This is a genomic window from Hyphomicrobium sp. (genome assembly GCF_047600905.1).
Taxonomy (GTDB): domain Bacteria; phylum Pseudomonadota; class Alphaproteobacteria; order Rhizobiales; family Hyphomicrobiaceae; genus Hyphomicrobium_B.
Genome location: NZ_JASGKD010000001.1, coordinates 3,672,356 through 3,902,074 on the forward strand (window position 1 = coordinate 3,672,356; position 229,719 = coordinate 3,902,074).

The following is a 229,719-nucleotide window of genomic DNA, read 5'->3' on the forward strand; positions in this document are numbered from 1 at the left end:
GCCAAGCTTCGGGCTCGGCGTCGACGCGATGCAAGGTTCTCCGTTGAGGACGATGGGTCCGCGAACCGTCGGAACGGGCGCCTGAGCATTTCTCGGCAGATCCTGGCGCATTTGGCGGGCGCGCACCTGCGGATCGGCAAAAACCTGATCGAGGCGATTGACCGGACCTGCCGGCACGCCTGCGGCTTCGAGGGCTGCCAGCAAATGTTGCGAGGAATGCTTCAGCGTTTCCGCTTCGAGGATCGGAATGAGCTGTGCGCGATTGGAAACGCGTTGTGCATTGGTCTTGAAGCGTTCGTCGGTGGCTAGGCGTTGAAGACCTAGAAGATCGCAGACGCGCGCGAACTGGCCGTCGTTTCCGGCCGCGATGATGATCGGGCCGTCGGACGCTTCGAACACTTGATAGGGTACGATATTCGGGTGGGCGTTTCCGAGCCGGCGCGGCGGCTTGCCTGAAGCAAGATAGTTCATCGCCTGATTGGCGAGTACGGAAACCTGAGTATCGAGCAGCGCCATATCGATATGTGCGCCTTCGCCGGTCGCGTTTCGGCGATTGAGGGCTGCGAGGATGGCGACGGTGGCGTAGACGCCGGTGAAAATATCGGCGAATGCCACACCGATCTTCTGAGGCTCGCCCTCCGGCGCACCGGTCAGGTCCATGATGCCGCCCATGCCCTGGACGATGAAGTCGTAGCCGGCACGCGGTGCGTAAGGCCCTGACTGGCCGAAGCCCGTGATCGAGCAATAGATAACGGCGGGGTTCACGGGTTTGATCGCGGGATAGTCGAGGCCGTATTTGACGAGGCCGCCGACTTTGAAATTTTCGATGATGATGTCGGCTTGTGATGCGAGCGTCCGCGCGGCTTCCCGGCCTTCTGCGCTGTCATAGTCGATGGCGACGGATTTCTTGCCGCGATTGGTCGAGTGGAAATATGCGGCTGAGCCTGGGCCATCATCGTCGGCAATAAATGGCGGACCCCACGCGCGCGTATCGTCGCCACCATCGGGACGTTCGACTTTGATGACGGAGGCGCCGAGATCGGCGAGCGTCTGTCCGGCCCATGGTCCGGCGAGCACTCGGGCGAGTTCCAGCACGCGCAGACCCGCGAGCGGTTTCGTTGCGTCGGATGCTGTCATGCGAAGGCCTGCAGTCCGGTGATGGCGCGGCCGAGGATCAGCGCATGAATGTCGTGCGTGCCTTCGTAGGTGTTGACCGTTTCGAGGTTCACCATATGGCGCATCACCTGGAATTCTTCCGAAATGCCGTTGCCGCCGTGCATGTCGCGGGCGGTGCGGGCGATATCGAGGGCCTTACCGCAGTTGTTGCGCTTGATGAGCGAGATCATCTCGGGCGCGACCTTGCCGTCATCGAGCAGGCGGCCGACGCGAAGCGCGGCCTGAAGTCCAAGCGTGATTTCGGTTTCCATATCGGCGAGCTTTTTCTGGACGAGCTGTGTCGCCGCCAGCGGCCGATTGAATTGCTTGCGGTCGAGTGTGTATTGGCGCGCTGCGTGAAAACAGAACTCGGCGGCACCGAGGACTCCCCAGGCGATCCCGTAGCGCGCGCGATTGAGGCATCCGAACGGACCGCCGAGGCCCTCCGCATTCGGCAATAGTGCATCCTCGGATACTTCGACGCCATCCATCACGATCTCGCCGGTGACGGAGGCTCGAAGAGAGAGTTTGCCGGCGATCTTTGGGGCCGACAGGCCTTTCATTGCTTTTTCCAGGATGAAGCCGCGGATCTTGCCGCCATGGGCCGATGATTTCGCCCAGACGACGAAGACATCCGCGATCGGGGCATTCGTGATCCACATCTTGGAGCCGCTGATGCGGTAGCCGCCGTCGATCTTTTCGGCTTTGGTGCGCATGCCGCCTGGATCGGAGCCGGCGTCGGGCTCGGTCAGGCCGAAGCAACCGATCAGCTCGCCGCTTGCCAGCTTGGGCAGATATTTTAGCCGCTGGGCGTCGCTGCCATAGGCATATATCGGATACATCACCAGGGAAGACTGCACGCTCATCATCGAGCGATAGCCGGAATCGACGCGCTCGATCTCGCGGGCAATTAGGCCGTAGGAAACATAGTTAGAAGCCGAGCCGCCGTAGTCGACGGGAAGAGTTGGTCCGAGCAGGCCTAGCGCGCCCATCTCACGGAAGATGCCCGGGTCGGTTTTTTCCTGCGCGTAGGCTTCGATGACGTGCGGCTGGAGTTTCTCTTGCGCGAAGTCGCGGGCCGTATCGCGGATCAGCTTTTCGTCTTCCGACAGCTGGTCTTCAAGAAGAAGGGCATCATCCCAAACGAAAGTTGAACCGCCTGCCACGTCGCGCTCCTGATTGATCGTCGAATTTCGGCGTCACCATATGGGTGAGCTGGGTGATATGGAACGGGGGCGCGCGAATTGGTTGAATGCGTGTAGTGCATTGCCTCGCGGATTTTGCAATGCCATATGGGCGGGATCTTTCTATTATCCGTCCAGGATCAGTCATCATGTCGAAACGGCCACTTGTCGGTGTCATTTGCTGTCAGCGCAACCCGGACGATCCGGTCCAAGGGGTCGCCGAACGCTACTTGCGGGCAGCGCCGTTCGTTGATGCGGATTTCGTGTTGGTGCCATCGATGCCCGATATCATGGATGCGGGTTCCATCCTTAGCCGGCTGGACGGCATTCTGCTGACGGGCAGTCCCTCAAACGTGGCTCCTAATCTTTATGGCAATGCGGATGCCGGCAACGGTCCGTTCGATCCGGGGCGTGACGGCATGGCGTTTCAGCTCATCGCGGAGGCGGCGGAGCATGACCGCCCGATTCTCTGGAATCTGCCGGGGCTTCCAGGAGATTGCGGTCGCCTACGGATCAACGCTCAGACCCGACCTGGGCGAGGCCGGCCGCGAACAAGTTCATCATACGCCTCCGGGGCTGTCGCTTGAGGGCATGTTCGCGCTCGAGCATCGCGTCAATCTTTCCGCAAACGGCGTTCTGGAGCGGATGATGGGGGCGCCGTCGATCACGGTGAACTCGGCCCACTTCCAGGGCGTCCGGGATCTCAGCAACAAGCTGGTGGTCGAGGCGACGAGTTCCGATGGCATCGTCGAGGGCATACGTCCGGCGTCGGGCGAGCGTGTGCTTGCCGTTCAATGGCATCCGGAATGGCGGGTGGCGGACAATCCGACCTCGCGCGAACTGTTCGCCTGGTTCGGGCTGTTGCTTAGGGGCGCGTCAATGCAGGAAGCCGCGGAGCGTGTCGCCGAGGATGCCCGGCAGGCCAGTTAGGGTGTCAGTGAGCGTTGGTGAGGGTGGCGAGAAGCGCACCCTGGATGCCTGTCATCAGAATCTGCACGCCAATACACAAGAGCAGGAACGCCGAGAGTCGGGTCAAGATGCGCGCGCGTCCAGGACCGAGCAACGAGACGAGGCGGTCCGCATAAGCGTAGCAAGCGCCGACAGTCAACGCGATGGCGATCGCCGCACCGCCGGCGCCGGCGAAGAACGGCAGAAGCGCTTCGTTCGTCGCGGGGCGGTTGGCGCTGAGTGCAATCGCGACTGAAATCGTTCCCGGACCTGTCGTGAAAGGCATCGTCAGCGGGAAGAAGGCGATGTCGCTGCTCCAGGAGGCCGAACGCCCTTCGTTGGATGCGTGATCCTGTTTGCGGTCTTCGGTTTCCTGTGGATTGTAGAGCATCCGCCAGCCGGAGACGGCGACGACCGCGCCGCCAGCGACGCGCAAGGCGTCGATGCTGACGCCGAAGAAACTCATCAATGTCGCGCCGATCAACAGGGAGACGAGCATGACGATGGCGGAATAGGTGGCGACGCGCCACGCCAGCGAGACGCGTTCGGCGTGCGGCCGTCCGAGCGTGATCTGACTATAAATCAGCGCGCCGCCAAACGGATTTACGATCGAGAACAGGGCGGGAAACGCAATTAGAAAACTGGTGATGATGCCGCTGAGATAGGCCATGGGTTTCTTTGGTGTGCCCCGAGCGAATGGTGGATGGTCTTCTAGCGTCGAAACGGTCGGCGCGAAAGTGCGGCGAATCCGGACTTACCACGCACTCGAGCGTTGCACGTCGGCGAAGACTTCCCGCAGTCGCCGCGCTGTTCCGGGGGAGAGCTGTCGCGGCAGGTCGTCGAGGTCGAAGAAACGATGTTCGGCGATTTCGGCATTCGGCTCCGGCACGACATCGCGCCGCCAGTGGTCGATAAGAAACAAGATGATATGGTCGCCCGGGTAATCGTCGAAGTGCGCGTAAATGCCGACGAGCCGCGGCGGTGCGGTGATGATGACGCCGGTTTCTTCCTGCACCTCTCGCGCAAGCGCATCCTCGACTTCTTCGCCGTGTTCGACGCCGCCGCCGGGAAAATGCCACCCGGGACGATAGCCGTGGCGGATCAGCAGCACGTGCGATCGATCGTCGGTAATGATGCCCTGGACGCCGAGCGTCACGATATCGGCACGTTGCTTAAACGAAGATATGAGGCGGCTCAGGATGATTGGAGCCTCCAACCGTAAAGCCAATCGAAGCCTGCCATGATGCTTTCCGGCGATCGCCATTTCATCACGGCGTTGCGTGCGGCGGCGGCGGGGCCGCGAAGATGGTAGACGCGACCGTTACGCAGTGACGCGTCGGCGACTTTGGCAACGCGAGCGCGGCGGATTTGCTCGTAGCGTTGCAAGGCAAGTTCCATATTGTCCGTGGAAGCTGCAACTTGATCCCCGAGTGTGACGGCATCTTCGAGCGCCATCACCGCCCCTTGCGCAAGGAACGGCAGCATCGGATGCGCGGCATCTCCGAGCAAGGCGGCGCGCCCGGAACTCCAGCGCGGCAAAGACGGCAGCGTAAAAAGCGACCATTGCCGCCATTCAGTTGCGCCTTCGATCAGCGCTTGCAGATGAGGCGCGAAAGTTTTGACCTTTTCCTTGACCGTTTCAGCCACAGCAGGTGCATCCCAGCCTTCCGCCGAAGCGGAATTATCGGTGATGACGACGAGGGCGATGTCTTTTCCATCGTTGACGGGATAGTGGACGGCGTGGGCGCCGGGCGACAACCAGATATGGACGGCGTTGCGTTCGAGCTCGGGCGGCAACGTTCGGGCATCCGTCACGGAGCGGAATGCGGTTTTGCCGACCGGCTCCGGGCGCGCGGCGCTGCCGCTGATCTCGCGACGCAAGGTCGACCATAGGCCGTCAGCAGCGATGAGCACTGATGCGTTCAGCTTATCTCCATTCGACGCAATTGCAGTGATACCTTCGTGCTCGTTCTTGAACGATGTGATCTCGACGCCCGTGGTCAAAGTAATGCGCGGCTCGCTTTGGGCGCGGGTGCGCAATGCCCAATGCAGATCGCGGCGATGCGCGGTCCAATAAGGTGCCGCGTGACGAGCGGCGATCCAAGAGCCGAGCGGCAGCCGCTTTAACTCGCGTCCCGATGTGCCGTCGTGGACGACGAGCGCATCGGGCGTTGCGACCTTGTCTTTCAGAAATTTCGCTACGCCGAGGTCTTGAAGGATGCGTGCGCCATTAGGGCCGATCTGGATTCCCGCGCCTTCTTCGGGAAATTCGGCGCGGCGCTCACAGACGTGGACGTCGATACCCCGCTGCGCAAGAGCGATGGCTGTCGCAAGCCCGCCAATTCCACCGCCTGCGATCACGGCGCTCGTGCGCGTTGAAGCCATCAGGCGATATCGGCGTCAGGGATCAAGCGGCGTCCGCAACGAGGCTGTCTTTCGGATCGCTCTCGTCCGCCTTGAGGCGAGGATCGTAAATGTAAAGGGTCGAGCAATATGGGCAGAGGATCTGATTGTCCTGTCCCATGTCGAGATAAACGTGCGGGTGATCGAAAGGCGCACGGGCGCCCATGCAGTTGAACTCTTTGACGCCGACGAAAATGCGCTCGGCGCCGACATCGTTGGCAAAGTGCGGGATTGCTGCTCCGGCCATGCTCCACCCTTGAGAAATGGGAGATATTCGGCCGCACCATATCCTCGCGGCGACGAGGATGGTAGGGGACATAAAAACTTTCAGGCAATCGAGTGCGGCGGCATGGATCATTTCAGTAGCGACGGCGTCGATATCGCCTTTGTCGACACCGGCGGAGGCGACGGCAAGCCGCCCGTTTTGCTGATTCACGGCTTTGCGTCGAATGTCGAGTCCAACTGGGTCAACACCGGCTGGGTGACGTTTCTGACGCGCGCCGGATTTCGCGTCATCGCCTTCGACAACCGGGGACATGGGCAAAGCCAGAAGCTCTACGAGCTTATCGATTACGGCGCACCGCTGATGGCTGAGGATGCGCGGCGCCTGCTCGATCATCTCGGGATCGCGAAGGCAAACGTCATCGGATATTCGATGGGTGCGCGGATATCGGCGTTTCTGGCGCTCACGCATCCGGACCGGGTCGCGAAAGTGGTGTTCGGCGGTTTGGGGATCAACATGGTGCGCGGCATGGCGGGGACGGGGCCGATCGCGCGGGCGCTCGAGGCGCCGAGTATCGACGAAGTCACCAACCCGACGGCGCGAACGTTCCGCGCGTTCGCTGAGCAGACGAAAAGCGATCTCCGCGCGCTTGCGGCGTGCATTCGCTCATCCCGGGCGCCGATAACGGCAGAGATGATTGGTGAGATCGCGGTTCCGGTGATGGTGGCTGTGGGCGATCAGGATGTGATCGGCGGATCGGCGGAGGAGTTGGCGAAGCTCATTCCGGGGGCGCGGGCATTTACAATTCCGGGGAAGGATCACAACCGCGCGGTCGGGGATCGCACGTTCAAGGCGGAAACGCTGGCCTTTTTCGAAGCCGGGCAAGGCTAAATTTGAGTGGGTATCCCTGGGGACCGAGGGGCCGGACCGACACGGGGGATTGGATCGCGGGTCCGGACGCAGGGTCCTCAGGGCAGATGTCCCAACCGAGGTCTCACGACCTCGAGCGGAGGCATTGCATCCCGGATGGGTGCGTCTTCGGACCGGTACGCAATACGAGTCCGATCGAAGACGCGGGGGACGGCGCAAATCCGGGTTCGTACGAGATACAAGTTCCGGTCCGGCTAGCACCTCCGGGAGCGCTTGCCAGATAGCCGCCCTCAATGACGCCGCGATTTCAGTCAGGTGTCGGCTTTTATTTGCCTGTGGATAACTTTGACGAATGGGGCTGGAGCGCCTTGACGGCAACATATGCCGATCGCCGCCGGGCCGCCGCAGTTTGCCTTGGCTTCGCCTGGGCCGCGGCTCAAATCGGACCGAAAAGGCCGGTAGAATCGGGGGCTCGGGCCGGTATTCGCATTTGCTTAACCGGCCGTTAACGTTACCGCCGCTTACTCCCATCCATGGTTTTGCGTCGTATCCGAGTTCTCGTGCCCACGGCCGTCCTGATGATTTCGGGACTGGGCCTGCTTTGGGGCTGCGGTACGATGGGGCCTAATTTCCAGGTGAAAGACGATCCATGGCGTTCGCCGGAAGAGCGGGCGTGTTTGGCGTCGGGCGTGGTCAGGCAGACAGCATTCGTGCGCGAGCGCTCGGCGCTGGGCGGCCCCAGCGTCTGCGGGGCGGAAAACCCGTTCGAAATGTCGGCCGCGGATAACGGCCGCGTGGTCCTGGAGCCCGCCGCGTCCCTGCGCTGTCCGATGATTCCGCAGATCGACCGGTGGGTGAAACAGGTCGTGGAACCGGCGGCGCGCTATCATTTTCGACAGGAACTGGCTGGCCTGAAGGTTTTGGCGTCCTATTCCTGCCGGCCAATGAACAGCGTCGAAGGGGCGATGATTTCGGAACACGCCTATGCCAACGCCGTCGACATCGGCGGCTTCATGCTGGCGGACGGTCGGACGATCAGTGTGCAACGGGGCTGGAACGGTTCACCAGCCGAGCAGGCCTTCCTGCGGGGCGTGCACGATGGATCATGCGAGTACTTCACGACCGTGCTCGGTCCGAACTACAACAGTCTCCACAGCAACCATTTCCATCTCGACCTCGCGCACCACGGCCGCGACGGCTTGATGCATATCTGCAAGTAGGCGGCGTGCAGAGCGCGCGCAAATCCGCTAGAAGCGGCCCATGACTTGGGATCACGATCCGCCGGGCGGTCATCGGCGCGGCTATCATCATGGGAATTTGCGCGAAGCCCTGATGAAGGCGGCGCTCGACCTGATCGCGGCGAAGGGCCCGGCCGGGTTCACGTTCGCGGAAGCCGCGCGGGCGGCCGGTGTCAGTCCGGCGGCACCTTATCGGCACTATCGTGACCGCGATGCGTTGATGGCGGATGTGGCGCTGCGCGCGTTCGGGGCGTTCGAGGCGAAGCTGAAACAGGCTTGGGCTGGCGGGACGCCCGATCCGTTCAAGGCGTTTGAACGTGTCGGCAAGGCCTATCTCGATTTTGCTCGCCAAGAGCCCGCGCAATATTCGGCGATGTTCGAATCGGGGCTCTCGTTTTCGGCATTTCCGGATCTGCATGTCGCGGGCGATCGTGCGTTCGACGTGTTGAAAGATGCCTGCGCGGCAATGGTCGCGACGATGCCCGAGGGCAAACGGCCGCCGGTGATGATGATGGCGCTTCATATCTGGGCGGAGGCGCACGGAATTGCCTCGCTGTTCGCGCGCGGCGACGAGGCGCGGCGCCCAATTCCGATGACACCGGAAGATCTGCTCGATGCGGCGGTGTTGATCTATCTCGACGGGCTCGGCATCCGAAAGACAAATGCCGGTTGAAAGCCGGGTAAAACCCTCGCTCCGAATGCTTTGATGCGATTGCCGCTTTAGAGAATGTTCCGCATACATATTCGGCGGCGGAACCGATGCGGTTTGCAGGCGTACGTCCGGTGACGGCCGCAATTTTTCGAATGCGATTTTTGAAGGCTATTCAGGAGTCGGCGATGGCAGGCAAATGCCCGAAATGTCAAAACATGATCGCGAGCGTGCGCGCGGAGCCGGTCAACATCACGAACATGGCCGGCGGAACGTTCAGTGGCGCGACCTATACGTGTCCGCACTGCCAAACCATTCTCGGCGTCTCCGTCGATCCCTATGCTTTCAAGAACGAAATCGCTCTGGAACTCGTCAAGCGCATGCGGGGCGGGAGGTAACTCGGAGCTGCCGACCGTGCGCGGTCGTCTTGCCGATAGTCAAAAATTACCCTGCGGGCCTTGAACTCGCCTCTTGCCGGCCCACTTATGTGAATGTAAAATACATTTACATCCTGAACGAGGAGAGGGTGACAATGGCGCAGGTGGTGCAGACGCTCGATGAATTCGGCCGGCCGGCATGGCTTGCCGCTATGGTTCTTGGCTTCATCGTGTTCTGGCCGGTCGGAGCCATCATCCTGGCCTATATGCTTTGGAGTGGACGCATGAACTGTGGACGGCATGGCGGATGGGGACGCGAACGGTGGGAAGCCCGCATGGCGGAACGCTTCGATCGGGCACGGTCTCGCATGGAGGAGAAATTCGGAAGCTTCAACCGCGGCGGCTATTCGAGCGGCAACAAAGCTTTCGATGATTATCGCGAGGCGACGCTGAAGCGGCTGGAAGAAGAAGAGCGTGAATTCCGCGCATTTCTCGATCGCTTGCGGCAGGCGAAGGACAAGTCCGAGTTCGACCAGTTCATGTCGGAACGGCGCGATCGGCCGGAACCCGATCAGGCTGCCACGACTTGATGTTTTGAAAGGTTGGCTGGACGGCATCGACTGTTCCAGCCACTTTTTTTGTTCGTTCTCGCGAGCGGAGATACGGCGATGTTTCATCTTCACCACCTGATCTTCTGGCCGTTCTTTTTTGTGCTTCACGTCATTGGTTTCATCTTCGCATTTGCCGCTGCGGCTATTGTCGTGAAAGCGGTGCGCCGCAGACGGCGCGGCCGTCTGGAGAGAGTTTCCGGTGTTCCGGTGTCGGGAAATAGGGCTTTCGACGATTACCGGCGTGCGACGTTGACCAAACTTGAACGGGAAGCCGACGAATTTCGTAACTATCTCGATGGCTTGCGGCGAGCGGCAGATGCAGCCGCATTCGAGGCGTTCCTGAAATCGCGGCGCAGCGAGGGCAGTTCGACGGCGTGAACCGCTCACCACGCCTTGCCTCGGTTGCATAGCTGGAATTCTCGTTTTTCTCCTGATGTTGCGGGAAATTTAGGGGTTTTCCGGCGTGGGCTCGTTTATGGTGTGAGATAGCCCGACGGCGGATGGGCGTGATCGAGGCGCTAAATCACGGACGGCCATGGCTTGGCAATTCTTGAAGAACGCTGTTTCGGCGTACGGTGATGGTCTGCGCTCTGCGGTAGACCACCTCAAGGAAGCATTCGGCTTCGAAGGGGCGCAAACTCCGGCGCAGTCCCGGGTTGCGTTCACGATCGCCGTCGTCGCGCTCGCGGCCAAGATGAGCAAGGCGGACGGTGTTTCGCTACCGATCGAGGCTGAGGCCTTCAAACGGCAATTCCAAGTACCGGAAAGCGAATGCGCGCATGTGCGGAAGCTTTACGAACTCGCCAGCCGTGACGTTGCGGGCTACGAAATTTACGCCGCGCAGATCGCACAGATCCTCAAAGACCAGCCCGAGATCAAGATTTCGGTGCTCGAATGCCTGTTCCATGTGGCGAGCGCCGATGGCGTGCTGCATCCCGACGAGGATCGCTATCTTGCGCATGTCGCCGAGATTTTCGGTTTGAGCAAGGGTGAGTTCCGGTGCGTGCGCCGCGGATTCGTCGTCGACGCCGACAGTCCCTATGAAGTTTTGCACGTTTCGCCGTTGGCTTCCGACAAAGAAATCAAGGCGAGGTATCGCGAGCTCGTGAAAGGGCATCACCCTGACGCGCTTGTTTCGAAGGGCGTGCCGCCGGAATTTTTGGCTGGCGCCGAGCGCCGGCTCGCGGCCATCACTTCGGCTTACGAACAGATCCTGGAAGAGCGCGGTCAGCGGGTGGAGCGCGAGCTGGAATCTGCTCCGTGACGTTCAAGCCGGATACGCCGCTCGTAAATGCCGTTCATCCGGCTCGCAACCACGAGCCACGGCGGGGAGGGGCAAAGGCGTCGATTCTCGTCCTGCATTACACAGGCATGCTCTCGGCGGAGAAAGCCATCGATTGGCTTGCCCGACCGGAGAGTGGTGTTTCGTGCCACTACGTCATCGACGAGCGCGGACGCATCACGCAGCTTGTGCGCGAGGACTTAAGGGCCTGGCATGCGGGTGCCTCGTACTGGCGCGGCGAAACGGATATCAACTCGCACTCGATCGGCATCGAAATCCATAATCCGGGGCATCAGCTCGGATATCCCGAGTTTCCGGCAAAGCAAATGAAGGCCGTGATCGCGCTGTCGACGGATATCGTTCGGCGGCATCATATCGCGCCGGACAATATCCTGGCGCATTCGGATGTCGCGCCCGGGCGCAAGATCGATCCCGGCGAAAAATTCAATTGGCTTCAGTTGGCGAAGGAGGGGCTCGGGCTCTGGGTGCGGCCGCTGCCTGTCCGGGCCGACGATCCCGGCCTCGGGCTTGGTGCCGAAGGTCCGGCAGTTCTTGCCGCGCAACAAAATTTGGCCGCCTACGGCTATGACGTCGATGCGAACGGCCGGCTCGACGCCGATACGGAAAAAGTTCTCAAGGCTTTTCAATTGCATTTCCGGCCGCGCCGAGTTGACGGCCGGCTCGACCGTTCGACCGAGGTCACACTCGAGCGGCTGCTCGAGGCATCGCGCAGACGAGCCGCAGCTTGACGGCAAGGGCCGGGTGATGTTGATGCCGGACGCAGACTGATAATCTGCATCGACGGCGCCGGGGCCACGGCCACTTCGAGCGAAATGACTGGAAACAGGAACCACAGTGCTCAAGCCGCGGCGCCCTGAGATCCTGGCGCTTATTGTTGCCGTCTATATCGTGCTGGTTCTGAACCAGCCGTTCTGGGGCAAATTCCTGAATCTTGTGGCACCCGAAAAATTGGGTGCATGGGCGTTCGTCGGTGCCAGCGCGATCGTGCTCACGGCGGTCGCCTATCTCGTCCTGCTCGCATTTTCGCTCAAGCCCGTTCTCCGCGCGCTCGTTCTGATCCTGCTGCCGATCACTGCCGCTTCGGCATACTTTATGCGGGAGTATGGCATCGTCATCGACGCGCAGATGATGCAGAACATCTTTGAGACCGATACGCGGGAGACGGGCGATCTCATAACACTCGGGCTTGTCGGGTACGTCGCGCTGTTCGGGCTTCTGCCGGCGATCTGGTTCTGTCTTGTGCCGTGGACGAAGCGGCCTTGGCTCAACGATGCGTTGATAAAATTCAAATACGCATTGGCTGCGCTGGTCGTCGGCGCGGCGTCATTATTTCCGTTCTCTGGGGATATCCTTTCGCTCGGGCGCGAGCATCGCGAACTGAAGATGACTCTCACGCCGCTCAACTACATTTCCGCGCTGACGGCTTATGGACGGCGCCTGGACCGGCAGCGCACCAAAGTCGTTCAGTCTTACGGTGCGGACGCGCATCGGGCCGCGTCGAGCGGAATCCGCAAGTCGCTGTTCGTCATTGTCGTCGGCGAGACGGCTCGAGCCGATCATTTCGCGTTGAACGGATATGGACGGCAGACCAATCCAGAACTTTCAAAGATTGCCGACCTGATCAACTACCCGAAGGCTTATTCGTGCGGGACCGACACGGCGCAGTCGGTGCCGTGCATGTTCTCGGGATTCAATCGCGATGCGTTCACTAACGCCAAGGCGGAGACGCGCCTCAACCTTCTCGACATTTTCAAGCGCGCCGGTGTCGATGTGGTCTGGCGTGAAAATCAGGCCGGGTGCAAGGGCGTCTGTGCGCGTGTCACGACCGAGACGCTGACCGGAAACGAAGTTCCGACGTTCTTTCCGAGCACGCAGAACTTCGACGATGTTCTCATCGACGGCATCGACCGGCGGATCGAAACGATGCAGCGCGATACCGTCATCGTACTGCATATGATGGGCAGCCATGGTCCGGCTTACTGGAAGCGCTATCCGCAAAAATTCGAAACGTTCACGCCGGTGTGCAAGGATTCGCAGTTCAGCCATTGCGATCTGGCGTCGATCATCAACGCCTACGACAACACGATCGTCTATACCGACCACGTGCTCGCGCGTCTGATCGGCGTGCTTTCACGAGCGTCCGACCGCGGCATCGACGCCGGCATGTTCTATGTGTCGGATCATGGGGAAAGCCTTGGCGAGAACGGCATGTATCTCCATGGCATGCCGTACGCGCTTGCACCGGAAGCGCAAATCCACGTGCCGATGGTGGTGTGGCTGTCGCCGACGCTGCGCGAAGATCGCGGCATCGAGCAATCGTGCATGACAAACCGGGCGGGCGCGCCGGTCAGCCACGATAACCTCTTTCACTCGGCGCTAGGGATCATGAAGGTTACGACAAGCGTTTATGACCCATCGCTCGATATTTTCGCGGGCTGTGTAAACCGAACGCGCAAAGCTTACGGTCAGTTGGAACGAATAATGAAATAACGTATCGCAATTGTTGCGACGCGACAATTTTACGACCCAGGCGCGACGAAAAAGATATCCCCGTGTCTCCGGACTCATGCATGATCAGTTTCCGAAGACGCTTTGGAAGCATGAGCATGGTTCGCATTCTCGCTGCATTGTCGTTCTTGGCCGTGATCTGCGGCCCGATCGCGGCGTGGGCGGATCAACCGCTCGGCCCGGTCTCCGAAAAAGCCGACATGAGCGCAAGAGCGGTGACGACGCTGCTGTTCCAGGCGAAGTCGGGCGTGCGTCCGGATCTCTCCGGCAAGTTCCTCGTCTATCTCGATTTGTCGGAGCTGAACTTCAAAAGCGCCAATCTCGCGCATTCGGATTTCTATGGCACGGACTTTACCGGGGCCAACCTGAAGGGCGTCGATCTTTCTCACACGCGTCTCGACAGGTCGGTGCTGATGCGTGCCGATCTTTCGGGCGCGAACCTTACCGGCGCGACGATCCTGAGACCGACGATTTATGCCGATCTGTCGATGAACACGCAGGATGCGCCGCGCTTTACCGGCGCCAATCTGACGGAAGTGCATGTCCAGGCCGAGCTGTCGGGATCAGATTTCAGAGGCGCCAACCTGACGCGAGCGAATTTTTATCCGCTCGAAGGCCGGCCCGGTGAGGGAACGCTCGCGACGGCGTATCGAAACGTACTGAAATACTGCGATTTCTCCGGGGCGCGATTGGCTGATGCCAACATGAAGCGCGCTGTCCTGTGGTTCGCGAAGTTCAACGGCGCGGATCTTCGCGACACGGATTTCACCGATGCGGATCTCTCGCGCGCCGACTTTTCCGGTGCGGACGTTTCGGGTGCGGACTTCACCCGTGCCGATCTCGACGGCGTGAATTTCGTCGGTGCGATCGGCGTTGCGCAGGCCAGAGGCCTCGACCAGGCGGTCAATCTCGATCGCGCCATCAAATAGCGGATGTCGGCGTTGCGCGCCTGGATGCTTTCTGTCCGGCCGCGTCATTTTTCGACAAATGACAAACAGCCATTAACCGTTGCTAAAGGCTTTGTTGTCAGTCTCTTAAGACCTCATCCAAAGCCAGGGTGCCGAAATGCTCAAGCTAAGCGGAGTTCTCCGTTTGCGTTCGTATGCATCGATTGCGGTCGGATTTGTTATCGCGGCCGGAGCATGGACTGCCGACGCGAATGCGGTCAGCCTTCACGTCAAGCTCGCCTGCGCGAACGACTACTATGCCTATTGCAGCCAGTTCGCCTCCGGGAGCCCGGAGACACGTGCGTGCATGCGGGCGGTGGGCGAAAAACTCTCTTCGCGCTGCATCAACGCGCTCGTCGATGCCGGTGAAGTGAGCCCGAGCGAGATCGCCCGGCGCTCGGCGCAGCTTCGCCAATAGGCATCCGGGCGGCTTTTTCGGCAGTTCGACGTTTTGACTACTGGGAACTTGACTTGAGTGCCACGAACTTCGTTTATGATGCGCTCAGTCGGCCGAGAATTCTTTGACGACGCGTGATGCGTTCGTCGCGTGCGCTTTCGGCCGGTTGAGCAACGAGGGCGGTGCAGATGGTCGAACTGAAGCCGTGGCGGCAGATCGAGGTTCCGGAACCTCGCGCGGATGAGCTCTATGAGCTGTCGCTTTTCGATGAGATTTACAGATTTCGCGGGTTGAAGGCGCTGCTTGGGGCAGCGGACTTCGACAAGGCGGGCGATCGCAATTGCGGACTTGCCGCGAAGGACGACGTCGAGCGCGAGGCGGCGCGGACGATCCTGTCGGGACTGACGCTTCAGCACCTCTATGACCGGCCGCTGACGGATGACGAAGGTCAGGTCGATTCCGTCATGCGGATCAACTACGACATCGACCGCGAGGCGTTCGCGGAGATCGCGTCGAAAACGCTGGGTGAGATCAAGAACACGCTGCTCCGCGCCAAGGCTGCGGAAGCCAAGCGCATCGGCGGGGCGCTGACAGGCGTCATGGCGGCGGCGATCGCCAAGCTGATGGACGTGCACGAACTCGTCTACGCGGCGAAGAAGCTGAAGCGTTCCGGCAAAGCGCGCACGCTCGTCGGTGCGCCGGGAACGCTGTCGTCGCGGCTGCAACCCAATCATCCGACTGACGATCTCGATGCAATGACGGCGCTGATCTATACCGGGCTGTCGATGGGCTCGGGCGATGCGCTGCTCGGGCTCAATCCGGCAATCGATACGGTCGAGAATATTTCGAAGGCTTTGCGCCATCTCGACAAGCTGAGGCGGGAGACGGGAGCGCCGACGCAGATCTGCGTGCTGTCGCACGTCAAGACGCAGCTTGCGTGCCTCGAAGCCGGGGCGCCGGTCGAGATCATGTTTCAATCGCTCGCCGGCACCGACCGCACGCTGATCGAAGAGTTCGACTGCACGGCCGACGTTCTCGACCAAGCGTACACGACGATGGCGAAGCACGGTCCGCTTGCGGGCGAGGCCCAGCAGTTCATGTATTTCGAGACGGGTCAGGGCAGCGAGCTGACCTACGGCAAGCATAACGATATCGACATGACGACGACGGAGGCGCTCTGCTATGGGCTCGCGCGCCGCTGGGATCCGTTCATGGTCAATAACGTGACGGGCTTTATCGGGCCGGAGACGCACCGCTCGAACTTCGAGATGATCGTGTCGAATTTGCAGGACCATTTCATGGGTAAGCTGCTTGGGCTGCCGATGGGAATGGCGCCGTGCTACACGCTGCATTCCGAAATCACGATGGAAGGCCAGCAGATCGCGGCGGAGCTGCTGACGGCGGCGGGCGCCAACTATTTCATGGATGTCTATCTGTCGATCGACCGGATGCTCGCCTATTTCGATACGTGCGGGCACGATGATCAGACGATGCGTGAGGTGCACGGGCTGACGCCAGCGCCGGAATTTCTCGAGTGGGCGATTGAGCGCGGCATCTTCGTGCGTGACGAAGACGGCGAGGTCGAGCGCGGGCCGAACTGGGGAAATCCGAAAATCTTCTGCACGGAGGAGGAGTTCGAGCGGCTGCGCCAGAGCCTGCCCGCCGCTTACGGCTTCGAGAACGCCGGACCGCGGCCGACAGAGGAAGTTTCGCGCGCGATCAAAGCCAATCTGGCGGCGGCGCGCGAAGCGATCTATGCCGAGGTTACAACGGAAAAGCTTGGCGGCATCGATTTCCGCCGGGTGAAGACGTCGGCAGAGAGCAAAGAGGTGCATCTCTCGCATCCCGATCGTGGCGCGAAGCCGGCAGACGAGGCGATCGCCGAGCTTCGGCCTGAGAAGGTCGATGTGCAGATCATCGTTTCGGATGGATTGAGCGCAGAAGCGGTGCATCACAACATCCCGGACCTGCTGCCAGCATTGCTCGACGGTTTAAAGCAGCAGCGGATCTCGGCAGGCAAGCCGATCCTTGCGCCTTACGGCCGCGTGAAGCTCGCGGAAGCGCTCGGCGATGCGTTGCAGCCGAAGCTGGTGATCAATCTCATCGGCGAGCGGCCGGGTGGCGACGCACTCGCCTCGCGCAGCATGTCGGCCTACATCGCGTATCGGCTCGACGACGATGCTAAGAAGGCGGCGGCGGATTTCAGCGGCAATCCGGACGTGCGCTATGAATACACGGTGATCTCGAACATTTATTCCGGTGGCCTAAAGCCCAGCGAGGCTGCGGTGCAGATCGCCGAGCGCGTCAATCAGATTTTGACGGCGAAGGCCGCGGGCAATCGCTTGGAGCGCGCCATTCACGATCGCTCGCACAACATGCGGATGGCGATGGGGGCTTAATGTCCTCCGCGCCTCGCCACCGTCATCCCGGCGAAGGCCGCGATCCGGCCAAGTTCCGATAGAGTTCGCCCCCAAATCGCGGACTCGCTAGGGCTCGCGTGGATGGCCGCCTTCGCGGCCATGACGTTAATAAGAAAACCCGCATCGTCGCCTCTCCGCTGCCAATCGGCGTCGATTCTGCGAGCACGAATTTTGCCCCTTGACAGGCAACCAAATGGTTGCATATTAGGATCATGAGCATCGACGACGTCTTCAAAGCCCTGGCAGATCCCGTACGGCGTCAGTTGCTCGACAGCTTGCATCAGCGGAACGGCCAGACGCTGGGTGAGCTTTGCGAAGGACATGACATGTCGCGGCAAGCGGTCACCAAGCATCTCGGGATTCTCGAGGATGCAAACCTTGTCGCGACACGTAAGGACGGCAGGGAGAAGCTGCACTTTCTGAACCCCTTGCCGATTTTCGAAATCGCCGATCGCTGGATCGAGAAATTCGAGCATGGGCGTCTGCGGGCGCTCGACGATCTGAAAAAGAACCTCGAAGGAAAACCCGATGGAAAGTAATCGCTTCGTTTACGTCACCTACATTCGCACCACGCCTGAGAAGCTTTGGGAAGCGTTGCTGAAGCCCGAATTCACGCGTCAATACTGGTTCGGCGTCACGCTCGTCAGCGATTGGAAGAAGGGCGCGCCGTGGAAGATGGTCTTCGCCGACGGCACGTCCAGCGAAGGCGGCGAGATCGTCGAGATCGAGCCGGAAAAGCGGCTCGTGATGCGTTGGCGCAGCGAGCGGACGCCGGAATTGAAGGCAGAGGGTTACTCTCAATGCACGATGGAGATCGAGCAGGTTCCGGGCTCGGTGAAGCTTACAGTCCTGCATGAGATCGACACGCCGAAGTCGAAGCTTCTGGAGTCGGTATCGGGCGGTTGGCCAAAGGTTCTGTCGAACCTCAAGACGTTTTTGGAAAGCGGCGAGCCACTCGAGGGCGTCAAGGGCTGCCAGTCGGCCGCTTGAGCTTCTCGTCATCCTCGAACGCGTGAGCGGCGCGATCGCGTTCGGGATCCAGCACAAAGCTGCCGTAGGCTCGATATTGTGTTTTCGACGACTCTCGCGCTGGATCTCCGGCCGTCATTCGCTGCGCTCATTCGGCCGAAGATGACGGGAGGCTCTTTCCTCTCCCGGAACGGAAGAGGATGCCCGTCGAGCCGGAAGCTCGCTTTCGGCGAAAACGGGCAGGTGAGGACTTCCGGCACCAAGGCAAACCCCTCATCCGGCCTTCGGCCACCTTCCCCCGATGGGAGAAGGAAGTCCGGCCTTGACGTTTACTCGCCGGTATCGCTTATCTCTTCCCACCAGCCGGCCGGGCGGCCGCTGCCGGATAAGTGTGGCGAAACGGGCTCTAAAGGCTCGCGAGCAAGGTGTCCGGTGGAGGAAAGTCCGGGCTCCCAGAGAACACGGTGGCGGCTAACGGCCGCCGGGGGCGACCCCAGGGAAAGTGCCACAGAGAACATACCGCCTCCGCGCCCTCGGGCACGGCGGTAAGGGTGAAAAGGTGCGGTAAGAGCGCACCGCGCCTCTGGTAACAGAGGTGGCAGGGCAAACCCCACCGGGAGCAAGATCAAATAGGGGTGGGCGCGCGGAGCGGGAAACCGCAGACGCAAGGCGCGTTCTCACGCTACCTGCCCGGGTTGATTGCACGAGGCACCTGGCGACAGGCGTCCCAGATGAATGGCCGTCGCGGAGGAAACTCCAGACAGAACCCGGCTTACAGGCCGGCTGGTAATTTCTTTTCTGCCGCCTCTATTGCCCACAAGGCTGTTGATGCTTGTCTGGGTGCCGACCTTCGTCGGCATGACGTCAGATACAGGCGCGGCCGATTTCCATTTTTTATCGTCATCCCGGCGGAGGCAGGGATCGAGCCAATTCTCTTAGAGGACGGAGCCAATGTGCCGGCCTGGGATTCTACTCGTCTATGCGACCGTGAAGTGAGTCATCATTCCAGAGTCTTCGTGCTCCAGGATGTGGCAGTGCGCCATGTAGGGTGCCGCTGCATCGGCTTTGTGCGGGAAGCTCACCAAGATGTCGGCAGTGCCGGCGTTCTCTATCGGAGCGATGTCCTTCCATCCGGCGCGATAGGCTTCCGGCGGTTTGCCGTTTTCTGAAACGATGCGGAACTGGCATCCGTGGACGTGCACCGGATGCAGCATCTTGTCGGTGTCCTCGGAAATCTTCCAATGCAGTGTCTCGCCGCGGGAAGCGACAAAGCCTGATCCTCCACCCATCGCGAATGGTTTGCCGTTGACGCCGTTGGCGGCGAGTTGCTCGCTCATGGACAGTTCCGGGCTGTCCTCGATCAGCTTCGTGACACGGGCGACCACTTCGGCAGAAGGCATGGCATCGCTCATGCCCTGCATTCCCGGCATCGTGTCGTGGGACATTCCAGGCATATCGGCCATGCTGCCATGATCCATGGCCATCGCGCCGCCACCCATTCCCATCATCAATCCCGCTTTCATCAGAGGCATCATGCCTGCCTCGTCGCGGAACATGTTCATAACCAATTCCTGGCTGACCGGAGGTAGTTCCGCAGGCATCGGCGGCAACTTTGCCAGAGCGTCTGGTAGGGTGCCGCTGCCGTCGGCGCCGTCGGGACGGATCGTCACCAGCGGCACGGGCATGTCGAACGGCGGCAATTTCATAATGGCCTCGCCGACGGGGAGAGCGACGATGTCGAAGGGCGCGCCGGAGCGACAGTCAACCAGAACCTCGAAGCGTTCGCCGGCAAACATCTTCAATTGCTTCACTTCGACCGGGTTCTCAAGCAAGCCGCCGTCCGAGCCGATGACATACAGGGAGCGGTCGTCGGAGGCTTTCAGCAGATAGCTGCGGGCATTGGAGCCATCGAGCAGGCGTAGCCGGATCCATCCGCGTGCGGTCTTCGCTTCCGGATAGCGCACGCCGTTGACCAGCGGCACGGTGCCGACATAGCCGTTCACGACCGAGATGATGTTCATACGGTCGAAGAATTCGCCGTCCGATTGGAAGCGGCGATCCTGGATGATGAGAGGGATGTCATCAACGCCCCAACGCGACGGCAACGGCAGTCGGTCAGTATCGTCGTCTTCGACGATGATGAGGCCAGCGAGGCCCTTGATCACCTGTGCTGCGGTCGTCGGATAAAAGTGCGGGTGAAACCATAGCGTGGCCGCGGGCTGATCGATCGGCAGCGTCGGCTGCCAATGCGTCCCGGGCGCGACGGGTTGGTGCGGGCCACCGTCGACATCGCCGGGAATGACAAGTCCGTGCCAATGAACAGTCGTCGGCTCGTCAAGATTGTTGGCGAAATCGATCGCAACGGATTTGCCGCGTCTGAGCCGCAGGGCGGGTCCGAGGAAAGCGCCGTTATACCCATAGGTCGGCGTCATCTGCCCGGGGGCGAAGCTTATCGATCCGGTGGTGGCGCTGAAGGCGATGTCACCATTTGCGTCGGCTTTGAGTTCGGCCGGAAGGGGAAGCGATGGCCGGGCGGCATCGCCCGCGAAAGTCTGAAGAGGTCGCAAGCCTGCAATCGTGGCGAACGCGGATCCACCGATCAGAAGCTCACGGCGACTGAGAATATTCATCATCTGTCCTTGCGATACGACGTCCTGAGAATGCGCTTGTGGCCGCCAAGTGGCTCAGCTCGGCGTCGCGAGATAACCTAGTTCTCGCTATGCGTAGAGGTCAATTGTTGCAATCACATTGCCCGTTCGCCCTGAATTCGACCGCCGATTTATGACGGGTAATCGGGCTCGTTTCTTTGCGATGCGATTTCGGTCAGAGTTGGGGCCGATGTCACCTTGTGGGTGCGTCGACAGCAAGCGTCGGAGGATCGCGCGCAAAACTTCGCGACGTAGAGCAATTCGTTTTTACCGCTTGATCCTCAGCTTCTGCCTGTATTCGCAGACTTCGACCGCGAGCACTGATGGTTTTTCAGATGCTCTGGTCAACGAGCTTGCGATAGAGGTGCCACGTCGCGTGGCCGAGGATCGGCAGAACAATCGCCAAGCCGATCAGCAGCGGGAGCGCGCCGAGCAACAGTCCGAGAGCGACGATCAAACCCCACAGTGCAATCGGAATGGGATTTTCGAGCGCTGCTCGGATGGAGGTCCGGATTGCCATGCCGACGCTGACGTCGCGATCGACGAGCATCGGGAATGAGACGACAGTCGTCACCAGGACAAAGAGGGCGAACAGGAAGCCGACAAGGTTGCCCGCAAACATCAACTGCTTGCCACCGCTGGTGTTCAGCACCTGGTTCAAGAAGTCGGACAAACTGGCAGGCTCGCCGCCAATCAACTGCACGTACATCATGTTTGCAATATAGAGCCATCCGACGAACACAAGCGCTAGGACCGCGCCAAGCGTGAAGATGGCGTCGATGCCGGGTCGATGCAGAACGTCGAGTGCGCGGATGGGAGAGGTGTCGAGGTGCTGTTCGCGGCGGCGGCTCAATTCGTAAAGGCCGACGGCGAAGAACGGTCCAAGCAGCGCAAATCCAGCCGCCATCGGATAGATGAGCGGAAGTATCTCGTAGCCAAAAAGCAAACGCGCGAGAATGATGCCGACCACCGGATAGATGATGCATATGAAAACGATGTGCGTCGGCATCGCTCGAAAGTCGTCGATGCCCTTGGCGAGTGCATTCCAGACGTCCGCCGTCGTGATCGCACGCACTTGCGGATCGCCGTCGCGCCAAAGCACGGACGCTGGCCATCGGAGGCCGATTGCGGGGCTCGTTTGGGACTGCGTGGGGCGAGTGAGATTCGCCATGGTGCACCTCCTGGAAGGTGCCGAAGGTGGTTTTTGCCACGGCACCTCGTGACCGCGTGCCCGTCTTTGCCTTGCGCGGGATGATGCGCCCTCACCGCCATGGCGGCCAATCAGGTCTCTGTTACCTCAATAGCGACGGCAGAAAGTCCAAAGGTTTCAAGCTCTTTATACGGAACTGCGCCTTCCGAAGGGTATGCGGGTGAGACGGGAGTTGTGGACTAGGCGTGACAATTCCACTTCTCACCACGAAATATCCTTAATAATCCGTTGACGACCATCTAATCCCATGCGATCCCATAAAGGCCCGTCCGCACCGGGCAGGAATCCGTGGCTGGGCGCCGGTTTGGTTAGAGGGCCCAAATCTGAGCGACCGCCACGGCCCCCTTTCTTGTTGGTCCCGGCGACTCCCTGAGGGGAGCCGGCGGCCGGGACGGCCTTGGTGAAGCGTCGTTGCTAGTAGCGAGTGAGTAGGGAGACGGAAAAACGTAGCTGGGGGATGGACCGCTTTGTCTCGACATTCACAAACAAGATCGACGCCAAAGGCCGGGTCTCAATTCCAGCCCCGTTTCGCGCCGTCCTCGAACGCGACGGCTACGCGGGCGGGCTCTACTGCTACCCCTCGCTCGATGCTGCTGCCCTCGATGCTGGCGGCGAAAGACTTGCAAAGAAAATCGACGGGCTTCTCGCAGGCCTGCCGGACTATTCGGATGAGCGCGACGAACTCTCTGTCGCACTCTACGGCGACGTCCAGGTTCTCACGATCGATGGCGACGGCCGCATCGTCCTTCCTGAGAGCCTTCGCATCCACGCCAATCTGGGCGCCGCCGTCACGTTTGTTGGCCTTGGTGACAAATTCCAGATGTGGGAGCCCAAAGCCTTTGAAGAACGCCGCAAGGAAGCGCGCTCCAAAGTCCAGGTGACGCGCAAGCTTTTCGCAGCGGGTGGCCGTTCGTCGGATGACGACGGCAACGAGGGAGCACGGGAATGACGCGCGGTGGCGGGGCAGAGGGAGCCTCGCTGGGGCCAGCTGACAAGCACCCGCGCCACATTCCCGTGCTCATCTCGGAAGTGCTCGAGACGCTTCAGCCGAAAGACGGCGCAACATATATCGACGGGACGTTCGGCGCGGGCGGATATACGCGCGCCATTCTCGAAGCCGCCGATTGCAGGGTCGTCGCGCTCGATCGGGATCCCAATGCGATTCGAGATTCTGCGCAGCTCACCGCGCACTTCGGTGACCGATTGAAGGTCATCCAATCGCCATTCAGTCAGATGGAAGACGCCGTGCCGGAGGAACTTTCGGCGGGAACGGTCGACGGCGTCGTGCTCGATATCGGCGTTTCGTCGATGCAGCTCGACGATGCGGCGCGGGGATTTTCGTTTCAGTCGGACGGGCCGCTCGACATGCGGATGTCGTCTTCGGGCATGAGCGCTGCCGATTTTCTCAATACAGCGGACGAGGAAGAGATCGCGAATGTGATCTACGAGTTCGGCGAGGAGCATCGCTCGCGCGCGATCGCACGGGCCATCGTCAAACGGCGGACGGAGACGGCCTTTACGCGCACGCTGGAACTCGCGGATGTGGTGTCGCGCGTTTTTCACGGCCGCAAAGTCGATGGGCGGCATCCGGCGACGCGGACGTTCCAGGCGCTGCGCATCTATGTGAACGACGAACTGGGCGAGTTGGAGCAGGGTCTCACCGCCGCGGAGCGTCTACTGAAGCCCGGTGGTCGGCTCGTGGTGGTGACGTTCCACAGTCTCGAAGACCGGATCGTGAAAAAATTTCTCGCCGAGCGCAGCGGCAAAACGCCGGGGAGTTCGCGGCATCTGCCGCCGGAATTGATAAAATCCGCTAAACCAAGTTTCCGACTTGTTAACTCCCGCCCGTTAACACCTTCTAAAGGTGAATTGGAAGTGAACCCGCGTTCCCGGTCTGCACGTTTGCGAGCCGCCATCCGCACCGATGCAGCGGCTTGGCCTGCAAAATCGGGCGCGAAGGGTCTGCTCTGAGCCGACGATAATGCGCGGTTTGGAAACAAGCTCGACGGGAACTGTTTCAAAATGCGACTTTTGAATATCACGGCATTCTTTTTCGCGGTCGCAAGTGCGCTGCTTCTCTACGCCTTGAATTACGATACCCGGCGGCTGGAAGCAGAGGTGCAGGCGAAGGAACGGCGCGCCGACGATGCTCGCAGCGATATTGCCGTCCTCAAGGCAGAACGTGGGACGCTGGCGCGGCCTGAAAGAATTGATGGCCTCGCGCGTCAGCTCGGCCTCGGGCCGCCCGAACCGGGGCAATTCATCAATCGCGAAGTATCCGAACTCAGTGGGAGCAAGGGCGGCACGGATAGCCGCTGAGGGGGCGATTTAGCGCGATGTGGGCGTCTGCACAGATCATGACTCGCGGCTCGCGGCGTTTCTCGGAGCGAGCTGTGCATGCGGTTCTGTTCGCGGCTTTTGCAGGGGTCGCGGTGCAGCTTCTGGTGCTGGCGGCGCCGCGCCGCGACGACGTCACGCTCGCGGTATCTGAGCCCGTGGCTGCCACGAGCTACAGCCGGCCCGACATCGTGGACCGCAACGGGCGGCTGCTGGCAACCGATCTCGAAGCGCCTTCGATCTTCGCCGATCCCGGCCTGGTCATCGACCGCGACGAAGTCGTCGAGAAGCTGTTGACCGTGCTTCCCGATCTCAACGGCGATCAACTGCTGCGCGATTTGGCGGATAAATCTCGCCGGTTCATGTGGGTGCGCAGAGGCGTGTCGCCGGGCATCGCACAGAGGGTGCACGATCTCGGGCTGCCCGGCATCTCGTTCCGCTATGAACTGAAGCGGGCTTATCCAGGCGGCGAGATGGCCGGTCATGTGCTCGGGTACGTCGATGTCGACAATCGGGGCGTTGCGGGCATCGAGCGCTATATCGATGAAAAAGTCGGCGTTGATCCGGTGCATTCTGCTGTTTTGTCGAGCCGGCCGCCGGTGCGGCTTTCGCTCGACATCGGCGTGCAGCATGCCCTTGAGGATGAGCTGGACGATGCCGTGCGCCTCTACAAGACCGATGGGGCCGCGGGCGTTGTCCTCAACATCAAGACGGGCGAGATCCTGGCGAGCGCGTCGCTGCCGCAAGTCGATCCGACGTGGCCGAGCGGTGCGCTCGATAAAACTCACATCGACCGGATGGCAGGCGGGACTTACGAACTCGGCTCCGTGTTCAAGACACTGACGCTCGCGATGGCCTTCGACGAGGGACTGGCGCGGCCCGACACTCTGCTCGACGTGCGCCAGCCGCTGGAAGCGGGCCGGTTCACGGTCAAGGATTTCCATCCAGCGAGCCGGCCGCTGACAGTGACAGAAGTCTTCACGCATTCGTCCAATGTCGGCGCCGGCATGCTCGGGCTCGAAGCTGGACCGGACAAGCTCAAGGCCTTTTTGGACCGGCTTGGGCTTCTGGACCCGATGAAGACGGAAGAAGGGATGCTCGCGGCGCCGCAGGTGCCGCAGACATGGAACCGGATTTCGACGATTACGGTGTCCTTCGGCCACGGCATTGCTGTCGCGCCGCTACAGTTCGCGGCTGCGGCAGCGACCATTCTGAACGACGGCAAGACGGTTCATCCGACATTCCTGCGAAAGTTCGATGCGGGAACGGCCGATGGCAAGGCGGTCGTCAGTCCGGAAACCTCGCGTCTGATGGCGCAACTGATGCGACGCAACGTCGTCGATCGCGATGGCACCGGCAGCAAGGCCGACGTGCCGGGATACCGGGTCGGTGGCAAGACCGGCACCGCCGATGTCGCGGCAAAAGGCGGCTATACGTCGAATTCGGTCATATCGTCGTTTCTCGCCGCGTTTCCAACGGACGATCCGCAGTACCTGACGCTCGTCGTTCTGTTCGAGCCGAAGGCAACGGAAGCGACGCGGGGTTATCGGACGGCAGGCGTCAATGCTGCGCCGGTCACTGGCAAGCTCATCGCGCGCATTGCCGCACAGCTTGGAGTTCAGCCCCAGGCCGTCGCTGTCAGCCAATGAGCCGAAAGTCGGGAGATTTGACGGTTCGCGTGCCGCCTCCTATCAAGATTTCAGTCTGAAGATCGGATCGGTGCCACTGGGGGACGAAAAGGCGGTCATGCGGCTTAGCGACGTGCTTCCGGCCGATATCGAGCCGCCGCCAGGCGCCCAAGACATTTCTGTTTCCGGCATCACGGCGGCGAGTGCCGCCGTTGGTCCGGGCGCGATCTTTGCGGGCCTGCCCGGCGCGAAGGCCGACGGCGCCGACTTCGTGCCGGAGGCTGTCGAGCGTGGGGCGGTGGCTGTCATCGTCGGCAGAAACAGACAGGTCCATGTGCCGCCCGGCGTGGCGCTGATCGAGGTCGACAATCCGCGTACCGTATTGGCCAAGGTTGCGGCCAAGCTGGCGGGGAGGCAGCCGGAATGCGCCGTTGCGGTGACTGGCACGAGCGGCAAGACCTCGGTTGCAGATTTCACGCGACAGATTTTCTCGGCTCTCGGGCACAAGGCGGCGTCTGTCGGGACGATCGGCATCGTCAAGCCTTCGGGCGCGGTTTACGGTTCGCTGACGACGCCCGATCCGGTGACGCTGCATGCAGCGCTGGCGGCACTCGCGGATGAAGGCGTGACGCATCTGGCGTTCGAAGCATCGTCGCACGGGCTCGATCAACACCGGCTCGATGGAGTCGAGCTTTCGGCGGCGGCGTTCACGAACCTCGGTCGCGACCACATGGATTATCATGCGACCGTCGAAGACTATCTCAGGGCCAAGCTTCGGCTTTTCACCGAGCTTTTGCAGCCGGGTCAGCCGGCGGTGATCAATTCGGACGGCGCCTACGCGAGCGAAGTTGCGAAAGCGGCGAAGGCGCGGGGCCTCAACGTGATGATGGTCGGCACAAGCGGGGATGCGCTCAAGCGCACGTCTCTCACGCGAGATGGTTTCAAGCAGATCATCGGTGTGGCGGCGGGGGGCAATTCCTACGACGTGCATCTGCCGCTGGTGGGCGCATATCAAGTCGAGAACGCACTTGTCGCGGCGGGCCTTGCGATCGCGGTTGGTGAAGACACGGGTGCCGTGCTGCAGACGCTTCGTGGATTGAAAGGCGTGCCGGGACGGCTCGAAATCATCGGCGAACGCAACGGCGGACTGGCGATCGTCGATTATGCACACAAGCCCGAGGCGCTTGCGGCGGCGCTCGATGCCTGCCGGCCATTCGCGACCGGCCGGCTGATCTCGGTGTTCGGATGTGGAGGCGACCGGGACAAGGGCAAGCGGCCGATCATGGGGCGCATCTCGGTCGAACGCGCCGATATCACGATCGTCACCGACGACAATCCGCGTAGCGAGCGTCCGGCCGAAATTCGCAAGGAGATTCTGGCGGGAGCGGCGGGCGCGCGCGAAATCGGTGACCGGGCCGAGGCCATTCGGACGGCCGTTGGAATGATGGCGCCCGGCGATGTCGTGCTTGTGGCCGGAAAGGGCCACGAAACCGGCCAGATCATAGGCGATCGGATCATCCCGTTTTCCGATCATGACGAAGTCCGGAAAGCGCTCGCGGGCTGATGGCTGAAATGGAACCTCTCTGGACTTCCTCCGATCTGAGAACGGTTTTGGGCGTTGCGCCCGACGGGGGCGATGAACCACGCATCACCGGCATATCGATCGATACGCGAACACTGCAGAAGGGCGATCTTTTCGTCGCTCTGAGGGACCAGCGCGACGGACACGACTTCGTTTCGGCAGCGTTCAAGGCGGGAGCTGGGGCGGCACTCGTCAGCCGGAGTTATTCGCGGCAGATCGGGGACGGCATTCTGTTCCGTATCGCCGATCCGCTCGATGGGCTTGTCGCTCTCGGGCGGGCGGCGCGCGAACGGCTTTCGCCCGAGGCGCGTGTCGTCGCGGTGACTGGCAGCGTCGGCAAGACGGGTACCAAGGAAATTCTTCGCGCCTGCCTGTCGCGGCTTGGGAAGACGCACGCCTCGGAGAAGTCCTACAACAATCATTGGGGCGTGCCGCTCACTTTGGCGCGGATGCCTGCGGACACGCAGTTCGCGGTTTTTGAAATCGGTATGAACCATGCCGGCGAAATCCGTCCGCTGACGCACATGGTCCGTCCGCACGCGGCGATCGTGACGACGGTCGAAGCCGTGCATCTTGAGTATTTTCCATCCGTCGCCGCGATCGCCGACGCCAAGGGCGAGATCTTCGAGGGACTGCCGGCAGACGGTGCGGCCATCATCAAGTATGACAATCCGTACGCCGAGCGGCTGATAGCCATCGCACGAGCGGCGGGGGCGCGGCCGGTGACGTTCGGTTTTGATGCCAATGCGGATGTTCGGGGTTCTTCATTCCAGGAGTTCGACGAGGGCACCGACATGACCGTCGAGGCCGGAGGCAAAACCTATTCAATCCATCTCGCGTTGCCGGGACGGCACATCGCAGAGAATGCACTGGCGGTCGCGGCGGCGCTCGACGCCATCGGGGCGAACGTCGGAGCGGCGCTTGCGGCGCTTGCCGACCTCATACCGCTGAATGGGCGAGGCGCGAGGAACGTGCTCTTCGTCGAAGGCGGCGAGGCTCTGCTGATCGATGAGAGCTACAATGCCAATCCCGCTTCGATGAAAGCCGCGCTTGCGACGCTCGGTGCGGTTCCCCGGCAGAAGTATCGGCGCCGCATTGCCGTGCTTGGCGACATGCTCGAGCTTGGTCGTGAGGCCGCTGCCCTGCACTTGGGCTTGAAAAGCGCGGTTGATTCCGCGGAAGTCGATCTGATCTTTGCTTGCGGCCCGCATATGAAGGGCCTTTATGATGCCCTACCGGACAATAAGAAAGGCGGCTACTCTCTGACTTCGCAGCCGCTCGAAGACGACGTCGCCAGGCATTTGAGGGCAGGAGACGCCGTAATGGTAAAGGCATCGAACGGGACACGCCTCGGCAGGGTGGTCGAGGCGTTGAAGACGCGGTTCAAGAAGGATGGGGCTGCCGCCTAGACGGCAGCTCAACCAGGGGGAAGTTCGCGCGGCATGCTCTACGAGCTCGTCAATTTCAGCGATCAGATCAGTGCGCTGAACGTGTTTCGCTACATCACCTTCCGGACCGGCGGTGCGATCTTTACAGCGCTGCTGTTCGTGATGATGTTCGGGCCCGCCATTATCGATCTGCTTCGCGTCAAGCAGGGCAAGGGCCAGCCGATACGCGACGACGGACCGGCGACGCACTTGTTAAAGCGCGGTACGCCGACGATGGGCGGATTGATGATCCTCGCGGGTGTCACCGTGTCGACGCTGCTATGGGCGCAGCTCGATAACGGCTATATCTGGGTCGTGCTCGGTGTTGCGCTCGCTTACGGGGCGATCGGATTCTACGACGACTTTCTGAAAGTTACGAAGCGAACGACGGCCGGATTTTCGGGCCGACTTCGCTTTCTGCTCGAACTGCTCGTTGCGGCGGTTGCGGGTTTCGCGTTGATGAAGCTCAGTCCGGCGGCGCTGTCGACGGAGTTGACGCTGCCGTTCTTCAAGGAACTCGTCATCGATCTCGGGCCGTTCTTCATTCTGATGGCCGTTCTGGTGATTGCAGGGGCGGGCAATGCCGTCAACCTGACGGACGGACTCGATGGCCTGGCGATTGTGCCCGTAATGATCGCCGCGGCGACGTTCGGCGTCATCGCGTATCTCTCGGGCAACGCCAAGTTTGCGGGCTATCTGCAGATCCATCACGTGCCGGGTACAGGCGAGCTTTCGGTCATCTGCGGAGCGTTGATCGGGGCGGGGTTGGGATTTTTGTGGTTCAACGCGCCGCCCGCGATGATCTTCATGGGCGATACGGGATCGCTGGCGCTGGGGGGAACGCTCGGCACCATCGCGGTCGCGATCAAGCATGAAATCGTGCTGGCGGTGGTCGGCGGTCTTTTCGTGCTCGAGACGCTGTCGGTTATCATCCAGGTGCTGTCGTTCAAATGGACGGGGAAGCGTGTGTTCAAGATGGCGCCGCTGCACCACCATTACGAACAAAAGGGCTGGAAGGAATCGACCGTCGTCATCCGTTTCTGGATCATTTCAGTGATCCTGGCGCTGATCGGCCTCTCGACGCTCAAGTTGCGCTAGGACGCCAAATAACGCGACTTGCTGTAGATTGACCCCAATGATTCGAGCGACCTCTTTCGAAGGGAAATCGGTAGCGGTGTTCGGACTCGGTGCCTCCGGCATCGCAGCCGCCCTATCGCTGCGCGATGCGGGTGCCATCGTTGCGGCTTGGGACGACGGAATCCCGGGTCGTGAGGCGGCCATTGCGAACGATATACCGCTCGTCGATTTGAGCGTTGCGGACTGGAGCGGGTTTGCTGCGCTGGTGCTGGCGCCGGGCGTGCCGCTGACGCATCCCGAGCCGCATTGGACCGTGAAGCGTGCCGAGGAAAACGGCGTTGCGATCATCGGCGACATCGAAATCTTTGCACGTGAACGGGCGTTGCACGCGCCGAGGGCACCCTTCATCGCAATCACGGGGACCAACGGCAAATCGACGACGACGGCGCTTGTCGCGCACATCCTGCGCCATGCAGGACAGGACGTGCAGATGGGCGGCAATATCGGGCGACCGATCCTGACGCTGGAGCCGCCGCAGCCGGGGCGGTTTCACGTCGTCGAGATGTCATCCTTCCAGATCGATCTGACGCCAACGCTTGCGCCGACGATCGGCGTGATGCTGAACGTGACGCCCGATCATCTCGACCGGCATGGAACGATCGAGCACTACGCGGAGATCAAGGAGCGCGTCGTGCTTGGCGCCGATATCGCGGCGGTCGGGATCGACGATGACTTCGGGCTGGCGATGATGCGCAGGCGGATCAATGTCGGGCCGGTCGTCGCGTTCAGCGCGGAAAAATCGATCGCGCCGGGCTATAGCCTGCTGGACGATACGATCGTGTGCAACAATCGCGAAGGTCTGGCGATCAAGCTCGGATCGCTGACGGGCGTCGCCACGCTTCGTGGACGGCACAACGGTCAGAATGCGCTGGCGGCGGTGGCGGCGGTGCGCGAGTGCCTCAATGTTCTCGGCCGCTCGACCGATCTCGATTGGCAGGGTGCGCTGTCGTCGTTTCCGGGCCTGCCGCACCGGATGGAAGAGATCGGGCGCATCGGCAAAGTGCTTTATGTCAACGACAGTAAGGCGACGAACGCGGACTCGACGGAGAAGGCGCTGAAGTCGTTTCCGAAGGATGTGTATTGGATCGTCGGGGGAAAGCCCAAGGCCGGCGGCATCGCAAGTCTGGAACCCTATTTCGGCGGTATTGCCAAGGCATTTTTGATCGGGGAGGCGAGCGACCAATTCGCGGCAACGCTCGATGGCAAGGTTCCTTTCGAGCGCAGCGGCACGCTCGACGAAGCGGTTTGGTCGGCGTCGGACGCGGCGCGGATGAGTGACGGGATCGAGCCGGTCGTGCTGCTTTCACCGGCGTGCGCCAGCTACGACCAGTTTCGCAATTTCGAAGTGCGCGGCGACTGTTTCCGCGGTCTCGTTGCGGGGCTGCCCGGGATCGAGATGCGGACGGTGCCATGAAGCTTTCGCGCGCCGACAGGAGCCTGCTTGCGGAATGGTCGTTCACGATCGACCGGGCTCTTCTGGTGGCGCTGCTGTCGCTGATTGCCATCGGCGTCGTGCTTTCGGTCGCGGCATCGCCCGCGGTCGCCCTGAAGAAGGGACTGCCGACGTATTACTTCGTCGAACGGCACGTGTTTTTCGCCGTGCTTGGCACGATCGTGATGATCGTCATTTCGTTTTTTCCCCCGCCGGTGTGCGGCGGCTGGCGGCTGCGCTGTTCCTTGTTTCAATTGCCGGTATGGTTGCCGTGCTGTTTTCGGGCACCGAGATCAACGGCGCACAGCGGTGGCTGACGTTCGGCAGTTATTCGATTCAGCCGTCTGAATTTGCGAAGCCGGCGTTCATTGTGATTTTGGCGTGGCTGTTCGGTGAGACCGGATCGCAAAGCGAGATGCCGGCATTGCCGCTGGGCCTCGCGCTGTGGGCGTTATTCGGCGCGATACTCATTGCGCAACCCGACGTCGGCCAGACTGTCCTCATCAGCACGACGGCCGGTTTTCTTTATCTGCTGGCAGGGTTGCCGATTATCGGCGCCGCCATTCTGGTTCTGCTCGGAAGCGGCGGCATGTGGATGGCTTACATCTATTTTCCGCACGTGCAGTCACGCTTCGACAAGTTCTTTGGCTCGGCGCCGCTTGAGAGTTCGCAGGCGGGCAGGGCGATTCAATCGTTCACGGAAGGCGGATTGTTCGGGCGCGGACCGGGTGAGGGCGTCATTAAGTCGATCCTGCCCGACGCCCACACCGATTACATCTTCGCCGTGATCGGGGAGGAATATGGAGCCGTCGCATGCGTGGCGCTGCTGGCCGTGTTCGCCTTCATCGTCGCGCGGGCGCTGCGGCGGGCATCGAGCGAACGCAATGCCGCCGACCGGCTCGCCATTCAGGGGTTGGCGCTTGTTTTCGGCTTGCAGTCTTTGATCAACATGGGCGTCAATATCGGGCTGCTGCCGCCGAAGGGCATGACGCTGCCGTTCATTTCAGCTGGCGGATCGTCGATGCTGGCGCTTTCGGTCACGGCCGGAATGTTGCTGGCGCTGACGCGTTGGCGGCCTGATCCGCAGCGCCTCAAAAAGCCGCGATGGATTCCCGCAATCGACGAGGTACAACTCGGCGGGGCAAACTCCATCAACATGAGCGAGAGGTAATGGCGAGCGCGCAATCGATCATGCTTGCCGCAGGTGGAACCGGCGGACATCTATTTCCGGCATTCGCGCTCGCCGAGGAATTGAATCGGCGCGGCGTGACGGTCGATCTGATGACAGACATGCGCGGTGACCGGTATGGCGGCGGATTTCCCGCGCGCAATATTTATCAGGTTCCCTCGGCGACGCTGGCGTCGCGATCCCCTGGCGACGTCGCCAAGACGATGCTGACGCTCGCACGCGGAACGAAGGCGGCGTTTGCCGTTCTCGGGCGCGTGAAGCCGGCGGCCGTTATTGGGTTTGGAGGCTATCCAACTTATCCGCCGCTGGTTGCGGCGCGCCTGCGCGGCATTCCGACGGCCATCCACGAGCAGAATGCCGTGCTGGGCCGCGCCAACAAACTTCTCGCCAAGCGCGTGACGGCCATTGCGACGACTTTCGAGCGAACAAAATTCCTCGAAGGAGCCAATTTGGAAAAAGCGGTGCTGACGGGCAATCCTGTCCGCCAGGTCGTCATCGATGCCGCAAGCCGTCCATATGAGGCGCCGACCGCCGATGGTGTCATCCGCCTTCTGATTTTCGGCGGCAGCCAGGGCGCACGATTTTTTTCCGACGTCGTGCCGCTGGCTCTCTTTGCGTTGCCCGACCCGATCCGTAAGCGCCTGCGGGTGGTTCAGCAGGCGCGCGAGGAGGATATCGACCGCGTTCACGACGCTTATTCGGAAGCCAACGTCAGCGCCGAAATCGCGGCGTTTTTCGCCGATCTTCCGGCCCGGATGGCGGCGGCGCATCTCGTCATCGGCAGGGCAGGCGCGTCAACGGTCGCGGAACTGACCGTCATGGGGCGGCCGTCGATACTGGTGCCATTGCCGCATGCGCTCGACAACGATCAGCTCAACAACGCGCGCCGGCTGGACGAATCGGGGGGTGCGTGGTGCATCGAGCAGCGGAACCTGTCGCCGGAACGCCTCGCGGACGAGCTGGAAAAGCTCATTCTTTCGCCCGATGCGCTTGCAGTGGCGGCAAAGGCGGCTAAAACCGCGGGACGACCGGATGCCGTCCGGAATTTGGCCGATTTTACGCTGGCTTTAGCAGACGGGCGTAAATTTGGTACGGGGCGTGACCTTTGAGGGACCTGCATTTCGTCGAGTCAGCGCGCGAGTTAGAGACATCGAGGATCATTCCGCTCATGCAAATGCCGCGCGACATCGGACCTTTCCACATCATCGGCATCGGCGGGATCGGCATGAGTGCGATTGCCGAAATTCTCGTTGCCAAAGGCTATTCCGTTCAGGGATCGGACCAGAAAGAAAGCGCCAACGTCAAACGGCTGCGTTCGAAGGGGATCCGGGTTTTCGTCGGGCACGATCCGGTCAACCTGATCGGTGCGCGTTACGTCGTGATTTCGACGGCGGTCAAAGCGCTGAACCCAGAACTGGTCGCGGCGCGCCAGAAGGGGCTGACGATCATTCGGCGTGCCGAGATGCTCGCGGAGCTGATGCGGCTCTATTCGACCATTTCTGTCACCGGAACGCACGGCAAGACGACGACGACATCGCTGCTGTCGCATATCTTTACCGAAGCCGGCGAAGAGCCGACGGTGATTACCGGCGGCATCATCAACGCCTGGGGTTCGAACGCGCGTCTCGGCCAGGGCAAGTGGATGATCGTCGAGGCCGATGAAAGCGACGGTACGTTCACCCGCTTGCCGACGGAAATCGGCATCGTCACGAATATCGATCCGGAGCATCTCGACTATTTCGGCTCGGTCGAGGCCATGCACCGAGAATACGAGGCATTTCTGCGCAACCTGCCGTTCTTTGGATTGGCCGTCGCGTGCATCGATCATCCGGTCGTGCGCGACATGATACAGCGATTGAACCTTCGAGCCGACGGGCGCCGGCTGCTGACTTATGGAGAGAGCGAAGACGCGGATCTTCGCCTTCGTTCGGTTCGCATCATGGGCAACACGACGCATTTCGATGCGAGCCTTGCGCCGAGAGTGAAAGGTGGCGCACGAGACCTCATCGACTGGTCCGTGCCCGTTCCTGGCGCTCACAACGCGCTTAACGCGCTGGCGGCGATAGCGGTGGCGACGCATGCCGGTCTGCCGGATGCCAAGATCAAAGCAGCGATGGCGGGTTTTTCCGGCGTCAAGCGGCGGTTTCAGTTCACCGGCGAATGGAACGGCGTCACGATCTATGACGACTATGGTCATCACCCCGCAGAGATTGCTGCCGTGCTTGCAGCAGCGCGGGGCGGCACGAAGGGCCGCGTAATCGCGGTCGTCGAACCGCATCGGTATACGCGCGTGCGTGATCTGCTGGATGAGTTCGCGAGCTGCTTCAAAGACGCCGACAGTGTGGTCGTGGCGCCGCTTTATACGGCCGGCGAAAGCCCGATCGCGGGAATTGACAGCCGGTCATTCGCGGAACGCGTCAGGACGGTCGGTAATCGTCCTGCCGAGGCGGTCGACGATCCGGCACTTATCGCGCCCGCGATCAAACGGTTGGCGCGGCCGGGCGATATCGTGATTTGCCTTGGGGCCGGCAACTCGACCGAGTGGGCAAATGCGCTGCCGGCGTGGCTCGCCGAAGAGCCTAAGCGAACCGGGAGTGCCGGCTGATGTTCGCGGACATCACCGGAGACCTGAAATCGGCAATGCCGGAATTGCGCGGCAAGGTGAGCGCCAATGCGTCGCTGGCGGACGTGACGTGGTTTCGCGTGGGTGGCCCGGCGCAAATCCTGTTCATGCCGGCGGACGAAGCAGATCTCGCGTACTTCCTGAAGCATTTGCCGCGCGATGTGCCGGTGCAGGTCATTGGGCTCGGCTCGAACCTGCTCGTACGCGATGGCGGCGTGCCAGGCGTCGTCATTCGGCTCGGGCGCGGCTTTTCTGAAATCAACGTCGAGGACGGGCATCGGTTGCGCGTGGGAACGGCGGTTCCTGATGTGAAGGTCGCGCGTGCTGCGGCGGACGCCGGTATTAGGGGACTAGCGTTTTATAGGGGAATTCCGGGTTCCATCGGCGGCGCGCTGCGCATGAACGCGGGTGCGCACGGGCGTGAGACGAAGGATTGTCTCGTCGGTGCGCGTGCGGTCGATCCAAGCGGCGCGATCCACGTTCTTTCGCTCGCCGACATGGGTTTCACATATCGGCATTGTGGAATTTCGAAAGACTGGATTTTTACCGAGGCAACCTATGCCGGGGAACCGGGCGATCCGGCCGAAATCCTGAAAGAGATGGATGAGGTCGCGGAGTATCGCGAGAAAAACCAGCCGATCAAGGAACGGACAGGCGGATCTACCTTCAAGAACCCGCCTGGGCACAGCGCCTGGAAGCTCGTCGATCAGGCGGGATGCAGGGGCTTGCGCGTCGGCGGAGCGAAAGTCTCGGAGATGCACTGCAACTTTCTCATCAACGACAGCCAGGCGAGCGGCGAGGACGTCGAGACACTCGGTGAGACGGTACGGGCTCGGGTGCGCGAGACGTCGGGCATTGCGCTCGACTGGGAAATCATTCGCCTCGGCCTGCCCAAGCCCGGACGTCCGATAGGCGAAGCGCTGGCGGCCGAGCGCGCCGAAAATGCCGCCGAGCCGCGCTGATCAGATGAGCACCATCGTCCGTTCTTTTGAGCTTGGCATCTCCACTTTTTCCCCGCCCCCTACCCCTCCCCGTGAAGGGAAGGGGAGAAGACAATCCATCCAGAATATCGAATGAGCCAGCCATGAACCAACTCGGCCCGGTCCCGAAGCGCACGCGCACTCATGTCGCCATTCTGAAAGGCGGATTGTCGGCGGAGCGGGAAGTCAGTCTCAACTCGGGCGCGGCCGTCGGCGAAGCGCTGCTGAAGGAAGGCTATACGGTCACCGAGATCGACGTCGATCGCGACCTTGCGACAAAGCTTCGAGAGTTGGAGCCCGAGGTTTGCTTCAACGCTCTCCATGGCAAGTTCGGCGAGGATGGCTGCGTACAAGGCGTGTTGGAGCTGCTTGGCATTCCTTACACCCACTCGGGCGTGCTGGCATCTGCGCTCGCCATGCACAAGGAGCGGGCCAAGGACATCATGAAGCTTGCCGGAGTTCCCGTCGCGGAAGCCAAGCTCGTGACTCGCGGCGAGGCGCTTGAGCGGCATGTGTTGCCGCCGCCTTATGTGGTGAAGCCGGTCACTGAAGGTTCGAGCGTCGGCGTCGTCATCGTTGCGCCGGAGGCAGAGCGGCCGCCCAATTCGATCGCGTCCGGAGGCTCTCTCGACCAGGTTGTCATGGTCGAGCGCTATATCGCGGGGCGCGAACTCACCTGCGCCGTTATTGGCGATTTCGTGACGGATATCATCGAAATCGTGCCGCTTCGCGGTCTCGCCTTTTATGACTATGAGGCCAAATACGCACCCGGCGGCTCGAAGCACGAGCTGCCGGCACAACTTTTACCGGATGTTTACCACTCAGTCCGTTCCTTAACGTTAAAGGCGCATCAAGCTTTGGGCTGTCGAGGCGTGTCGCGGGCTGACTTTCGCTACGACGACACGGCCGGTGGGACGGGCGAACTGATCTGCCTCGAAGTCAATACGCAGCCGGGCATGACGGGAACTTCCCTGGTGCCCGAGCTGGCGGGGTATGCCGGCTGGTCGTTCGGCGACCTCGTCCGATGGATCGTCGAGGACGCGAGTTGCAACAGGTAGAGAGCAAGCAACGGTTCTGGTGGCGGGCCGCACACGATGCGCCAACGCCGGAGCCGGAAGCTGCTCAATGGGCACCGACCTCGCGCGGGCCTCTACCGACGACAAACGGCCGGCGCGCGACGTCGCCCAATTCCAAGCGCACGACCTTGAAATTGCAGATCCCGCGCGGAGAACGCCGGTTCCGTCGATCGAGGCGAAAGCGGCGCTGGGTGATGCCCTCGCTTATCGTAGCGCTGGCCTTGGTATCGGTCGGAGTCGCGGTGGCCACCCTGCCGGTCGAAAAACTCAGAGCCATCGATCTTACCGCCAAGCTCAACGGGCTGATGATCGCGGCGGGATTTGGCATCGATCAGGTCAATCTTTCCGGCCAACATTACACAGCCGATTCCGATGTGTTCGACGCTTTGGATCTGCAGAACGTGAAGACGTTCGCGGCGTTCGATTCCGATGAAGCGCTGAAGCGCATCGAAAGAATTCCGTGGGTCGATACGGCGCAACTCACGCGCAATTATCCCGGGACGCTCGACATCGTCATCCACGAGCGGGTGCCGGCGTTCGTCTGGACGCGCGGGAACACGAATTATCTCGTCGATGCTACGGGCCGCACTCTTGGCCCGGTGCCTGCGGCGAGTTCCTGGAATTTGCCGCGCGTTGTCGGCTCGGGTGCGGACAGCGAGGCGGTTCTCATGCTTTCGGCGCTTCGCCAATATCCGCTGATCGAGCGGCAATACGCGTATGGAGAACGAATTGCCGAGCGCCGGTGGCGCATCGTTCTCAAGAACGGCAGCGAACTCGAGCTTGCCGCAGATCGTGAGATCGAAGGTTTGCAAGAAATTGCCAGTGCGCGTCAGGCTCGGGTAGCGATTACCGGCAAGCCGATGATCGTCGACGTTCGCACATCCGGCCGCATCGCGATGCGTGCTCTACCGGCGGCATCCGTCCGGACGTCTTCACTCGGCGGTGCCGGGACGACTTCGGTCGCCTCGGCGCAGCAGTAGGAGGCGGTCATGGCGGATCGGCGCACCTACAGGACACTGGGGTTGCTGGATATCGGCACGAGCAAAACCGTGGCGGCCGTCATCGTGGCCGAGATGGTAGCGGGAACACCTAAACCTGCGCTAAGGCTCGCCGGTCTCGGCATGCAGCGTTCCAAAGGCGTCAAAGCCGGTGTGCTGACGGATCTGGATGAGGCCGAGAGCGTCGTTCGCGGCGTGATCAGTCAGGCCGAGCGCTCGGCGGGGACGTCGGTCGGCGGCTTCACTTTGTCCGTTTCGGCAGGACGCATTTCGTCGGTCCATTGCACCGCCCGGACTGAGGTGGAGCACGGAAGCGTTGGTGACGACGATCTGGCACGGCTCGTGTCGGCGGGCGAAAGCTATGCCGAGCGCAACGGCCGGACGCTGCTCCATCTCAATCATCTGGGCTACGAGGTCGACGGCGCGACCGGAGTTCGCGACCCGCTCGGGCTGTCGGCACGCCGTATCTCGGCCGGGCTGCATGCCGTTACCGCCGATGAAGCTCCACTGCGCAACCTGCTCGTGCTGATCGACCGCTGCTACGCCGTCTGCGATGGTCTCGTCGCAGCACCCTACGCCAGCGCTTTGGCGGCGACGACGCCGGAAGAACGTCAGTTCGGTGTGACATGCATCGATTTCGGGGCCGGAACGACGTCGATTGCGCTCTTCGCCGACGGTCGTTTCGCCGGAACCGACGTCATTCCCGTCGGCAGCCAACACATCACCTACGATATCGCGAAGGCGTTGCAGACGCCACTTGCGGAAGCCGAGCGAATCAAAACGCTTTATGGCACACTCCTCAACGCCCAGTCAGACGAGCACGAATCGTTCTCCTATCCGATCACCGGGGAGGAGGATGACGAGAGCTATGAAACCAGCAAGGCGCGGCTGACGGATATCATCCGTCCGCGCGTGCAGCAGATCATGGGGCTTGTGCGGGAGCGCCTGGCGCTCAATGCGGCGAGCCGCTTCGTGGGAGACAAGGTCGTACTGACGGGCGGGGCCAGCCAACTTATCGGATTGCCGGAATTCGTCGCGAGCGAGTTCGGGTGCTCGGTGCGGATCGGCCGGCCGACGGATCTACCCGGACTGAGTGCAAGCCTCTCTGGGCCTCAGCTCGCGACGCTGTCGGGCTTGGCGATGGTGGCGGCACGCGGCGAGGGCGAACTCAACATGGCGCGCGGCCGCAAGACCGTGACACAAGGTTATCTCGGTCGCGTCGGAACGTGGCTCAAGCGCGGATTTTAAGACGTGTCGGAAACTGAAGTGAGATCGTCGAAACAGAAGGCGTTCAAGGCTGAAACGCTCGTGCCGAACGCTAAATACGCAAAGTCGGGGACGCTATGAGCATCAAGCTGCAATTGCCGAAGCTGGTTGACGCCAAGCCGCGGATCACCGTCATCGGCGTTGGCGGCGCCGGCTGCAATGCCGTCAACAATATGATCGCTGCAGGGCTGCAAGGGGTGCAGTTCGTGGTCGCGAATACGGATGCGCAGTCGCTTGAAGCGTCGAGCGCGGAGCACCGAATTCAGCTCGGCGTCAATCTGACGGAAGGACTGGGTGCGGGCGCCAGGCCCGAAATCGGCGAAGCGGCGGCAGAAGAAGCGCTCGAAGAACTTCGGACGCATATCGCCGGCGCACACATGGTTTTCATCGCGGCGGGCATGGGTGGGGGCACCGGCACCGGCGCTGCGGCGGTGATCGCCAGAATAGCACGCGAACTTGGCGCGCTTACCGTCGGGGTGGTGTGCAAGCCGTTCCAGTTCGAAGGTGCGCGGCGTATGCGCATCGCGGAAGCAGGCGTGGAAAATCTCAGGCATCTCGTCGATACGCTGATCGTCATTCCGAATCAGAACCTGTTCCGCATCGCCAACGAGCGGACGACATTCGCGGAAGCCTTCGTGCTTGCCGACCAGGTGCTTTATTCCGGCGTCGCATGCATCGTCGAGCTCGTTCTCAAGGAAGGGCTGATCAATCTCGATTTCGCCGACGTCCGCACGATCATGAGCGGCATGGGCACGGCGATGATGGGCACGGGCGAAGCGACCGGCGAGCGCCGCGCCGTGTTCGCGGCGGAAGAAGCCATTGCCAATCCGCTGCTCGACGACGTGACTTTGCGCGGCGCCAGGGGGCTTTTGCTTTCGATCTCGGGCGGCCGCGACATGACGCTTTATGAGGTCGATGAAGCCGCGAGCCGGATCCGCCAGGAAGTCGATCCCGATGCGAACATCATCGTCGGCGCCACGTTCGATGAGCAGCTTGGCGACCGCTTGCGGGTGTCCATCGTCGCGTCGGGCATGAATCAGCGGAGTGCTCAGCAGCATGCTCCGCAACATGCCACCGTTTCGGATGCGGGGCGGCAAAGTCACCCTCAGCAAGCGGCCCCGGCCGTAGATCTGGGCTATCAGCAGAGCCCAGCATATTCGCAGCAGAGCGCGAGCCAGCCGATCGTTCCTGGGCCTCCCGGCGACCTGCAAAGGCGTCTGGCGGAGGCGCTTCAACCCGTACCGGCGCAGTCGCCGCAGGTTTTCTCTGATCCGATACAAAGGGGTCAAGCGCCCCGCGCACCTCGTGACACCTGGGTCTCCCCTGGAAATGTTACGGTGGAAGACGGGCTCGAAAATTTTCCTCCCCTTTCGGGTAGCGCATTATTGCGGACGCCGCCGCTTCCAGCGGACGGTGCGCCTGCCGCTTACGACCATCGATTCGAACCGCAGGCGCCGGCTGAAATTCAGCGTGCGTCACGTCGCGTGCCGGGCATCGAAGAATTTCCTCCGCAGGCGCAGAAAGAATGGAATGCGCGTCACGGCGGAGGCTCGCGGACAAGCACGCGAGATGCAGGAGAGCAAAGAAAACCGGGCCTTTTTGGACGTTTTGCGAGTCTTGGCCGGAAGTAGATTTCGTCACTCGAGTTGCGTTTTGGCAGGTCGCGGAAGCGAGCCCCGATCATGATGAAAGGGTGGCAAGACGAGGCGATTTTTTCGGCGGGAAGCAGGGTCAAAATGCGGCTGCACCAAGACCCCGAGAACGTCAAGCATGGTTGCCAAATCGTAACACAGTGTAAGAAAGCGTGATTTGTCGGTGTTTAGCGAAGCAGTTAGCTTTTGTGCATCGACCACTTGTGATGAGCCTTTGATCAGATCGGACACGGCCAAAATAAGGCTGGAACGAGCTGAGAGAATCAGGAGGACTTCCGGGTAGGTCAGGGGGTGGTTGGCCGCATAATGCTGGGGAGCAGCGGCCCGCCAAGAGAATGAGGGACGGCGCTGTATGTCGAATTGATTCATCGGTGCGCGGCAAACCACGCTTGCCCGCGAGATCCAGTTGACAGGCACGGGGGTGCACAGCGGAGCTCCGGTATCACTCACACTGCATCCTGCAGAGGCTGATACTGGGCTCCGCTTTCTCGTTACCAAACGAGGACGGGTCATCTCGGAAATCGCGGCGCATGTCGCAAACGTCAAAAATCTTACACTTTGTACGGTCATCGGCGACGGCGCCGGCACAACGATCAGCACAGTCGAACACCTGCTTGCCGCCCTTCGTGGCCTGTCGATCGACAATCTCTATATCGAGATAGACAGCAAAGAAGTTCCGATCATGGACGGCAGCTCGGCGGATTTCGTCGACGCCATTGACCGGGTCGGCATTCGCGAGCTTTCAGAGCCGCGCAAATACATCAGAGTTTTGAAATCGGTTCGTGTCGAAGAAGGCGGCTGCTGGGGCGAGCTTGAGCCGCATGCCGGTTTCCGCATGGACGTTGAAATCGATTTCGCGACGCCCGTCATCGGTCGTCAGCGGCTGCAGTACGAGATGAGCCCGGGCGTTTTCCGGCATGAAATCTCGCGCGCTCGTACATTCGGTTTCATGAGCGACGTCGAGAAGTTGTGGAAGGCCGGACTCGCGCTCGGCGCCGACCTCACCAACACGGTCGCCATCGGCGACGACAAAGTGATGAACCGCGAAGGCCTGCGTTTCCCGCAGGAGTTCGTCCGCCACAAAATGCTCGATGCGGTCGGTGATCTGGCGCTCGCCGGCTTGCCTCTGCTTGGAGCCTATCGCTCGTACAAGGGCGGCCATAAGCTCAATTCGATGGTGCTTCAGGCACTGTTTTCCGACGCTTCGAATTGGGAATACGCACAGGCACCGCGGGCACGCGCCAGCCGTGCGCCGGTCCAGATCGTTCCAGAGACCATCGTCGCCGCGGAATAAGCTTCGGCTTATTTCCCTCGACGGCCAGACCCAAACGGCTTGAGCGGCCCGGAATGCACCACATTCTGTCGCTAGCGTCGGCAAAGGGGCTGTTAGCAGACGGGGCGCTGCCGGCGATTTATCTTTCGAAGCACGCTGCCGGGTGCTATCCGCTTGCGAACGTTGAGAATTGCTAGTTGGCGGCTTTGCCCTGCCAGCTCTGGGGTGAAAGCGACGCGGCGCATCATGAAATCGGCACATCACATCCGAAAAACATTGAGCACGGTGTCGGTGCTTTTCGCTCTTATGCTTGCGGGCTGCGGCGGGCCGAAGCTCGAGACAAGCGCCGTGCTCAATCCCGATCCGCCTTCGAAGATGTATGCGGATGCCGACGCCATGATGAGCAAGGGCAACTTCGAGGATGCGGCGCAGAAGTTCGAGGCGGTCGATCGCGAGCATCCCTATTCGCCGGAAGCGCGTAAATCGATCGTAATGGCGGCGTATGCCTATTATCGCGGCGGTAAGTCGGCCGAGGCAATCGCGACCGCCGAACGGTACGTGGCGATGCATCCGGGCACGAAGGAAGCGCCGCTTGCGCACCATATCATCGCGCAATCTTACTTCGACCAGATGAACAAGTCCGATCGCGATCAGACGGCGTCGCGCAAGGCGCTTGAGCAGCTGAAAATTCTGAAGGCTCGGTATCCCGACAGCGAATACGCGCGCGATGCCGACAATCAGATCCGCATTTGCAATGACAGCCTTGCGGCGCAAGAGATGAATGTCGGGCGATACTATCTTGACCGGCATAATTACGTCGGCGCCATCAATCGCTTCAAGACCGTGGTCAGCGATTACCAGACGACCGCGCACGTCGAGGAAGCGTTGGCGCGGCTGGTGGAATGCTACATGGCGCTCGGCATCACTAAGGAAGCCCAGAACGCCGCCGCTATCCTCGGTCATAACTATCCCGACAGCCGGTGGTACAAGGATTCCTACACGTTATTAGCCTCCGGTGGCCTAGCGCCTGCCGAAGACAGCGATTCATGGTTGAGCAAAGCTTGGAACTCGGTGCCGAAGGTTTCGATGCCGACGATGCCTTCGATGCCGAAGATCACGATGCCGAGTATCGGTCTCGGCAGCGGCTGAGCTTCCCAGGCTCGCACCCACCCCGCATTGTGCTAGACGTTGACGCGCGGCCCCGAAGACCGGCCGCGCTTATTGTTTCGTCCGTTGCCAAACGCACCATCGATGTCCGAGACCAAATCGAAAAAGAAGCGCAAGAGCAGCTCGGCCAAACCGCAGGCCGGCGAAACGCCTGCGGCCGAGATTGCGCAGCTGTCGGCTGAAATCTCGCATCACGACGAGCTTTATTATCGTCAGGATGCACCCGAGATTTCGGACGCCGAATATGATGCTCTGCGCCGGCGGCTCGACGCTCTGGAGAAGAAGCACCCAGAGCTTCGGCGTGCGGAAAGTCCGACCGAAAGGGTTGGTGCGGCGCCTGTGGCCGCTTTCGGCAAAATCCGGCACGACGTTCCGATGCTGTCGCTCGGCAATGCCTTCGACGATCAGGACGTCGTCGATTTCGTCGAGCGCGTGCGGCGCTTTCTCAATCTCGGGGAAGACGACATTCTAGAAGTGACGGCCGAACCGAAGATCGATGGTCTTTCGATTTCGATCCGGTACGAAAACGGCGAGCTCGTTCAGGCGGCCACGCGCGGCGACGGCACCGAGGGAGAAAACGTTACGGCAAACATCAAGACGGTGCGGGAAATCCCGCATTTGCTCAAGGGCCGGAATGTCCCCGACATCATCGATATTCGCGGTGAGATCTATCTGGGAGAAAAGGATTTCGAGGCGCTCAATGCTGCCCAGTCGGCCAGCGGCGACAAGATCTTCGCCAATCCGCGGAATGCGGCCGCGGGATCGCTACGCCAACTCGATGCGTCAATTACGGCGAAACGGCCGCTCAGGTTTTTTGCCTATGCCTGGGGTGCCGCATCAAAGCTTCCGGCCGATACGCAAGCGGGCGTGGTCGCTGCTTTCAAGCATTGGGGCCTGCCGGTCAATCCGCTCATGCGCGTTGCGAGAAAGACCGAAGAGCTGTTGGCATTCTATCGCGAAATCGAAGCGAAGCGCGCATCTCTGGGCTACGATATCGACGGCGTCGTCTACAAGGTGAACCGCCTCGATTATCAGGAGCGGCTGGGCTTCGTGTCGCGCTCGCCGCGCTGGGCGATTGCACACAAGTTCGCAGCCGAACGCGCCACGACGGTGCTAGAAAAGATCGATATCCAAGTCGGACGGACCGGAGCGTTGACGCCAGTCGCAAAGCTCAAGCCGGTTACGGTTGGCGGCGTCGTCGTTTCCAATGCAACGCTGCACAACGAAGACGAGATCGCGCGGAAGGATATTCGTGAGGGTGATACGGTCGTCGTCCAGCGCGCGGGCGATGTCATTCCGCAGGTCGTGGAGGTGGTGCTTGCCAAACGGCCAGCGCATTCACACCCGTTTAAGTTTCCGACAGTCTGCCCGGTGTGCGGCAGTCATGCCGTGCGGGAATTGGTTGAGGAAACCGGCAAAGCGGATGTGGTTCGCCGGTGCACCGGTGGGCTTATCTGTCCCGCGCAGGTCAAAGAGCGCTTAAAGCACTTCGTGTCGCGTAACGCTTTCGACATCGAGGGGCTCGGCACTGAGAAGATCGAGTTTTTTTTCGAGACGGGGCGGATCAAGTCGCCGGCCGATATCTTCACACTCGAAGCGCGTGACCGGACATCCGATGAGCCGCTGACGAACGTTCGCGGTTTCAAGGAAACGTCGGTTCGGAAGCTGTTTGCCGCCATCGATGCGCGCCGACAGGTGCCGCTTGATCGGTTTCTTTATGCGCTCGGCATCCGGCATATCGGCGAGACGACGGCGAAAGATCTTGCGAAGGCCTACGGCACGTTGGAGGCGCTGCGCGATGCCGTAGACGCCGCAATCAAAGAAAACGACAAGAGCGGTCCGGCGTACCAGGACATCGACAATATCGAGGGCATTGGCGAAACGGTCGTCGATGCGCTCGTCGATTTCTTCGGCGAACAGCACAACCAAGAGCAGATCGCGGCGCTTTTGAAGGAAGTGACCGTTGCGCCCTACGTGCGCGCCCAGGCGAAAGAGTCGCCGGTCACAGGCAAGACCGTGGTGTTCACCGGGACGCTGACGAAATTGACGCGAAACGAAGCGAAGGCGCAGGCGGAACGGCTTGGCGCAAAAGTTTCGGGATCGGTTTCTAAAAAGACGGATTATGTCGTCGCCGGCGCCGAAGCGGGCTCGAAGCTCGATAATGCCCGCGCGCTGGGCGTAACTGTGCTCGACGAAGACGAATGGCTTGCTCTCATCGGGCAAGCCTGAGATTGCGGCGATCAGCTCGCCGTCAACGCAATGAAGATCTCGCTTTCACGCATGCGCACTTTGATGTTGATATCGTCTTCGAAGGCGTGCGCGAGCCGCACAAACGGCGTTTCGGGGCGGCCCGGGATTTTGGCTTTCAACGGTTCCGGTAAATGCGGGGCGGCGCTTACCTCATAGAGATCGAACATGGGGCTCTCCTCTTCCAGATTGGGAAGAAGACATACGCAAGCGACGCTCGCGCCGCTGTCCCACATGTGACAGTGCTCGTTTCGAAGTCAAACCGCCTGCGTCGCCTGCTTTAGCCAGTTGCGCGTCGATTGGTCGAGGCCGGGCGCTAGGGTGTCGAAGACATGCTTGTGGTAGGCATTGAGCCAATCGCGCTCGCTCTTTTCGAGCATCTCCGGAAGAATGAGACGCTGATCGATGGGGGCGAGCGTCAGCGTTTCGAAAGCCATCGTTTCGCGGTCGCCGCCTTCGACCATTTCGGGCAGCGTCACGAGTACCACGTTTTCGATGCGGATGCCGTACTCGCCGACTTTGTAATAGCCGGGTTCATTCGAAATCAGCATGCCGGGGTGAAGCTGCGCCATACCCATGCGCGAGATCGACTGCGGGCCTTCGTGCACCGAGAGATAACTGCCGATGCCGTGGCCTGTGCCGTGATCGAAGTCGGCGCCGATCTGCCAAAGCGCACGGCGGGCAAATGGGTCGAGGTCGATGCCACGCGTGCCTTTCGGAAAGCGGGCGGTGGCGATCGCAATATGGCCTTTCAAAACGGCGGTGAAGTGCCGCTGCATGTCTTTCGTCGGCTGGCCGACGGCAATGGTACGGGTGATGTCGGTGGTGCCGTCGGGATATTGGCCACCGCTATCGATCAGGAAAAGTTCGCCTGGAGCGACACGCCGGTTGGTTGCTTCGCTGACGCGATAATGGACGATCGCGCCATTCGGGCCAGAGCCCGAGATCGTCGGGAAGCTGACGTCACGAAGCATGTTGGTGTCGCTGCGGAATTCCTCGAGCTTGCGGACCGCCGTGATTTCGTCGAGCGTGCCGTCGGAAGCCCAGTCGTCGAGCCAGGCGAGGAAGCGAACGACGGCGTGGCCGTCGCGGACGTGGGCGGCGCGGGCGCCGATGACCTCGGCGTCGGACTTGATCGCCTTGGGGACGATGCAGGGATCCTGACCACGCGATATTAGCTTGGCGCCGAGATTCTGCTCGAACCAGTAAGCCGCGGTTTCGGGATCGAGGCGAACCGGCTTGCCTTTCTCCTTCAGCGCCTTGATGCGGTCCGCGAGCGTTCCCGGCGCGAGCAGCTTGGCGACAGGGGCAACCTCAGTACGGGCTTCGCTGTCGAGTCGATCCGGCGCGATGAACAGTTCGGCTTTGCCGGTGGCGGGCACGATGGCGAACGCCAGGACGACTGGATTGTGCGCGACGTCGCTGCCACGGATGTTGAAGAGCCAGCAGATCGAATCCGGCAGCGTCAGGACGACCGCGCTTTGGCCATCGGCTTTGAGGCGCGCCTGGAGTTCCGAGATCTTATCGGCTGCAGACCGTCCTGCGAAAGCGATCGGTTGCGCGATGACCGGATTTTGCGGTGGACTCGGCCGCTCCTTGCCCCACAAGACGTCGATCGGATTTTTCGCGAGCGCCTTGAGCTTGATGCCTTTGGGCGCGAGTGCGGCGGCAAGGCGATTGATCTCTCCGGCGGTGTGGTTCCACGGATCGAAACCAACGATGCCGCCTTTGCTGACGTTCGTGGTCAGCCATTCAAAGAGTTTGGCGCGGGGCAGCAGGGAAACTTCGAGAACATTGGTGTCGGTCTCGGCTGCCGCCTGGACTGTATAGCGGCCGTCGACCATCAGCACGGCTGTTTTTTTCGCGACGACCGCAATACCTGCGGACCCCGAAAATCCCGTCAGCCATTTGAGCCGTTCGGCGCAGGCCGGAACGTATTCGCCCTGATGCTTGTCTGAGCGCGGAACAAGGACCGCGTCGATCTTGGCTTTTGACATGAAGGCGCGGAGGGCTTTGACGCGTTCGGCGACGCGTTCCGGCTCTGCCAGGGAATCGAAGGTTTGCAGCATGGGTGAGGTTCTAAGCGCGGGATCAAGGGATTTCAACGCCGCCTGAACGTCAGCGTCGACCAGCCGGTGATGCGGTCATGGCGCTGAAGCACAAAGCCGTGCGCGAGATAGGTGGCAATGACTTCAGGGGCTTGAGGTATGAGAATGCCAGAAAGGACCAGCGTTCCGCCGTGGAGGACGGCGCGCGAGATCGACGATGCGAGGTGGATCAGTGGTCCGGCCAGAATGTTGGCGACAAGAAAGTCGAATGGCGCGCGTTCGCGAACCTTCGGATGCCCGAGGCCATTACCGACGAACAGCGCTATGCGGCCGCCTGCGCCATTCAAGCGGACGTTGCCAGTTGCGACCTTGACCGATTGCGGGTCCATGTCGGCAGCGATAATGCGGGCATTGGGTAGGGCTTTCGCGACCGCAATCGCCAATACGCCGGACCCGCATCCCAGATCGAGTACGTTTGCAAACGTGCGTGCACGCGTCAGGCGGTCGATCGCCAGAAGGCATCCGAGCGTTGTCGCGTGGTGGGCTGTGCCAAAAGCCTCGCCGGCGTCGATCAGAATGGCGTTCGGGCCGTGCGCGACGCGACCGCTGTCGTGACTACCGTGTATCGTGAAGCGGCCCGCCGGCACGGGCGGAAGTGCTGCCTGCGAAATCGCGACCCAATTGAGGTCCGGCACCGTTTCGACCGCGAACGGCGGCAAGGACCATTCCACAAGCGGTGAGAGTTCAGCGGCGAGATCACGTTCTCCGGCATCGACGTCGAAATAGGCCTCGATGCGCCAGCGGTCCGGTCCATCCTCGAAGACCGTCAAGGCATCCGGGGGCGGCTCGAGCAGGTCTTGGATGGCGTTTCCGGTTGCGTACGCGAGGGCGCGATCGCTGAAAACAACTGCGAATTTTCTGAATGCCATGTGGGCGCTAAGGGTTAGGTACGGAGCGGCCCTCGAATTCATAGCCTTCCGACGTGATCGGGTCTGGCAGATGGTCGAGGAACAGGTCCCATTTGGCGTCGATGTGCTTCGCCGCCTCGGCCGGCGGCAAGGTGACAAATGTGCCATCGGGCTTTTCGGTAACGATTCCGTCGCGGATCAGCCGGTCGAGGGCGTCATCGATCTCGAAATCGATCTTCACACCAAACGTTTGCGTCAGATAATTTTCGATCGCCAAGTCGATAGAGGGCAAGTCGGCTCGGGTTGCTTGTTCCTTGGCTAGCACGCTGTAAAGGAGCATTTCCTCCTTCACATCTTCCTCCGCGCCGCGGGCAGCGATTTTCAGGATCACTCCGCGGTTGTCCGCCATGGTGTGGAAATAGAGGTTCTGCGCCATCACGACCATGTAACGCTGCTTCTGATTGAGGAAGCCCATGGCCTGCCGAACCGCGATGCCGCCGAGACCGGCCAGCGCACCAATCGCTGCGATCGGATTGCTGAGCAGCAGCGCGAGCTTGCCGGCTGCACCAACCGCGCCCATGCCAAGTCCACCGCCAGCGGTGACTCCAAGACGAAGTTTGTCCATAGCGCGGAAGCGAACTTCGGTGTTCGGAAACACCATCTCGAGGTCGGTACGCGGAATGTTTTTGAAGAGCTTCAGATATATATGCTTGTCGTTGATGCCGGGGGGCAGGTGCTGACGCCGCCGCTCGACCCAGCTTTCTGCTGCTTCGCGCGAAAGCTTTTTCTCGCGCATGACTTCTTCGACGCGGGCTTCGGCCGTCTTCAGCTTGAACATGAGGAACAAGCGCTGGAAGATCGGAACGTTGAATTCCTCTTTGCTCAGGAATTTGCGGAGACGACGCTTTTCGTAACGCTGGTTCGATGCGCCGCGATAATAAATTGCGATGCGCTCGAAGGCTTGCATGTCGACGAAGAGGTCAAGACCGTAATGGCTTTCGCGCGTCAGGATGATTTCGATATCGTTGGGATCGATGCGTTCGTAGTTCGCCCTGACGAGCAGGCTTTCGACGCCCTCGAAAATGCGATGTTGCAACGCGTCCCGCTCATCGTCTGAGAAGCTTCGCGTCATCAGCAGGTCGCTGTCGGGTGAGAATGCTTCGTAGCACTGATCGAGTTCCAGAAGCATCGCGAAGTATTGCTGCTGGCGCCAATAATCGAGGTAGCGGAAGAAGCGGCGGGCTTCGATGGCATGTCCCGGCGCCCAAAGGTGCTGTTTGGTCAGGCGGTCGAGCAAGGCGAAGCGCGTGACGGGAATGAATCGCTCGCGTTTGCGTTTTTCATCCGGTTCCAGGATATCGACCGGCTGCCTAACGCCTTCTTCCTGTTTCTCGGCCGGCTTGGCTTCAAAATCGGCGAGATCGCTGAGGCGCTGATAGAGGTTCTGCTTCCGACGCAATCGGCCCGCTCCCAAGTCCGCCGACGCCATAGTTCCACTCCCCGAACTTATGCTTCGAATTCAGTTTATTGCCTCGGGAACCTCATATCGACTCGCCGAAGATATTGTCGAGGGTGGCAGCACTTCATCGCCGAAAAATGACGTGGGGTGTTGCGCCGACTTGAGCGGCTCTCAGGCATTAATTCGGTTGATGATACACCACCAAATGCACGCATGCCTTGTGTAATTTGCGTTTATATCTTCTACTGTTGCCACAGTGCTGCCGATCTTCGGCTACGAACATGAACGCGCGGCACTAGAGGGGACATTGCGGGGGCGCAATTATGGGGGCTTTGCGTTTTTTGGCCTTGGGCTTTGCTGTGTGCATGGCTCTTACGAGCGGCGCTGGGGCAGACGAGCTCGTTCTACCTTATTCTTGTTCAATGGATAGAGGCGCACCACGCCTCTCTCCATCGGAAAATACGACCTATCAGATCATCGGACCGCGGCAGGACCAGCCGTTCACGGCTTGCTCCTCGTCGGCGGCGTGGACGTGTGAAACGATGATGGTTCACAAGTTCACGATTGACTGCGGCGGGCAACGCGTTCTTTGGGCGAGGGTTGCCGCATCGGCTCGGACCCTCGGGATCGCCATTCCGGATAAACTTCCGCCGGGATACGCGCCGGTGAGCCGTCTGCAAGGGCGCTTCATTCTGCCCGGGTTCGGAAAAACAACGACGATGCAGCGTGTCACGTCGGAAATGCTGTCACGCGACGCCGTTATAGAGCCGCCTTCGCCCCGCGCCGAGACCGAGGCCGCACCCTGGGTGACGGTGGTCGATCCGGCGGAGGCGGCGACAAGCTCCGGCGCTGGGACGGGTTCGGGCGATGTTCTGAAGGTGGCGGGTGTGGTTTCGACCCTGCTTGTCTCGCTGATGGGAGCCTGTCTGCTTCTCGTGCGGCGGCGGCAGTATGGCGCGTTCGAATATTCATCGGAAATGGTGGCGGGACCGGCTTCGGCAGTGGCTCGTATCTGGGAGCTGGCGCTCGCCCGGTTTTCAGCATTCCGCAAAAGCGTCGAAGACTGGCGGACGGCATCCCCGGGTGTCGATGAGTCATTCGATGCCGATGAAATCGCCGGCCTGCTCGAGTCCTTGCAGATGCGCCTGCATGAAACCGAGTATTCGGTGTCGGCGCTTCCTCGCGATCTTCTGCTTCGCGATGTGCTCACGACCGAGCTGGACGGCTTGCACGAACGCGTCGCCGATATGCGGCGCCGTGCTGAGCAAATGGGCGCGGAACGGCTGCGATCGGCCGTTCGCGCGATCATGCGGGATCTCGACCGCATCGGCAGAATCGTCGAAGGGGCGATGCCCATTTCGGACCCCGTTAATGCCGGACCCGCCGAGAGCGAGGTGCCGACGACGGCGTTCGAAGCCTACCGCGTTCTAGGGCTCAACACGAATGCGCCGGACGCAGCCGTGAAAAAAATCGTCGATGCGTTGCGGATGTCGTGGCACCCAGATCATGCGCGGGACGATGCCGATCGGCGCTATCGCGAGCAGCGGATCAAGCAGATCAATGCGGCGTGGGATTTGTTGAAGACCAAGACGGCGGCTGCCGCCTAGAAGACGATCGGAGCTCAGAAAACATAAACGGCATCGTTTGGATGACGATGCCGCCTAATTGAGCCCAAGTAATTTTTTTGTCGTCAAGAAGAGACGCGATGTGCGACCGGAAGATTGCGGACTTCCTCCGCGGTCAGCGGCTGCTGTATGTCTATCAACTCGTACTTCCGCCGGTTCGCCCGGCTCAAATCACGCTGTGCACCGATGCGCCGCTTCAGGACTTCCCCGCCCTTACCTTCGACGACGCCAATCTTACCCCTTAGAGGAAAGCGGTAAGTGCTCATGGATAGCTCCTTTCAAGGACTCTACCCTCCCTAACCAACAACCCCCGCCACAGTTTCATCCCCCCGCAATTATTTTTACAAATTATTTCAGATACTTACGCGCAAGGCATGCGTCATCAGCCGGTGACGTTCCGACATCGCAAAGTCCTGCTTTAGCTGATGAACCCCCACGCTCAACGAGCTGCGGAGAACAATGCTCTGGAATTACGGCAAGATGAAGAATTGAACGGCGAGAATAAGACGCCGTTTGAGTATTAACTATATACAGGCCGTCAGACTACGTCAACGAAGCTTGCCACAACGCGCTTCGTCGAGCCGTCGTCGAATTCGATCGTCAACTTGTTACCATCGACGTTCGTGACCGTTCCGAGCCCGAATTTTTCATGCCGAACGCGCGTGCCGGTTTTGAACGACGGCGCGTCGGCGGTCGATGCCGCGACGAGTTCGCCTTCAAGGGTCATCGGGCCGCGCGATCGCTTTTTCTGGTCGCTTCTGCTCCACGACGCTTGAGCGCGCTGCCAGCCCGGCGTGTTGTAACTCGATTTGAAAGGTTCGGCGCCGCCGGTGCGATCGAAGCGGCTCGGACCGAACGAGCCGCCAAAGCCGCCGAATGGATTTTGGCGGCCGCCGTAGGGCATTTCGCTTTCCACAATCTCGACTGTTGCTTCTGGTAGCTCGTCGACAAATCGTGACGGCAATGCCGACTGGTAAAGGCCGTGCGTGCGCCGGTTTTGCGCGAAGGAAATCTTGGCGCGACGTTTGGCACGCGTCAGGCCGACGTAGGCGAGGCGGCGCTCTTCCTCGAGGCCGGCTTTGCCGCTTTCATCCAGCGACCGCTGATGCGGAAAAAGACCTTCTTCCCAACCCGGCAGAAAAACGATGCCGAATTCCAGCCCCTTCGCGGCGTGCAACGTCATCAACGATACGCGATCTCCATCGCTGCCCTGGTCGGCGTCCATTACCAGCGACACATGCTCCAGAAAGCCCTGCAACGTGTCGAAATCGTGCATGAAGCGCACGAGCTCTTTGAGGTTTTCTAGGCGGGTCTGTGATTGCGGGCTTTTATCGGCCTGCCACATCGCGGTGTAGCCCGATTCATCGAGGATAAGTTCGGCGAGGTCGGTGTGGCGCATGTGCTCGAGATTGCCGCGCCAGCGCTCGAAAGATTGGGTGATATCGAAAAGCGATTTGCGCGCTTTCGGCGTCAGTTCGTCGGTTTCGACGATCTCGCGGGCGGCTTGATAAAGAGGTATAGAGCGGGCGCGGGCAAGCTCGTGAATACGCTTGATCGTCGTATCGCCAAGGCCTCGCTTCGGCACGTTGACGATGCGTTCAAACTTCAGATCGTTCGACGGGTTGGCAACGACGTCGAGGTATGCGATCGCGTCCTTGATTTCCTGGCGTTCGTAGAAACGCGGGCCGCCGATGACGCGATATGGCAGGCCAAGGGTAATGAAGCGATCTTCGATGGCGCGCATCTGCGAGGAAGCACGAACAAGAACGGCCATGTCGTTTAACCGTTCTTGCGCGCGCTGCAGATTTTCGATGTCTTCGCCGATGGCGCGCGCTTCAGCTTCGTCATCCCAGAAGTTCGCGATGTTGATTTTCGCGCCGGGAGCGCCGTCAGTGAATAGGGTTTTGCCGAGCCGGTCCTTGTTTTTTGCGATCAGGCCGGATGCAGCGGCAAGAATATTGGCGGTCGAACGATAATTGCGTTCGAGCCGGATGATCTTGGCGCCAGGGAAATCTTTCTCGAAGCGAAGGATGTTGTCGACCTCGGCGCCGCGCCAGCCATAGATCGACTGGTCGTCGTCGCCGACGCAGCAGATATTGGGCGAGCCCTGCGCCAGCAACCGGAGCCACAAATATTGCGCGACGTTGGTGTCCTGGTATTCGTCAACGAGGATGTAGCGGAAGCGGCGATGATAATCGGCCAGTACGTCCGGGTGCTGACGGAACAGCCGAATGCATTCAAGCAGCAGGTCGCCGAAATCGCAGGCGTTGAGATCCTTGAGCCGAGCCTGATAGGCCGCATAAAGCGCGGCGCCTTTGCCGGCGGCAAATGAGAACGATTCGCCCTCCGGAATTTTGTCCGGCGTCAGACCCCGGTTTTTCCAGCTGTCGATCAGACCGGCAAGCTGGCGAGCCGGCCACCGGTCCTTGTCTATACCGGCCGCTTCGATCACCTGCTTCAGCAACCGGACCTGGTCGTCGTCGTCGAGAATTGTGAAGCCGGGCTTCAAATCGACAAGTTCGACATGGCGGCGGAGAATCTTGACGCCGATGGAATGGAACGTTCCGAGCCATTGCATGCCTTCGAGCGTACCGCCAATCAGGGAGCCGATACGTTCGCGCATTTCGCGGGCGGCCTTGTTCGTGAAGGTCACCGCCAGGATCTGAGAAGGATAGGCACGCCCTGTTGCCAAAATGTGAGCGATGCGGGTGGTCAGAACGCGAGTTTTTCCGGTCCCGGCGCCAGCGAGTACCAGAAGCGGGCCTTCTGTCGTTTCGACGGCTTCGCGCTGCTCGGGATTTAGACCGTCCAGGTACGTCGGCTGACCGCGTGAAGCGGCAACGGCGCGCGCTGAAATCGACATGGCAGGCGCTGCACCTCCGCGCGGCTTCGTCGAAGGTGCCTCAGGAAGATCGAAGGGCGGCTCGTCATCGTCGTGCGGCAAATCTCCGCTGCCGGTCGTGTCCGGCTTCTGAATCGAGGTCATGGAACTCAGGTAAACCACCGTAGCTGATCGTACAACTGGGAGGTTCGGAACCGAGGGTTCAAGCAACAACAAACCGAAATCTGGCTTCAAAACTGTCAAACGCCTGGAAATGAGCCAAATTTCGAGTTCAGAGTGGGGCTTCGCCGTGGCATACAGGTGAGCGCGGCACGGGCGTCGCTCAGATCACGTCCGCCGGTGTGCTTTGCGTGTCGAACGCCGCTCTCAGAGACGTTCATGAACAACGGGCTACTATTTCTTGGCGGGCTTCTCGTTGCTATTCTCGCGGCGCTTTTTGCCGTGCCGAATTTCGTCGACTGGAACAGTTACCGGGGCGTGTTCGAGGAAGAGGCGTCCAAGGTTCTCGGCCGCGACGTTCGTGTGAGCGGCAACGTCAATGTAAAAATTCTGCCTGTTCCATACGTCCGGTTCGAGAAGATCCGCATCGCGAGCGTCACTGGGCAGACGGGCGAGCCGTTCGTGCGCGCCGACAGTTTCACGATGTGGCTTTCGGTGCCGACGCTTTTGCGCGGCGTCTTGGAGGCCAGCCAGATCGAGCTGGAAAAGCCGGTCCTCAGTCTCGCGGTCGACGACAAGGGCATCGGCAACTGGACGCTGTTGGAGCTGAAGCCCGGCGATCTGCCGTTCGTGCCGCGTGACGTGGCTCTGAGATCGGTGCAGATCACGGATGGGGCAATCTCCCTCTATAATCCGGCGTCGGTCCGGATCGCGGCGGTCGAAGGGATTGACGGCGTGTTCTCGGCAGACGGTCTCAAGGGGCCGTTCCGATACAGCGGTTCCGCCTCGTGGGGTGGGACGGATCACGACATCAAATTTGCCACCGACGTACCGGGGAGCGACGGTGCGTTCGCGCTCAAGCTTGTGGCGCGCTCGGATCGCTCGCCGAACATCTATACGCTTGATGGACGGGTTTATAATTTATCGGCCAACACAACGTTCAAGGGACAATGGTCGGGCAAGGTGCAAGTTCCTGGCAGCCCGACCGTCGCAGTTGCAGGGAAGGGACCGCCACCGCTTATCGACCTCAGATCGAACGTGACGGCGAACGCGCAGAGCGTGAAATTCGATGACCTGACGCTAACGGTCGATAACGCCGCGGCGCCGCAGACCATCTCAGGAAATGCGGTCGCCAGTTGGGCGTCCGCGCCCCGCTTCGATGTTTCGCTGAATTCTAAGTGGCTCGACATCGATTGGTTGGCGGGAGCGGGTAATGGCAGCGCCGGGTTCTCGAAGCTCGAGCAACTTGCGCTGGGATTGATGCAATCGGTCGCGAGCGACAGAACGGCTTCGGCCAAGATCAATCTTGAACAAGTGAAGATCGGCGGCGAGAACGCGGGCGGGCTTTCGATCGACGCCGACAGGCAAGGCAGCATCACGCACTTCAAGACCTTCAAGATCAGCTTGCCCGGCGGATCGCGGCTCGATTTGGCAGGTGATCTTAAAAACAGCGAAGGCAAGCTGAGTTTCCGCGGCGACGGTTTCATCGGTGGAAGCAGCTTCGGCAGGTTCAATGCATGGGCCGAGAAATCAGGCATTCCGATCGACGTCAACGCCGATGGTTCGTATTCGGCGGCAGGCAAGCTCGAAATCGATGGAACGCGATTTTTTCTGACCAATGCCTCTGGCGATATTTCCGGGCGGCCGCTTGCCGGTGAACTTAAGATCACGCGCGGTGATCGTGAGCGCACCGAACTGACGCTGCAGGCCGCGAACCTCGATACGCAAGAGGTGTTTCCGAAGACCGTCGCGGCGCTGAGAGCCAAATTCAGGCAGTCTCTCGGATTGGCGTCGCGGGACGAGGACCGAGGGGCGATAGACAATCTGCCCGGAGATGTCAGGCTTCGTGTGATTGCGGGACGATTGACCGATGGAGACGACAGCTATCGAGATGTCGATGTGTCGTTCGTTCTTGAAGGGCAAAAGCTGAGCTTGCCTGTCGCGAAATTGACGACGGACAGCGGACTCGAAATCGGACTTGAAGCGCGCATCGATGCCCACGACGGCAATCAGGTGGGAACGCTTGCCTACGATCTCGTCGGGCCTTCACCCGATGCGATGCAGGATCTCGTGCGCAAGGCCGGCCTCGCCGGCATCATCGGCGAAGACCGCTTCAAGGGATTGAAAGAGGGAAAGATCGCGGGCCTTGTCCGTCTTGGCGCGCGGGGGCCTCAGACGGCGGACGTGACGTTGGACGGACTTCTCAACGGCGCGAAGCTCGATGGCGGTGCGGAATTCGACGGAGGCTTGGAAGGCTGGCAGACACATCCGAGCCGATTGCATGCGACGCTTGATTCTCCATCGTTCGCCAATGTGCTCGCGATCCTAGGGCGCGAGGGCGGTCAAGGTGCTGCGGCTCCGGCGTCTGCGACCATCATTGCGGCTGGGACGCTCTCGTCCGGTTCGATGTCGCAAGTCGAAATCTCGTCGCAAGATCTCAACATGCGGTTTCAGGGGCGCGCGCAGTGGCCGCAGAAGTCGGATCTGGCTTTGAGCGGCGCTTTAGATGTCAAGGCGGCTCGGACCGATGAGGCTTTGGCTGTCGCGGGATTATCATTGCCGGACGGCGTGGCCAGCGTCGGTGCGAAGGGCACATTGAATCTCAACCGGGATAAAGGCTCTTGGTCGCTCGCTGCGCAAAACTTCTTGTTGGGATCATCGCTGCTATCGGGACGCGTGACGGTTTCGCCCGGCGCCGGGGCGATGCAAATCGGCGGCGATGTCGTTGCTGATCGTGTCAGCGTGCCAGGATTGCTTTCGGCCGTGACCGATGCGCCGCCTGTGCCGGCGCCTGTTCCCGTAACAGCGAAGGGCGGGGCGACCGAAGTGATGGCCACACCGGCGATCTGGCCGGAAGGCCTTTTTGATTTCGCGGCGCTGGGAAATACGACTGCGTCGGTGAAGGTGGGCTTCAAGGCTCTTGAAATCAACGGCGGGCTCGCAACCGGCAGCGGCACGATGAACGTATCGATCAAGCCGGGAAATCTGACTGTGGCCAATCTCATTGCGCAGGCAGCGGGAGGGCAACTGTCAGGCGACGCCAAGCTCGAGAAAGTTGCGAATGGCGTTGCCTTCGTCTCCGATCTGAAACTCGATCAAGCAAAGTTGGCGTCTATCAATTCGGGCGGCAATGGGATCGGAACGTTTCAGCTTCGCACCGAAGGTCGCGCGCAGAGCCCGGCGGGGTTGATTGCGGTTATGACGGGATCGGGGAGCGCAAAGTTCGCAGGGGCCGAAATGTCGGGCCCATCGGCCGAGACGGTGGCCGATGTCGTGGATAGCGTCTTCTCGGGGAGAGTTGCAAACGATGCGCAGGCGATCGCAAATTCTCTCGTTGCTGCGGTCGGATCGTCGAGGATTCCGCTCGCAAACCGTAACTTCGCAATCGCGGTTTCGGACGGCACGCTGAAAATCAGCGACATGAACTTTGATGCTCCCGACGGAAATGTCGAAGGCGCAGTCACGGCCGATCTGGCAAGCCTCGCCATGAATGCGTCCTTCCAGGTAACGACCGTCGTTCGTAATGCGTTGCCTGCTGCCGCGCCTTCGCCGGGCCGCACTCGTCCGGACCCGAAGGCGCCGCTGCCGCCCGCAACCATTCTCTACAGCGGAAGCCTGGATCATCTTGCGGCTGTGTCTGTCAACGCCGATGCAGGCGATCTGCAGCGCGAGCTTGCAGTGCGCCAGATGGAACGCAACGTCGATGAACTCGAACGGGTTCGCCGGGCGGATGAAGAACGGGCACGGCTCGAAAAGGATATGGAACGGAAGCGAAGAGAGGCCGCTGAGCGAGCTGCTGCGCAACAGAAGGCGCTTCAACAGCAATTGCCGCCCGTTGTTCCAGAGTCGGCGGGAACCGCCAATCCGTCTGCAAGCCGGCCCGACCAGGACAACTTCTGGACGCCAGAGTCAGCGCCTGCCGGAGCGGACGGCCAGTCATCGGACCGCTCGACGCCCGAGCCGCAGCCGCAGCCGCAAGGTTCAATCGCGCCGGCCGATGGCGTCGGCAACAGCAGCCAGACTGCAACGGGTCAGCAGGGTCAGCAGGTTGTCATCGATCCGGCGACCGGGTTGCCGGTTGCAAAGCAGGCCGCTGCCGTGAAGCCGGCGACGGCGCGACCCAATTCGTTGCCGTCGAAGCCCGTCAAGCGGCGAACGTCATCGGACGAAGTTATGAAGTCGCTGGGCGGATTCCCGTGATCGCCGCGTGTTAAGCCGCCCTACAGCGCGGCTCAATTGTCATCCATCTTGAGGGCGTTGATGAACGCCTCCTGCGGGATTTCGACCTTGCCGAATTCGCGCATCTTTTTCTTGCCGGCTTTCTGCTTGTCGAGCAGCTTGCGCTTTCGCGTGATGTCGCCGCCATAGCACTTGGCGAGCACGTCCTTGCGCAAGGCGCGGATCGTTTCGCGAGCAATGACTTTGGCGCCGATGGCAGCCTGAATCGGAATCTGGAACAGGTGCGCCGGGATCAGCTCTTTCAGCTTCTCGCACATCGAGCGGCCGCGGCTTTCGGCGCGTGAGCGATGGACAATGATCGAGAGCGCGTCGACGGGCTCGCCGTTGACGAGGATCGACAACTTGACCAGATCACCCTCTTCATAGTCCTTGATGTGATAGTCGAACGAGGCATAGCCGCGTGAGACGCTTTTGAGGCGATCGTAGAAATCGAAGACAACCTCGTTCAAGGGAAGCTCGTAGACGACCATGGCGCGGGAGCCTGCGTACGTCAGCTGCTTCTGGCGGCCGCGGCGATCCTGGCAGAGTTTCAGAACGGCGCCCAGGTATTCGTCGGGGACAAGAATGGTTGCTTCGATCCAAGGTTCTTCGATGTGGTCGATTTTGACAACGTCGGGCATATCGGCCGGATTGTGCATCTCGAGCATCGTGCCGTCGTTCATGTGCACGTGATAGATGACGCTCGGAGCGGTCGTGATGAGATCGAGGTTGAACTCGCGCTCGAGCCGCTCGGTGATGATTTCAAGATGAAGAAGTCCGAGAAAGCCGCAACGGAATCCAAATCCCAGAGCAGCCGAGCTTTCCGTCTCGAACGAAAAGCTCGCGTCGTTGAGGCGAAGCTTCGCCATCGCATCGCGCAGGTCTTCGAAGTCGGCGGCGTCGACGGGAAAGAGGCCGCAGAAAACCACGGGCTGCGCCGGTTTGAAGCCGGGTAGCGGCTCAGGCGTCGGATTTTTTTCATCGGTGATGGTATCGCCGACCCTGGTATCGGCGACTTCCTTGATCGCGGCGGTGAAGAAGCCGATCTCTCCCGGGCCGAGCTGTTCAAGCATTTCCTGCTTCGGACGGAAGATGCCGACACGTTCGAGCTGATAGACGGCGCCGGTCGAGAGCAGCTTCACGCGCTGTCCCTTCTTCAACGTACCGTCGATGATGCGTGCGAGGACGACGACGCCGAGGTAGGCGTCATACCAGCTGTCGACGAGCATGGCTTTGAGCGGCTTCGATGCATCGCCCTTAGGCGGCGGCAGCCGTTCGACAATAGCTTCGAGTACGGCTTCGACGTTGAGCCCTGTCTTGGCGGAAACGCCAATAGCACCGGATGCATCGATGCCGATGACGTCTTCGATCTGCTTTTTCACACGGTCTTCATCTGCGGCCGGTAGATCGATCTTATTCAGTACCGGCAGGATCTCGAGGTTGTTGTCGAGCGCCTGATAGACGTTGGCGAGCGTCTGCGCTTCGACGCCCTGGCTTGCGTCAACCACCAGGATGGCGCCTTCACAGGCGGCGAGAGAGCGCGAGACTTCGTAGGCAAAGTCGACGTGTCCAGGCGTGTCCATCAGATTGAGCTGATAGAGCTCGCCATTTTTGGCTTTGTAGTCGAGACGGACCGTCTGCGCCTTGATGGTGATGCCGCGCTCGCGCTCGATGTCCATCGAGTTCGAGGATCTGCTCTTTCATCTCCCGGTTCGAGACGTTGCCGCAGAGCTGTATCAGCCTGTCGGACAAGGTCGATTTGCCGTGATCGATGTGCGCGATGATCGAGAAATTTCGAATATGGGAAGTGGCTGTCATGGGGCGGGCTCATAGCACCCGGAACTGACCGGCAAAAGGGGCGTTAAGGCTTTGGGCAGCCTTGCGTGCCGTTTTGATCGCCGCATGCACCATAAGATGTCTGGCAAGTGGGGAGGGGGTGTGTAAAATTAGCCCAAACCAGCCTGTTGATGCGGATCAGTATCCTTGGAGAAGCGAAATGGCGAATTCCCCGTTTGAGGCCAATCCGGCTTTCACGAAACTCGGCGAAGATGCCAAGAAGGCCGTCGTACAGGCATTTGACGCCATGTCGAACTGGCGGGCGGAACTCGCCGAGCTGGGCGAAAAGAACAGCAACGCCGTCTTCGATAAGATGGCTGAAGCTGCAAAGTCGCTCGGATGGCCGACGGATTTCGTCGAATTAAGCCGAAAGCAGATGCAAAGCGCATCGAAACTGCAGCTTCAGGCGGTCGATCAGGTTATGGACGTATGGGAGAAGCAGGTGAAGGCGTTCGGTGCGCCGGGCCAGTTCCCCAATTTCCCGAACTTCTCCAGTGTGCCAGGTTTTGGTGGCGGCATGCCGCAGTTCCCTGCTGGTGGTGCCGGCTTCCCGGGGCTCCCTGATTTCGGAGCAGGCGCTACGAACCCCATCCAGTTTTGGATGCAGGCTGCCGAAATGTGGCAGAAGGGCTGGCAGCAGGCGATCGCAAGCTGGACGGAAGCGCAGCAAAACGCGATTAAATCCGCCACCAAGTCGAATTCACGCTGAACCGCGAACATTCGTCGGATTAAAGAGCGCCGGTCCATCTGGGCCGGCGCAATTGTATCCGGAACGGCGTCAGGCGAGGTGCGGCGCGGATGCCCTTGCTCAATACCTGCCTCGAGCGCTATATTAGAACTATTCTAATAAATGGCTTTTGGCTTCCATGCGTCGCTTCACCGATCTTGATCAGCGCGAGATCCTGGCTCTCGCCATTTCGCTCGAGGAAGAGCACAGCAGAATCTATGCGGATTATGCTGCGGGTCTCAGCGCTGAGTATCCGGCGACGGCCAAGGTCTTCAGCGAGATTGGCGAGGAGGAAAGCGCGCATCGCCGCTGGCTGATCGAGCTTTTTCAGAAGAAATTCGGCAATCACATTCCACTCATCCGGCGCCATGACGTCGCCGGGCTTGTGCGGCACGATCCAATCTGGATGGTGCGTCCGCTCGGGATCGAGAAGGTCCGCCATCAGGCTGAGGAAATCGAAGAAGAGACGCGCGAGTTCTATGCATCGGCGCTGAAGCGGGCCACGGACGCCGACATTCGTAGGTTGCTCGGCGATTTGATGGATGCCGAAAGTCGCCATATCGGCATCGCGCAGCACCTTTCCGATGTTCAGCTGACGACGGAGGCGCGCTCAAGCGAAGCGGAATCTGCGCGCCGCTCGTTCGTTCTGCAGTACGTGCAACCCGGGCTGAACGGGCTGATCGACGGATCGATTTCGACGCTCGCGCCCATCTTCGCCGCAGCGTTCGCCACTCACAACACGTGGCAGACGTTTCTTGTCGGCATCGCCGCGTCGATCGGTGCGGGGATTTCTATGGCGTTCGCGGAAGCCCTTTCAGATGACGGGCAAATCTCTGGCCGCGGCAATCCATGGCTGCGTGGTTCGGTGACCGGCGTGATGACGACGGCCGGAGGGCTCGGTCACACGCTGCCCTATCTCATATCCGATTTCCGGACGGCGACGACGATCGCGATCGCGGTGGTCTTTGTCGAACTCTGGATCATCGCGGGTGTGCGTTCGCGGTTCATGGATACAGCGTTCTGGCGAGCGGCTGTGGAGGTAGTGGCTGGTGGCCTTATTGTCTTCGGCGTCGGCATTCTGATCGGCAGCGCTTAGAAGCCGACGTAGCGATGGCCTCATTCAGGCCATAGTCTCTTGACGCTGTCCTGACTGCCGGCAATGTGCTGGCCTTACGTCAACGGCCGAAGGCATCCCCCCCATGCGCGCAGGTTTTATCGTTTCAGCGATAGCATCACTTCTGCTTGCGGGTATCTCCGCAAGCGCCCATGCCGAAAATACCCCGCCACCACCTGCCAACAAGCGCAACTGCAAGAATACCGTGCCATTCGACCGCTGGTTGGCGGATTTCAAACGGGAGGCGATCGCTGAAGGCATCCGCCCGGAAACGATCGAAGAGACGATCGGTGGGATGACGCCGGACCAAGGCACGATCGCACGCGACCGCAAACAGGGCTTCTTCTCGCAGACCTTCATCGATTTCTATTTCAAGCTCGCGACGAAGAACCGGGAGCAGACGGGGAAGACGTTCCTCAAGCGCTACAAACCAATTTTCGACCGTGCGGAGAGTGAATTCGGTGTGCCGGGACCTGTCATCACGGGCTTCTGGGCGCTTGAAAGCGATTTCGGTGGCGGCATGGGCAACTTGCCCGTGCTGCGTTCGCTGGTGACGCTGGCCTGGGATTGCAGGCGCGGCGATTTCTTCCGCGGAGAACTCAAGGCGGCGATGAAGATCGTCGAGCGTGGCGATCTGACGCCTGACCAGATGATCGGGTCGTGGGCCGGAGAGCTTGGTCAGACGCAGTTCCTGCCGCAGCATTATCTGAACTACGGCGTCGATTACGATGGTGACGGACGCGTCGATCTCATTCACGACAATGCCGACGTCATCGGCTCGACCGCGAAGTTTCTATCGTCGATGGGATGGAAGCGGGGCGAGCCTTGGATCGAACAGGTTAGGCTGACGAAATCGCTTCCGTGGGAGAAAGCCGACCTCGCGATCAAGCTACCGCGTTCGCAATGGGTCGCCTGGGGCGTCAAGGGTGTCGGCCAGGACTTGCCGTCGGATGATCTGCCGGCATCGCTGGTGCTACCGATGGGCCGCGATGGCCCGGCTTTTCTTACGTATCCGAATTTCGACGTCTATACGCAGTGGAACCAGTCGCTGACGTATGCTCTCACCGCAGCGCATCTCGCCGCGCGCATGGGCGGGGCGCCGAACCTTTCTAAGGCCAGCGGCAACGTTCCTTCGCTAAGCTACGAGCAAATCAAAGAGCTGCAGAGCCTACTGAAGCGGCGTGGTTACGACGTCGGCGAAGTCGACGGAAAGCTCGGTGCCGGAACGCGCAAGGCCGTCAAGGACATGCAGATGAAGTTTGGGCTGCCGGCGGACAGCTATCCGTCGGCGGAGCTGCTTACCGCGCTGAGAGAGCGGAGTTAGCGGGGGTGTTGATCCTCGGCTTTATGCTGGGGATCCATCGGCCAGCAGCCCAAGACGTCGCGATGTATCCTCGGGACAAGCCCGAGGATGACATCGTCGGGTGCGGAGCAACTACAGCTCCTGCTGCGACCGCCAACAAATCAGTGCAGCTTGACCTGCGGTTCGGTGCGGCGCGTCAGCAGGCGCGAGATGGTGTCAAGAAACACCTTCACGTAACCGTAGAGCGCAATCTCGTGCATCTTATAAAGCGAACGATACATGATCTTCGCGAACCAGCCTTCGATGCGCAGAGACTTGCCTTCGATGAAGCCCATCAGATTGCCGACAGTCGAATATTTACCGAGCGACACCAGCGAACCGAAGTCGTGATATTTAAACGGCGGTAGATCGGTTTCGCCGCGCATGCGCCGCACCAGCAGTTTGGCGACGTGGCTTGCTTCCTGATGCGCAGCCTGAGCACGCGGTGGAATGGGTGCCGTCTCGCCATCGGGCACCAGATAGGCCGCATCGCCAATGACGAAGATGTCATCGTCGCGGGTCGTCTGCAGCGTCGGCTTGACGACGAGTGTGTTCATGCGGCTGACCTCGAGCCCATCGAGCTTCGCCAGCACGTCCGGACCCTTGACGCCAGCGGCCCAAACCACGAGTTCGGATGGAATGAAATCGCCATTGGCGAGCGTCACCCCTTCCTTGTTGACGTTGGTTACGGGACTGCCTGTCCGGACCTCCACACCGATGCCATTTAAAATATCGGTCGTCGCCTTCGAAAGACGTTCGGGAAGCGCCGGCAGGATGCGCGGAGCGGCTTCGATCAGGGTGATCTTGAAGTCCTTCTCGGGATCGATCTTGTCGAGGCCGAATTCGACAAGGCCGCGGGCGGCGTGGTGCAGTTCGGCGGATAATTCCGATCCCGTTGCACCAGCGCCGATAATGGCAACGTGGAGCTGACCCGGCCGGACGGGGCCCGGCTGCGCATAGGCGCGGACGCAGGCATTCAGAAGTCGCCGATTGAAGCGCTGGGCCTGCTCGGGCGTATCGAGCATGATGGCGTTTTCCTTGACGCCCGGCGTGTGAAAGTCGTTCGAGATGCTGCCGATTGCGATGACGAGCGTGTCGTAGGGGAACCAGCGATCCGGCGTGATCTCGCGGCCGTCCTCGTCATAGGTCGCGGCAAGGTGCACGCGCTTTCCGGCGCGGTCGAGGCCGATCATCTCGCCGTAACGATAGCGGAAGCCGTGCCAGTGCCCTTGTGCCTGATACGGCAGTTCGTGACGGCCGGTATCCATGCTGCCGGCTGCGATTTCATGCAGCAGTGGTTTCCAGATGTGCGTGCGGGCGCGATCGACGAGGGTGATCTCGGCCTTACCGGATTTGCCAAGCTTGTCGCCAAGTTGTGTCGCGAGTTCAAGACCGCCTGCGCCGCCGCCGACGATGACGATGCGGTAGGGCTTCTTGTCTGTCGCACTTTCGGCTTGAGTCGTCGTCGCGGGGGGGAGCGAATTCATCTTGGCCTCATGCGCATGCCGCGGCGACGGCTTTAAGAACGCAACTCGCCGCCAGTCGCCTTTTTAACATCCGTAATTATTTTTTGCGTGATCGTTTCAATAGCCTGATCGGTGAGGGTTTCGGTCGCAGGTTGAATCGTCACTTCGATGGCAATTGACTTCTTGCCTTCGGCCGCAAGGCTTCCGCCTTCGAATACGTCGAACACATTCACGGCCCGGATCAACACCTTGTCCGAATTCACGGCCGCTTTCACGACGTCTCCGGCGGCAACGTCCTTGGCGACGATGAAGGCCAAATCTCGCGTTACCGGCAGCAGGTCGGAGGCGGTCAGCGGCGCTTTGGCGCGCGACTTCTTCTTCTCGGGCGGCAGGGCGTCGAGGAAAATCTCGAATGCTGAAACGGGTGCTTCTACATCGAGCGCTTTCAGCGTCGCGGGATGGACTTCACCAAAGTATGCGAGCACGGTTTTGGGGCCAAGCTTCAACGCGCCCGACCGGCCGGGGTGATACCAGTGCGGCGCGTCACGCGTGATCTGGGCCTTGGCCGGATCAATGCCGAGTGCCGAAAGGGCGGCTAAGACATCGGCCTTGACGTCGAAAACTCCGACCGGCGCGGCGTTGCCGTCCCAATGGCGTCCCGAACCAGTAAAGTGTGCGGTTCCGGCGCGGACTCCGGCGGCGCTCAAATACTGGTCTTCCGGCTTTTCGCCGCGATAGGCTTGGCCGAGTTCGAACAGCGCGACATCGGCGGCGCCGCGGTTGCGGTTTCTCGTGACCGACGTGAGCAGCCCCGGCAACAGCCCTGGGCGCATCGACGACATATCGACCGAGATCGGGTTCGCGAGATCTAGCGCCGGCGTGCCGCCGCCGAAATGTACGGCTTGGTCCTTGGTGATGAAGCTCCAGGTCACGGCTTCGACAAAGCCACGAGCTGCGAGCAGTCTGCGGGCGCGGCGGGCTCGCTTTTGCTTTTCGGTGAGGACGGCGCGGGTAATGCCCTCGTCGCGCGGCAGCGGTGTCGCCGGAATGCGGTCGAGACCGGCGATGCGCACGACCTCTTCGACGAGATCGGCAGGGCCGTGGACGTCGGGGCGCCAGGTCGGCACCGTCACCTTCGCGGCGTTGGGTTTGCCGGCGATGGTGAATCCAAGCGCCTTCAGGATATCAGAGATCTCTGCGTCCTTGAGTTTCACGCCCGACAGCTTTTCGACGTGCGCAAAATCGAAAGCGATGACGCGCTCTTCAATCGGCTCCTTGCCGGCGACTTTCGCTTTCGAGGCTTCGCCGCCGCAGAACTTCATGATCATATCGGTCGCGAGATCGAGACCCGGGCGTTCGGATGCAGGATCGACGCCGCGCTCGAAGCGGTAGCGAGCATCGGTGACGAGGCCGGTCTTGCGGCCGGTGGCGGCGGTGCGAACCGGATCGAAATAAGCGCTTTCGATCAAAACGGCCTTGGTCTCGAATGTGGAGCCGGTGCTTTCGCCGCCCATGACGCCACCGAGACCCAGTGGACCTGTATCATCGGCGATTACGCACATCGTGTCGTCGACCGCATATTCCTTGCCGTCGAGTGCCAGGAATTTTTCGCCGTTCTTGGCAAGACGGGCGTGCAGTGCGCCTTTGATCTTTTGCGCATCGTAGACGTGCAGCGGCCGGCCGCGATCGAGCGAGATGTAATTGGTGACATCGACGAGGGCGTTGATCGGGCGAAGGCCCGCAGCCTTCAGCCGGTTCTGCATCCAGTCGGGCGACGGACCGTTCGTAACGTTGCGGATCGTGCGCGCAGCGAACACCGGGCAGGCGTCGGCCGTCTCGGGGGTGAACTCAAGCTTGACCGGGATTTTGCAGTCGAAGGTTTCATTGAGCGGCGCAAGTTTCGACTCGGGCTTCAATGTGCCCATGCTAGCCGCGGCGAGATCGCGGGCGATGCCTCGAACGCCTGTGCAATCGGGGCGGTTCGGCGTCAACTTCACTTCGATGATCGGATCGTTCAGACCGGCGGCATTGATATAGGCTTCGCCGACGCGATCGGCCCACTCGGAGGGTAGCTCGAGGATACCGTCGCTTTCTTCGGAAAGCTCGAGTTCGGCGGCGGAGCACATCATGCCGTTGGAAACGACACCGCGAACGGGCTTCTTTTCGAGCGTGATTTTCGAACCGGGAATGTAGGTGCCGAGCGGGGCAAAGACGGAGACGAGCCCCACGCGCGCGTTCGGGGCACCGCAGACGACTTCCATCAGCGGCTGGCCCTTGGCGATCTCGACCTGCACGACCTGCAGCTTGTCGGCGTTGGGATGTTTCTTCGCTTCGACGATGCGCGCGACCTTGAAGGCTCCAAGCGTCTTGCCCGGATCTTCGACGCCTTCGACCTCAAGGCCGATGGCCGACAAGGTGGTGGCAAGCTCATCGACGGACTTGTCCGTGTCGAGGTGATCTTTGAGCCAGGAGAGCGTGAATTTCATTTCGTCGGTCTCGCACGCAGGATTCCCCTCCCCAGCGGGGAGGGGGTGGGGTGAAGCAGCAGCACGGTCATAGCGGTTTCATTCCTGTTTCACCACAGCCCCAAGGGCGGTCAGAATTTCTAGAACGACACCGTCCAGATGATCAGTCACATCGCCATTTCCGAAACGCAGCACGCGATAGCCAAGCCAATGGAGACGCGCATCGCGCTTGGCGTCGGAGCTGCTATTTTCGGGCCATTGATGCTGCATGCCATCAACTTCGATAATCACCTTCTGAGCGAGACATGCAAAATCAACGATGAACTCTTCGATCGGATGCTGTTTGCGGAAGTGATAGCCTTGTGGCCGCAATTTCCGGAGTTCGTTCCAAAGACGCTTCTCCGCTGGAGTGAGAGTTTTGCGAAGATGACGAGCGGTTTCGTTGGCCATTCGCTTGCGTTTTCACCCCACCCCTGCCCCCTCCCCTGAGGGGAGGGGATACGTTGAGTGCATTCAACGCCGCGATAATCACGACGACAACCCGCCGCCGAGGGTGGGGACGTCGAGCATCGAGAAGCCGTAGTGGCGGAGCCATTTGAGGTCGCCAGAGAAGAACGAGCGCAGATCGGGGATGCCATACTTCAGCATCGTCAGACGATCGAGGCCGACGCCGAAGGCAAAGCCCTGGTATTTCTCCGGATCGAGGCCGCAGTTTTTCAGCACGTTGGGATGGACCATGCCGCAGCCGAGGATTTCCAACCATTGGCCCGGCTTGCCGATCGCTTCGGCGCCGATGTCGACTTCCATAGACGGCTCGGTGAACGGGAAGTGCGAAGCGCGGAAACGCATCTTCACTTCATCGACCTCGAAGAAGGCCTTGCAGAACTCCTGCAGGACCCATTTCAGGTGGCCTATGTGCGTCGTCTCGTCGATGACCAGGCCTTCGACCTGGTGGAACATTGGCGTGTGGGTTTGGTCGCTGTCCATGCGATAGACGCGGCCGGGCGCGATGATGCGGATCGGCGGTTTCTGCGAGACCATCGTGCGGATCTGCACGGGGCTTGTGTGCGTGCGCAGCAGTAGTCGCGAGCCGTCCGCATTCGGCGAGAAATAGAACGTGTCGTGATCCTGGCGCGCGGGATGCTCGGCCGGGATGTTGAGCTTGTCGAAATTCATCTCGTCGGTCTCGATGTCCGGACCTTCGGCGACGGAGAAGCCCATGTCGGCGAAGATTTCGATGACTTCGTCGAGGACCTGGGAGACGGGATGGACGCGGCCCTCGGAAATAGGGCCAAGCCGGACAGGCAGTGTAATGTCGGCGCGCTCGGTTTTCAGCCGTTCGTCGAGGGCAGCGGTTTCGAGCGTCGCCTTGCGGGTATCGAGCGCCTCCGCAACTTTCGTCTTCAGTGCGTTGACGGTCTGGCCGAACGTTTTGCGCTCTTCCGGGGGAAGCGAGCCGAGCTTGCTCATCAGTTCGGAGACGCGGCCCTTCTTGCCGAGGGCTGAGACACGAACGGCATCGAGGGCGCCAAGATCGCCGGCAGCGGCGATTTCGGCGAGCAAGTCGGTTTCTAAGGTGGTGAGATCAATTGTGCCGCTCATTCAATTCTCCTCGCCGGGGCAAGATCCCGGTACGCATCCCCTCCCCAGCGGGGAGGGGTTAGGGGTGGGGAGACCACGCGAGTATGATGTGAATGGCTGCGTAAACGGCGCTTATTCGCTTGAACCTTCACCCCACCCCCGGCCCCTCCCCTGAGGGGAGGGGAGCAGGAGAAGCGAAGATCGGTCGCTTTGGTTGTGCGTTTAAGCTGCCTTCTTGGCGTAATCTCAGGCGGCCTTCGCGACCGGCGAAGAGGCTGCAGCAGCGGCCTTGTCGACGAGTGCTTTGAAGCCTGCGGGATCGTTGATGGCGATGTCCGACAGAACCTTGCGGTCGACCTCGATGCCGAGGTTCGAAAGGCCGTTGATAAATCGGCCGTAGGTCAGGCCATGCTCGCGGACGGCAGCGTTGATGCGCTGGATCCAGAGAGCGCGGAAGTTGCGCTTGCGACGTTTGCGGTCGCGGTAGGCGTACTGCTGCGACTTCTCAACCGCCTGCTTGGCGACACGGATCGTATTCTTGCGACGGCCGTAAAAGCCTTTCGCGGCCTTGATGACTTTCTTGTGCTTGGCGTGGGCGGTAACGCCACGTTTGACGCGGGCCATGGGATTGCTCCTAGAACTTCAAGATGGGGTGAGCTGAATTGTGCCGCCGCGAGGGCCGGCTCCCGGAGGGAGTTGCACGCGGCCAACCAAAACTCAGCGGCTGTAGGGCATGTACTTCTTGACGATCTTGGCGTCAGAGTCGTTCAGCACGCCCGTACCGCGGGCCTTCTGAATGAACTTCGCCGTGCGCTTGATCATGCCGTGACGCTTGCCGGCCTGGGCCGCAACAACCTTGCCCGTTCCGGTCATCTTGAAGCGCTTTTTTGCGCCGCTCTTGGTCTTCATCTTAGGCATTTTGCTTGTCCTAATTATCGCTCACGGGCCGTACCGGATGCTCGCGCTGACGCGCTTGCCTCCTGGCCCTCCGCGGGGGCGGCGCTCGCGCCGGGCCGCCTTGCGGCCTCGGACCTGAAGGTCCGAAGTGCGGAGGCGAGCTTGGAGGCGCTGCGTGCCTAGGTTCGTTTCGAACCGAAGTGCGATCACCGGAAGGCAATTGCACTCTCGGCCACATCTCTGCGACCGGACCTGCGAAGGGATGCTTTTTGCGGTTTCCGCTTGTTTTTCAAAAGCATAAGAACCGCCACGGCATGCCTCGCCGGGCGGCTCTGAGGGCGGTTTATACGGAAATGTCGGGCAGTCTGCAACACCTTCCGCAAATGTTGAGCTTTTAGCAACGACACCGCTGGCTTTCGTCGCGCCCCTGCGAAATTCCGTGTGCATACCACTGAACCAAGTACAAGGTTAATGCGTTGGGTAGGCGGCAAAACGCAAGGGGAGACGGGGCGTGCGGCAGATCATCGATCAAATCGTAAATTTGCTCCAGCAGGGCATCACCGCGATTTTCAAGTTCGTCGACTTGGTGTGGCAGTGGTCGTTCGGACAGATGTTCGCGATCTTTCAATCGAACTGGCAGGCGCTTCCGGTATGGAAGATTGCTGTGCTGGCGATCGTCGTCATTGCGATCATCTATGTGCTCTATCGCGGCTTCTTCCAGCTCTGGCATGCTGCCGAGCAGATCTTCAAGGCGTTCGTCGAACTGCTGATGGTGCTGGTCTCGGTACTTCCGTACGTGCTGCTTGCTGGACTGATCGCGGCAGCCGGCAGCTATGTCATCCAGCACGTCAACATCTAGATCTGGCGGCCGGTTGCCTCATTGAAATCCTGATCCGCTGTTGCGGCTCGCGCGTTCTTGCTGAAGACGACGCGCGAGCGAACCCAGTAGAGCGACACGAAGCAAACGAGGATCGAGATCACTTTGCCTTCGATCGGCAGCAAGTGCATCTCGTGCACGGTCAGCCATATGACGAAGGCGGTTATGGCCAGGCCCAGAACGGCGACGGCAACGAATTCCAGGAAGAGGCGATGTTCCGTCTTGTGCGACATGTCGTGACGAAAGACGAAATTCCTCGTCAGCCAAAAGTTCACGATCGTCGCGGTGGAATAGGCAATCACGCTTTGCACGATCGGCAGGCCGAAAATGTGCGTTAGGGTCAGGAAGATCGCGGTGTCAACGATCGTCGCGCTCAGATTTACGCTTGTGTACAGCAACGCGTGACGAACGTTAGGGTGCATTTCAAAAGCCTTCTTGCCGATGTGCCAGACGATGAAAAGACTGAAAACAGGTGCGAAATGTTTTTGCTGTCCCGAGGGAAACACCTAATTCCGCTCTGTGGATCATCGGCGATTGAAATTGTGATGCCTGAAATTCAAGAGTTCAAGATGAGCCGAGCGGTGATCGGGTGAGGCGATCCATCGCGTCACCGCAGTGACAGCGCGTTTCATTTAGAAGCCTCAAATGGGGTCGCGAAATCGACTAACAACCAATGAGGACCTCCTAATGGATCACATCGTTTCCGTCGCGCTCGATGCCGGCACCTTGAAGCAGCTCGACGATCTTCGCAGGGCGCATCCCAACGTTCCGAACCGTATGCAGATCATTCAACGCCTGATCTGGGATGCGCACGCAAAGATCATCAAGTCCGACGACCGGGGCTCGCTCGTCCAAAACGCCGGCTGACGACAGCCGAAGCGGAATTCATCAGCAAATTCGTGTTGCCGGAGATTGCGTCTGTTTCCGCGTCGTTGACTGGCGCGGAAGCGTGAAGCTGGCAAAGTACAATGGCTGGTTTTGTGTGGCTATTGTCGCGGGTGTGCTCATGAAACTCGATCCATTCGTTGTTGCCATTCTCCTTCTCGCCGCGTTGCCGACGGCTGCGATCAGCGTTCGCTCGGCCACCGGCTGGCGAGCCGGCGTGGTGTTCGCTGCTTTTTATCCGGCGCTGGTCGTGGTGGTCGGCGTCGTGATGATTGCAGCGTTCATTTCGCTCGCCGCGCTGGGTGTCGTCGACCTTGACTGAGGTATGACCAATTCTTGGGTGCGCTTTAGCGGCTGAATAACGCTAGATTTGAAAAATCGGCGATTTCCCAGTCCATTTTGGCGTGTTCAGTCGATATTCAGCCAATAAAATGGAAATTGTGCGGGCACGCTTAATTTCGCGTGCGCTGCGCTGCGAAAAATAACACGGAGTTGAACATGCGTCTTGCACCACTCTTGGCCGCATCCGTTGTTGCGGTCGGCATCACCGCGGCTGTATCAAGTTCACAAGCATCGCCGCTTCCTCCGCTCAAAGGACTGGAAACAACCAATCAGTCGATGGCGGAGCCCATCGCATGGCGCCGATATTGCTGGCGCTGGCGTAATATCTGCGCGAGCCGATGGGGCTGGGGCGGTCCTCGCTTCCGCCGTTGCATGTGGCGCCACGGTTGCTAAGCTTTTGAAGGAATGCGCCGGCGGCTCTGCATGGCCGCCGGTGATTTCAGCCAACCTGCTTGTTCATCCGTCGCAGGCGGGTTGCCAAAAGACCCATCACTTTCAAGGCAAATTGCGGATCCGCGCCAACGACGGCGATAAACGTCGGCTTGTCGATGACGACAACCTCGGTCGGCTCGGCAGCGATGGCGGCGGCGCTTCGCGGACCATCGTCGATCAGAGCCATCTCTCCGAAGACGCCGCCGCTGCGGACGTTTTCCAGAATGATGCCGTAGGTGATCAGGTCGACGCGGCCCGAGCGGACCATATACATGGCGTTGCCGGTGTCTTCTTCGAGAAAGACCTTTTCGCCCGGCCCGTATCGGCGATGTGGAGCGCCGACGCGGTCAAGGATCGAGAAATCGAACGGCTGTTCGTCGCTCATGCGGCGCCTCCGACATTCGGCGCAGAACCGTCATGAAGCTAAGTCCGTCCGTATGCATCCGCAAGATATACAGGAGGCCCCAGGCCGGGATCACTAAGGGCGGGGCCGATGTTCGCCCCGCCGCAATTAATCATTCGAGCGATTATTTCGGCGCCAGAACCATCACCATTTGCCGGCCTTCGAAACGCGGTTCGCTTTCGACCTTGGAGATGGCTTCGGTATCGGCCTTTACGCGCTGCAATACCGCCATCCCAAGCTGCGAGTGAGCCATTTCGCGGCCACGGAAGCGCAGCGTGATCTTGACCTTGTCGCCATCCTCGAAGAACCGTTTGATGGCGCGCATTTTTACGTCGTAGTCGTGATCATCGATGCCCGGTCGCATCTTGATCTCTTTCAACTCGACGATTTTCTGGTTCTTGCGGGCCTCGGCGGCCTTCTTCTGTTCCTGGAATTTAAATTTGCCAAAATCGAGGATCTTGCAAACGGGCGGCTCGGCGTCGGGCGAGATCTCGACGAGATCAAGTCCGGCGTCCTCGGCGCGGGCAAGGGCATCAAATTTTGAAATTACTCCGACGTTGTGTCCTTCCTCGTCGATGAGGCGGACTTCCCGGGCCCGAATTTGATCGTTGATGCGGGGCCCTGAGTTTTCCCGGCTCTGAGGCTCGGGGCGCATGGGTTTACGGATGGTGAGAGCTCCTCTAGCTGTTTCGGTTATTTATCTTCGTAAAAAAAAATCGCTCCGGCAAGGGCCAGAGTTCCGCGAATGCACAGAGTTCGTAAGCTGACGGAAAAAGTCAAGCGGAGATGAGCATTTGGCGCTGAGATGGCGGGTTTTACGCGAGATTGGGAAAAGGGCTCGGCCGTTGCCTGAAATCAGAGCAGACCGTTGGATGAATTCCGCTTGCCCCGCATTCGCAATATCCGCTGCCAGCGATAATAGGCCGTGATCCAAGCGAACCCCAGGCCAGTCCGTCCGCCGGTAAAATGTCCGCGGCCGACATAGTACTTGAGAAAATGCGAGGGAAGCTCCGTCAGGGTGCGGATCGTGAGTTCCAGTTCGGATTTCGGCTTTGAGTTCAGAGCGTTGTAAGTCGCGCGCTCATCACACTTGCGGGCTAGGTCGTCCAACGAGCGGATCGAATGGTGATAGATCGTGCCCTTCAGATGGCCGACCTGTTCATTCTTCGGATCAACCGAATCGAAAAGCGTTGAATCGGCGAACCGGACACGACGGCGATCGTACAGGCGAAGGCAATAGTGATCATTGGCGAGCAATCGCGGCTTCGTGTGGCCCGGGTACACGATCTTGATCGCCATGCCGTAGACCGATCGCGCGGGGGCGCCGTGCTCGAACGCCGCCTCGATGGATTGACGAAGCTCGGTCGTCACAACTTCGTCGGCATCGAGATTGAGCAGCCAGTCGTTGCGACACTGGTCCTCGCCGAAGCGCTTCTGTTGGCCGAAGCCGGGCCAGGCGTTGAAAATGACCCTGGCTCCCGCGGCCTCGGAGATGGCCTGAGTTCCGTCGGTGCTGCCGGAATCGATGACGATGATTTCATCGACCCAATCGCGGACCGAGGCGATCGTGGCCTCGATCCGATCGGCTTCGTTCAGGGCAATGATGAAACATGAGATGGGAAGCCGTTGTCGCGATGGTTTGCCGGCATTCGGCTCGGGCTTTGATCGAGCGGCCACGACACGCTCGTAAACAGCAAGGGTTTTGGTTGTCAGCTGATCGAGCGTGAAGCGGCGTCTCACCTGAGCCGATCCGCGCGCTCCCATCGCCTTGCGCTGGTCGGCAGGCCAGCTCAGCATTTTTTCGATTGCATCCACCACGGCTTTGGGATCGGCATATGGCACGCGCAATCCTGTTGCTTCATTGGCCGGAACGTCGGGTTCGGTCAGGGCGACTTCGCGGCCAGGTCCCGTGTCCGAGACGATAAGAGGAACGCCCATCGCCTGACCTTCAATGGCGACGCGCGGCAGGCCCTCCTGCTCGGAGATGTTCAAGGCGAGATCGCTGATGGCATAGGCGGCGGCAATGTCACGAACGTGCCCCGGAAAACGCAGTTGATGGCTGACGCCAAGACGTTCGGCCTGAGATTCAAGCTCGGCCTTGAAGGCGGGTTTCTCAATCTCGCCAGCGAGAACGCAAACGACGTCTGGTGCGCCGCGCTCTTTCAAAAGACCGAGGGCGGAAACGAGGTGATGCTGGGCTTTGCGCGGCGTGATCCGTCCGGCAAGCATCAAGACCGGTTTACTGCCATCGGCTCCAAGCAGCTTTCGGACTGCGTCCAATCTTTCGGTCGTGAGCTTCGCAGGATCGAAGACGTTTGAATCGAAGGCGCGGTGGATGACGGCGATGCGATCTTCGGGGGTGTGATAGCGCGTGCGTATCAGATGCGCCATATAGTCGGAGACCGCGATGACCGTATCGCTGCGCGCCATCACGCTGTTGTAGAAATTCTTGAGACGGCCTTTCTCGGAATATTCCGAATGATAGGTCGTCACGAAAGGAATGTTCGTGCGGTTAGCCGCATAAAGCGCGCTCCAAGCCGGAGCGCGGCTGCGCGCATGAATGATCGAAACGTTTTCGCGGCGGATGATGTCGGCGAGCTTGGAGCCGTTTTGGGCGAGCACAACCGGGTTCTTTGTTGCCAGCGGCAAAACGATGTGTTCTGCACCTGCTGCAAGAAGCTGATCGACAAGCGGACCGCCTTCCGACGCGACGAGAGCGCGGTGTCCGTTCTTGACGAGAGCTGCTGCCACCTGCAGGCATCCCAATTCGGCGCCTCCGGCTCGCATGCGAGGAATAACTTGCAGCACCGTCAGTGACTTGGTCATTTCAGCTCATCAATTCGGATTCGTTGGGATCAACGATGGACAGTTCCTATAAAATTCCAGGCTCTGAACCGCAAATGCTTCGTGTCGGTAGCGGCGCCGAGGCGCGGGAAATCGCCTATATTTCGCATTCGGCGGGCTCGCCCAGTTTATTCTGGCTGTCGGGCTTCATGTCGGATATGGGCTCGACGAAGGCGACGGCGATCGCCCAGTGGTCGAGCGAGCGTGGCCTGTCATCGACACGATTCGACTATTCCGGTCATGGCCGATCCTCTGGAACAATGGAAGACGGTTCGATCGGGCGATGGCTTGAAGAGGCAGAGGATGCCTTTACGAAGCTGACGACGGGGCCGCAGATCATCATCGGCTCGAGTATGGGTGGATATATCGCGCTTCTGCTTTTGCGCGCGTTTCTTCGGGATCGGCCGGCCGAAGCAGAGCGCATCAAGGCGCTGTTGCTGATTGCTCCCGCTTGGGACATGACGGAAGAACTGATGTGGAAGCGTTTTTCCGACGAGACGCGGCAGGCGATCATGCATGAGGGATTCTTCCTGCAGCCGTCGGCTTATGCCGCGCCTTATACAATCACACGCAAGCTCATCGTAGACGGGCGAAAGCATCTGCTTGCACGACAGCCGTTCAATCCGGGCGGACCGGTCGTTATCCTGCAAGGACTTCAAGACCCCGACGTGCCTGCGTCGCATACGAAAGAACTGAAGGCGTTTCTGTTGGGCGACAAGGTCAAGCTGATCGAGATTCCCGACGGCGAGCATCGCCTGTCGCGGCCGCAGGATCTCGATTTACTCTTCAGCGAGCTTGGCAAGCTTGTTTGAGCGCTATTTGTCGTTTGCGGATGTGGTGTCCGTTTCGGGCGGAGGCAATCCTTCAGCCACGGCGTTCTCAAGACTTGCCGCGCCAGCCGCAGCGGCAGTGGCTTCCGGCACGATCCAGATTCGGAAGTTCTGTGTCGCTACCCCGTTATTGCAAAGCAAGGCGTTGCCTTCGGTGCGGCAGCTCTTGTCGGGCCCGACGGTGTAGGCACCGACCGAGGCGCCCCCGCCCTCACCGACTTCGATGACGTCGATGCGCGACGCCGGATCGATCGTCACGTTGCGATAGACGCAGCCCGATTTTCCGGCGCAGGATTCGCCCGTTTGATCGTCAGTGCTCTCCAGCGCAACAGCTTGGTTGCGAGGCATTTGGCGCGACGGGGATGTCATTCCGCTCGAAAGCCAGCAGTTGTTATCGATGCAGATGATGGGATCCGGCTTAATGTCGAGGCCGGTCCCATAAGGATCGAGCACCAGCAGCACCGTGGCGGAAGTCGGCGTCAGACTCGGCGCTTCAGCCACAATGCGGGGCGGCTCGGGAACGGGTTTCGGCGGTAGGGCAGCGAGCTTCGGTGCAGGTGCCGGTGCGGGAGGCGCAACGATTGCGGCTGGAACGGCCGGGACCGCCGTTGGCGCAGCAGAGGAGGGCTTCGGAGTGTCGCGGGCCTCCTGCTGCTGGCGCTCGAATTCTTCGATGCGCGCCTGCTGGAGCATGTCCTCTTCGTATTCCGAGCCGGGTTTGTCGAAGGTGCGTTGTGGCGATTTCGGCTGCTCTTCGCTGGCTTCGGAGAATTTCTGCGCGATCGCCTGTGCGGGATCAACCGTCTCTGCATGCGCCGTGAGTGCGCAGACAGATGTTGCTGCGATTGCGACAAGGAGCGCTGTGATCTTCATGGGCGTCTCGCCGTTCCGTGCATCGCGCCGTCCGCGCCGGGTACGGGAGGACCATTATTCTCCATTCTGGCGGAATGGCGGAGAACGTGTGACGATCCGCAAAAATCCTCACGAAGTAAGCGCGGCGATGGCTCGCAGGCCTTCAAAGTAAGTCGGATAGGCAAGCTGAACACCGAGTTCAGATTTCATGCGCGCGTTCGAGACCTTCTTGTTCTCGATATAAAAACTGCGCGTCGCGGGAGAGAGCGCTTCGTCGCTCGGATCGGTCGCGGGCGGGCAGGCTACGCCGAGCAACTCGGCACCATATTCGATGACGTCTTGCGGCGGCGCAGGCAGATCGTCGGTGATGTTGAAGATGTGGGTGCCGGCAGCAAGATGCATGCTGGCTTCAACGGCGGTCGCGATGTCGGCGACGTGGATTCGGTTGGTGAATTGGCCGGGTTTGAAAATTCGGCGGGCGGTGCCGGCCCTCAGTTGGTCGATGGCGCTGCGGCCGGGCCCATAGATTCCGGGCAGGCGATAAATGATTAGCGATTTATCGCTCTTTTTTGCGAGATCTTCCCAGCCAAGCTCGGCTTTGAGCCGGCGCTGGCCGCGAATGGTTCCTGGATTGGGCTCCGTCGTCTCATCGACCCAATCGCCGTTAGCATCACCGTAGACGCCGACAGTTGAAAAATAGCCGATCCACCGGATCGACGAGCTCGCAGCGATCGCTTCGCCAAACTGGCGCAGCGCCGGATCGCCCTCGTCATCGGGGGGAATTGAAAGCAGGATGTGGGTCGCGGATTTGAGCGCGTCGGCGATGCCAGCGGGCGCCGCGGTTCCATCAAAGAGAAACGGCGCAAAGCCCTGAGCCTCGAGCGCGGACATTTTGTCGGCGTGCGAGGTGGTGCCCGAGATCGTCCAGCCTTGCTTGAGAAGACGGCGGGAAAGCTCGGCTGCGCAGTATCCCAGTCCGAAACAAAAAAGGTGGCTCATGCCGCTTCACCTTCCATCGGCATGATCCATTCTGCGGCGACTTCAGGATCGTGTTCCAGATTTTGATAGCGGCGCTGCAGTGCTGCAAGTTCGGGCGCTTCGACCAAACGTCGAGACGCCCATATCGCCATGGCGCGAACGAGGGGCGAGGCATCTTGCATCAGCGGCTCGATGTGGCGGAGCAGTGCGCGATCACCCGAGTTGCCGGACGCAATGAGGGCGTTGCGCACCATGCGATCGCGGCCGGTGCGTTTGATCGGGGTGCCCGCAAAGCGCAAGCGGAAAGCGGCATCGTCGAGGGCGAGTAGTTCGGCGAGCGGCGGACTGTCGGTTTCGGGGCGAGCCGCGTATTTGATCTCGGTCGCGGCGCCGGCGAATTTGTTCCATGGGCAAACGGCGGCGCAATCGTCGCAACCGAAGACGCGATTGCCGATCGGCACGCGGAACTCGGGTGCGATATGGCCTTTGTGCTCGATGGTGAGGTAGGCGATGCAGCGCCGCGCATCGAGCTGGTAGGGCGCAGGAAAAGCCTTCGTCGGGCATATATCGAGGCATCGGCGGCACGAGCCACAGTGGTCGGATGTCGCTTCGTCGGGTTCCAGTTCCGCCGTCGTCAGCATGGCGCCGAGGAAAAGCCAATTGCCATGCTCGCGCGAGACGAGGACCGTGTGTTTTCCTTGCCAGCCGAGGCCCGCTTTCGCAGCGAGCGGCTTTTCCATCAACGGCGCGGTGTCGACGAAGACCTTAACGTCAGCTCCCGATCTTTCGGCGAAGGTGCGCGCGATCTGTTTGATGCGCTTTTTGAGGACGTCATGGTAGTCGCGGCCTTTGGCGTAGACCGAGATCGCTGCGTTCGAACGTTGCTTCAGCGCGTTCAGCGGATCGGTTGGGGGAGCATAGGATTGACCGAAAACGACGGCGCTTCGCGCCTCGGGCCACAGGCGCAACGGATCGCTACGCCGATCGGCGTGCGTTTCCATCCAATCCATGTCGCCGTGGCGCTTCTCGTTCAGGAAGTGCGCGAGCCGATCGGGAAGGTTGACGTCCTCGGCAAGGCGAACGATACCGACGGCGTCAAGGCCAAGCTTGACGGCTTCGGTGCGGAGCATGCTTGTGAGTTCGGAACGCGCGGTCAGGGTTTCGGACATACCGCCATTTAAAAATCGAGATCCGAATAGGCAAGTGGTGGCACCGTTCCAGGCACCCGATCGCCCAGAAGCGCGCGGAAGGCGGGGCGGGATTTCATGCGCTGATACCAGGCTTTGACCGCCGGATATTCGGTCCAGGGAATTTCGCCGAGGTAATCGCAGGTCGAGATGTGGGCGGCGGCGGCGAGATCGGCAAAGCTCAGATCGTCGCCAGCAAGCCAGCGACGGGTATCGGCGAGGTAACCGGTGTAGGAGAGGTGGTATTTCAGGTTGGCGCGGACGGCCCTGAGAACGCCGGGGTCGGGCGCGATCGGCCCGGATGGGCGCATCGAGTTATAGACCTTCTCGATCAGCAGCTCGCGGGTGACCTCGCGGTCGAATTTACCATGATACCAGTCGATCAGGCGGCGGACCTCCGCGCGGTCTTCGTGCGTACCCGGGATCAGCACCGGTGGGGCGGACGCGGAGCCGTTGGCGCCGAAGTAGGGATCCTCGGCAATGAATTCGGAGATCGAATAGGCGCCGCAGAGCATCAAGCCGTTATCGAATTCTAGGACCGGCATCTCGCCCGAGGGGTTCTTGGCAAGGAAGCTCTGCCGCCATTCCCATGGCAGTTCTTCGAGCAACTCGGCTTCGATGCGATACTCGGCGAGCACCAGCCGTATCGACCGGGAGCGTGGGCAGAGGCGGTATTGCGTAAGGCGCAGAGGCATAGCGTTCCTGTGGTGGCGGCGAGGGCACTATACACTTCGTCTCGTCGATTCCGTGGCAACTCGGCTAAACGACCGCTTTGGCGCATCGGGATTTTCTGCTAACCCTCGCCCGCTTTGAAGTCCCCGGGGGAAAGAGCGGATGGAAACTTGGCAAGTCGTATTGCTCGGACTGATCGAGGGTTTGACGGAATACCTGCCGGTTTCTTCGACAGCCCATCTGCTTCTGACTGAAAAGCTTCTTGGCGTCTCATCGACGGGGCGGACGTTCGAGGTTTTGATTCAGCTTGGAGCGATTCTTGCGCTGCTGACGGTTTATTCCGGAAAACTTTGGCGACTGGCGGTTGATTTCCCGCACGATGCGCGCACGCGCCGTTTCGTCTTTGCCGTCCTGATTGCGTTTCTGCCTGCCGTCGTCATTGGCGCGGGAGCGCACAAGTTCATCAAGGACTATCTCTTCGAATCGCCCCTGATCATCTGCGCCTCGCTCATTATCGGCGGTGTTATTTTGCTGTTGGTGGACCGGATGCGCTATCAGCCGCTCTACGCCGACGTCATGAATATCCCGCCGTTGAAGGCGTTGATCATCGGCTTTGCGCAATGTCTCGCGATGATTCCGGGCGTTTCGCGGTCAGGCTCAACCATTGTCAGCGCCATGTTGCTCGGCGCCGACAAGCGCACGGCCGCTGAATTCTCGTTCTTTCTCGCGATGCCGACGATGACGGGCGCCTTTGCATACGACCTCTATAAAAACTGGTCGATCCTGACGCCCGATGACGTCAGCCATATCGTGCTGGGATTTATCGCGGCCTTCATTACCGGCGCGATCGTCGTGCGCTACATGCTCGACTTCATTTCCCGACGTGGACTGGCCTTCTTCGGCTGGTGGCGCCTTCTGGTTGGCGGGATAGGCCTAGGGGCGCTTCTGGTCCTGCATTGACGGGTCGCGCGATCAGGCGGCGTGAGACGTCAAGGGTTTCATCAGCACGCCGCGCAGCGTTTCGGCGTCCTTTGCGCTGCGCAAGCCGTCGAGGGTTGCGGAGTCGCGAACGAGGCGCGAAATGCGCGCCAGAGCCTTCAAATGATCGGCTCCGGCGCCTTCGGGCGCGAGCAGGAAAAAGAGAAGATCCACGGGCTCGCCGTCGTGACTTTCAAACGGGATCGGGTGGCTCAGCCGGGCGAAGACGCACGTGATCGCTTTCACCGCCGGCAGCTTCACATGAGGAATTGCGATGCCACGGCCGAGGCTCGTCGAACTCAGCCGTTCCCGCTGCAGGAGAGCGGCGTAGATGTCTGCGGCGCTAGCGCCGGTCAGGGCCTCAGCCTTGCTGGCGAGCGCCTGAAGCGCCTGCTTCTTGTCACTGGCTTCGAGACGCGGAATGATCGCGCCGTCAGCAAGCATATCTTCAATATTCATCCCAGTCCCATCCACGATGAAATGGCCGTCATTGCTGTCCGCCGCGCCAAATGCCGGGCGGTGTCTACAGCACTGTCATGCAAGAGTTAAGCCTACTCTCAATCCGCATGCTTCGGCGCGGCTGCGCCGTTCGGTTTTGCCCCCAAAGGCAGATCGGCGTCGATCCACCCGATGTGCCCATCATTTCGCCGATAGACGACATTCAGTCCTCCATGCGCGGCGTTCTTGAAGATCATGAAGGACGCTTCCGACAAGTCGAGCTGCAAGACGGCTTCACTGACCGTCAGATTGCTTATATTTCGCTGTCCTTCCGCGATAATAAGGGGATTCGCCCCGTTCTGCTCGGGCTCATCGTCGTCGTGCAGACTGACGACGTAATCGCGGGCTTCGATATCGACCTTGCGCCGGGCGGCGGCGCCTGAATGGTTCTTGATCCGGCCCTTATAGCGCCGGACGCGCGTTTCGAGCCGATGGGCGGCGGAATCGACGCTGCCATAGGCATCGGCGCCCTCCCCGTGGGCTTCGAGCAGTAACCCATTGGTCAGGCGCACCGAACAGGTCGTCTTGAAGACCTCGCGCTCGCGTTCCAGGCGGATGTGCCCATCCACTTCGCGCGCGAGATATTTCTGCAAAACCGAGCGAATCTTTTCGCCCGCGTAGCTCTGGAAAGCGTCGCCAACTTCTACGTTCTTACCGGTGATCTGGATGGTCATGGAGATGCCTGTTCTGCACTGCCGAGGCGCGTCCCGGGGGACCGGGGGAGGTTACGAGCCACCTTTCGTGACGCCCATGGGGAAAGTGTGACCGCCACTTTGCCCGGGCGTATTGAGCAAGCGATAGGACGCGCGGCCGCCCCTGTCAAATCACGCTTAGGAAATTGAATGTAATCAAAAAATATAGGGTGTTCATTTGGTTAGCGGCCAAAAATTCACGCCATGCCACCCAAACGTTCCACCAATCTCTTATCGCGGCGGCGCTGCACGGACGAGGGGATGCGCATCGCCTCGCGGTATTTGGCGACGGTTCGGCGGGCGATATCGATGCCCTCGTTTTTCAGTCGGTCGACCAACTGATCGTCCGAGAGGACATCCTCGGCGCTTTCCGCGTCGATCAGCTGCCGGATGCGGTGGCGGACGGCTTCCGAGGAATGAGCCTCGCCGTCGGCCGCCGAGGCTATTGCCGAGGTGAAGAAGTATTTGAGTTCGAAAATGCCCCGCGGCGTGGCGATGTACTTGTTGGACGTCACGCGAGAAACGGTCGATTCATGCATCGAAATGGCTTCAGCGATCACTTTGAGGTTGAGTGGCCTCAAGTGCTGAACGCCGTACATAAAGAAGCTGTCTTGCTGGCGGACGATCTGCTCGGCGACCTTCAGGATCGTGCGCGCGCGCTGATCGAGGCTTTTGACCAGCCAGTTGGCAGTCTGCAGGCAATCGAAGAGATAGCCCTTGTCCTTCTCTGAGGTCGCCGTGCGCGCGACGCGCGTGTAGTAGGTGCGGTTGACGAGAACCCGCGGCAGAGTGTCACTGTTCAGTTCGACATGCCAGCCGCCGTCGGATGCGGCGCGGACGATGACATCTGGAACGATCGGCTGGACCTGCACCGAGCCGAACTTCAGGCCCGGCTTGGGATTGAGGCGCTTGATCTCGCGGATCATGTCGGCGAGCTCGTCCATGTCGACACCGATCGCCTTTTTGAGGCCTGCGAGATTGCGGCTGGCGAGCAAATCGAGATGGGCGAGAAGGGCTGCCATCAGCGGATCGTAGCGATTTTGATCCTTAAGCTGGAGGGCCAAGCATTCGGCAAGCGAACGAGCAAATATTCCTGGGGGATCGAACGTCTGGAGCTTGGTCAGAACGCTTTCGATAAGTTCAAGCGGTGCACCCAGACGATCGGAAAGCCCTTCTAGATTGGGCGGTATGTAGCCAGCTTCATCGACCAGGTCGACGAGATATTGGCCGATGATCCGTTCGACCGGATCGGTTATCGTCATCGGCAGCTGCGCGCTTAGATGTTCGCGTAGGGAGACCTGATTGGCGACGAATTCTTCGAGGTCGCTTTCGCCGTCGCTACCGCTGTGCATCCGTTGGGTGACGTTGGCCCAACTGAGGCCGGAAGGCGCGTTGGCCACTGAATTTGGCTCGCCCGTTCCGGGCTCTTGAAACACATTGCCGAAGTCGACGTCGAGACCGCCGGTATGGTCTTGGACCGGTTTCCTCAGGTCGAGCCAGCCGTCGTCCGGCTCGGTGTTTCGCTCGTCGGGACGATCATTAAGAGATTCTTCCGCTGGCTTTGCGCCGGGAGCTTCCTCGCGTTCCAGAAGCGGGTTGCGCTCCAGTTCGGAATCGACAAATTCGGTCAGTTCGAGATTGGAGAGCTGAAGCAGGCGGATCGCCTGTTGCAGCTGTGGCGTCATGACCAGCTGCTGGCCTTGTCTCAGCTCTAATTTCGCTGAAATCGCCACGCTACTTCGCTGCTCCGTTACTGGACATACGGAGCAATCTATACTCAGCCGGTGTTAACGAACATATCGCCCAGGTAAACACGTCGCACATCTTCATTCGATATGATTTCAGAAGGCTTGCCCTGTGTCAGAACCTGACCGTCGTAAATAATGTAGGCGCGGTCGATGAGGCTCAAGGTTTCACGCACGTTATGGTCTGTGATCAACACACCAATACCGCGTTCGGTCAAGTGGCGAACCAATTGCTGAATGTCTCCAACGGCGATGGGGTCGATGCCGGCAAACGGTTCGTCCAGCAACATGAATGAGGGCCGCGAGGCCAGGGCACGGGCAATTTCGCAACGTCTGCGCTCGCCGCCCGAAAGCGCCATCGCCGCCGACTTTCTGAGCCGAGTGATGGAAAATTCCTCTAGCAGGCTGTCGAGCTGTTCTTTGCGCGCCTTGCGGTTGGGCTCGATGAGCTCGAGGATCGACATGATGTTCTGCTCGACCGTCAGGCCGCGAAAAATCGAGGCTTCCTGCGGGAGATAGCCGACGCCCAAGCGCGCGCGCTGATACATCGGAAGCTTGGTCACGTCTTCACCGTCGATGGTGATGCGACCCTCGTCGGCGGCGACGAGGCCGGTGATCATGTAGAAAACTGTCGTCTTGCCGGCTCCGTTGGGCCCGAGGAGGCCGACGGATTCACCGCGCCCAACCGCAAGGTTGACGCCCTTGACGACCATTCGCTTGCGATAGGATTTCTTGACGTCGTAGGCGGTCAGCCAGCCATCGGCGCCGACGGCATGAGGGTCTTCGTCAGGCGCAGCGTGTGGCTGCGTGGGGGCGTGGCCGCTGCCGTTGGCGTAGCCGGTCCGTGCGCTCGGCGTCTTGCCGTTCGATTTCAGGCGGAGTGGTAGAGCCCTAAACACCAAATACCTCGCCGTTCCTCGGCATGGTCCGTAACTGCCCGAACTGTGTCCAACTCTGCGGCGGGGTCAAGGCGACGAACGGACCTGCCAGCCGTCGGCCTGAATTTTCGATTTCCGTAGCTGACCCGGATAGAATACCGCGCTCGGCCGTTCGGCCTTGAAGACCTCGCCGCCGCCACTGCCATCGCTGCTGCTGACGACCGCTCCGCTGCTTGTCGCCGTCGGCTCGGTTTTGATCGTGGCTTCGCCCGTGTTCATGTCGATGACGAGCTTGGTGCCATGGACGACATTCTTGCCCTGCGTCAGCACGACGGCGCCACCCATCGTCGTCGTGTTTTTCTTGACGTCGACTTCGGCCCAGTCGCCGGTGGCGGTCTGACCATCCTTGGCGGTGACGACGACTTTCTTTCGGGCTGTGAGGTGTGTCAGCGATGCAGCGCTTCCAGGAGCCTTGTCGCCGTCCGTCGTACCCAAGCCGGCGCTGCCGGTATAGAAGGCCGTCAGCTCCTGAGATCGCATCGTCATCGCGCCCTGCTGTGCAGAGACGTTGCCGGTGAAAATTGCCGTCTTCGCCTTGTCGTCGACATCGAGCTTGTCGGAGACGACATCGTATGGCGAATTGGGATCGGTCTTGAAGGCTGCACCGAACGATATGCCATCGCTGCTGTCGTCGTCCGTCGATTGGGCCGCGCCTGCTTTCGAAGACGGTTTGACGAAGTGCGCCGTTATCCGGCCTGGCGATCCGCTTCCCATTATGTTTGCGGGCGCGGCGAGTTGCATTTTCTGTGTCGCGCGATTGTAGACGAGGCGGCGACCTTTCAGAACGTTGGCGCCCTGCGTTACGACTACGGGGCCGGTAAGCACCATCGTTTGGGCGGCCTGATCGTAATCGACGCGGTCGCCTACAGCACGGCGATCGTCGCCTTGCGAGAGCACGACGTCGCCCTCGAGAACAGCGGTGTTGGCAGTGGTATTGAATGTGGCCTGATCGCTTGTTGCCGTTTCGCCGTTCGGCTGCTTCAGAACGATTGAGTCTCTCGCAACGATGAGCTTTATCTTAGTTCCAGACGGATCCGCCGGTGCCGCCGATTTATCTTGATCGCTGCCTTTGCCCGCCGGCGCGACCGAGCCTTCGTAGGTGACGGTCATTTCGGGCGACGTCATCGTTGCGTTGTCTTGCGTTGCGACGACGCCGCCGGTGTAGATCGCTGTCTTTTTGACGTCATCGATGTCGAGACGGTTTGCGGCGACATCGACGGGCTGGCCCGGCTTGCCGAACGGGAGCGTATTGCTGTCGGTCTGGTCTTTCGTCGCCGCTGCGCTTTCTTTCGGCTGCATGTGCGTCCGGACGTTATCGAGGAACGTGTATTCCTTCGTCTTCTGCCGGATCGTCAACTGATTGGATGTGATCTTCCCGGCACCCATCGTGATGATCGAGGGCTGGTCGGAAGTGATGATGTTTTCTTTGGTTTGAATCTTCGCGCGCGTGAGTTTGGCGTTAAGGCCGCCGTCTCCCGTGACGTTGATTGAATCGTAGAGATCGAGAACGTTCGATTTGTTATCGAAGATTCCGCGTGCCGCCGTGAGATAGGTTTTCTGTTTTTTCGCATCCGTCAGCTCACCGGTGATGGTGTCCAGATGCACGGCCGTCAGCGTCTTGAGATCCTGCTGCGCCGTCTCGGCTTTGACCCAATAATGGCCGCCATCCGAATTGAAGCCCTGGTAATGCGGATTGTGCATCTTCAGATTGTCGGCGACGATCTTGGGGACCTCGAGAGGCGGGAGCGTCGGTCCGATGCCGGCATTCTCAAGAACGTTGAAGGCAGCGAGCGCTGCCGTCGCGACGCCGAGAAGAGGCAGCGCGAACCGCAGCAGCCGAACGCGGCGGGAATGCCGGTGGGCATCCAGACGGCTTTGGCTCCGGTCGCCAGCGATGACGATGCTGTTGCCGGATGCGCGCCCGCGACCCTGCGTCGTGCCCGAAGTTGCCGCGGCAGCCATACTGGCCATGCTGTTGCCCCACCCCCTTTTGATCCGTCAATCTCGCCTGCAATTGGGGAGACTTTGGGACCTCCCGGCCATTGGCCGTGTCCATTGGGCCTCAGTGGGCGAATATGTCGTCATCCTCAAACCCGGCGAGGTCCAGCCGGGCGCGCGTCGGCAGAAATCCGAATGCAGAACGAGCGAAGTCGGCGCGGCCTTCGCGGGCGAGCATCACATCGAGTTTGGCTTTCAGCGCATGAAGGTGCAGGACGTCGTTTGCGGCATACGCCATCTGGCTTTCGGACAATTCGGCCGCACCCCAATCGCTGCTCTGCTGCTGTTTTGAGATTTCAACGCCGAGAAGTTCGCCGACGAGATCTTTCAGGCCGTGACGATCCGTGTAGGTGCGGGCCAACTTCGATGCGATCTTGGTGCAATAGAGCGGCGCGGTTTCGACGCCGAGGTACTGTTTCAGGACGGCAATATCGAATTGGGCGAAATGAAAGATCTTTAGGATCGCGGGGTCGGCGAGGAGGGCTTTCAGCCGCGGCGCTTCATAGTCTTTGCCGTTGAATTTGACGAGATGGGCGCTGCCGTCACCGTTCGAAAGCTGCACGAGACAGAGGCGATCGCGGTGCGGATTGAGTCCAAGCGTTTCGGTATCGATTGCGACGCCGTTGGGAAACGCCAGTCCAGCTGGCAAATCGCCGTGGTGAATTTTTATGCTGGGTGCGGCCATGATGTCTTTCATCGATTCGCCTGCTCTCGCGGAGAGCATTATCGCGGCGTTCCATCACGCTGGAGGGCGTCGTCGTCGGAGGCTAAACGTTTGATCTTGTTATTGCTTGCGGACTCTACGCGGCGTCAGTCTGTAGCATCGAGCTGCCGCGAATAGCAAGCTCGGCGATGCAAACGATCACAAGGATATCAACGATTGACCGTCGAATGCGGTCAGATTGCGTTGGTTATGCGAGTGAACTTGCGGTATGGTTCGACCATCATCGGCTAGCATTATGGGCGCTGATGGCTGAGAGATGTCGTGTGCTCCCGCCTGATTCAGAGCGAGTGAGCAGACATGATCGCCACATTCGGCAGCTTCGACCCTATGCAAGTTACTGCGCTTCAAGTGTCGTTTGACCATGCGTGCAAGGAGCTTGGCATACCCACGCAAGATGATGAGAGCCGGTGCAGAATTGCAAAAGCCATCATCGCTCTCGCCAAGACGGGGCAAGTCGATACCGAACGCTTGGTGGCTTCAATGATGCCGGGCTTCAAAGCGTTTGCGATCGACGAAGTGAGGTAAGTCCTCTTACCGCAAAATCACAAGTCTGGCCCGCTTAACGACTTGCTTTCAAAATGCAGGGTTCTTGGGCTTCTGCACGGTTGCGACAAGTATGAGGCAAATGGCCGAGCCGACGGCGGCAGCAAGAAAACCGTCGATATAGGAATAGACCGCAGCCTGTTGCGCGACGGCGGAGCTCAGCAATTTGGTGGCGCGTCCTGCGGTAACGGCATGGTCGGCCGAATGCTCACCGAGCACATTCTGATATGTCGTCAGGCGATCGGTGGTCATCGCCGACAAGCTATCGACGTGCAATCCGATCAAGTTCGAATGCACCTGCTCTCTGACACGAACGAACGTTTGCATGAATGACGTTCCGATTTCTCCGCCAAAGAGCCGGCTCATTTGAAGCAGGCTGCCGATCGTCAGTGCGTCCGCCGGTGAAATCGATTTGATAACAAGGACGATCAGGCTGGTCAGAGCAAACGACTGCCCGAGCGCCTGCAAGATCTGGGACGGTAGAAAGTCGTTGGTCGCCCACTCGCTGGTCAAATTCGTTCCCATCAGACAGGCGATGCCGATCATCAGGTTGCCGAGCGCGAGCACGTAGCGGCCGTCGACGCGATTGAGAACGTAGCCGAGCGGGAGAACGATCGCGAACTGCGGCAAAGCTATCCAAAGCAACACCGACCCGACCTGCAATTCCCGGAAATTCTGCACAGTCTGCAGGTAGCTCGGAATGATGTAGGCGGTCGAGAGAATGATGAAGCGAAATCCCGCGAGCAACAAAAGCAACGGAATAAGGTTCTCGTTGGCGATCACTCTGATGTTGACGAAGGGGCTCGGCGAGATGAGTTCGCGAGCGACGAAAAGGATGGTGAGAAGGCCGCCGCCGACGAGAAGCCCAACGATCAGACCGCTATTCAGCCAGTCGAGGCGATTGCCCTGATCGAGCGCAGCGTAAAGAAGGCCGAATCCCGCTCCGGCATAAAAAATTCCGGGCCAATCGAGATCCCGCAGTCGTCGGCTCAAGCCGGATTCGACGGGCATGCCGTACCAGATGCAAAAATACATGATGGGCAGCGCAACGCAGTACTGCCAGTCGATCCACCTCCAGGACAGGTTGTCCGTGTACCATCCTTCGAGAGATGCGGCGACGTTCTGCGAAAGCTCGGAATTCATCGCGTAAATCGAAATGCCGTAGATGACGAGGCCTTTCGGAATGTTGCGAAGAATGTAGCTGACCGTCAGCGGAATGAAGGTTCCGGAGCCGATGCCGCCAAGAAATTGCATGACGAGAAAGGCGTTGAGGTTCGGCGATAGAGGACCAAGCAGGCTCGTCATGAAGAAGACGATGATGCCCATCAGTAGAATGCGGCGAACCCCGAAGATGGCGCCAAGGTAAGGAGAGGCGACGCCGATCAACATCTGGCCGACGCCGAAGCTCGTGGTGATCCAGGCGCCTTCATCAAAGCCGACACCGAGACCGCCACGAAGATCGGCGAGACCGAACGTCGTGGTGCGGCTGCCGAGTGTGCTCATCGTGGCGCCGAGCAAGACACCGACGAGGCCGATGTAAGGGCGAGACGAAATCGGATGCGCCGGTGTCGGCGCGGCGACGCTGGAGGAGGGTACGGAACTGGCGGCGGGGACGGGCGCAGCCGCGGCTGTCATTTCGTGGTGCCCGGAATTTGTGGTGTTCCCGCGATCGGATTGGCCGCGGTCTCCGCAGACCCTCCGCTGGTATCAATGGTCGCTTCGACCGACATCCCGGGCCGCACCAGGGTTCCGAGCGCAGGGTGGTGATCGAGAACGATTTTCACCGGCACACGCTGAACCACCTTGGTGAAATTGCCGGTTGCGTTATCGGGCGGAAGTAGCGCGAACGTGCTGCCGGTACCTGGTGACCAGCTATCGACATGGCCCGTCAGCTTCAGATCGGGAAAGGCGTCGACATGGATCGTCGCCGGCTGGCCAAGCCGGATGTTGGTCATCTGCGTTTCCTTGAAATTCGCGATGACCCAAATCCCGGGCAGCGACACGACAGCTATCACCTGCGTACCAACGTTGACGAATTGTCCGGGCCGTACCAGCCGTTGCCCCACCAGACCGTTGTCGGGCGATACGATGCGCGTGTAGTCCAAGTTGTTTTGGGCCAACGCCTCTTGCGCTTCTGCGGCGCGCACCTGTGCCTCGAGCTGCTGCTGCTCGACGTCGAGGCTTGCGAGAATGGCCTTCTGTTGAATGAGCTGGGCCTTGTTGAGCTCCAACTGGGCGGCGGTGCGCTTGGAGTTATCTTCCGCCTGCTCCACGCCCTGCGGGGTGCCAGCCACGCCCGACTTCAAGAGATTGGTTTGGCGGAGTGTTTCGAGATTGTAGCGATCGAGGTCGGCCGTCGTCGCGTCGATCGTTGCTTCGGCCTGACGAATGAGACTGCGTTGGACGTCTTTCTGGTTGGCGAGATTTGCGAGGTTGGCCTTGGCGGCTTGGACATTGGCCTTGGCTTGGACAAGTGCCGCGTCGTAATCGCGTGGATCAATCTCGACGATCAATTCGCCTTTCTTGATCGGCTGAAAATCCTTCACCGCGACGGATTGGATATAGCCCGAGACTTTCGCGGCAATGGGCGTGACGTCGCCTGAGATGAAAGCGTCATCCGTCGTCTCGAAGCGGGCTGCTCCGGTCCAACGGTCCCAGTGTCCGGCGACGTACCAGGCTATGTAGATGGCCAACGCGACCGCGAGCACACGCAAGGTGGTGAAGAACCAAGCAGGCATGCTTCGGTGCGGTCTTGGAGGCGGTTGCGATTGCGGGACCTCGGCTGGACTGTCTGTCATGGAATTCTTTCGGACATCTGATGACGACATCCGCATGATCGAAGCCAGATGTCCCGGGTGAGAGGATTTCAACCATTGTGCTGATGCGTTCGCAACAGGGACGCGTCGGCCCCCTCAATGTTACACTGAAGGGGCGGCGGGATTTTCGTAATTGCACGTCAATTGATCGTTAGGGCGATCGGCCAAGCTTTGATCTTAACGCCGCTAACCGTGATCACGCCGAAGGACACGGCCAAGACATCGGGACTGTCCAACATGCTCTGCAACTTCGCGCGTACGATCGGGATGGCGTCGCTTGAGACGATCATCACCAAACGCGAGCAGTTTCATCCCAACATCATCGGTCAGTCGGTGAATATCAACCGCGATACCGTTCGCGAGCGCATCCAGGAAATGACCAACTATTTCTTGGCGCATGGCGTTACGGCCAATTGGCCGAGGCGACGACGCTTTATGATCCCGTGCTATCCCGAGAAGACATCTGCGGCCTGCGGGTACCAGGAAGGAAGATCTTGGCGCCGGATTCGAGCCAGAGGGTCAAGGCTGTTGCCAGAGAAACGCCGACAACGGTGCCGGCGGTGTCTGCCAGGAGCGTGCCGGCGCCCCAGCAAATGCCGATCAACAGCACGGACGGAAAGACGGTATCGGCTTTCGCTTTCGAGAGCGACGCCAGAACGACCAAAGTACTCAGGACGGCGCCGATGGCACCGAAATAATAATCGCAGATAGCGCCGATAAAGACGATGACCAGCGTCACGTCGGTCGTCCCTTAGGAACGCGAATCGGTGAGCACACACCATATTTTATATCAGTATGTGGAGAATTTCCTGATCAGTCTTTGAACAATCGCGCGAAATGGCTGCCTAATTCGGCGGCAAATAGTCAGTGAACACCAGATTCAAGCAGGAAGCGATATCGGGTCCAACGTAAGTGACGTGAGCGGGCGCGTTCGACATGCTCGCGCAGCTGCCTGATGTGTTTCATCTGGTTAAGATCGACCACCGTGCCGCGACAAGCTCTCGTAAAGGCGACGAACTCGTGTTCGGCGGCGTTCAGCCGTGCGGTGGCTTCGCGCTGAAAGAGCAAGGTAAGCTTTGCGTTCATCAGCATGACCCTCCCTCAGCGCACGATAGGCGATTTGAGTTAGCGCAGAAAGTGACGGAGTGCTGCTCTCCACAACGGCGAATAGCGCTGTCCCGGTGCGCGGTGACGCACGTCAGATTTTTTCATTCGTATTTGGATTTGAGAAGAAAGATATCGGATTTGGTATTGGCAAATACGGAGCGAGATAACGCGCTCGCCTTGTTCGACGTAATCCCAATAGCCATCTTATGGCTAGGTCAAACAGAGGAGGTCGCCAATGGAAAGTGAGAGCGCGGCGTCCGTCATATTTTTTATGGTCAGTCTTTATGCATTCGCGATTGCTGTTCTCTATGCGTTGGCGCGGGCATGGATGCAGGCACTTTCAACGCGAGACGCCCGCGGCGGGAATTCGTCTCGTGTCTCTTCGCACGGAGATTTCCGCGGCCTGGAACGGCCAGTAGCGGCGAACGATGGATTTGAAACGATCTGCCCGAAGGAGAGAAATCGGCGGAACGATCGATGACGTCGATTGAAAAGGACGGTGGCTAGGTAAACGCGGTGAAATTGCCCAGGAGCGACGGCGGACGATTTCTGTACTTTCGTATAATTCGCATTTGCAAAATGCCCAATTGGCGGTGCTATTTAAGCTCTGTTTCTGAACAAAGAATCTACCGTTAACCCCTTACTCTCGATTTTCTGATATGGTCCGTACACCTCATGTCCTCCCCCCGGAATGAGGCTTAAGCGTGGGCACTCGGCCATCCCCCCTCATTCCCCCCGCCGGGTGCCCACCACTTCATTTGACAGCCAGCTACATTTCCGCGCGCAGGGACCGCATAATGATGCGGCCGGAGGTCTCTTCGTTTTCGGGAACGGCGCGCTTCGGAAGGCGTTTTACCCATCCTGCAACCCGTGGCTTTTCCGCTTCGGGAACGACCGCTGGGATCGCGGTCGACGTCGCAGAGCCTTCATTATTCGTGGTTTCCGATTGGCCATGCTCGGCATCGTCCATGGCTTTGGCCAAGGCGCCAACGGTGACGCTCGGGGCGGCGGGCACCAGAGGCTGCCTGACATCCTTCGGCTCGGGAATACGTTCGTTGGCCGCCAGATAGGCATCAACCCGCGAAGGGCGTGCGTTCGAGGACGGCAAAAGCGCTAAATTGGTTAACGCATCGCGCGCAAGCATCTCGCCCAGCGACACGGCGGTCCAAGAACTGCCGATAATCAAAACGACATAAAAAATCGAAACATAAACGCGATCAGACATGGCACCAGTCACAAACTCGACCCGGGTGCCCCCACACCGCATAATAACACAAAACTTCCGGCTAATCCGGCTGTTCCGGTGTGGTGATAAAAATCATCTTAGCGGATTTTGCCGAGTTATTTTCGAATGTGACTAATGACGAGAGTCGAACCGGCATAAAGCGGCGCGGATTGCGTCGAGACCATCCGTCAGTGCGGCCGGCCCTGGCTGGAGAATGATCGACGACTTGATCTCGAAAATCATATCGTCCGCGACGGCGGGAACATCCTGCCAACCGTCGCGAGCGCGTATTTTCTCCGGCCGCACTTTCTTTCCGCACCAAGACGCCAGAATGATCTCCGGAGCTCTTGAAGCAACGTCCTCGGCCGGAACGATACGATTGCGGGCCGCGGCTTCGGCGCTCTTCTCCGGGAAAATATCCTGGCCGCCGGCAATCTCGATAAGCTCCGAGGCCCAGCCGAGGCCGGTTATCAGCGGATCATCCCATTCCTCGAAATAGACGCGCGGACGGTGGCTTCGGCTACCCGTTTCCGCGCGGACAGTCGCGATGCGATGCTCAAGGCTGCTGGCGAGATGTTCGGCTTTGTCGAAGCAACCAATCAGAGCCCCGACCGTCCGTATCATTGCGAAAATTCCGGCGAGATCCCGCTGATTGAATAGGTGGACCGCCTGGCCAGCGCGTGCGAGATCGGCAGCTATCGAGGCCTGCAGGTCGGAGAACGCGAGCACTAGGTCGGGCTTTAACGCCAGGATCTTGGGGATATCGGCGGAGGTGAACGCTGACACACGCGGCTTTTCCCGGCGCACCTCGGGAGGGCGGACCGCGTAACCGGAGACGCCGACGATTCGCTCCTGTTCGCCAAGAAGATAAAGCGTTTCGACCGTCTCTTCCGTCAGACATACGAGGCGGCGGGCGGGGTAAGATCGCATGTCTATATATACTGGCGGAGTCCACTTTGGGCGACGGCGGGTGGCGGCTATTATCAAAACCGGGAACAAACCGCAGGTTTGGCTGTTATTGTCCAGCTGCGCCTGCCCGTGACTAAGAATTGCCTAGAAGGGAGAGCTAGAAGACGCCGGTTTGCGCTTTCGTGCAGATTGGGCGTCGTCCGAACGTTTGTTATCACGGTTCATCAGAAATACATCTTGGACCTGTCAAAGGATCTGGCCGTCTCTTTATCGGACTGCGGAAGGAAATTAGAAAATGAAATCGACTTTGAAGTCTCTGATCATCGCCCTCTCGTTCTTGGCCCCTGCTTCGGCTGTCCGTGCCGAGAGCGCCGATAGTGGTGTCGAGCTGGCCTTTCTGGCGAGCGCGATGGATGTGACTTTGCTCAATGAAGGCGGGAAATTTGTTGCCGTCGACCTGAAGAAGCTCGCCAAGGGCGAAAAGTGCCATTTGGAAAAGGACGCAGTGGTCATGAAGGTTGGTCCGGGCAAAGAGCCGGGGACCACGCTCGTGCGTTATGCCGCTCCTAATCTGTCGCATGGCGGTTGCCCGTTCATGACGGAGTTCGAGCTTTCGGATGCCGACTACACCGCTGCGCGGGCGGCTTTTAACGCCCGAGCTGACGAAGCCTCGAAAAAGATCGACGATCTGAAGAAGCAACTCGGCGACAAGTGGACCGAACTTACGAAGTCGGCCGAGCCGCAGAAAAACTGAGGCAGGCTCGGACTGTCTTCGCCCCATCAGCGATCGACCATGGAGCAACTGCTCTCCGGCCCGGTCGGGCCGGGCGAGCTTTTGTGGATCGGTCTTCGCCCAGCCCGGAATGCCGCCATGCTGGCGCCGACCTCGGCTCAGCTTATCGCCCGGAAGGGAATTGCCGGCGACCGGTATCGCACGGAAAGGGATGGAGCGCGTCAGGTTACGCTGATCGCCGCCGAAGATCTGGCGGCGATCGCTTCGTTTATGAAGCGGCCTGAAATCCCGCCGGAACTCGTACGACGGAATTTCGTCACTCGCGGCATCAATTTGAATGCGCTGAAGGGGCGCCGCATCCTAGTCGGCGACGTGGTTCTGGACGTCAGCGGCGAGTGCGCGCCGTGCAGCCAGATGGAAGCCAATCTCGGGCCGGGCGGCTACAACGCGGTTCGCGGCAGGGGCGGGCTTACGGCGCGGATCGTTACCGGCGGCGAAGTCAAGATTGGTGACGTTATCGAACGCGTTGACGGCTAAAACCTGCGCTAACGCAACTCGCCGGCCGTCTTGCTCTCAACGTTTGAAGGCATCAGTCAGCCGGTTTTGCGGTCGGGTGGGGCCGCGTCGCTTTGATCATGTAGCTGACGAAGGCAATACCTATGACGGGAAGGAAAGCGGCGGCAGCGATCTGCGGCAGCGCGTCGACCACCGCATAGAACGAGTAGGGCATAGAGAGCGACTCCTAACCGGGTATCGAGCGAACTCGGCTGCACCCAATTTGTTCCGCTTCCACTAAGAAATTGTGACTCCGTCACGACCGATGGGGGCTGCGGCGAAATTTCTTTGGCACGGTAGAAGGACAGGCTGGGTACCCCGATTTTTCAATCGCCCTTACCGGCTCTGCTTTTTGTCGGGCGAAAGCTCGGCGCCGAGTCTTTTTAGCGCATCCGACATATCCATTTCATCGAGCATCACTTCGATCACGGCTGGTCCATCATTATTGGAGCGCGCATCGTTCAAGGCGGCGTCCAGCTCGTCCTCGGTCGCAACCCGGCGGCCCCGTCCACCGCCGAAGACCTCCGGCAATTTATGGTAGTTCCACGGCTGGATATCGTTATAGGGGCCCTCGTGGATGACCCGCTCGGTCGTGTAGCCGTTGTTATTCATGATCAGGACGACCGCCGGGATGTTGCGGCGGCAAAGCGACGACAGCTCCTGAGCGCTCATCTGAAAAGCGCCGTCGCCGATCAGTGCCAGCGCCCGGCGGCCCGGATCCGCTATCGACGCGCCGAGGACGGCGGGAAGCGCGTAGCCGATCGACAGATAAAACGCCTGGCCGATGAAGCCGACGTCGTGGTGCATGACGAGGTCGGCGGCGGCGAACAGACTATCGCCGGTCTCCGCTATGACGGTTGTGTCGTCGCCGATGTAATCATTGATGCGTCTCATCAACCAATTGACGGTGAGCTTGGCGCCGGGGAGCGCCGTGGGCGCTTTCGTCTCACGTTCGGAAACGCTCTTGTAAGGTGGATGGGCGAGCCCCTGCCTCGGCATGCGGTCGGCGAGACCTTGCACAACGTCTCCGATCCAGACCTGTTCATAGACGTGCTGGCTGATCTTCAGACGGCCGGAGTTTGCGAGGATCAATTGGCGGCCCTCGAGCTTGCCGGTGAACACGCCAAAATTTATGTCGCTGATCCACGCGCCGAGGCAGAGCAGCACGTCGCTGCTTTCGACGATGTCTCGCACCTCCTTTCGAGACATCCCGCCTTCGTAGACGCCGATTGACTGGGGATGAAGTTCGGAGATGACGGTCTTGCCGAGAAGCGTGGTGGCGACGGGAAGTCTGCTCGCTTCGACGAGGCGCGTGAACTCATTCATTAAACCATAGCGATGAAGCTCGACGCCGCCAAGGATGACCGGCCGTTTTGCCGTCGCGACAAGGGCCATGACTTCATCGAGTGCTTCGGCCAAAGAATCCGGATCAGAGCGGGGAACGCCCGTGGGTGGAAGCCTGCGCGGCGGCTCGCATGTCTGGTCGACGATATCGATCGGAATTTCGATCATGATCGGGCGTTTCTCGGAGAGGCATCGCGCGAGAGCACGGTCGATCTTTTGCGGGGCGTCTTCGGCGTCGTCGAGTAAAACCGAGGCGACGGTGATATGCGCGTAAGCATGTTGCATGGTCGAGAATTCGCCGACGCCGTGGTGCAGCAGCATGGAAGAGCGCCGCTGGTTCGTTCGCGGACCTCCGACCAGGACGACGAGCGGCACTTGCTCGGCGTAGGCGCCAGCCACGGCGTTCATGGCGCTGAAGCCGCCAACGCCCCACGTTACGACGATGCAGCCGATCCCGCGAATGCGAGCGTAGGCGTCCGCAGCATATCCGGCGTTCAACTCGTTGCACGTTCCTACTAGTTCGATTCCGGAGGCGATAAGGCGATCCATAAACGTTAGTACATAGTCTCCCGGTACTCCGAAGGCGTGCTCGAGACCCGCTGCCTTCAGGCGTTCGATCAGATAGTCGGCAATCGTATTTGGCATTGCTGCAATTCCCTTCCGCATCACGGCATCGACCGAAATGTGCCTGCAAACTCAAATCGCGCGTGGTAGGTTTGGTCCGTGAGATGGCTAGGCCGGTAGAGTTTAGGATTACGGCTATGATTGTTCAAAGCATCCTTAAATCTAAGAAGAATTCGCATGTTCTGACGATCCGTCCCGACGATACGGTTTTGAAATTCGTGCAGATGCTTCGGCTCGAAGACGTCGGCGCGATGATCGTAAGCAAAGATGGACGTTCCCTCGACGGGATTATCTCCGAAAGAGATGTTGTGCGTGCGCTGGCGCGCGGCGAAGCGGGGCTGATGACGTTGCCTGTTTCGGCACTCATGGCCCGAAACACGATCACGTGTTCGCCGAAGGATGCCATCGCGCACGTCGCGCATCTGATGACGGAACGTCGTGTCCGCCATCTTCCTGTCATGGAAGGCGATCATCTCGTCGGCATCATCAGCATCGGCGACGTTCTCAAACACCGGGTGGATGAGATTCAGTTCGAGGCGGCTGTCCTTCGCGATATCGCAATCGCGGGCCGGTAGTCTTTTCGATATCTGAAATTTCAGCTTCCCTTGCGCGCAGCGTTCTTTGCGTTCGCCGCCGTCGCCGGCGGCGGACAAGAGTGCGAACGCCCGAAAAAAAGACATATAGATCGCATGACCAATACAAATGAAAAGACGGCGGCGCGGTTATCTTATGCAAAATCAGATGCGCCGAGCCCTTGGGCAACCTATCTGGTTCAGGTTGAACGTGTGGCGCCCTATCTCGGCAATCTGGCGCGCTGGGTCGAAACGCTAAGGCATCCCAAACGCACGATGATCGTCGACGTGCCGATTGAAATGGACGACGGTGTCGTTCGCCATTTCGAGGGTTTTCGGGTTCAGCACAATCTCTCGCGCGGTCCGGGGAAAGGCGGTGTACGCTTTCACCCGCAGGTGACGCTCGATGAAACGATGGCGCTTGCCGCCTGGATGACGATCAAAACCGCCGCGATGGATCTGCCTTTCGGAGGTGCAAAGGGAGGCATCCGCGTTGACCCGTTCATGCTCTCGCAGAATGAACTGGAAAAGCTGACGCGCCGCTACACCAGCGAAATCAGCATGATCATCGGGCCGCAGAAGGATATTCCGGCGCCCGACGTCAATACAAATGCCCAGGTCATGGCCTGGATGATGGACACCTATTCGATGCAAATGGGATTTACTGCGTCGGGCGTCGTGACGGGAAAGCCGTTGCATCTGGGCGGATCGCTCGGACGCGTCAAGGCGACCGGCCGCGGTGTGTTCGTGACCGGGCGCGAAGCGGCTTCTCGCATCGGTTTGGCTCTGGAAGGCGCACGGGTCTGCATTCAAGGTTTCGGAAACGTCGGATCTTCGGCGGCCGAGCTTTTCGCCTATAACGGAGCCCGGATCGTTGCAATCCAGGATCAATGGGGAACCCTGATCGACGAGGCGGGTATTGATGTGAAAGCGCTGGTGGCGACGTCGCACCAGACAAAGGGCATCGGCGGATCACCTGCAAACAACGAGGCATTCTGGGATACTCCGTGCGATATCCTGATCCTGGCAGCGCTTGAATCTCAGATGACACCAGATCGTGCGCGGCGAACCACGGCAAAGATGGTGCTCGAAGGCGCAAACGGACCGACGCTTCCCGGAGCAGACGACATCCTATCGGACCGGAACATTCTCGTGATGCCGGATGTGATCTGCAATGCCGGCGGCGTGACGGTCAGCTATTTCGAATGGGTGCAAGATTTCTCGAGTTTCTTCTGGAGCGAGAACGAGATCAACGCCAGGCTCGATACGCTCATGGTCGAAGCCCTGCGAAAGATCTGGGCTTGTGCGGATCGCAACTCGATTTCGCTGCGGACCGCTACCTATGTCATCGCGTGCGAGCGGATTTTGACGGCGCGGCAGGAACGCGGACTTTATCCGTGATGTCGTTTCCGTCGAAGCCTTCTATCTCGGTTGGCCGCAGTCGCTGGCCGAGTTTGCGCGGCTCGTCGAGCCGGATATTTCATAGCGATCATTAAAGCTTTGCTGTCCTCCACTCGGGACGATTGTCCGCAGACGCCGCGTGGACTAGAAGGAGGCTGCCTCCACTTGCATCCGAAGTGGGTCATTCCAGGGAATTTGGGCGGTGAGCGATAAGAGCGAACGTATTGTTGTGCGCAAGGTCCGCGCCGACGCGGAACGCAATCGCGTTCGTCTGCTCGAAACCGCCAAGGCCGCTTTTGCCGAAAAAGGATCTGCTGCGAGCCTTGAGGAGATTGCACGTGAGACGGGTGTCGGGATCGGCACGCTCTATCGGCATTTCCCGACCCGAGAGGCGCTGATCGAAGCGGTCTACCGCAACGAGACCGAACAACTCGTGTTGGCTGCGGGACGTCTCGCTCGAGAGCGGGCACCGATTGATGCGTTGCGCGAATGGCTGCTGCTTTTCGTCGACTACATGGCAATCAAGCACGGGATGTCGGAAGCCCTCAACTCGCTTGTCGGTGGGACATGCGAACTCTACGCGACGTCGGGACAGCAGGCGAAAGACGCAATGGCCATGCTGGTGCAAAATGCGACGTTGAACGGCGACGTGCGAGTCATCGGCGATCCGCTCGATCTTTTAAGAGCGCTGGCCGGCGTTGCAACGATCGCGACCGGTTCCAGTGGTACGAAGGCGGCAAAGGATTTTGTCGACATTCTGATCGCTGGAATTTCGAAACGGGCATGAGAAGCAGCCCGGGGAGGCTATGCCGATTTTTCAGATTTATCTGGCGGGGCCCGAGGTGTTTCTGCCGGGATTTGGCAGGGCCGTCTTCGACGGCAAGAAAGCGATGTGTGCCGAGTTCGGCTTCGACGGCGTGTCACCAATGGACGGCGAACTGAACGTTGAGGGCATGTCGTCGTTTGAGCAGGGCCTCGCGATTTACGGAGGAAATCTGGCGCACATGAATCGTTGCGATGCGATCATCGCGAATATGACGCCCTTTCGCAGCGTGAGCATGGATCCCGGCACCGCTTTCGAAATGGGATATATGGCGGCTCTCGGAAGGCCGGTGCTGGGCTATACGCACGTGACCGCGCCCTTCCATCATCGATCGAGCCGCTACTACGAACACGGACGAGACGATCTGCTCGAGACTTATAGCGTCGGCACATCGGTCGAGCGCTTCGACATGCCCGACAATCTTATGATGGTCGGAGCCGTAAGCCGGGCGGGGTTTTGCGTTCATCAGATCGGCGTTCCTGCCGGTGAAGAACTGACCTCTCTGGCGGGGTTTCGAATGTGCCTAGAGGAGCTTAGGGAGCGGCGCAAACAGCTTCGGGCGACCTGATCTCGCCGCGCGGTCCGCGTGACCCGGTAAATTGCTGTAGTTTTGTTCCGGACTGCATAAATTTTCGACTTGCCAACTGAAATTTGCGGTCCATAATTTCGGAATGGCGAAAATCGCGGCGACTTTAAATTCCCCGAGTGATGAGCACCCTGATGTTTCGTCGGCGCGCGCCTGGATCGCAATGCTCGGGGGACGCCCCGCTCGTCAGCAAAGCTTCGCGGCATCATCGGCCATCGCGGTCGGCCATTTCCATTTCGATGGATTGGCGGAAGAGATCGAGGCGCCTCAGCTGCCATTCCACTATGTTTCGGTCATGCTGTCGGGACCGCTTTTGATCGAAGCGCGATTGGGCGGCGAGCGTGTCAGGGCCCGCATGCAAACGGGCCAATCGCTGCTGATGGGGGCCGGCCGAAGCAACATCTGGCGGTGGGATCAGCCGACGGAGGAAGCGCACGTTTTTCTGAGAGCGGATTTTCTGGAAAACATGTCCACCGAGGCGGGAAGCGGCAAAGCCGAAATCCTGGACCGGATGGCGTTCAGCGATATGAGTCTTCGCCATACAATTCTGGCGCTGACTGAAGAAATGACGCGTTTTGGCAATGTTTCCACGATCTTTTTCGATATGGCGGCGGAACTGATCGCGCGGCGCATTCTGTCTCGTCACTGCAATCCACATCGCAGCAAAGCGGTGAAATATTCGGGCGCGTTGACGGCAAAGCAGCTGCGGCGGGTGCTCTTTCTCGTGCATGACCGGCTGGCCGATGACATCACTCTGGACGATCTCGCGGAAGCCGCCGGTTTGAGCCGATTTCATTTCGTACGCGCTTTCAAGGCAGCGGTCGGCAAGCCTCCTCATCGCTGGCTGGTCGGGCTTCGCATAGAGCGGGCAAAGGAACTGCTCCTGAACCGCGGCACGACGATCATCGAGGTTGCGGCCAGCGTCGGTTTCGACAGCCAGAGTCATTTTGGTCAGGTTTTTCTTGAGTACGTCGGCATGTGCCCGAGCGAATGGCGACGCAACGCGCTGTCATGACAGCAAATTGACAATTTTCCGAGAGACTTGCCGCTTTCTTTCCCTCACATCATCGCACTTCTAGAATGAGCGCGAAGCTCTCTCGGGAGATGATCGATGACGACGAAATGGGGCGATGCGCCCTATTATGGGCTGGATGCGGATTTCGATCCTGATTGGTTGCTTACGGACGAACAGAAAGAACTCCGCCGCGAGCTGATCGAACTCTGCCATGACGTTCTCAGGCCGAACGCCATCGACTGCGATAAAACCAACGCATATCCACGCGCCAATCTCGAGGCTCTTGCCAAGCTTCGCCTTTTGGCGGCGATCGCACCCAAAGAGTTCGGCGGAAGAGGCGAAAATCACGTCGGCATCGTGATGATCGCCGAGACGATCGCGCGATACGGTTGCCCGTCAACCGCACTGATCTACATGATGCACATGGTGGCGGTTGCCGGTCTCGTCTATCGCGCGAAAGGCAATCTGGAGATCGAGAAGCTGCTTTCGCGCATCGACAGCGAGTGTCTGATCGGAACGGCCTCCTATACAGACCCCGAGACCGGAGGGCATTTCTGGTATCCGAAGATGTCCGGCGCCGAGCGTGTCGAAAACGGATGGCATGTCCATAAGAAGGCGGCGTGGACGACGTCGTCAGGGTACGCCGACTGGTACATATCGCAGACGACGAGTCCCGACTTCGACGGCAACTACGGCAACCTTTCCGTTTTTCTTTTTTACAAGGATGAAGTGAAGGGCGCTGCGGGGAAGTGGGACGCGCTCGGCATGCACGGCAATCAGTCGGGTCCGGTCGAAATCGATACCGTCATTCCGCTCGATCGCATCGTCGGCTGGCCCGGTGACGGCGCCATGTCGAACGATGAGGCGATCGATCCGTTGGCGATGCTCATCTATGCGGGTTCCTATAACGGTTTGGGACTTGCCTGCATCGATGTTGCCAAAAGGCACGTAACGCGTAAAGCTCATGCCCAGTACGGTCGTCGTGTCGCCGACTATCCGACGATCCAGGATACTTTCGGCCGTGCCATCATGGAAGGCCAGGCATCGCGCTTATATGCCTACTCGCTAGCCAAAGCGCTTGATGACGCAACGGATGGCGGCCGCTGGGATATCTACTACAAAGACCCGAAGGCGATGCCGAGGGCGAAGTTCTCGCTTTGGTGCTTCCAGGCGAAGTTCCTGTCGACGCGCTTCTCGTTCGAGGTCTCCGACAAGATGCTGCAAACGTGCGGCGGCCGCGGCTACATGCGGGATCTCGAACTCGAACGTCTGCTGCGTGATTCAAAGGCCGGGTGGCTGATGGGCCCCTCGAATGAGGTCACGGCGCAGATCATCGGCAAATGGGGTCTGTTTGGTGCGGGTGCGATCGACTGGTGGAATCAGCGTGTCGACGAGCCGGTTTTGATGAACGAACTCGAGAAGCTCGATGACGACGGTAAGAGGCGCATCGTTCAGAAGCTCACGTCCGAACTCAAGACAAGGGCTGCGGCTGAATGATGATCAAGACGGATTGGATTACGCCGGAAGATCCGATCGACTTCAGGCAGGCTCTCGGATGCTTCGCGACCGGAATCACGATCATTACCGGTGTCACGCAGGACGGGCAACGTTTTGGTCTGACGGCGTCTTCGTTTCAATCGGTGAGCCTCACGCCGCCGCTGATCCTTTACAACGTGCGAAAGGGGGCGGCGAGCATCGATCTGGTGAAAAGCACTGGAACGTTCTGCGTCAATGTTCTGCGCCATGAGCATGCCGATCTCGCCAAGCGATTTGCGGCGCCGGTGGAAGATCGCTTTCATGGCGTTGAATGGTCCAGCGGTCGGCTCGGCTGCCCCGTATTGCCGGATGCGATCGCGAGCTTCGAATGCCGTTTGTGGGCGACGCACGAGTGCGGCGATCACGAGATCGTCGTCGGCGAGGTGACTGCTCTAAAGCGGACGACCGAGGGCAATCCTCTCATTTATTACCGAGGTCAATTCCATCCGATTTTCTCTCTTTCACCGCGTTAGATCGAGGAGGTCTCGCCAATGACAATTATTACCCCGGTCAAAACGGATTACACTACGTTCGACCCGCCGGCTTTGGGACATCTCGGGATGATCCCGGAACTCGTCGTTCCGCCCCCGCAGGATGAACGCATCTGGGTGCTGCTCGAACCAAATGTTTGGTTCCGTCCGCTATTCTTCGATATGAGCGCGGGCGCGCACGGAGAGGTGTTGAGGGTCAAGAAGGGCGGCGTGCTCTCGCGCCATCGGCACCCGTCGCCGGTTCATGGCTTCGTGCTGAAGGGAAGCTGGCGATATCTCGAGCACACTTGGCGGGCGACTGAAGGCTCCTATGTTCTCGAACCGCCGGGAGAGACGCACACGCTCACCTGCGACAGCGGCGATGAGATGCAAACCGTCTTCTTCATCCAGGGGCCAACGCTCTACATCGATGAAGAGGATAGGGTTACGCTCGTCGAGGACAACTTTCAGCTCATTGAGGCGTGCCGGAAGCACTACGAGGACGTGGGGCTTGGCGCGGATTTCGTGAACCAGTTTCTTCGATAAGAAATTCGATAAGAAAGAAGTGTCCGGGGTTCGAGTGCGCGTTCGCATGCTGCGGCGCAGGGCAACTTGATCTCGCATCAGCGTTTCGCATTGCCGAACGTGTTATGCACAGGCCGCCCACAACAAATTTGAGCCGTCTGTGCATTGTGAATTGGTGATAGGGCGATCACCGATACAGTGTCCCCCGAGTGTGGGCGTCGTTGAAAGCCGCGACGGTTCTTGGGACAGGCGTGAGGGACGATTTCAAAGCTTTCGTTATCGTGGGGGGCGCAGGTAACAACGGGATGCGCGCCTCGGATGCGTGCTGTGACCATCGCGCCTACGCCTTCGACGCCTTCTCGTCCGCGCTGGCTTTTATGCGTTCGACGAAATCTCAAAGTGTCATCGTCGAGTTCAGCGTCGAGACCGATACGCTCGATTTTTACGATGCTGCAAAGCTTCTGAATGTACCCGTCGTTTTTTCCGTCAACCGGTTGCAGGCATCCGAGGTCGGACAATTCGGAATGCGGGTCTCCGAGATCGTCTTTCCTACGCGCCTCAGGACCGCGGATTGTCGGGTCGCCAAGGCGAGCGCGGTTCGTCTGCCAACATTAATCGGATGACTTCGAGCGCGCTTCTCGATGCTTGAAGGTGATGCTGCGTGCGCGCAGAACTCGCCTTCATACGCTCGGCGAACGAGAGAACCTGCCTGTCCCGAATATCTTTCGAAAGACGAAAATCGACCCAGATTACGTTGTCTCGAAACATAACAGACGCCTTACGTGTACACGACGATCGCCACTTAACATGCAAACGGTATGCCTTGCATCCAGCCGTTAGCACTAGCGGCAGTCGAGTGAGATCGGGAAATGACAAGCGTTCATTTCTGGGAAACGGCAGAAAAATAGGAAATAGACGGCGCTTTTTCTGGTTTATCGGCTTGTCGGCGTTGCGCTAGTTGGAGGGAATGATGTCAATTGCATTCCGAGTATCGGCGGGGAGTGGGCGAAATGCCACGAATACTGTTGGGCAATCGAGGGGATTGGCGAGAGGTGCTGGGAAGGCCCCCGCCTCCGCCATGCGCGGAAGAGCCGCCGCCCCAAAAGCCGAAGCATTTCTGGAAACGGCGCCGTCCCCCGCCACCTGTTGCGATGGCCCCTCGCCAAACAGCTGCTGTGCAGGAGTTCGAATATTCCGAGTTTCCGTTGTGCCCGGATTCGATCAAGCACCCGGATATCGATTTCATTCTTCCGTTTCTAGTTTGCGAATATGACTTGTTAAGTCAGTGTCCCGAAGCGCGCCGCAAATGCATTTATCCGGACTCGAAAACCGCGAATAATCTCGATGACAAAGGACGTTTCAATGCCCTGATGATCGAGCTTGGATATGAGGATTGCATTCCACGTGTCGGCGCCCCGCGCGATTTGGAATTTCCGATCGTCTGTAAAAAGCGAATCGACGAATGCGGCTTGCACACGAGAGTCATTAGCCATCCGTCGGAGCTGGATCATCTGGACGATCCAGATTTCTATTTCCAGGAATACGTCCCGGGGGTGGAGGAATACGTGACGCACGTCATCTGTCTCCACGGTGTCATCACGTATCTGGTTTCATATAAATATTATTTCGGAATGGACGTTTACAGCAAGTCGCCGGAGTTAAATCCGCGTTCCGTCGAAGATCTGGGCGGCTTCATTCCATCTGAACTCACAAAGATTATTTTGGATTTATCTTACACCGGGTGTGCATGCTTCAATTACAAGCTCCGGGATGGCAGGCCGGCGATCTTCGAATTAAATCCTAGGGTCGGTGCATCGTTTATGAGAGAGAGTGCCAAATATCTTGGCGCCTACATGAAAGCTGTCGAGGACCACAACGGAAGAAAGTCGATGTCGAGCAGCGCGAAGAACGCTTTCGCGCCGCGCGTCGCAAACGAAATGTCGGTCCGTGCGGGTGTGCGTGGACGATAAAACGACGAGCCGGATTACGCCTTTATCGAATTTGCTAGAGAAAAATTAGGCGATTGACGCGAGGCATCCTCGCAGGATAGCGCCCACTCCTTTCACGCGCGCCAGCCGAGTTCCTTCCCCCAACTTAAAAGGAGCGTGGCCCTTTTGATTTAGCGCTATTCCATCCTGGCGTTCTTGTGCGAACAATCCGCCTGCGGATTTCCGTGGCCATTCGCCCTTGGGAGATGTTAGGTGCGTTGCAAAGGAATTGTTCACGTCGCTGCGGCTTCGATTATGTGGGCGGCATTTGCGGGCGGGGCTTCGGCTGACGCCGGCGCAGACACTGGGCAACCATCTTCCGTCTCAGCGGTGATCGAATTTCCGTTGCCCGCTCTTGAATCTCAACTCGACGATTTTATTCCGCGCCGCCTTGCGAACTTCGAGGATCGCGGCTCCGAATGCTGGCATCGGTTTATCTTCGGGCGGGAGTTTCGCGTCGATTGCGCTTACGAAGGCTATATCGAGCGCACCGGAGGGATTGAACTCGGCGCCGAGAATGGTCGTCTCACAGCGGACATGCCGGTTTACGGAACGGTCAGCGCCCGCGGAATTGGCCGCTTCGTCCGGCGGCTTCGTGGCGCAACGGAAGCGAGGCTGATGGTCTATGCCGGTGCGCGTCCGCGCCTTCTTTCGGATTGGACTGTCGCGTTCGATATACACGAGGGCTTCCGCTGGCGCGAGCCGCCGGTGGTTCGCGTGCTTGGATTCCCGATCGATCTCGCTCGCTATGCGGAACCCGCCATCAATCGCGAACTCGGCCGCGTCAAGGAACGCGTCGAAGCAAATGTCCGTTCGCTGGACGTGCGCGAGAAGGCCGAAGGCGTCTGGCAACGGATGTTCACACCGGTTCAACTCTCGGAAAGCCCCCGTCTCTGGTTACAGATAACGCCGCAAAGCGTCGCCTTCTCCGGGCTTCGCGCGACGGGACGTGTCCTTGAAGGTTCACTGGCAATTTCCGGCCAGGCTGTTGCCTCGATCGGACAGGCCCCGCCCGCAGTTCAGCCAACGCCGCTTCCCGCGCTCAGCGGCGATGTTTCAGCGCCGGGCGAATTCGATGTCGCGGTTCCGATCGATTTGACTTTCGCGACAATCGAAACGGCTTGGCGAGACGCTTTGGCTTCCGATACGCAATTGAGCGGCGCGGGGCTCAAAGGCCTCAATGTATCGTCAGCCGACGGTAAGCTCGTCATCAGATTGCAGCTTCCCGACGCGAACACTCCGGTTACGCTTTCGGCGGAACCGAAGGCCGGCGAGGAGGGCCAAACGATCGAACTCGAAGGTGTTACGCCGGCGGCAAATCTTGGAGTGCCGCTCAACGTCGATGCGCTGCAAGCGCTTCACGACAGTTTGAGCGTTTCCTTCAAGGACCGCATTGACGCGGTCTTGGCTTCTGCAAACCAACGCCTCAATCAGCAGCTTTCGGATGGTTTCCACCGCGAAGGAAAGCTTGAGCTTGGCGGGCCTGTCAGTATTGCCGTTCTGCCCGATCGAATTCGCATCACGGCTAACGCCCGGGGTCATCTGAGGTTCGTTTATGATCGATAAGTTTCTGTCTGCGATCATCGCCGCGCTCGCTTCGTTAGCGATCGTGGTCAGTGCATCGCCTGTCGAAGCTCAGTCTGCATTCTATCGGGCCGCGCCAGACGAACTCGCCGGTCCTCCGGGATCGATCATTCGGACCGAGCCGATGAGCGATAGCTGGTTTGGCGCAAAAACGGTGCGGGTTCTCTATCGTTCCACCGGTCTCAAAGGTGAGTCGATTGCAGTGTCTGGCGCCGTGATCGTGCCTGGAGGCACACCGCCGCCCGGAGGTTGGCCGATCGTTGCCTGGGCCCACCCGACGACAGGCATCGTTCCGCATTGCGCGCCGACGCTCGCAATCTTTTTCCATCAGCAGATTCCGGGACTTCGGATGATGCTCGAGCATGGTTTTGCAATCGCGGCGACAGACTATCCTGGACTGGGAACGCCGGGGCCGCATCCCTATCTCGTTGGCGAGAGCGAGGGGCGAGCGGTTCTCGATTCAGTCAGAGCAGCGCATGCGCTTCCGGGCGCCGGGATCGGGATGCGTACGGTTCTTTGGGGGCATTCGCAGGGCGGCCAGGCGGTTCTTTATGCGGCGAAGCTCGCCAAATCATATGCGCCTGACGTCAGTGTGCTCGGGCTCGTTGCGGCGGCGCCTGCGACCGATCTTGGTGCATTGATGCGAGCTGATATCGCAACTGCCGGCGGAAAAAATCTGCTGGCGATGACGCTGTGGTCCTGGGACAGAGTGTTCAGCGCGCCGATGCGGGAAATCGTCGTGCCGAAAGCGATTCCCGACGTCGACAGGCTCGCGGATATCTGTATCGAATCCATCATTGACATCCGCCCGCGTCAATTGATTGGCAAATATCTTTCGCAGGAATTTCTCAAAGTTCCTGATCCGACAGCCAAGGAACCTTGGAAGGACTTGCTTGCCCAAAACACAATTGGGACGCTGCCGCGTGAGATTCCCGTTTTGATGGCACAAGGCACCGCCGACAATGTCGTCGATCCGCCTGTTACCGCCTCGTATGTTAAAAGACTTTGCGCTGCCGGAAGCACGGTCGAAACCCTGCTGTTTGATGGCGTCGGTCATGGCATGATCAGCCGCGATGCCGCTAAGCCTTCCGTCGACTGGATCTCTCATCGCTTCGCTGGAAATCCGGCGCCCACAAATTGCCCAGGCCCGAACTGAACGCGGCTTTGGTGGGGTTACTGCGGTCCAAGTACAAGCTCACTCCGGGTAAGACTTCTCGGTGTAGGTCTCCGTGCCGCGTTGGGGTGTTACCTCCGGTCGTTTGAATAGGATGAATGCCAGCACGTTGCCGGGATCGGACGAAGCGTCGGTGCGGCAGGCCGCCAATCTGCCATCGGCCGCGGTGGCGTATTCCGCGACGACTTCACCAAACATATTCCTCTGCACAGCAATTTTCTGACCAGCTTTGACGTCGTCGTTGAGCTTGGCAAGAAACTCAACCAGTCCGCCGTGCGTCGCGATGATTGGAAACGCGGCGTCTCCGATCATCATGTTTGCGTCCGTCGCCGTCCGGCCGGGCGATCCGGCGACAACGCCATAGTGTTTGAGGACATTCAACGTTCCCTCTACGAACGACGCGATCACGTCCTGGTCGAGGATCCGCGCGGCGCCGACTTCGGGCGTGAAGCACGGGATGCCGACATCGACAAAGGCATTGTGCAAAACGCCTGGATAAGCCGGGTCGTCCCACATCAATCCGACGGGATAGAGTTCGGCCATCGTCTTGACGTCCGGCAGAGTGCGATCGCCGATAAGGAATGGGGCGATTTCCAGGCCGGTTGTCCCAGTGTGAAAGTCAATCGCGAGATCGGAATTGGGCTTCAACAGACGATTGAACAGAAGGCCGGCGTGACGGCTCGTGGCGCTCGCGCCATTCTCGTCTCCCGGCCACTCCCGATTCATGTCGATCAGATCAGCGCCTCGTCCGGAATTCGGCCACCGACGCTGCATGCTTTCGACCGCCGGGCGCGCGATGTCGAGAACTGCCATCACAGTCCCGGACATCTCTGTCGGTTCGAGCCGGTCGATTACGGTCTGGACAGTCCGTATCGAACTCATCTCGTCGCCGTGCACGCCGCTGGTCAGGGTCACTCGCTTGCCGGGTCGGACGCCCTTGATAACGACGACCGAAACATACCAGTTCTGACCGGCCGGCGATTGCACGCCCTGAAAATAAAGAAAATGCTTTTGCCCTGGTTCAAGATCGGAAACGTCCAGCCGACTGACGACTTTCTTTCCTTGGATAGTCTCGCCAGTGAAAATTGTTCCTGATTGGGCCGCGGGTTTGCTCGCATCCTCTTGTGCCGCCGCCGCCGGGGATTGGGCGGCAAGCGTTGTCGCGGTGCCGACGGCGGCAATTGAATTGGCCATGAAGTCTCGACGATCGATCTTGTCAGGCGACATCAGAGAAGCCTTTCGTTAGGTGGATCCCGACCCGAACCCAAGATCTGCGCGCAGCATTATTATTGGTTTTTAAGCTTTGCACACTAGCGCAACGGCCATTCAAGTGAATTCTCCGGGCCGGAGAAAAATGGGTATTTTGAGCGTATTTTCGCAAAAGCTTTGGTAGCGACCGCCCGTTTCGACCCGTCGCGGGGGGCGTTAAGCGGCACAATATTCCTCAAGGCAATCAATTATAAAATAAAAGGCAAGACAGTTGCGAACAGCGAACTCTATAATGCCCGGACGGGGGACACTTGGCTGCGCTAAAGCAAAAAGAACCAAGGAGTCCTGATCATGAAATATATTATTGCAACTGCTTCGACAGCGATTTTTCTGTCATTCGTAGCGACACCATCAATCGCAGACGATCAGACGTCGACGGATCCCACACGCCATACGATGGGCGATGAAGGGAAGCTGCCTGCGAGCAGCGCCGTCAGCGGACGTGTGCCAGATATGGGCGCGGGAACTGGGACCAGCACCGGCACCGAGGGCACGTCGCATCGGATGGGCGATGAAGGCAAGTTGCCGGCAACGAACTCGATGAGCAACCAGACACCGAAAATGAGTAAGCCTGCGGGAGATGGCAACTAAACCGCGCGGGGTGCTGCCGGCAATCCGGCGTTTCCGGTGCGCCGGCGGCACTTGCAGACCGGCTTTCCTCATCCTTTGTTCGATAGATTGAGAGGTTCGTCATGACATCGAGTCCAATTTCGGAAAGATCAACCGAAGCATCGGATCCCAGCTGGTGGGGCGCAATTCTGGTCGGAATGATCTTCGTCTTCGCCGGTATCTTCGTGCTCGGTGATGTCGCGGCGGCGACCGTCATCAGTGCGATGCTCATCGGCGTATTGCTGCTGGTCGCCGGGGCGTCGGAGGTGTTTCAAGCTTTTTCGACGCAGCATTGGCGAGGCTTCGTGCTGCGAATGCTGATCGGCGTTCTCTATGCCATTTGCGGGATTATGCTGATTACGGACCCGGCCAGAGGCTCCGTGATTCTGACCTTGATATTCGCACTCTCTCTTATCGCTTCGGGATGCGTTCGCGTGGTTCAGGCGTTTCAGTATTGGGCGGCATTCGGACCATTGCTGCTCGCGTCCGGACTCATCGGAATCGTGGCGGGTCTCGTCATTCTTGCAAAGTGGCCGATCAGCGGCTTGTGGGTCTTGGGCCTTCTGGTCGGGATCGATCTGATATCTCATGGCATTTGGTGGCTCTTCTTCGGAAGCCGGTTGCGGCATGAGCGAAGCACTGCGCTTGGCTGACAAGGCAGCGTGATTGGCGATGGTTTGCCGAGCGGAACCTCGATCGCGCTCGATGCCCTTGGTCCGACCTACTTGGATCTTGCCGCCCAGCACGGCATCGATCCCGCGCTTTTGCATCGCGTTGCGGTCAAGGGTTCCGGTACGCCCGACAGCTTGCCTCCCAACGGTGCAGTTGTTTCGCTTTTCGCCGTCTGCGGATCAACTTACGGAGAAAGCTATTTCGACATCGTCATGGTCGCCATTGTCGGCGCCTTCGTGGCCTTGGCCGTCGTGATCCTGCTAGGATCGACATTGGGTTCATTCTAGAATGGTTTGCTGATCTGATCCTGTCGAGGGGAAGCAACCATGAAGCCGATCGTCGATCCGCGTGACGGCGACGCCGAGGACGATGCATCGAGCACGAAGCGGCGGACACTCATGTCGCTCGCCGGGACACTTCTCTCGGAAATCAGTTTGCCGAAGTTGCTGGCGGCATGGATCGTGCTGATCGTCATACCGGCGATCATGCTCGGCGCAGGTCCACTGCTGACGTCAATCTGGATCGGAACTGTTTCGTCCAAGGCGGCGGCGATCTTTTCCGAGCTTTTTGCGCCGGTTGTGTTGCTTTTGCTGCTTTTGATCGGATGGTTCGGCGGCAGGTCGCTGTGGCGATTTGTGGAGACGAATTTCTGGTCGCTGAACGCGCTCGCCGTCCAGCCGGGTTATGCGCTCATTCGCGAAGCTGTTCGTCAGGTCGCCGAAGGATTTTTGACCGAGGGCGGTGATCAGCATGCGCGGGGTCTCGTGCGTGCCGGGAGTGCCGCGGTCGCCGGTCTTCTAATTTTCACATTTTCGGCTTGGATCTTTGCGCTTGTCTGGCCTCATACGAGGTGGACTGGGACGGTAGGGGATCTTTCTACTCCCATGAGGCTGGTGGGCGTCGCGCTTTGGAACAGCGTCGCCATCGTCACTGCGTATCTTGCAGCGGCCGGTCTTTCTTGGGGAGTGGCCGATACTATCATGGCCCAGCCGGAGGATTTTACGCCGCTGCCGGACTCGTCTTCGGCGCAGAGGTTATGGCGCGTCGCGCACCTTTCCGACATTCACACGGTCGGTGAGAAATACGGATTTCGCATCGAGGGCGGTCGCTCAGGCCCGCGGGGCAATGATCGCCTGAGGCAGGTCTTCGAAAAACTCGATGCCGCTCATGCGCAGCATCCGCTCGATTTGATCGTTATCTCCGGCGACGTGACCGATGCAGGGCGCGCGACGGAATGGGCGGAATTTCTCGACCTCATGAAGCAATACCCGCGCCTTGCCGAGCTGACGGTGATACTTCCGGGAAATCACGACCTCAATGTCGTCGACAGAGCAAATCCGGCCCGGCTCGATTTGCCTTTCAGCCCGAACAAGCGGCTGCGGGAGGTTCGGGCTCTCTCTTCAACGGTTGCCGTGCAGGGTCGGCGAGTCCGTGTTTTTGACGACGGTGCAAATCGGTTAGGGACGACCCTACAAGAATGGCTTGCGCCATTTGCGGAGCGAATTGTCAGCTTTGCGGATACCGGCGCCTTGAGGCAATCATGGAATCTCGCGGATGTCTGGCCACAGAGCTTTCCGATGGTTCTGCCGCCGCCGACGCCGGAGGGGTTGGGCGTCATTCTGTTAGATTCGAATGCCGAAACGCATTTTTCGTTTACAAATGCGCTTGGACTTGTGACGACGGAGCAAATGCGCGCGACAGAGAAAATCTTCGCGGATTTTCCCAAAGCATCATGGATCGTCGCGCTTCATCATCACGTCGTTGAATACCCCAAAGCGTCAAAGGCGCTGTCGGAGCGGATCGGTACGGCGCTGATCAATGGCAGTTGGTTCGTGCGTCGAATGCAGAGGTACGGAACCAAGATTGTTGTCATGCATGGACACCGTCACATCGACTGGATCGGGCGCTGCGGTGAACTGACGATCGTGTCCGCTCCGTCTCCGGTGATGGACGTGACCGACGACAAGGATACGTATTTTTATATCCATAATCTCGGTATAGGTCCGGACGAACGGCTTATGCTTTTTGCTCCGGAACGTGTCGTTCTTTCTGGTGTACCCAAGGGTCGATCCGCAATCGCCGCGCACAAGGCGCACATACCGGGGGCGGCGGCAGGCGTTTTGCATCCCTAATTCAACTCTAAGAGCCATAACCTCCAGATCACCGGCAGGATTTCGCCGGTGATATAGCTGGAGCAGCCTGGCGCCGCCATGAAGACGAAGCGGACGCAATCTCCTCCCGCTGGGCTGCGCGTCCCATGGCAGCGGAATTGCCGAATTTTGCGACATCCGCCGCTTGCTAGTCCCCGGGGTTGAGCGTCAACCAGACGGATCCCGGTGCGATGGACCCGCAAACTTTGCTAGGCGGAATGCAAGAAGTGGCGCATCACCTGTGGCACGCCGCCTCGATTGCTCTGCAGATCAAACCGGCGCAACCGCAGGCGTGTGATTGAGCAATGCAAAGACGATCAGCAGCAACACGGCCAGGCCGAGGAGGCCGGAAGGCCCGTAGCTCCAGTCGGCTCTATAAGGCCAACGCGGCAACGCTCCGAGAACAGCAAGGAATCTGGTGGGCGTGAGGGACCGCAGCTAAGCAGGCGCGACGCCACAGGTCAGCAGTCGGGCGAAAATGACGAGTGCGTTTTGCGAATTCCGAGCCCTAAGTTTAAGCTAGTCTGCCGGAGGCACAACGGGCTGAGAGTTCGCGGTAAAATATGGTGCCCAGAAGAGGACTTCGAACCTCCACGCCTTGTGAGCGCTAGTACCTGAAACTAGTGCGTCTACCAATTCCGCCATCTGGGCTTGCGGGTGTCAGGTAAATTGTACCGCTGCGGAAGTCAATTGCGTGACATTTGGCGCTGGCGAACTTTTGACCCTTCTTTCCCCTGATAGATGGCAGATCGAGGCACGGCCCATGTTTCCAAATGCTTCACAGCGTCGCCTTGGCCCGCTAGAGGTGGTCAGCGGCGGGACAGCGTTCCCTGCAGGCGGCGGCAACGAGGTTTCGGATGGCGGATAAAGGTAAGCTGGCTACGGTGTTCGGAGGCTCCGGGTTTGTGGGGCGGCATATCGTCTGGTCGCTGGCGCGCCGAGGATACCGGGTTCGCGCTGCGGTCCGGCGTCCGGATCTTGCAGGCTATCTGCAACCCATGGGCGTTGTGGGACAGATCTTTCCGGTCCAGGCGAACCTGAGGTTCGCGGATTCTATCGATCGCGCCGTGGACGGAGCCGATATCGTCATCAACGCCGTCGGCATCCTGGCGCCGACAGGCGCGCAGACTTTTGCTGCTATTCATACGGAAGGTGCCGAGCGGGTCGCCAAGGCTGCAAAGGCGGCGGGTGCCAAACGCCTCGTCCATATTTCTGCAATTGGCGCCGACAAGTCGTCGCCCGCCCTCTACGCACGGACGAAGGCACTCGGCGAGGAGGCGACGCTGGCAGAGTTCCCCTCGGCGGTCATCCTACGACCTTCGATCGTATTCGGTCCGGAGGACGATTTCTTCAACCGGTTTGCTGCCATGGCGCGGATCAGCCCGTTTTTGCCGCTCATTGGCGGTGGCCGGACGAAATTTCAGCCGGTATTTGTCGGCGACGTCGGACATGCAGCGGCCGCGGCCGGTGTCGGTGACGCCGGTGCGCCGGGGACGATTTATGAACTTGGCGGTCCTGAGGTTCTGAGCTTCCGCGATCTTCTCAAGGCGACGCTTGAATATTCAGACCGAAAGCGGCTTCTGCTGCCGGTGCCGTTCTGGGCTGCGAAGCTGCTGGCGGCGCTGACTTGGCCGCTGCCTAACGGCATTCGGCCGATGACGGTCGATCAGGTGCGCTTGCTCCAGAAGGACAACGTGGTGTCGGAGGCGGCAAAGTCATCGGGCCGGACGATCAGTGCGCTCGATGTGGCGCGGCCGGCTGCGGTCGATGCCATCGTTCCCGGCTATCTGGAGCGCTTCAAGCCGAGGGGGCAATACGCCCACTATCATCCCTAGATTTGAACGGTTTAGTCGTTGCAAGGCACAGTTGGGAACATTTGGAGCCGCCCATGCGAATAGGCGGCTCTTTTCATGCAAGCGCAACGAGCGTCCGCCCCTCAGTGCAGGGGTGCGATCGACAACTCGTCTTCCTGAGCATGTCCGATCGCGGCCTGCAGCGTGTCGGTGAGGGCGATGGGAGTGCCATCGGCGGCATGCAGCGAGAACAAGGGAATGCCCTTTGGCAGGCCTTCGATCTGTGGAAACATCTCGAGGGCCTCATCGGAGGTCAGTGTTTTGATGTAAGCGACCTCGCCGCCGCCGAGCCGCGCGAGTTCCAGCTCGCTCATGACGGGCGCAACGACATCGTGGGCTTCAGTGGCTTTTACGGTGGTCTTGGTATTCATGACGCTCTTCCTCCTGGTGTCGAGGTCGGGCTCTGATCGCTACCCGGAACCCGTCGCCTTCACAGGCGGTTCCCGGTCTGCTCGTCTGCTCCGATCCTCCGACGATTCGGTCGCCGGCGCTGTGACGCGAAAGACTCAGCTCAGGGGCGGCTTTTGACAGGTTTGGCCGCTCCGATCTCAATTCGGCGCACGAGGCGCTGGGGTTCTAGTCGCTGCAAGTCGACAGCCAGCAGGCCGTTTGCGAGTTCAGCGCTCTTGACCTCGATTCCATCGGCGAGGACGAACGTGCGCGAGAATTGCCGGGATGCGATGCCCCGGTAGAGATAATCACGGGCCTTATCGTCCTGTTGTTTGCCCCGAACCGTCAATTGCTTGTCTTCGAGCGTTATCTCAAGATCGTCACGCGTGAACCCTGCTACTGCCAGTGTGATCCGCAATAGCTCGCCGGACTCGTCGTCCTTGACGATCCTCTCGATGTTGTAGGGTGGATAGCCGTCCCCGCCTTTTGTCGCGCGATCTACCAACCGCTCGATTTCCTCAAATCCGAGGAGCAGGGGGTTCGAAAGTGCCGTCACGCGCGTCATCTCCAGGGCCCTTTAAAAAGCGACCGACCGTTCTTAGTTCCGGACGCCTTGGGGCCGCCCGCCTCGCCGTCACACAACTGACCGACGATTTGAACAAGATATGGGAGGCGGCAACAGCTCTTCAAGCGGCTTCCGGAGGCGGAGCGTGTCGCGGGCGCCTCAGGGTCAACATTTAAGGGGTTATCCTGAATTCCGCCTTAGTGCTGCCCGGCTGGACCGCGAAATGGCTCGGCCTTTTCAATGTTGTTTTTGCGTGGGGATATCATGAAGCCGGTCGCCGTCATCGTCGCCTCGACGTTTGCAATGCTTTCTGTCTTTGCCGCCCATACAGCCGTTGCCGAAGAGCCTGCCAAACCGGCGGCGGATTCCGGCACCGTGCTGGGAGACCCCGACGGCCCGATGACGCCTGAAGAGAAAGCGGAGAAAGAGGCGAGGCAAGCCTGCAAGGTCGATATCTGCCGAGCCTTTCATTCGAAGGATGCTACCGGCAGCGACATCGCCTGCCATGTCATCAAGAGCTGGCGCAAGGAGCAACTCGTAAAGCTTGTCGCGAAGCTGAAGGTAAGCTGGCCTTATGACGGTGCGCATTGCTCGATCGATCTGAACATCAAGCGTGCAGATCTCGCCAAGGCGATCAGCCAGCCCAAGGCGGAGCTTCAGCTCGCCAAGCACACGGTCACCTGCAGCATCGCGAGCGATAAGAGCGGCGCCACCAATTTCTCGTTCGAACTTGCTCCGAAGATCATTTTCGAGAACGGCAAGGCGGTCAAAGGCGAGGCGGACTGGGGCAAAATTGAAGCGCCAACTCTGATCAAGAGCGCGCTTTGGACGGCAACCGCGGCTGACAATACCGTGAACATTTTGTCAGGTACGATCGCGGATGAAGTGAATACCTTCATCACAAAGAGGTGTGATGAAGTGAAAGATCAATGGGCGGCTAAGCAATAAGGGCGCGAAATAGCTATTCGCAAGCGCGAAGTGTTATATTGTTATTAGGCCCGCTTATGAATGGCCATTGGAAATCCGATTAGCGCCTATTGGTTCGTTGCGATAACTAGGGCGCCGTTGTGAAGCGTGGACAACCACTCTTGGAGGAAGCCATGAAGACGTGGTCGAAGCCCGAAGTTCGCGAGCAGGAAGTTGGTCTTGAAGTGACCAGCTACCTCCCGGCTGAGATCGACCTCATCTAACTTAGATGATGTCGACTTAGTGTCGAACTTTAAGCGGCGGTCGATTTTATCGTCCGCCGCTTTACTTTGCGCGAAGCTCAGCCAGAATTTTCGATGGCTTCGCGCTTTTCCTCAAGTTCCAACCAAAGCGTTTCGGCGGTTTCCAGCTGCTGTTGAGCCGCCGAAAGGCGGGCGTTGGTTTTGTCGAACGCGGCGCGGTCGCGCGCATAAAGTCCGGCGTCGGCGAGCTTCGCGGCAAGCTCCTTGATCTCCGTTTCCAGTTTTGCAATCTCGCCAGGAAGCGTCGAGAGCGCGTGTTTTTCCTTGAAAGAGAGCTTCTGTTTTTGCGGTGCGGGCGCTTTCGGCGCATTGTCGGCGGGAGATTTCGCCGTCTTTTGATCGGCCAGCTTCTGATCTTTGCTCAATGCTTCGCCTTTTCGCTGAGCGAGCATATCGGAATAGCCTCCGGCATATTCCGTCCAATAACCATTGCCTGTCGGCGCCAATACGCTGGTTACGATGCGATCGAGAAAATCGCGATCGTGGCTGACGAGCAAAATCGTGCCGGTGTAATCAGACAAAAGCTCCTGCAGGAGATCGAGCGTTTCAAGGTCGAGATCGTTGGTCGGTTCGTCGAGAACCAAGACGTTCGACGGTTTCGCCAGGGCGCGAGCGAGCATCAACCGTGCGCGCTCTCCTCCTGACAGCACTCGGATCGGGGATAGGCGCTGCTCGGGGAGGAAGAGAAAGTCCTTCATGTAGCTCGCGACGTGGCGCGCTTTGCCGTTGATGACGACCTGATCGCCGCGGCCGCCCGTCAGAGCGTCCGACACTGTCCAATTGGGATCGAGTTCATCTCGCCGTTGATCGAGCGTCACGATTTCTAGATTGGCGCCATGGCGAATTGTGCCGCTATCGGGCGCGATCTGACCGGTCAGCAACTTTATAAGAGTGGTCTTGCCGGCGCCGTTCGGGCCGACGATGCCGAGCCTGTCGCCGCGCATGATCCGCAGAGATAGATCTTTTACGATGTCGACGCCGTCATAGCTTTTCGTGACGCCGGTGGCTTCGGCGACGAGTTTGCCCGACAGGCCGCCTTCGCTGGCGTCGAGCCGGACACTGCCGACGAGGTGACGCTGCTCGCGGACCGACTGTCGCATGGCGCGAAGTTCGCGGACGCGGCGGACATTCCGCTTGCGCCGTCCGGTAACGCCGCCATGCATCCATTGGTCTTCGCGAACGATTTTGCGGTCGAGCTTGTGACGTTCGATTTCTTCTTCTTCGAGAACCTTGTCGCGCCAGTCTTCGAAGGCGGCGAAGCCCTGTTCCAGTCGCCGGGTCTTGCCGCGATCGAGCCAGACCGTCGCGCGTGAGAGGTTTTCAAGAAAGCGACGGTCGTGGCTGATGAGCAGGAGCGCGGAGCGGCTGGCGAGCAGCGTCGCCTCCAGCCATTCGATGGCGGTCAGATCAAGATGGTTGGTCGGCTCGTCGAGCAAAAGGACATCGGGTTTTGCGGCGATGACCCGGGCGAGTGCGGCGCGACGGGCTTCGCCGCCGGAAAGATGCTGCGGGTCGCTATCGCCGGAAATGCCGAGCTCTTCGAGATAATAGTCGGCTTGGTAAGGATCGTCGGCTGGTCCGAGGCCCGCGGCGACGTAAGCGCGTACCGTCGAGAAGCCGGTGAAGTCGGCTTCCTGCGGAAGGTAGCGGACGCTGGCGTTGGGATGCGCGAAGCGCTCGCCGCTATCGGGCTCGACGAGGCCAGCGGCAATCTTCAAGAGCGTCGACTTGCCAGAGCCGTTGCGTCCGACAAGGCAGATGCGGTCGCCGGGCCCGACGGTCAATTCGGCGCCTTCGAGCAAAGGCGTGCCGCCGAACGTCAGATAGATGTCTTTGAGTGTTATGAGAGGGGGTGCCATGGGCACCTCCTAGCGGCGGATGTCCGCGGGATCAATCGGCAACGTGCCTTGCGGACGGCTATCAGCAGCAGCGGCCTATTTTGCCGCTGTCTCCGCCGTAGCGGTTCGTCTGCCGTTCGCGGAAGAAGTCTTCGTAGCTCATGATCGGCTCGCCAGGGTGAGCACGGCGCCGGTGCGCGACATAAGAATTGTAGTCGGGGAGCCCGACCATGAGCCGAGCAGTTCGGGTGACGGTTTGCCAAAGACGAGCAGGGGCTGATGCGTGGGTTTTCCGCATGGGCTTACTCCGCGGGACTGGCGGCAGCTTCTTGCGCCGAGATATTCGGATTTGCGAGAGCTTTCGCGATCGCCTGCGCTCCGAAAATTGCCATTGCGATGACGACTGCGCCGAGCAAGGCCGTCAGCGCGGCGTTGATATAATCGTTGAAGACGATGCGGTGCATGTCGCCGATTGATTTCGCGGGGGCAAGAATTTGGTTTGCTTCGAGCGCATCGGAGAATTTTGCGGCGTGGGAGAGGAAGCCGATGGCGGGATTGTCGCTGAAAAGTTTCTGCCAACCGGCCGTCAGCGTGCAGATGCCGAGCCATGTCGCCGGGGCGATCGTTACCCAGGCATGGCGTTCGCGTTTCATTTTGAAGAGGATGACCGTTCCCAACAGCAGCGCGATGCATGCAAGCATCTGGTTCGAGATGCCGAACAGCGGCCATAGCGTGTTGATGCCGCCGAGAGGATCGACGACGCCCTGATAGAGGAAATACCCCCAGGCGGAGACTGCGAGCGCGGTCGCGATGATGTTGGCGCGCCAGGATTTCGTCGTCCGGAACGAAGGTACGGCGGTGCCGATCAAATCCTGGATCATGAACCTGGCGACACGAGTTCCGGCATCGATTGTGGTCAGGATGAAAAGCGCCTCGAACAGAATGGCGAAATGATACCAGAAGGCCATGAGAGCCTTGCCGCCGACGACGTTCGAGAGGATTTCGGCCATTCCGATCGCGAGCGTCGGGGCGCCGCCGGTGCGCGAGAGAATGGTCGTTTCGCCGACATCGGATGCAGCCTGCTTCAGAGTCTCCGGTGTGATCGTGAAGCCCCATGAGGAAATTGCCGTCGCCGCGGATTCGGGCGATGTACCGATCAGAGCAGCGGGGCTATTCAGCGCGAAATAGACGCCTGGGTCGAGGGTGGCGGCGGCGACCATTGCCATAACGGCGACGAAGCCTTCCGTCAGCATCGCGCCATAGCCAATGATGGGCGCGTCCATCTCGTTGTCGAGCATCTTTGGCGTGGTGCCCGAGGATATGAGCGCGTGAAATCCGGAGATCGCGCCGCATGCAATAGTGATGAACAGGAAGGGAAAAAGACTGCCCGAAAAGACCGGTCCGGTGCCATCGACGAATTTCGTCAGCGCGGGCATTTTAAGTCCGGGCAAAACGACGATGATGCCGAGCGCGAGGGCGACGATGGTTCCGATTTTCAGGAACGTCGAAAGATAGTCGCGAGGTGCAAGCAATGCCCACACCGGCAGAACGGACGCGGTGAAGCCGTAGACGATCAGCATCATCGAAAGAGCTTCGCCGGAATAGTCAAATAACGGGGCAAGCGCAGCGTCGGCGGCGACGTAGCGGCCCGCGATCAGGGACGCGGTCAACAACACGAAGCCGATTAGCGACATCTCGCCTATGCGCCCCGGCCGGAGATAGCGGCCGAAAATTCCCATGACGACAGCAATCGGAATCGTCATTGCGACCGTGAAGGTCGCCCACGGGCTATGGGCGAGAGCGTTGACGACGACAAGGGCCAGGACCGCGAGCAGGATGACCATGATGATCAGGACGCCGATCATGGCGATGGTCCCGGCGACGCTGCCCAGTTCGGACCGTATCATTTCTCCGAGGGATCGCCCGTCGCGGCGCACCGAAGCCCATAGAACGATCAAGTCCTGAACGGCCCCAGCGAACACTGCGCCGACGATCAGCCAAAGGGTGCCGGGCAGATATCCCATCTGGGCAGCAAGAACCGGTCCGACGAGGGGGCCAGCACCGGCGATCGCCGCGAAGTGGTGGCCGAAGAGAACCGTCCGGTCGGTCGGGCAGTGGTCCAGGCCGTCGTTGAAACGGTGCGCGGGCGTCGGCCGATTGGCGTTAAGGCGCAGGACCTTGTCGGCGATGAAGCGCGCATAGAAGCGCTGGCCGAGCGAGTAGGAGCAAATTGCGGCGGCGACGAGCCAGATGGCGTTGATCGGCTCACCCCGCGAAAGCGCGATAACGCCGAGCGAAGCAGCTCCAAGTGTCGCAACGGCAAGCCACGCGAGTTTGGAATACGAATTGGTCATCGTCCCCGTCCCCTAATGCTTGCTAGAATGGTTCGCAAGGCAGGTTGAGATTGCAGCAGAGGGGAACGGCGGGCCAGCCGGGTAAACGGCGTGCATTCATCGGTTGAACCCGGCCGGAACGGCTAGGAGGTAAATTTCGGGGGTCTTGAAGGAATTGCTAACGAAGGGTTTCTAAACCAAGGGCGCTTTTGGGAGAGCGATCTAGTCGATTCCGAGATTTCTGTTTGTGAAGGTATGCAAGTGAAACGGGTGGCGTTTTTCATCCTCGGTCTTTTCCCGACGTTGCTTTCATGCGAGGCGTCGGCCAGTGAAGTCATGTTTGCATGCAGCTATCAGCTTGGCTCGGGAACAGAAGCCAATCGCAGGAAAGTGGGCACGGTCGTCGTCGCCATCGATGTCGATGCTAAGACAGCCAGGATCGATTTCGGTAAAGGCTGGTTTAAAACGATAACGCTGGTCGTCGACGGAACGGACGTAAAAGAAACGGGCGTTCCGGTCAGCGGCGCTGAACTCGGCTTTTTCTACTTCGATCTTTCGGGCAACAGCGGTGGCTTCACCGGCGGAAGCGACACGCGCGAATTTTTCGACGGCTGCGTTAGAACCAAAGTTGCTCACGTCGCCGGGATGCCCGATCAGGCAAGCACTCCGCCGCCAGCCGCGGACCGAGGCGTCTCCAACGATTCGCCCGCGCTGACGCCCCCCGTGGCGCCGCAGCCGTGGGCGGCACCCCCGCCCGACGCAAAACCTTCGCCCGACAAATTGAGCGGTAAAGGGACAAATTCGAATCCGGGACCAGTCACCGAAGCTGCGCCGGAGCGAGCGGAGCAAAAAGAGCCGATTGCGCCGGCCATCGCGCCTCCGGCAGCAAACGCGCAGCCCTCGCCGCCACCGCAGGCTGGAGGAGCGACGACCGACGTTTTGAGCGACAGGGATGAGAAGGCCAAAACTGCTGTGGCAGTCCCGCCTGCGGCTGCGGTCGATGCCTCGCCGGTCCCAGTTCCGCCGAAAGAAACACCTTTGCCGGGCGTCGCCTCCGCTGCCCCTGCCGGGCCCTCAGCGCCGCCGGATCAAGGTCAGGCGAGGTCGGACTATCTCGGCGGAATGAGCGCGCAGACCAACCCTTCGCCGATGCCGGAAGCTCCACCGGCACCTGTGCCAGACAAAGCAGCAGCGGCGGCCGACCAGACGCCGCCTGTCGCGAACGAAGCCTCTCCTCCGCCCGCGACCGAGCCATCCAGGACGGAATACTTCGGCGACAAAGATGCGCAGGCGAAACCCGTGCCGCTTCCTGAGGCCGCGCCCGTCGCCACTCGCGATGTGGAGCCTGCCACGCAAGCGACGGCCCCGCCGACTCCGTCACCGCAACCGGCACAGGTCGCTGCCGCCAGCCCGGAAAAAGTCGACGAGCCATGCCACGATGTGCTCAGTCGCGAGATCGGAACGCTGAAGGTCAATTTTGGGAATTCCAGCTCCAACATCGATGAGAGTTCTCAGAAAGCGCTCACTCGAATAGGGGGCGCGATCAAAGGCTGTCAGGATGTGGAAATCGAAGTCGGGGGGCATACCGACAATCTCGGCAATTCGACCAACAATAAAAGGCTTTCACTGTTGCGCGCCGAATTTGTCGTCCGGTTCCTTGTTGGCGGCGGCGTCGATCCGTCGAGACTGAAGGCCGTCGGCTATGGTCAGGAACAGCCGATCGCCAGCAACGAAACGGCTGTGGGGCGGAGATCGAACCGGCGCGTCGAGCTGCGCGTTTCATCGCAGCCGCACTGAAGCCTTCCTTGGCGCGGGCAAATCACGGTCGGCAATGTCATGCGTGGTATAAGTTCGTTGGTGGAGCTAACCGGGATCGAACCGGTGACCTCTTGCATGCCATGCAAGCGCTCTCCCAGCTGAGCTATAGCCCCGAACCAATGCAACCGGCAGGGCTGGTTCCTGCCGAAGATCCGCCTGATAGTTCGTCTTTGCGAAAACTGCAAGGACGATCGGCGCGTTTATTAAGGCTCTTCGTCGCCCTCGCCGGCCGGGCCGCCGATGATATTGGAGACGTCGCCGCCCTCTTCCTCTTCTTCCTCGAGGAAGGTTTCGTCGTCCTCGGCGCCGCCCGTGTCCTCGGTTTCGACGTCGGCGAGTGCTTCTTCACCCTCGACCGCCGGCAATTCGCCATCGGCGTCGTCGCTGACTACGGCTTTCTTGGCCTTCTTCGCGGCAAGATCGCGCTGCTCTGCCTGGAGCGCAGCGAGGGCCGCAGGAGAAGATGCGATCACATATTTCGAGCCGCAAAACGGGCAAATGATCGGGTCGTGGCCCAGATCGTAAAAGCGCTCGTCGCAATTTTGACAGGTGCGCTTCGTCCCGCGCTCTTGCTTGGTCGCCATAGGTCGTGCCTCGTTTATTGGAAATTCAAGGGAGCCCGTCTGCCATAGGCGGTGCTGGCTGTCAAAACGAAAAGGTGGGAGAAAGCGGGCATGTGTCAAGGACATCCCAGATGAGGCGCTTGGGCCGGAGCAGCCGGTACCGTTGACAGAGCGTCGCGGTCCAGTGTCTATCCGGGTCCCCAGCTCCGGGAAATGCTCTATTTGTACCGCTTTCCAACGCTTCGGAATCCTTGATTTGAAGGCAGCATCCTTATCGAAGCCGATGTCGACCCGCAGGGCCGGCCCGCTCACGGGCCGGGTCCGGGTGCCCGGCGACAAATCCATTTCGCATCGGGCGCTGATTTTTGGGGCGCTGGCGACCGGAACAACGCGGATCACCGGCCTTCTCGAAGCCGAGGACGTCATCAACACCGCTCGCGCCGTCGAGGCGCTGGGTGCCGCAGCCCGGAAGCAGGGCGACGTCTGGGAAATAACGGGACGGGGTGTCGGTGGATTGCGGCAGCCCGATGGGCCATTGGATTTCGGCAATTCCGGCACCGGCACGCGGCTGATGATGGGTGTCGTTGCCGGCCATCCCATCACCGTGACGATGATGGGGGACGCTTCCCTGTCTCGGCGGCCAATGCGTCGCGTCCTGGCGCCCCTTATCGAGATGGGCCTTGAGATTTTGGAGCCCGGCAAAGAGACGCTGCCGTTGACGCTTCGCGGAACCAGCGAGTTGATGCCGATCGTCTACCGCCTTCCGGTCCCGTCAGCACAAGTCAAAAGCGCCGTCCTGATCGCGGGTCTTCACGCCGCAGGAAAAACGACTGTCGTCGAGCGTGAAGCGACGCGCGACCACACCGAGCGCATGCTCCGGCATTTCGGAGCGGTCGTCGCCACGGAAACCAAGGGCGCGGAGACGTACATTACCGTTGACGGTGATGCGGAACTCGCTGGGAAGGACATCGTCGTTCCCGGCGATCCGTCTTCCGCGGCATTTCTGGCAGCGGCGGCGTTGATCGTTCCCGGTTCCGACGTCACGATCGAAGGTGTGCTGATCAATCCGACGCGGACGGGACTTTACACGACTTTGCAGGAGATGGGCGGCGACATCAGTTTCGAGAACGTGCGCGATGAAGGCGGTGAACCCGTTGCCGATATCCGCGTCCGGGCTTCGCGTTTGAAGGGCGTTCGCGTCCCGGCCGAGCGTGCGCCTTCGATGATCGACGAATATCCGGTGCTTGCAGCGATTTCCGCGTTTGCCGAAGGGCAGACGCGGATGGACGGTCTTGCGGAACTGAAAGTGAAGGAAAGCGACCGGTTGATGGCGACGGCTGCAGGATTGGCTGCAAACGGCGCCTCGGCTCAAGTCGATGGCGATACCTTGACCGTCAATGGCGCGAGCGGCCTCAAGGGCGGCGGCATCGTCGCGACCCACCTCGATCATAGAATAGCGATGGCATTCCTTACCGCAGGGCTTGCGAGCGAAGCGCCGATCATCGTCGATGATACGAACATGATCGCGACAAGCTTTCCCGAGTTCCGGCCGATCATGGAGACGCTTGGCGCCGGCTTCGACGAGGTCCGTCAATGACGTTGATCATCGCGATCGACGGGCCCGCTGCGTCGGGCAAGGGAACGCTGGCGAGACGTATCGCGGTCCATTTCGGACTGCCTTGGCTCGATACGGGGTTGCTCTACCGCGCCGTTGCACGCGATGTCATGGCGAATGGCGGAGATCTTGAAGACGTCGCCGCTGCGGCTGCTGCTGCCAGGTTGATCGTCGCGGAGACGTTGGTTGATCCGGCATTGCGCGGTCCGAAAGCGGGCGATGCCGCGTCGATCGTGGCCAAGATTCCGGAAGTGCGCGCCGCGCTTCTCGATTACCAGCGGGCCTTTGCGGCGCAGGGTGGCGGTGCCGTTCTTGATGGCCGCGATATCGGTACGGTCGTGTGTCCGCACGCGGCCGTCAAAATTTTCGTCACCGCGTCGGATGAAGCGCGAGCCAAGCGTCGTTTTCTCGAACATCAGGCGCGCGGCGAAGACGTGACGTACGACGATCTGCTGGCTGACATACGTAGGCGGGATGAACGCGATCGCGGCCGTTCGGCGGCGCCGATGCTCGCCGCCGCGGATGCGCTTCATCTCGACACGACCGAGCTTGACGCCGATCAGGCATACGAGGCCGTGATGAAGCTGATCAAAGCGCGGGTCGCGGGTGGCTAAACCTCCGGCAGTAGCGTCTTTGCTGCTCCCCGGTTCTGCCCGACGCGTCGCTATCTGCCAAGGTAGCTGCGCATTCCGCCATTTCGGCAACAATCGTGAATGGTAATTCGTTTCTCATACAGTCCGTTGAGCTGCGCAGGCTCGCAAATAAGGATTGGCATAACCAATTCTCCTTAGTTGCAAGCGTAGCGCCGTAACGTTTGTGCTAGACGTTCAACCATCAGGATCGTTGCGTCCAGCGATGAGCAAAGGATGTCATGGGCAAGAACGAGCAGAAGTCTCTGAAGTCCGAGGATCCCGAGATTCAGGATTGGCGAGAGTCGATTTCGTCGGTCATCGCCTACGAAGGTACAGATCGTGCCGACGACATCCTTGGAGAAGTTGTCGAGCGTGCGCGCGCCAGCGGCGCCGCAATCCCGTTCGCGTCCAGCACGGCATACATCAATACCATTCATGCACAGGACGAAGCGAAGCTTCCGGGCGATCGGGAATTGGAACATCGCATTGCCGCGGCCATCCGCTGGAATGCTGCCGCGATGGTGCTGCGCTCGAATAAGGAATCGAGCGAGCTTGGCGGCCACATCGCCAGCTATCAATCGGCGTCTACGCTCTACGAGACGGGGTTCAATCATTTCTGGCACGCGCCGTCCGAGGATCATGGTGGAGACCTCGTTCTCATTCAGGGGCATTCATCGCCCGGCATTTACGCGCGTGCTTTTCTCGAAGGCAGGCTCGACGAGGATCAGCTGCTGCATTTCCGCCAGGAGGTGGGAGGACACGGGCTATCGTCTTATCCGCACCCGTGGCTGATGCCGGATTTCTGGCAGTTCCCGACGGTGTCGATGGGGCTTGGACCGCTGATGGCCATCTATCAGGCCCGTTTTCTAAAATATCTGCACGCGCGTGGGCTTGCGAACACCGAGAACCGGAAAATCTGGGTGTTCTGCGGCGACGGCGAAATGGACGAGCCGGAAAGCCTCGGAGCAATTTCGCTGGCTGGCCGCGAGAAGCTCGACAACCTGATCTTCGTCATCAACTGCAATCTGCAGCGGCTCGACGGGCCTGTTCGCGGAAACGGCAAGATCATCCAGGAACTCGAGCGGAATTTCCGGGGCGCAGGCTGGAACGTTCTCAAGGTCATATGGGGCTCGCAGTGGGACGAGCTGCTGGCGCGGGATACGTCCGGCAAGCTGCGGCAGCTCATGGAAGAGTGTGTCGACGGCGAATATCAGGTCTTCAAGTCTCGCGACGGGGCTTTCATCCGCAAGAACTTCTTCGCGCGCTACCCAGAGACGGCGGCGCTAGTCGAGGACTGGTCCGACGACAAGATCTGGCGCCTTACTCGCGGCGGCCACGATCCGTCGAAGGTCTATGCCGCCTACGACGCGGCGATGAAGCACAAGGACCAGCCGACGTGCATTCTCGCCAAGACCGTCAAAGGGTACGGCATGGGCTCGGCGGGCGAGGGAACGATGCTGGCGCATTCGTCGAAGAAGATGGACGTCAGCACGCTTCATCAGTTCCGTGATCGCTTCAAGGTGCCCGTCAGCGACGAACAAATCGAGAAGCTTTCGTTTATCCGGTTTCCGAAAGGTTCGCCCGAGGACGATTATCTGCACGAGATGCGGGCCAAGCTTGGCGGCTATCTGCCGGCGCGGCGGCGGAAGTCGATTTCGCTCGATGTGCCCCCCTTGTCCGTATTCGAATCGCAATTGAAGGGCTCGGAAGGCCGCGAGATTTCGACGACGATGGCGTTCGTGCGTATCCTGACAGCGCTGATGCGCGACAAGGAGATTGGCCGGCGCATCGTGCCGATCGTGCCTGACGAAAGCCGCACCTTCGGCATGGAGGGCATGTTCCGCCAGTTCGGCATCTTCAGTCAGGTCGGTCAGCTTTATGTGCCGCAGGATGCCGACCAGCTGATGTTCTACAAGGAAGACAAGCACGGGCAGATGCTGCAGGAAGGCATCAACGAAGCCGGCGCCATGGCATCGTGGATCGCGGCAGCGACGAGCTATTCGACTTCGAATGTGCCGATGGTGCCGTTCTATATTTTCTATTCGATGTTCGGGTTCCAACGTGTCGGTGATCTCGCCTGGGCGGCGGGTGATGAGCGCTCGCGCGGATTCCTACTCGGCGGCACGTCAGGGCGGACGACGCTCAACGGCGAAGGATTGCAGCACGAGGACGGACACAGTCACATCATGTCGGCCACAGTGCCGAACTGTGTCTCCTACGATCCGACTTTCAACTACGAAGTTGCGGTCATCATTCACAATGGCCTCAAGCGAATGCTGACAGATCAGGAGGACGTGTTCTTCTATCTGACGCTGCTCAATGAGAACTATGAGCATCCGCCGATGCCGGAGGGTGTCGAGGACGGCATCATCAAGGGTATGTATCTCTTCCGGGAAGCGCCGAAGGATGCGAAGGGCCATAAAGTGCAGTTGATGGGGTCTGGCGCCATTCTTCGCGAGGTGATCGCGGCGGCCGATCTGCTGCGCGAGGATTGGGGAGTCGAGGCGGACGTCTGGAGCGTCACGAGCTTTACCGAACTGGCACGCGAGGCCCGCGACGTCGAACGCTGGAATTTGCTGCATCCGACCGAAATGCCACGGGTACCCTACGTCACCCAGAAGATCTCGGAACGTGGCGAAGGACCGGTGATCGCTTCGACGGATTACATAAAGCTCTATGCGGATCAGGTTCGTCCTGCCGTGCCGAATAAGTATTCGGTGCTTGGGACGGACGGTTTCGGGCGATCCGATTATCGGCGCACGCTCAGATACTTCTTCGAGGTCGACCGCCATTTCGTGACGGTCGCGGCGCTGAAGGCGCTGGCGGACGAAAACAAGTTGCCATCGATCAAGGTAGCGGAAGCCATCACAAGATACGGAATCGATCCCGAGAAATCCAATCCGGCACACAGCTGATAACGCAGGTCCGATCCATGCCGCTGGTCGACGTCAAAGTTCCAAACATCGGTGATTTCGAAAATGTGCCGATCATCGAGATTCAGGTGAAGCCCGGAGACGAGGTGAATGCCGACGATCCGCTCATCACGCTCGAAAGCGACAAGGCATCGATGGACGTGCCGTCGCCCGCGAAGGGCAAGGTTGCCGAGGTTCTTGTTTCGATCGGCGACAAGGTGAGCGAAGGCAGCGCGATCCTCAGGCTCGATACGGCAGGCTCGGGATCGGCCGAGGCACCGGCGAACGGCAAGGGCCGGGCGGTGTCGGAGGCTCCTGCGAAATCGGCGAAGAGTTCGGAGAAATCCCGAACCGTTGAAGCGGTCGAGGACAATCCTCTGCCGCCGCCTGCAGACTTCGATTCCGTATTCGCTAGTCCGTCAGTGCGACGGATCGCGCGAGAGCTCGACGTCGATCTGACGAAGGTTAAGGGCACGGGCGAGAAGGGCCGTGTCACCAAGGAAGACGTGAAGGCATTCATCGCACGTAGCGGCGCACCGACCGGCGCAAGTGGAGCAATGTCGGGCATTCAGGAAATTCCAGCGCAGGATTTCGCCAAGTACGGGCCCGTCGAGACGAAACCGATGTCGCGGCTGAAGCGTCTGACGGGACCAAACCTGCATCGCGCGTGGCTCAACGTTCCGCACGTCACGAATTCGGATGATGCGGATATCACCGATCTCGAAGAATATCGAAAGGAACTCGACGCGGCCGCGAAGGAGAAGGGCTATCGCGTGACGCTTGTCGCGTTTTTGCTGAAAGCTTCCGTCTCGGCGCTGAAGGAATATCCCGAGGTCAATTCATCGCTGGCGCCAAGCAAGGATGCGCTGATCCTGAAGCGTTACTACAACATCGGTGTTGCGGTCGATACGCCCGATGGTCTTGTGGTTCCTGTAATCAAAGACGTCGACCGCAAGGGCGTTCTGGAACTCAGCCAGGAGCTGACCGCCGTATCGGCGCGAATGCGCGAAGGAAAAATTGCGCCGACGGACATTCAAGGCGCGACGTTCTCGATTTCGAGCCTCGGCGGCATTGGGGGCACGAACTTCACGCCCATCGTCAATGCACCGGAGGTTGCCATTCTTGGTGCCGTGAGAGCGCAGATGAAGCCTGTCTGGGACGGGTTTGCATTTCAGCCCAGGCTGATGCTACCGCTGTGCCTGTCCTATGATCATCGCGTCGTGGATGGTGCGCTGGCGGCGCGGTTTCTGCGCAAAATCTGCGAGGCGCTCGCCGATGTCCGGCAGTTGGTTCTGTAGGACGCAGGCATGAGCAAACGAGAAATTCGCGTCCCTGATCTTGGCGACTTCAAGGATGTGCCCATCATCGAGGTGCACGTTAAGCCCGGTGCAACGGTTGCGCCGGAAGATCCGCTCATCACGCTTGAAAGCGAAAAAGCGTCGTTCGACGTTCCGGCGCCGGAAGCAGGGAAGATCGTCGAGGTTCTCGTCAAGGTCGGCGACAAGGTGAGCGAGGGCAGCGCGATCTTGACGATCGAGACGAGCGTGGAGTCGGCTCCCTCGCAGCCGTCGGCACCGGCGAAGACGGAAGACGCAACCGTCGCACCCGCCGCGGCGAAAGAGTTTTCCGGTGAAGCGGACCACGAATGCGACGTTGTGGTGTTGGGCGCAGGGCCGGGCGGCTATTCAGCGGCGTTTCGAGCGGCTGATCTTGGCGCGAAGACGATCCTTGTCGATCGGATGCCGGCGCTTGGCGGCGTTTGCCTCAACGTCGGATGCATTCCATCGAAGGCGCTGCTTCATACGGCTTTCATTATCGATGCTGCTGCCGCAATGAGCAAACATGGAGTGACGTTCGCAGCGCCAAAGATCGATCTCAAAAAGCTGGCCGCTTACAAGGATGGCGTGGTGGCAAAGCTCACCGGCGGCCTTGCGTCGATGGCGAAGGCACGAAAGGTCAAGACTCTGCAGGGGACGGGCACTTTCGCCGGGTCGCATCATTTGAAGGTGCGCTTCGACGACGGCCACGAAGAAACGGTTCGCTTCGACAAGGCGATCATCGCGGCGGGCTCGGAAGTCGTGGCGCTGCCGTTTATGCCATCTGATCCGCGAATCGTCGATTCAACGGGGGCGCTGGAACTTCGGCAGGTGCCGGAGAAGATGCTCGTCGTCGGCGGCGGTATCATCGGGCTCGAGATGGCGACGGTCTATTCGACGCTCGGTGCACGCGTCGATGTCGTCGAGTTGCTCGATGGATTGATGGCGGGTGCGGATCGCGACTTGGTGGGCGCTTGGCAGAAGGTCAACGCGCGCCGCTTCGACAAGGTCATGCTGAAGACGAAGGTCGTCGGTGCCGAAGCCAAGCCGGACGGTATCCATGTTTCGTTCGAGGGCGAGAACGCCCCGTCTGAGCCGCAGCGTTATGGCCTCGTGCTTGTTGCCGTCGGACGCAAGCCGAATGGAAAGCTGATTGCGGCTGAGAACGCGGGTGTGGCCGTTTCCGAGCGAGGCTTCATTCCAGTCGACAAGGCGATGCGGACGAACGTTGCGCACATTTTCGCCATCGGCGATATCGCGGATGAGCCGATGCTGGCGCACAAGGCGGTGCACCAGGGGCATGTCGCCGCCGAAAATGCTGCGGGTAAAAAAAGTTTCTTCGATGTGCGGCAGATCCCATCCGTCGCCTATACCGACCCGGAGATTGCCTGGACGGGCGTGACCGAAACGGAGGCCAAGGCGAAGGGCATAAACTACAAAAAGGCGGTGTTCCCGTGGGCGGCTTCGGGCCGTGCGATCGCCAATGGCCGGGACGAAGGCTTTACCAAGCTGCTGTTCGACGAGGAAACCGAACGGGTCATCGGCGGGGGCATCGTCGGGACGGAGGCTGGCAACCTGATCTCCGAGATTTGCCTTGCGATCGAGATGGGCGCGGACGCCGTCGATATCGGCAAAACGATCCATCCTCATCCGACCTTGTCGGAATCGATCGGAATGGCCGCCGAGGTCGCCGAGGGCGTTTGTACCGATCTGATGCCGCCAAAACCGCCCCGCGCCAAGAGTTAAGGGCTTTCAGGCTCTTGCTTTCGGGGGGGCGGTTGGCTATATCCACGGCCATTCGACGTCGCCGTCGGATTGGTCAAGAGGAAGATCAACCGGTTGGGTGCCCCATAGGGGTCCCGAATTCTGACCGGTAGGGCTGCGGCCCATCGCGGTGACATCAATTCCAGAACATGCACGCCAATGAGCCGGCATCGCGTTCGCGCGGGTCGGGCAAATGGCGTTTCAAACCATTCAACGCAACACGTCCGGCCATGGCGCCGGGCATCCAGTCATCAACCTAGGAGACCTAATGTCCGCTGAACTCGCTACCAAAGAATTGAACCCCTCGCGCGATGATTTTGCCGCGCTGCTCGCCGAAAGCCTTGCCAAGGACGACCTGTTCGAAGGTTCCGTCGTCAAAGGCAAAGTCGTCGGCATCGAAAAAGATATGGCGATCATCGACGTCGGCCTGAAGATGGAAGGCCGGGTCGCGATGAAGGAATTTGGCGTCGGCGGTAAGCCGGGCGAACTCAAAGTCGGCGATACCGTCGAAGTCTACCTGGAGCGCGTCGAAAATGCGCTCGGTGAGGCGGTTCTGTCGCGCGACAAGGCCCGTCGTGAAGAGAGCTGGACGCGCCTGGAACGCCTTTATGAAAAGGGCGAGAAGGTCACGGGCGTCATTTTCAACAAGGTCAAAGGCGGCTTCACGGTCGATCTGGACGGCGCCGTGGCGTTCCTTCCGGGCAGCCAGGTCGACATCCGTCCCGTGCGCGATATCGGACCTCTGATGCACCAGCCGCAGCCGTTCCAGATCCTGAAGATGGATCGCCGTCGCGGCAACATCGTCGTTTCCCGTCGTTCGGTTCTGGAGGAGAGCCGTGCCGAGCAGCGTACCGAGATCGTCGCGCGTCTCGCCGAAGGTCAGATCATCGACGGCCTCGTCAAGAACATCACCGATTACGGCGCGTTCATCGACCTCGGCGGCATCGACGGCCTGCTGCACGTTACCGACATGGCGTGGCGCCGCGTCAATCATCCGTCCGAGATCCTCAACGTCGGCGATACGGTGAAGGTGCAGATCATCCGCATCAATCCGGAAACGCAGCGTATCTCGCTCGGCATGAAGCAGCTGCAGTCGGATCCTTGGTCGGCGATCGAAGCCAAGTATCCGATCGGCGCCAAGGTGAAGGGCACCGTCACGAACATTGCCGATTACGGCGCGTTCGTTGAGCTGGAGCCGGGCGTCGAAGGCCTGATCCACGTTTCGGAAATGAGCTGGACGAAGAAGAATACGCACCCCGGCAAGATCGTTTCGACGAGCCAGCAGGTCGAAGTGCAGGTTCTCGAAGTTGACCCGCAGAAGCGGCGCATCTCGCTCGGCCTCAAGCAGACGCAGGAAAATCCGTGGGATTCGTTCCTCACGCAGCACCCGAAGGGTTCTGTCGTTGAGGGCCCGATCCGCAACATCACGGAATTCGGTCTGTTCATCGGTCTCGACAACGGCATCGACGGCATGGTCCACCTGTCGGATCTCGACTGGCAGAAGCCGGGCGACGAGGTCATCAAGGACTACAAGAAGGGCGATAACGTCAAAGCGATCGTTCTGGACGTCGATGGCTCGAAGGAGCGCATCTCGCTCGGCATCAAGCAGCTCTCCGGTGATCCGGCGGACGCGATGGCGAAGTACAAGAAGGGCGATGCCGTGACCGGCACCGTTACTTCGGTCAGTGATGCCGGCATCGAGGTCAAGATTGCCGACAGCGAGCTGACCTCGTTCATCAAGCGCGGCGATCTCTCTCGCGACCGTTCCGAGCAGCGGCCCGAGCGTTTCAACGTCGGTGACAAGGTCGATGCGGCAGTCCTTTCCGTCGACAAGGCTGCACGCCGGATCGCGGTTTCAATCAAGGCGCTCGAGCTTGCGGAAGAGAAGCAAGCCGTTGCCCAGTACGGCTCGTCGGATTCGGGCGCGTCGCTTGGCGATATCTTCAAAGCTGCCATTAAGAAGCGTGAAGGCGCCGAAGACAGCGAATAAGACCGGCAACGGTCTTCAGAGAATAATTAACGAGCGCGCGACAAACCCTGTCGCGCGCTTAACTTTTGTGCGAGAGGTCGCCGCCAGACCCGTTGCCCGGAGGCGAAACCTTGCCTAGGTTCGTCGCCGAAACGCGCCGCGCTGGCGACCCAGGTTTTCCCAGCCGCGATGTCCCGAGGGAAGAGGCACACCCCATGCTCGAAACGGAAACAGTTCTCGATCGCCGCCGGCTTCGCCGGTCGGTTTCGATCTGGCGTGGCGCCGGCTTGGCCGCCATTGCAATCGCGCTTGGCGCCCTGACGCTCGGCGGCGACAAGCTCGCGTCGCTGGCGGGCGAAAAACAGATCGCGCGCATTACGATCGAAGGCACTGTCACGGAGGATCGTGATCAGCTCAAGATGCTGAAGGACATCGCCGACGACAGCAGCGTCGCGGGTGTTCTTCTCTTCGTCAACAGCCCGGGTGGGACGACGACGGGCGGTGAAGCGCTTTATGAGGGGCTTCGGGCTCTCGCCAAGAAGAAGCCGGTGGTCGCGCAATTCGGCACGGTAGCTGCGTCGGCCGCTTACATTGCGGGGCTCGCGACTGATCACATCGTGGCGCGCGGAAATTCAATTACGGGGTCGGTTGGCGTGATCGTGCAGTGGCCCGAGTTCGTTCAGCTGCTCGACAAGCTTGGCGTTAAAGTCAATGAAGTGAAAAGCGGTCCGTTGAAGGCTTCGCCGTCGCCGTTCGAGCCGCTCGACGATGCCAGCAAGAAGGTCGCCGAGGATATGGTCGCCGACGGCTTCAAGTGGTTCATCGGTCTCGTCGAGACGCGGCGCGGGGTCAAGGCGTCCGATATTCCTGGTCTTCTCGACGGGCGGATTTTCTCCGGACGGGAAGCGCTGCAGGCCAAGCTCGTCGATCAAATCGGCGGCGAGGACGAGGCCGTCAGCTGGCTGAAGGATACTAAAGGCGTGCCGCAGGACGCCAAAATCACCGATTGGAAGCCTGGAAATTCAAGTAGTTATGGCTTTGCCGGGATGTCGGCTGGCATTGCCGGGTGGCTGTTCGGGCCATCCGCGGCAGATGCAGCAAATTTTTTGCTTCGAGATCGGACGATTTCAACACTCGGGCTTGACGGTCTTCTCTCAGTTTGGCACCCTTCTGATAAATAAGGAAAAATGGTCGCCGGTGCTGGGGAGCGAAACGTGATCAAATCAGAGCTCGTGCAAAAAATCGCGACTGCCAATCCTCATCTTTACCATCGAGATGTCGAGCGCATCGTGAATGTCATTTTCGATGAGATCGTTGACGCTTTGTCGCGGGGCGATCGGGTCGAGCTTCGTGGTTTCGGCGCCTTTACCGTGAAACATCGGGCGTCGCGACAGGGAAGAAATCCGCGCACGGGATCGACGGTCGCGGTGGCCGAGAAGTTCGTGCCTTTCTTCAAGACCGGCAAAGAGCTGCGCGATCGGCTAAATAAACTCAACGGCCAGCATTAGTCGCAGCACTGGCCGCCGGCTGAAAGCCGAAGTGAGGTTCAGCATGTTCAGGCGTATTCTGTCGCTGGTTATCGGCTTTCCTATCGGCATTCTGCTCATTGCGATTGCGGTTTCCAATCGCCAGCCTGTCGATCTGATCCTCGATCCGTTTCGTCCGGAAACGCCGGCACTCTCGATCGAATTACCGTTCTACATCTATCTGCTAGCCGCGCTGGTTCTTGGCGTTGTTCTCGGTGGCGTCGCCACGTGGATGGGACAAAGCCGATGGCGTCAGACGGCGCGGACGCAGGGCCGTCGGGCAGCCCGGTGGCAAGCGGAGGCTGATCGTCTGGCGCGCGAGCGCGAAACGGCAGACGCTGCGTCAACTCAAGCGTTGGCAATCTCCAGCCGGTAAGTGTACGGGACTTTCCATGACCTTCGATGCGCTGACGCTGTTCGGCCTTGTCGCCGTCAGCCTCATGCTTCTGTTTTACACTTTCGAGGAAAGCAGTCCCTGGTGCATCCTCGGATTTGCCGTCGCCTGCGCAATGGGCTCGCTTTACGGGTTTCTACAGGGGGCATGGCCGTTTGGGTTGGTCGAAGGGGTATGGACCTTCATCGCACTGAGACGCTGGCAAAGCCGCCGCCTCACTGGTAATCCGACGGCGTAACTCATGAAGCTCGATGAGCATTGGTGCAAAAATCTGCGGGATCACGACGCCTGAAGCGTTGGATGCAGCCATTAATGGCGGCGCCGACTACGTAGGCTTCGTGTTTTTTTCCAAGAGCCCCCGCCATATCGGGATCGCACGCGCGAAGGAATTGGCCGACCGCGCCCGCGGCCGCGTCAAGACAGTGGCGCTGACGGTCGATGCCAGCGATGACGTCCTGCAAGAAATCGTCGACGAAGTGGCGCCGGACGCCCTGCAACTCCACGGCAGCGAGCCGCCTGCGCGAGTTGCGGACATCAAACGCAAGTTCAAGCGGACCGTTATCAAGGCCGTTCCGGTTGCGACCGCCGCAGACGTGGAAAAAGCGGCAGCCTATGCTGGTGCGGCGGATCTCATTCTTTTTGACGCCAAAGCGTCGCCGGATGCGGATTTGCCCGGCGGCAACGGCAGGGTATTCGATTGGGGGGCGCTCGACGGCGTTTCGGAAAAGCTGGCTTTCATGCTTTCAGGTGGTCTCGATTCCGACAACGTCGTGGAAGCAATCGCGCGGACACGACCGATTGCGGTCGATGTTTCTTCGGGTGTCGAGATGGCGCCAGGCGTAAAGGATCCCGATCGGATCCGTCGCTTTCTTCAGGCGGCAAAGACCGGTAAGCAAACCTAGAGAAGTTTCCTCTCCCCACTCGTGGGAATGAGGTACAGAGAGGCCTTGACGGCGATCAGAATGGCGACCAAATCAAAAAAGGCGGCGGAAGCCCCTCTCAACAGTTTTGCGACCGGTCCAGATGATCGGGGCTTCTTCGGCATTTTCGGCGGACGCTTCGTCGCCGAAACCTTGATGCCGCTGATCCTCGATCTCGAGCGGGCGTATGAGGCTGCGAAGGCAGATCCCGAATTCCAGCGCGAACTTGATGGGCTCAATCTGCATTACGCGGGCCGGCCGAGCCCGCTCTATCACGCCGCGCGCATGACAGCGGAGCTCGGCGGCGCAAAGATCTATTTCAAGCGCGAGGAGCTCAATCACACCGGCTCGCACAAGATCAACAATTGCCTCGGGCAGATCCTGTTGGCGCGCCGCATGGGCAAGACGCGCATCATCGCAGAAACGGGCGCAGGGCAGCACGGCGTCGCGGTTGCGACGGTGTGTGCGAAGTACGGCATGCCGTGCGAAATCTACATGGGCGCGACGGACGTCGAGCGGCAGGCCCCCAACGTTGCGCGCATGGCGCTGCTTGGTGCGAAGCTCAATCCGGTGACGTCGGGCGCGGGCACGCTGAAAGATGCGATGAACGAAGCGCTGCGCGATTGGGTGACGAACGTTCGCGACACCTATTATCTCATAGGCACGGCCGCGGGTCCGCATCCTTATCCGGCGATGGTACGTGATTTTCAGTCGATCATCGGCCGCGAAGTGCGCGAGCAGATGATGGAGGCGGAGGGGCGGCTACCGGATACGCTGGTTGCTTGCATCGGCGGCGGTTCGAACGCCATCGGGATCTTCCATCCGTTCCTCGACGATAAAGAGGTAACGATCTACGGCATCGAGGCGGGCGGGCACGGGATCGATGTCGAGAACGGCCATGCAGCGTCGATGACGGGCGGCTCGCCGGGCGTTCTGCACGGCAATCGCACCTATTTGCTGCAAGACAGCGACGGACAGATTCTCGAGGGGCACTCGATCTCGGCAGGTCTCGATTATCCCGGCGTCGGGCCGGAGCATTCTTGGCTGAAGGATATCGGCCGCGTCACGTACGTCCCGGCGACCGACACGGAAGCGCTCGAAGCTCTGCAATTCTGCACGCGGCTCGAAGGCATCATTCCGGCGCTCGAGTTCGAGCCACGCACTGGCGCATGTCATGAAGCTCGCGCCGACCTTGCCGAAGGATCACCTGATCGTCGTCAATATCTCCGGCCGTGGCGACAAGGATCTCGCCACCGTCGCGAAGCATCTGGGAATGAAGATCTGACGATGACCAAGCACCAGACACGCATCGACGCACGCTTTGCGGAGTTGAAGAAAGAGAAACGCAAGGCGCTGATCACGTTCGTGACAGCGGGGGATCCCGATATCGAGACGAGCAAGGGGATTCTTGTCGACCTTGTCAAAGCGGGTGCCGATATCATCGAACTCGGCATGCCGTTCTCCGATCCGATGGCTGATGGTCCGGCCATCCAGGCGTCGTCGCAGCGGGCTCTCAAGGCCGGGCAGAACATGATCAAGACGCTCGAAGTGGTGCGCGATTTCCGCGCCCATGACGACGTCACGCCGATCGTCCTGATGGGCTACTACAATCCGATCTACGTCTATGGCAACGAGCGCTTCATCCAGGATGCGAAGGCCGCCGGGGTCGACGGCTTGATCGTGGTCGATGTGCCGCCGGAGGCGGATGACGAATTATGCCTGCCGGCGCTCAAAGCCGGGCTCAATTTCATCCGATTGGCGACCCCGACGACCGACGAGGGCCGGCTTCCGGCGGTTTTGCGCAATACGTCGGGCTTCGTTTACTACGTCTCCATCACAGGCATCACCGGTGCCGCTGCCCCGGTTGTGAACGATGTTCATAATCAAGTGAAAAGGATCAAGGGCGAAACGCCGTTGCCAGTCGTTGTTGGCTTTGGTGTGCGGACCGGCGAGCAGGCACGGGCGATCGGCAAGGGTGCCGACGGCGTCGTGGTCGGCTCGGCGATCGTGTCCGCCATAGAAAAGTCTTTAGGATCAAAGGGTCAGGCGACTGCGTCGACGCGCAAGGGCGTCACGGAACTGGTGCGTGAATTAAGCTCGGCACTACGGGCCGACTAGCGCTTTTGCCCGATAAGCTCTATTGGATACGGCCTTCCGCGCACCCATTTTCCGCTGGTGCACCGGCGCCGGTTCACCGCGAGGCGTTGATAGAATGGGCGGGCGGTGAAAAGGAATGCCAATGTGCCCGCGCGTTGACGCGGCAGGCGCATCGTGCAGCGGCTTACGAGGAGCCATCGGGACGTGAATTGGATCAATAACGTCGTTCGCCCGAAGATCAGCGGGCTTCTATCGACGGCGACGAAGCGCGAGGTTCCAGACAATCTCTGGGTGAAATGCCCAGAGTTTGGCCAGATGGTCTTTTACAAAGATCTCGAGGCGAACCAGTTCGTGGTGCCGGGCTCGAATTACCATATGCGTATGGATTCGCAGCAGCGGCTGCAGCATCTGTTCGACGGTGGTGAGTACCGCACCGTTGCCGTTCCGTCCGTGCCGCAGGATCCGCTGAAATTCCGCGATGGCCGCAAGTACACGGATCGTCTGAAGGACGCCAAGGTTTCGACCAAGCTCGAGGATGCCGTTCTCGTCGGCGAGGGCCAGCTTGAGGGGCTTCCTATCGTTGCAGCTGCTCAGGACTTCCGCTTCATGGCGGGTTCGCTCGGCATGGCGGCGGGCGAAGCGATCATCGCTGGAATGCTGCGTGCGGTGGAACTCAAGACCCCCTTCATTCTGTTCGCGGCGTCTGGCGGCGCGCGGATGCAGGAAGGCATCCTGTCGCTGATGCAGATGCCGCGCACGACGATTGCCGTGCAGCGTCTCAGGGATAATCACCTTCCCTATATCGTCGTGTTGACCGATCCGACGACGGGCGGCGTCACGGCGTCGTACGCGATGCTCGGCGACATCCATATCGCAGAACCTGGCGCGTTGATCTGCTTTGCCGGCCCGCGGGTCATTCAGCAGACGATCCGTGAGCAGCTGCCCGACGGGTTCCAGCGCGCCGAATACCTTCTTTCGCACGGCATGGTCGACATGGTCGTGCATCGTCATCAGCTTCGCGAGACGCTGGCACGCCTGTGCCGCTTGCTGATGAGCGGCGTCGGCGCTTCGGTATCGAAAGACAAGCGCAAGATGAACGGCAAGCCCTACGTCAACGGTTCGTCCGTTGACGGGAATGTCATCGAGTTGGCCGCCCGCGAGACGGGCGGCGTGATCGAGCCCGAGGCGGTGCCGAACAGCCAGCGTTTTGATCCCGGCAAGGCGGATCGGCCGAAGCGCGACGACGCGGGACCATCCGGATCGCAGAAAGACGCGCCGCGCAGCGCCTAACGGCTTTCCATAAAATCATCCTCGTGGGTGCGCACAAGTATGATCTCGTCAACGACACGGCGGACCAGCGACGCGCTCCTCGCCGACATGATGCTTTTGCATCCGAAGCTGATCGATCTGTCGCTCGGGCGCGTCGAGCGATTGCTGGCGAAGCTCGGACATCCGGAAAAGAAACTTCCTCCTGTCGTGCATGTGGCGGGGACGAACGGCAAGGGGTCGGTGACGGCGTACCTCAGGGCTTTCACCGAAGCGTCGGGAAAGCGGGCGCACGTTTATACATCGCCGCATCTCGTCCGGTTTCACGAGCGCATCGCGCTTGCCGGCGACGACGGGCGCGCGCACGCGATCGACGAAGATTTCCTGGTCGATGTTTTGACGCGCGTGCATGCTGTCAATGACGGCGACAACATCACCCAGTTCGAGATCACGACGGCGGCGGCGTTTCTGGCGTTTTCCGAGCGGCCGGCCGATGTTCTGATCCTCGAAGTCGGGCTCGGCGGCAGGCTCGACGCGACGAATGTGATCGGCGATCCGGCGCTGACGGTCATCACGCCGATTTCAATGGATCATGCCGAGAAGCTTGGGCCGACGCTTGGCAAGATCGCTTTCGAGAAGGCCGGTATTCTGAAGCGCCGCGTTCCAGGAATCATTTCGCAGCAGACAAACGACGTTTTGGCAGTGCTCGAGGCGCGCGCCCGTGCCGTCGATGCGCCGTTAACCGTCTGGGGCCGAGACTATGAGGCTTATGAGCAAGCCGGACGTCTGGTCGTGCAACGTGAAGACAGGCTTCTCGATCTGCCTCTTCCGGCGCTCATCGGCCGACATCAGATCGTTAATGCGGGGACCGCGGTCGTCGCTGCTCTCATTCTGGGCGAACGAGTGCCCGCGCTTGCCGTCGACGAGCAGGCGATCGAGGCGGGATTGCGCACGGTCGAGTGGCCAGCCCGTATGCAGCGTCTGACGTCAGGGCCGCTCCCTGATATCCTGGGGGATGAGGCTGAGCTCTGGCTCGACGGGGGTCACAATCCGGCGGCCGGAGATATGCTCGCCGATACGCTCGCGGCGCTGGATGAGAAATCGCCCAAGCCGGTCTATCTCGTCGTCGGCATGATGGGCGGCAAGGATGCTCTCGGCTTTCTGGCGCCGTTCCGGGGGCTCGTACGCGCAATTTATACGGTACCGATCCCCGGAGCGCATGAGGCTCCGCACAGCCAGGAGGATCTCGCGGAAGTGGCGCGTGGCGCGGGCATTCAGGCACTCGATCGCAAAAACGTGATTGATGCGCTGCACACGATCCGGGAGCTGCCGCCAGGGCCAAAGCGGGTGCTTATCTGCGGGTCACTTTATCTTGCCGGACACGTTCTCGCCCTCCAACAGAATATCGAATGAGCCCTTCGGGGGTGGTAAGGCCGGGTTTGCTTCAGGTCAAAGCTTGCCTTCTAAAGTTGGAGCTTTTCTGGGGTTCGAAAAGCCACAAAATACGCTACGTTGGCGCGGCTATATCGGGGTGCAATTCGCAAATTGCATACCTGCCTGAGATAACCCTCAAAAGCGGAGCACTTGGACCCGAAGCCCGCGCGCGGTAGAAACACACCATCAAGCAAAGAAGATCGCCCATCAGGCGTCAATCCGGAGGAAATTACGATGCAGCATGTAGCAATGGACAAGCTGAAAGGCCGGCAGATCATCAAGTCGCGCTATGACAACTTCATTGGCGGCAAATGGGTGGCGCCGGTGCGCGGCCAGTACTTCTCCAACGTGACGCCGATCACCGGGCAGCAAGTGTGCGAAATCGCCCGCTCGACCGCGGAAGATATCGAACTGGCGCTTGATGCCGCTCACAAGGCTCGCGAAGCCTGGGGCAATACCTCGCCTGCCGCTCGTGCCCGCGTTCTCGCGAAAATCGCGAACCGCATGGAAGAAAATCTCGACGTTCTGGCCCTCGTCGAAACGATCGACAACGGCAAGCCGATCCGCGAGACGACACACGCAGACCTTCCGCTGGCAATCGATCATTTCCGTTATTTTGCTGGCTGCGTCCGGGCTCAGGAAGGTTCGATCTGCGAGATCGACCACGATACGGTTGCCTATCACTTCCACGAGCCGCTTGGCGTCGTCGGTCAGATCATTCCGTGGAACTTCCCGCTGCTGATGGCGGTGTGGAAGCTTGCTCCCGCGCTCGCCGCCGGCAACTGCATCGTGCTGAAACCGGCCGAGCAGACACCGATGTCGATCATGGTTCTGATGGACATCATTGGCGATCTTCTTCCGGAAGGCGTCATCAACGTCGTCAACGGCTTCGGCGTCGAAGCCGGCAAGCCGCTCGCGCAGAACAAGCGTATCGCCAAGATCGCCTTCACCGGTGAGACGACGACCGGCCGCCTCATCATGCAGTACGCTTCGGAAAACATCATTCCCTGCACGCTCGAACTCGGCGGCAAATCGCCGAACATCTTCTTCGCCGACGTCATGGACGCCGACGACGAATATTTCGATAAGTGCCTTGAAGGCTTCACCATGTTCGCGCTGAACCAGGGCGAAGTCTGCACCTGCCCGAGCCGTGCGCTGATCCAGCGTTCGATCTACGAGAAGTTCATGGCGCGGGCGCTTGAGCGCGTCGTGAAGATCAAGCAGGGCCACCCGATGGACGCTTCGACGATGATCGGTGCGCAGGCTTCGAACGATCAGCTCGAAAAGATCCTGAGCTACATCGAAATCGGCAAGGGCGAAGGCGCGCGCGTGTTGACAGGCGGCCGTCGTGCAAACCTCAGCGGCGAGCTTGCGGGCGGCTACTATGTCGAGCCGACGGTTCTCGAAGGCCACAACAAGATGCGCGTGTTCCAGGAGGAAATCTTCGGACCGGTCGTGTCGGTCACGACCTTCGAAGACGATGCCGAAGCGCTCGCGATTGCAAACGATACGCTCTACGGCTTGGGCTCGGGCGTGTGGACCCGCAACGGCACGCGCGCTTATCGTATGGGCCGGGGCATTCAGGCGGGCCGCGTGTGGACCAACTGCTACCACGCCTATCCGGCGCATGCCGCGTTCGGTGGCTACAAAATGTCGGGCATCGGCCGTGAGACGCACAAGATGATGCTCGATCACTATCAGCAGACGAAGAACCTGCTGGTAAGCTACAGCCCGAAGGCGCTCGGCTTCTTCTGAGCTTCGGACCGTTGAGAGGTTTAGCGGGGCGCATTCCGGCAACGGAAGCGCCCCGCTTTCGTTTCCCTCTTATTCTGAAAGCCGCGGACGTGCATATTGGCCCCGGCGCGATGATGCGAGGTTGGAATGACGCCAGTGGAAATCTCCGCCACCCCCGAAGCCCGAGCCGCGTTGGCTCGCGTTGGCGCGGAGCACGGGCCGCTCATGTTTCACACGAGCGGAGGCCGTGTTGGTGGGCGTCAATTCCCGATCTGCCTGCCGGTACATGCGTTGCGGCTTGGAGCACGTGACCACCTGCTCGGCGAGGTCGAAGGCGTTCCGATTTATGAGATGGAGGATCGCGAAGGTAGTGTCTCCTGCCGTGCGAAATCCTATATCTTGGATGTCGCGGCGGGACCTGCCATTGGATTCTCTATAGCGGCGGCGCCCGGCCTACGTTTTACGCTAACGCCAATCGCGGGCGAGATCTGCGCGCACGCGCCGGAAGAGCACGAATAGAATAAAAGCCTGAATTCCCGCGGAGGAAATCAATGACCATCGAAAGCCAAGAAAAGCAAAGGACGAAGGCGTCTCGCGTCTCTTGCACGACTGCCGCGTCCGAACTCATCAACAAGCTGGTCGGAATCCATGGGCCGCTGCTATTCCATCAGTCGGGCGGCTGCTGCGATGGCAGCGCACCGATGTGCTATCCACGCGGCGAATTCAAAGTCGGCGCTCAGGACGTTTACATGGGCGAGATTGGCGGTCAGCCGTTTTACATGGGCCGCTCGCAGTTTGAATATTGGCAGCATACGCATCTGATCATCGACGTAGTGCCGGGACGTGGATCAGGATTTTCGGTCGAAAGTCCGGAAGGCGTTCGCTTTCTGACGCGCTCGCGCATCTATACCGATGCGGAAAATGACGAAATCGATGCGATGGGGCCGCCACCGACAGGCGTCGAGCACCCTCCACTATAAACGATAACAATCATGCAATGAGGGAGGAACGGTCATGGCGGTATCAAAAACGCTGCGCGATATTTCGGGCCTTGGGAATACGCCAGCAAGTATCGGCAGCTCAGCGCTGATCCTGATCGATTGCCAGAATACGTATCGGGAAGGCGTGATGCAGCTCGAGGGCGTCGAGCCGGCGCTGGTCGAGTGCCAAACACTGTTGAAGCGCTATCGTGAGGCCGGGCGGCCGGTCATTCATATCCAGCACGATGCGGGTGCCGGTTCACCCTACGACGTTACGGCGCCCATCGGCGCAATTGCCGATATTGTAAAGCCGAACGCCGACGAGCCGGTCGTTGTGAAGAACTATCCGAGCTCTTTCGAAAAGACGAACCTCGACGCGTTGCTCAAGGATCTTGGCGTCGAGGACCTGACGCTCGCCGGGTTCATGACGCATGTGTGCGTGAATTCGACGGCACGCGCCGCCTTCAACCACGGCTATCGCGCCACGGTCGTCGGCAATGCCACTGCGACACGATCGCTACCCAATCCCGCGACAGGCGGTGCCGTTTCGGCAAAAGAGCTTCATGAAGCGAGCCTTGCGGCACTTAGCGATATCTTTGCTGTCGTGGTGCCGAGCGCGGACAAGATCTCGGCCTAGAAGACGAACAAAATAAAAAGCCCCGCGGCGAGGCGGGGCTTTTTCAATTTCGAATTTCGAACTCGGCTCGGGCTCAGACGGCAGCCGCGACGCTTGAGTTGATCCAGTCTTCCAGCTTCTTCTTCTGGACGATGGCGCCGGTGTGCTGAGCGGCGACTTTGCCGCCCTTGAAGATCAGCAGCGTCGGCATGGCACGGATGCCGTAATGGCCGGTCACCTGCGGGTTCTCGTCAACGTCGACCTTAACGACCTTGACCTTGCCGGCCAATTCCTTGGCGACCTGATCGAGGGCCGGCGCCATGGCTTTGCACGGGCCGCACCACTGGGCGTGGAAGTCGACGACAACGGGCTCGCTGGACTTCAGGACTTCAGCTTCGAAGCTGGCATCTGTCACTGCGTTAGACATTGATTATGCTCCATTTCCGGGTCGTTTTTCGCCGGTGCGACCCGTTTGCCGCTAAGCGCGCAATAAGAAAAACCGATCCAAGAGGTAGGGTTTGCCTCAAACGGCGTCAAGGCTCCCCAAGTCGAGCTTCCAAAGCCGGGTGGTGTATGCGTCGAGGATATTGGAAGGAATTTCCATGAGTCGCGGGCCATCCGTCCAGAGAAGGGCGGCCCGGACAGCTTTGCCGGGATAGATTTCGCCCAGGGCGAGGCGGTAAGCCGCGAGTTGATAAAGATATGCGTCTGCAACCTGGTGAACCTCGACCGGGGGCGGCCGGTTGGTTTTGTAGTCGATGATCAGAACCTCACTGTCGGTGATCGCAATGCGATCGATCTGGCCGGAGAGATTGAGCGCTGGGCCGGTCCCGGACGGATGGGGGATGACGGCGGCGAGTGGGGCTTCAGCGACACTTTGCGGTCCGAAGATTGCTGCGAAGGCTGGATCGCGGAGAACGGCAAGCGTCTCCTTCACGATGCTGGTGCGAACTTTAGCAGGCAGCACGGCGCCGCGGCGGTCGACAAATGCCTGTGCAATTTCCTCGCGCCGGTCTTCTGCGATCGACGGCATGTGCTGAAGCAGCGCGTGCGTGATCGTGCCGCGAAGAAAGCGATTTGCGCCCCCCACAGCCAACGGTGACGGGATGTCGTTGCTTATGGCGGCGTCGCGCTTTGGAGGGGCTGCCGGTTCGCCCTCGGCGTCGGGTGCATAAGGTTCAAGGCGAGAGGGCGCGAGCGGCACCGACAGCTTCGGTTCGGCAGGTGCCCGCGCGGACGCGAATTCGGGCCGTGTGAGAGCTTGGCGTGCGGTGCCCTTTTCATGCTTCGGGATTTCGGGTGACGCGACTTGCGGCGTTTCGGTGCGCCAGATCTTCTGCCCGTCGTCACCGACGATTTCGGTCATGCTCGGAAGAAGCGCTTCCGACATAAGGTCGTACCAGCAGCCGGTCGCGCGGCCGCGCTTCGTTTCGAAGCCAGCGACATAGAGCCGGTCCCTGGCGCGCGTCATGGCGACGTAGAGGAGGCGGTTGCGTTCTTCCGTATCGAGTTCCTCTTTGCGGGTTCGGGCGGCAGCGATGGCCGGAACGCGCGACGTACCCTTGACGACCCATACAATCGGCTCGGGAAGGCTGTCGGGGCGTGGCAGATTGCTCAGCTTCACAAGGCGGGAGGAGGCGTCCTCGCCGGATGATGTCGTGCAGGTGTCGGGCAGGAAGACGATCGGGGCCTCAAGCCCCTTGGCGCCGTGGACCGTCATGACGCGCACCTCGTCGCGGCCGTGATCCATATCGCGTTTTACTTCGGGATCCGCCGCGCGAAGCTTGGAAAGAAATTGCGTGAGCGAGGGCGGATCGTTTTCATCGTAGGAGAGCGCGATGCTCAAAAACTCGTCGATGACGTCGGCCGCTTCCGGCCCGAGACGGTTCAGCATTTTTTCACGCATACCGTCGCGATCGAGGATGCCGGAGAAAAATTCGAATGGCGGCGTGAAGTCGGCTTTTGTGCGCCAACGCCTCAGCGTCTCGGCGGCGAACGCGTATTTCGGTTTCGCGGCGGCGTTATCGATCAGGACTTTCCAGAGCGTCCGTTGTCCGCGGCCGTAAGCGATATCGAGAAGGTCGTGATCATCGAAATCGAATAGCGGGCTTTTGAGAACGGTTGCGAGCGCAAGATCGTCTTCGGGCAATGTCAGGAAATCGCCAAGGACGAGAAGATCCTGGACGGCGATTTGCTCGATGAGCTTCAGCCGGTCTGAGCCTGCGACCGGGATGGACCGGCGTTTCAAGGCGGCGACCATCGGCACGGCGAAGGGATTGCGCTTCCGCACCAAGATTAAAATGTCGCCCGGTGTTATCGGCCGATTTTCGGACGATAGGCGTTCGCCGTTTTCCAACCAGGATTGAATGGTGTCGGCGATACGTTCAGCGAGGCGATGGGCGGAGGATCGCTCGTTGCCGTCCGAAAGCGGCTGCCAAGGATCGGCGTCGGCGGTCTCTTCGGGCTTTTCGGTGTCCCATATCTCGACAAGGCCCGCATGGCCGATACGATTTGCGACGTGGTTGATACTATCATCGCCTGCAGTGAGACCTGGTGTGCGCGTCGAATTGAGAAAAACACGATCGACGGCGGCGAGAACCGGCGCGACGGTGCGGAACGAGAGCGTAAGCGGCACGCGCTTCCATGGGCGTTGGGAATTTTGCGCGAGTTCGGCAAATTGGCGGCCCATTTTGGCGAACATTTCCGGCGCCGCGCCTTGGAATGAATAGATCGATTGCTTTTCATCGCCAACGGCAAAGACCGTGCGCGTTGCGGCGCCGGCGCCGACATCGGAAAAAAATTCGCGTGCGAGTTCGGAGATGATCGCCCATTGCTCGGGGCTCGTGTCCTGGGCTTCGTCGACGAGGATGTGTTCAAGACCGCCGTCGAGCTTGAAGAGCACCCATTGCGCCTGACCGGCCTTGCCGGTCAGCAGATCTCGGGTTTTCAGGATGAGGTCGTCGAAATCGAGCGCGCCAGCAGTGTCTCTGGCGGCTGCGTAGCGGCGAAGCACATCGCCTGCGATCTGATAAAGCGCTAGGGACGCATCGACGAGCTTCAGCGCCTGAAATTCCTGCGTAAGCCGCAAGAAGTTCTTTTGCGCCTGTTGGCAGCGATCGTGAAGGCCAGGGTTGGCATCGCTGAGCCCCTTCGTCATCAGCGACTTGCGAAGTTCATCTTTGCCGGTCAGGAAAAATGCGGCGAGAATTTCTTTTTTGCGGCGATGGTTCGTTTCGGACAGAGCTGCCGAGAGTGTCTCGCTGTGGTCGGTGTCCGTCTTCTTGCCGTTCGCCAGAATATCACGCAGCTCGCGAAGCTCATCGAGCGAAAGGACGCTCGCGCATTCGCCGTGGAGATCGGCTTCTGCGATATTCGCGCGGATGTTCAACTGGCGGCGTAGGAAGGCGTCCATCGCGGACAGTTCGTTGGTCAGCGCTTTGGTTTGGGCGGGCGCGGTTGCCTCGAGCCATTTGCGCTCTTCGACGGCTTTCGAGATCAGCTGATCGAAGTGTGAATCGGCGGCGTAGCGGATAATGTGGCCGAGCGCGCGACCGAGGGGAGAGGTCGGATCGCCCGTCGCCTTCGTGAGCGTCGCCTGAATGGCGGCGGCCTTGAGGTCTCCGGCTGCGACATCGTCAAGGATTTTGAAATCGGGCGGTACGCCGGCTTCGAGTGGAAAACGCTGCAAAAGCCGTTCGGCGAATGCGTGGATCGTTTGAACCTTCAAACCGCCGGGTGTTTCGATGGCGTGTGCGAACAATGTCCGCGCGAATGCCATCAGATCATCCGATACTGGCCCGCCGGTGACATTGGAAAGATCGTCGCGCAACGTCGCCGCTTCCATCGTCACCCAGCCCGCAAGCCGATCGAAGACGCGCTGTGACATCTGTGCGGCGGCGGCCTTGGTAAAGGTGAGGCAGAGGATACGCTCGGGGCGCGTTCCAGCGAGCAGAAGGCGCAGAACGCGAAGCGTCAGGACGTGCGTCTTGCCGGTTCCGGCGTTGGCGTTGACCCAAGCGGAATTTTGCGGATGCGAGGCGGCGCTCTGGTGTTCGTTGGTCGTTTGCCGGATGGCTTCGACCGAGGTCTTTTTGACTTCGAGGTTCATGACGATGCCTCGTCCTCGACATGGGCTGACCATTCGGCGACGCGCGCAAGATGCGCGTAGGCGTCATAATCGTAGTGATACCCCGGGCGGCGGATGGCGCGATAAGGCGTGTCTGGGTTGTCGAATGTCGCGATGAGCTGTTCGACGCCGGCGCGGGCGTTGGCGGCGAGCGCAGCAACATCGGTGGTCTTGACGGGTCGTTCTTCGCCCGGTGGTTCGCTACCGGAGGCGCGGATGTAGCGTAAGCCTTCGACCGAGCGGTCGGCGAGGTTCGGGAATCCGGTGTTGCTCATTGCAATGGCAGCTTCGAGCGGGAGCTGTGGCGATCGTCCCGATTTGACAGCGGCGTCGCTTGGCGCTGCGCCCGTTTTGTAGTCGGTGATGATGATCGACGATCCCTTGTCGTCGATCCGATCGGCTCGAGCTGTGAGCGTAAAGGGCTTGCCATTCAAATCGAGTACGAGGCGGCCGGACGTTTCGGCAATGATCGACTGGATGCCTTCACGCCGCGTCGGCTCCGTCGCAGCAAACCATTCGAGGAAGCGCTTCAGGCGTGGCAACCAAAAGGCTGCGATGCGCGGATGACCCGTGTAGCGTTCGAGGGCGGCGGCGGCGATGCGTTCGAGGTCGGCAGCAGGATCGGGCGGAAGTTCGGCCGGAAATTCCTTGGTGAAATCGGAGAGGACCTGATGCACCAGACCGCCGCGCAGGCTGGCATCAGGTGCTGCTCCAAGCTCCGGCAGAGGGCTGACGCCCAGAATGTGTCGAGCAAAAATGGCGTACGGGTTGCTCGTCCAGCGTTCGATTTCGGTCACGCTCATTTTTCTCGGACGCATATCGAGCGGTGGTCGCGGTTCGGGCGCTTGAATGGCTTGGCGCTTCGATTGATCGATAAGATCGCGGGCACGGGCCCACGCGAGCCAAGGCTTTTCGGATTCGAGGACGGACTCGAGTTTCATGCCTTTGAGCAGCGCACTGATGCGCATCAGCCAGCGCGAAGGCACGGTCGGCACGCCGTTGATCTTTTCGGCGCGCGTCAGATAAACGGTTTCGGCACCGAGCAAGGAGACGAAGTCGTGTGCAGCGCGGCCGGTTTCTTCTTCGGGCGAAGGAAGGCCCAACTCATTGCGCATTGGCCGGTTGAGCCAGGCGCCGGGTTCGGCAGCTTCAGGCCAGGTGCCTTCATTGAGCGATCCGAGGATCAGGACGTCGGGTTGCTGCAGACGGGCTTCGAAGGGACCCCATATGGCGACGCGGGGATGGACGGCTTTGTGTTCTCTAACGTTTTCGCGGGCGAGAAGCGTGGCATAGAGATCGGCGTAATCTTTGGAGGCGATCTCGAGCAACGGCGTTTCAGACTTCAGAAGATCGGTGAAGAAGCGCGCCGCGGTCTCTCCGGCGTCTTCCTGCCAGAGCGGGTTTTGTGAGCTCAACGGGTCGGTTTCTTCCGCAGGCAGCATGGCGAGCGTTTCGGCAGCGGCGGCATGGGCGCGCGCGAGATCGAAAAGCGCGTGGCTGGCTTCGGAGCCATATAGATCGGTCAGCGGTTTGAAAGCCTCTTCCATCTTGAGGACAAGAGCGCGCGCACCATTGGTATCTTCGGGCCAAAGCCGCTCCGCGGCTGCATGTTTGCGATAGTCTTCATCGAGGTCCGCATAATCGAGAGCGGCGAGGATGCCTGCGATGCCTCGGCCGAGATAAGGCCTGCGGAATGCGCTGATTTCGAGCGCGCGCGCAAAGCGGCGGATGTCAAAGGCATTGAAGCCGATCCGGCAGAGGGGATGATGGAGCAGCGCCATCGTTTCGGCCGGCGCAAAATCGTTGACGACGGCGTTGATGACGAGCGCCAGGAACGCGCCCGGGACGGTTTTCGCAAATGGGCGGCCGGCACTATCATCGACGCGGATACCCCAGGCTTCAAGGCGGATCGCGACGCGGCGCGCCAGCAGCCGGTCCGGCGAAACGAGAGCAGCGGTGCGTCCCGGCGTTTCGATCGCCTCGCGCAGGATGAGGGCGACCGTTTCGGCTTCGTCTTGTGCGGACGGCGCCTTGATGAGCGAAACAGCGGAGAGTGCGTTTGAGAGTTCGTTCCGGTCGGCGTTGCTCGTGAAATCATGCCAGAGATCGGTGGTTGCCGAAGGGCGCATGGCCTCGCTGAAGAAAGCCGCGCGGACGCGCTGGTCGGCTGCGAGCGTGGTTCCGGGCAAGTCTCTCACGTCTTTGCGCGCGATGCCGAGACTATCGAGCAGCTTCTTCAAACCGAACTGTGGGTGTTCGGGATGGCTCGGTGTAATCGCGTTCCAGCTCTTGTCGTCGAGCGATGTGTCAAGTGCCGGTAGGACGATCGCGCCGGACGCATGGGCGGCAACCGCGCGCATCAATGCGACGGTCGCAGGGATCGATCCGGTGACGCCGGCGACAATGACGACGTCATCGGGCTGCAACCTGGAGATTCTGTCCGCTTCCGCGAGAATCGATGCATTGCGCCGGGCTTCGGCCGAGATGAGGCCATGGGCCGCGAGATGGTTCGGCCAGAACTCGGTGACGATCTTCAGGAAATCGACGGTTTTCTTCCAGTGCTCGGAATAGGTTTCGGGGACGAGCGACTGTATGCCCGACAGCGAGACGTTTTCGCGCTCGATGTCGTCCATCAATTTGGCGAGTTCGATGGCGAGTTGGGCGGCTTGCGCAGGCGTCGAACCCAAGGCGGTTTCGTCAGCAAGAGAAGACGTCGCTGCCAATGTCTGGCGCCAATAGGCGACCAACTGCATCAGCACAAGCGTGCGGTCGAGAGGATCAATGGCAGGGGGTTGGTCGAGCGCTTCGATGCCGGATAGGCCGAATTCCAGAAGGTTCGAAATCAGCGATACGTCGTCGTCGCCCTGGGAAATCGGCTGGATGCGCGGCATGATCAGCGCGCGTGCGTTGGCGACCGAGAGAAAAGCCTCCCGTGCAGCGCGCGCGGCGCGTCGGGTCGGCAGCAGCAGCGTGATCTTGGGCAGCGAAAGAATATCGGGTGCGCGGCCGCCGGATTTCGGCAGGTCCCCATTCAAGATGGCACGCGCGAGGGCTTCGAGAAACGGTACGCCCGGCGGCAAAGTGAAGATGTTCGGCGGCATCAATCGGAACTCGTGGTCAGTGGTTCTGTGAGCGCGGCCTCGGCTTCGGCGAGGGCCTGCGGCGTGCCGACATGCATCCAGATACCCTCGAGGCGCAGACCATGCAGACGACCATTTCCGATGGCGCGGTCCCAAAGCGTGTTGAGCGAAAACGCTCCTTCCGGCGCGCCCTCGAACAAGCGCGGGTGGGCGATCGAGACACCGGCGAAGACGAAGGGCGCCATTCTCGGACCGGATTGGCGAGTTAGCCGCCCGTTCGCATCCATCTGGAAATCGCCGAGGCCGTCGTATCCGATGCTGGCTGCGAGCGGCGCGACCAGCATCAGGCTATCCATCGTCGCCTCGTCCCAGGCATCGAGCAGGCGATCAAGATTTCGAACCGAGGCCTTCGATCCAGACGGAATCCGAATTGTGGATGATGAACGGCTCGGGTCCAAGTTTCGCAAGCGCATTGCGTACGCCGCCGCCGGTATCGAGCAGCTTCTTGCGCTCATCGGAGAAGATGATTTTCGGTTCGGTGCGCCGAGACAGATGCTGTTCGATCTTGTCGGCGAGATAATGGACGTTGACCACCGCTTTCTTGACGCCGGCGATCGAGAGGCGATCGAGCACATGATCGATCAGGGGCTTGCCTCCCAGCGGTACGAGCGGCTTGGGGATTGAGTTCGTCAGCGGGCGCATGCGCTCGCCTTTTCCGGCTGCCAGGACGAATGCGCTTGTCGGGCGCTTGGCGGACGTCATGCGATATGCGTCTCCGGAATTCGGGTTAGATATTCAAGGCTTCCGCACGCTGGTTGCGAGGCAGGTTAGCGTCATACCATGCCTTGAGTGGGGCGAGATCATCGTGCAGCAGGTCACGTTCGAGATACCCCCAGATCCGTGGGAGATGGGCGAGATATTGCCTTTTTCCGTCCCGCATCGCGAGACGGGCGAAAATGCCAAGGATTTTTGTATTTCGTTGGGCGCCGAGCGCAGCATAGCTGAAGGCGAATTCGGTTTGGTCGAATTTGGGATTGCGGGCCGTGACGGCCGATACGTAGCGATCAAACATTTGTTTTTCGAGGCGTTCGGGCACGTCGATGCGAGCATCCTGCAGCAGAGAGACAAGGTCGTAGGCCGCAGGGCCGATCATGGCGTCCTGGAAATCGATGACACCGACGTCGCGGGGGGTGGACCGCTCGTCGAGCGCGATCAAGTTGGGAGAGTGATAATCCCGCAGCAACCAGGTCTTCGGTCCGGCCAAAACGCGGTCGAAGACAGGCGTCCAAAGAGCGTTGAATTCGTCGCGAGCGGATTTCGGCGCAGGTTCTCCGCGTAGCGCCGGCCAATACCAATCCAATAGAAGCTCGGTTTCGATTTCGAGGACACCGTGGTCTGCGACCGGCAACTCGAACAGACTGCCATCCGATAGTGGAATGCGTGCGGGTGGAGGTACGCGCTGGATTGCAACCAGAGTGTCGACACCTCGCGTCCAAAGCTCGTCTTGGCTGCGGCCTTTTCCGACTTCGGCGCCGAACACGGCATCGCCGAAGTCTTCGATCAGCAGGAGGCCATCGCCCAAGTCCTCAGCCAGAATGCGAGGCACAGCAATTCCCGCCGCTTCCAATGTTCGGTCGATAGCGACGAACGCTTTCACGCTTTCGGCGAGATGGGCGATGGCGCTATAGGGTTTGCCGTCGCGGATGGGCGGGCCGTCGGGGCGCTGCGGTGAATCCATCAATATGGCGCGCGTGCCGTCCGGCTTCACAAGGCGAGCGTAGCGGCGCGGGGATGCGTCGCCCTGCAAATAGCTGAAGGCGGTCCACGCGTCGCCCCAGCCAGCACGTTTGAGGAATTTGCGGATCGACACGAAACGGTCGAGGCGAGATGCAAGTCCGGCTGATGCTGCGATGCCGATGTTGCGGCGATCGAATGCCGCCGCTTCATCGAAACGAAGCGTGAGCCGTTCGGCGGGAATGCGGCCGTCGCCGCGCGAGGGCCATTCGACGATGGCGACGCCGCGCGAAAGTGCTGCGTCGAGCCCGAGCTCATCGAGTTCGCTCGGGTCGGACAGGCGGTAGAGGTCGAAGTGTGCAATGTCGAAGCGCGGGGTTTCGTAGGCCTGCACGAGCGTGAAAGTGGGGCTGGGAATTTCGAGCTTCGGATCTCCGGCGACGGAGCGGATGAGGGCGCGCGCAAATGTCGATTTGCCGGCGCCAAGGTCGCCCTCGAGGGCGAGGGTGTCACCCGCCTGGATCAGGAATGCGATTTCCTGCGCCAGCCGTCCGACGTCGGCTTCCGTCAGATTGGGAAATGAGTATTCCGAGTGTGTCATCGCGCCCGTATTTACGCTGCGCGCGAGCCGCCCGCCAGCCTGTCTTTGCTGTCCGCGCCGCCGTTCGTCATCTCAGCGAGCGGCCTGTCGGGGATACGGACGACGACGCGCGTGCCGCGGCCCTCTTCGGACGTGATTTCTATGGTGCCGCCATGAAGCTCTACCAGGCTTTTGGCAATTGAAAGGCCGAGGCCGGCGCCGCGGTGGTCGGAGCCGCGGCTCCGGCTCTCGAAGCGCTGGAAGACCCGGCCGATCTGATCTTTCGGAATGCCGATGCCCTCATCTTCGACGCGGAAATTGATGGTGCCGCCTTCGCGCCAGCAGGCGAGGTGCACTGTGCCATCGACCTTCGAAAAGCCGACGGCGTTCGACAGCAGATTGTAGAGAACCTGCCGCATGCGCGCTTCATCGACCAGGATTTCGGTGACGTCATCGGCGACGGCGATGTCGATGGTGAGGCGTGAGCGGATTGCGCGCTCGCGGATGCCGAGGATGGCTGCGTCGATGATTGCCCTCACTCCGACGGGAGCGAGCTTGAGTTCCATGCCGCCGGCTTCGATCGTCGTCAGATCCAGGATATCGTCGATAATCGATAGCAGAGTCTTGGATGAGAACATGATGTCGGTGAGATATTCGCGCTGCTTGTCGTTGAGCGATCCGAGGGCGGGGCTCGAAAGCAGCTCGGAGAAGCCGATGATCGACTGAAGCGGGGTCCGCAATTCGTATGAGATATGGCTGATGAAGTTGGTTTTCAGCCGGTCCGCCGCAACGAGTGCTTCGTTGCGCTCGAGGAGAGCACGCTCGGCGACCTTGGCATTGGTGACGTCGGCGAATGTCAGAAGGGTCGCGCCATCGGGGAGCGGCATCAGCGCATAGTCGATCACTTTATTGTCGGTGCGGTCCATCTGACCGGCAAACGTTTCGCGCTGGTCCTGGAATGCAGTGACGGCGCGGCCGATGCGCATCCATGTGCCGGCGTCGGGGAATAGCGTCTGGACGGCGGCGATGATTTCGCCGACGTGCGGCCCTTCCTTGAGCTTTCGTTGTGGGATCTGCCAGATGTCGCAGAAGGCGCGATTGAAGAGCTTCAGGCGCCCATCGGTGCCGAACACCGCGACGCCTTCCTTCAAGCTGTCGAGAGTTTCGCTCTGCACGTCGATTAGGGCATTGTAGCGGCTTTCGAGCGCGAGCCTGTCTGTCTCGTTGGCGAAAAGGTATGTGACGCCGCCGTCGGTGCGCTGTTCGGCGATGACCTTGACGATGCGTCCGTCGGTCAGATGCCAAACGTCTTCCAGGGCCACGCCGGTGCGCGAGGTCGCGAGCACCTGGGCTTTCCAATCGCGGTGGCTGACGACGGGCGGCAGATCACCTTTCTCGCGCAGACGGTCGAGGATATCGCTGTCGCTCGGCCGCGTCGCGAGCCATTCGGGGTCAAGCGACCACAAATTCGAAAAGGCGGCGTTGTGAAAGACCAATTTCTGGTCGCGATCAAAAAGCGCGACCGCCGTTTCAACGTGGTCGAGCGTACGGTCATAGGCGGCGACCTGACGGTCGAGTTCGCCTTGCGCGGTCTCGATCTCGGTGACGTCGATGGCGGCGCCGGCCGTCATGCCCTCGACCGGCAGGATGACGATGTCATGCGGCTTGCGCTGACCGCCGGCAATGAGGTGCACGCGGGCTTTATAGCTTTCGCCGGCGGCGACGGTCTTTGCCACCTGCTTGCGCTGTCGCGTTTCCAGCAGTTCGATCTGGCGTTCGAGGACTTCCAGTTCGGTGTCGGCTTCGACCGCTTTGACATATGCGGCATTGACCCAGACAAGGTGGCCCGCCTGGTCGCGAAGCCAAACGGGCATCGGCAAGGTATCAAGGAGGGCTCGGCTCGAACGAATATCGCGGGCGAGCGCGTCGTGCTGTTCGTCGATGCGGGCGATTTCGGCCTTATAGGTCGACACGTCTTTGAAGCGGAGAACAGCCCGGCCGCCGACAGCCCGGCCTTCGGCTTCAAGCGTGCCGCCCGCGATCGTCTTCAAGATGGTTCCGAAGGCTCGGCCATTGGCGAACAGCTTGTCGAGCAGGGCCTTCAGGGTGTCGGCGGAGCGCGCATCGAGCCATTGGCCGAAGCGCAGGATTTCGGCATGCTGTTCGGGAAGTCCCGGAATTCCGGTGAGTGTGTGGGCGGCGATGCGGACGGCCTGACCCTGCTCCCAGAATATCAAAACCTGCGGCTCGGCGCGGATGATGGCATCGGCGGCTGCGAGATTGCGGCGAAGGTGCTGGCTCTCGGCTTTGGCCTTCTTCGCATCGGCGCGTGCGACGCTCCCGATGCGCCAAACGACGAGTCCGGCGATGAACATTGCGCCTGCAATGAAGCCGACGGTCGCCATCTGGCGGACTGTGAGCTTGCCGGGATCAACGCCATGGCCGCCGACGAACACCGCGAGCAGGGTGGCCACCAGACCTATGGCTGCCGCAAGCAGCAGCATAAGCTGAAGTTTCGTTGCCAGACGTCGGCCAGATGGAGGCGCGGTGGGCATTGCATTCCGTTGCATGTGGATACAATCGGCCAAGGCGCGCGGGCACACCAAGGCGATCCGGGTCTCGCGACCGAATCATCCCGAGTATGGGGCTCGGAAGCGGCTGCCGCCACAGCGCGGGTCTCAGGCAAACGAAACGGCGCCAGAGTGTTTCCCTGGCGCCGCGATAGGCTCTGATTCGGATCGTGAGACCGGCGATCAATAGCGATAATGGTTGGACTTGAAGGGGCCTTCCGGCTTGACGCCGATATAGGCAGCCTGATCCGGGCGAAGCTTTGTCAGATTGGCTCCGATTTTCGCCAGGTGGAGCATCGCGACCTTCTCGTCGAGGTGCTTCGGCAACGTGTAGACTTCCTTGTGGTATTTGCCGTGGTTGGTGAAAAGCTCGATCTGGGCCAGGGTCTGGTTCGTGAACGATGCCGACATCACGAACGATGGATGGCCCATGGCGTTGCCCAGGTTCACCAGACGACCCTCGGACAAGAGGATGATACGGCGGCCCGTCGGGAACTCGATCTCATCGACTTGCGGCTTGATGTTGTTCCACTTGAAGTTCTTGAGGCCCGCGACCTGGATCTCGTTGTCGAAGTGGCCGATGTTGCAGACGATGGCGCGATCTTTCATGGCGCGCATGTGGTCGACCGTAATGATGTCCTTGTTGCCGGTTGCGGTCACGAAAATATCGGCGCGCGAGACGGCGTCTTCCATCGTGACCACTTCGTAGCCTTCCATCGCCGCCTGCAGGGCGCAGATCGGATCGATTTCGGAGACCATGACGCGGCAACCGGCGTTCCGAAGCGATGCGGCCGAACCCTTGCCGACGTCGCCGAAGCCCGCAACCATCGCGACCTTGCCGGCCATCATGACGTCGGTGCCGCGACGGATGCCATCGACGAGGCTTTCGCGGCAGCCATAGAGGTTGTCGAATTTCGACTTGGTGACGCTGTCATTGACGTTGATGGCAGGGAACAGGAGGGTGCCGTCCTTCTGCATCTCGTAGAGGCGATGGACGCCGGTCGTCGTCTCTTCCGAAACGCCCTTGATGTGCGTTGCAACGGTTGCGAACCAGCCCTTGGGCTTTTCCTTCAACGTTTTCTTGATCAGGGCAAAAAGGATCTGCTCTTCTTCCGAGCTTCCCTTGTCTAGGAATGCGTCGTCGCCATTCTCGGCGCGAAGGCCAAGGTGGACGAAGAGCGTGGCGTCGCCACCATCGTCGAGGATCATGTTCGGAACGCCGCCGTCGCCCCACTCGAAGAGCTTGCGCGTATAGTCCCAGTATTCAACGAGGCTTTCGCCTTTCCATGCGAAGACCGGAATGCCAGCGGCAGCGATTGCCGCGGCGGCATGATCCTGGGTCGAGTAAATGTTGCAGGATACCCAGCGGATGTCGGCGCCGAGGGCGGCCAGCGTCTCGATCAGCACCGCCGTCTGGATGGTCATATGCAACGAGCCGGCGATGCGCGCGCCCTTCAGCGGCTTCGATGCGCCATATTCCTCGCGGGTCGCCATGAGGCCCGGCATTTCGGTTTCGGCAATGGCGATTTCCTTGCGCCCCCATTCGGCGAGGCCGAGATCCTTGACGATGTAGTCGGTGAATTTCGTGCTCATCCGGTTGCCTTCCTCATAGATGGGGCGCGAACCTGCGCTGTCTCAGCTCAGATTTCGAGCGGTTACCGGGCGGGGCGCATGCGCCACCCGCTTCTCCGCGGCTGCTATAACGAAGTCGCGGGCGCGAGGCAATAACATATAAGCAAGTCTTTATGTCCCCGAGGCCGGAGAGCCGGATCCTCGTCCGCGCCGATTTGTGAAGTATCAACCAAGCTTATATGGTTATTTTACTATTTCATCTATAGATAAAATTTGATTTTTATTTAGTTCTTTGAAGTAACTCTGTATTAATCTCATAAACAACTAAAATTTAGCGCATTAATTTCCTATAAATCTATTCGCCCGCAATGTCGGCACGGAGTATTTTCCGTGGAGGCGGATAATGAAGGGCGCGGTTGTATTGCGTGGTGCGCGTGACGGTGAAACACTAACCGGTAAGATTTTGGGTGAGGGCGCCGGATTTCGCGCCAAGCTGGTTGCATTCAAGGCCGAGACCCAAGGCAGCATTACCATGACGTTCGGACTGACAATGTTGGTCCTGTGCGCAATGGTCGGACTGGCTGTCGATTATGCGCGATTCATCAACGCCCGCTCTCAAACGATCGAAGCCACGGACGCCGCGGTGCTCGCCGGCGCACGGGCGCTGCAGTCAAACGGCGGCGATCAGACGGCCGCGCAGACGGTCGCGCAGACGTACTACACGCAGGCCACGAAGAACCGCATTCAGGTCGTTCCGGGGTCCGACACCATCAATTTCATCGTGACCGATAACGGTACGGCGATGCAGACACAGGGCAACGTCAAGGTCGCGACCCCGTTCATGCACCTTGCCTTTCTCGGCACCGACAAGGGCAAGACCTTGCCGTTGCTCCGTGCGGATGGCTCCGACTATTCCAAGGCCGTTCTTGCCGTCGGAGGCAACGGCGAGACGAACCTTGAAGTTAGTATGATGCTCGACATCACTGGGTCGATGTCCGGGCAGAAGCTCACAGACATGAAGTCGGCGGCGAGCGACCTCGTGAATATCGTCGTGTGGAGCGATCAAAGCGAATACACGTCGAAAATCGCGATCGTACCGTTTGCCTACGACGTTCGCCTACCCACGTCGGCATTCAAACTCGCCACGGGTACCACAAAGACGACTTCTCCGTGCGTCGTAGAGCGTACGGGAACACAGAAATATACAGATGCTGCTCCGAAGTCGGGTCAGTACGTGATGGTGCATAGCTCGGCGAGCAACAAAGTCACTCCCACGTGTGATTTGAGTTCCAGCGAAGAATTACTTCCGCTCACGAGCGACAAGACTGCGCTGTTGGCTAAGATCAGTGGGCTTCAGACTGAAGGCAGCACGGCAGGCCATGTCGGCACCGCGTGGGCGTGGTATATGTTGTCTCCAAGCTGGTCTTCACTATGGTCATCTTCCAGCACTCCGGCGGCTTACGGGACGGACAAGCTGAAGAAAATCGCAATCCTGATGACCGATGGCGAATACAATACGTCTTACACGTCATACGGCTATCCCGTTTCCGAGTTGATCAGCGGCACGAAGGTAACCTGCAAGGGTTCCGCGAATACGGACTGTTCCGCTGCTCAGGCCGTAGCGCAATGCACGGCGATGAAAGCAAAGGGCATTGAGGTCTATACTGTCGGCTTCCAACTTGGTGGCAGCCAGCTTGCGATCAACACGCTTTCGAGCTGTGCGACGGACGCGGACCACTTCTACAATTCGTCGACTGGCGATGCGTTGAAGGCAGCTTTCCGCGACATCGCGCTGAAGATTTCAAGTCTCTACCTGTCGCAGTGACGGCGGGCACATCAAGACTTGCGAAGAGGGACGCTTAGGCGTCCCTTTTTTGTTTGCGTCTGGTGACTTCTCCGCGAGGAGCCGGCCACCAAGCACGCCGACGGATTTATGCGTCGCCGATGCATTCCTCGTCGAAGCCGGCTTCGACGAGATGGACAAGGGCTTGAAGGGCTTCGGGGCCCTGCGCGCCCTCGGCGACAATATGGAGTTCGGAGCCTGGGCCGGCTGCGAGCATCATCAGGCCCATGATCGAGGTTCCACCGACCGAATTCCCGTGATGAGTGACGGTGACGGTCGCATCGAAGCTTTCAGCCAGTTTCACGAACTTCGCCGAAGCGCGTGCATGCAGGCCCTTGACGTTACGGATGATGACGACGGCTTCAGGTTTCAAACTGTTCGCCAGTTCAGGCATCGCTTACTCTCAACCGCCGGAGAGTTCTTGGCTTGCGACTTTGATGTATTTCTTGCCGGCGTCGCGAGCCATAATGACAGCTTGATCGAGCGGTGTCTCGCCGCGAATGCTTGCAAGTTTTACGAGGATCGGAAGGCTGATGCCGGCGATCACCTCGGCCCTGGTTTCGTCCATTACGGAAATCGCGAGATTGGACGGCGTGCCACCGAACATATCGGTCAGGATGATCACGCCCTTGCCGTTGTCGACTCGCTGTACGGCATTCAGGATTTCGAGGCGCCGTGCTTCCATGTCGTCGTCGGGGCCGATGGCGATCGTCTCGAGTGCAGACTGTTTACCGACGACGTGCTCGAGCGCATTTCGAAATTCTTGCGCAAGCCCGCCATGCGTGACGATGACAAGTCCGATCATGTGCGACGGGCCATTTCACTACCGTTCGGCGCTGCCGATTGTAGCTTCGCCATTTGGCGCGGAAAGTGGCAAGTGTTTGCCATGGGTGCAAGCAGTTTTTGGATGGGCTCAGGCCTTCGGAACAATACGTGGCCTCGGCGCCATGCCGATGGCCGTTACAAGTTTAAGGGCGCTTGAGCTTTCGAACGGTGACAAGCGGACGAGGGCGACGTCGAAGCCCAGAATAGGCGTGAAAGGCCATGGATCAGGGTATCTTTCAATCGCATCCTTCGACGTAAGGTCGACGACCACGATCACGTTCGCCTCGGAAATCGCATCAACCTCAAGGATGCCAAGGCCGCGTACTTCAAGCTTGCCGCGCAATGCCGGAGGAGCGCTCACACGCAAATCCGGACCGTGCCTCTTTAGTATAACTTGATCGTCGGCCACAAGCTTCGGCGTTTGGCGAACGATTTCCGAGAGGCCGAGGCCCAGGCAACGAAGCGCAAGATCAGACTTTCCGGCGCCTGACGGGCCGCGGATCAGCGCGGCGCAGCCTCCGACAGCCACTGCGGTTGCGTGCAGCCGCTCAATTTCTCCAGGCAAGTCCAGCCCCCGGCGCGGGTGACAGCGGCAAGCGCACGGTGAAGCGGGCGCCTTTGCGCGAGGTCTCGTCGCCGTGTTCGTGATTTTCGGCGAAGATCTCGCCGTTGTGGCTGGCGACGATCTCGCGCGAAATCGATAGGCCGAGACCGGAATTCTTTCCCCGCTTGGCGTCGGTCAGCGGGCGATCGCTATAGAAGCGGTCGAAGATCTGGCCGAGTTTATCGGCGGGAATTCCCGGTCCTTCGTCGTCGACGGTGATCTCGACCTTGTTGCCGTTGGGCCGTGCGCGCACGGTGACGACGGCGCCTTCGGGTGAAAACGACAGCGCGTTGTCGATCAGATTGGTAAAGACCTGGCCGAGCCGGCTGTCATTGCCGCGTACCGTATAAGACGATGCGCTGCCGGGTTCGACGAAGAGGCGGATCTTGCGGCTGTCGTCCGCCAGCATATCGGTGAAGAGGCGGCTGATGCTGTCGAGAACCGAGCGGATGTCGATCGTCTGCATTTCCTGGCGCGCAAGTTCGGCATCGAGGCGCGACGTGCTCGAAATATCGTTGATCAATCGATTGAGCCGCTTCAGCTCGGCCTGGATTTCCTGGACGAGGGCGGTACGGTCGGCGTCCGATTTGGCATAGGCCATCGCTTCCGCGGTCGAACGGGCGGCGGCCAGCGGGTTCTTCAATTCGTGGGCGACGTCGGCTGCGAATTTCTCGCTCGCCTCGATGCGCCGGTAGAGGGCATTGGTCATGGCGACGAAGGCCCGGCCGGTTTGGCCTACCTCATCGCGGCGGGCGGTCAGATCGGGCAGTTGTTCGCGCGCGGAGATGTTCTGCGTGACCCGATTGGCAGCTTCGGAAAGCCGGCGCATTGGACCGGCCACGGTTCGCTCGAGCACCAGAGAGCTTCCGACGGCGACGAGCAGGGCCATTGCGGCAATCTGGAGGATCAGCCAGCGCTCGTCCCAGAGAACGTCGTCGATATCGCCTGGGTTCGTCGAGATCAAAAGAACGCCGAGAATTTTATTGCCACGTTTGATCGGCTCCGCCATCGACACGATCTGCTGACCGTGGCGGTTCAAAAGAAGGATGGGCGTCTCGATGCCATTGACGGCGGCGTTTCTGACTTCGGGATAGAGGAAACCGTTGGCGGTGCCGAGCTCGCGGTAGACTTTGAGTTCTTTGTTGATGACCCAGTAGTGCAGGCGGGTCCAGAAATTCTTGAGGCGAGGGGCTGGGTCGTTGGCGTCGGGCGGCGGCCCGGCGTCGTCGTTGTTGTTTGAGAACAGCGTGTCGCCGTTGAGAATCAACGTGCCTTTTGCGGAATAGATGCGCGCCGTGAGTTCGGCCGGGCCAACGAGCTTGCGCAGAATAATCGCCGCCTGATGCGGATCGATCGGCAGTTCGAGGGCCGCGAAAGCGTCGTCGCGTTGGGCGCGTAGCGGCGTTTTCTCGGGTATCCGATTCGGATCGAAAATCGCGCGTTCGTTGACGGCCCGATATGCGATGGCCTCCGCGGTGATGCGCGAGACCGTTTTTACGACGTCGACTTTGGCGTCGAGCAGCCAGCCGTGATGAAGGCTGAGGTAGAGCATCGCGAACAGCAATCCGGCGAGGCCGAGCAGGTTCGCAAGCAGAATGCGGCGTCTCAGGTTTTTCCCGATGACGCGCGCGATCCAGCCTTTTGCCAGCCAGCTGCCCGTTGCCGTCGCCGCGCGCATTGCCAAAGCGCGCGCATCGAACTTCCTCGGCTTCGGACTTGCCTCGGGCGCAGCGATTTCGCCGGCGGGGCTATCGAGCGCCGCAGCCGCGATGTCGTTGCTGTCTAATGCCATCCCGTCCCCGGTGGCTTGTCGGCTTCCTACTCTTTGAAGCGATAACCGACGCCGTAAAGTGTTTCGATCACGTCGAAATCATCATCGACCTGTTTGAACTTCTTGCGCAGCCTCTTGATGTGGCTGTCGATCGTGCGATCGTCGACATAGACCTGATCATCGTAAGCGGCATCCATCAGCGCATCGCGCGTCTTGACGACGCCCGGCCGCGTCGCGAGCGCTTGAAGGATCAGAAATTCGGTGACCGTCAGAGTGACGGGCTTGCTATCCCAATGGCAAGTGTGGCGTTCCGGATCGAGCTTCAGCTTGCCGCGTTCAAGCACGCGTTTGGCTTCGTCTTCGGTCGTGGTGCCGTCTTTCGGCGCAACGCGACGCAGAACAGCCTTGACGCGCTCGACAATGAGGCGCTGGGAAAAGGGCTTCGCGATATAATCGTCGGCGCCCATCTTGAGGCCGAACAACTCGTCGATCTCTTCGTCCTTCGAAGTCAGGAAGATGACGGGCATCGCCGATTGCTGGCGGACGCGGCGCAGAAGTTCCATACCGTCCATGCGGGGCATCTTGATATCGAAAATTCCCAGATCGGCTGGTTCTTCGGTCAGCGCTTCGAGCGCCGAGACACCGTCCCCGTAGGTTCGAACTTTGTAGCCTTCGGCCTCCAACGCCATCCGTAACGAGGTCAGGATGTTCCGCTCGTCATCGACGAGTGCGATGGTGCTCTTTTCCTTCATCTTTTCCTCTTCTGCCCCTAGGCCGCGGCGGGATGCGCACCGCGCCCTGTATGGCGCATATGGCGGCATGGTGTAGCAATTGTGGCGCTCCGTCCAATTGGGCTCTGGAGACTGAATAGCACCTGAATAGGCGACTGGGCGGCCAACGGCAAGCAATGCAGCAAAATTCGATGCCTACAAGTTCATATTTCCGCTTGTTTGCTGGCGATATTCAACCCATGGTCCGCATAAGGACGACTCGGGGGAATATGTAGTGGTAACATACTGTTACCGGTTTTTGCGCCTTCTTATCGCTCGAAATCCGTATGCAGGCTAGTGTCTAGGGCCATCCCATCCAACTTGATGCAGCTCATGGCAGAGCGGTCTTGTTGTGTGGCACCAAAGGCCAAGTTTAAGCGTTGCTTGCTAAAACGCATTGTGCAGATGCCCGTTCAATCGCATGCGCTGCGCCGAGAGGCGCTCATTCCAAAAGGCAAGGATTTATGACCGATTTGTTTCCTACTCAGTCGTCTCAAAAGGTTCGCCGAAATCTTCGCGAGGCCGAATTGATGGAGTACATCATCCGGCGCGGCGAGGGCAGGTTGGCGATAAGCGGCGCCGTTGCGGTTGAGACCGGGCAGCACACAGGGCGGTCGGCAGAAGACAAATACATCGTCCGCGATCAGGCGACCGATGGTGCGATCTGGTGGGACAACGCTAAGGAGATGTCGGAGGAGCAGTTCGATCGTCTGCTCGCCGATTTCATCGGGTTCGCGCGTCATAAAGAAATTTTCGTACAGGATCTCTATGCCGGCGCGGATCCGGAGCACCGGCTCAATACGCGGATCGTGACGGAGCATGCGTGGCAATCGCTGTTCATCCGTCATCTGTTGAGGCGGCCGGAGGAGAGCGAACTCGACGGCTTCGCGCCTGAATTCACAGTCGTCGACCTGCCGAGCTTCCGTGCAGCGCCGCTTTATCACGGGACGCGCAGCGAGACTGTCATCGCCTGCAATTTCACCAAGCGCATCGTATTGATCGGCGGGACGAGCTACGCGGGGGAAATCAAGAAGAGCGTATTTTCGTACCTCAACTATCTGCTGCCGACCAAGAACGTCATGCCGATGCACTGCTCGGCGAACGTCGGCAAGAAGGGTGACTCGGCGGTGTTTTTCGGCCTGTCGGGAACGGGCAAGACGACGCTTTCGGCCGATCCAGCGCGCGAGCTTCTGGGCGATGACGAGCACGGCTGGTCGGAGAAGGGCATCTTCAATTTCGAAGGCGGCTGCTACGCGAAGACGATCCGTCTTTCGAAGGCTGCCGAGCCGCAGATCTGGGACGCGTCGAACCGGTTTGCAACCGTTCTCGAAAACGTCGTCATCGATCCGGTGACGCGCGTGCCGAATTTCGACGACAACCGGCTCGCGGAGAATTCGCGTTCCGCCTATCCGCTCGATGCCATCGCCAACGCGAGCCCGACCGGCGTCGCGGGACATCCGAAAAATATCGTGATGCTCACGGCCGACGCTTTCGGCGTGCTGCCGCCGATCGCGAAGCTGACGCCCAGCCAGGCGATGTATCATTTCCTTTCCGGATTCACCGCGAAGGTCGCCGGGACCGAGAAGGGGATGGGCTCGGAACCGAAGCCGACCTTCTCGACGTGTTTTGGTGCACCGTTCATGCCGCGGCATCCGAGTGTTTACGGCAACCTCTTGCGCAAACTCATCGCCGAGCACGGTGTCGACTGCTGGCTGGTCAACACCGGCTGGACTGGCGGTAAATACGGCGAAGGTACGCGCATGCCGATCAAGGTTACGCGCGGGCTGCTCGATGCAGCGCTTTCCGGCCAGCTGAAAACGCTGCCGATGCGGATCGATCCGGTGTTCGGTTTCTCCGTTCCGGTCGCGATGGATGGAATTGACCAGAAGCTGCTCAATCCGCGTGAGACCTGGAAAGATCCCAAGTCCTACGACGCGATGGCTGCGAAGCTCGCGCAAATGTTCCATGACAACTTCGCGAAGTTTGCAGCCTACGTCGATGCGGACGTCATGAAGGCTAGCCCGGCGATCAATCCGGGCATCGCCGCGGAATGATGCGTCTTGGCTCCGGGCGACGCTGGTGCGTCGCCTGGGGCGTTGATCAAAGCGGGTCCCACGCCTAGAAAGACGCGCCGGCTAAACTGGAGCGTCTCCCATGGGAACCCGTATTCCTTTCATCCGTCCCGACGGAAAAACGGCGGAAGGCTATCTTTCGCTCGCGGGCAAGGGGAATGTGCCGGGCGTCGTCGTCATCCAGGAATGGTGGGGACTGCAAGACCAAATCAAGGGCCTGTGCGATCGATTTGCGCTTCTCGGCTATGATGCACTGGCGCCGGATCTCTATGCCGGAACGATCGTACCCTATCACGACGCCGAAGCTGCTGCCCGCGAGATGAATTCGCTGAATTTTCTCGAAGCGGCCGATCAGCTCGTGCGTGGCGCGGCTCAGTTTTTATTGCGATCGAGCCCGAAGGTTGCCGTTTCAGGATTCTGTATGGGCGGGGCTGTTGCCATTCTCGCCGCCAGCCGCGCGCCGGAATTTTCGGCAGTTGTGCCGTTCTACGGGTTGCCGCCGGATACGGTTGCAAAACCTGCCGACGTGAAAGTTCCGCTGCAGGGCCATTTCGCAAATACCGACGATTACATCACGCCGGAAAAGGTCGATGCGTTCGAGGCAGGATTGAAGGCGGCCGGCAAGACGTTCGAGATCTATCGCTACGATGCGAGCCATGCCTTCATGAACGAGCAGCGCTCCGTTCACGATCGCCATTGCGCGGAGCTCGCGTGGGCGCGCACAGCAGCGTTTTTGAAGACGCATATCGGGTGATTTGTTGTCCTCGTCATGAAGGCGAGGACGACAAGACTCACTTCCGGAAATCAGCGAGCGTCAGCAGCGGTTCAAATTTGAGCCCGGCTGCGGCGAAGGCTTCCTGAGCACCGTCGAGGCGATCGACGATGGTTATGACGCGCACGATCTCGGCGCCTGCTGCTTTCAGCGCTTCGGCGGCCTTCAATGCCGAGCCGCCCGTCGTCGTAACGTCTTCGACAACGACGACTTTTTTTCCGGCCATGCTCTCGCCCTTCGCCAGTCCTTCGACAAGCGATTGAGTGCCGTGCTCCTTCGCCTGCTTGCGGACGAAGAACGCAGAAAGTTTGCGGCCTTCGGTGAAGGCGACAGCGGCAACGCTCGAAGCGATCGGCACGGCGCCCATTTCGAGGCCGCCAATCAGGTCGGCGTCGGCGCCTTGAAGCTGATCCAATATCAAGGATGCGACGAGATAGGCGCCCTCACTGTCGAGCATCGTCGGCTTCATATTGAAGTAAAACGTCGAGGTTTTTCCCGACGCCAGCTTGAATTCCGGCCCTTCCTGGAAAGACCGCAATTTGATGAGTTCGATAAGGCGCGCCCGGCGGGCGGCACGATCAGCCGATTTTCCTGGCATTCGGACGGAAGCCCTTGCGTTTTGTCGTTCGGATGCGCAAACACCCGAGTTCCGAAAGCATGTCAAGTTTCGAGGGGGCATTCGTGGTGGATCGCCAGCGCACGATGTGGATCTGGTGGGCGTCGCTCGCGGCGAAGCCAAGGGCGGCGTCATTGGCGCTGGTTGCGTTGTGTGCGATCGTCTATCTGCCCGGGATCGTGCGGCTGCCACCGGTCGACCGTACCGAGGTCATCTGGTCGGAAACGACGAGAGATATGGTGGCTCGCGGCGATTGGACCGATCCGCGGTATGGCGACGCCGTGCAGCAATATCGCCCGATCGGCACTTTCTGGGCGCAGGGCGTGGCGCGATGGCTCGCCGGGGAAACGCATGATCGCGATATCAGGGTTTATCGGCTGCCTTCGTTCTTCGCGGTCATGCTGGCGGTGCTGGCGCTATTCTGGCTTGGGCGCGGACTGGTCGGGGCCGAGACCGCGCTGATCGCGTCGGCGCTATTCGCGGTAGCGCCGTTGACGGTGCTCGTGTCGCAGCTGGCGATTGCGGAAGGATTGTCGCTGCTGCCCGCGACTGTCGCGATGCTGGCGCTGGCGCGAATTTACGTCAATGACGACGAGCCGTTTGCGACTGCGGTTCTGTTCTGGGCTGCTGTTGGCATCGGCATTCTCATTAACGCGCTGCTCGTTCCGATCATCGTTCTGACGAGCTTGATCGCGCTTTATGTCTTCGACCGCGACCTGTCTTGGTTGAAACGCCTTCGCCCGCTCATCGGCATTCCGATTGCGCTGGTTCTCGGGGCGCCGTGGCTGATCGTGCGCGCACATCAGGACGGCGTGGCGTTTTCGGGAATGAAATGGCGCGAGTTTCTCGGCGCGTTGGGTGGCGCGCAGGACATGAAGCTGCGAGCGTTTCCGGGAACTTTCGTGCTCGCCGCGGTGCTGGGTTTCATTCCCGGAACAATGCTGATCGGAACGGCCTGCAAAAGATTTTGGGCGGCGCGTGATCAGCGACTGCCGCGTTTCCTTTTGGCTTGGGTCGTCGGCTATCTGATTTATCTCGAAGTCCTGTCGTCGAAGCCCGGCACCTATATGGTGCAAACGATGTTTCCGGGGCTGGCGCTTGCGGTCGCGATGGTCGTCACGAGTGAGCACGGTGAAGGCAAGGAGCCGGAATGGAGTGGCTTCCGGATCTGGCCAACGGCGCTGGCTGTCCTGCCGCTCGCTCTCTTCATCGGCGTCTATGCCTTCGTCGGCGAATTGCCAAGTATTCCCGCGTTTATTCTCATTGCCATCATCGCAGGGCTTTTCATCTGGACGGGACGGCTTGGGCGCGAAGGGCAATTGCGCCGGTGGGCATTTCTCGGGATTGGGGCGGTCGGGCTGCTGAGCATCACGCTGCTGGGTGTCGTGCTGCCGAGCATCAGCAGGATCTGGCCGGCAAAGGCGATTGCTACGGCCATTGCGGCCTGTCCGCAGGCGAATGCGTATCTTATCGGCTATCGCGAGCCATCGGGGCGCTTCCTGCTCGGCATCCCGCCTGAGCGGCAGACTCCCGAGGCGCTGGCGGCGACCGCGGAGGGCAAGACACCGGCGCTTTCGATCGTTGAAGACCGCTGGTCCAAACGGACGAACTGGACGCTGCAGTCGAAGTCGCAGGCGCCGCTGCAGCAACCGGCAGGCTGCGTCTCGGTTTATAATGTTATGCGCGGCTGCCCGCTCTATTTCCGCATCTATTCGGCGGATCCTTCGGCGCCATGCACGATGCCGGCTAAATTCGCGTGCTCGGACAAAGTCGAGCACGTTGGCTTCGAGAAATCGGGCGATTGCGACTGAAGTTCAGGGGCGCCACTGCACTACGGCCGCCGCAATGCTATATAAAAGGCAAATCAGCCAAGGACTTTTTCAGAATGTTCAATCCAGAACGACCGCCCGAGATTAGCGCTCAGCGTTGGCTCAACTCCGATATGAAGCGGACGCTCAAGGCGGAGAAGGGCAAGGTCGTCGTCGTCGCGATCTGGCAGCTCGTTTGCCCCGGATCTCAGAAATTCGGCCTGCCCCAGGCGATGCGCCTGCGTGGCGCTTTTGAGGAAAGCGAAGTCGCGGTTTTCGGTCTGCACATGCCTTTCGAACGGTTCGATGAGCAGACGCCGGAGAAGGTCGAAGCTTATCTCAGCGAGAACGGCATCACGATCCCTGTTGCCCTTGACAAGCCGAATGGCGAAGAGCTGCCCGAGACGATGAAGGCTTACGAGCTGCAGGGCACGCCGGCTCTATTGCTGTTCGACCGGCAGGGACGCCTGCGCAGGCACTATCTCGGTGCGGTCGACGATTTCCGGCTCGGCGCGGAAGTGATGGCGCTGCTGATCGAAGACAAGGACAGTCCGCGCGAGATGTCGATTGCGCTCGAGCGGAAGCTTGCGGCAGCACTTGTCGATCCGGAAGCCCATCATCATCACGAGCACGGCGATGAATGCGGCTGCGGACATGATCACAGCCACGATCACGAGCATGGCCACGGGCATCACGACCACGACCATGATCATGGTCCGGAGATCGCGCATGGACTGCCCGGCCACGTGCACGGACCGGGCTGCAAGCACTGATGTCGGGCAGCAAGCCGGCCAAGGACAAGGTGTCGGAAGCGCAGGGCGAAAAGGAATCCCCCGCGGCTGAGCCGACGCCGGGTTCGGGCCTCAGCCGCAAGGAGAAGCAGCAGGTTCGCGAGGGCGTGCGGCATCGTCCGGCGGTCGTTTATGAAATCATCCGGGTGCAAGGCGAGATCGAGCTTCGCCGTCCGGTTTCGGCATTGTGGTGGTCGGGCGTTGCGGCCGGAATTTCAATCGGGCTTTCGTTTCTGACGGAAGCTGCGCTTGCCGCGCATCTGCCCGACGGAGGCTGGTCACCGCTGATCGCCAAGCTTGGCTATGCCGCCGGCTTTCTGATCGTCATTCTAGGGCATCAGCAGCTGTTCACCGAGAACGTGCTCACCGCCGTGCTGCCGATCATGGCGCGCAAGCAGGTGCAGTGGCTTCTACGCATGGTGCGATTGTGGGGGATTGTTCTCGCCGCGAACCTCGTCGGCTGTCTGATTTTCGCGTTGGCGCTCGCGTTCCTTCCCATCGTCACGGCGGACGTCGCCATTGAGCTGTCCAAGATCGTCAATGCCGTGATGAGCAATTCCCCGGCAGAGATGTTCGCCAAGGGCATCGGTGCGGGCTGGCTGATCGCGGCGCTGGTCTGGATATTGTCGTCGACCGAGCACGTCGAATTTCTGATCATCACGCTTCTGACGTATCTGATCGCGCTGTTCGGGTTTACGCATATCGTCGCCGGAAGCGCCGAGACGATCTATGGCGTTCTGACCGGCGGCGTCTCGACCGAAACGGCGGTCTTTCGGTTTTTCCTGCCGACGCTGGCGGGGAATGTGTTCGGCGGCACGGTGCTCTTTTCCGTGCTCAGTTATGCCCAGGTCCGCGAGGAAATTTACGCCGACCCCGACGCGAAGTAGGCCGTTCGACTTTCTCGCGCCACCCGAATCACGCTTTTCTCCGCCCTACAAGTCGAGAGCGGAGTGAAGCCCATGGTCGAACGGGTTGGCGGAAGGCGAACTCGCGGTTCCGAGGAAGGCGATACGGTCCGAAACAAGCCTTTCGCGACCGGGCGGCTGCGCGCGGGGGCCGAGCCGTCGGCGCCGGACAAGAAAATCATCGCGCTGGTCTATGACTTCGACGGTACGCTGTCGCCGAAACCAATGCAGGAATATGCGTTCCTGCCGAAGCTCGGCATCGAGCCCAAGGACTTTTGGGCTGAGTGCACGCGAGTCTCGAAAGACGAACGTGCGGACGCGCTCATTACCTACATGCACCTTCTCTACAAGAAGGCGAAAGAGAAGGGCGTGCGCATCGACCGCGCCGATCTCGTCGCACAAGGAAAGAAAGTGGAGCTATATCCGGGCGTCGAAACCTGGTTCGACGCGATGCACGCCTATGTGAAGAAGCACGCGAGCGACGCGGGCATAATGGTAAAACATTATCTGGTGTCGTCGGGGCTGACGGAGATCATCGAGGGGACGAAGATCTATCCGCATTTCGCCAACGTGTTCGCCAGCGAATACTGGTTCGAAGCCTACGACCTGCCGTTTCCGAAACGAGTGATCTCGGATACCGGCAAAACGCAATTCCTGTTCCGCATCAACAAGGGTATCGAGGACCTGGGGCAAAGCATCAACGCGCACATGCCCGAGGACGAGCGGCCGATCCCGTTCTCGAACTTCATCTACTTCGGTGACGGTGATACCGACGTGCCGTCGATGGCGCTGCTGAAGAAGAACGGCGGCCACGCGATCGCGGTGCATGGGCCGGACGAGAGCGACAAGAAGTGCGTCGAGCTTTTCAAGGCAGGTCGTTGCGATTTTTACGCCGACGCCGACTATCGCAAGGGCTCGGATTTATGGAAGCGCACGTGCCTGCTGCTCGATCGCATCATCGCGGACGTGAAGGTGAAGGAAGAGGCCCGGGGGTTGGGAGAATAAATTGTGCCGTCATCCCGGCGGAGGCCGGGATCTCGTCGAACGTCGCAACTGGCATTGATTAAACGGTCTGGGTGCCGACCTTCGTCGACATGACGACGCTTAGCTGAAACCTCGCTCAATGCCCTTCGATCTTCACGCCGGGAAGGTCGATTTTTATCTTCGTCTGATTGGCGTCGTAAAGCATGTATGCCAGCACGACCACGGCGACGAAAAGCACACCGATGATGATCGATTTGATGTCCATCGCCTGTCTCTCCTGATGGCGTGAATAGAAACGTCAACGCATCAATCGCCATGCCGGCAATTCGAAGTCAAGTGCGCGGCGGATGCCCGTCGCGGCAGATCAAAGATCATTCTCGCGAAAAAATGACGGCCCCGCGAAAGCGGAGCCGTCAAATCACTCAAGTCGTCGTTCTGCGTCCAACTGAGGTCAGTAGCAAACCCAGATGAAGCGGTCATAGTACGGTGACCAACGCCAGCAGCTGCCGACGCCGTAAGCCCACCAGCGGCCGTGCCAATAGCGGCGATGCCCGCGCCAGTGGCCACGACGCCAATGCCGACCGCCGTTCCAATGCCGACCGCCATTCCAATGACGCCCACCGCGCCAATGACGTCCGCCACGGAAATGGTGTCCACCGCGGAAATGACGTCCGCCTCCGAAGTGACGACCGCCGCCGCCACGGTGCCTCACTTGCTCGATGCCGTTGTGGCCTCCTGCCCGTTCGCCGAGATCGATCTTGCCGATAGTCGGTTGCGCTTCCGTGGTGACCGGCACCGCCAATGCCGTCATCAGCGCCATCACTGGGATGAGAATGCGTTTCATTGTGGCTCCTTGCGGGTTACTTCGAACTGTCTAAACAATGCCTCGGACGGCGACACGATCTAAGTCAAATCAACTGTTTTCATTCTGCTCTGGTTCCAAAATCAATCATCGGGGATTAACCGGAAATGAATTGCGCCAACTCGCATCTCATCCGGATGTCGTGGTAGACATCGGTTCGCGCCTGCGCACGGGACGGTGGTGCGGCGCATCATAAGATCACGAACGCCGCTGACGTTTGCGAGAGCCGACGCGACTTTCATCAGAGATCTTCGAAATCCGTCGCGAGAACGTCTCAAGCGACGACGCGGTGATGCCTCAGTCGGGCTTCTTCTGTAGCAGCCGGTTGACGTGGCCCATCTTGCGGCCGGGGCGGGCTTCCTTCTTGCCGTAGTGGTGGAAGAAGGCACCGGGCTCGGCAGCGATATTTTCCCAGTTGAGAATATCATCGCCAATGAGGTTCACCATTTCGGCGGCCGGCGCGATCAGGTCGGGCGCGCCCAGCGGCCAACCGGCCACGGCGCGGATATGCTGCTCGAATTGCGAGGTCAGGGCGCCGTCCATCGTCCAATGGCCGGAATTGTGAACGCGCGGCGCCATCTCGTTAAAGAATAGCCGATCGCGACCGTTTTCGGTGACGAGAAAGAATTCGATCGCAAAGACGCCGACGTATCCGAGCTTTTCCGCGATGTTGCGCGCGATCGCGACGGCTTCGGCGGCGACGTCGGCGCTGAGCGAGGCCGGCGCGACCGAGCGATGCAAAATGTGGTTGCGGTGCTCGTTGTCGGTGACGTCGAAAGCTTTGAACGTACCGTCGATGGCGCGCGCCGCTATGACAGAGACTTCGGCGCGAAAATTGACGAAGCTTTCGAGAATCGATGGCTGATCGCGCATCGCCGCCCAGGCTTCGCCGGCATCGGCGCGTTTCAGGATCTTCGCCTGTCCTTTGCCGTCGTAGCCGAAGCGGCGTGTTTTCAGGACCGACGGAACGGCGAACCCGCCATCGAGAATTTTTTCGAGATCGGCGAGGCTGTCGATAGCGGCGAAGTCAGCGGTCATGGCGCCGAGTTCGCGCGCGAGCGATTTTTCGTTCATGCGATCCTGAGCGCAGGCGAGCGCCCTGGCGCCGGGCCGGACCGGGATGCGGGCCGACAGGAATTCGACCGTGGCGACAGGAATGTTTTCGAACTCGTAGGTCGCGACATGAACCCATTTGGCGAAGGCGGCGAGATGCTCTTCGTCTTCGTAGTCGGCGATCGTGCGGGCGAAGGCGACGTCGAAGGCCGGGCTATCGGCTTCGGGCGCGTAGATGTGGGTCTTGAAGCCAAGACGCGCGGCGGCCATGGCCAGCATTCGGCCGAGCTGTCCGCCGCCCAGAATGCCGATCGTCGAGCCTGGTGGAATTGCGGTCATCGCGGAACGTCGTCAGCCTTGAACCGGGGTTTCGGCGACGTCGGCCGAGTGCTGCTTGCGCCAGGCTTCGAGCCGTTCCGCCAGCGCGGGATCCGAAAGCGCGAGGATCTGGGCCGCGAGCAGGCCGGCGTTCTTGGCGCCTGCTTCGCCGATGGCAAGCGTGCCGACCGGCACGCCGGCGGGCATCTGCACGATCGAGTAGAGGCTGTCCTGGCCCTTCAGCGCTTTGGATTCGACGGGCACGCCAAGGACCGGCAGCGTCGTCATCGAGGCGGTCATGCCGGGAAGGTGCGCGGCGCCGCCAGCGCCTGCGATGATAACCTTGAGGCCCGCCGCCTTGGCGCCCTTGGCGTAGCTGTAGAGCCGTTCGGGCGTGCGGTGGGCGGAGACGATCTTGGTCTCGAAGGCGACGCCAAGCTCGGTCAGGATGTTGGCGGCGTGCTGCATCGTCGGCCAGTCGGACTGGCTCCCCATGATAATACCGACGTGCGGCCTGATGCGGCTCATGATGACGTCCAAAGGCCCCGAAAACGGAAACCGCGTCGGTACAGGACCGAGCCCGGCTTTACAAGGGTTTCAAGCGTCAATTCGTGGGGAATTCGGGCGTTTCCGGGCTTGGTCCGGGCGGCGGCTATCGATTTCTCGCCATATGAGCAGAACGGGCGGGGTCCGGACCCGATCAAGGGGCTGATGCCAGAAGATAGCTGATCGAGTGGAAGAAGTTTTCAGGCCCCACATAGCCCGAGATGCGCCCGACCTCTTGCTGCGATTTCACCACGACGAACGTCGGCACGATGTCGACTTCGGATTTGAACGACAGGTGGTCGGCTTCGACATCGTTAATGTCGACAAAGCGGACCGGCAGGTCTTTGGCCTGCTCCGAGGCTTGATAAGTGGGAAGAACATCACGGCGGAAGAGTTTGCAGTAGATGCAGCCTTCGGCCTCGACGACGATGAGTTCGAGCGCTCCGGCGGAAGGAATGGCGGCTTCAGTATCGACGTCAGCCATAGAGGTCGCTACCGGCGCGAGCATCGCCAACACAAAAAGCAAAGTACGAAGCAGAGGACGCATGGGCTCACCTTTGTCGGCGAAGTACCCCATGGTTTCTAATTCATTAACGTCGAACGACGATCAGATTCTTGCGGGCTAGTTAATCGGCGCATGAATTCGGGACGTCTAGGATTTTTTGCACGCGACCGCGACGGTTTTGTAGGAGCCGAAGCCGACGACGCCGGCACCGAACTGCTGGGCCATTGCGGCGCCGAGTTTCTTGGCCTGCTCATCCTGTTTTGCAGCGTCGGGATCGAGGAGAGTGGCGGAACAGCCCTCGGGTGCGGACGAGAGCTTGATGGCGTTGGTCTGCTCGGGTTCGAAATCGATAAAGAAGGACGGATCGAAAACCGCGAACGTCAGTCCGTCGGCATCGGACAGGACAGGTTTTGCCAACGGCAAGTGAAAGAAGAGACGCAGAACGCCGTTGATGTATTCGAGATGAGCGTTGGTCGGCGGATTGAACGCCAATTGCTCTTCGCCGAGTTTGGCGACCGTGAAGTAGTTGAACTCCTTCAGGCCATCCATGTTGACTTTGAGCAGCGGTTCAAGCTCGTGCTGGTCGTATTTGCCGTCGTTGTTGGTGTCGAGGCCTTCGAGCGCCATGGCGGCGTAGGAATCATCGAAGCTCCAAACGTGGTCTACGCCGGTGACGCTGCCATTGTCGTAATCGACCGTCATCTCGTAGGTCACCCACATATGCGGGTGTGCGAACGCCGGCAGAGTCAGCGCGGCGAGTGCGAGCAGAACAGCGGACAAACGGCGAAGCGCGTTGAAAGTCTGATGCAAGATCGGCCCTCGAAGTCGTGCGGTTGCGCCCCGTCGGAGTTTTTAGCGAATGCTGCTTTCAGGAAACGCACATCGAACGTGGCGAGATTGCGACGCGGCCGGCTGTTAGTCCGGCCTAAGCCGAATCGCCAACAGAGTTGCATGCCGTCATTTGAGCGTTATATTATATTTTCTTAATTCTGGCGGGAGCGGTGAGATGGTTCATTGGACGGCGCGCGGACTTGGCATTCTTGCCGCCATGATGTCGATGGCGACCGTCACCCGCGCGGCGGAAACGCCGAAAGTCGTCGTGACAATCAAGCCCGTTCATTCGCTGGTTTCGCGGCTGATGGCGGGCATCGGGACGCCGCAGCTTGTCGTCGATGGCGCCGCATCGCCGCATACGTTCACGCTGAAGCCCTCGACCGCGCGCGCTATCAACGAGGGGGATATCTTCGTTCGCGTGTCGGACACGCTCGAGCCTTTCACGCGCAAACTCGTTTCGGCGCTGCCGGCTGGGGTGACGGTCGTCACGCTTGCAGGCGCGGATGGCGTGACGTTGCTCGATCAGCGCCATGGCGGCACATTCGAAAAGCATGTGCACGAGCATGAGGAAGCGGACGCCGACGGCGACCACGATCATCATGATGACCATGACGAAGACGGCAAGGACGGTCATCTCTGGCTCGACCCGGCGAACGCCAAGGCGATTGCCGCGGATGTCGCGAAGGCGCTCGCCGTGCGCTATCCGGAATATGCCGACAAGGTGAAAGCGAACGAAAAGGCGTTGGACTCCGATCTCGATGCGCTCGACCATGAGCTTTCCAACGAGATCAAAGGTGCGCACGGCAAACCGTTCATCGTGTTTCACGATGCGACACAGTATTTCGAGCACCATTACGATTTGCAGGCGGCGGGCTCGATAACGGTCAGTCCCGATGTGCCGCCGAGCGCCAAGCGGCTATCGGAAGTTCGCAGCAAGATTTCATCGCTTGGAGCCGTGTGCGTATTCAGCGAACCGAGCTTTCAGCCAAATCTAGTCGCTGCCGTCACCGAAGGGACGAACGCTCGTTCCGGGACACTCGATGTCGAGGGTCAGCTGATGACGCCGGGACCGGGGCTTTATTTCGATCTGATGCGCGGTGTGGCGCGCAATCTTTCGAATTGCCTCACGGCGCAAAGCTAGAGCGCGTCTTTAGGCCTGGGCTTCGGCCTCGCGCCCGTCGAAAACGTAGCCTGCGCCGCGAACCGTGCGGATCGGATCGCTCTCGTTGCCACGGATCAGTGATTTCCTCAGCCGGCCGATGTGAACGTCGACCGTCCGTTCATCGACCTCCGACGATTGTCCCCAGACGCGGTCGAGCAGCTGGCTGCGTGACAGGACGCGGCGCGGACTTTCCATGAAGACTTCGAGCATCCGGTATTCGGTCGGGCCGAGGCGGACTTCGCGCACGCCGCGCGTCACCTTGTGGGCGCCGCGGTCCATCGTGATTTCGCCGGAAATCAGGATGTCGCTCATGCGCTCCGGCGAGGCGCGCCGCAGCAGCGCTTTCACGCGCGCCATCAATTCCTGCACCGAGAACGGTTTCGTGACGTAGTCGTCGGCGCCGGTGGTCAGGCCCCGCACGCGGTCCGATTCCTCACCGCGGGCGGTCAGCAGGATGATCGGGAGGCTTTGCGTTTCGGCGCGGTTGCGCAGACGGCGGCAAAGCTCGATGCCCGAAATTTTCGGGATCATCCAATCCAATATCGCCAGATCGAAGCTTTGCTCGGAGAGCAGAAGCTCCGCTTCCTCGCCGTCGCCGGCCTGCACGACATCGTAGCCTTCCGACTGAAGATTGTACTTCAACAGTTCGGCGAGCGGCGCTTCATCCTCAACGACTATGATCTTAGCTGGCATGGTCTCGGATCGGAGTTGCTATCAGGGTCACGCGGTCACTGCTGCGGCGTGATCAGGGTGGACGAAGTCTTGTCACCCTTCGGCCGATCATCTGCGATGGGAACGCCGTGAACGAGATAGTAGACGTTCTCGGCGATGTTGGTGGTGTGGTCGCCGATGCGTTCGATGTTCTTGGCGCCGAACAGGAAGTGCGTGCAGATGCCGATGTTGCGCGGGTCTTCCATCATGTAGGTCAGAAGTTCGCGGAACAGCGAATTGTACATGGCGTCGACCTGCTCGTCGTTGCGCCAGACCTGCATTGCCTTTTCGGCGTCAAGCGTCGTCAATGCGTCGAGCACATCCTTGAGCTGGGTCTGCACCATCTCGGTCATGTGGCGCATGCCGGTCATCAAAGGTTTGGGGTAGGCTTCGCCGGCGATGGTCAGCGCGCGCTTAGCGATATTTTTGGCGAGGTCGCCGATGCGTTCCAGATCACCGGCAATTTTGACGACCGTCATGATGTGGCGAAGATCGTTGGCGAGGGGCTGGCGCCGCGCGATCATCACGACGACCTGGTCCTGCAACTCGCGTTCGAGCTGGTCGATCATGGTGTCGTCGGAGACAGCCTTCTCGGCGAGCTTGGGATCGCGGCGCTCGAGCGAGTCCATCGCCTGGACGAGCAGCTTCTCGGCATAGCCGCCCATCTGGGCGATGCGCCGGTCGAGCAGTTTCAATTCGTCTTCGTATGACTTTACGGTGTGTTCGTTCATCGTCGTAATCCTGAAATCCCGATTGGCCTCAACGTCATCGACTAGCCGAAGCGGCCGGTGATGTAGTCTTGCGTGCGACGATCCGTTGGGTTGGTGAAAAGCTTTTGGGTGACGCCGAATTCGATCAGCTCACCGAGGTACATGAATGCAGTTCGCTGCGAGACGCGCGCGGCCTGCTGCATGTTGTGGGTGACGATCGCGATCGTGAACTCGTTTTTCAGTTCGTCGATCAACTCTTCGATCTTCGCCGTCGAGATCGGATCGAGAGCGGAGCAAGGTTCGTCGAACAGAATGACTTCCGGGCGAATGGCAACGGTGCGCGCGATGCACAAGCGCTGCTGCTGGCCGCCGGAGAGGGAAAGACCGCTGGCGTGCAGCTTGTCCTTCACTTCCTTCCACAGCGCGGCCTTTTCCAGCGCCGACTCGACACGAGCATCAACCTCGGACTTGGGCAGACGCTCATAAAGCCGGAGACCGAAGGCGATGTTTTCGTAGATCGTCATCGGGAACGGAGTCGGCTTCTGAAACACCATGCCGATGCGCGAACGCAGAAGGTTCAGATCCTTCATGTCGAGAATGTTCTCGCCGTCAAACATGATCTTACCCTCGGCGTGCTGGCCGGGATAGAGATCGTACATACGGTTCAGAACGCGCAGCAAAGTAGACTTGCCGCAGCCCGACGGACCGATGAACGCGGTCACCTGCCGCTCATAGAGAGGCATTGTGATGCCTTTCAGGGCGAGCGATGAGCCGTAATAGAATTTAAGGTCTTGAACCGAGATCTTCTCAGTCAGGCCGGCGTCGACGTCTTTTGACATTACGTTCATTTGGGCGTCCTCGAAGAACCTAGGTAACGTGCGGTGATGCTGAGCGTGAGCACCGCGGCGGTGATGATCAGAGCGCCAGTCCAAGCGAGGCGCTGCCAGTCCTCATATGGACTGAGGGCGTATTGGAAGATCACGACCGGCAAGCTCGCCATCGGGGCGTTGAGGTCGGTGCTCCAGAACTGATTGTTGAGTGCGGTAAACAGCAGCGGAGCCGTTTCGCCGGTGACGCGAGCGACCGCCAGCAGGACACCCGTGATCATGCCGGCGCGGGCCGCCTTATAGGCGATCTTGCGGATGACCAGGGACTGCGGCAGGCCGAGCGCCGAGGATGCCTCACGGAGCTGATTGGGCACCAGAAGCAGCATGTTCTCGGTGGTGCGAACGACTGTCGGGATGACGAGCACGGCGAGAGCGGCGGCGCCGGCGACGGCGGAGAAGTGCCCCATCGGCCGGACGAGAATCTCGTAGATGAACAGGCCGGTCACGATCGACGGGGCGCTCAGCAGAATGTCGTTGATGAAACGGATGACCGACGAGACTTTGCTGTAGCGGCCGTATTCGGCAAGGTAGGTGCCGGCGAGAATTCCGATCGGGGTGCCGACGGCGACGCCGATGATCGTCATCACCAAGCTGCCGGCAATGGCGTTGAGAAGGCCGCCGTCGCTGCCGGGAGGCGGCGTCATCTCGGTAAAGACCTTCAGATTGAGGCCCGAAAAACCCTTGAACAGCAGAGTCGCAAGGATGACGGCGAGAATGGTCAGGCCGAGGGCGGATGCGGTCCAGCAGAGGCCGACCGTTATCGTGCTTCGGATGCGCCGGCGGCGATATTTGGCGAGGTCCAGGGCCATGATTATGCTCCAGCCTTTTTCTCGATGCGCATCAGCATGAGGCGTGCGAGAGCAAGGACGACAAACGTGATGAAGAAGAGGATCAGGCCGAGTGCGATCAGCGACGACGTATAGATATCGCCAACGGCCTCGGTGAATTCGTTGGCGATCGTCGCCGAGATGGTCGTGCCGGGCGCCAGGATCGATTCGGAAATTCGATGCGCGTTGCCGATGACGAACGTCACGGCCATCGTCTCGCCGAGCGCGCGGCCGAGGCCGAGCATGACGCCGCCAATGATGCCGACGCGGGTATAGGGAATGACGACGTTTCTGACGACTTCGCGCGTCGTCCATCCCATTCCGTAGGCAGCTTCCTTCAAGACGGGCGGAACGGTTTCGAAGACGTCGCGGCAAACCGCGGTGATAAAGGGCAGAACCATCATCGCGAGGATGAGGGCGGAGGTCAGGATGCCGATGCCGTAGGGTGGGCCAGCAAAGAGGCCGCTCAAAACAGGGATCGGTTTGAAGAATGCGATCAATTCAGGCTGAACGTAGCGCTGCAAGACCGGAGCGAAGAAGAACAGGCCCCAGATGCCGTAGATGATGCTCGGGATGCCGGCGAGCAGCTCGATGGCGATGCCGATCGGGCGGCGAAGCGCCATTGGGCAAAGCTCGGTCAGGAAGACCGCGATGCCGATCGAGATCGGAACAGCGACGAGCATGGCGATCGCGGATGTGATGACCGTGCCGTAGATCGGGGCAAGCGCGCCGAACTGCTCGGTGACGGGGTTCCAGACCTCGGTGATGAGGAAGTTGAAGCCGAATGTCTTGAATGCCAGCGATCCGCCCATGACGAGCGACACGAAAATTGCGCCGAGCAGGATCAGGACAAAATAAGCGGAAAAATGCGTGAGCTGGCGAAAGAAGGAGTCTGACGTTCGGAGACCTTCAAGGACTTTTCGTCTCGCCGCCGCAGCGGCCAGCGCTTGCGTATTCGCGTCTGTCATGAAGGTCAAATTTGCGCTCCGCACAAGAATAAAAGCACTAGCTTATAGACGAATAATCGGGAGGCGTCCGCAGCGCGTCGCCTCCCGATATCAAGTTGATCAGTTCGACAGGATCGGCTTGTTCTCGCCGTCGACGATCTCCGCCCAGGCCTTCTTGACCATTGCGACGACGCTGTCGGGAAGCGGAACGTAGTCGAGTTCTTCTGCAGCCTTGTCGCCGTTGGCGTAAGCCCAGTCGAAGAACTTCAGCGCCTCTTTAACAGCAGCGGCGTCCGTCGGCTTCTTGTGGATGAGGATGAAGGTCGGGTTGGTGATCGGCCAAGATTCCGCACCTGCCTGGTCCGTCAGGATAACGCCCATGCCGGGAGCCGCAGCCCAATCGGCGCTGGCGGCAGCGGCCTGGAAGGCCGAGATGACCGGAGCGACGGTCTTGCCGTCATGGTTGATCATCTTCGAGTACGTCAGCTTGTTCTGCTTGGCGTAGGCGTATTCGACGTAGCCGATCGCGCCCTTCGTCTGCATCACGTTGTTAGCGACGCCTTCGTTACCCTTGGCGCCGATGCCGACCGGGAACTGAACCGACGTGTTGGAGCCGATCTTCGACTTGAAGTCGGCGCTGACCTTCGAGAGGTAGTTCGTCCAAACGAACGTCGTGCCCGATCCGTCCGAGCGGAAGACGACGGCGATGGCGTCATCGGGAAGCTTCAGGCCGGGGTTGAGCTTGGCAATCGCCGGGTCGTTCCAAGCGGTGATCTCGCCGAGGTAGATCTTGGCGATCGTCGGGCCGTCGAGGACGAGGTCGCCGGGCTTGATGCCGTCGAGGTTGGCGACGGGGACGATGCCGCCCATGACCGTCGGGAACTGGACGAGGCCGTTCTTATCGAGCTCTTCGCCCTTGAGCGGCTTGTCGGAAGCGCCGAACGTGACGGTATTGGCTTCGATCTGCTTGATGCCGCCGCCGGAGCCGATCGACTGATAGTTCAGGCCGACGCCCGTTTCTTTTTTGTAGGTGTCAGCCCACTTTGCGTAGATCGGGTAAGGGAACGTGGCGCCTGCGCCGGAAATGTCGGCTTTGACGGGAGCGGTCGCCGCGGCGGTTGCCGCCAGCGCCGCAAAAAGCGCGAGAAAAGACTGTTTCACTCGTGGTCTCCTTGTTGAACGGGGGCTTGAGGCCTCGCCACTCCATCTGCCGGCCGGGGGCCGGTCCTCACTCTCTAGTCCAGTAACTTCACGCCATTGTGAAGAGTTAATTCGTTGTTTTTTATGCCTTTTTCTTCGTCTGCCGGGTTTCGTCCGGAAGACGAGAAGCGCGTTTCTCAGTTCGGTTCCCCCGGAAATGCTCCCCGCGATATCAATCCGTGAAGGCAGATAAGGCGCTGGCAAAAGTGCCCGGTGCGCTCGTCTGATCGGATCGGACTAGGCGATCCGGCGGAGGGCCGCTGTCATCACACCGTCATCGAGCGCGGGTTGGTTCTAACAATTCTTCACTATGGATTTGTGACAGTTCAATATATTGTTTTAAAACGATTTTTATTTGTACGCCGGCAACGCGACCTTGAATGTGGTGCCTTGGCCGACGACGGACTGGACCGAAAGCTCGCCCTGGTGGCGGTTCAAGACGTGTTTGACGATTGCGAGACCCAAGCCCGTTCCGCCAATGTTGCGGCTGTGCTCGGCGCTGACGCGATAAAAGCGTTCGGTGAGACGTGGCAGATGTTCGGGTGCGATGCCGGGGCCGTTATCCGAAATCGAGACGACGGCGAGTGTCGGAAATCTTTCGCGTCCGCTGGCTTTTTTCGTCAGCGAGATTTTCACATATCCGCCGTCGCGGCCGTATTTGACGGCATTCTCGACCAAGTTGTGAAAAACCTGAAACAGCTCATCGCGATCGCCCATCGCCATCAACGGATCGGAGGCCGGCTCGACATCGATCGCGACCGACCGCTCTTCGGCGAAAGGCTGCAGCGAGCGCAAAACGTCTTCGATCAGATCATTCAGATCGACGCGTCCCGTCGGCTTCAGATTGGCTTTCTCTTCGACGCGACTGAGGAGAAGTAGGTCGTCGATCAAGCGCGTCATGCGTTCGGCTTGATCGGCCATGATGGCGAGAAATCTTTCGCGCGCCTTTTCGTCGTTTCGCGCCGGTCCTTGCAGCGTCTCGATGAAGCCGCGGACGGAGGCGAGCGGTGTTCTGAGTTCGTGACTGGCGTTGGCGATGAAATCGGTGCGCATTTCGAGCAGGCGATGCTGCTCGGACTCGTCATGAATTGTAATCAGCGCTGCAATCGGCGGATGCTCGCCCGTTATGCCGAGGGGGGCGACCGTCGCGATGAGACGCTGACCGGCGCTGCCGCGCGGGACAAGGCGTGCGGTATTCTTCTCGCCGTTTCTCAGCGTGCCGGAAACGGCAGCAATGAGTTCCGGATCGCGGTTGACGTGTTCCAGCGGCACGCCTTGGCGAAGCCGCTCGAAGAGAGCGCGCGCTGCACTATTGTAATTCAAAATGACCGAGGCTTCGTCGAGCACGATGGCTGGATCGGGCATCGCTGCCGCCAGATCCATCCAAGTCAGAGTCTTGTCCGATGCCGAACCGATGCGCGTCATGTCACTCGCTTTTTGATCGAGCGTACCGCGCGACCATGCGAATAACGCGGCACCTGCTGCGAACAATCCGCAAGCGAAGAAAATTCCGTCACGTAGTGGCCCGCTCGCCCATACCGACAGAACGGCGAGCATGAGAACGGCGACAGCGCAAAGCGCCGCTAAGCCTAGGCGAGCATTATCGCGGGTCATGCCCGTTGGAGTAATCCTGATGAGCGCCATAAGCTAGCCTGGAAAACTCAGGTTCGGCGCGCTCCGCGCGTCGCCGGTTTCTTGCCGCTCACCTTGCTGCCCGGATGGCTTTCGCCATTAGGCTCGGTCTCGGTAAATCCGATCGGAGATTTTTCCGCGAGCTCGGCCAGCGTATGCTGATCAAGGACGGAGATGAACGCAGTCAGCGCATCGTCGAACATGGCGTTGATGTTGCCGGGGTCGGTATCGCGCGAACGCGGTGTCTTGCCGCCTTCGACCTGGACGCGCGTGACCTCGATGGCGCGAACGACGTCACCGATGCGGATTGAGGATGCGGGCTTGGCGAGGCGAACGCCGCCGTTCGGTCCTCTGACGGCGGTCAAAAAGCCGGCGTGCGATAGAATATGGACGATCTTGAAGACGTTTTGCTTCGTGACGCCGAGACGATCCGATACGTCGGCCACTTTCACGAGCTGGTCCTTGGCGAGCGCGCAATCGATCAGAATGCGGATCGCGTGGCCGGTCTGCTTCGTCAAGCGCATATTTCAATTACCCGATGCCGCGCGGCCGCGACGGAAAAAATCCCATCCCTGTTTCACAAATCTCGGACTTGGTGGCAAGTGGCCGAACTGACCCGAGTTCACTTGACAGTTCCTTGGGCGGGCTTTCTATACGATCTCGGTAAATAATCGGGCTAGGCTACTCTGCTTGGGCGTTTGCGGATGGCCGGAAAACCATAGCTACGGAGATCCAGAATGTCGAGAAATGCGTTCGCATGGGCCTGCGCAACTCAGCTCGCGCTTACGGTGGCTTTGGGCGCGGCGCCGGCATTGGCTGCTCCGCCCGCCACCAAGGACATCATGAAGACCTACGGCGACATCGCGGAGGCGATGTACTCCGATGCGCTCGCCAAGGCGAAGGATCTGGACAAGTCGATCGATGGGTTCCTGGCGGCGCCGAGCACGGAGACGCTGGCGGCGGCGCGCGATGCGTGGAAGGCCTCGCGGGTTCCCTACATGCAGACCGAAGGATTCCGGTTCGGCAACAAGATCGTCGATGATTGGGAAGGCAACGTGAACTCGTGGCCGCTTGACGAAGGCCTGATCGATTATGTCGACAAGGCGAGCTACGGCGATACGAAGGAAGAAAATCCCCTCTACACCGCGAATATCATCGCCAACAAGAAGATCCGGCTCGGGCCGAAAATTCTCGACGCGACGACGATCGACAAATCGGTGATCTCGAAGCTCAACAGTGCGCTCGATGTCGAGGCGAACGTGGGCACCGGCTATCATGCCATCGAGTTTCTGTTGTGGGGGCAGGATCTGCACGGAACGGGTCCCGGCGCGGGCGAGCGGCCGGCGAGCGACTATGATCTCAAGAATTGCACGCATGAAAACTGCGATCGCCGCCGCGATTACCTCAAGGCCGCTTCGAGCCTGCTCGTCGACGATCTGACCGAGATGGTCGGGGATTGGAAGCCCGACGGGGCCGCGCGCAAGGCGCTCCAAGGCGAAGACGACAGCGCGCAGCTTTCGACCATCCTCACGGGGCTCGGTTCGCTGTCTTACGGCGAGCTTGCCGGCGAGCGCATGAAGCTTGGCGTCCTGCTGCACGATCCGGAAGAAGAACATGATTGCTTCTCGGACAACACGCACAACAGCCACTACTACGACCAGGTCGGGATGATGGAGATCTGGAACGGCAAATATGATGGCGTGACGCCCGTCAGCGGTGCGAGCATCGCCGAGCTTGCCCGTGACAAGGCGCCGGAGGCGGCGAAGCGTGTCGACGACGCGATGGCGGTGACGCTTGAGAAGATCAAAGCAATCAAGGCCAAGGCGGATTCGGGTGAGGAAGCCTACGATCAGATGCTGGCGGCCGGCAATGACGCCGGCAACAAGCTGATCCTTGACGCCGTCGATGCGCTGGTGGCGCAGGCACGCGCCATCGAAGCGGTGGTGGCGGCGCTCAATCTCAAGGTCAAGATCGAAGGATCCGACAGCCTGGATGATCCCAGCAAAGTCGCCAAGGCGAAATAAGTTGAGCCTGATCGGCAGACGCGCGGCCTCCGCCAACGAGATTCCAGCATGCTAACGCGCCGGGATCTCATGGTGGGAGCCGCGGCGTTTACGGGTAGCGCGGCGGCGAGCTTTCTTTCGGCCGGCCGGAAGGTGGAAGCCCGCGAGGTGATCGCGGAGCCGATCGCCCATGGCGTCAAGTCGATCGTTTTCGATCTTGCTGAGCGACCGACGGCGCTGCCGTGCTTCGGCGGCAAAACGCTGCCGCTGTGGACGTTTCAGGCAGGAACTCCAGTTCCCATCGTTCGCGTCAAGCTCGGCGAACGGCTCGATACGCTTTTCAAGAACGATCTGCCGCGTGCAGAAGAGGTCGCGACCATTCACTGGCACGGCCTCAGAATCCAGAACACGCAGGACGGCGTCCCTTACATGACGCAGAAGCCGATCCCGCCGGGGCGCGAAGGCCACTATTCATTCGTGCCGCCGGATACCGGCTCGTTCTTTTTTCATACCCACTGCAATTCGACCGAGCATTTCGGCCGTGGCCTTATCGGTCTGCTCATCGTCGAGGGCGATGAGATCGTGCCGCCGGATGGCGAAGTCGTGCTGATGATGAAGGATTGGCGGATCGGGCCGGATGGCACGTTCCTGCCATTCTCGACCGACGAAGGCGCTGCGAAGGGCGGCACGCCGGGAACGGTTCGCTCGGTCAATGGGGAAACGTCGCCGGTCATCACCGTGCCGTCGTCGGCCAATATCCGCATCCGGTTTTACAATCTCGATCCGATGCGCATTTCCGAGATCGGGTTCGAGGATGCGCAGGCGGCGATCATCGCCACCGACGGCAATGGTCTGCCGCCGATGACCTTCGAATCCTGGCGGCTGGGCACCGCTATGCGCGTTGACATGCTGTTGCGGACCGCGCCGCCCGGCGGGTCGGTGAAGCTCTACGACTACTATTCGAAAGAGCCGTTCGTTCTTGCCGAGTTCAAGTCGGAAGGACCGCCGAAGCGCAACGACACTTTCGATCCGACGCCGCTCAAGGTCATGCCGTTCGCCAAATTCGACGAAGCGAATGCCCAGATCGTACCGTTCGAATTCTCCGCCACGCCGACCGGGCAGGCGGTTGCGGCGATCGGTGCCGGTCCGGGCATCGAGATCGGGCCGCTGTGCCTGGCAAAGCGGACTTTCTGGGCGATCAACAAGCAGGCTTGGCCGGGCCACGACCACCGCGATCTCGGGCCGCCGCTCGCCGTGCTCAAATCAGGGCAGAGCTATATTTTCGAACTCGACAACACGACGCCGCGGTCGCATCCCATTCACATTCACGGGCACACGTTCGAAGTGCTGAACTCTAGCAAGCGAAAGCTTCCGCGCTTCCGATGCGATACGGTTCTGCTTATACCGAACGAGCGCATTCAAGTCGGACTCGTCGCGGGTCTTCCGGGAAAATGGATGTTTCATTGCCACATCCTCGAACATCAGGAAGCCGGCATGATGGGCTATATCGAGGTCGTGTGACCCGGCGATCGGCCATAGCGCTTGCGCTGTCTCTGATCGCGAGCATCAACTCCGAAGCCGCTATTGCCGATCCGCTCGACGCCGCGGTGGGAAAGGCGCTGTTCGACCGGCAATGGATTCCGGCGCCATCATCGACGGACGGGACTGACGGTTTGGGTCCGCTGTTCGTATCGCGATCCTGCACGGGTTGTCACGCGCGAGGCGAGGGTGCGCACGTTATCACGCGCGATGACGGGATCACGGATATCAAGGGCGCGGTCCTGCGCTTCGGCACCGCCGACGGCGCGACCGATCCCTATTACGGTTTAGAGCTGCAGCCGAATGCCGTGCCGGGATTGTTGCCCGAAGGCAGTGTCAGCTATCTGCCCGAACTCCACTATAAACTGAACGGACCGGCGCTTGCGAAAGGTGTGCACGCGGGCGTGCGCCTGGCGCCGCCGTTGTTTGGCAAAGCCGCTTTCGACGACGTTGCGGATGAAGAAATTCTGCGGCGTGCGGACGCAAATGCGCGTGCCGGTGGCGCGATCAAAGGCCGAGCGAACGTGACGCCGCACGGTATCGGCCGCTACGGTTGGAAGGCGGCGCACGTCTCGCTCGAAGAGCAGGTGGCGCACGCCTTTGCATTTGATATCGGCATGTCGAGCCAGGCATTTCCATTGCCCTATGGTGACTGCACGGCGCGCGAGACGGAATGCCTCTCAATGCCGAACGGCGAAAGTCCGCTGTTTCAAGGCCGGGAGCTTTCGGCCGCCATGGTCGGTGTCGTTGCAAGTTATCTCAAAACGCTGAAACCGAGGCCCGCGACCGAGGCTTCGGCGCTGTTTCAGGCGACGGGGTGCGCAGCGTGCCACGCGCCGACGTTAACAACACGAGACGGAAGAAACATTCCGGCCTTCACCGATCTCCTGCTTCACGATATGGGTCCTTCACTCGATGACGGCGTCGGCGAGCCGGGCGTCAAGTCGTTCGAGTGGCGGACGGCGCCGCTCATCAACCACGGTTTGCCGGTTGAGAAGCGGCGCTATTTGCACGATGGCTCGGCGGCGACCGTGGAGGAAGCGGTCGCGAAGCATTGCGGAGAAGCAGAAGACAGCCGCGTTCGTTTCGAAGCTCTGACAGGCGACGACAAAAAGCGTCTGGTCGATTATGTGAATGGACTATGATGGTGGTACTGAGATCAAAGTTAATGGTTCTTGCGTTCCTTGCGCTCTCGGTCAATGCAGTCGCAGCCGATCTTCCGCCGGAGCCCTTGAGCCATGCGGGCATGGTGAAGGCCGCCATCGAACAGTACATCGTCCCGCACATCGACGCCTTGAAAGCGGCAGCCAAGCCTTTGCCGGATGCGGTCGCTGAAGTGTGCAAGACCGGCTCTGCGGAGGCGAAGAGGGCTCTTGAGGATCGTTTCGAGAAAGTCGTCATCGCCTATGCGGGCGTCGATTTTCTGCGCTTCGGCCCGATGCTCGAAAAAGGCCGGCGCGAGCAGATTTCGTTCTGGCCCGATCCGCGCGGCTTCGTTTCGCGCCAGATGCGTCTGCTGCTGCTCAGCAAAGATGAGGGCATCGCCAATCCGGGTGCGATCGGAAAGCAAAGCGCCGCGGTACAGGGACTTCCGGCGCTCGAAGCGCTGATGCACGATAAGGATGTGCCACTCGGGCCGGATGATGCTGCGCACTATCGTTGCATCGTCGCCGGCGCGATCGCCGCCAACATCGTGCGCCTCACGGCCGAAGTCGCGGACGAATGGGAAAAGCCGGACGGTTGGGCCGACAAGATGCTTCATCCCGGTCCGCAAAACGACACATACAAGAATGAGAGCGAGGCGGCGGTCGAGGTGGTGAAAGCCTTGATCGTGGGTCTCGGATTGACGGCGGATCTGCAGGTGAAGCCGCAGATCGACAGCAAGGTCCGCCTGGCGCCGCCTTATGATAAGTCGGGATTGCAGAAAGTGTTCTACGCAACAAGCGTCGCGTCGCTGCATCAATTCTACGACGTCCTCGACCTCGAAAGCTGGCTGCCGCCCGACAGACTCTGGATGAAGGATTGGGTGCTCGGAACGTGGCGCACGATCGAGGCGAGCGACGGCGTTGGCGGCCGTTCGCCGAACGCGAAGCGCGACGATGCTCCGACGCTGCGCGAGGTTTTCGATCGCACCAACGGTCTGCGCAACATGGTGGCCAACAGGCTGTCGGTCTCGGCCCAACTGACGGTAGGATTCAATGAACTCGATGGTGACTGACCGCAGGTCGATGCTGCTCGGCACGCTGGCGTTCGTCGGCTCTGCATCGATGAAAAGTCCATTCGCCGTGGCGGCCGAGAACGAGGTCGCCTACGTGACCGCGGCGCGCCTCGGCAGCGGTTCGTTCGCCGTGCTGCTGCTGCGGGCGGATGGAACGATCGTGCGCGAGGTACCGCTTTCGGCACGCGGCCACGACCTGGCGGTGCACCGCACATCGGGGCGAGTCGTGGTTTTTGCCCGTCGTCCTGGCGTGTTCGCGGTTTCGTTTGAACTTGGAAAGAAGAGCGCGCCGCAAGTCTTCACACCGGGCGAGGGACGGCATTACTTCGGTCACGGCTCGTTTTCGGCGGACGGGCGGCTGCTTTATGCGTCGGAAAACGACATCGCGAGCGGCATGGGCGTGATCGGCGTCTACGATATCGCGCGCAACTTCAAAAAGATCGGCGAGCACTCGACGTTCGGCATGGGGCCGCACGAGATCATGCTGCTTGCAGACGGCAAGACGATCGTTGCGGGCAACGGCGGTCTCGATACGACTCCGGAAGCCGGTCGCGAAAACCTCAACGTCGACTCGATGCAGCCGTCGCTGGCGTTCGTCGATGCGGAGAGCGGCAAACTGCTCGCAAAGCATGAGATGAAGGGTGAATTGCAGTCGCTTTCGATCCGCCACGTTACGCAGGATGCCGCCGGCGTCGTCTGGTTCGGCGGGCAATGGGAAGGCAGCCCGAGCGAGACGCCGCCGCAGATTGTCGGCAGCGCCGGCTTGGACCGCGCAGCGAAGCTGATCGAGCCGCAGGCCAAGGGCGGCAATCTCAAAGGCTATATCGGCGCCATGGCCGTGAGCGAGGACGGGCGGATCATCGCGGCGAGCGCGCCGAAGGCCGGGCATGTGCTCTACGTCGATACGTCGACGGCGACCGTCATTGGCCAGAGTGATCTCAAGGACGTGTGTGGTTTGGCGCCGGAAGGGACGCAGGATTTCGCGGCGTCGTCGGGTTTTGGTGTCATCCGCTACGAGACTGCGCGGGCAAGCACGATCTCGGAGCGCGAGCTTCAAGATGTGGCGTTCGACAATCACTTGCGGCGCATTGCCTGATCGTCGGTGAAAGCCTGGAGATCGTCACGGGTGTCGATGTCGGCGAAGGCGCCTTCGTCATCGCATGGTACGGGCAGCCAGAGTTCTTTGTGCTCGGCGAGCAGAGATTTGCCGCCGCTGTCTCCACGCATCGCCGCTAGGGTAGCGAAGAGATGTTTGGGCCAGATGACCGGATGACCGCGCCGGCCGTTGCTTGCGAGCGGAAAGACGATCGCGGAGCGGTGACTGTCGAACGCGGCAAGCAATTCGTTCGCCAGCCCGGTCGTAATGCCCGGCATGTCGCCGAGCGCGATGAGGGCGCCATCAACATCCCGGCCAATGTTTTCGAGGCCGACGCGTAGTGACGTTGAAAGACCGTCGCGCGCATCAGGGTTTCCGACGATGCGCCAGCGTCCCGCACCCGCTGCTGCTGCGACAGCGCCGTCACGGTCGGCCGTCACCAGTATTGTTTCTCCGACATTTGAAGCGGCGAGTGCCGAGCAGACGCGGCGAACGATCGGGATGCCATCGATTGCGGCGAGAAGTTTATGGCCATCCTCGAAGCGAGACGATTGTCCGGCTGCAAGGATGATGGCGGCGACGGTCACGCGGCAGGTGCCTTGCGGAACGCGGCGATGATCTGGGCGAGGATCGAAGTGGCGATTTCGCCCGGCGTTTCGGCTTCGATATCGAGACCGACCGGGGCGTGGATGCGGGCGATGTCGGCGTCGGTGAAGCCTGCTTTCTTCAAACGATCGACGCGCTTAGCGTGGGTTTTCCGGGAGCCGAGCGAGCCGATATACCGGCACGGCGATTTCAGAGCGATGGTGAGTGCTTCGTCGTCGATCTGATCGACGTGGGTCAGCGTCACGACCGCCGAGAACGGATCGGCGGTGAGTTTCTTGAAGCATTCCTCGGGCCAGCCCATGATGAGCTGCGAAGCCTCAAAGCGTGTCGGGTTGGCGAAGGCCGTGCGCGGATCGATCACCTTCACGTCGTAGCCGGAGGCGCTTGCCATCGTTGCCAGATGCTGGCCGATGTGGGTCGCGCCGACAATGATGATGCGCGGCGGCGGCGTCAGGGCATGGACGAACGTCTCGCCGGATTTGTCGACGCCGCTGTGGGCGCGGCGAATGGCTTCGGCGATGACGGGGTCCGTCGATGTCATGCCGTCGTGAATCTCGCGGGCACCGTCGGCGAGGCGGGTGGTTACAACAATCGGTTTGCGCTTGGCTGCGGCGTCGTCCAATTGCCGGATGAAGGCGAGGCCGGTTTGCGGCTCAAGCTTCGTGACGTGGACGCGGATCTTGCCGCCGCAAGCTAGGCCCGCTCGCCACGCGGTCTCATCTGCGATGCCGAAGCTCAAGGTTTCCGGTTTTCCCGTTTCGATGACGTCGAGCCCCGCGGCAATGACGTCGGCTTCGACGCATCCGCCGGAGACCGATCCTTGAAATTCCTCGATGTCGGCGATCGCCATCTGGCCGCCGGCGCGGACGGGCGCCGAACCCCACGTGTCGATGACGGTGGCGATGGCGACGGGCCGGCCGGCTTCGAGCCACGCCCGTGCTGCCGACCTCGGATCGGTTACCGGGGGGAAGCCCAATTTCGCTGGCGTTTCGGATGTTTGGGTATCGGTCACGGACGTATCTTCAACTCGTTGCCACAGTGTCGCGATTGCGCTTCGGAGGACCGAACGCTAGAAGCCCGAAGATGGCGAGACCCTCGGTCAAGATCAAGGCGAAGGCAAGCGCGAAGGTACGGCGGCTGGCGCACGGTGCGGGCGGCGAGCCATCACGCACGCCCAAAGTCGGCTTCGTGTCGCTGGGCTGCCCGAAAGCGCTGGTCGACAGCGAGCGGATCATTACCAAGCTGCGGTCGGAAGGCTATCAGATCGCGGCGGAGTATTCGGGCGCCGACGTGGTGGTGGTGAATACCTGCGGCTTTCTCGATTCCGCCAAGCAGGAAAGTCTCGATGCCATCGGCGAAGCGATGAACGGCAACGGCCGTGTGATCGTGACCGGGTGCTTCGGCGTCGAAGAGGGGCGCATAAGGGAAGCACATCCCGGCGTTCTGGCAGTGACAGGACCGCATCAATACGAGCAGGTGGTCGAAGCGGTTCACGATGCAGTGCCGCCGCTGCACGACCCCTACGTCGATCTGGTGCCGCCGGAAGGTTTGCGGCTGACGCCGCGCCATTACGCCTATCTGAAGATTTCCGAAGGCTGCAACAATCGCTGCACCTTCTGCATTATCCCATCGCTGCGCGGCGATCTTGCGAGCCGGCCGGCGAACCATGTGATGACGGAAGCGGAGCGGCTCGTCGGCGCGGGCGTGAAAGAACTGCTGGTCATCAGCCAGGATACGAGCGCCTACGGCCTCGATCTCAAGTATGCCGAAAGCGCGTGGAAGGGCGGCCAGCTCAAGGCGCGCTTTCTCGATCTGTCGCGGGCGCTGGGCGATCTCGGTGCGTGGGTCAGGATGCACTACGTCTATCCTTATCCGCACGTCGATGACGTCATTCCGCTGATGGCCGAGGGGAAGATTTTGCCGTACCTCGACATTCCGTTTCAGCATGCCTCTCCGGCGGTGCTGAAAGCGATGCGGCGGCCGGCATCGCAGGAGAAGACGGCAGAGCGCATCCGGCGTTGGCGCGATGTTTGTCCCGACCTCGCAATCCGCTCGACGTTCATCGTCGGCTTTCCGGGCGAGACGGAAGAAGATTTTGAATTGCTGCTCGGCTGGCTGAAGGAAGCCAAGATCAGTCGCGCCGGCTGCTTCAAGTATGAAGCGGTGGACGGAGCGAAGGCGAACGCGATCGACGGCGCTGTGCCGGAAGAGGTGAAGGAGGAACGCTGGCACCGCTTCATGGCCGCCCAGAAAGAGGTTAGCGGCGAGCTTCTTCGCGGCAAGATCGGCTCGACGATCGACATCATCATCGATGAAGTGGACGAAGACGGCGCCATCGGCCGTTCGAAGTGGGATGCTCCCGAGATCGACGGAAACGTTTTTCTCAACGGCGAGCGCGAGGTCAAGCCTGGCGACATCGTACGAGGCAAGGTCATCGAAGGCGACGAATACGACCTCTGGGCCGAGCGGGTGGTTTAAGAGCAATCGCTCCGTCAGGCCGACGAAGGTCGGCACCCAGGCATGCCGATGCATCTCAATTTTCGAGATTTGACTGGATCCCGGCCTGCGCCGGGATGACGAAGTGTATGTTTTTGCGCCCGGGTAAAGCTAAAGCGGGACGGCGCCGGAGTCTTCGGGCTTGGCTTTGTATTCGGGCTCGACGTGGATCACGACTTCGGAGCCTTCCAGGCTGTGCTCGATGGAATTTTCGAGCCTGTCGCAAATGGCATGGGCTTCATCGACCGTCATCGAGCCCGGCACGACGAGATGGAATTCGATGAACAACGCGCGGCCCGCCTGACGGGTGCGAATGTCGTGCGCTTGCAGCGCACCGATGCCGTTGGCTTCGATGGCGCCGCGGATGCGGGCTTCAATCTCGGGGCTCGCGGCCTCATCCATCAGACGGGACATCGATTCAGTCGCGATGCGATATCCCATGGTGAGAATGTTGACCGCGACGACGGCGGCGATCAGCGGATCGAGAATGTGCCATCCGGTCCAGACCGCGAGGGTGAGGCCGATGATGACGCCGACGGAGGTGATGACGTCGGTGACGAGATGATGGCCATCGGCGACGAGCGCGGGAGAGCGCCAGTCGGTCCCGAACTTGATCATTACCCAAGCCCAACCTGCATTGATGGCGGTTGCGGCGCTGTTGATCGTAAGGCCGAGCGTGGAATGCTCAAGCGTGACGCCTCCGACAAGGCCCTGATAGGCCTTGATCATGATAAGGACGGCGGCGACGGCGATCATTGCGCCTTCGAACATTGCGGCTAGAAATTCCGCTTTCGAATGTCCGAACTGGTGATCGGAATCGGGTGGCTTCGCGCTCATCCAGATGGCGAAATAGGCCGTCATGGCCGTGATGACGTTGACGATGCTTTCGAGAGCGTCGGAGAAAAGCGCAACGGAGCCGGAAACGAGATAGGCGATGTATTTGAGCAGCACGACAACCAGAGCCACAGCGATATTTGCCGCTGCAACTTTGACAATTTTGTCGGTGGTCGAGGTCGTGCTGGTAGCCATGTCGGCGACGGGTCCCTGAATAGAGTGCCCTAGTGGCATATTCGGCGGCGCGGCGCTACCGAGCCCCGTGCCCTGAAGGCTGGGGTACCGAAATCAAAGCGGAGCGCTGGCTTATCCACATGACGGTCGGCCAGGCATCTCGCGGGACCAATGCGAATCTGGTGCTCCATTAGTCGCATCGGAAACGGACAGCCCCTGTTCGCGGCAGAACTGCCGGAACGCGGCTTGGAGCGCGCCATGGCAAATTTCACAACCCACATCGCGATCGGCACAGTCGTTTCTGGCGCGCTGGCGACGCTGACGCTCGCTGCCGACGTGGTCGCGCCGCAGAACCTGGTGGCGGTGACGCTCGCTGGAGCGCTGGGATCCGTGCTTCCCGACATCGATCTTAAAGATTCCCGGCCGAGCCGCGCGATGTTCGCGGGTCTTGCCATTTTCGCGTCATTTGCCGTGCTGTTCAACGCGGCGACGGAGTTTTCGATCGCGGAACTCTGGCTGCTCTGGCTCGGTACGCTGCTGTTGGTGCGGTATGGGCTGCATACGATCTTTCACCGGCTTTCCGTCCATCGTGGCATCTGGCACTCGATCCTGGCGGCAGTTTTCTGCTCGGTGGCCACCGCGATCGTCTTTCGCCATCTGCTCGGCAGGCCTGATGGCGTGTCGTGGCTTGCGGCCGCGTTCATGTTCGCGGGCTACATTACGCACCTGACGCTCGATGAGATCTATTCGGTCGACGTCATGGATACGCGGATCAAGTCGTCGTTCGGTACGGCGCTGAAGCTCTTCGATCGGCGGCACGTCTACGCGTCCTTGGGAATGGCGGCGGCCACCGTCGGCGCCATCTTGCTTGCACCGCAGACGACGACGTTCGTAGAGGGATTAAGCTCCCACAGCATGTGGTCGGGATTGCAGCAGCGCCTGCTGCCGACGGACAAGTGGTTCGGTCTCGTCGCGACGCCTCGCTTTGCATTTCATAAGCGGGAAGCCAACGAAGGGATGACGACGGGCTCGATCGTCAACGGCGGTGCTGGTGAAAAATCGCTGGCTGCACCTGCTGCCGGGGCGCCGGCCGCGGAAGCGGGGCAGGCCGGGGAGCCTGCCGCAGTGACGTCATCTCATTCTTCCGAGCGTCCGGCGGAGACGCCGGGCACCGCTACCGGTGGTGCGCAGAGCGGCAGCGCAAGCCCTTGAGGAACGTGGACGTCAGTTCCTTGGCATAGGACTGTGCCGTTGCCGGGGTGATGTAGACGCCCTTTTCGGTGGCGGCGAGCGCGGTAATGCCGTTGAGACCGGCCCATAGCGCACGTGCGGTCATGTCGAGGTTCTCGCGGGGTAGGTCCGGAGCAACTTGGACGAGCGCGCCCTTGGTGAGGTCGATGAGGCTCGTCGTGTAGTCAAAGAAAGGGGCCGGGACTGTTTTGCCCGCCGGGAGGCTATGGGCGAGGAACAGGTTCCACATCCGCCGGTTGACGAGCGCGAAGTCGACGAAGGCATAGGCCAGATCTTCGATGTTCTTTTCGCCGTCGTCGCCCAGCGGGACGCGTTTCAGATGCTCGACAGTGCGGCCCATCAGCTGGACCTGAAGTGTCAGCAGAACATCGTCGAGATTTTCGAAGATGTTATAAAGCGTTCCGGGCGAATAACCAATCATGCGCGCGATTTCGCGAGCAGAAAGGCCTGTAATTCCATTGCGTTCGACAATGGTCTGAGACGCGTCGAGAATAAGCTGTCTCAATTCTTCCGGCGAGTGAACGGATCTCCGTCCCATAGTTTTTTGTCTTCTCCAAACGGTGTTCATTAACTTGTGCAGTTCGACTTTAACTCACGTGTTTAACAGCACAAGGAAATATTGAACTCTGAGTTTGGTATCCCGATGACAATTTCAAGGAAACAAAAACATGTTTTGCTTCCTGTCAGCAGATTGCCATCAGCGGGTAAATCGCTGAGCTGGGCTTAAATTTTTATCGGGACGGGGATTTGAAATGCGGTGCTCAGCGTTCGCTGAACACGTTTTCGTTATTTTTGCGAACGGGCGACAGGAAAGACGTCACTGACAAGCGGCTGTCGAGGGGCTGTCCCACGTATTGCTGTTGTTCAGGCCCGGCAAATACATGACCGAGGGAACGTCACGCGGCGTCATCACCATCGTGTCGGACCAGGTCGAATTGCCGATGATGGCCGGGAGAAGGTTCTTCAACAGCGGCGTAAATTGATATTGAGCTTCGATGAAGACCGCACGGCCGTTGCCCACGAGGACACCTGAATCGACCGTCTTCTGGGTGCCGCATCCCACAGTAGCCTGGGTCGGATACTGATAGGACCACTCGATCTTCGTTTGCGTGGGATCGGTCAGATTTGCCCACACCTGGTAGACGCGCAGCGTCAACGTCGATGTCGAGTATGGCTGCATGACGTGAACGACGGATGCCATGATGCCCGCCATCGTCGCCTTGGCATCGGCGGTCGTGACGGTCGAGGTATCTTTGTCTTCCGGCCAGAGCTGCTTTTCGCGCGTTACGAGATCGCCTACCATCGAGGCTGCCCGCTGGAACCGCTTGTGAACGATCAGGGCGTGCGTGAGTTCGATCGTTCCAAACGTCAGCATCATCAGGAGCGGCGCGAGCAATGCGAACTCGATTGCGGCGACGCCCTTTACATCGTTGCGAAAGGTGCGAAGCCGACCAGCTGCGGCGATCTTGCGAAATATCGTCATCTCAGCTGCTCGCACCGGGATAGGGTTCGGTTCGGAACGCTGTCGATGTCTGCATCATCATCGAGCCGTTCTGCATATTGCCCAAGTGGAGGTAGGGAATTTTGTTTGCAAAATCCCACTGGTAGCAGAGCGTCACGATCACGACGTCGCTGGCGCCGCCAGAATAAGTCGCGATCGGATCCGTACCGGAGGCGTTGTTATGGATCACAGCGTTGTTGGAATCGACGCATTGGTGCGGAGCCAATGTAGGATCAGACCAGTCGCTCCAATGCTGGGCCCAGATCTGCAGCTTGTTGCAATCGACCCACGTGCCGGCGCCGGAACACACCTTCTGCTTGAATTGGTCGACGGTCATATTGTCTGTAATCGCCTCGCCCGTGCGTATGAGGCGGCTGGTCTGGTCCATGCCGTTTTCGAGCGAGTTCGCAACGAAAAAGTATAGCGCGCAGCCAACGAAGCCGAAGATGAACATCAAAAACGGCGTGACGACGAAGGCGAATTCGAGCATCGCTGCGCCTCGGTCGTCGCGACCGAAGCGGCGAAAGCTTGTAAATTTCAATGCCGGCCACCGTCGGGCCGCTATCGCCATGGCCATGGAAAAATGGCTCCGCGCACTCTCACTAAATTATAGGCAGAGTTATAATGGCGACGATTAAGAGCGTATTTATCGAAACGTATTTCTTTATCTATCGGTTGAAAAAGTCTTAAGCGGTGTCCGGATTCGAAAGCGCTATTGGGCGTTGTTGGACGATATGCCCTGGTCCGATGTGCTTGCAGAGAATTTTGTTTTATCGGTGTTGGCAGTCTTTACGTTGTTGAAGAAGTCCTTTTCATCGCCGATGGTCAGCGTCGGTTCGCAGTTCGGCGTGCAGGCATAAGTATAGCGCTGGGTGCCTTTGTGAAGGTTGACGACGCGGCTATCGTCGCGCTCGACCATGACGCGCTGGTCCTGGATGACGTTATGCTCGGAATCCAAGGCGATGATATTGGTGATGCCGAAGGTTTTGCCGGTGACCACCAGAAGGTTGCCATCCTGAAGAGCGACGTCGGCGATCGACGGATTGCCAACGATGATCTCGGACGCGGGCCGCGGCAGCCGCAGCAGTTGCGATTGATCGTATCGGACAATCAGATCGGCGGCCGTTGCGTGCGCAACCGGGAGCGCGAGGGCGATGCCCAGGACAATGGCTCTCATCAATTGGTCGGAGAGTGCTGAGGTCTGAGCGCGCGTCGGCATGTGTCGCAATCCGATTCCGTGGCAATTGTCGGCATTACCTCAGAAAATGGTGAAGGATGTGCAAACGTCCGTTTCAGGACGAAGCAAACGGCCGTTCGTTCGCCGCCTGACTTTGAACAGAGCGAGCCACGGCAATAGATAAAGTTGTCTGTATCGATCGGTGGTTCGGCAAATGCTCGGGCCGACGCCACAAGTCGATTCACCATCTGTGTGCGGATGAATAGGCATGATAAGCGCGCCGGTGGCCCATTGCTATCGATCATTTCTAGAATAGATTTTTAGATTTGAAGTATATCTACCGTATTACTAGACCGCGTCGCGGCATGCTACGCATATTTTTACAATATTAATTATGCTAGTCCCGGCTTTATCGAATTATAAACTACCATATCTGTGTGATTAATGATGGATAATTCCGCTTTAATACATGTTTATGGCGACGTTTCGCCGTTTTACTCGCTTTTAATGTTTGGGGGTTATTGTCCCGGAAGTTCCAACGCGGGCAAAGACCCTACGGGAACGAGGATCGGACAACGACTTGAAGTTTAGTTTGGGAGAGTACGAATGACCATGTTTTCGCGTTTCGTGAAGGACGAGTCCGGTGCAACGGCTATCGAATACGGCCTCATCGCCGCTATCGTCGCCGTCGGCATCATTGCTGCCCTGAAGAACGTCAGCGGCGGCCTGCAGTCGACGTTCAATGCTGTCAATACGCAGCTCAGCGGCGCAACGAAGTAATCACTGTCTCTTTGAGAGGCATGTCGGTTGCGCCCGGGACATCTCGGGCGCAATTTTTTTGTAAGGCGCTTTTCGTCAAAGGAACGGCGCGCTGATTCTCCGGTGGCACCGCCAGTTTTTATGCGTTGCGGATACGTACTTATCCGGGCGCCAGCGGTGGGTGCGGTTCGGGCAAATTGGGTGGTGCTGCGATGAAACTGGAAAAACTTCGGGACTTCCTCGGTGATGAGAGCGGTGCAACGTCGATCGAATATGCGTTGATCGCCGGTATCGTCAGCATTTGCATCGTTGCCAGCCTGACTCATATCTCGGGCTCTATCCAGGGCACTTTCAATAGTGTCGGGACCACGCTCACAACCGCCGTTAAATGAGGACGCTGCCAACGCGCCGGCGTTAGGCGGGTTTTTACCTCGTTGATGCAAATTTTCGCTGACTGTTGCGCGGCGGTGGGTTGCGGCTGATGACTTCGATTGCGTCATACGTGTTGTTGGTTTTTCCGGTGGCGATGGCCTTTGCGGCCGCCAACGACCTTTTCACAATGAAAATTCCCAATCGCATACCGCTGGCGCTGCTGGCGGGATTTGCAGTCGTGGCGCTGCTTTCCCGGATGCCGCTCGAGGTCTTCGGCACGAATATAGCGATCGGCATCGCTGTTCTCGCCGTTACATTCGCGCTTTTTGCCTTCAATCTTCTCGGAGGCGGGGATGCCAAGCTGGTCGCGGCCGGCGCGCTGTGGATCGGCGCCGAACACATCTTTGATTATCTGGTGCTGATAACGATTTTCGGGGGCTTGCTGTCGGTTGCCATTCTTGCCTATCGCAAATGGGTGCCCGCGGCCGTCGTGGCTACGCCGCATTGGGCCAACAGACTGCATACAGAAAAGGGGCCTATTCCCTACGGAATCGCGATTGCGGCGGCGGGGCTCGCGGTTTTTCCGTCGACGTCGCTTTTTCTTTCCCTGGTATCCTGAGAACTTTTTGCGCTCGAAAGCGGTGCTTCGAAGAGGCCTGCTCAGGACCGTTTCGTTTACGTTTCGATAACGGTCTCTACAACGTTTTCCCGCCACCGATCCAAACCGTAACGATAATTAACCTCAAATTGACGTTTGGGCGGCATCGTCCGTGCTGAGGAATCGCGTTTGCGTCTTAAGCGGACTTGAGGGGCTGATGAAGCGGGCTCAGCTAATCGGATTTTCTGTGGCACTCGTTGCCGCGGGACTGGCCTATTATGTGGCAGGCGCGCTGTTGCAGCCGCCGGCGCCGATTACCGTCGAGAAGCAGATCGACAGCACCGAGGTGCTGGTCGCGGGAACGAACATTCCTGTCGGAGACATCGTCAACGAAGGAAGCTTTCGTTGGATCGTCTGGCCCGTGAGCGCGGTGACGCCCGATTACATCACCAAATCGTCCAGCGGCTCGGAGATGCTGAAGCAGCTGGCCGGCTCAGTCGCCCGCTTCCCGATGCTTTCGGGCGAACCCATCACAAAGCAGAAACTGATCAAGCCGGGTGACGGCGGCGTTCTCGCAGCCGTGCTGCCGCAGGGAATGCGCGCGATATCGACGAAGATCCGCGCCGAAACGGCGGCGGGTGCGCTGATCCTCCCGAACGATCATGTCGACGTCATTCTGATCCGCAGATTGCGTGATCGCAACGGCGAGGAACAGAACGTCTCCGACACGCTGTTCCGCAACGTTCGCGTCCTGGCGATCGGCCAGCAGATCGAAACCAAGGAGGGCAAGAAATCGGCAGATACCTCGGCATCCACCGCGACGTTGGAATTGACGCCGCGCCAGGCCGAGATGATGGCACTTGCCAACGTGATGGGGGACATCACCCTTACTTTGCGCAGCGTGGCCGATTTGAACACCGATTCCGGACGCAACGGAATTAGCCTGAACAAGCCGAAAGAGAATTCCGTTCGTCTCGTGCGTTATGGGGCAAAGTCGCGTGTGTATGGCGTGAACTGAGTAATCAAAAAGTCAGTGGTCGTCATAAGGTCTTTAAACTCATGCGCACCGTTTCAGATATTTCTTGGCGCGCCGTAGTGCGCGCCGTCGCGCTGCTTGTCGGCGTGGCGCTGACACTTTCGAGCGTCTATGCCGCTTCGCCGCAGGTGCGTCGCGCAGTCGATCAGGTGTATGGCGACGACTCCGACCCGGGCGACCATCAGTCTTTCATCCGCATCCAGGACACCGGCGGCCCGATCAAAAAGAGCATCAAGATCGGCATGGGCAAATCGGTGCTGCTCGAATTTCCGCGCGATGTGCGTGACGTGATGGTTTCCAACCCCAAAGTCATCGATGCGGTCGTTCTGAGCTCGAACCGGGTGTTCCTGCTCGCGCAAGACATGGGCGAAGCCAACGCCTTCTTCTTCGACACGTCGGGCAATCAGTTCGCCACGGTCGAACTTTACGTCGAGCGCGAAACGGCGGGATTGGAAGCGCTTCTCAACCGCATCATCACGGGTTCGTCGATCAAGGTCGAGATGCTCAATCAGACGGTGATCCTGACGGGAACCGTCAAGAGCCCGATCGATTCAACCCGCGCCGGCGATATCTCGCGGCAGTTCATTTCTCAACAACTTTCGACCTATTCGATTAGCGTCAAAGAAGGTGTCGCTCTCGGACAGAGTCAGACCAATCAGGTCAAAGATCCTGTGATCAACATGCTGTCGGTCGAGGCCGAAGAGCAGGTGATGCTCAAGGTCACGGTCGCGGAAGTCAATCGCACGCTCCTGAAGCAGATGGGCGTCAACGTCGGCGCCATGGTGCAGTCGGGTAACTTCGCGACGCAGCTTTTGACGGAGAACTCGTTTCCGATCACCGTGGCGCAGGGACTCGGCGCGCTGCCCTCAATCGGTATAGGAACGTCGGCGTCGACGGGTTGCACGGTCGGTGCGCTTTGCACGGTCAACTCGGGCGCCGACGGTACGTTCCAGAATAGCGGCGTCACCTCTCAGTTCGGCAGCGGCAGCAATCGCGTGCAGACCGCCATCCGTGCGCTCGAGCGCGATGGTTTGATCCGTACGCTCGCCGAGCCCAACCTGACGGCGATTTCCGGTGAGCCTGCGGAGTTTCTGGCGGGCGGCGAGGTTCCTTATGTGACGGGCGTCGACACGCAGACCGGCGTCAGCTCCGTCGCCTTCAAGAAATTTGGTGTGCAGCTGTCCTTCACGCCGGTGGTTCTTTCAGAGGGCCGCATCAGCTTGAAGATCGATACCAGCGTCAGCGACATTGCGAGCTTCATCGCCAACAATCCGGTGTTCGATACGCGGCAGGCGAAAACAGTCGTCGAGCTGCCGTCGGGCGGATCGCTGGCACTTGCGGGCTTGCTCAGCACCAAGACGCAGCAGAACATCGACGGGCTTCCTGGCGCGAAGGACATTCCGATCCTCGGCACGCTGTTCCGCAGCCGCGATTTCCAGAACCAGGAATCGGAGCTGGTCGTGATCGTGACGCCGTACGTCGTGCAGCCGACGTCACGTCAGCAACTGGCAACGCCCGCCGACGGACTAGCGCCGGCTACCGATCTCAAGGCGGATTTTCTCGGTCATCTGAACCGGATCTACGGCAAGGGCGAAGCGATGCCTTCCGGCGGTCTCAAGGGTGACTACGGCTTCATTGTCGAATAATCGGGGCAAGACGCGTCATGCAGATGAACAGCACGAATGCCGACGGTCCTCGGACTCATAGGACAGCTCTCGCGAAGGCCGTCGCGATCGCCCTGCTTTCGATTGTGAGCGGCGGATGCAAGTCCGATCCGACGGGGCCGCAGGTCGCGGGCTGGACGCTCGTCGATCCGGAGCAGCGCCATCCGATCCTGGTTTCGCAGCAGCCGGCGACGCTCAACCTGCGGATTTCACCCAACTCCGACGGGCTGACGCCCTCTCAGCGGGCGCGCGTGCTTGAATTCGCAAGCCGCAGCAACGCTTCGGATGCTGGCAACAGCCGAATCGTGATTTCGGCGCCGAGCGGATCGGCAAACGAAGGGTCCTCGATGCAGGCCGCCGACGAAGCGCGCAAGCTTCTGTTGAGCACCGGCTATTCCGAGACGACGCTTGCGGTCGAGGCCTATCAGGCTTCCGGTCGCGACGCTCCGTTGCGTCTCTCCTACATGCGCTATGTGGCCGAGGCGCCCAACTGCGGGCAGGACTGGTCGGAAAATCTCGCCCGGACGTATCAGAATACGCCTTATCCGAATTTCGGCTGTGCCGGCCAACGCAACTTGGCGGTGCAGGTCGCCAATCCAGCCGATCTCCTCGGTCCGCGGACGATGACGCCACGTGATGCCAACCGCCGCGACGACATGTACAAAAAATACGTGAATGGTGAGCCGTTGGGAGCGACTAGCGAGACCCAGACGATCAAGAATGTTGTCGACAGCCAGTGATCCTTCGGAGACGTCATGTCGAAACTTGCCCAAACCCATGCTGCCGAAGAGCCGATGTTCGAGTCCGAGCAGGCTCAGAATGCGCATCCGAGCGATCGCGCACGGCCCATTCCGCGCATCTCGATCCAGGCTTTTTGCGACGATCAGAACGTCGCTGACGCGCTTCATCACGCCGCCCAGGATCGCCGGCTGGCCAAAGCTCACGTCAGCATTCATATGGGCGGAATCGCGGCCGCAATCGCGCACTATCTCGAAAGCCCGACGCCCAATCTGATCATCGTTGACAGCGCCAACAAAGGTCCGCAGTTGCTCGCCGATCTCGATCAGCTGGCGGAAAGCTGCGATCCGGGCACGAAGGTCATCGTGATCGGCCGACAGAACGACGTCATGCTCTACCGCGAACTCCTGAAGCGTGGCGTCGGCGAATATCTCGTTGCGCCGACCGACGCCCTGGAGCTGATGGAAAGCATCTCCAACCTTTACAACAATCCCGAGACCGATCCCGTCGGGCATGTCTACGCGTTCGTCGGCGCCAAGGGCGGCGTCGGGTCATCGACGGTCTGCCACAACGTGGCCTGGACGATGTCGGAGCTGCTGCAAACGAACGTCACGATTGCCGACATGGATCTGGCGTTCGGCACCACGGGGCTCGATTTTAACCAAGACCCGGTGCAAGGCATCGTCGAGGCTCTGTCGGCGCCGGAACGGCTCGACGATCAGCTGCTTGACCGGTTGCTGACCAAATGCTCCGAGCGGCTGTCGATTTTCGCGGCGCCCGTGGTCCTGGATCGCGATTTCGATTTCTCGGCGGATGCCTGCGAAAGCGTGATCGACGTGGCGCGCCAGAACGTGCCGTTCGTCGCGATCGATCTGCCGCACAGCTGGTCGCAATGGACGAAGCGGCTTCTGCTGCAGGCCGACGAAATCGTCATTACCGCCGTTCCGGATCTCGCCAACCTCCGAAACGCGAAGAATATCATCGATCTCTTGAAGACCTCGCGGAAGAACGATCAACGGCCGCATCTGGTGCTCAACATGGCTAACGTGCCGAAGCGCCAGGAAATCAGCGTCCGCGAATTCGAGCAGGCGCTCGACTCGAAGGTTCTGGCGGTCATCGATTTCGACAGCGAGACGTTCAGCCAGGCCGCGAACCACGGTCAGATGCTGGAAGAGCTTAACGCCAAGGCCAAAGGCGTCGAGAAGTTTCACGAAATCGCGATGAAGCTAACGCGGCGTAAAGAATCCAAGACCGAAAAACAGAATTCGGCGCTCTCGGCCCTGGCGCCGATCCTGGAGAAGCTCAAGCTCAAGCGTTGAGGATATTAGTCGATGTTCGGAAGGCGCTCGAACGAGCCACAGACAGACAAACGCGCTGCGCCGCGTCCTGCCGAACCGACGCCGGCTCCTGCCGCAGCGGAAGGTCGTGCCCCCGCGGCACCGCGAGCGGCAGCGCCTCCGCCAACACCAGCTCCGAAGAAGTCTGAACCCGCTCCGGAACCGCAGCGGCGGCATTCGGAGGAATATTATGACGTCAAGACGACGGTCTTCAACGCGCTGATCGACACCATCGACCTGACGCAGCTCTCGAAGCTCGATAGCATCACGGCGCGTGAAGAAATCCGCGACATCGTCAGCGAAATCATTCAAATCAAGAACGTCGTTATGTCGATCTCCGAGCAGGAAGAACTGCTCGAGGACATCTGTAACGACGTGCTGGGATACGGTCCGCTGGAACCGTTGCTGGCGCGCGACGACATCGCCGACATCATGGTCAATGGTGCCGCCACAACGTTCATCGAAGTCGGGGGCAAGGTTCAAAAGACCAACGTCCGTTTCGCCGACAATCAGCAGCTGATGAACATCTGCCAGCGGATCGTCAGCCAGGTCGGCCGCCGCGTCGATGAATCGAGTCCGATCTGCGACGCTCGCTTGCCGGACGGGTCGCGCGTCAACGTCATCGCGCCGCCGCTGGCGATTGACGGGCCGGCGCTCACCATTCGAAAATTCAAAAAGGACCGCCTGCGGCTCGAGCAGCTCGTTCAATTCGGATCGATCACGCAGCAGGCGAAGACGATCCTCGAGATCATCGGCCGGGTCCGCTGCAACGCGATCATCTCGGGTGGCACGGGTTCCGGCAAGACGACGTTGCTCAACTGCCTGACTGGTTCGATCGATCACGATGAACGCATCATCACATGCGAAGACTCGGCCGAACTTCAGCTTCAGCAGCCGCATGTCGTCCGGCTTGAAACGCGGCCGCCCAACCTTGAAGGCGAAGGCGAGATCAGAATGCGCGATCTCATCAAGAACTGCCTTCGTATGCGGCCCGAGCGGATCATCGTCGGCGAAGTGCGCGGACCTGAAGCCTTCGATCTGCTTCAGGCCATGAATACCGGTCACGACGGGTCGATGGGAACGCTGCACGCCAATAGCCCGCGTGAAGCCTTGAGCCGTCTTGAATCGATGATCATGCAGGGCGGCTATGCGCTGCCGATCAAGACCATTCGCGAAATGGTGTGCGGATCGGTCGATGTCATCATCCAGGCCTCCCGTCTACGAGACGGTTCGCGCAAGATCACGCACATCACCGAAGTGCTCGGGATGGAAGAAGAGACGATCACCCTGCAAAATCTGATCGTCTATGAAATTACCGGTGAGGATGCGCACGGAAAGATTGTCGGGCGGCATCGTTCGACCGGCATCGTCCGGCCGCGTTTCTGGGAGCGCGCAGAGTATTATAATGAGACGGAACGCCTTGCCAACGCGCTGGTGCAATCGGAAGTGATGGACGACGTCGGCAATCCGCTGGGAGATCACAATGGCTGATCTCAATCTTCCGACGTTCGTCGCGCCGCTGCTAGCGGCTCTGGCGTTCGCCGGTGTGGTGTTCGCGCTTATCTATCCGTATTTCGCAGACGACCGAAAAGAGAAGCGGCTCGAAAGCGTAACCGTCGGGCGAACGGCGCGGAAAGGGTCGGCCGTCGCGGAAATTCAGAGCAGCCGAAAGAAGTCGGTCGCCGAAACGCTCAAGGAAATCGAGGTCCGAGAGAAGGCGAAAAAGAAAATCACGATGAGCCTTCGGCTGCTTCGCGCCGGCTCAAAGAGAAAGCCGCGGGACTTTTACGTCATGAGCGGGTTGCTCGGTGTTTTGATGGCGGCGACCGCGATGTTCATCCTGAACCTACCGCCGGCGGCCGCCGTCGTCGCGGCGTTCGTTGGCGGTTTCGGACTCCCGCGCTGGATCCTCAACAAGATGACCGTCCGGCGGCAAAACAAGTTTCTGTCGCAGCTCGCGAATGCCATCGACGTTATTGTTCGCGGTATCAAGTCGGGCCTGCCGCTCAACGAATGCTTGCAGGTCATCGCTCGGGAAAGTCCCGATCCGCTCGGCAGCGAATTCATGGAACTTGTCGAGCAGCAGAAGCTTGGCGTTTCGCTGGCGGACGGACTTGATCGCATGTGCGACAGGCTGCCGTTGCCCGAAGTGCGCTTTCTGACGATCGTCATCGGTATTCAGCAGCAGGCGGGCGGCAACCTGTCGGAAGCGCTGTCGAATCTTGCGGGCGTGCTGCGTGAGCGGCAGGCGCTGGCGCTGAAGGTCAAGGCGCTGTCGGCGGAAGCGAAAGCATCGGCTCTCGTTCTTGCGTCGTTGCCGCCGGGCGTCATGATGATGGTCTATCTCTCGACGCCCGAATACATCCTTCCGCTTTTCACCACGACGATGGGGCATTTCATGGTTGCTTTCGGTGCGGTGTGGATGCTGACGGGCGTTCTCATCATGCGGAAGATGATCAATTTCAAGTTCTAGGATTTTTCTCGTTCAGGCGGTTACGGCAGCACTCGGATGACGATATTCATCGATACCATCATGAATCCGCAGTTCATGGCGACAGCGCTCGCTGCGATCTGCGTTTTTGCGACGGTTCTGACCGTCGCGCTGCCGATGCTGCAACGCGACCAGATGAACCGGCGCATGCGCGAGATGGCGATCGAACGCAGCAAGATGCGGTCGGCTCGACTTCAGGAAATGACGACGAAAGAGCGTCAGCAACCGACTGGGAGCCGCCTGCGCCAGACGCCCAAAGGCTTCATGCAACGGGTCGTCGACAAGCTCAATCTACGCGACCGGTTCGACAACGAAGAGCTGCGCGAAAACCTCAAACGGGCCGGTCTGCGCGGACAGGCCAACATCGTCGCCTTCCTGTTCTTCCGCGTCGCGGCGCCGATCATCATCTTCTTCTTCGCGCTGTTCTATCTGTTCTTCCTTTACGACAGCGGCTATCCGCCATTGGTCAACGTCGGCATTGCGTTCGCCGCCGGATTCCTCGGTTTCTATGTGCCGAACATGTTCATCTCCAACCGCGTGCAGAAGCGGCAGATGGCGATCAAGCAGGCTTGGCCGGATGCGCTCGACATGCTGTTGATCTGTGTGCAATCGGGCATGTCGGTCGAAGCCGGGTTTGCGAAAGTCGGCAAGGAGATCGTCGGGCAGTCGATCGAACTCGCCGAGGAAATGTCGCTGACCACGGCCGAGCTTTCCTATCTGCAGGATCGCAGGCAGGCTTATGACAATCTTGCGAAGCGAACCGGCCTGCCGGGCGTCAAGGCGGTGACGACGGCGCTGGCGCAGGCCGAGCGCTACGGTACGCCGGTCGGAACGGCGCTTCGTACGATGGCGAAGGAAAATCGCGAGATCCGGCAATCAGAAGCGGAACGTAAAGCCGCGGCCCTGCCGCCGAAGCTTACGGTGCCGATGATCGTGTTCTTCCTGCCGGTGCTTTTCGTCGTCATTCTCGGCCCCGCCGTCATCAGTTACCTGGACCTCAAGAAATAAGGTCCAAGCGCCGGAGAGGGATTTGCTTGGTGTTGCGTCGGCCCCGGCTTTTACTGGCCGGGGCCTTTTGCTGTCCGGCTGATGCACATCAAAATATGGGAGAGGGGGGTTATTCGGTCGCGAGAAGCGACTTGATCTGTGCGACCGCGGCGGCGACGCGGAGAGCCAGCAATTCGCCCCCGAGCTTCGCGTTGGCGGCTCGCGGGTCGGCGGTCGCTCCGTTCTGCCCCATTCCGAAGGTCATCGACCGGTAGCGGCTGAGATCGACGCCATCGGGATTGACGGACATCATCTCGGAGGTATCGATGATACTAGCGTGCTGGCCGATCTGAGCGGACGTCAAACCCTGCTTCATCAGTCTGGCGATCTGCGCGCGGTCGTCGTAATAGCCGTCGATCTGGGCGACGCGTACGCCGTCCTTCACCCATTCGGCGGAAAGCTTTTTCGCAACGTCAGCTTGCGCCGGTTGGCTCTGGCCATGATCGCCGATGAAGCAGATCGTCTTGAAGCCGGAAGCCTTCAGGCTTCGTGCGATGCCTTCCAATACATTGGCGAAAACGGGCTCCGGAAGGCCGATGGTGCCGGGGAACTGCATGTGTCCAGTCGGCGGGTCGTAATTGCCTTCGGGCACGAACGCCAGGACGGGAGCGACAAGAATGTGACCGACATCCTTGGCAATCTCGGAGGCGGCGCGGCGCACGATATAGTCGTGCTTGCCGATGATCATATGCGGTCCGTTCTGCTCGAGACCGCCGGTCGGAACGATAACGGTCGTATAGCCCGCGGCAATGGCGTTGTGGACATCGACCCACGTCATGTTCTCGATTTCGACGCCTTCGGGAAGCGGCGCCGGCATCAACTGGGTCGGAATGACGACGGCGAGGATGGCGACGGCGAGGATGCGCAGTCCGGCCCGCATGTGCTGGTGTGCGAACGCGACGATGCCTTGGCCGTGCAGCATCTTTTTACTCGGCAGGCTCGATGGACGGCGCGGCGTTGCCCTTCGGGCGGAACGGATAGAGGAGCTGTTTGAAGTAGCCCTCCGGCAGGTGGGGGTCGTCGCAGCCGAAGTCCTGCGGAATTTTGCCTTCGGGCATGTAGAAGGTTCCGAAGATATAATCCCAGAACGAGAACGTCGGCGCGAAGTTCGAGTTGCCGCCTTCGTCGGGCAGCGTGTGATGCCAGCGATGGAAGACGGGCGTGGCGATCACGTACTTCAGCGGGCCGAGCGTCCAGTTGAGGTTCGAGTGGACCCAGGCGGCCGTAATGATGTCGAACGGCAGCAGAAAGGCCATGACTGCCGGCGAGATGCCGAGCGTCAGCATGATGATCGAGACCAGCGCCGGCTGCATGATGACGTTGATCGGATGCGAGCGATAGGCCGACATCCAATCCAGATCTTCCGACGAATGATGGACGGCGTGGTAACGCCACAGTGTGTTGCCGTGGAAAATGCGATGAAGCCAGTAGAGGAACAAATCAGCGACGAGGAGCTGAACGATGACCTGGCCCCAGAACGGCAGCACGTGCAGCGGGCCTCCGCCGTTGCGGAAGAAGGCAGCGACCTCGTCTTGCGTCATGACGGTGCTGGATAACAGCGCGTAGGCCAGAACGAGCGCCGGCAGCTTGAAGTAGGGCGCGGCGATGCCATGAATGAGGGCGTAGGCGATGTCGGTCGCGAGCCCACGGCTGCGCCACCAGACCTTGTTCGGATCTGAAGCGTGGCTCTTGAAGATCGACATAACAGCGAACAGACAGGCCAATCCGAAGATGATCGGCAGTTGCTCCTTGTAGATCTCGAAGATCTTCTGCAGCAGCAGCGAAATATTATCTAGCAGCATGGCACGCTCGGAAGGATCGCCAACGTGCATCTCTACACGCAGGACGGTTAACAATCCGTCGTATGGCGCTCGCTCAGTGTGCGAGCGAGCCGGTCGTGCCTGTCGATGTCTGCCACGTCCCCTGGCTGACGGGCAGCGGGGCTGCGTCGGCGGATGCGCGCTGGACTTCGATGCGCGGCTGCGGCGAAGCCGTTACCGAAGTGTTGCTGGCGAAGCTCTTGGCGTCCGGCATGGCGGTGGTCGGCTCGAGCCGTACCATCTGTTTCAGGTAATTGGCGTTGTCGGACGCGGCGTCGGAGTTGAGGACAGCGGACGCAACCGCCTTCGATTCATCGTATCGGCCCTGCAGACCCAAAACGAGTGCGAGGTTTTCGCGAACCTTGGGCGCAGCGCCCGGAGCCGCAACGGCCTGGCGCAGGATGCCCTCGGCCTTTTGCGGGTCGCCGGTCATGGCATAAGCCATGGCGAGATTGTTCATCACCGACGGGTTGTCCGGCGAGAGCGCCAATGCGCGCTGATAATAGGGGATGGCGTCAGGGTATTTGCCCTGCTTCGCCATGACCGTGCCGCGCGCGGAGATCACGCGCCAATCGGGTTTGGTCGGATCGTCGGCGACCGTCAGCATCTGGTTGGCGACGCCGACCTGGTCCATCTCGAGGGCCAACCGGCCGTATTCTCCGGCAAGCTCGGGATCGTTGCCGTGAACGATCGCCGCCTGCTGCAATACGGAGAGAGCTTTTTCCTTCTCTCCGAGGGCCTTCAGGTCTTTTGCGTAATTGATGGCGGGGCGGAGTTCTGAGGGGTTTTTCGCGTACTGCTGACCCCAGTAAATTGTGGCCTTGCGAAGCTCGCTTTCTGGGCTCGACGGCGTCGTGTTTCCGGTCGTCGTGTCGCTGGGCTTCATCGCGATGCTCGGGAGCATCGCGGTCGTCGCGGAGCACGCTCCGAGAACCAGGGTCGCCATCATCGATGCGGCGGTTCCGAGGTGCCGAAGGCACGGCGAAGTTTGCGAGCGAAAGCGCCCAGAACGCGTCATGACGATCTCCGTAAGGGTGATTCGCGGACAACGCGGCGAATCGGGATGAGACCGTCAGTTTCTGGGTCATCCGTCAACAAACGCTTAAGTTTTGCCGGAGAGCTGTGGTAGCTGGAGACGCCGATGCCGCACTCATGGAAGGCCGGTTGCAGCCGGGGCGCGACCCTGCTCAGTAGATACAACAAAGACGAGAGATCGAGACACGAATGGTCGAGACAACAGCCTGGTCCGCAGCGGAAACTTTTGCGCTCGGCGCGTCCGAGGCGAGCGATATTCCCATTCTATTCATGGGATCGAACAAGCCGGACGATGCCGCCAAGCTCGATGCCGCGCAGCAGTCGTGGCTCGCCGCGCAGAGCTTCTCCGGGACCGCCAAGCGCAGCGTTCTCATTCCTGATAGCAAAGGCAAGCTGGCGTCGGTCGCGTTCGGCGTCGGCAGCGGGCAGCAGGGCGAGCCGAGCGGTCCGTCGGAGTTGTTGACGGGATTGCTCAGTTCGTCGCTGCCAGCGGGCACGTACAGGATCGCGTCGGAGCTTCAACACACGGACCTTGCGGCAATCGCTTGGGCGCTCGGCGGCTATACGTTCTCGCGCTATCGCCACAAGGAGGGGGGCGCAGCACGCGCGAAGCTCCGCCTCGCCGATGAGGGCGGGAAGCGCATTGTCAACACCGCGGAAGCCATCTGGTTCGGCCGCGATCTCATCAATACGCCGGCGTCCGACATGGCGCCTGCCGATCTCGAAGCGGCCGCGCAGCTGCTGGCGGAGCGGCACGGCGCGGAGATTTCGGTCGTCGTCGGTGATGACCTGCTCGCGAAAAACTTTCCGCTCATTCACGCGGTAGGGCGGGCTAGTCCGCGAAAGCCGCGTCTCATCGACATGACGTGGGGACCAGCCAGCGGACGAAAGATCACGCTCGTCGGCAAGGGCATCAGCTTCGATACCGGCGGCCTCGATATCAAGCCGGCGAGCGCGATGCTGCTGATGAAAAAGGATATGGGCGGCGCGGCGACGGCGCTTACGCTCGCGCATATGATCATGGGGCAGGGCCTCAACTGCCGGCTCCGGGTTTTAATCCCGACGGCGGAAAATTCGGTCGGGGGGGATGCCTTTCGCCCAGGTGACATTCTGTCGAGCCGGCTTGGCCTTAGCGTCGAAATCGGCAATACGGACGCGGAAGGACGGCTGGTGCTGGCGGACGCCCTGGCGCTGGCTGACGCCGACGAGCCGGACAGCATCTTCGTTTTTGCAACGCTGACGGGGGCCGCGCGCTCGGCCCTCGGCCCTGATCTACCGGCATTTTTTACCGATAACGATGATCTGGCGCGGAGTTTGCCGCCGCTTGCGGCTTCAATCGGGGACCCGCTGTGGCAATTGCCGCTTTGGGAGGGTTATCGCCGTCATCTCGACAGCGACATCGCCGACATGAACAATGTCTGGGAATCGCCATTTGCCGGTGCGATTACTGCGGCATTATTTTTGAAACGGTTCGTCAGCAAGGCGCGCCGTTTCGCGCACTTCGATCTCTATGGCTGGCGCCAGGCCGCCCGGCCGCTCGGACCGAAGGGCGGTGAGCCGCAAACGGCGCGTGCCGTGATGGAACAGTTGAGGCGAGAGTTGACGTCGTGACTGCTGGGGTATCGCAACGGCCGACCGGCGCACTCGATCCGAGGCGAAATCCGTTTCGTCTCGATCTGGCGGCGACGTCGCTCGAAGGTGTGGTGCGGGCCGAGCGCTACGTGCCGGGCGAGCCGGGGTTCATCATCCGGGCGACGGTGCCGCTGCGGAAGCTTCCCGATCCGTCGCGAGGCTTCGAAACGGAAGCCTTGTTCGGCGAAAGCGTTACGGTCTTCGAAGATGCGAACGGCTGGAGTTGGGTTCAGCTCGGGCGCGACGGCTATGTCGGTTATGTGCCGTCGGATGCGATCCGGGCGGGGGTGATCGACGCCACGCACCACGTTCATACGCTCGGAACGTTTCTCTACAGCTTGCCTGACATCAAATCGCCGCCGATCATGCATCTGCCACTCAACGCGCAGCTTGCGGTTCGTCGCGGGGACGAGCGGTTTCTCGAACTGGCGAGCGGCGGCTTCGTCTATACGCGTCACATCGCGCCGCTCGATCGGCGTGCCCGCGATTTCGTCGAGATCGCCGAACGCTTTATCGGCACGCCGTATCTTTGGGGCGGTTGCACGCGTATCGGCATCGACTGCTCGGGTCTCGTGCAGACGTCGCTGAATGCGGCGGGCGTTGCCGCCCCGCGCGACACCGACATGCAGCAGGCCGAACTCGGCGACAACGTTCTGATCGCGGACGATCTCGAGGGCCTGCGACGGGGCGATCTGGTGTTTTGGAAGGGGCATGTCGGCATCATGATCGACGGGGTCATGATGGTGCACGCCAACGGCAGCCACATGCTCGTTGCGGTCGAGACCCTGCCTGAGGCGGTCCAACGGATCGCCAAGTCCGGCAGCCAGATTTCGGCGATCAAGCGCCTTCCAGGCTATGCCTTGGGCTGAGGAATTCTAGCGGCGATAACAAAGGTAGCGATGCGTCCGCCAGACTTCGGGCGCGACCAGCGGTATCAGTCTGCGCTCTCGCCGCCAATCGGGGCCGGGTTCCAGCCGGACGCACATTTCGACCGCGAGCAGTTCGTCGGTATCGGCGCTGAGCTTCGTGATTTTTTCGACGCGGCCGGCTTCGATAGCGCGGATGAGGCGCGGGAACAGCTCGAAATGCTCGACCGGAAGGCCTTCATGGACTTCATCCGCCAGTTTGAGGCTGAATTTCTGATCGGACGTGATCATCAGTTCGAAAGGGCAGGCCAAAATTTCTTTCGGCACGACGATGACGCGCCAGTAGCGCGCGGAGACCGCCACATCGACGGCAGCGCAGTCGTCCATCTTGGAGACGGTATTCTCGATGTCCACGAGCGTCTGTTCTAGGCGGTCACGGAAAACGTCATCGGGAAGCATCGGACGGCGCTCGCGGCAATGATTCGCTAAATTTGAATCATACCCGATCCGTCGAATACGGAAAGAAGCCGCGGTTCAGGAGCCGGGCGTGGCGGTGGACGAGGGGAGCGATCGCCGCCTGTTCAGCTTGCAAGCGCGCCCTTGTAGGCGACTTTGATGTCGAATGCGGCAGCGAGGAGGGCTTTGGTATATTCGTCCTGCGGCTTTTCGAAGATGTCGCGTGCCGGGCCTTCCTCGACGACCTTGCCGTTCTTCATCACGATCACGTAGTTGCACAGCGCGCGCACGACTTTCAAATCGTGGCTGATGAAGAGATAGGCGAGGCCGTGTCTGGCCTGGAGCTTGCGCAGCAGTTCGACGATTTGCGCTTGCACGCTCATGTCGAGGGCGCTCGTCGGTTCATCGAGCATGACGAATTTTGGCTGCAGCACCATGGCGCGGGCGATGGCGATGCGCTGGCGCTGACCGCCGGAGAACTCGTGCGGATAACGGTCCTGGCTGCTCGGATCGAGGCCGACTTCCTTCAGTTCCGCGCCGACACGTTCGCGCCGTTCGTCTTCGTCCAGCTCGGGATTCTGGATCAGCAGACCTTCCTCGATGATCTGCCCGACGGTGAGCCGGGGCGAAAGCGAGCCGTAAGGGTCCTGGAAAACGATCTGCATTTCCTTGCGCAGCGGTCGCATCTGCTTGTTGGTCAGGGCATCGATGCGTTTGCCGACGTAGGCGATGGGGCCTTGAGAGGAAATCAGTCGCAGGATCGCGAGGCCGAGCGTGGTCTTGCCGGAACCGGACTCCCCGACGACACCCAAGGTCTCGCCGGAGCGAAGCTTCATCGACAGGCCATCGACGGCTTTGACGTAATCGACGGTCCGCTGCAGCAAGCCTTTCTTGATCGGGAACCAGACCTTCAGATCGTCCGTCTCGACCACCACGGGGCGGGTCGGATCGGCTGCGGGGGGCAGGCCTTTGGGTTCGGCGTCGAGCAGGTGGCGCGTGTAGGCGTGTTTCGGAGCGGTGAAGATTTCCTCGGTGCTGCCGGTTTCGACGATGTCGCCGTTGCGCATGACGTAGACGCGCTCGGCCATGCGCCGGACGATGCCGAGATCGTGGGTAATGAGCAGCATGGCCATGCCCATCTCCTGCTGGAGCGATTTCAGAAGCTCCAGGATTTGGGCTTGAATGGTAACGTCGAGGGCGGTGGTCGGCTCGTCGGCGATGAGAAGATCGGGTTTGTTGGCGAGTGCGATGGCGATCATCACGCGCTGGCGCTGGCCGCCGGAAAGCTCGTGCGGATAGGCGCCGAGACGCTTCTCGGGATCGCGGATGCCAACCTTGGTCAGAAGCTCGATGACCCGGGTGCGGACTTTGTCTTCCGACACCAGTTGATGCAGCTTGATGATCTCGCCGACCTGCTTCTCGATGGTGTGAAGCGGATTGAGCGACGTCATCGGTTCCTGGAAGATGATCGAGATGCGGCGGCCGCGGATGTTTCGAAGCTGCGCACTATTCATCTTCAGAATGTCTTTGCCCTCGAACAGGATTTCGCCCGACGGGTGCGATGCGGAGTTGGGCAAGAGGCGCAGGATCGACATGGCCGACACCGTCTTGCCGGAGCCGGATTCGCCGACGAGGGCGACTGTCTCGCCTTTGTCGATGTGGAACGACACGCCGTTGACGACTTGGACGAGATTGGGCGCCTCGCCGAACGCGACGGAGAGATTGCGCACATCCACGAGAGGGGCGGTATCGGTCATCAGCTTTTACCCCGGAACGATTTGCGCGGATCGAGCGCGTCGCGAACGGCTTCGCCGATAAAGATCGCTAGCGACAGGATGATCGAGACCGAAATGAAGCCGGAGATGCCGAGCCAGGGCGCTTCGAGGTGTTTCTTGCCCTGCAGCAGCAGCTCGCCGAGCGAGGGTGAGCCAGGAGGCATGCCGAGCCCGAGGAAGTCGAGCGCGGTCAGCGCCGCAATGCCGCCGGACAGCTTGAACGGCAGGAACGTCAGGGTCGCGACCATGGCGTTGGGCAGCAGATGCTTGAACATGATCTGCCAGTCGGAGAGGCCGAGCGCGCGGGCGGCGCGGACATATTCGAGGTTGCGGCCGCGCAGGAATTCGGCGCGAACGAGACCGACGAGCGACGTCCAGCTGAAGATCAGCAGAATGCCAAGCAGCGTCCAGAAGCCCGGCACGAACATCGACGACAGGATCAGCAACACGAACAGCTCTGGAATTGACGTCCATATTTCGAGCAGGCGCTGAAAGATGAGATCGACGCGACCGCCGAAATAGCCTTGCACGGCGCCGGCGACGATGCCGACCGCCGACGATACGATGGTCAGGATCAGGCCGAACAGAACCGATATGCGGAAGCCGTAGATGATGCGGGCGACAACGTCTCGGCCCTGGTCATCGAGGCCAAGCCAGTTGGTGTTGCCCCATTGATTGAAGCGCGCGAGCTGGTCGGCCGGGGCATCGCAAAGTTTCTGCGACGAGGCCCACGGCGGCGGTGCGGGATAGCCGAGGCAGACGCCGTTATCGCCGACGCGGCCGGGATAATCCTTGTTGATCGTCGAATAGGAATAGCGGATCGGCGGCCACAGCATCCAGCCGTTGGCGTTGATCTCGTTCTGGATGTCGGGCGTGCGGTAATCGGTGATGGCGAGGAAGCCGCCGAACTTGTCTTCGGGATAATCGACGAGGACCGGGAAAAGAATTTCGCCCTTATAGCTGACGATCAGCGGCTTGTCGTTCGCCACGAACTCGGCGAAGAGCGAAACTAGAAACAGGGTGGAGAACAGCACGAACGAGCGATAGCCGAGCTTGTGCGCCTTGAAGCGCTCCCAGCGGCGCCGGTTGACGGGCGAAAGACGAAACCGTCGCCGCCACCAGGATTTCTTGGCTTTGACGGCAGGCTTGTCGACCGTGTCAGGAGCGTCGGCGGTTCGCTGATCCATCCTCACACCTCGCGCGATTCGAAGTCGATGCGCGGATCGACGAGGGTGTAGACGAAGTCGGACAAAATACCGACGAGCAGGCCGACAAGCGAGAAGATGTAGAGCGAGGCGAAGACGACGGGATAGTCGCGCTTCTCGATGCTTTCGAACGACAGCAGGCCGAGGCCGTCAAGCGAGAAGATCGTTTCGATCAGCAGAGCACCGGAGAAAAAGGCGCTGATGAAGGCCGACGGAAAGCCGGAGATCACGAGCAGCATGGCGTTGCGGAAGACGTGACCGTAGAGCACCTGGTTTTCGGTCAGGCCCTTGGCGCGGGCGGCGACGACATACTGCTTGCGGATCTCATCGAGGAAGGAGTTCTTGGTCAGGAACGTCATGGTCGTGAACGAGCCGACGGCCATGGCGATCATCGGCAGCACGAGGTGCCACATGTAGTCGGTGGCTTTGCCGAACCACGATAGCTGATCCCAATTGTCGGAGAACAGGCCGCGCGAGGGGAACCATTGCACGAACGCCGAGCCCGCAAACAGGATCAACAGCAGAACGGCGAAGAGAAAGCCTGGAATGGCATAGCCGACGACCAGAACGGCGCTCGACCATGTGTCGAACGGCTCACCGTCCTTTACGGCCTTGCGGATGCCGAGCGGGATCGAGATGAGATAGGTCAGCAGCGTCATCCAGATGCCGAGTGAAATGGAGACAGGCAGCTTCTCCTTGATGAGCTGCAGCACCGAGACGTCGCGGAAATAGCTCTTGCCGAAATCGAAGGTCAGGAAGTTCTTCATCATCAGGTAGAAGCGCTCGGGCGCCGGCTTGTCGAAGCCGAACTGTTTCTCGAGACTTTTGATGAAGGCTGGATCAAGACCCTGCGCGCCGCGGTACTTCGACGTGATGGAATCGCCGCCGCCGATGCCGAGCTGGCTGTTCATGTTGCCGCCGCCGAGCGTATCGCCGCCGCCACCGCTCATGCGGCTGACGATCGAAGACGATTGCCCCATCAGCTGCGCGATCATCCGTTCGACCGGGCCGCCGGGTGCGAACTGGATGATGACGAACGAGAACAGCATGATGCCGAACAATGTCGGGATCACCAGCAGAATACGCTTGAGAAGATAGACGGCCATCACTGTTTCGCCGGTTGTTGCGTGGACTGCGTCTCAGCCTTGCCGGAAGCCAATGTGGCAGCCTTTTGCGGATCGAACCACCACGTATCGACAACGCCATTATCATACGTCGGCTGGATCGCGGGGCGCGAGAATTTGTTCCAGTAAGCCACGGAATAATAGGGTTTGTACCAGTGGGGGACCCAATAATGTCCAGCACGGAGCACGCGGTCGAGAGCGCGGGTCGCCGTGGTCAGCTCGGCGCGGGATTTCGCCGCAATCACTTTGTCCGTCAAGGCATCGACGACGGGGTCGCAGACGCCGGCGAGATTGAACGAGCCGTCGGCCTTGGCCGCGTCGCAGCTCAAATAAGCGCGCATATCGATGCCGGGGGTGAGGCCCAGCGAAAAGCGCTGCGTGGTCATATCGAAATCGAACGATTTCAAGCGCTGCTGATATTGCGCCGGATCGACGAGGCGCCAGTTGGCAGCGACGCCGATGCGTTTCAGGTTTTCGACGTAGGGCAGCGTGATGCGTTCGAATTGAGCTTCGAAGTCGAGGAACTCGATGCTGAGCTGTTCGCCCTTGTCGTTGCGCAGCTTGCCTTCCGCGTCGGGTTTCCAGCCGGCGCTGATCAGAAGGTCGCGAGCTTTCTTCAGGTTGGCGCGGTTGTTGCCGCTGCCGTCGGTGACGGGTGGCGTGTAGGGTTCGCCGAAGACTTCGGGCGGCAGCTTGTCCTTATAGGGTTCGAGCACGGCAAGCTCTTCCGGCGACGGCGGCCCGACGGCCTTCATGTCGGAATTTTCGAAATAGCTTTGCGTCCGTTTGTAGAGCCCGAAGAACAGCTTCTTGTTCGACCATTCGAAGTCGAAGACGAGATCGAGCGCGGCGCGCACGCGCGGATCCTTGAACTTGTCGCGACGCGTATTGATGAAATAACCCTGCGCGCCCGATGGACGGCGATCCGGGATCAGTTCCTTGATCAAGCGGCCGTCGCGGACGGCCGGAATATCGTACTGCGTCGCCCAGCCGAGGCTTGAAAACTCTTCGCGGTAGTCGAAGCCGCCGGACTTCAGCGTTTCAAGTTCGATGGTACGGTCGCGATAATAATCGAGGCGAATTTCATCGAAGTTGAAGCGCCCTTTATTGACGGGGAGGTCTTTCGCCCAATAATCGGGGCGCCGCTCGTAGGTGATCGAGCTGCCGGGGTTGAACGCCTTGATGCGGTAGGGGCCGGAGCCGAGCGGCGGCTTCAACGAGGTCTGATCGTAGGGGTTGGCCGTGTAGTAGGCTTTCGACAGAACGGGAAGCTGTGCGACCAGAACCGGCAAATCGCGCACGAGATTGCCTTTGAAGGTATAGCGCACGGTTTCAGGGTCGAGCGCTTCGGCTTTCTCGACGTCGCGCAGCGTTTGAGAATATTGCGGGCGCGTCGCCAAGCTTTTCAGAAGGTTGAGCGTGTTGACCACATCGTTGGCGGTCACTTGCGTGCCGTCGGCGAATTTCGCTTCGGGCCTGAGCTTGAACGTGACGGACATCTTGTCGGGCGCGACGTCGGCGGATTTGGCGATGAGGCCATAGACGGCATCCGGCTCGTCCTGGGCGCGGACCATCAGGCTGTCGAACAGCAGGTCTAGGTCTTGGGCGGCGTCGCCTTTGACGATGAACTGATTGAAGGAGTCGAACGTGTTGACGTCGCCGGTTCCCATCGTGATCAGCCGGCCGCCTTTGGGCGCATCGGGATTGACGTAATCGAAGTGCGTGAAATCCGCCGGGTACTTCAATTCGCCGAAAATCGACAGGCCGTGCCGCGGTTCGGCAGCGGCGACGCCGATCAAGGAAAGCGAGAGCAGGGAGGCGAGCGCGGCGATGGTCGAAAGCCGCGCCGTGGCAGCTGTCAGCGATCGAGAAGGTCGTTGCACCAGGGTCACTTTCCCTTCGCTGCCTGGACGGCTTTCGCCTTGTCCGCGTCGTACCACCAGACCTGCGCCAGAGCCGAGCCCTGCGACGGCAGCTTGCTCGGGCGGCCGAAGATGTCCCAGTAAGCAATGCGTTCGTAGGGGAAATACCACTGCGGAACGACATAATAATTCCAGAGCAGAACGCGATCGAGCGCGTGCGTGGCAGCGACGAGATCGGCACGATCCTTCGAGAACACGATCTTGTCGATCAGAGTATCGATCGCCGGATTCTTGATTCCGATCAGGTTGCGGCTCGCCGGTCTGTCGGCGGCTGCCGAACCCCAGAAGTCGCGCTGCTCGTTGCCGGGCGAGTTCGATTGGGCGAGGGATGCGACAACGATATCGAAATCGCGATTGTCGACGCGAAGCTGATACTGCGCGTCGTCGACGTTGCGGACGGTCGCCTTGACGCCGAGTGCTTCGAGGTTCTGCACGTAGGGAAGGATGATGCGCTCGTAGGTGTCGCCGTTGATGAGGAATTCGACCGTCATCTGCTCGCCCTTGTCGTTGCGGAGCACGCGTGCGGTCGAGGCCGACGAAAGGCCGATGGCTCGCTTGGTCTTGCACCAGAAGCCACAATCGGGATCGTCGACGGCCTCGCTGCGGATCTTCCAGCCGGCGTCTTCGAAAAGCTTCAGGGCTTCCTGCTGGTGCTTACGGAAATCGCCTTCCTTGTCGTTCACCGGGTTCTTGTATTCGGTGGTGAAGACCTCGGGCGGGATCTCGGACTTGATCTCATTCAAGATCTCAAGCTCACGTCCCTGCGGAAGGCCCTTCGACTCGAGGTCGGAATTGGCGAAGTAGCTGTTGAGACGAACATAGGAATTGTAGAACAGGTTCTTGTTCGTCTCTTCGAAATTGAAAAGCAGGTTGAAGGCGTTGCGGACGCGCGGGTCCTGGAATTTCGAACGTCGGGTATTGAAGGCGAAGGCCTGCATCGGGGCGACGCGGACGACGGGAAGCTCTTCTTTTTTGACGAGCCCCTTTTTTCTGGCGTCGAAGTCGTATTGGGTTGCCCAGGCGGCGGCGCGGTTCTCCTGCCAGGAATCGATGTTGCCGGTTTTGAAGTCTTCGAATGCCGGCGTGCGGTCGCGGTAGTAGGTGAATTCGATCGTATCGAAGTTCTGCTGCCCCTTCATCACGGGCAGATCCTTGGCCCAGTAATCGGGCACGCGCTCGTAGACGATCTTGCGAGAGGTATCGACGGATTTGATCTTGTAGGCGCCATTGCCGAGCGGAGGTTCGACGGTGGTTTCGCCGAGGCTGCGCGGTGTGCCATCGGCGCGCTTGCCCGACCAGTATGCCTTCGACACGACCGTCAGCTCACCGACGATCATCGGCAATTCGCGATTGCCGGTTTTGTCGAAGGTGAATTTCACCTCGTGGTCGCCGGTCTTTTCCGCCTTCACGACGTTCTTGTAGTAGAAGGCGTAGAACGGATTGACGTTCTTGAACTGCTCGAACGAGAAAATCACATCTTCGGGCGTGATCGGCGTGCCGTCGTGAAATTTCGCTTCGGGGCGAAGCTTGAAGCTGACCCAGGAGTAATCGCTCGGATACGTGGCGCATTCGGCGATGAGGCCATATTCGGTCGACGGCTCGTCAGCGCTCGCGGCGAAAAGATTGTCGTCGATCAGGCCCAGTCCAACAGCCTGAACGCCTTTGTCGGAAAAGCGGTTGAGGGTATCGAACGTGCCCTCGGCCCACTGGCGGAGCGTACCGCCCTTCGGCGCGTCCGGGTTCACCCAGTCGAAATGCTTGAAGTCGGGACCGTATTTCGGGGCCTCCACCAGCGACATGGCGTGATGGCACTGAAGCTCGTCGGTCTTGGCGGGTTCGGCGGGTTTCGCGGCTTCGGCCGGTGGAGCGGCGGTGTCGGCGGGTTTCGCAGTCTCAGCCGGTGGCGGGGTGGCGTCTTGAGCCCTCGCGAGATTCGAGAGCTGCGAGAAACTGATGAACGCCAGCGCGGCAACAACAAACGGCGTCAGGCGCATCTGCATATTCGACTTCGTCCCATTCAAATTCGTTCAGTGCACTTCGGCCGATTTTAACATGACCTCGAAGAGCGGGGACAAGTTAAAGGGCCGGATACGAAAACGACCCCGCCAAGTGCCGGCAGGGTCGCAAACTTTGATGGTCATAGCGAGTTAAAACGCCGTCATTTTGGCAGCGGAACCGGGGTATCTGCAAGGGTCGCAAGATAGGCGATCACATCCGCTTCGTCAGACGGCGTACCAAGTCCTTTGAACTGCATTTTTGTACCCGGAACAAAGATTTTCGGTCCGTGGATAAAGTGGGCTAGATCGTCGAATGTCCAATCTCCGCCTTTTTTCTGCATGGCTTCCGAATACTTGTATCCGGGATAGCTGGCTTTCTTGCGATTAACGACGTCCCAGAGGTTCGGACCAACCGTCGGCGTCTGACCTTTTTGCGAAACGTGACAGGCCTGGCATTGCTTGAAGATCGCCTTGCCCTTTTCGGCGTTGGCCTTCGGCAGCAGGGCGATAACCTCTTTGCCGACGTCTTCTGAGGCTGCGGGTGCGGCCGGCTCGGACCCGGCAGCTGGCGCTGAGGCTGAAGGTGCCGCGGCTGGCAGGGTATAGCCCGGCTTTTCGGGGCTATGGCCGACGTTCATTTCGATGATCGTTCTGGTTCCGAAAATCAAAAGAAGCGCCGACAGGACGGCGCCTGCGACTTTGGTGAACTCGAAGCTATCGGTCATTTTCCCGGCTCCCTGGACGTGCATCTCCCCGTGACGCGCAATTCAAGGTGACGAGACCAAATTGCAGTATTAAAGCTCGCTCGCCCTGCAAGCGCGTCGTCGTTTTTTGTGAGACTGTCGATAGCGTTATTGGGACGATTTGTCACCGAACAAAAGAACTCGATCGCAGTGCCCCAAGAAACCCTCGTTCTGATCCCCGCCCGCCTGCAAGCCACCCGCCTTCCCGGCAAGCCGCTCGCCGACATTCACGGAATCCCGATGATCGTGCACGTCTGGCGGCGCGCGATGGAGGCCGATGCCGGCCGGGTGGTGGTGGCGACGGACAGCCCGGAGATCATGGCGGCTGTCGCGGCATCGGGCGGCGAGGCGGTGATGACGCGCGAAGATCATGCGTCGGGGTCGGATCGCATTCACGAAGCCATCACAAAGCTTGATCCAGGCCGGAAAACAGAGATCGTCGTCAATCTGCAGGGCGATCTGCCGACGCTCGATCCGACGCTGGTCAGAGATTGCGTCGCGCCGCTGACCTCTGCCGAGACGGATATCGCGACGCTCGCTGCCGTCATCGCTGAGGACGAGGAGAGGACCAATCCGAACGTCGTCAAGGTCGTCGGTACGCCGATTAGCGACAAGCGGCTGCGCGCGCTCTACTTCACGCGCGCGACGGCGCCCTACGGCGAGGGGCCGCTTTATCACCACATCGGCATCTATGCCTATCGCAGGGCGAGCCTCGAACGGTTCGTGACGTTGCCCCAGGCCACGCTTGAAAAACGTGAGAAACTTGAGCAGTTACGGGCCCTTGAGGCTCAGATGCGGATCGACGTCAGCATCGTTGACACCGTTCCGCTCGGTGTCGATACTCCCGCCGACCTTGAGCGCGCCCGCCGCCTCATCGCGCCCTGACAATTCTTTCCCGGACAAACCGATCGCCATGACCAAAGCCACGGGTTCCGCAGCCGGAGCCATCAAAATTTCGTATCAAGGCGAGCCGGGAGCGAATTCGCATCTGGCGGCGCGCGAGGCTTATCCGGATGACGAGAGCGTCGCCTATCCGACGTTCGAGGACGCACTTGCGGCCGTTAAATCGGGTGAAGCCAAATATGCGATGATCCCGATCGAGAATTCGGTGGCCGGGCGGGTGGCGGACATTCACCACCTATTGCCGGATGCGGGGCTCTACATTGTCGGCGAGCACTTCCTGCGCGTCCGCCACCAGTTGATGGCGAAGCCCGGTGCCAGCCTGCAGACGATCAAGCGGGTGATGAGCCACACGCAGGCGCTGGGACAATGTCGCTCGACGCTCCGCAAGCTCGGGCTCAAACCCGTGCCGGAAGCGGATACGGCCGGATCGGCACGTCTTGTCTCCGAGAGCGATGACTTGACGACGGGCGCGATTGCGTCGCGGCTCGCGGCGGAAATTTACGGCCTCGAGATCCTCAAAAGCGACATCGAAGACGAAGCGCACAACACGACGCGCTTCATCATTCTGGCGCGCGAACCGGACGACGCCGAGCCCGGCAACGGTCCGGTGATGACGACGTTTCTGTTCCGCGTGCGCAACGTTCCGGCGGCGCTCTACAAGGCGCTCGGCGGGTTCGCGACCAACGGCGTCAACATGACGAAGCTCGAGAGCTATCAGGAAGACGGCACGTTCCAGGCGACGCGCTTCTTCGCCGAGGTCGAGGGCCATCCCGTCGACCGGCCGGTGCAACTGGCGTTGGAGGAGCTGTCATTCTTCTCGACGCAGACGCAGATTCTCGGAACCTATCCGGCGAGCCCCTATCGCAAGGAAGCGGCGGAACTCGCGGCAAATGGGCTCGTTCCGCTCCGGCGTGTTGACTGACGTGTTCAGCAGCAAAAATTCCTGCGTAAAAACGCGGACTTGGCGTGTAGGCAAGCTGTGAGCAGCGCGGCGTCAAAGGGTTGTACTTTTCCGCTGGCCGGCCCATTATAGCAACGGGCTGGCGGCGGACGAATTCGTCGCCAACCGGGTCAGGTCCGGAAGGAAGCAGCCCTAACGATCAGAAGTCGGGTCGTTCGCCAGCCTTTATTCGCTCACTTTTTACTCGCTCATGGGCCAAAGGCCCTCCGCGGGGGCGCGGCTTGCCGCGGGTCGCCTTGCTCCCCTCGCCCTTCGGGCGAAAGTCAGCTACTCCGGGGATCAATGGCAAAAAAGAAGTCAGACATCACCGACAGTGAAACGAGTTCGGCAAATACCGAGCCGGCGAAGCCCTACGTCGTGCTGGCGCGGAAATACCGGCCGGCCACGTTCGACGACCTGATCGGCCAGTCGGCGATGGTGACGACGCTGCGTAACGCGTTCGCGTCGGGCCGCATCGCGCAGGGCTACATGCTGACCGGTGTGCGCGGCGTCGGCAAGACGACGACGGCTCGCATTCTCGCACGCGCCTTGAACTACGAAGCGCCGGGCTACGACAAGCCGACGATCGACATGCCGGTGCTTGGCGTCCACTGCAAGGACATCATGGAGGGCCGTCATCCGGACGTGCTCGAAATCGACGCTGCCTCCAACACCGGCGTCGACAACATCCGCGAGATCACCGAGAGCGCGCAGTACATGCCCTTCGTCGCGCGCACGAAAGTGTTTCTAATCGACGAGGTTCACATGCTGTCGAAGGGGGCGTTCAACGCCCTTCTGAAGACGCTCGAAGAACCGCCCGCGCATGTGCGCTTCATTTTTGCGACGACGGAAATCCGCAAGGTTCCGGTGACGGTGCTGTCGCGTTGCCAGCGTTTCGATTTGCGCCGCGTCGAGCAGCCGGTTTTGGCCGAGCATTTCCAAAAGATCGTTGGTCTCGAAGGTGTGCAGGCCGATGCCGACGCCTTGCAGCTCATCGCACGTGCCGCCGAAGGTTCGGTGCGCGATGGCCTCTCCATTCTCGATCAGGCGATCGCGATGGGCGAAGGGCATGTGACGGCTGCGAAGGTGCGCGACATGCTCGGCCTCGCGGATCGCGGGCGCATTTTCGATCTCGCCGAGGCGCTATTCAAAGGCGATATTGCAACAGCCATTCAGGGCCTAGCGTCACTGCACCGGGACGGCGCGGAGGCTGCCGAGATCGTCGCGGATCTGGCGGAAGCCGTGCATGCGATTGCGCGCGTCAAGGCGGTGGGCGAAGAGCCCGCGGGCGAAGCTCTGACCGCTGAGGAAAAAGCCCGCATAGCGGGGCTTGCGTCGAAACTGTCGATGCCGTACCTCGCGCGGGCGTGGCAGATGCTGGTCAAGGGCTTGGAAGAGGTCGCGCGCGCACCCAATCCGCGCATCGCAGCCGAGATGGTTCTGATCCGTCTCGCCTATACGTCGGATCTGCCGACGCCCGATGAACTGATCAAGTCCCTGGGCGGTGGAGCGGCGCCGGCACGGCGGCCAGCACTTCCGGCGAGTGAAGCCCCCGCAGGTCAACGAGGCCCACTCAACGCCGGGACTTCGGCGCCCGTCGCCGAGGCCGACGATGACGAACTGGGAGATGCCTTCGAATTCGACGACGGCGAGCCAGCGGATGATCCGGGCGATGGTGAAGTTTCGTTCGCAGGCGGCGCAATGCGATCCGATCCGCGATCGTTCGCCGAGGTGATTGCGCTCGTTGGTCAGAAGCGCGACGCGAAGCTCAAAATCCATCTGGAAGATCATGTGAGCCTCGTAAAATTCGATGCAGTCGCGGGATCGATCGATCTTTTCCTGATGCCGGAAGCTCCAACGGAGCTTGCCAACGATCTTCGCGAAAAGCTCAACGCCTGGACGACGCGGCGCTGGGTCGTCGTGCTGTCGAAGGAGCAGGGTCAACCGCCGGTCGGTGTCGTGCGTAGAGAGCGGGAAGCGGCGGAACTCGAACAACTCAAGTCGCACCCGGCAGTTCGCGCGGTGCTTGAAGCGTTTCCTGATGCCAAGATCGCCGAGGTGCGGCGGATCGCGGGACGTGAGACAGATACGGACAGCGAGAGTGAAGCGGTCTAAAC

At 60.1% G+C, this 229,719-nt stretch carries 208 protein-coding genes, 2 tRNA genes, 2 other RNA genes and 7 pseudogenes (1 of these 219 running past the window's edge); 121 read left to right on the plus strand and 98 right to left on the minus strand.

Annotated elements, in window-relative coordinates; all coding sequences use genetic code 11:
* On the minus strand, positions 1-1,137 hold the 5' portion of the coding sequence (locus QM780_RS17570; RefSeq protein WP_415071725.1) for a CaiB/BaiF CoA transferase family protein. It extends 63 nt beyond the left edge of the window; 1,137 of the gene's 1,200 nt are visible here — the first part of the coding sequence; the start codon lies at positions 1,135-1,137; its stop codon lies beyond the left edge, outside the window.
* Positions 1,134-2,321, minus strand: coding sequence for an acyl-CoA dehydrogenase (locus tag QM780_RS17575; RefSeq protein WP_415071726.1), 1,188 nt, complete (start codon positions 2,319-2,321; stop codon positions 1,134-1,136). The genes QM780_RS17570 and QM780_RS17575 overlap by 4 nt, the downstream gene beginning before the upstream one ends.
* Before the next feature lie 167 nt (positions 2,322-2,488).
* On the opposite strand from QM780_RS17575, the pseudogene QM780_RS17580 reads away from it, so the two are divergent.
* Positions 2,489-2,749 (plus strand): annotated as a pseudogene (locus QM780_RS17580) (gamma-glutamyl-gamma-aminobutyrate hydrolase family protein); the annotation flags it as partial.
* 43 nt (positions 2,750-2,792) lie between these two features.
* Positions 2,793-3,269, plus strand: coding sequence for a gamma-glutamyl-gamma-aminobutyrate hydrolase family protein (locus QM780_RS17585; RefSeq protein ID WP_415071727.1), 477 nt, complete (start codon positions 2,793-2,795; stop codon positions 3,267-3,269).
* Between the two features lie 4 nt (positions 3,270-3,273).
* Here QM780_RS17585 and QM780_RS17590 read toward each other — a convergent pair whose 3' ends face one another.
* From QM780_RS17590 to QM780_RS17605, 4 genes are all read right to left on the minus strand, one after another.
* Positions 3,274-3,957 (minus strand): MarC family protein, encoded by a 684-nt coding sequence (locus QM780_RS17590; protein WP_415071728.1) that lies wholly within the window; start codon positions 3,955-3,957, stop codon positions 3,274-3,276.
* An 84-nt stretch (positions 3,958-4,041) separates the two neighbouring features.
* The gene (locus tag QM780_RS17595) at positions 4,042-4,443 is read right to left on the minus strand and encodes an NUDIX domain-containing protein (RefSeq protein ID WP_415071729.1); all 402 of its coding nucleotides are present in this window, start codon (positions 4,441-4,443) and stop codon (positions 4,042-4,044) included.
* A 38-nt stretch (positions 4,444-4,481) separates the two neighbouring features.
* Positions 4,482-5,672 (minus strand): FAD-dependent monooxygenase, encoded by a 1,191-nt coding sequence (locus QM780_RS17600; protein WP_415071730.1) that lies wholly within the window; start codon positions 5,670-5,672, stop codon positions 4,482-4,484.
* 22 nt (positions 5,673-5,694) lie between these two features.
* Positions 5,695-5,937, minus strand: coding sequence for a zinc-finger domain-containing protein (locus tag QM780_RS17605; protein WP_415071731.1), 243 nt, complete (start codon positions 5,935-5,937; stop codon positions 5,695-5,697).
* Positions 5,938-6,039: 102 nt separating this feature from the next.
* Here QM780_RS17605 and QM780_RS17610 point away from each other — a divergent pair, with 102 nt between their 5' ends.
* The 15 genes from QM780_RS17610 (at position 6,040) to rnpB (ending at position 18,993) form a co-directional block, all read left to right on the plus strand.
* Complete coding sequence (locus tag QM780_RS17610; protein ID WP_415071732.1) at positions 6,040-6,804, plus strand: alpha/beta fold hydrolase; 765 nt, start codon at positions 6,040-6,042, stop codon at positions 6,802-6,804.
* Positions 6,805-7,418: 614 nt separating this feature from the next.
* On the plus strand, positions 7,419-8,003 hold the full coding sequence (locus QM780_RS17615) for an extensin family protein (RefSeq protein ID WP_415071733.1): 585 nt from the start codon (positions 7,419-7,421) through the stop codon (positions 8,001-8,003).
* A 40-nt stretch (positions 8,004-8,043) separates the two neighbouring features.
* Positions 8,044-8,694 (plus strand): TetR/AcrR family transcriptional regulator, encoded by a 651-nt coding sequence (locus QM780_RS17620; protein WP_415071734.1) that lies wholly within the window; start codon positions 8,044-8,046, stop codon positions 8,692-8,694.
* Positions 8,695-8,858: 164 nt separating this feature from the next.
* Entirely contained in the window at positions 8,859-9,068 is a 210-nt protein-coding gene (locus tag QM780_RS17625; RefSeq protein ID WP_415071735.1) for a hypothetical protein, read from the plus strand.
* Positions 9,069-9,202: 134 nt separating this feature from the next.
* Positions 9,203-9,637 (plus strand): DUF2852 domain-containing protein, encoded by a 435-nt coding sequence (locus QM780_RS17630; protein WP_415071737.1) that lies wholly within the window; start codon positions 9,203-9,205, stop codon positions 9,635-9,637.
* 78 nt (positions 9,638-9,715) lie between these two features.
* A complete protein-coding gene (locus tag QM780_RS17635; protein WP_415071738.1) occupies positions 9,716-10,036 on the plus strand; it encodes a DUF2852 domain-containing protein in 321 nt (106 codons plus the stop codon).
* A 157-nt stretch (positions 10,037-10,193) separates the two neighbouring features.
* Positions 10,194-10,922 (plus strand): TerB family tellurite resistance protein, encoded by a 729-nt coding sequence (locus QM780_RS17640; protein WP_415071739.1) that lies wholly within the window; start codon positions 10,194-10,196, stop codon positions 10,920-10,922.
* Positions 10,919-11,689, plus strand: a complete 771-nt coding sequence (locus tag QM780_RS17645) for an N-acetylmuramoyl-L-alanine amidase (protein ID WP_415071740.1) — start codon at positions 10,919-10,921, stop codon at positions 11,687-11,689. Before QM780_RS17640 ends, QM780_RS17645 begins: the two co-directional genes overlap by 4 nt.
* A gap of 106 nt (positions 11,690-11,795) precedes the next feature.
* Entirely contained in the window at positions 11,796-13,451 is a 1,656-nt protein-coding gene (locus QM780_RS17650) for a phosphoethanolamine transferase (protein ID WP_415071741.1), read from the plus strand.
* Between the two features lie 116 nt (positions 13,452-13,567).
* Positions 13,568-14,398 (plus strand): pentapeptide repeat-containing protein, encoded by an 831-nt coding sequence (locus tag QM780_RS17655; protein ID WP_415071742.1) that lies wholly within the window; start codon positions 13,568-13,570, stop codon positions 14,396-14,398.
* Positions 14,399-14,561: 163 nt separating this feature from the next.
* Positions 14,562-14,834: a hypothetical protein gene (locus QM780_RS17660; RefSeq protein ID WP_415071743.1), complete on the plus strand. Its 273-nt coding sequence runs from the start codon at positions 14,562-14,564 to the stop codon at positions 14,832-14,834.
* A 167-nt stretch (positions 14,835-15,001) separates the two neighbouring features.
* Positions 15,002-17,212 (plus strand): ethanolamine ammonia-lyase subunit EutB, encoded by a 2,211-nt coding sequence (gene eutB, locus QM780_RS17665; protein WP_415071744.1) that lies wholly within the window; start codon positions 15,002-15,004, stop codon positions 17,210-17,212.
* Positions 17,213-17,451: 239 nt separating this feature from the next.
* Complete coding sequence (locus tag QM780_RS17670) at positions 17,452-17,772, plus strand: ArsR/SmtB family transcription factor (protein ID WP_415072075.1); 321 nt, start codon at positions 17,452-17,454, stop codon at positions 17,770-17,772.
* The gene (locus QM780_RS17675) at positions 17,762-18,223 is read left to right on the plus strand and encodes an SRPBCC family protein (RefSeq protein ID WP_415071745.1); all 462 of its coding nucleotides are present in this window, start codon (positions 17,762-17,764) and stop codon (positions 18,221-18,223) included. Before QM780_RS17670 ends, QM780_RS17675 begins: the two co-directional genes overlap by 11 nt.
* A 338-nt stretch (positions 18,224-18,561) precedes the next feature.
* Positions 18,562-18,993, plus strand: an RNA gene (gene rnpB / locus QM780_RS17680) — RNase P RNA component class A.
* 186 nt (positions 18,994-19,179) lie between these two features.
* Here the strand turns inward: rnpB and cueO are convergent.
* Positions 19,180-20,832, minus strand: coding sequence for a multicopper oxidase CueO (gene cueO, locus QM780_RS17685; RefSeq protein WP_415071746.1), 1,653 nt, complete (start codon positions 20,830-20,832; stop codon positions 19,180-19,182).
* Between the two features lie 349 nt (positions 20,833-21,181).
* Complete coding sequence (locus tag QM780_RS17690; protein WP_415071747.1) at positions 21,182-22,021, minus strand: DUF2189 domain-containing protein; 840 nt, start codon at positions 22,019-22,021, stop codon at positions 21,182-21,184.
* A 496-nt stretch (positions 22,022-22,517) separates the two neighbouring features.
* On the opposite strand from QM780_RS17690, the gene QM780_RS17695 reads away from it, so the two are divergent.
* The 20 genes from QM780_RS17695 to ligA all read left to right on the plus strand — a co-directional run bounded on the left by QM780_RS17695 (position 22,518) and on the right by ligA (position 46,056).
* Entirely contained in the window at positions 22,518-23,009 is a 492-nt protein-coding gene (locus QM780_RS17695) for a division/cell wall cluster transcriptional repressor MraZ (RefSeq protein ID WP_415071748.1), read from the plus strand.
* Positions 23,006-24,031 carry a 16S rRNA (cytosine(1402)-N(4))-methyltransferase RsmH gene (gene rsmH / locus QM780_RS17700; RefSeq protein ID WP_415071749.1) on the plus strand — a complete coding sequence of 342 codons (1,026 nt, stop codon included), beginning with the start codon at positions 23,006-23,008 and terminating at the stop codon, positions 24,029-24,031. The genes QM780_RS17695 and rsmH overlap by 4 nt, the downstream gene beginning before the upstream one ends.
* A gap of 51 nt (positions 24,032-24,082) precedes the next feature.
* A complete protein-coding gene (ftsL, locus tag QM780_RS17705; protein WP_415071750.1) occupies positions 24,083-24,379 on the plus strand; it encodes a cell division protein FtsL in 297 nt (98 codons plus the stop codon).
* A 74-nt stretch (positions 24,380-24,453) separates the two neighbouring features.
* Positions 24,454-26,046, plus strand: a complete 1,593-nt coding sequence (locus QM780_RS17710) for a peptidoglycan D,D-transpeptidase FtsI family protein (RefSeq protein ID WP_415071751.1) — start codon at positions 24,454-24,456, stop codon at positions 26,044-26,046.
* A gap of 97 nt (positions 26,047-26,143) precedes the next feature.
* On the plus strand, positions 26,144-27,589 hold the full coding sequence (locus QM780_RS17715) for a UDP-N-acetylmuramoyl-L-alanyl-D-glutamate--2,6-diaminopimelate ligase (protein WP_415071752.1): 1,446 nt from the start codon (positions 26,144-26,146) through the stop codon (positions 27,587-27,589).
* Positions 27,590-27,597: 8 nt separating this feature from the next.
* Positions 27,598-29,016 carry a UDP-N-acetylmuramoylalanyl-D-glutamyl-2,6-diaminopimelate--D-alanyl-D-alanine ligase gene (locus tag QM780_RS17720; protein ID WP_415072076.1) on the plus strand — a complete coding sequence of 473 codons (1,419 nt, stop codon included), beginning with the start codon at positions 27,598-27,600 and terminating at the stop codon, positions 29,014-29,016.
* A gap of 33 nt (positions 29,017-29,049) precedes the next feature.
* Positions 29,050-30,132, plus strand: coding sequence for a phospho-N-acetylmuramoyl-pentapeptide-transferase (mraY, locus tag QM780_RS17725; RefSeq protein ID WP_415071753.1), 1,083 nt, complete (start codon positions 29,050-29,052; stop codon positions 30,130-30,132).
* Positions 30,133-30,169: 37 nt separating this feature from the next.
* A complete protein-coding gene (murD, locus tag QM780_RS17730; protein ID WP_415071754.1) occupies positions 30,170-31,585 on the plus strand; it encodes a UDP-N-acetylmuramoyl-L-alanine--D-glutamate ligase in 1,416 nt (471 codons plus the stop codon).
* Positions 31,582-31,920 carry a hypothetical protein gene (locus QM780_RS17735; RefSeq protein ID WP_415071755.1) on the plus strand — a complete coding sequence of 113 codons (339 nt, stop codon included), beginning with the start codon at positions 31,582-31,584 and terminating at the stop codon, positions 31,918-31,920. Before murD ends, QM780_RS17735 begins: the two co-directional genes overlap by 4 nt.
* On the plus strand, positions 31,866-32,774 hold the full coding sequence (locus QM780_RS17740) for an FtsW/RodA/SpoVE family cell cycle protein (protein ID WP_415071756.1): 909 nt from the start codon (positions 31,866-31,868) through the stop codon (positions 32,772-32,774). Before QM780_RS17735 ends, QM780_RS17740 begins: the two co-directional genes overlap by 55 nt.
* Positions 32,774-33,901, plus strand: coding sequence for an undecaprenyldiphospho-muramoylpentapeptide beta-N-acetylglucosaminyltransferase (gene murG, locus QM780_RS17745; RefSeq protein WP_415071757.1), 1,128 nt, complete (start codon positions 32,774-32,776; stop codon positions 33,899-33,901). The genes QM780_RS17740 and murG overlap by 1 nt, the downstream gene beginning before the upstream one ends.
* A 59-nt stretch (positions 33,902-33,960) precedes the next feature.
* Positions 33,961-35,397, plus strand: coding sequence for a UDP-N-acetylmuramate--L-alanine ligase (gene murC / locus QM780_RS17750; protein ID WP_415071758.1), 1,437 nt, complete (start codon positions 33,961-33,963; stop codon positions 35,395-35,397).
* On the plus strand, positions 35,397-36,377 hold the full coding sequence (gene murB / locus QM780_RS17755; protein ID WP_415071759.1) for a UDP-N-acetylmuramate dehydrogenase: 981 nt from the start codon (positions 35,397-35,399) through the stop codon (positions 36,375-36,377). The genes murC and murB overlap by 1 nt, the downstream gene beginning before the upstream one ends.
* 122 nt (positions 36,378-36,499) lie before the next feature.
* Positions 36,500-37,453, plus strand: coding sequence for a D-alanine--D-alanine ligase (locus tag QM780_RS17760; RefSeq protein ID WP_415071760.1), 954 nt, complete (start codon positions 36,500-36,502; stop codon positions 37,451-37,453).
* A gap of 212 nt (positions 37,454-37,665) precedes the next feature.
* A complete protein-coding gene (locus QM780_RS17765) occupies positions 37,666-38,451 on the plus strand; it encodes a cell division protein FtsQ/DivIB (RefSeq protein ID WP_415071761.1) in 786 nt (261 codons plus the stop codon).
* A gap of 9 nt (positions 38,452-38,460) precedes the next feature.
* Positions 38,461-39,717 (plus strand): cell division protein FtsA, encoded by a 1,257-nt coding sequence (gene ftsA / locus QM780_RS17770; protein WP_415071762.1) that lies wholly within the window; start codon positions 38,461-38,463, stop codon positions 39,715-39,717.
* 95 nt (positions 39,718-39,812) lie between these two features.
* Entirely contained in the window at positions 39,813-41,366 is a 1,554-nt protein-coding gene (gene ftsZ / locus QM780_RS17775; protein ID WP_415071763.1) for a cell division protein FtsZ, read from the plus strand.
* Positions 41,367-41,754: 388 nt separating this feature from the next.
* Positions 41,755-42,681, plus strand: a complete 927-nt coding sequence (gene lpxC, locus QM780_RS17780; protein WP_415072077.1) for a UDP-3-O-acyl-N-acetylglucosamine deacetylase — start codon at positions 41,755-41,757, stop codon at positions 42,679-42,681.
* Positions 42,682-42,906: 225 nt separating this feature from the next.
* On the plus strand, positions 42,907-43,809 hold the full coding sequence (locus QM780_RS17785; RefSeq protein ID WP_415071764.1) for an outer membrane protein assembly factor BamD: 903 nt from the start codon (positions 42,907-42,909) through the stop codon (positions 43,807-43,809).
* Between the two features lie 102 nt (positions 43,810-43,911).
* The gene (ligA, locus tag QM780_RS17790) at positions 43,912-46,056 is read left to right on the plus strand and encodes an NAD-dependent DNA ligase LigA (protein ID WP_415071765.1); all 2,145 of its coding nucleotides are present in this window, start codon (positions 43,912-43,914) and stop codon (positions 46,054-46,056) included.
* An 11-nt stretch (positions 46,057-46,067) separates the two neighbouring features.
* On the opposite strand, the gene QM780_RS17795 is transcribed toward ligA, so the two are convergent.
* From QM780_RS17795 to QM780_RS17810, 4 genes are all read right to left on the minus strand, one after another.
* Positions 46,068-46,244 carry a hypothetical protein gene (locus tag QM780_RS17795; protein WP_415071766.1) on the minus strand — a complete coding sequence of 59 codons (177 nt, stop codon included), beginning with the start codon at positions 46,242-46,244 and terminating at the stop codon, positions 46,068-46,070.
* Between the two features lie 87 nt (positions 46,245-46,331).
* Entirely contained in the window at positions 46,332-48,143 is a 1,812-nt protein-coding gene (locus QM780_RS17800) for an aminopeptidase P family protein (RefSeq protein WP_415071767.1), read from the minus strand.
* A gap of 32 nt (positions 48,144-48,175) precedes the next feature.
* Positions 48,176-49,051: a 50S ribosomal protein L11 methyltransferase gene (locus QM780_RS17805; protein WP_415071768.1), complete on the minus strand. Its 876-nt coding sequence runs from the start codon at positions 49,049-49,051 to the stop codon at positions 48,176-48,178.
* A gap of 7 nt (positions 49,052-49,058) precedes the next feature.
* A complete protein-coding gene (locus QM780_RS17810) occupies positions 49,059-50,489 on the minus strand; it encodes a TMEM143 family protein (RefSeq protein WP_415071769.1) in 1,431 nt (476 codons plus the stop codon).
* 665 nt (positions 50,490-51,154) lie between these two features.
* Here QM780_RS17810 and QM780_RS17815 point away from each other — a divergent pair.
* A complete protein-coding gene (locus QM780_RS17815; RefSeq protein ID WP_415071770.1) occupies positions 51,155-52,096 on the plus strand; it encodes a J domain-containing protein in 942 nt (313 codons plus the stop codon).
* 83 nt (positions 52,097-52,179) lie between these two features.
* Here the strand turns inward: QM780_RS17815 and QM780_RS17820 are convergent, their stop codons facing one another.
* Together QM780_RS17820 and QM780_RS17825 are read right to left on the minus strand one after the other, a co-directional pair.
* Positions 52,180-52,380: a hypothetical protein gene (locus QM780_RS17820; protein WP_415071771.1), complete on the minus strand. Its 201-nt coding sequence runs from the start codon at positions 52,378-52,380 to the stop codon at positions 52,180-52,182.
* Positions 52,381-52,652: 272 nt separating this feature from the next.
* The gene (locus tag QM780_RS17825; protein ID WP_415071772.1) at positions 52,653-55,100 is read right to left on the minus strand and encodes an ATP-dependent helicase; all 2,448 of its coding nucleotides are present in this window, start codon (positions 55,098-55,100) and stop codon (positions 52,653-52,655) included.
* Positions 55,101-55,334: 234 nt separating this feature from the next.
* Here QM780_RS17825 and QM780_RS17830 point away from each other — a divergent pair, with 234 nt between their 5' ends.
* Complete coding sequence (locus QM780_RS17830) at positions 55,335-59,315, plus strand: AsmA family protein (protein ID WP_415071773.1); 3,981 nt, start codon at positions 55,335-55,337, stop codon at positions 59,313-59,315.
* A gap of 32 nt (positions 59,316-59,347) precedes the next feature.
* Here the strand turns inward: QM780_RS17830 and lepA are convergent.
* Positions 59,348-61,151 (minus strand): annotated as a pseudogene (lepA, locus tag QM780_RS17835) (translation elongation factor 4).
* Positions 61,152-61,329: 178 nt separating this feature from the next.
* Between lepA and QM780_RS17840 the strand changes: the two are divergent.
* From QM780_RS17840 to QM780_RS17850, 3 genes are all read left to right on the plus strand, one after another.
* Entirely contained in the window at positions 61,330-61,878 is a 549-nt protein-coding gene (locus tag QM780_RS17840; RefSeq protein WP_415071774.1) for a hypothetical protein, read from the plus strand.
* 157 nt (positions 61,879-62,035) lie between these two features.
* On the plus strand, positions 62,036-62,992 hold the full coding sequence (mbfA, locus tag QM780_RS17845; protein WP_415071775.1) for an iron exporter MbfA: 957 nt from the start codon (positions 62,036-62,038) through the stop codon (positions 62,990-62,992).
* 103 nt (positions 62,993-63,095) lie between these two features.
* Complete coding sequence (locus QM780_RS17850; protein ID WP_415071776.1) at positions 63,096-64,334, plus strand: lytic murein transglycosylase; 1,239 nt, start codon at positions 63,096-63,098, stop codon at positions 64,332-64,334.
* A 140-nt stretch (positions 64,335-64,474) separates the two neighbouring features.
* On the opposite strand, the gene QM780_RS17855 is transcribed toward QM780_RS17850, so the two are convergent.
* The 6 genes from QM780_RS17855 to rpmI all read right to left on the minus strand — a co-directional run bounded on the left by QM780_RS17855 (position 64,475) and on the right by rpmI (position 70,782).
* The gene (locus tag QM780_RS17855; protein WP_415071777.1) at positions 64,475-65,839 is read right to left on the minus strand and encodes an NAD(P)/FAD-dependent oxidoreductase; all 1,365 of its coding nucleotides are present in this window, start codon (positions 65,837-65,839) and stop codon (positions 64,475-64,477) included.
* A 32-nt stretch (positions 65,840-65,871) separates the two neighbouring features.
* Complete coding sequence (gene pheT, locus QM780_RS17860) at positions 65,872-68,304, minus strand: phenylalanine--tRNA ligase subunit beta (protein ID WP_415071778.1); 2,433 nt, start codon at positions 68,302-68,304, stop codon at positions 65,872-65,874.
* Between the two features lie 78 nt (positions 68,305-68,382).
* Positions 68,383-68,733, minus strand: coding sequence for an endonuclease domain-containing protein (locus tag QM780_RS17865; RefSeq protein WP_415071779.1), 351 nt, complete (start codon positions 68,731-68,733; stop codon positions 68,383-68,385).
* Positions 68,734-68,811: 78 nt separating this feature from the next.
* Positions 68,812-69,885, minus strand: coding sequence for a phenylalanine--tRNA ligase subunit alpha (gene pheS, locus QM780_RS17870; RefSeq protein ID WP_415071780.1), 1,074 nt, complete (start codon positions 69,883-69,885; stop codon positions 68,812-68,814).
* Positions 69,886-70,110: 225 nt separating this feature from the next.
* Positions 70,111-70,488: a 50S ribosomal protein L20 gene (gene rplT, locus QM780_RS17875; protein ID WP_013946005.1), complete on the minus strand. Its 378-nt coding sequence runs from the start codon at positions 70,486-70,488 to the stop codon at positions 70,111-70,113.
* Between the two features lie 93 nt (positions 70,489-70,581).
* On the minus strand, positions 70,582-70,782 hold the full coding sequence (rpmI, locus tag QM780_RS17880; protein WP_013214420.1) for a 50S ribosomal protein L35: 201 nt from the start codon (positions 70,780-70,782) through the stop codon (positions 70,582-70,584).
* 490 nt (positions 70,783-71,272) lie between these two features.
* On the opposite strand from rpmI, the gene QM780_RS17885 reads away from it, so the two are divergent.
* The gene (locus QM780_RS17885; protein WP_415071781.1) at positions 71,273-71,620 is read left to right on the plus strand and encodes a hypothetical protein; all 348 of its coding nucleotides are present in this window, start codon (positions 71,273-71,275) and stop codon (positions 71,618-71,620) included.
* Here the strand turns inward: QM780_RS17885 and QM780_RS17890 are convergent.
* Positions 71,617-72,060: a GtrA family protein gene (locus QM780_RS17890; protein ID WP_415071782.1), complete on the minus strand. Its 444-nt coding sequence runs from the start codon at positions 72,058-72,060 to the stop codon at positions 71,617-71,619. The genes QM780_RS17885 and QM780_RS17890 overlap by 4 nt on opposite strands.
* Positions 72,061-72,325: 265 nt before the next feature.
* Here QM780_RS17890 and QM780_RS17895 point away from each other — a divergent pair, with 265 nt between their 5' ends.
* Positions 72,326-72,505, plus strand: a complete 180-nt coding sequence (locus tag QM780_RS17895; RefSeq protein ID WP_415071783.1) for a hypothetical protein — start codon at positions 72,326-72,328, stop codon at positions 72,503-72,505.
* An 82-nt stretch (positions 72,506-72,587) separates the two neighbouring features.
* Complete coding sequence (locus tag QM780_RS17900) at positions 72,588-72,845, plus strand: hypothetical protein (RefSeq protein WP_415071784.1); 258 nt, start codon at positions 72,588-72,590, stop codon at positions 72,843-72,845.
* A 459-nt stretch (positions 72,846-73,304) separates the two neighbouring features.
* Here the strand turns inward: QM780_RS17900 and QM780_RS17905 are convergent, their stop codons facing one another.
* The 3 genes from QM780_RS17905 to QM780_RS17915 all read right to left on the minus strand — a co-directional run bounded on the left by QM780_RS17905 (position 73,305) and on the right by QM780_RS17915 (position 76,526).
* Complete coding sequence (locus QM780_RS17905; RefSeq protein ID WP_415071785.1) at positions 73,305-73,682, minus strand: Crp/Fnr family transcriptional regulator; 378 nt, start codon at positions 73,680-73,682, stop codon at positions 73,305-73,307.
* 142 nt (positions 73,683-73,824) lie between these two features.
* Positions 73,825-74,355 (minus strand): translation initiation factor IF-3, encoded by a 531-nt coding sequence (infC, locus tag QM780_RS17910; RefSeq protein WP_415071786.1) that lies wholly within the window; start codon positions 74,353-74,355, stop codon positions 73,825-73,827.
* Between the two features lie 200 nt (positions 74,356-74,555).
* Complete coding sequence (locus QM780_RS17915; RefSeq protein ID WP_415071787.1) at positions 74,556-76,526, minus strand: glycosyltransferase; 1,971 nt, start codon at positions 76,524-76,526, stop codon at positions 74,556-74,558.
* A gap of 35 nt (positions 76,527-76,561) precedes the next feature.
* Here QM780_RS17915 and QM780_RS17920 point away from each other — a divergent pair, with 35 nt between their 5' ends.
* Complete coding sequence (locus QM780_RS17920) at positions 76,562-77,356, plus strand: alpha/beta hydrolase (protein WP_415071788.1); 795 nt, start codon at positions 76,562-76,564, stop codon at positions 77,354-77,356.
* Between the two features lie 3 nt (positions 77,357-77,359).
* Here the strand turns inward: QM780_RS17920 and QM780_RS17925 are convergent, their stop codons facing one another.
* The 4 genes from QM780_RS17925 to QM780_RS17940 form a co-directional block, all read right to left on the minus strand.
* Positions 77,360-78,247: a hypothetical protein gene (locus tag QM780_RS17925; protein ID WP_415071789.1), complete on the minus strand. Its 888-nt coding sequence runs from the start codon at positions 78,245-78,247 to the stop codon at positions 77,360-77,362.
* Positions 78,248-78,355: 108 nt separating this feature from the next.
* Entirely contained in the window at positions 78,356-79,225 is an 870-nt protein-coding gene (locus QM780_RS17930; RefSeq protein ID WP_415071790.1) for an SDR family oxidoreductase, read from the minus strand.
* On the minus strand, positions 79,222-80,373 hold the full coding sequence (gene queG / locus QM780_RS17935) for a tRNA epoxyqueuosine(34) reductase QueG (protein ID WP_415071791.1): 1,152 nt from the start codon (positions 80,371-80,373) through the stop codon (positions 79,222-79,224). Before queG ends, QM780_RS17930 begins: the two co-directional genes overlap by 4 nt.
* Positions 80,374-80,381: 8 nt before the next feature.
* Positions 80,382-81,086 (minus strand): glutathione S-transferase family protein, encoded by a 705-nt coding sequence (locus QM780_RS17940; protein WP_415071792.1) that lies wholly within the window; start codon positions 81,084-81,086, stop codon positions 80,382-80,384.
* 139 nt (positions 81,087-81,225) lie between these two features.
* Here QM780_RS17940 and QM780_RS17945 point away from each other — a divergent pair, with 139 nt between their 5' ends.
* Positions 81,226-82,023, plus strand: coding sequence for an undecaprenyl-diphosphate phosphatase (locus QM780_RS17945; RefSeq protein WP_415071793.1), 798 nt, complete (start codon positions 81,226-81,228; stop codon positions 82,021-82,023).
* Between the two features lie 12 nt (positions 82,024-82,035).
* Here the strand turns inward: QM780_RS17945 and QM780_RS17950 are convergent, their stop codons facing one another.
* The 6 genes from QM780_RS17950 to QM780_RS17975 all read right to left on the minus strand — a co-directional run bounded on the left by QM780_RS17950 (position 82,036) and on the right by QM780_RS17975 (position 88,597).
* Positions 82,036-82,500 carry a PTS sugar transporter subunit IIA gene (locus QM780_RS17950; RefSeq protein ID WP_415071794.1) on the minus strand — a complete coding sequence of 155 codons (465 nt, stop codon included), beginning with the start codon at positions 82,498-82,500 and terminating at the stop codon, positions 82,036-82,038.
* Positions 82,501-82,598: 98 nt separating this feature from the next.
* Positions 82,599-83,213: a ribosome hibernation-promoting factor, HPF/YfiA family gene (gene hpf / locus QM780_RS17955; RefSeq protein ID WP_415071795.1), complete on the minus strand. Its 615-nt coding sequence runs from the start codon at positions 83,211-83,213 to the stop codon at positions 82,599-82,601.
* A 215-nt stretch (positions 83,214-83,428) separates the two neighbouring features.
* Entirely contained in the window at positions 83,429-84,964 is a 1,536-nt protein-coding gene (rpoN, locus tag QM780_RS17960) for an RNA polymerase factor sigma-54 (protein ID WP_415071796.1), read from the minus strand.
* Positions 84,965-85,008: 44 nt separating this feature from the next.
* A complete protein-coding gene (gene lptB, locus QM780_RS17965) occupies positions 85,009-85,875 on the minus strand; it encodes an LPS export ABC transporter ATP-binding protein (RefSeq protein WP_415071797.1) in 867 nt (288 codons plus the stop codon).
* Positions 85,876-85,941: 66 nt separating this feature from the next.
* Positions 85,942-87,885 (minus strand): LPS export ABC transporter periplasmic protein LptC, encoded by a 1,944-nt coding sequence (gene lptC / locus QM780_RS17970; RefSeq protein ID WP_415071798.1) that lies wholly within the window; start codon positions 87,883-87,885, stop codon positions 85,942-85,944.
* Positions 87,886-87,976: 91 nt separating this feature from the next.
* The gene (locus QM780_RS17975; RefSeq protein WP_415071799.1) at positions 87,977-88,597 is read right to left on the minus strand and encodes a ribonuclease D; all 621 of its coding nucleotides are present in this window, start codon (positions 88,595-88,597) and stop codon (positions 87,977-87,979) included.
* Positions 88,598-88,933: 336 nt separating this feature from the next.
* Between QM780_RS17975 and QM780_RS17980 the strand changes: the two genes are divergently transcribed.
* Entirely contained in the window at positions 88,934-89,161 is a 228-nt protein-coding gene (locus QM780_RS17980; RefSeq protein WP_415071800.1) for a hypothetical protein, read from the plus strand.
* A gap of 48 nt (positions 89,162-89,209) precedes the next feature.
* Here the strand turns inward: QM780_RS17980 and QM780_RS17985 are convergent, their stop codons facing one another.
* Together QM780_RS17985 and QM780_RS17990 are read right to left on the minus strand one after the other, a co-directional pair.
* Complete coding sequence (locus QM780_RS17985) at positions 89,210-90,814, minus strand: MFS transporter (RefSeq protein ID WP_415071801.1); 1,605 nt, start codon at positions 90,812-90,814, stop codon at positions 89,210-89,212.
* Entirely contained in the window at positions 90,811-91,977 is a 1,167-nt protein-coding gene (locus QM780_RS17990) for an HlyD family secretion protein (protein WP_415071802.1), read from the minus strand. The genes QM780_RS17985 and QM780_RS17990 overlap by 4 nt, the downstream gene beginning before the upstream one ends.
* 165 nt (positions 91,978-92,142) lie before the next feature.
* Here QM780_RS17990 and QM780_RS17995 point away from each other — a divergent pair.
* Positions 92,143-92,403, plus strand: a pseudogene (locus QM780_RS17995) (EmrB/QacA family drug resistance transporter); the annotation flags it as partial.
* A gap of 25 nt (positions 92,404-92,428) precedes the next feature.
* Here the strand turns inward: QM780_RS17995 and QM780_RS18000 are convergent.
* The 4 genes from QM780_RS18000 to QM780_RS18015 all read right to left on the minus strand — a co-directional run bounded on the left by QM780_RS18000 (position 92,429) and on the right by QM780_RS18015 (position 95,257).
* The gene (locus QM780_RS18000) at positions 92,429-92,734 is read right to left on the minus strand and encodes a hypothetical protein (protein WP_415072087.1); all 306 of its coding nucleotides are present in this window, start codon (positions 92,732-92,734) and stop codon (positions 92,429-92,431) included.
* Positions 92,735-92,859: 125 nt separating this feature from the next.
* Positions 92,860-93,081 (minus strand): hypothetical protein, encoded by a 222-nt coding sequence (locus tag QM780_RS18005; RefSeq protein ID WP_415071803.1) that lies wholly within the window; start codon positions 93,079-93,081, stop codon positions 92,860-92,862.
* A gap of 790 nt (positions 93,082-93,871) precedes the next feature.
* Positions 93,872-94,327: a hypothetical protein gene (locus QM780_RS18010; RefSeq protein ID WP_415071804.1), complete on the minus strand. Its 456-nt coding sequence runs from the start codon at positions 94,325-94,327 to the stop codon at positions 93,872-93,874.
* 132 nt (positions 94,328-94,459) lie between these two features.
* The gene (locus QM780_RS18015; RefSeq protein WP_415071805.1) at positions 94,460-95,257 is read right to left on the minus strand and encodes a cobalamin-binding protein; all 798 of its coding nucleotides are present in this window, start codon (positions 95,255-95,257) and stop codon (positions 94,460-94,462) included.
* Positions 95,258-95,531: 274 nt separating this feature from the next.
* Here QM780_RS18015 and QM780_RS18020 point away from each other — a divergent pair, with 274 nt between their 5' ends.
* Both QM780_RS18020 and QM780_RS18025 read left to right on the plus strand, forming a co-directional pair.
* The gene (locus QM780_RS18020; RefSeq protein ID WP_415071806.1) at positions 95,532-95,990 is read left to right on the plus strand and encodes a hypothetical protein; all 459 of its coding nucleotides are present in this window, start codon (positions 95,532-95,534) and stop codon (positions 95,988-95,990) included.
* 39 nt (positions 95,991-96,029) lie between these two features.
* The gene (locus tag QM780_RS18025; RefSeq protein ID WP_415071807.1) at positions 96,030-96,506 is read left to right on the plus strand and encodes an MOSC domain-containing protein; all 477 of its coding nucleotides are present in this window, start codon (positions 96,030-96,032) and stop codon (positions 96,504-96,506) included.
* A gap of 52 nt (positions 96,507-96,558) precedes the next feature.
* Here the strand turns inward: QM780_RS18025 and QM780_RS18030 are convergent, their stop codons facing one another.
* Positions 96,559-96,699, minus strand: a complete 141-nt coding sequence (locus QM780_RS18030; protein WP_415071808.1) for a hypothetical protein — start codon at positions 96,697-96,699, stop codon at positions 96,559-96,561.
* Positions 96,700-96,860: 161 nt separating this feature from the next.
* Positions 96,861-98,513: an alpha-keto acid decarboxylase family protein gene (locus QM780_RS18035; protein ID WP_415071809.1), complete on the minus strand. Its 1,653-nt coding sequence runs from the start codon at positions 98,511-98,513 to the stop codon at positions 96,861-96,863.
* Positions 98,514-98,629: 116 nt separating this feature from the next.
* Between QM780_RS18035 and QM780_RS18040 the strand changes: the two genes are divergently transcribed.
* The 12 genes from QM780_RS18040 to QM780_RS18095 all read left to right on the plus strand — a co-directional run bounded on the left by QM780_RS18040 (position 98,630) and on the right by QM780_RS18095 (position 110,148).
* Positions 98,630-99,067 (plus strand): CBS domain-containing protein, encoded by a 438-nt coding sequence (locus tag QM780_RS18040; protein WP_415071810.1) that lies wholly within the window; start codon positions 98,630-98,632, stop codon positions 99,065-99,067.
* 114 nt (positions 99,068-99,181) lie between these two features.
* The gene (locus QM780_RS18045; protein WP_415071811.1) at positions 99,182-100,465 is read left to right on the plus strand and encodes a Glu/Leu/Phe/Val family dehydrogenase; all 1,284 of its coding nucleotides are present in this window, start codon (positions 99,182-99,184) and stop codon (positions 100,463-100,465) included.
* 202 nt (positions 100,466-100,667) lie between these two features.
* The gene (locus QM780_RS18050; protein WP_415071812.1) at positions 100,668-101,252 is read left to right on the plus strand and encodes a TetR/AcrR family transcriptional regulator; all 585 of its coding nucleotides are present in this window, start codon (positions 100,668-100,670) and stop codon (positions 101,250-101,252) included.
* A gap of 19 nt (positions 101,253-101,271) precedes the next feature.
* Complete coding sequence (locus tag QM780_RS18055) at positions 101,272-101,856, plus strand: nucleoside 2-deoxyribosyltransferase (RefSeq protein WP_415071813.1); 585 nt, start codon at positions 101,272-101,274, stop codon at positions 101,854-101,856.
* Between the two features lie 103 nt (positions 101,857-101,959).
* A complete protein-coding gene (locus tag QM780_RS18060; protein ID WP_415071814.1) occupies positions 101,960-102,889 on the plus strand; it encodes a helix-turn-helix domain-containing protein in 930 nt (309 codons plus the stop codon).
* Positions 102,890-102,985: 96 nt separating this feature from the next.
* Positions 102,986-104,386, plus strand: coding sequence for an acyl-CoA dehydrogenase family protein (locus tag QM780_RS18065; RefSeq protein ID WP_415071815.1), 1,401 nt, complete (start codon positions 102,986-102,988; stop codon positions 104,384-104,386).
* Positions 104,383-104,898 (plus strand): flavin reductase family protein, encoded by a 516-nt coding sequence (locus tag QM780_RS18070; RefSeq protein ID WP_415071816.1) that lies wholly within the window; start codon positions 104,383-104,385, stop codon positions 104,896-104,898. The genes QM780_RS18065 and QM780_RS18070 overlap by 4 nt, the downstream gene beginning before the upstream one ends.
* Before the next feature lie 18 nt (positions 104,899-104,916).
* A complete protein-coding gene (locus QM780_RS18075; RefSeq protein ID WP_415071817.1) occupies positions 104,917-105,441 on the plus strand; it encodes a 2,4'-dihydroxyacetophenone dioxygenase family protein in 525 nt (174 codons plus the stop codon).
* Positions 105,442-105,641: 200 nt separating this feature from the next.
* The gene (locus QM780_RS18080) at positions 105,642-106,043 is read left to right on the plus strand and encodes a hypothetical protein (protein WP_415071818.1); all 402 of its coding nucleotides are present in this window, start codon (positions 105,642-105,644) and stop codon (positions 106,041-106,043) included.
* A 387-nt stretch (positions 106,044-106,430) separates the two neighbouring features.
* Positions 106,431-107,390: a hypothetical protein gene (locus QM780_RS18085; protein WP_415071819.1), complete on the plus strand. Its 960-nt coding sequence runs from the start codon at positions 106,431-106,433 to the stop codon at positions 107,388-107,390.
* A gap of 231 nt (positions 107,391-107,621) precedes the next feature.
* The gene (locus tag QM780_RS18090) at positions 107,622-108,974 is read left to right on the plus strand and encodes a DUF4403 family protein (protein WP_415071820.1); all 1,353 of its coding nucleotides are present in this window, start codon (positions 107,622-107,624) and stop codon (positions 108,972-108,974) included.
* A complete protein-coding gene (locus tag QM780_RS18095) occupies positions 108,964-110,148 on the plus strand; it encodes an alpha/beta fold hydrolase (protein WP_415071821.1) in 1,185 nt (394 codons plus the stop codon). The genes QM780_RS18090 and QM780_RS18095 overlap by 11 nt, the downstream gene beginning before the upstream one ends.
* 39 nt (positions 110,149-110,187) lie before the next feature.
* On the opposite strand, the gene QM780_RS18100 is transcribed toward QM780_RS18095, so the two are convergent.
* Positions 110,188-111,393: a succinylglutamate desuccinylase/aspartoacylase family protein gene (locus tag QM780_RS18100; RefSeq protein WP_415071822.1), complete on the minus strand. Its 1,206-nt coding sequence runs from the start codon at positions 111,391-111,393 to the stop codon at positions 110,188-110,190.
* 333 nt (positions 111,394-111,726) lie between these two features.
* Between QM780_RS18100 and QM780_RS18105 the strand changes: the two genes are divergently transcribed.
* From QM780_RS18105 to QM780_RS18120, 4 genes and pseudogenes are all read left to right on the plus strand, one after another.
* A complete protein-coding gene (locus tag QM780_RS18105) occupies positions 111,727-112,026 on the plus strand; it encodes a hypothetical protein (RefSeq protein WP_415071823.1) in 300 nt (99 codons plus the stop codon).
* Between the two features lie 101 nt (positions 112,027-112,127).
* Complete coding sequence (locus tag QM780_RS18110; protein WP_415071824.1) at positions 112,128-112,697, plus strand: HdeD family acid-resistance protein; 570 nt, start codon at positions 112,128-112,130, stop codon at positions 112,695-112,697.
* 33 nt (positions 112,698-112,730) lie between these two features.
* A pseudogene (locus tag QM780_RS18115) lies at positions 112,731-113,003 on the plus strand (GntP family permease); the annotation flags it as partial.
* Positions 113,004-113,042: 39 nt separating this feature from the next.
* A complete protein-coding gene (locus tag QM780_RS18120) occupies positions 113,043-114,848 on the plus strand; it encodes a metallophosphoesterase family protein (protein ID WP_415071825.1) in 1,806 nt (601 codons plus the stop codon).
* Between the two features lie 7 nt (positions 114,849-114,855).
* Here the strand turns inward: QM780_RS18120 and QM780_RS18125 are convergent.
* The 3 genes and pseudogenes from QM780_RS18125 to QM780_RS18135 all read right to left on the minus strand — a co-directional run.
* A pseudogene (locus tag QM780_RS18125) lies at positions 114,856-115,062 on the minus strand (short-chain dehydrogenase); the annotation flags it as partial.
* A gap of 74 nt (positions 115,063-115,136) precedes the next feature.
* On the minus strand, positions 115,137-115,304 hold the full coding sequence (locus QM780_RS18130) for a DUF3309 family protein (protein ID WP_415072078.1): 168 nt from the start codon (positions 115,302-115,304) through the stop codon (positions 115,137-115,139).
* Positions 115,305-115,430: 126 nt separating this feature from the next.
* Positions 115,431-115,517 (minus strand) — tRNA-Leu (locus QM780_RS18135).
* Between the two features lie 206 nt (positions 115,518-115,723).
* Between QM780_RS18135 and QM780_RS18140 the strand changes: the two genes are divergently transcribed.
* On the plus strand, positions 115,724-116,701 hold the full coding sequence (locus tag QM780_RS18140) for a complex I NDUFA9 subunit family protein (protein WP_415071826.1): 978 nt from the start codon (positions 115,724-115,726) through the stop codon (positions 116,699-116,701).
* Positions 116,702-116,802: 101 nt separating this feature from the next.
* Here QM780_RS18140 and QM780_RS18145 read toward each other — a convergent pair whose 3' ends face one another.
* Entirely contained in the window at positions 116,803-117,090 is a 288-nt protein-coding gene (locus tag QM780_RS18145) for a DUF1150 domain-containing protein (protein ID WP_415071827.1), read from the minus strand.
* Between the two features lie 140 nt (positions 117,091-117,230).
* The gene (locus QM780_RS18150; protein WP_415071828.1) at positions 117,231-117,674 is read right to left on the minus strand and encodes an Hsp20 family protein; all 444 of its coding nucleotides are present in this window, start codon (positions 117,672-117,674) and stop codon (positions 117,231-117,233) included.
* Between the two features lie 264 nt (positions 117,675-117,938).
* Here QM780_RS18150 and QM780_RS18155 point away from each other — a divergent pair, with 264 nt between their 5' ends.
* Together QM780_RS18155 and pqqA are read left to right on the plus strand one after the other, a co-directional pair.
* Complete coding sequence (locus QM780_RS18155) at positions 117,939-118,622, plus strand: hypothetical protein (RefSeq protein WP_415071829.1); 684 nt, start codon at positions 117,939-117,941, stop codon at positions 118,620-118,622.
* 152 nt (positions 118,623-118,774) lie between these two features.
* Positions 118,775-118,864, plus strand: coding sequence for a pyrroloquinoline quinone precursor peptide PqqA (gene pqqA, locus QM780_RS18160; RefSeq protein WP_045838205.1), 90 nt, complete (start codon positions 118,775-118,777; stop codon positions 118,862-118,864).
* A 77-nt stretch (positions 118,865-118,941) separates the two neighbouring features.
* Here pqqA and QM780_RS18165 read toward each other — a convergent pair whose 3' ends face one another.
* The 3 genes from QM780_RS18165 to QM780_RS18175 form a co-directional block, all read right to left on the minus strand.
* Positions 118,942-120,762, minus strand: a complete 1,821-nt coding sequence (locus QM780_RS18165) for an ABC-F family ATP-binding cassette domain-containing protein (RefSeq protein WP_415071830.1) — start codon at positions 120,760-120,762, stop codon at positions 118,942-118,944.
* A 61-nt stretch (positions 120,763-120,823) separates the two neighbouring features.
* Positions 120,824-121,039 (minus strand): YbdD/YjiX family protein, encoded by a 216-nt coding sequence (locus QM780_RS18170; protein ID WP_415071831.1) that lies wholly within the window; start codon positions 121,037-121,039, stop codon positions 120,824-120,826.
* Between the two features lie 4 nt (positions 121,040-121,043).
* Complete coding sequence (locus tag QM780_RS18175; protein ID WP_415071832.1) at positions 121,044-123,095, minus strand: carbon starvation CstA family protein; 2,052 nt, start codon at positions 123,093-123,095, stop codon at positions 121,044-121,046.
* 240 nt (positions 123,096-123,335) lie between these two features.
* Here QM780_RS18175 and QM780_RS18180 point away from each other — a divergent pair, with 240 nt between their 5' ends.
* Positions 123,336-124,871 carry an OmpA family protein gene (locus tag QM780_RS18180; protein ID WP_415071833.1) on the plus strand — a complete coding sequence of 512 codons (1,536 nt, stop codon included), beginning with the start codon at positions 123,336-123,338 and terminating at the stop codon, positions 124,869-124,871.
* 58 nt (positions 124,872-124,929) lie between these two features.
* On the opposite strand, the gene QM780_RS18185 is transcribed toward QM780_RS18180, so the two are convergent.
* Positions 124,930-125,005, minus strand: a tRNA-Ala gene (locus QM780_RS18185).
* Positions 125,006-125,095: 90 nt separating this feature from the next.
* The gene (locus tag QM780_RS18190; RefSeq protein WP_415071834.1) at positions 125,096-125,476 is read right to left on the minus strand and encodes a TIGR02300 family protein; all 381 of its coding nucleotides are present in this window, start codon (positions 125,474-125,476) and stop codon (positions 125,096-125,098) included.
* Positions 125,477-125,738: 262 nt separating this feature from the next.
* On the opposite strand from QM780_RS18190, the gene aroA reads away from it, so the two are divergent.
* The 19 genes and pseudogenes from aroA (at position 125,739) to QM780_RS18285 (ending at position 146,651) form a co-directional block, all read left to right on the plus strand.
* Positions 125,739-127,052 (plus strand): 3-phosphoshikimate 1-carboxyvinyltransferase, encoded by a 1,314-nt coding sequence (aroA, locus tag QM780_RS18195; RefSeq protein ID WP_415071835.1) that lies wholly within the window; start codon positions 125,739-125,741, stop codon positions 127,050-127,052.
* Positions 127,049-127,684 (plus strand): (d)CMP kinase, encoded by a 636-nt coding sequence (gene cmk / locus QM780_RS18200; RefSeq protein WP_415071836.1) that lies wholly within the window; start codon positions 127,049-127,051, stop codon positions 127,682-127,684. The genes aroA and cmk overlap by 4 nt, the downstream gene beginning before the upstream one ends.
* Before the next feature lie 257 nt (positions 127,685-127,941).
* Entirely contained in the window at positions 127,942-130,617 is a 2,676-nt protein-coding gene (gene aceE, locus QM780_RS18205) for a pyruvate dehydrogenase (acetyl-transferring), homodimeric type (RefSeq protein WP_415071837.1), read from the plus strand.
* A gap of 17 nt (positions 130,618-130,634) precedes the next feature.
* Entirely contained in the window at positions 130,635-131,912 is a 1,278-nt protein-coding gene (locus QM780_RS18210) for a 2-oxo acid dehydrogenase subunit E2 (RefSeq protein WP_415071838.1), read from the plus strand.
* A gap of 9 nt (positions 131,913-131,921) precedes the next feature.
* A complete protein-coding gene (gene lpdA / locus QM780_RS18215; protein WP_415071839.1) occupies positions 131,922-133,676 on the plus strand; it encodes a dihydrolipoyl dehydrogenase in 1,755 nt (584 codons plus the stop codon).
* Between the two features lie 286 nt (positions 133,677-133,962).
* Positions 133,963-135,684, plus strand: coding sequence for a 30S ribosomal protein S1 (gene rpsA, locus QM780_RS18220; protein WP_415071840.1), 1,722 nt, complete (start codon positions 133,963-133,965; stop codon positions 135,682-135,684).
* Positions 135,685-135,878: 194 nt separating this feature from the next.
* Positions 135,879-136,844, plus strand: coding sequence for a signal peptide peptidase SppA (gene sppA / locus QM780_RS18225; RefSeq protein WP_415071841.1), 966 nt, complete (start codon positions 135,879-135,881; stop codon positions 136,842-136,844).
* A 33-nt stretch (positions 136,845-136,877) separates the two neighbouring features.
* Positions 136,878-137,171 (plus strand): integration host factor subunit beta, encoded by a 294-nt coding sequence (gene ihfB / locus QM780_RS18230; RefSeq protein WP_415071842.1) that lies wholly within the window; start codon positions 136,878-136,880, stop codon positions 137,169-137,171.
* A 43-nt stretch (positions 137,172-137,214) separates the two neighbouring features.
* Complete coding sequence (locus QM780_RS18235) at positions 137,215-137,565, plus strand: hypothetical protein (RefSeq protein WP_415071843.1); 351 nt, start codon at positions 137,215-137,217, stop codon at positions 137,563-137,565.
* Between the two features lie 16 nt (positions 137,566-137,581).
* Positions 137,582-137,821 carry a hypothetical protein gene (locus QM780_RS18240; RefSeq protein ID WP_415071844.1) on the plus strand — a complete coding sequence of 80 codons (240 nt, stop codon included), beginning with the start codon at positions 137,582-137,584 and terminating at the stop codon, positions 137,819-137,821.
* Positions 137,822-137,834: 13 nt separating this feature from the next.
* On the plus strand, positions 137,835-138,485 hold the full coding sequence (locus QM780_RS18245) for a phosphoribosylanthranilate isomerase (protein ID WP_415071845.1): 651 nt from the start codon (positions 137,835-137,837) through the stop codon (positions 138,483-138,485).
* Positions 138,486-138,545: 60 nt separating this feature from the next.
* Positions 138,546-139,788: pseudogene (gene trpB, locus QM780_RS18250) on the plus strand (tryptophan synthase subunit beta).
* A 2-nt stretch (positions 139,789-139,790) separates the two neighbouring features.
* Positions 139,791-140,621 carry a tryptophan synthase subunit alpha gene (trpA, locus tag QM780_RS18255; protein WP_415071846.1) on the plus strand — a complete coding sequence of 277 codons (831 nt, stop codon included), beginning with the start codon at positions 139,791-139,793 and terminating at the stop codon, positions 140,619-140,621.
* A gap of 183 nt (positions 140,622-140,804) precedes the next feature.
* Positions 140,805-141,890 (plus strand): acetyl-CoA carboxylase, carboxyltransferase subunit beta, encoded by a 1,086-nt coding sequence (gene accD / locus QM780_RS18260; RefSeq protein WP_415071847.1) that lies wholly within the window; start codon positions 140,805-140,807, stop codon positions 141,888-141,890.
* A gap of 39 nt (positions 141,891-141,929) precedes the next feature.
* Positions 141,930-143,279: a bifunctional folylpolyglutamate synthase/dihydrofolate synthase gene (locus QM780_RS18265; protein WP_415071848.1), complete on the plus strand. Its 1,350-nt coding sequence runs from the start codon at positions 141,930-141,932 to the stop codon at positions 143,277-143,279.
* A gap of 255 nt (positions 143,280-143,534) precedes the next feature.
* Positions 143,535-145,055 (plus strand): aldehyde dehydrogenase, encoded by a 1,521-nt coding sequence (gene adh / locus QM780_RS18270; protein ID WP_415071849.1) that lies wholly within the window; start codon positions 143,535-143,537, stop codon positions 145,053-145,055.
* A 126-nt stretch (positions 145,056-145,181) separates the two neighbouring features.
* Positions 145,182-145,553: a DUF779 domain-containing protein gene (locus QM780_RS18275; RefSeq protein WP_415071850.1), complete on the plus strand. Its 372-nt coding sequence runs from the start codon at positions 145,182-145,184 to the stop codon at positions 145,551-145,553.
* Between the two features lie 32 nt (positions 145,554-145,585).
* Positions 145,586-146,014 carry a DUF779 domain-containing protein gene (locus tag QM780_RS18280; protein ID WP_415071851.1) on the plus strand — a complete coding sequence of 143 codons (429 nt, stop codon included), beginning with the start codon at positions 145,586-145,588 and terminating at the stop codon, positions 146,012-146,014.
* Positions 146,015-146,048: 34 nt separating this feature from the next.
* On the plus strand, positions 146,049-146,651 hold the full coding sequence (locus QM780_RS18285; protein ID WP_415071852.1) for a cysteine hydrolase family protein: 603 nt from the start codon (positions 146,049-146,051) through the stop codon (positions 146,649-146,651).
* 73 nt (positions 146,652-146,724) lie between these two features.
* Here QM780_RS18285 and trxA read toward each other — a convergent pair whose 3' ends face one another.
* The 7 genes and pseudogenes from trxA to ahcY all read right to left on the minus strand — a co-directional run bounded on the left by trxA (position 146,725) and on the right by ahcY (position 160,313).
* Positions 146,725-147,057 (minus strand): thioredoxin, encoded by a 333-nt coding sequence (gene trxA / locus QM780_RS18290; RefSeq protein ID WP_415071853.1) that lies wholly within the window; start codon positions 147,055-147,057, stop codon positions 146,725-146,727.
* A 96-nt stretch (positions 147,058-147,153) separates the two neighbouring features.
* Positions 147,154-150,738: a double-strand break repair helicase AddA gene (gene addA, locus QM780_RS18295; RefSeq protein WP_415071854.1), complete on the minus strand. Its 3,585-nt coding sequence runs from the start codon at positions 150,736-150,738 to the stop codon at positions 147,154-147,156.
* Positions 150,735-153,857 carry a double-strand break repair protein AddB gene (addB, locus tag QM780_RS18300; protein WP_415071855.1) on the minus strand — a complete coding sequence of 1,041 codons (3,123 nt, stop codon included), beginning with the start codon at positions 153,855-153,857 and terminating at the stop codon, positions 150,735-150,737. Before addB ends, addA begins: the two co-directional genes overlap by 4 nt.
* Positions 153,857-154,598, minus strand: a pseudogene (locus QM780_RS18305) (nucleotidyltransferase family protein). The gene addB and the pseudogene QM780_RS18305 overlap by 1 nt, the downstream one beginning before the upstream one ends.
* 25 nt (positions 154,599-154,623) lie before the next feature.
* Positions 154,624-156,171, minus strand: a complete 1,548-nt coding sequence (tsaE, locus tag QM780_RS18310) for a tRNA (adenosine(37)-N6)-threonylcarbamoyltransferase complex ATPase subunit type 1 TsaE (RefSeq protein WP_415071856.1) — start codon at positions 156,169-156,171, stop codon at positions 154,624-154,626.
* An 11-nt stretch (positions 156,172-156,182) separates the two neighbouring features.
* A complete protein-coding gene (locus tag QM780_RS18315; RefSeq protein WP_415071857.1) occupies positions 156,183-158,654 on the minus strand; it encodes an ATP-binding protein in 2,472 nt (823 codons plus the stop codon).
* Between the two features lie 249 nt (positions 158,655-158,903).
* Positions 158,904-160,313 carry an adenosylhomocysteinase gene (gene ahcY, locus QM780_RS18320; RefSeq protein ID WP_415071858.1) on the minus strand — a complete coding sequence of 470 codons (1,410 nt, stop codon included), beginning with the start codon at positions 160,311-160,313 and terminating at the stop codon, positions 158,904-158,906.
* Positions 160,314-160,695: 382 nt separating this feature from the next.
* Between ahcY and QM780_RS18325 the strand changes: the two genes are divergently transcribed.
* Positions 160,696-162,117 (plus strand): pilus assembly protein TadG-related protein, encoded by a 1,422-nt coding sequence (locus tag QM780_RS18325; RefSeq protein WP_415071859.1) that lies wholly within the window; start codon positions 160,696-160,698, stop codon positions 162,115-162,117.
* Between the two features lie 106 nt (positions 162,118-162,223).
* On the opposite strand, the gene QM780_RS18330 is transcribed toward QM780_RS18325, so the two are convergent.
* The 5 genes from QM780_RS18330 to QM780_RS18350 form a co-directional block, all read right to left on the minus strand.
* The gene (locus QM780_RS18330; RefSeq protein WP_415071860.1) at positions 162,224-162,529 is read right to left on the minus strand and encodes an HPr family phosphocarrier protein; all 306 of its coding nucleotides are present in this window, start codon (positions 162,527-162,529) and stop codon (positions 162,224-162,226) included.
* 9 nt (positions 162,530-162,538) lie between these two features.
* Positions 162,539-162,940 (minus strand): PTS sugar transporter subunit IIA, encoded by a 402-nt coding sequence (locus QM780_RS18335; protein WP_415071861.1) that lies wholly within the window; start codon positions 162,938-162,940, stop codon positions 162,539-162,541.
* Positions 162,941-163,048: 108 nt separating this feature from the next.
* A complete protein-coding gene (locus QM780_RS18340) occupies positions 163,049-163,525 on the minus strand; it encodes an HPr kinase/phosphorylase (RefSeq protein ID WP_415071862.1) in 477 nt (158 codons plus the stop codon).
* On the minus strand, positions 163,509-165,356 hold the full coding sequence (locus QM780_RS18345; protein ID WP_415071863.1) for a stimulus-sensing domain-containing protein: 1,848 nt from the start codon (positions 165,354-165,356) through the stop codon (positions 163,509-163,511). Before QM780_RS18345 ends, QM780_RS18340 begins: the two co-directional genes overlap by 17 nt.
* Positions 165,357-165,382: 26 nt before the next feature.
* Positions 165,383-166,087, minus strand: a complete 705-nt coding sequence (locus QM780_RS18350) for a response regulator transcription factor (protein WP_415071864.1) — start codon at positions 166,085-166,087, stop codon at positions 165,383-165,385.
* Positions 166,088-166,569: 482 nt separating this feature from the next.
* Here QM780_RS18350 and QM780_RS18355 point away from each other — a divergent pair, with 482 nt between their 5' ends.
* Both QM780_RS18355 and QM780_RS18360 read left to right on the plus strand, forming a co-directional pair.
* Positions 166,570-168,159: a phosphoenolpyruvate carboxykinase gene (locus QM780_RS18355; protein ID WP_415071865.1), complete on the plus strand. Its 1,590-nt coding sequence runs from the start codon at positions 166,570-166,572 to the stop codon at positions 168,157-168,159.
* Positions 168,160-168,259: 100 nt separating this feature from the next.
* Entirely contained in the window at positions 168,260-168,931 is a 672-nt protein-coding gene (locus QM780_RS18360; RefSeq protein ID WP_415071866.1) for a dienelactone hydrolase family protein, read from the plus strand.
* A 37-nt stretch (positions 168,932-168,968) separates the two neighbouring features.
* Here QM780_RS18360 and pyrE read toward each other — a convergent pair whose 3' ends face one another.
* Positions 168,969-169,547, minus strand: coding sequence for an orotate phosphoribosyltransferase (gene pyrE / locus QM780_RS18365; RefSeq protein ID WP_415071867.1), 579 nt, complete (start codon positions 169,545-169,547; stop codon positions 168,969-168,971).
* Positions 169,548-169,606: 59 nt separating this feature from the next.
* On the opposite strand from pyrE, the gene QM780_RS18370 reads away from it, so the two are divergent.
* The 4 genes from QM780_RS18370 to QM780_RS18385 all read left to right on the plus strand — a co-directional run bounded on the left by QM780_RS18370 (position 169,607) and on the right by QM780_RS18385 (position 174,074).
* The gene (locus QM780_RS18370; protein ID WP_415071868.1) at positions 169,607-171,376 is read left to right on the plus strand and encodes an ArnT family glycosyltransferase; all 1,770 of its coding nucleotides are present in this window, start codon (positions 169,607-169,609) and stop codon (positions 171,374-171,376) included.
* A 74-nt stretch (positions 171,377-171,450) separates the two neighbouring features.
* Positions 171,451-172,146 (plus strand): TlpA disulfide reductase family protein, encoded by a 696-nt coding sequence (locus QM780_RS18375; RefSeq protein WP_415071869.1) that lies wholly within the window; start codon positions 171,451-171,453, stop codon positions 172,144-172,146.
* Positions 172,146-173,051 carry a formate/nitrite transporter family protein gene (locus tag QM780_RS18380; protein WP_415071870.1) on the plus strand — a complete coding sequence of 302 codons (906 nt, stop codon included), beginning with the start codon at positions 172,146-172,148 and terminating at the stop codon, positions 173,049-173,051. The genes QM780_RS18375 and QM780_RS18380 overlap by 1 nt, the downstream gene beginning before the upstream one ends.
* Before the next feature lie 72 nt (positions 173,052-173,123).
* Positions 173,124-174,074 carry an HAD family hydrolase gene (locus QM780_RS18385; RefSeq protein ID WP_415071871.1) on the plus strand — a complete coding sequence of 317 codons (951 nt, stop codon included), beginning with the start codon at positions 173,124-173,126 and terminating at the stop codon, positions 174,072-174,074.
* Positions 174,075-174,189: 115 nt separating this feature from the next.
* On the opposite strand, the gene QM780_RS18390 is transcribed toward QM780_RS18385, so the two are convergent.
* The 6 genes from QM780_RS18390 to QM780_RS18415 all read right to left on the minus strand — a co-directional run bounded on the left by QM780_RS18390 (position 174,190) and on the right by QM780_RS18415 (position 178,147).
* The gene (locus QM780_RS18390; RefSeq protein WP_415071872.1) at positions 174,190-174,318 is read right to left on the minus strand and encodes a hypothetical protein; all 129 of its coding nucleotides are present in this window, start codon (positions 174,316-174,318) and stop codon (positions 174,190-174,192) included.
* Positions 174,319-174,504: 186 nt separating this feature from the next.
* Positions 174,505-174,897, minus strand: a complete 393-nt coding sequence (locus tag QM780_RS18395) for a hypothetical protein (RefSeq protein WP_415071873.1) — start codon at positions 174,895-174,897, stop codon at positions 174,505-174,507.
* 315 nt (positions 174,898-175,212) lie between these two features.
* The gene (locus QM780_RS18400; protein WP_415071874.1) at positions 175,213-176,307 is read right to left on the minus strand and encodes a 5-(carboxyamino)imidazole ribonucleotide synthase; all 1,095 of its coding nucleotides are present in this window, start codon (positions 176,305-176,307) and stop codon (positions 175,213-175,215) included.
* 12 nt (positions 176,308-176,319) lie between these two features.
* Complete coding sequence (purE, locus tag QM780_RS18405) at positions 176,320-176,814, minus strand: 5-(carboxyamino)imidazole ribonucleotide mutase (RefSeq protein WP_415071875.1); 495 nt, start codon at positions 176,812-176,814, stop codon at positions 176,320-176,322.
* A 172-nt stretch (positions 176,815-176,986) separates the two neighbouring features.
* Complete coding sequence (locus QM780_RS18410; RefSeq protein ID WP_415071876.1) at positions 176,987-177,379, minus strand: thioredoxin fold domain-containing protein; 393 nt, start codon at positions 177,377-177,379, stop codon at positions 176,987-176,989.
* A gap of 105 nt (positions 177,380-177,484) precedes the next feature.
* Positions 177,485-178,147 (minus strand): DUF1007 family protein, encoded by a 663-nt coding sequence (locus tag QM780_RS18415; protein ID WP_415071877.1) that lies wholly within the window; start codon positions 178,145-178,147, stop codon positions 177,485-177,487.
* Between the two features lie 196 nt (positions 178,148-178,343).
* On the opposite strand from QM780_RS18415, the gene QM780_RS18420 reads away from it, so the two are divergent.
* Entirely contained in the window at positions 178,344-179,312 is a 969-nt protein-coding gene (locus QM780_RS18420) for a zinc ABC transporter substrate-binding protein (protein ID WP_415071878.1), read from the plus strand.
* A 9-nt stretch (positions 179,313-179,321) separates the two neighbouring features.
* Here QM780_RS18420 and phoB read toward each other — a convergent pair whose 3' ends face one another.
* From phoB to QM780_RS18460, 8 genes are all read right to left on the minus strand, one after another.
* Entirely contained in the window at positions 179,322-180,026 is a 705-nt protein-coding gene (gene phoB, locus QM780_RS18425) for a phosphate regulon transcriptional regulator PhoB (RefSeq protein WP_415071879.1), read from the minus strand.
* A gap of 35 nt (positions 180,027-180,061) precedes the next feature.
* On the minus strand, positions 180,062-180,775 hold the full coding sequence (gene phoU / locus QM780_RS18430; protein WP_415071880.1) for a phosphate signaling complex protein PhoU: 714 nt from the start codon (positions 180,773-180,775) through the stop codon (positions 180,062-180,064).
* A 41-nt stretch (positions 180,776-180,816) separates the two neighbouring features.
* Entirely contained in the window at positions 180,817-181,602 is a 786-nt protein-coding gene (gene pstB, locus QM780_RS18435; protein WP_415071881.1) for a phosphate ABC transporter ATP-binding protein PstB, read from the minus strand.
* A complete protein-coding gene (pstA, locus tag QM780_RS18440; RefSeq protein ID WP_415071882.1) occupies positions 181,599-182,450 on the minus strand; it encodes a phosphate ABC transporter permease PstA in 852 nt (283 codons plus the stop codon). The genes pstB and pstA overlap by 4 nt, the downstream gene beginning before the upstream one ends.
* A 2-nt stretch (positions 182,451-182,452) precedes the next feature.
* On the minus strand, positions 182,453-183,436 hold the full coding sequence (gene pstC / locus QM780_RS18445; RefSeq protein ID WP_415072079.1) for a phosphate ABC transporter permease subunit PstC: 984 nt from the start codon (positions 183,434-183,436) through the stop codon (positions 182,453-182,455).
* 99 nt (positions 183,437-183,535) lie between these two features.
* Complete coding sequence (pstS, locus tag QM780_RS18450; RefSeq protein WP_415071883.1) at positions 183,536-184,576, minus strand: phosphate ABC transporter substrate-binding protein PstS; 1,041 nt, start codon at positions 184,574-184,576, stop codon at positions 183,536-183,538.
* Positions 184,577-184,966: 390 nt separating this feature from the next.
* Entirely contained in the window at positions 184,967-186,229 is a 1,263-nt protein-coding gene (locus QM780_RS18455) for an ATP-binding protein (protein WP_415071884.1), read from the minus strand.
* A gap of 47 nt (positions 186,230-186,276) precedes the next feature.
* A complete protein-coding gene (locus tag QM780_RS18460) occupies positions 186,277-186,771 on the minus strand; it encodes an RrF2 family transcriptional regulator (protein ID WP_415071885.1) in 495 nt (164 codons plus the stop codon).
* A gap of 213 nt (positions 186,772-186,984) precedes the next feature.
* Between QM780_RS18460 and QM780_RS18465 the strand changes: the two genes are divergently transcribed.
* The 5 genes from QM780_RS18465 to QM780_RS18485 are packed head-to-tail and all read left to right on the plus strand — an operon-like array spanning position 186,985 to position 193,103.
* On the plus strand, positions 186,985-188,271 hold the full coding sequence (locus tag QM780_RS18465) for an imelysin family protein (protein ID WP_415071886.1): 1,287 nt from the start codon (positions 186,985-186,987) through the stop codon (positions 188,269-188,271).
* A gap of 48 nt (positions 188,272-188,319) precedes the next feature.
* Positions 188,320-189,771 carry a multicopper oxidase family protein gene (locus QM780_RS18470; RefSeq protein ID WP_415071887.1) on the plus strand — a complete coding sequence of 484 codons (1,452 nt, stop codon included), beginning with the start codon at positions 188,320-188,322 and terminating at the stop codon, positions 189,769-189,771.
* On the plus strand, positions 189,768-190,934 hold the full coding sequence (locus QM780_RS18475; protein ID WP_415071888.1) for a di-heme oxidoredictase family protein: 1,167 nt from the start codon (positions 189,768-189,770) through the stop codon (positions 190,932-190,934). Before QM780_RS18470 ends, QM780_RS18475 begins: the two co-directional genes overlap by 4 nt.
* A gap of 23 nt (positions 190,935-190,957) precedes the next feature.
* Positions 190,958-192,007 carry an imelysin family protein gene (locus QM780_RS18480; RefSeq protein WP_415071889.1) on the plus strand — a complete coding sequence of 350 codons (1,050 nt, stop codon included), beginning with the start codon at positions 190,958-190,960 and terminating at the stop codon, positions 192,005-192,007.
* On the plus strand, positions 191,988-193,103 hold the full coding sequence (locus QM780_RS18485) for a DUF1513 domain-containing protein (RefSeq protein WP_415071890.1): 1,116 nt from the start codon (positions 191,988-191,990) through the stop codon (positions 193,101-193,103). The genes QM780_RS18480 and QM780_RS18485 overlap by 20 nt, the downstream gene beginning before the upstream one ends.
* On the opposite strand, the gene QM780_RS18490 is transcribed toward QM780_RS18485, so the two are convergent.
* Positions 193,082-193,690, minus strand: a complete 609-nt coding sequence (locus QM780_RS18490; RefSeq protein WP_415071891.1) for a nucleotidyltransferase family protein — start codon at positions 193,688-193,690, stop codon at positions 193,082-193,084. The two genes, QM780_RS18485 and QM780_RS18490, sit on opposite strands and share 22 nt — an antisense overlap.
* Positions 193,687-194,721: an XdhC family protein gene (locus QM780_RS18495; protein ID WP_415071892.1), complete on the minus strand. Its 1,035-nt coding sequence runs from the start codon at positions 194,719-194,721 to the stop codon at positions 193,687-193,689. The genes QM780_RS18490 and QM780_RS18495 overlap by 4 nt, the downstream gene beginning before the upstream one ends.
* A gap of 71 nt (positions 194,722-194,792) precedes the next feature.
* On the opposite strand from QM780_RS18495, the gene rimO reads away from it, so the two are divergent.
* A complete protein-coding gene (gene rimO / locus QM780_RS18500) occupies positions 194,793-196,187 on the plus strand; it encodes a 30S ribosomal protein S12 methylthiotransferase RimO (RefSeq protein ID WP_415071893.1) in 1,395 nt (464 codons plus the stop codon).
* Positions 196,188-196,316: 129 nt separating this feature from the next.
* Here rimO and QM780_RS18505 read toward each other — a convergent pair whose 3' ends face one another.
* The gene (locus QM780_RS18505; RefSeq protein WP_415071894.1) at positions 196,317-197,234 is read right to left on the minus strand and encodes a cation diffusion facilitator family transporter; all 918 of its coding nucleotides are present in this window, start codon (positions 197,232-197,234) and stop codon (positions 196,317-196,319) included.
* A gap of 237 nt (positions 197,235-197,471) precedes the next feature.
* Between QM780_RS18505 and QM780_RS18510 the strand changes: the two genes are divergently transcribed.
* Positions 197,472-198,425, plus strand: coding sequence for a metal-dependent hydrolase (locus tag QM780_RS18510; RefSeq protein WP_415071895.1), 954 nt, complete (start codon positions 197,472-197,474; stop codon positions 198,423-198,425).
* Here QM780_RS18510 and QM780_RS18515 read toward each other — a convergent pair.
* From QM780_RS18515 to QM780_RS18530, 4 genes are all read right to left on the minus strand, one after another.
* Entirely contained in the window at positions 198,388-199,002 is a 615-nt protein-coding gene (locus QM780_RS18515) for a TetR/AcrR family transcriptional regulator (protein ID WP_415071896.1), read from the minus strand. The genes QM780_RS18510 and QM780_RS18515 overlap by 38 nt on opposite strands.
* Before the next feature lie 279 nt (positions 199,003-199,281).
* Positions 199,282-199,947, minus strand: a complete 666-nt coding sequence (locus QM780_RS18520) for a TadE/TadG family type IV pilus assembly protein (protein WP_415071897.1) — start codon at positions 199,945-199,947, stop codon at positions 199,282-199,284.
* 1 nt (position 199,948) lies between these two features.
* The gene (locus tag QM780_RS18525) at positions 199,949-200,455 is read right to left on the minus strand and encodes a TadE/TadG family type IV pilus assembly protein (RefSeq protein WP_415071898.1); all 507 of its coding nucleotides are present in this window, start codon (positions 200,453-200,455) and stop codon (positions 199,949-199,951) included.
* A gap of 222 nt (positions 200,456-200,677) precedes the next feature.
* Complete coding sequence (locus tag QM780_RS18530) at positions 200,678-201,184, minus strand: pilus assembly protein N-terminal domain-containing protein (protein ID WP_415071899.1); 507 nt, start codon at positions 201,182-201,184, stop codon at positions 200,678-200,680.
* 564 nt (positions 201,185-201,748) lie between these two features.
* Here QM780_RS18530 and QM780_RS18535 point away from each other — a divergent pair.
* The 10 genes from QM780_RS18535 (at position 201,749) to QM780_RS18580 (ending at position 211,145) form a co-directional block, all read left to right on the plus strand.
* Positions 201,749-201,922, plus strand: a complete 174-nt coding sequence (locus tag QM780_RS18535) for a Flp family type IVb pilin (protein WP_415071900.1) — start codon at positions 201,749-201,751, stop codon at positions 201,920-201,922.
* Positions 201,923-202,113: 191 nt separating this feature from the next.
* On the plus strand, positions 202,114-202,293 hold the full coding sequence (locus QM780_RS18540; protein ID WP_415071901.1) for a Flp family type IVb pilin: 180 nt from the start codon (positions 202,114-202,116) through the stop codon (positions 202,291-202,293).
* A gap of 89 nt (positions 202,294-202,382) precedes the next feature.
* Positions 202,383-202,892, plus strand: coding sequence for an A24 family peptidase (locus tag QM780_RS18545; protein ID WP_415071902.1), 510 nt, complete (start codon positions 202,383-202,385; stop codon positions 202,890-202,892).
* Between the two features lie 196 nt (positions 202,893-203,088).
* The gene (gene cpaB / locus QM780_RS18550) at positions 203,089-203,889 is read left to right on the plus strand and encodes a Flp pilus assembly protein CpaB (RefSeq protein WP_415071903.1); all 801 of its coding nucleotides are present in this window, start codon (positions 203,089-203,091) and stop codon (positions 203,887-203,889) included.
* A gap of 41 nt (positions 203,890-203,930) precedes the next feature.
* A complete protein-coding gene (locus tag QM780_RS18555; RefSeq protein WP_415071904.1) occupies positions 203,931-205,553 on the plus strand; it encodes a type II and III secretion system protein family protein in 1,623 nt (540 codons plus the stop codon).
* Between the two features lie 17 nt (positions 205,554-205,570).
* Positions 205,571-206,311 (plus strand): CpaD family pilus assembly protein, encoded by a 741-nt coding sequence (locus QM780_RS18560; RefSeq protein WP_415071905.1) that lies wholly within the window; start codon positions 205,571-205,573, stop codon positions 206,309-206,311.
* 15 nt (positions 206,312-206,326) lie between these two features.
* A complete protein-coding gene (locus QM780_RS18565) occupies positions 206,327-207,628 on the plus strand; it encodes an AAA family ATPase (RefSeq protein WP_415071906.1) in 1,302 nt (433 codons plus the stop codon).
* Between the two features lie 12 nt (positions 207,629-207,640).
* The gene (locus tag QM780_RS18570; protein WP_415071907.1) at positions 207,641-209,137 is read left to right on the plus strand and encodes a CpaF family protein; all 1,497 of its coding nucleotides are present in this window, start codon (positions 207,641-207,643) and stop codon (positions 209,135-209,137) included.
* The gene (locus QM780_RS18575; RefSeq protein WP_415071908.1) at positions 209,130-210,119 is read left to right on the plus strand and encodes a type II secretion system F family protein; all 990 of its coding nucleotides are present in this window, start codon (positions 209,130-209,132) and stop codon (positions 210,117-210,119) included. Before QM780_RS18570 ends, QM780_RS18575 begins: the two co-directional genes overlap by 8 nt.
* 36 nt (positions 210,120-210,155) lie before the next feature.
* Positions 210,156-211,145: a type II secretion system F family protein gene (locus tag QM780_RS18580; protein ID WP_415071909.1), complete on the plus strand. Its 990-nt coding sequence runs from the start codon at positions 210,156-210,158 to the stop codon at positions 211,143-211,145.
* Positions 211,146-211,254: 109 nt separating this feature from the next.
* On the opposite strand, the gene QM780_RS18585 is transcribed toward QM780_RS18580, so the two are convergent.
* From QM780_RS18585 to QM780_RS18595, 3 genes are all read right to left on the minus strand, one after another.
* Positions 211,255-212,106 (minus strand): creatininase family protein, encoded by an 852-nt coding sequence (locus QM780_RS18585; protein WP_415071910.1) that lies wholly within the window; start codon positions 212,104-212,106, stop codon positions 211,255-211,257.
* Between the two features lie 4 nt (positions 212,107-212,110).
* A complete protein-coding gene (locus tag QM780_RS18590; RefSeq protein WP_415071911.1) occupies positions 212,111-212,986 on the minus strand; it encodes a sterol desaturase family protein in 876 nt (291 codons plus the stop codon).
* 73 nt (positions 212,987-213,059) lie between these two features.
* Positions 213,060-214,022, minus strand: a complete 963-nt coding sequence (locus QM780_RS18595) for a tetratricopeptide repeat protein (RefSeq protein WP_415071912.1) — start codon at positions 214,020-214,022, stop codon at positions 213,060-213,062.
* Between the two features lie 206 nt (positions 214,023-214,228).
* Between QM780_RS18595 and QM780_RS18600 the strand changes: the two genes are divergently transcribed.
* Together QM780_RS18600 and QM780_RS18605 are read left to right on the plus strand one after the other, a co-directional pair.
* The gene (locus QM780_RS18600; protein WP_415071913.1) at positions 214,229-215,650 is read left to right on the plus strand and encodes a leucyl aminopeptidase family protein; all 1,422 of its coding nucleotides are present in this window, start codon (positions 214,229-214,231) and stop codon (positions 215,648-215,650) included.
* On the plus strand, positions 215,647-216,540 hold the full coding sequence (locus tag QM780_RS18605) for an NlpC/P60 family protein (protein WP_415071914.1): 894 nt from the start codon (positions 215,647-215,649) through the stop codon (positions 216,538-216,540). The genes QM780_RS18600 and QM780_RS18605 overlap by 4 nt, the downstream gene beginning before the upstream one ends.
* A 6-nt stretch (positions 216,541-216,546) precedes the next feature.
* Here QM780_RS18605 and QM780_RS18610 read toward each other — a convergent pair whose 3' ends face one another.
* The 7 genes from QM780_RS18610 to QM780_RS18640 form a co-directional block, all read right to left on the minus strand.
* Positions 216,547-216,996, minus strand: a complete 450-nt coding sequence (locus tag QM780_RS18610; protein ID WP_415071915.1) for a hypothetical protein — start codon at positions 216,994-216,996, stop codon at positions 216,547-216,549.
* A 122-nt stretch (positions 216,997-217,118) separates the two neighbouring features.
* Complete coding sequence (locus tag QM780_RS18615; protein WP_415071916.1) at positions 217,119-218,750, minus strand: ABC transporter ATP-binding protein; 1,632 nt, start codon at positions 218,748-218,750, stop codon at positions 217,119-217,121.
* Positions 218,750-219,955 carry an ABC transporter permease gene (locus QM780_RS18620; RefSeq protein WP_415071917.1) on the minus strand — a complete coding sequence of 402 codons (1,206 nt, stop codon included), beginning with the start codon at positions 219,953-219,955 and terminating at the stop codon, positions 218,750-218,752. The genes QM780_RS18615 and QM780_RS18620 overlap by 1 nt, the downstream gene beginning before the upstream one ends.
* A gap of 2 nt (positions 219,956-219,957) precedes the next feature.
* Complete coding sequence (locus tag QM780_RS18625) at positions 219,958-221,079, minus strand: microcin C ABC transporter permease YejB (protein ID WP_415071918.1); 1,122 nt, start codon at positions 221,077-221,079, stop codon at positions 219,958-219,960.
* Positions 221,079-222,989 carry an extracellular solute-binding protein gene (locus QM780_RS18630; protein ID WP_415071919.1) on the minus strand — a complete coding sequence of 637 codons (1,911 nt, stop codon included), beginning with the start codon at positions 222,987-222,989 and terminating at the stop codon, positions 221,079-221,081. The genes QM780_RS18625 and QM780_RS18630 overlap by 1 nt, the downstream gene beginning before the upstream one ends.
* Positions 222,986-225,019 (minus strand): extracellular solute-binding protein, encoded by a 2,034-nt coding sequence (locus QM780_RS18635; protein WP_415071920.1) that lies wholly within the window; start codon positions 225,017-225,019, stop codon positions 222,986-222,988. Before QM780_RS18635 ends, QM780_RS18630 begins: the two co-directional genes overlap by 4 nt.
* 158 nt (positions 225,020-225,177) lie before the next feature.
* A complete protein-coding gene (locus tag QM780_RS18640; protein WP_415071921.1) occupies positions 225,178-225,741 on the minus strand; it encodes a c-type cytochrome in 564 nt (187 codons plus the stop codon).
* A 168-nt stretch (positions 225,742-225,909) separates the two neighbouring features.
* On the opposite strand from QM780_RS18640, the gene QM780_RS18645 reads away from it, so the two are divergent.
* The 4 genes from QM780_RS18645 (at position 225,910) to QM780_RS18660 (ending at position 229,717) form a co-directional block, all read left to right on the plus strand.
* Positions 225,910-226,644, plus strand: coding sequence for a 3-deoxy-manno-octulosonate cytidylyltransferase (locus tag QM780_RS18645; protein ID WP_415071922.1), 735 nt, complete (start codon positions 225,910-225,912; stop codon positions 226,642-226,644).
* A 28-nt stretch (positions 226,645-226,672) separates the two neighbouring features.
* Positions 226,673-227,584, plus strand: coding sequence for a prephenate dehydratase (locus tag QM780_RS18650; protein ID WP_415071923.1), 912 nt, complete (start codon positions 226,673-226,675; stop codon positions 227,582-227,584).
* A 113-nt stretch (positions 227,585-227,697) separates the two neighbouring features.
* An RNA gene (ffs, locus tag QM780_RS18655) (signal recognition particle sRNA small type) lies at positions 227,698-227,793 on the plus strand.
* Between the two features lie 112 nt (positions 227,794-227,905).
* Positions 227,906-229,717, plus strand: coding sequence for a DNA polymerase III subunit gamma/tau (locus tag QM780_RS18660; protein WP_415071924.1), 1,812 nt, complete (start codon positions 227,906-227,908; stop codon positions 229,715-229,717).
* Positions 229,718-229,719: the final 2 nt, after the last annotated feature.

Excerpts from the sequence above, each read along its gene's own strand:
- QM780_RS17585 (WP_415071727.1), top strand. The coding sequence starts at position 2,793 with ATGACCGCCCGATTCTCTGGAATCTGCCGGGGCTTCCAGGAGATTGCG.
- QM780_RS17590 (WP_415071728.1), bottom strand. The coding sequence starts at position 3,957 with ATGGCCTATCTCAGCGGCATCATCACCAGTTTTCTAATTGCGTTTCCC.
- QM780_RS17600 (WP_415071730.1), bottom strand. The coding sequence starts at position 5,672 with ATGGCTTCAACGCGCACGAGCGCCGTGATCGCAGGCGGTGGAATTGGC.
- QM780_RS17605 (WP_415071731.1), bottom strand. The coding sequence starts at position 5,937 with ATGGCCGGAGCAGCAATCCCGCACTTTGCCAACGATGTCGGCGCCGAG.
- QM780_RS17610 (WP_415071732.1), top strand. The coding sequence starts at position 6,040 with ATGGATCATTTCAGTAGCGACGGCGTCGATATCGCCTTTGTCGACACC.
- QM780_RS17620 (WP_415071734.1), top strand. The coding sequence starts at position 8,044 with ATGACTTGGGATCACGATCCGCCGGGCGGTCATCGGCGCGGCTATCAT.
- QM780_RS17625 (WP_415071735.1), top strand. The coding sequence starts at position 8,859 with ATGGCAGGCAAATGCCCGAAATGTCAAAACATGATCGCGAGCGTGCGC.
- QM780_RS17630 (WP_415071737.1), top strand. The coding sequence starts at position 9,203 with ATGGCGCAGGTGGTGCAGACGCTCGATGAATTCGGCCGGCCGGCATGG.
- QM780_RS17635 (WP_415071738.1), top strand. The coding sequence starts at position 9,716 with ATGTTTCATCTTCACCACCTGATCTTCTGGCCGTTCTTTTTTGTGCTT.
- QM780_RS17640 (WP_415071739.1), top strand. The coding sequence starts at position 10,194 with ATGGCTTGGCAATTCTTGAAGAACGCTGTTTCGGCGTACGGTGATGGT.
- QM780_RS17655 (WP_415071742.1), top strand. The coding sequence starts at position 13,568 with ATGGTTCGCATTCTCGCTGCATTGTCGTTCTTGGCCGTGATCTGCGGC.
- eutB (WP_415071744.1), top strand. The coding sequence starts at position 15,002 with ATGGTCGAACTGAAGCCGTGGCGGCAGATCGAGGTTCCGGAACCTCGC.
- QM780_RS17675 (WP_415071745.1), top strand. The coding sequence starts at position 17,762 with ATGGAAAGTAATCGCTTCGTTTACGTCACCTACATTCGCACCACGCCT.
- cueO (WP_415071746.1), bottom strand. The coding sequence starts at position 20,832 with ATGAATATTCTCAGTCGCCGTGAGCTTCTGATCGGTGGATCCGCGTTC.
- QM780_RS17690 (WP_415071747.1), bottom strand. The coding sequence starts at position 22,021 with ATGGCGAATCTCACTCGCCCCACGCAGTCCCAAACGAGCCCCGCAATC.
- QM780_RS17695 (WP_415071748.1), top strand. The coding sequence starts at position 22,518 with ATGGACCGCTTTGTCTCGACATTCACAAACAAGATCGACGCCAAAGGC.
- rsmH (WP_415071749.1), top strand. The coding sequence starts at position 23,006 with ATGACGCGCGGTGGCGGGGCAGAGGGAGCCTCGCTGGGGCCAGCTGAC.
- ftsL (WP_415071750.1), top strand. The coding sequence starts at position 24,083 with ATGCGACTTTTGAATATCACGGCATTCTTTTTCGCGGTCGCAAGTGCG.
- QM780_RS17715 (WP_415071752.1), top strand. The coding sequence starts at position 26,144 with ATGCGGCTTAGCGACGTGCTTCCGGCCGATATCGAGCCGCCGCCAGGC.
- QM780_RS17720 (WP_415072076.1), top strand. The coding sequence starts at position 27,598 with ATGGAACCTCTCTGGACTTCCTCCGATCTGAGAACGGTTTTGGGCGTT.
- mraY (WP_415071753.1), top strand. The coding sequence starts at position 29,050 with ATGCTCTACGAGCTCGTCAATTTCAGCGATCAGATCAGTGCGCTGAAC.
- murD (WP_415071754.1), top strand. The coding sequence starts at position 30,170 with ATGATTCGAGCGACCTCTTTCGAAGGGAAATCGGTAGCGGTGTTCGGA.
- QM780_RS17735 (WP_415071755.1), top strand. The coding sequence starts at position 31,582 with ATGAAGCTTTCGCGCGCCGACAGGAGCCTGCTTGCGGAATGGTCGTTC.
- QM780_RS17740 (WP_415071756.1), top strand. The coding sequence starts at position 31,866 with ATGGTTGCCGTGCTGTTTTCGGGCACCGAGATCAACGGCGCACAGCGG.
- murG (WP_415071757.1), top strand. The coding sequence starts at position 32,774 with ATGGCGAGCGCGCAATCGATCATGCTTGCCGCAGGTGGAACCGGCGGA.
- murC (WP_415071758.1), top strand. The coding sequence starts at position 33,961 with ATGCAAATGCCGCGCGACATCGGACCTTTCCACATCATCGGCATCGGC.
- murB (WP_415071759.1), top strand. The coding sequence starts at position 35,397 with ATGTTCGCGGACATCACCGGAGACCTGAAATCGGCAATGCCGGAATTG.
- QM780_RS17760 (WP_415071760.1), top strand. The coding sequence starts at position 36,500 with ATGAACCAACTCGGCCCGGTCCCGAAGCGCACGCGCACTCATGTCGCC.
- QM780_RS17765 (WP_415071761.1), top strand. The coding sequence starts at position 37,666 with ATGCCCTCGCTTATCGTAGCGCTGGCCTTGGTATCGGTCGGAGTCGCG.
- ftsA (WP_415071762.1), top strand. The coding sequence starts at position 38,461 with ATGGCGGATCGGCGCACCTACAGGACACTGGGGTTGCTGGATATCGGC.
- ftsZ (WP_415071763.1), top strand. The coding sequence starts at position 39,813 with ATGAGCATCAAGCTGCAATTGCCGAAGCTGGTTGACGCCAAGCCGCGG.
- QM780_RS17785 (WP_415071764.1), top strand. The coding sequence starts at position 42,907 with ATGAAATCGGCACATCACATCCGAAAAACATTGAGCACGGTGTCGGTG.
- ligA (WP_415071765.1), top strand. The coding sequence starts at position 43,912 with ATGTCCGAGACCAAATCGAAAAAGAAGCGCAAGAGCAGCTCGGCCAAA.
- QM780_RS17795 (WP_415071766.1), bottom strand. The coding sequence starts at position 46,244 with ATGTTCGATCTCTATGAGGTAAGCGCCGCCCCGCATTTACCGGAACCG.
- QM780_RS17800 (WP_415071767.1), bottom strand. The coding sequence starts at position 48,143 with ATGCTGCAAACCTTCGATTCCCTGGCAGAGCCGGAACGCGTCGCCGAA.
- QM780_RS17805 (WP_415071768.1), bottom strand. The coding sequence starts at position 49,051 with ATGGCATTCAGAAAATTCGCAGTTGTTTTCAGCGATCGCGCCCTCGCG.
- QM780_RS17820 (WP_415071771.1), bottom strand. The coding sequence starts at position 52,380 with ATGAGCACTTACCGCTTTCCTCTAAGGGGTAAGATTGGCGTCGTCGAA.
- QM780_RS17825 (WP_415071772.1), bottom strand. The coding sequence starts at position 55,100 with ATGACCTCGATTCAGAAGCCGGACACGACCGGCAGCGGAGATTTGCCG.
- QM780_RS17830 (WP_415071773.1), top strand. The coding sequence starts at position 55,335 with ATGAACAACGGGCTACTATTTCTTGGCGGGCTTCTCGTTGCTATTCTC.
- QM780_RS17840 (WP_415071774.1), top strand. The coding sequence starts at position 61,330 with ATGGCGAATTCCCCGTTTGAGGCCAATCCGGCTTTCACGAAACTCGGC.
- mbfA (WP_415071775.1), top strand. The coding sequence starts at position 62,036 with ATGCGTCGCTTCACCGATCTTGATCAGCGCGAGATCCTGGCTCTCGCC.
- QM780_RS17850 (WP_415071776.1), top strand. The coding sequence starts at position 63,096 with ATGCGCGCAGGTTTTATCGTTTCAGCGATAGCATCACTTCTGCTTGCG.
- QM780_RS17855 (WP_415071777.1), bottom strand. The coding sequence starts at position 65,839 with ATGAATTCGCTCCCCCCCGCGACGACGACTCAAGCCGAAAGTGCGACA.
- pheT (WP_415071778.1), bottom strand. The coding sequence starts at position 68,304 with ATGAAATTCACGCTCTCCTGGCTCAAAGATCACCTCGACACGGACAAG.
- QM780_RS17865 (WP_415071779.1), bottom strand. The coding sequence starts at position 68,733 with ATGGCCAACGAAACCGCTCGTCATCTTCGCAAAACTCTCACTCCAGCG.
- pheS (WP_415071780.1), bottom strand. The coding sequence starts at position 69,885 with ATGAGCGGCACAATTGATCTCACCACCTTAGAAACCGACTTGCTCGCC.
- rplT (WP_013946005.1), bottom strand. The coding sequence starts at position 70,488 with ATGGCCCGCGTCAAACGTGGCGTTACCGCCCACGCCAAGCACAAGAAA.
- rpmI (WP_013214420.1), bottom strand. The coding sequence starts at position 70,782 with ATGCCTAAGATGAAGACCAAGAGCGGCGCAAAAAAGCGCTTCAAGATG.
- QM780_RS17890 (WP_415071782.1), bottom strand. The coding sequence starts at position 72,060 with ATGCACCCTAACGTTCGTCACGCGTTGCTGTACACAAGCGTAAATCTG.
- QM780_RS17895 (WP_415071783.1), top strand. The coding sequence starts at position 72,326 with ATGGATCACATCGTTTCCGTCGCGCTCGATGCCGGCACCTTGAAGCAG.
- QM780_RS17905 (WP_415071785.1), bottom strand. The coding sequence starts at position 73,682 with ATGAGCGACGAACAGCCGTTCGATTTCTCGATCCTTGACCGCGTCGGC.
- infC (WP_415071786.1), bottom strand. The coding sequence starts at position 74,355 with ATGCGCCCCGAGCCTCAGAGCCGGGAAAACTCAGGGCCCCGCATCAAC.
- QM780_RS17915 (WP_415071787.1), bottom strand. The coding sequence starts at position 76,526 with ATGACCAAGTCACTGACGGTGCTGCAAGTTATTCCTCGCATGCGAGCC.
- QM780_RS17920 (WP_415071788.1), top strand. The coding sequence starts at position 76,562 with ATGGACAGTTCCTATAAAATTCCAGGCTCTGAACCGCAAATGCTTCGT.
- QM780_RS17925 (WP_415071789.1), bottom strand. The coding sequence starts at position 78,247 with ATGAAGATCACAGCGCTCCTTGTCGCAATCGCAGCAACATCTGTCTGC.
- QM780_RS17930 (WP_415071790.1), bottom strand. The coding sequence starts at position 79,225 with ATGAGCCACCTTTTTTGTTTCGGACTGGGATACTGCGCAGCCGAGCTT.
- queG (WP_415071791.1), bottom strand. The coding sequence starts at position 80,373 with ATGTCCGAAACCCTGACCGCGCGTTCCGAACTCACAAGCATGCTCCGC.
- QM780_RS17940 (WP_415071792.1), bottom strand. The coding sequence starts at position 81,086 with ATGCCTCTGCGCCTTACGCAATACCGCCTCTGCCCACGCTCCCGGTCG.
- QM780_RS17945 (WP_415071793.1), top strand. The coding sequence starts at position 81,226 with ATGGAAACTTGGCAAGTCGTATTGCTCGGACTGATCGAGGGTTTGACG.
- QM780_RS17950 (WP_415071794.1), bottom strand. The coding sequence starts at position 82,500 with ATGAATATTGAAGATATGCTTGCTGACGGCGCGATCATTCCGCGTCTC.
- hpf (WP_415071795.1), bottom strand. The coding sequence starts at position 83,213 with ATGACCATCCAGATCACCGGTAAGAACGTAGAAGTTGGCGACGCTTTC.
- lptC (WP_415071798.1), bottom strand. The coding sequence starts at position 87,885 with ATGGCCAGTATGGCTGCCGCGGCAACTTCGGGCACGACGCAGGGTCGC.
- QM780_RS17975 (WP_415071799.1), bottom strand. The coding sequence starts at position 88,597 with ATGGCCGCACCCAGCATAAAAATTCACCACGGCGATTTGCCAGCTGGA.
- QM780_RS17980 (WP_415071800.1), top strand. The coding sequence starts at position 88,934 with ATGATCGCCACATTCGGCAGCTTCGACCCTATGCAAGTTACTGCGCTT.
- QM780_RS17985 (WP_415071801.1), bottom strand. The coding sequence starts at position 90,814 with ATGACAGCCGCGGCTGCGCCCGTCCCCGCCGCCAGTTCCGTACCCTCC.
- QM780_RS17990 (WP_415071802.1), bottom strand. The coding sequence starts at position 91,977 with ATGACAGACAGTCCAGCCGAGGTCCCGCAATCGCAACCGCCTCCAAGA.
- QM780_RS18005 (WP_415071803.1), bottom strand. The coding sequence starts at position 93,081 with ATGAACGCAAAGCTTACCTTGCTCTTTCAGCGCGAAGCCACCGCACGG.
- QM780_RS18010 (WP_415071804.1), bottom strand. The coding sequence starts at position 94,327 with ATGTCTGATCGCGTTTATGTTTCGATTTTTTATGTCGTTTTGATTATC.
- QM780_RS18015 (WP_415071805.1), bottom strand. The coding sequence starts at position 95,257 with ATGCGATCTTACCCCGCCCGCCGCCTCGTATGTCTGACGGAAGAGACG.
- QM780_RS18020 (WP_415071806.1), top strand. The coding sequence starts at position 95,532 with ATGAAATCGACTTTGAAGTCTCTGATCATCGCCCTCTCGTTCTTGGCC.
- QM780_RS18025 (WP_415071807.1), top strand. The coding sequence starts at position 96,030 with ATGGAGCAACTGCTCTCCGGCCCGGTCGGGCCGGGCGAGCTTTTGTGG.
- QM780_RS18030 (WP_415071808.1), bottom strand. The coding sequence starts at position 96,699 with ATGCCCTACTCGTTCTATGCGGTGGTCGACGCGCTGCCGCAGATCGCT.
- QM780_RS18035 (WP_415071809.1), bottom strand. The coding sequence starts at position 98,513 with ATGCCAAATACGATTGCCGACTATCTGATCGAACGCCTGAAGGCAGCG.
- QM780_RS18040 (WP_415071810.1), top strand. The coding sequence starts at position 98,630 with ATGATTGTTCAAAGCATCCTTAAATCTAAGAAGAATTCGCATGTTCTG.
- QM780_RS18045 (WP_415071811.1), top strand. The coding sequence starts at position 99,182 with ATGACCAATACAAATGAAAAGACGGCGGCGCGGTTATCTTATGCAAAA.
- QM780_RS18055 (WP_415071813.1), top strand. The coding sequence starts at position 101,272 with ATGCCGATTTTTCAGATTTATCTGGCGGGGCCCGAGGTGTTTCTGCCG.
- QM780_RS18060 (WP_415071814.1), top strand. The coding sequence starts at position 101,960 with ATGGCGAAAATCGCGGCGACTTTAAATTCCCCGAGTGATGAGCACCCT.
- QM780_RS18065 (WP_415071815.1), top strand. The coding sequence starts at position 102,986 with ATGACGACGAAATGGGGCGATGCGCCCTATTATGGGCTGGATGCGGAT.
- QM780_RS18070 (WP_415071816.1), top strand. The coding sequence starts at position 104,383 with ATGATGATCAAGACGGATTGGATTACGCCGGAAGATCCGATCGACTTC.
- QM780_RS18075 (WP_415071817.1), top strand. The coding sequence starts at position 104,917 with ATGACAATTATTACCCCGGTCAAAACGGATTACACTACGTTCGACCCG.
- QM780_RS18085 (WP_415071819.1), top strand. The coding sequence starts at position 106,431 with ATGCCACGAATACTGTTGGGCAATCGAGGGGATTGGCGAGAGGTGCTG.
- QM780_RS18095 (WP_415071821.1), top strand. The coding sequence starts at position 108,964 with ATGATCGATAAGTTTCTGTCTGCGATCATCGCCGCGCTCGCTTCGTTA.
- QM780_RS18100 (WP_415071822.1), bottom strand. The coding sequence starts at position 111,393 with ATGTCGCCTGACAAGATCGATCGTCGAGACTTCATGGCCAATTCAATT.
- QM780_RS18105 (WP_415071823.1), top strand. The coding sequence starts at position 111,727 with ATGAAATATATTATTGCAACTGCTTCGACAGCGATTTTTCTGTCATTC.
- QM780_RS18110 (WP_415071824.1), top strand. The coding sequence starts at position 112,128 with ATGACATCGAGTCCAATTTCGGAAAGATCAACCGAAGCATCGGATCCC.
- QM780_RS18120 (WP_415071825.1), top strand. The coding sequence starts at position 113,043 with ATGAAGCCGATCGTCGATCCGCGTGACGGCGACGCCGAGGACGATGCA.
- QM780_RS18140 (WP_415071826.1), top strand. The coding sequence starts at position 115,724 with ATGGCGGATAAAGGTAAGCTGGCTACGGTGTTCGGAGGCTCCGGGTTT.
- QM780_RS18145 (WP_415071827.1), bottom strand. The coding sequence starts at position 117,090 with ATGAATACCAAGACCACCGTAAAAGCCACTGAAGCCCACGATGTCGTT.
- QM780_RS18150 (WP_415071828.1), bottom strand. The coding sequence starts at position 117,674 with ATGACGCGCGTGACGGCACTTTCGAACCCCCTGCTCCTCGGATTTGAG.
- QM780_RS18155 (WP_415071829.1), top strand. The coding sequence starts at position 117,939 with ATGAAGCCGGTCGCCGTCATCGTCGCCTCGACGTTTGCAATGCTTTCT.
- pqqA (WP_045838205.1), top strand. The coding sequence starts at position 118,775 with ATGAAGACGTGGTCGAAGCCCGAAGTTCGCGAGCAGGAAGTTGGTCTT.
- QM780_RS18165 (WP_415071830.1), bottom strand. The coding sequence starts at position 120,762 with ATGGCACCCCCTCTCATAACACTCAAAGACATCTATCTGACGTTCGGC.
- QM780_RS18170 (WP_415071831.1), bottom strand. The coding sequence starts at position 121,039 with ATGCGGAAAACCCACGCATCAGCCCCTGCTCGTCTTTGGCAAACCGTC.
- QM780_RS18175 (WP_415071832.1), bottom strand. The coding sequence starts at position 123,095 with ATGACCAATTCGTATTCCAAACTCGCGTGGCTTGCCGTTGCGACACTT.
- QM780_RS18190 (WP_415071834.1), bottom strand. The coding sequence starts at position 125,476 with ATGGCGACCAAGCAAGAGCGCGGGACGAAGCGCACCTGTCAAAATTGC.
- aroA (WP_415071835.1), top strand. The coding sequence starts at position 125,739 with ATGTCGACCCGCAGGGCCGGCCCGCTCACGGGCCGGGTCCGGGTGCCC.
- cmk (WP_415071836.1), top strand. The coding sequence starts at position 127,049 with ATGACGTTGATCATCGCGATCGACGGGCCCGCTGCGTCGGGCAAGGGA.
- aceE (WP_415071837.1), top strand. The coding sequence starts at position 127,942 with ATGGGCAAGAACGAGCAGAAGTCTCTGAAGTCCGAGGATCCCGAGATT.
- QM780_RS18210 (WP_415071838.1), top strand. The coding sequence starts at position 130,635 with ATGCCGCTGGTCGACGTCAAAGTTCCAAACATCGGTGATTTCGAAAAT.
- lpdA (WP_415071839.1), top strand. The coding sequence starts at position 131,922 with ATGAGCAAACGAGAAATTCGCGTCCCTGATCTTGGCGACTTCAAGGAT.
- rpsA (WP_415071840.1), top strand. The coding sequence starts at position 133,963 with ATGTCCGCTGAACTCGCTACCAAAGAATTGAACCCCTCGCGCGATGAT.
- sppA (WP_415071841.1), top strand. The coding sequence starts at position 135,879 with ATGCTCGAAACGGAAACAGTTCTCGATCGCCGCCGGCTTCGCCGGTCG.
- QM780_RS18235 (WP_415071843.1), top strand. The coding sequence starts at position 137,215 with ATGTTCAGGCGTATTCTGTCGCTGGTTATCGGCTTTCCTATCGGCATT.
- QM780_RS18240 (WP_415071844.1), top strand. The coding sequence starts at position 137,582 with ATGACCTTCGATGCGCTGACGCTGTTCGGCCTTGTCGCCGTCAGCCTC.
- QM780_RS18245 (WP_415071845.1), top strand. The coding sequence starts at position 137,835 with ATGAGCATTGGTGCAAAAATCTGCGGGATCACGACGCCTGAAGCGTTG.
- trpA (WP_415071846.1), top strand. The coding sequence starts at position 139,791 with ATGACCAAGCACCAGACACGCATCGACGCACGCTTTGCGGAGTTGAAG.
- QM780_RS18265 (WP_415071848.1), top strand. The coding sequence starts at position 141,930 with ATGATCTCGTCAACGACACGGCGGACCAGCGACGCGCTCCTCGCCGAC.
- adh (WP_415071849.1), top strand. The coding sequence starts at position 143,535 with ATGCAGCATGTAGCAATGGACAAGCTGAAAGGCCGGCAGATCATCAAG.
- QM780_RS18275 (WP_415071850.1), top strand. The coding sequence starts at position 145,182 with ATGACGCCAGTGGAAATCTCCGCCACCCCCGAAGCCCGAGCCGCGTTG.
- QM780_RS18280 (WP_415071851.1), top strand. The coding sequence starts at position 145,586 with ATGACCATCGAAAGCCAAGAAAAGCAAAGGACGAAGGCGTCTCGCGTC.
- QM780_RS18285 (WP_415071852.1), top strand. The coding sequence starts at position 146,049 with ATGGCGGTATCAAAAACGCTGCGCGATATTTCGGGCCTTGGGAATACG.
- trxA (WP_415071853.1), bottom strand. The coding sequence starts at position 147,057 with ATGTCTAACGCAGTGACAGATGCCAGCTTCGAAGCTGAAGTCCTGAAG.
- addA (WP_415071854.1), bottom strand. The coding sequence starts at position 150,738 with ATGAACCTCGAAGTCAAAAAGACCTCGGTCGAAGCCATCCGGCAAACG.
- addB (WP_415071855.1), bottom strand. The coding sequence starts at position 153,857 with ATGCCGCCGAACATCTTCACTTTGCCGCCGGGCGTACCGTTTCTCGAA.
- tsaE (WP_415071856.1), bottom strand. The coding sequence starts at position 156,171 with ATGACACACTCGGAATACTCATTTCCCAATCTGACGGAAGCCGACGTC.
- QM780_RS18315 (WP_415071857.1), bottom strand. The coding sequence starts at position 158,654 with ATGCTGCTGCTTGCGGCAGCCATAGGTCTGGTGGCCACCCTGCTCGCG.
- ahcY (WP_415071858.1), bottom strand. The coding sequence starts at position 160,313 with ATGAGCACGAAATTCACCGACTACATCGTCAAGGATCTCGGCCTCGCC.
- QM780_RS18325 (WP_415071859.1), top strand. The coding sequence starts at position 160,696 with ATGAAGGGCGCGGTTGTATTGCGTGGTGCGCGTGACGGTGAAACACTA.
- QM780_RS18330 (WP_415071860.1), bottom strand. The coding sequence starts at position 162,529 with ATGCCTGAACTGGCGAACAGTTTGAAACCTGAAGCCGTCGTCATCATC.
- QM780_RS18335 (WP_415071861.1), bottom strand. The coding sequence starts at position 162,940 with ATGATCGGACTTGTCATCGTCACGCATGGCGGGCTTGCGCAAGAATTT.
- QM780_RS18345 (WP_415071863.1), bottom strand. The coding sequence starts at position 165,356 with ATGGCATTAGACAGCAACGACATCGCGGCTGCGGCGCTCGATAGCCCC.
- QM780_RS18350 (WP_415071864.1), bottom strand. The coding sequence starts at position 166,087 with ATGAAGGAAAAGAGCACCATCGCACTCGTCGATGACGAGCGGAACATC.
- QM780_RS18355 (WP_415071865.1), top strand. The coding sequence starts at position 166,570 with ATGACCGATTTGTTTCCTACTCAGTCGTCTCAAAAGGTTCGCCGAAAT.
- QM780_RS18360 (WP_415071866.1), top strand. The coding sequence starts at position 168,260 with ATGGGAACCCGTATTCCTTTCATCCGTCCCGACGGAAAAACGGCGGAA.
- pyrE (WP_415071867.1), bottom strand. The coding sequence starts at position 169,547 with ATGCCAGGAAAATCGGCTGATCGTGCCGCCCGCCGGGCGCGCCTTATC.
- QM780_RS18370 (WP_415071868.1), top strand. The coding sequence starts at position 169,607 with ATGTCAAGTTTCGAGGGGGCATTCGTGGTGGATCGCCAGCGCACGATG.
- QM780_RS18375 (WP_415071869.1), top strand. The coding sequence starts at position 171,451 with ATGTTCAATCCAGAACGACCGCCCGAGATTAGCGCTCAGCGTTGGCTC.
- QM780_RS18380 (WP_415071870.1), top strand. The coding sequence starts at position 172,146 with ATGTCGGGCAGCAAGCCGGCCAAGGACAAGGTGTCGGAAGCGCAGGGC.
- QM780_RS18385 (WP_415071871.1), top strand. The coding sequence starts at position 173,124 with ATGGTCGAACGGGTTGGCGGAAGGCGAACTCGCGGTTCCGAGGAAGGC.
- QM780_RS18390 (WP_415071872.1), bottom strand. The coding sequence starts at position 174,318 with ATGGACATCAAATCGATCATCATCGGTGTGCTTTTCGTCGCCGTGGTC.
- QM780_RS18395 (WP_415071873.1), bottom strand. The coding sequence starts at position 174,897 with ATGAAACGCATTCTCATCCCAGTGATGGCGCTGATGACGGCATTGGCG.
- QM780_RS18400 (WP_415071874.1), bottom strand. The coding sequence starts at position 176,307 with ATGACCGCAATTCCACCAGGCTCGACGATCGGCATTCTGGGCGGCGGA.
- purE (WP_415071875.1), bottom strand. The coding sequence starts at position 176,814 with ATGAGCCGCATCAGGCCGCACGTCGGTATTATCATGGGGAGCCAGTCC.
- QM780_RS18410 (WP_415071876.1), bottom strand. The coding sequence starts at position 177,379 with ATGCGTCCTCTGCTTCGTACTTTGCTTTTTGTGTTGGCGATGCTCGCG.
- QM780_RS18420 (WP_415071878.1), top strand. The coding sequence starts at position 178,344 with ATGGTTCATTGGACGGCGCGCGGACTTGGCATTCTTGCCGCCATGATG.
- phoB (WP_415071879.1), bottom strand. The coding sequence starts at position 180,026 with ATGCCAGCTAAGATCATAGTCGTTGAGGATGAAGCGCCGCTCGCCGAA.
- phoU (WP_415071880.1), bottom strand. The coding sequence starts at position 180,775 with ATGAACGAACACACCGTAAAGTCATACGAAGACGAATTGAAACTGCTC.
- pstB (WP_415071881.1), bottom strand. The coding sequence starts at position 181,602 with ATGAACGTAATGTCAAAAGACGTCGACGCCGGCCTGACTGAGAAGATC.
- pstA (WP_415071882.1), bottom strand. The coding sequence starts at position 182,450 with ATGGCCCTGGACCTCGCCAAATATCGCCGCCGGCGCATCCGAAGCACG.
- pstC (WP_415072079.1), bottom strand. The coding sequence starts at position 183,436 with ATGACAGACGCGAATACGCAAGCGCTGGCCGCTGCGGCGGCGAGACGA.
- QM780_RS18455 (WP_415071884.1), bottom strand. The coding sequence starts at position 186,229 with ATGACCCGCGATAATGCTCGCCTAGGCTTAGCGGCGCTTTGCGCTGTC.
- QM780_RS18460 (WP_415071885.1), bottom strand. The coding sequence starts at position 186,771 with ATGCGCTTGACGAAGCAGACCGGCCACGCGATCCGCATTCTGATCGAT.
- QM780_RS18465 (WP_415071886.1), top strand. The coding sequence starts at position 186,985 with ATGTCGAGAAATGCGTTCGCATGGGCCTGCGCAACTCAGCTCGCGCTT.
- QM780_RS18470 (WP_415071887.1), top strand. The coding sequence starts at position 188,320 with ATGCTAACGCGCCGGGATCTCATGGTGGGAGCCGCGGCGTTTACGGGT.
- QM780_RS18480 (WP_415071889.1), top strand. The coding sequence starts at position 190,958 with ATGGTTCTTGCGTTCCTTGCGCTCTCGGTCAATGCAGTCGCAGCCGAT.
- QM780_RS18485 (WP_415071890.1), top strand. The coding sequence starts at position 191,988 with ATGAACTCGATGGTGACTGACCGCAGGTCGATGCTGCTCGGCACGCTG.
- rimO (WP_415071893.1), top strand. The coding sequence starts at position 194,793 with ATGGCGAGACCCTCGGTCAAGATCAAGGCGAAGGCAAGCGCGAAGGTA.
- QM780_RS18505 (WP_415071894.1), bottom strand. The coding sequence starts at position 197,234 with ATGGCTACCAGCACGACCTCGACCACCGACAAAATTGTCAAAGTTGCA.
- QM780_RS18510 (WP_415071895.1), top strand. The coding sequence starts at position 197,472 with ATGGCAAATTTCACAACCCACATCGCGATCGGCACAGTCGTTTCTGGC.
- QM780_RS18515 (WP_415071896.1), bottom strand. The coding sequence starts at position 199,002 with ATGGGACGGAGATCCGTTCACTCGCCGGAAGAATTGAGACAGCTTATT.
- QM780_RS18520 (WP_415071897.1), bottom strand. The coding sequence starts at position 199,947 with ATGACGATATTTCGCAAGATCGCCGCAGCTGGTCGGCTTCGCACCTTT.
- QM780_RS18525 (WP_415071898.1), bottom strand. The coding sequence starts at position 200,455 with ATGCTCGAATTCGCCTTCGTCGTCACGCCGTTTTTGATGTTCATCTTC.
- QM780_RS18530 (WP_415071899.1), bottom strand. The coding sequence starts at position 201,184 with ATGCCGACGCGCGCTCAGACCTCAGCACTCTCCGACCAATTGATGAGA.
- QM780_RS18535 (WP_415071900.1), top strand. The coding sequence starts at position 201,749 with ATGACCATGTTTTCGCGTTTCGTGAAGGACGAGTCCGGTGCAACGGCT.
- QM780_RS18540 (WP_415071901.1), top strand. The coding sequence starts at position 202,114 with ATGAAACTGGAAAAACTTCGGGACTTCCTCGGTGATGAGAGCGGTGCA.
- QM780_RS18545 (WP_415071902.1), top strand. The coding sequence starts at position 202,383 with ATGACTTCGATTGCGTCATACGTGTTGTTGGTTTTTCCGGTGGCGATG.
- cpaB (WP_415071903.1), top strand. The coding sequence starts at position 203,089 with ATGAAGCGGGCTCAGCTAATCGGATTTTCTGTGGCACTCGTTGCCGCG.
- QM780_RS18555 (WP_415071904.1), top strand. The coding sequence starts at position 203,931 with ATGCGCACCGTTTCAGATATTTCTTGGCGCGCCGTAGTGCGCGCCGTC.
- QM780_RS18560 (WP_415071905.1), top strand. The coding sequence starts at position 205,571 with ATGCAGATGAACAGCACGAATGCCGACGGTCCTCGGACTCATAGGACA.
- QM780_RS18565 (WP_415071906.1), top strand. The coding sequence starts at position 206,327 with ATGTCGAAACTTGCCCAAACCCATGCTGCCGAAGAGCCGATGTTCGAG.
- QM780_RS18570 (WP_415071907.1), top strand. The coding sequence starts at position 207,641 with ATGTTCGGAAGGCGCTCGAACGAGCCACAGACAGACAAACGCGCTGCG.
- QM780_RS18575 (WP_415071908.1), top strand. The coding sequence starts at position 209,130 with ATGGCTGATCTCAATCTTCCGACGTTCGTCGCGCCGCTGCTAGCGGCT.
- QM780_RS18580 (WP_415071909.1), top strand. The coding sequence starts at position 210,156 with ATGACGATATTCATCGATACCATCATGAATCCGCAGTTCATGGCGACA.
- QM780_RS18585 (WP_415071910.1), bottom strand. The coding sequence starts at position 212,106 with ATGCTGCACGGCCAAGGCATCGTCGCGTTCGCACACCAGCACATGCGG.
- QM780_RS18590 (WP_415071911.1), bottom strand. The coding sequence starts at position 212,986 with ATGCTGCTAGATAATATTTCGCTGCTGCTGCAGAAGATCTTCGAGATC.
- QM780_RS18595 (WP_415071912.1), bottom strand. The coding sequence starts at position 214,022 with ATGACGCGTTCTGGGCGCTTTCGCTCGCAAACTTCGCCGTGCCTTCGG.
- QM780_RS18600 (WP_415071913.1), top strand. The coding sequence starts at position 214,229 with ATGGTCGAGACAACAGCCTGGTCCGCAGCGGAAACTTTTGCGCTCGGC.
- QM780_RS18610 (WP_415071915.1), bottom strand. The coding sequence starts at position 216,996 with ATGCTTCCCGATGACGTTTTCCGTGACCGCCTAGAACAGACGCTCGTG.
- QM780_RS18615 (WP_415071916.1), bottom strand. The coding sequence starts at position 218,750 with ATGACCGATACCGCCCCTCTCGTGGATGTGCGCAATCTCTCCGTCGCG.
- QM780_RS18620 (WP_415071917.1), bottom strand. The coding sequence starts at position 219,955 with ATGGATCAGCGAACCGCCGACGCTCCTGACACGGTCGACAAGCCTGCC.
- QM780_RS18625 (WP_415071918.1), bottom strand. The coding sequence starts at position 221,079 with ATGGCCGTCTATCTTCTCAAGCGTATTCTGCTGGTGATCCCGACATTG.
- QM780_RS18635 (WP_415071920.1), bottom strand. The coding sequence starts at position 225,019 with ATGCAGATGCGCCTGACGCCGTTTGTTGTTGCCGCGCTGGCGTTCATC.
- QM780_RS18640 (WP_415071921.1), bottom strand. The coding sequence starts at position 225,741 with ATGACCGATAGCTTCGAGTTCACCAAAGTCGCAGGCGCCGTCCTGTCG.
- QM780_RS18650 (WP_415071923.1), top strand. The coding sequence starts at position 226,673 with ATGACCAAAGCCACGGGTTCCGCAGCCGGAGCCATCAAAATTTCGTAT.
- QM780_RS18660 (WP_415071924.1), top strand. The coding sequence starts at position 227,906 with ATGGCAAAAAAGAAGTCAGACATCACCGACAGTGAAACGAGTTCGGCA.